This is a genomic window from Vibrio sp. 1731, assembly GCF_033339955.1.
Classification (GTDB): domain Bacteria; phylum Pseudomonadota; class Gammaproteobacteria; order Enterobacterales; family Vibrionaceae; genus Vibrio; species Vibrio alginolyticus.
The window spans coordinates 1-189,722 of sequence record NZ_JAWOVO010000007.1; the positions used below are offsets into that span (position 1 = coordinate 1).

153 protein-coding genes, 2 tRNA genes and 1 riboswitch are annotated in these 189,722 nt (G+C 45.0%); of the genes, 66 read left to right on the forward strand and 89 right to left on the reverse strand.

Annotated elements, in window-relative coordinates; translation table 11 throughout:
- Nucleotides 1-35 precede the first annotated feature (35 nt).
- The 5 genes from R7035_RS09770 to R7035_RS09790 all read right to left on the reverse strand — a co-directional run bounded on the left by R7035_RS09770 (nucleotide 36) and on the right by R7035_RS09790 (nucleotide 3,691).
- Nucleotides 36-191 carry a hypothetical protein gene (locus R7035_RS09770; protein WP_318146112.1) on the reverse strand — a complete coding sequence of 52 codons (156 nt, stop codon included), beginning with the start codon at nucleotides 189-191 and terminating at the stop codon, nucleotides 36-38.
- A 310-nt stretch (nucleotides 192-501) separates the two neighbouring features.
- Nucleotides 502-930 (reverse strand): cysteine desulfurase sulfur acceptor subunit CsdE, encoded by a 429-nt coding sequence (gene csdE / locus R7035_RS09775; protein ID WP_318146113.1) that lies wholly within the window; start codon nucleotides 928-930, stop codon nucleotides 502-504.
- A 19-nt stretch (nucleotides 931-949) separates the two neighbouring features.
- Entirely contained in the window at nucleotides 950-1,759 is an 810-nt protein-coding gene (gene tcdA / locus R7035_RS09780; protein ID WP_005391724.1) for a tRNA cyclic N6-threonylcarbamoyladenosine(37) synthase TcdA, read from the reverse strand.
- Nucleotides 1,760-1,858: 99 nt separating this feature from the next.
- On the reverse strand, nucleotides 1,859-2,962 hold the full coding sequence (mltA, locus tag R7035_RS09785) for a murein transglycosylase A (protein ID WP_005391723.1): 1,104 nt from the start codon (nucleotides 2,960-2,962) through the stop codon (nucleotides 1,859-1,861).
- Nucleotides 2,963-3,235: 273 nt separating this feature from the next.
- The gene (locus tag R7035_RS09790; protein WP_005380234.1) at nucleotides 3,236-3,691 is read right to left on the reverse strand and encodes a DUF2850 domain-containing protein; all 456 of its coding nucleotides are present in this window, start codon (nucleotides 3,689-3,691) and stop codon (nucleotides 3,236-3,238) included.
- Nucleotides 3,692-3,853: 162 nt separating this feature from the next.
- Between R7035_RS09790 and argA the strand changes: the two genes are divergently transcribed.
- On the forward strand, nucleotides 3,854-5,191 hold the full coding sequence (gene argA / locus R7035_RS09795; RefSeq protein ID WP_012841478.1) for an amino-acid N-acetyltransferase: 1,338 nt from the start codon (nucleotides 3,854-3,856) through the stop codon (nucleotides 5,189-5,191).
- 416 nt (nucleotides 5,192-5,607) lie between these two features.
- Nucleotides 5,608-5,796, forward strand: coding sequence for a hypothetical protein (locus tag R7035_RS09800; RefSeq protein ID WP_005380230.1), 189 nt, complete (start codon nucleotides 5,608-5,610; stop codon nucleotides 5,794-5,796).
- 34 nt (nucleotides 5,797-5,830) lie between these two features.
- Here the strand turns inward: R7035_RS09800 and recD are convergent, their stop codons facing one another.
- The 3 genes from recD to recC form a co-directional block, all read right to left on the reverse strand.
- Nucleotides 5,831-7,978 (reverse strand): exodeoxyribonuclease V subunit alpha, encoded by a 2,148-nt coding sequence (recD, locus tag R7035_RS09805; RefSeq protein ID WP_262651767.1) that lies wholly within the window; start codon nucleotides 7,976-7,978, stop codon nucleotides 5,831-5,833.
- Nucleotides 7,978-11,652, reverse strand: coding sequence for an exodeoxyribonuclease V subunit beta (gene recB / locus R7035_RS09810; RefSeq protein WP_262651788.1), 3,675 nt, complete (start codon nucleotides 11,650-11,652; stop codon nucleotides 7,978-7,980). The genes recD and recB overlap by 1 nt, the downstream gene beginning before the upstream one ends.
- Before the next feature lie 327 nt (nucleotides 11,653-11,979).
- Nucleotides 11,980-15,471, reverse strand: a complete 3,492-nt coding sequence (gene recC / locus R7035_RS09815) for an exodeoxyribonuclease V subunit gamma (RefSeq protein ID WP_262651765.1) — start codon at nucleotides 15,469-15,471, stop codon at nucleotides 11,980-11,982.
- A 252-nt stretch (nucleotides 15,472-15,723) separates the two neighbouring features.
- Here recC and R7035_RS09820 point away from each other — a divergent pair, with 252 nt between their 5' ends.
- Nucleotides 15,724-17,547 carry a DUF3413 domain-containing protein gene (locus tag R7035_RS09820; RefSeq protein WP_025768222.1) on the forward strand — a complete coding sequence of 608 codons (1,824 nt, stop codon included), beginning with the start codon at nucleotides 15,724-15,726 and terminating at the stop codon, nucleotides 17,545-17,547.
- Nucleotides 17,548-17,622: 75 nt separating this feature from the next.
- On the opposite strand, the gene R7035_RS09825 is transcribed toward R7035_RS09820, so the two are convergent.
- Entirely contained in the window at nucleotides 17,623-18,597 is a 975-nt protein-coding gene (locus tag R7035_RS09825; protein ID WP_258660299.1) for a TDT family transporter, read from the reverse strand.
- 109 nt (nucleotides 18,598-18,706) lie between these two features.
- Here R7035_RS09825 and R7035_RS09830 point away from each other — a divergent pair, with 109 nt between their 5' ends.
- The 5 genes from R7035_RS09830 (at nucleotide 18,707) to dapD (ending at nucleotide 23,416) form a co-directional block, all read left to right on the forward strand.
- Complete coding sequence (locus R7035_RS09830) at nucleotides 18,707-19,633, forward strand: LysR substrate-binding domain-containing protein (RefSeq protein WP_262651762.1); 927 nt, start codon at nucleotides 18,707-18,709, stop codon at nucleotides 19,631-19,633.
- Between the two features lie 128 nt (nucleotides 19,634-19,761).
- Nucleotides 19,762-20,061 (forward strand): YebG family protein, encoded by a 300-nt coding sequence (locus R7035_RS09835; protein ID WP_005380208.1) that lies wholly within the window; start codon nucleotides 19,762-19,764, stop codon nucleotides 20,059-20,061.
- A gap of 155 nt (nucleotides 20,062-20,216) precedes the next feature.
- A riboswitch (Fluoride riboswitch) is annotated at nucleotides 20,217-20,292 on the forward strand.
- 132 nt (nucleotides 20,293-20,424) lie between these two features.
- Nucleotides 20,425-21,117 (forward strand): iron-sulfur cluster assembly scaffold protein, encoded by a 693-nt coding sequence (locus tag R7035_RS09840; protein WP_262651760.1) that lies wholly within the window; start codon nucleotides 20,425-20,427, stop codon nucleotides 21,115-21,117.
- A gap of 23 nt (nucleotides 21,118-21,140) precedes the next feature.
- Nucleotides 21,141-22,061, forward strand: a complete 921-nt coding sequence (locus tag R7035_RS09845) for a GGGtGRT protein (RefSeq protein WP_318146114.1) — start codon at nucleotides 21,141-21,143, stop codon at nucleotides 22,059-22,061.
- A 323-nt stretch (nucleotides 22,062-22,384) separates the two neighbouring features.
- Nucleotides 22,385-23,416: a 2,3,4,5-tetrahydropyridine-2,6-dicarboxylate N-succinyltransferase gene (dapD, locus tag R7035_RS09850; protein WP_025768219.1), complete on the forward strand. Its 1,032-nt coding sequence runs from the start codon at nucleotides 22,385-22,387 to the stop codon at nucleotides 23,414-23,416.
- A gap of 70 nt (nucleotides 23,417-23,486) precedes the next feature.
- Here the strand turns inward: dapD and glpQ are convergent, their stop codons facing one another.
- Both glpQ and glpT read right to left on the reverse strand, forming a co-directional pair.
- Entirely contained in the window at nucleotides 23,487-24,542 is a 1,056-nt protein-coding gene (glpQ, locus tag R7035_RS09855) for a glycerophosphodiester phosphodiesterase (protein WP_025768218.1), read from the reverse strand.
- A gap of 56 nt (nucleotides 24,543-24,598) precedes the next feature.
- Complete coding sequence (gene glpT / locus R7035_RS09860; RefSeq protein ID WP_005380199.1) at nucleotides 24,599-25,963, reverse strand: glycerol-3-phosphate transporter; 1,365 nt, start codon at nucleotides 25,961-25,963, stop codon at nucleotides 24,599-24,601.
- A gap of 897 nt (nucleotides 25,964-26,860) precedes the next feature.
- On the opposite strand from glpT, the gene R7035_RS09865 reads away from it, so the two are divergent.
- The 5 genes from R7035_RS09865 to R7035_RS09885 all read left to right on the forward strand — a co-directional run bounded on the left by R7035_RS09865 (nucleotide 26,861) and on the right by R7035_RS09885 (nucleotide 33,209).
- Nucleotides 26,861-27,715, forward strand: coding sequence for an MIP/aquaporin family protein (locus tag R7035_RS09865; protein WP_005380195.1), 855 nt, complete (start codon nucleotides 26,861-26,863; stop codon nucleotides 27,713-27,715).
- A 59-nt stretch (nucleotides 27,716-27,774) separates the two neighbouring features.
- Nucleotides 27,775-29,292 carry a glycerol kinase GlpK gene (gene glpK, locus R7035_RS09870; protein WP_005380193.1) on the forward strand — a complete coding sequence of 506 codons (1,518 nt, stop codon included), beginning with the start codon at nucleotides 27,775-27,777 and terminating at the stop codon, nucleotides 29,290-29,292.
- Between the two features lie 159 nt (nucleotides 29,293-29,451).
- Nucleotides 29,452-30,243, forward strand: a complete 792-nt coding sequence (locus R7035_RS09875) for a DeoR/GlpR family transcriptional regulator (RefSeq protein WP_005380192.1) — start codon at nucleotides 29,452-29,454, stop codon at nucleotides 30,241-30,243.
- A 176-nt stretch (nucleotides 30,244-30,419) separates the two neighbouring features.
- Nucleotides 30,420-31,979, forward strand: a complete 1,560-nt coding sequence (gene glpD, locus R7035_RS09880) for a glycerol-3-phosphate dehydrogenase (RefSeq protein ID WP_033905559.1) — start codon at nucleotides 30,420-30,422, stop codon at nucleotides 31,977-31,979.
- A gap of 276 nt (nucleotides 31,980-32,255) precedes the next feature.
- Nucleotides 32,256-33,209, forward strand: coding sequence for a CorA family divalent cation transporter (locus tag R7035_RS09885; protein ID WP_005380188.1), 954 nt, complete (start codon nucleotides 32,256-32,258; stop codon nucleotides 33,207-33,209).
- A gap of 73 nt (nucleotides 33,210-33,282) precedes the next feature.
- Here R7035_RS09885 and R7035_RS09890 read toward each other — a convergent pair whose 3' ends face one another.
- Nucleotides 33,283-34,467: an NnrS family protein gene (locus tag R7035_RS09890; RefSeq protein ID WP_005380186.1), complete on the reverse strand. Its 1,185-nt coding sequence runs from the start codon at nucleotides 34,465-34,467 to the stop codon at nucleotides 33,283-33,285.
- Nucleotides 34,468-34,649: 182 nt separating this feature from the next.
- Here R7035_RS09890 and R7035_RS09895 point away from each other — a divergent pair, with 182 nt between their 5' ends.
- The gene (locus tag R7035_RS09895; RefSeq protein WP_213869636.1) at nucleotides 34,650-35,201 is read left to right on the forward strand and encodes a gamma-glutamylcyclotransferase family protein; all 552 of its coding nucleotides are present in this window, start codon (nucleotides 34,650-34,652) and stop codon (nucleotides 35,199-35,201) included.
- Between the two features lie 38 nt (nucleotides 35,202-35,239).
- Here the strand turns inward: R7035_RS09895 and R7035_RS09900 are convergent, their stop codons facing one another.
- Nucleotides 35,240-35,827 (reverse strand): outer membrane beta-barrel protein, encoded by a 588-nt coding sequence (locus R7035_RS09900; RefSeq protein ID WP_017636001.1) that lies wholly within the window; start codon nucleotides 35,825-35,827, stop codon nucleotides 35,240-35,242.
- Between the two features lie 420 nt (nucleotides 35,828-36,247).
- On the opposite strand from R7035_RS09900, the gene ebgR reads away from it, so the two are divergent.
- On the forward strand, nucleotides 36,248-37,234 hold the full coding sequence (gene ebgR / locus R7035_RS09905; RefSeq protein ID WP_258660305.1) for a transcriptional regulator EbgR: 987 nt from the start codon (nucleotides 36,248-36,250) through the stop codon (nucleotides 37,232-37,234).
- 170 nt (nucleotides 37,235-37,404) lie between these two features.
- Here the strand turns inward: ebgR and R7035_RS09910 are convergent, their stop codons facing one another.
- Nucleotides 37,405-38,322 carry a LysR family transcriptional regulator gene (locus R7035_RS09910; RefSeq protein WP_115386440.1) on the reverse strand — a complete coding sequence of 306 codons (918 nt, stop codon included), beginning with the start codon at nucleotides 38,320-38,322 and terminating at the stop codon, nucleotides 37,405-37,407.
- 112 nt (nucleotides 38,323-38,434) lie between these two features.
- On the opposite strand from R7035_RS09910, the gene chrA reads away from it, so the two are divergent.
- On the forward strand, nucleotides 38,435-39,574 hold the full coding sequence (chrA, locus tag R7035_RS09915) for a chromate efflux transporter (RefSeq protein WP_213872698.1): 1,140 nt from the start codon (nucleotides 38,435-38,437) through the stop codon (nucleotides 39,572-39,574).
- 123 nt (nucleotides 39,575-39,697) lie between these two features.
- Here the strand turns inward: chrA and R7035_RS09920 are convergent, their stop codons facing one another.
- A complete protein-coding gene (locus R7035_RS09920) occupies nucleotides 39,698-40,342 on the reverse strand; it encodes a helix-turn-helix transcriptional regulator (RefSeq protein WP_005380169.1) in 645 nt (214 codons plus the stop codon).
- A 568-nt stretch (nucleotides 40,343-40,910) separates the two neighbouring features.
- Here R7035_RS09920 and R7035_RS09925 point away from each other — a divergent pair.
- The 4 genes from R7035_RS09925 to R7035_RS09940 are packed head-to-tail and all read left to right on the forward strand — an operon-like array spanning nucleotide 40,911 to nucleotide 43,488.
- A complete protein-coding gene (locus R7035_RS09925; protein WP_005391691.1) occupies nucleotides 40,911-41,840 on the forward strand; it encodes a hypothetical protein in 930 nt (309 codons plus the stop codon).
- 20 nt (nucleotides 41,841-41,860) lie between these two features.
- Complete coding sequence (locus R7035_RS09930) at nucleotides 41,861-42,184, forward strand: hypothetical protein (RefSeq protein WP_005380167.1); 324 nt, start codon at nucleotides 41,861-41,863, stop codon at nucleotides 42,182-42,184.
- A gap of 5 nt (nucleotides 42,185-42,189) precedes the next feature.
- Entirely contained in the window at nucleotides 42,190-42,867 is a 678-nt protein-coding gene (locus R7035_RS09935; protein ID WP_033905563.1) for a C39 family peptidase, read from the forward strand.
- Between the two features lie 54 nt (nucleotides 42,868-42,921).
- Nucleotides 42,922-43,488, forward strand: coding sequence for a hypothetical protein (locus R7035_RS09940; protein ID WP_005380163.1), 567 nt, complete (start codon nucleotides 42,922-42,924; stop codon nucleotides 43,486-43,488).
- Nucleotides 43,489-43,712: 224 nt separating this feature from the next.
- On the opposite strand, the gene R7035_RS09945 is transcribed toward R7035_RS09940, so the two are convergent.
- Nucleotides 43,713-44,708 (reverse strand): transporter, encoded by a 996-nt coding sequence (locus R7035_RS09945; protein ID WP_258660310.1) that lies wholly within the window; start codon nucleotides 44,706-44,708, stop codon nucleotides 43,713-43,715.
- A gap of 476 nt (nucleotides 44,709-45,184) precedes the next feature.
- Here R7035_RS09945 and R7035_RS09950 point away from each other — a divergent pair, with 476 nt between their 5' ends.
- On the forward strand, nucleotides 45,185-46,876 hold the full coding sequence (locus tag R7035_RS09950; protein ID WP_025768211.1) for an AMP-binding protein: 1,692 nt from the start codon (nucleotides 45,185-45,187) through the stop codon (nucleotides 46,874-46,876).
- Between the two features lie 68 nt (nucleotides 46,877-46,944).
- Here the strand turns inward: R7035_RS09950 and R7035_RS09955 are convergent, their stop codons facing one another.
- Entirely contained in the window at nucleotides 46,945-47,154 is a 210-nt protein-coding gene (locus tag R7035_RS09955) for a DUF1127 domain-containing protein (protein WP_005380156.1), read from the reverse strand.
- Between the two features lie 97 nt (nucleotides 47,155-47,251).
- Between R7035_RS09955 and R7035_RS09960 the strand changes: the two genes are divergently transcribed.
- A complete protein-coding gene (locus R7035_RS09960) occupies nucleotides 47,252-48,199 on the forward strand; it encodes a LysR substrate-binding domain-containing protein (protein ID WP_054579100.1) in 948 nt (315 codons plus the stop codon).
- Between the two features lie 118 nt (nucleotides 48,200-48,317).
- Here R7035_RS09960 and fusA read toward each other — a convergent pair whose 3' ends face one another.
- Together fusA and radA are read right to left on the reverse strand one after the other, a co-directional pair.
- The gene (fusA, locus tag R7035_RS09965) at nucleotides 48,318-50,408 is read right to left on the reverse strand and encodes an elongation factor G (RefSeq protein ID WP_005386444.1); all 2,091 of its coding nucleotides are present in this window, start codon (nucleotides 50,406-50,408) and stop codon (nucleotides 48,318-48,320) included.
- Nucleotides 50,409-50,623: 215 nt separating this feature from the next.
- Complete coding sequence (gene radA / locus R7035_RS09970; RefSeq protein WP_005386443.1) at nucleotides 50,624-52,003, reverse strand: DNA repair protein RadA; 1,380 nt, start codon at nucleotides 52,001-52,003, stop codon at nucleotides 50,624-50,626.
- A gap of 135 nt (nucleotides 52,004-52,138) precedes the next feature.
- Here radA and R7035_RS09975 point away from each other — a divergent pair, with 135 nt between their 5' ends.
- Nucleotides 52,139-54,487, forward strand: coding sequence for a PilZ domain-containing protein (locus R7035_RS09975; protein WP_318146115.1), 2,349 nt, complete (start codon nucleotides 52,139-52,141; stop codon nucleotides 54,485-54,487).
- Between the two features lie 63 nt (nucleotides 54,488-54,550).
- Here R7035_RS09975 and serB read toward each other — a convergent pair whose 3' ends face one another.
- Nucleotides 54,551-55,531: a phosphoserine phosphatase gene (gene serB, locus R7035_RS09980; protein ID WP_005380142.1), complete on the reverse strand. Its 981-nt coding sequence runs from the start codon at nucleotides 55,529-55,531 to the stop codon at nucleotides 54,551-54,553.
- A 91-nt stretch (nucleotides 55,532-55,622) separates the two neighbouring features.
- Here serB and R7035_RS09985 point away from each other — a divergent pair, with 91 nt between their 5' ends.
- Nucleotides 55,623-56,228: a YtjB family periplasmic protein gene (locus R7035_RS09985; RefSeq protein ID WP_005391677.1), complete on the forward strand. Its 606-nt coding sequence runs from the start codon at nucleotides 55,623-55,625 to the stop codon at nucleotides 56,226-56,228.
- 95 nt (nucleotides 56,229-56,323) lie between these two features.
- On the opposite strand, the gene deoD is transcribed toward R7035_RS09985, so the two are convergent.
- From deoD to deoC, 4 genes are all read right to left on the reverse strand, one after another.
- Nucleotides 56,324-57,043: a purine-nucleoside phosphorylase gene (deoD, locus tag R7035_RS09990; RefSeq protein ID WP_005380140.1), complete on the reverse strand. Its 720-nt coding sequence runs from the start codon at nucleotides 57,041-57,043 to the stop codon at nucleotides 56,324-56,326.
- 143 nt (nucleotides 57,044-57,186) lie between these two features.
- The gene (locus R7035_RS09995; RefSeq protein ID WP_054700480.1) at nucleotides 57,187-58,407 is read right to left on the reverse strand and encodes a phosphopentomutase; all 1,221 of its coding nucleotides are present in this window, start codon (nucleotides 58,405-58,407) and stop codon (nucleotides 57,187-57,189) included.
- 68 nt (nucleotides 58,408-58,475) lie between these two features.
- On the reverse strand, nucleotides 58,476-59,804 hold the full coding sequence (gene deoA, locus R7035_RS10000; RefSeq protein ID WP_104975558.1) for a thymidine phosphorylase: 1,329 nt from the start codon (nucleotides 59,802-59,804) through the stop codon (nucleotides 58,476-58,478).
- Nucleotides 59,805-59,901: 97 nt separating this feature from the next.
- Nucleotides 59,902-60,678 (reverse strand): deoxyribose-phosphate aldolase, encoded by a 777-nt coding sequence (gene deoC / locus R7035_RS10005; protein WP_005380133.1) that lies wholly within the window; start codon nucleotides 60,676-60,678, stop codon nucleotides 59,902-59,904.
- A 90-nt stretch (nucleotides 60,679-60,768) separates the two neighbouring features.
- Between deoC and R7035_RS10010 the strand changes: the two genes are divergently transcribed.
- Nucleotides 60,769-60,903 carry a hypothetical protein gene (locus R7035_RS10010; protein WP_318146116.1) on the forward strand — a complete coding sequence of 45 codons (135 nt, stop codon included), beginning with the start codon at nucleotides 60,769-60,771 and terminating at the stop codon, nucleotides 60,901-60,903.
- A gap of 358 nt (nucleotides 60,904-61,261) precedes the next feature.
- Here the strand turns inward: R7035_RS10010 and R7035_RS10015 are convergent, their stop codons facing one another.
- The 6 genes from R7035_RS10015 to R7035_RS10040 form a co-directional block, all read right to left on the reverse strand.
- Entirely contained in the window at nucleotides 61,262-62,545 is a 1,284-nt protein-coding gene (locus R7035_RS10015) for a NupC/NupG family nucleoside CNT transporter (protein WP_005380131.1), read from the reverse strand.
- A 204-nt stretch (nucleotides 62,546-62,749) separates the two neighbouring features.
- Nucleotides 62,750-63,523, reverse strand: coding sequence for a TatD family hydrolase (locus R7035_RS10020; RefSeq protein ID WP_262651750.1), 774 nt, complete (start codon nucleotides 63,521-63,523; stop codon nucleotides 62,750-62,752).
- Nucleotides 63,510-63,707 carry a DUF5363 family protein gene (locus R7035_RS10025; protein ID WP_005380125.1) on the reverse strand — a complete coding sequence of 66 codons (198 nt, stop codon included), beginning with the start codon at nucleotides 63,705-63,707 and terminating at the stop codon, nucleotides 63,510-63,512. The genes R7035_RS10020 and R7035_RS10025 overlap by 14 nt, the downstream gene beginning before the upstream one ends.
- Before the next feature lie 95 nt (nucleotides 63,708-63,802).
- The gene (prfC, locus tag R7035_RS10030; protein WP_005380123.1) at nucleotides 63,803-65,392 is read right to left on the reverse strand and encodes a peptide chain release factor 3; all 1,590 of its coding nucleotides are present in this window, start codon (nucleotides 65,390-65,392) and stop codon (nucleotides 63,803-63,805) included.
- Between the two features lie 285 nt (nucleotides 65,393-65,677).
- Entirely contained in the window at nucleotides 65,678-66,133 is a 456-nt protein-coding gene (gene rimI / locus R7035_RS10035; protein ID WP_276463672.1) for a ribosomal protein S18-alanine N-acetyltransferase, read from the reverse strand.
- A gap of 12 nt (nucleotides 66,134-66,145) precedes the next feature.
- Nucleotides 66,146-66,544: a DNA polymerase III subunit psi gene (locus R7035_RS10040; RefSeq protein ID WP_064376540.1), complete on the reverse strand. Its 399-nt coding sequence runs from the start codon at nucleotides 66,542-66,544 to the stop codon at nucleotides 66,146-66,148.
- Between the two features lie 159 nt (nucleotides 66,545-66,703).
- Between R7035_RS10040 and R7035_RS10045 the strand changes: the two genes are divergently transcribed.
- The gene (locus R7035_RS10045; protein ID WP_064376539.1) at nucleotides 66,704-67,150 is read left to right on the forward strand and encodes a hypothetical protein; all 447 of its coding nucleotides are present in this window, start codon (nucleotides 66,704-66,706) and stop codon (nucleotides 67,148-67,150) included.
- A gap of 62 nt (nucleotides 67,151-67,212) precedes the next feature.
- Here R7035_RS10045 and R7035_RS10050 read toward each other — a convergent pair whose 3' ends face one another.
- Entirely contained in the window at nucleotides 67,213-67,716 is a 504-nt protein-coding gene (locus R7035_RS10050) for a GNAT family N-acetyltransferase (protein ID WP_005380119.1), read from the reverse strand.
- Nucleotides 67,700-68,227 carry an SCP2 domain-containing protein gene (locus R7035_RS10055; RefSeq protein ID WP_005394645.1) on the reverse strand — a complete coding sequence of 176 codons (528 nt, stop codon included), beginning with the start codon at nucleotides 68,225-68,227 and terminating at the stop codon, nucleotides 67,700-67,702. The genes R7035_RS10050 and R7035_RS10055 overlap by 17 nt, the downstream gene beginning before the upstream one ends.
- Nucleotides 68,228-68,590: 363 nt before the next feature.
- Here R7035_RS10055 and R7035_RS10060 point away from each other — a divergent pair, with 363 nt between their 5' ends.
- The 3 genes from R7035_RS10060 to R7035_RS10070 all read left to right on the forward strand — a co-directional run bounded on the left by R7035_RS10060 (nucleotide 68,591) and on the right by R7035_RS10070 (nucleotide 72,676).
- On the forward strand, nucleotides 68,591-70,630 hold the full coding sequence (locus R7035_RS10060) for a bifunctional diguanylate cyclase/phosphodiesterase (RefSeq protein ID WP_005380112.1): 2,040 nt from the start codon (nucleotides 68,591-68,593) through the stop codon (nucleotides 70,628-70,630).
- A gap of 133 nt (nucleotides 70,631-70,763) precedes the next feature.
- A complete protein-coding gene (locus tag R7035_RS10065) occupies nucleotides 70,764-71,777 on the forward strand; it encodes a peptidase U32 family protein (RefSeq protein WP_064376538.1) in 1,014 nt (337 codons plus the stop codon).
- A gap of 20 nt (nucleotides 71,778-71,797) precedes the next feature.
- On the forward strand, nucleotides 71,798-72,676 hold the full coding sequence (locus R7035_RS10070) for a U32 family peptidase (RefSeq protein WP_064376546.1): 879 nt from the start codon (nucleotides 71,798-71,800) through the stop codon (nucleotides 72,674-72,676).
- Between the two features lie 53 nt (nucleotides 72,677-72,729).
- Here the strand turns inward: R7035_RS10070 and R7035_RS10075 are convergent, their stop codons facing one another.
- The 17 genes from R7035_RS10075 to rlmE all read right to left on the reverse strand — a co-directional run bounded on the left by R7035_RS10075 (nucleotide 72,730) and on the right by rlmE (nucleotide 90,809).
- Nucleotides 72,730-74,076 carry an MATE family efflux transporter gene (locus R7035_RS10075; RefSeq protein ID WP_064376537.1) on the reverse strand — a complete coding sequence of 449 codons (1,347 nt, stop codon included), beginning with the start codon at nucleotides 74,074-74,076 and terminating at the stop codon, nucleotides 72,730-72,732.
- 124 nt (nucleotides 74,077-74,200) lie between these two features.
- A complete protein-coding gene (locus R7035_RS10080; protein WP_005380103.1) occupies nucleotides 74,201-74,623 on the reverse strand; it encodes a MarR family winged helix-turn-helix transcriptional regulator in 423 nt (140 codons plus the stop codon).
- 99 nt (nucleotides 74,624-74,722) lie between these two features.
- Nucleotides 74,723-75,643 carry a lipoprotein NlpI gene (gene nlpI, locus R7035_RS10085; RefSeq protein WP_005380101.1) on the reverse strand — a complete coding sequence of 307 codons (921 nt, stop codon included), beginning with the start codon at nucleotides 75,641-75,643 and terminating at the stop codon, nucleotides 74,723-74,725.
- Nucleotides 75,644-75,821: 178 nt separating this feature from the next.
- Nucleotides 75,822-77,957, reverse strand: a complete 2,136-nt coding sequence (gene pnp / locus R7035_RS10090; RefSeq protein WP_005380098.1) for a polyribonucleotide nucleotidyltransferase — start codon at nucleotides 77,955-77,957, stop codon at nucleotides 75,822-75,824.
- Between the two features lie 292 nt (nucleotides 77,958-78,249).
- Nucleotides 78,250-78,519 (reverse strand): 30S ribosomal protein S15, encoded by a 270-nt coding sequence (gene rpsO / locus R7035_RS10095; RefSeq protein ID WP_005380094.1) that lies wholly within the window; start codon nucleotides 78,517-78,519, stop codon nucleotides 78,250-78,252.
- A 141-nt stretch (nucleotides 78,520-78,660) separates the two neighbouring features.
- Nucleotides 78,661-79,614: a tRNA pseudouridine(55) synthase TruB gene (truB, locus tag R7035_RS10100; protein ID WP_017820421.1), complete on the reverse strand. Its 954-nt coding sequence runs from the start codon at nucleotides 79,612-79,614 to the stop codon at nucleotides 78,661-78,663.
- On the reverse strand, nucleotides 79,614-80,009 hold the full coding sequence (gene rbfA / locus R7035_RS10105) for a 30S ribosome-binding factor RbfA (RefSeq protein WP_005380087.1): 396 nt from the start codon (nucleotides 80,007-80,009) through the stop codon (nucleotides 79,614-79,616). The genes truB and rbfA overlap by 1 nt, the downstream gene beginning before the upstream one ends.
- A 114-nt stretch (nucleotides 80,010-80,123) precedes the next feature.
- Nucleotides 80,124-82,835 carry a translation initiation factor IF-2 gene (gene infB, locus R7035_RS10110; RefSeq protein ID WP_005380086.1) on the reverse strand — a complete coding sequence of 904 codons (2,712 nt, stop codon included), beginning with the start codon at nucleotides 82,833-82,835 and terminating at the stop codon, nucleotides 80,124-80,126.
- A 22-nt stretch (nucleotides 82,836-82,857) separates the two neighbouring features.
- Nucleotides 82,858-84,345: a transcription termination factor NusA gene (nusA, locus tag R7035_RS10115; RefSeq protein ID WP_005380084.1), complete on the reverse strand. Its 1,488-nt coding sequence runs from the start codon at nucleotides 84,343-84,345 to the stop codon at nucleotides 82,858-82,860.
- Between the two features lie 36 nt (nucleotides 84,346-84,381).
- Entirely contained in the window at nucleotides 84,382-84,837 is a 456-nt protein-coding gene (rimP, locus tag R7035_RS10120) for a ribosome maturation factor RimP (protein ID WP_005386424.1), read from the reverse strand.
- 225 nt (nucleotides 84,838-85,062) lie between these two features.
- A tRNA-Met gene (locus R7035_RS10125) sits at nucleotides 85,063-85,139 on the reverse strand.
- A gap of 56 nt (nucleotides 85,140-85,195) precedes the next feature.
- A tRNA-Leu gene (locus R7035_RS10130) sits at nucleotides 85,196-85,279 on the reverse strand.
- A gap of 16 nt (nucleotides 85,280-85,295) precedes the next feature.
- Nucleotides 85,296-85,634: a preprotein translocase subunit SecG gene (gene secG / locus R7035_RS10135; RefSeq protein ID WP_005380080.1), complete on the reverse strand. Its 339-nt coding sequence runs from the start codon at nucleotides 85,632-85,634 to the stop codon at nucleotides 85,296-85,298.
- Between the two features lie 220 nt (nucleotides 85,635-85,854).
- Complete coding sequence (gene glmM / locus R7035_RS10140) at nucleotides 85,855-87,195, reverse strand: phosphoglucosamine mutase (protein WP_005388992.1); 1,341 nt, start codon at nucleotides 87,193-87,195, stop codon at nucleotides 85,855-85,857.
- Nucleotides 87,196-87,214: 19 nt separating this feature from the next.
- A complete protein-coding gene (gene folP, locus R7035_RS10145) occupies nucleotides 87,215-88,045 on the reverse strand; it encodes a dihydropteroate synthase (RefSeq protein ID WP_017820419.1) in 831 nt (276 codons plus the stop codon).
- 52 nt (nucleotides 88,046-88,097) lie between these two features.
- A complete protein-coding gene (gene ftsH, locus R7035_RS10150) occupies nucleotides 88,098-90,071 on the reverse strand; it encodes an ATP-dependent zinc metalloprotease FtsH (protein ID WP_017635895.1) in 1,974 nt (657 codons plus the stop codon).
- 108 nt (nucleotides 90,072-90,179) lie between these two features.
- Nucleotides 90,180-90,809, reverse strand: coding sequence for a 23S rRNA (uridine(2552)-2'-O)-methyltransferase RlmE (gene rlmE, locus R7035_RS10155; RefSeq protein WP_005388985.1), 630 nt, complete (start codon nucleotides 90,807-90,809; stop codon nucleotides 90,180-90,182).
- A gap of 138 nt (nucleotides 90,810-90,947) precedes the next feature.
- Between rlmE and yhbY the strand changes: the two genes are divergently transcribed.
- Nucleotides 90,948-91,244, forward strand: a complete 297-nt coding sequence (gene yhbY, locus R7035_RS10160; RefSeq protein WP_005380066.1) for a ribosome assembly RNA-binding protein YhbY — start codon at nucleotides 90,948-90,950, stop codon at nucleotides 91,242-91,244.
- Nucleotides 91,245-91,328: 84 nt separating this feature from the next.
- Here the strand turns inward: yhbY and greA are convergent, their stop codons facing one another.
- Nucleotides 91,329-91,802: a transcription elongation factor GreA gene (gene greA, locus R7035_RS10165; protein ID WP_005380065.1), complete on the reverse strand. Its 474-nt coding sequence runs from the start codon at nucleotides 91,800-91,802 to the stop codon at nucleotides 91,329-91,331.
- A gap of 545 nt (nucleotides 91,803-92,347) precedes the next feature.
- Here greA and R7035_RS10170 point away from each other — a divergent pair.
- Nucleotides 92,348-93,370, forward strand: coding sequence for a porin (locus R7035_RS10170; protein WP_005380064.1), 1,023 nt, complete (start codon nucleotides 92,348-92,350; stop codon nucleotides 93,368-93,370).
- A gap of 186 nt (nucleotides 93,371-93,556) precedes the next feature.
- Nucleotides 93,557-94,978 (forward strand): serine-type D-Ala-D-Ala carboxypeptidase, encoded by a 1,422-nt coding sequence (dacB, locus tag R7035_RS10175; protein WP_017820417.1) that lies wholly within the window; start codon nucleotides 93,557-93,559, stop codon nucleotides 94,976-94,978.
- Here dacB and R7035_RS10180 read toward each other — a convergent pair.
- Together R7035_RS10180 and tyrS are read right to left on the reverse strand one after the other, a co-directional pair.
- Nucleotides 94,957-95,802 carry a magnesium transporter gene (locus R7035_RS10180; protein WP_005380062.1) on the reverse strand — a complete coding sequence of 282 codons (846 nt, stop codon included), beginning with the start codon at nucleotides 95,800-95,802 and terminating at the stop codon, nucleotides 94,957-94,959. The genes dacB and R7035_RS10180 overlap by 22 nt on opposite strands.
- A 418-nt stretch (nucleotides 95,803-96,220) precedes the next feature.
- On the reverse strand, nucleotides 96,221-97,408 hold the full coding sequence (tyrS, locus tag R7035_RS10185) for a tyrosine--tRNA ligase (RefSeq protein ID WP_017820416.1): 1,188 nt from the start codon (nucleotides 97,406-97,408) through the stop codon (nucleotides 96,221-96,223).
- 130 nt (nucleotides 97,409-97,538) lie between these two features.
- Between tyrS and R7035_RS10190 the strand changes: the two genes are divergently transcribed.
- Nucleotides 97,539-98,831, forward strand: a complete 1,293-nt coding sequence (locus tag R7035_RS10190) for a peptidoglycan DD-metalloendopeptidase family protein (protein ID WP_054579093.1) — start codon at nucleotides 97,539-97,541, stop codon at nucleotides 98,829-98,831.
- A gap of 64 nt (nucleotides 98,832-98,895) precedes the next feature.
- Here R7035_RS10190 and vmeK read toward each other — a convergent pair whose 3' ends face one another.
- The 3 genes from vmeK to erpA form a co-directional block, all read right to left on the reverse strand.
- Nucleotides 98,896-102,000, reverse strand: coding sequence for a multidrug efflux RND transporter permease subunit VmeK (gene vmeK / locus R7035_RS10195; protein ID WP_318146117.1), 3,105 nt, complete (start codon nucleotides 101,998-102,000; stop codon nucleotides 98,896-98,898).
- Nucleotides 102,001-102,009: 9 nt separating this feature from the next.
- Nucleotides 102,010-103,125, reverse strand: a complete 1,116-nt coding sequence (locus R7035_RS10200; protein WP_104979666.1) for an efflux RND transporter periplasmic adaptor subunit — start codon at nucleotides 103,123-103,125, stop codon at nucleotides 102,010-102,012.
- Nucleotides 103,126-103,230: 105 nt separating this feature from the next.
- A complete protein-coding gene (gene erpA, locus R7035_RS10205; protein WP_005380031.1) occupies nucleotides 103,231-103,572 on the reverse strand; it encodes an iron-sulfur cluster insertion protein ErpA in 342 nt (113 codons plus the stop codon).
- A 246-nt stretch (nucleotides 103,573-103,818) separates the two neighbouring features.
- Here erpA and hemL point away from each other — a divergent pair, with 246 nt between their 5' ends.
- The 14 genes from hemL to R7035_RS10275 all read left to right on the forward strand — a co-directional run bounded on the left by hemL (nucleotide 103,819) and on the right by R7035_RS10275 (nucleotide 126,593).
- A complete protein-coding gene (gene hemL / locus R7035_RS10210) occupies nucleotides 103,819-105,114 on the forward strand; it encodes a glutamate-1-semialdehyde 2,1-aminomutase (protein ID WP_053304106.1) in 1,296 nt (431 codons plus the stop codon).
- A 345-nt stretch (nucleotides 105,115-105,459) separates the two neighbouring features.
- Complete coding sequence (locus R7035_RS10215) at nucleotides 105,460-106,545, forward strand: AI-2E family transporter (protein ID WP_318146118.1); 1,086 nt, start codon at nucleotides 105,460-105,462, stop codon at nucleotides 106,543-106,545.
- Nucleotides 106,546-106,621: 76 nt separating this feature from the next.
- Nucleotides 106,622-107,647 carry a 16S rRNA (guanine(1207)-N(2))-methyltransferase RsmC gene (gene rsmC, locus R7035_RS10220; protein WP_258457617.1) on the forward strand — a complete coding sequence of 342 codons (1,026 nt, stop codon included), beginning with the start codon at nucleotides 106,622-106,624 and terminating at the stop codon, nucleotides 107,645-107,647.
- Between the two features lie 226 nt (nucleotides 107,648-107,873).
- On the forward strand, nucleotides 107,874-111,260 hold the full coding sequence (locus R7035_RS10225; protein WP_005380036.1) for a response regulator: 3,387 nt from the start codon (nucleotides 107,874-107,876) through the stop codon (nucleotides 111,258-111,260).
- Nucleotides 111,261-112,041: 781 nt separating this feature from the next.
- On the forward strand, nucleotides 112,042-113,724 hold the full coding sequence (locus R7035_RS10230; RefSeq protein ID WP_005380037.1) for an ABC transporter substrate-binding protein: 1,683 nt from the start codon (nucleotides 112,042-112,044) through the stop codon (nucleotides 113,722-113,724).
- Between the two features lie 170 nt (nucleotides 113,725-113,894).
- Nucleotides 113,895-114,881, forward strand: a complete 987-nt coding sequence (locus R7035_RS10235; protein ID WP_005380038.1) for an ABC transporter permease — start codon at nucleotides 113,895-113,897, stop codon at nucleotides 114,879-114,881.
- 2 nt (nucleotides 114,882-114,883) lie between these two features.
- Nucleotides 114,884-115,909 carry an ABC transporter permease gene (locus R7035_RS10240; RefSeq protein ID WP_047102642.1) on the forward strand — a complete coding sequence of 342 codons (1,026 nt, stop codon included), beginning with the start codon at nucleotides 114,884-114,886 and terminating at the stop codon, nucleotides 115,907-115,909.
- A gap of 2 nt (nucleotides 115,910-115,911) precedes the next feature.
- Nucleotides 115,912-116,895: an ABC transporter ATP-binding protein gene (locus tag R7035_RS10245; protein ID WP_005380040.1), complete on the forward strand. Its 984-nt coding sequence runs from the start codon at nucleotides 115,912-115,914 to the stop codon at nucleotides 116,893-116,895.
- 47 nt (nucleotides 116,896-116,942) lie between these two features.
- Nucleotides 116,943-117,938 carry an ABC transporter ATP-binding protein gene (locus R7035_RS10250; protein WP_005380041.1) on the forward strand — a complete coding sequence of 332 codons (996 nt, stop codon included), beginning with the start codon at nucleotides 116,943-116,945 and terminating at the stop codon, nucleotides 117,936-117,938.
- Nucleotides 117,939-118,001: 63 nt separating this feature from the next.
- Nucleotides 118,002-119,741 (forward strand): glycoside hydrolase family 9 protein, encoded by a 1,740-nt coding sequence (locus tag R7035_RS10255; RefSeq protein WP_054576319.1) that lies wholly within the window; start codon nucleotides 118,002-118,004, stop codon nucleotides 119,739-119,741.
- Nucleotides 119,742-119,743: 2 nt separating this feature from the next.
- The gene (locus R7035_RS10260) at nucleotides 119,744-120,634 is read left to right on the forward strand and encodes an N-acetylglucosamine kinase (RefSeq protein ID WP_054576320.1); all 891 of its coding nucleotides are present in this window, start codon (nucleotides 119,744-119,746) and stop codon (nucleotides 120,632-120,634) included.
- A gap of 8 nt (nucleotides 120,635-120,642) precedes the next feature.
- Nucleotides 120,643-122,562: a beta-N-acetylhexosaminidase gene (locus tag R7035_RS10265; protein ID WP_005380048.1), complete on the forward strand. Its 1,920-nt coding sequence runs from the start codon at nucleotides 120,643-120,645 to the stop codon at nucleotides 122,560-122,562.
- An 84-nt stretch (nucleotides 122,563-122,646) separates the two neighbouring features.
- Complete coding sequence (locus R7035_RS10270; RefSeq protein WP_039984526.1) at nucleotides 122,647-125,055, forward strand: GH36-type glycosyl hydrolase domain-containing protein; 2,409 nt, start codon at nucleotides 122,647-122,649, stop codon at nucleotides 125,053-125,055.
- 125 nt (nucleotides 125,056-125,180) lie between these two features.
- Nucleotides 125,181-126,593 (forward strand): phosphoglucomutase/phosphomannomutase family protein, encoded by a 1,413-nt coding sequence (locus R7035_RS10275; RefSeq protein WP_005380053.1) that lies wholly within the window; start codon nucleotides 125,181-125,183, stop codon nucleotides 126,591-126,593.
- A 157-nt stretch (nucleotides 126,594-126,750) separates the two neighbouring features.
- Here R7035_RS10275 and R7035_RS10280 read toward each other — a convergent pair whose 3' ends face one another.
- The 10 genes from R7035_RS10280 to hrpB all read right to left on the reverse strand — a co-directional run bounded on the left by R7035_RS10280 (nucleotide 126,751) and on the right by hrpB (nucleotide 143,077).
- Complete coding sequence (locus tag R7035_RS10280) at nucleotides 126,751-127,782, reverse strand: ABC transporter ATP-binding protein (protein ID WP_005380055.1); 1,032 nt, start codon at nucleotides 127,780-127,782, stop codon at nucleotides 126,751-126,753.
- Nucleotides 127,782-129,407 carry an ABC transporter permease gene (locus R7035_RS10285; protein WP_025768193.1) on the reverse strand — a complete coding sequence of 542 codons (1,626 nt, stop codon included), beginning with the start codon at nucleotides 129,405-129,407 and terminating at the stop codon, nucleotides 127,782-127,784. The genes R7035_RS10280 and R7035_RS10285 overlap by 1 nt, the downstream gene beginning before the upstream one ends.
- A 99-nt stretch (nucleotides 129,408-129,506) precedes the next feature.
- On the reverse strand, nucleotides 129,507-130,520 hold the full coding sequence (locus tag R7035_RS10290) for a Fe(3+) ABC transporter substrate-binding protein (protein WP_005386566.1): 1,014 nt from the start codon (nucleotides 130,518-130,520) through the stop codon (nucleotides 129,507-129,509).
- A gap of 152 nt (nucleotides 130,521-130,672) precedes the next feature.
- Nucleotides 130,673-131,902: an ammonium transporter gene (locus R7035_RS10295; RefSeq protein ID WP_005386568.1), complete on the reverse strand. Its 1,230-nt coding sequence runs from the start codon at nucleotides 131,900-131,902 to the stop codon at nucleotides 130,673-130,675.
- A 27-nt stretch (nucleotides 131,903-131,929) separates the two neighbouring features.
- Complete coding sequence (locus R7035_RS10300; protein ID WP_005386570.1) at nucleotides 131,930-132,268, reverse strand: P-II family nitrogen regulator; 339 nt, start codon at nucleotides 132,266-132,268, stop codon at nucleotides 131,930-131,932.
- A 188-nt stretch (nucleotides 132,269-132,456) separates the two neighbouring features.
- Nucleotides 132,457-132,825: a YacL family protein gene (locus R7035_RS10305; protein ID WP_065274830.1), complete on the reverse strand. Its 369-nt coding sequence runs from the start codon at nucleotides 132,823-132,825 to the stop codon at nucleotides 132,457-132,459.
- Nucleotides 132,826-132,924: 99 nt separating this feature from the next.
- Nucleotides 132,925-135,522: a bifunctional aconitate hydratase 2/2-methylisocitrate dehydratase gene (gene acnB / locus R7035_RS10310; RefSeq protein WP_065274831.1), complete on the reverse strand. Its 2,598-nt coding sequence runs from the start codon at nucleotides 135,520-135,522 to the stop codon at nucleotides 132,925-132,927.
- Nucleotides 135,523-135,790: 268 nt separating this feature from the next.
- Nucleotides 135,791-138,121, reverse strand: a complete 2,331-nt coding sequence (locus R7035_RS10315) for a patatin-like phospholipase family protein (protein ID WP_005380018.1) — start codon at nucleotides 138,119-138,121, stop codon at nucleotides 135,791-135,793.
- A 122-nt stretch (nucleotides 138,122-138,243) separates the two neighbouring features.
- A complete protein-coding gene (gene mrcB, locus R7035_RS10320; RefSeq protein ID WP_017820402.1) occupies nucleotides 138,244-140,616 on the reverse strand; it encodes a penicillin-binding protein 1B in 2,373 nt (790 codons plus the stop codon).
- The gene (gene hrpB, locus R7035_RS10325; RefSeq protein ID WP_318146119.1) at nucleotides 140,609-143,077 is read right to left on the reverse strand and encodes an ATP-dependent helicase HrpB; all 2,469 of its coding nucleotides are present in this window, start codon (nucleotides 143,075-143,077) and stop codon (nucleotides 140,609-140,611) included. Before hrpB ends, mrcB begins: the two co-directional genes overlap by 8 nt.
- Nucleotides 143,078-143,143: 66 nt before the next feature.
- Between hrpB and sfsA the strand changes: the two genes are divergently transcribed.
- The 7 genes from sfsA (at nucleotide 143,144) to panC (ending at nucleotide 149,090) form a co-directional block, all read left to right on the forward strand.
- Nucleotides 143,144-143,860, forward strand: a complete 717-nt coding sequence (gene sfsA / locus R7035_RS10330) for a DNA/RNA nuclease SfsA (RefSeq protein WP_017635909.1) — start codon at nucleotides 143,144-143,146, stop codon at nucleotides 143,858-143,860.
- Nucleotides 143,861-143,996: 136 nt separating this feature from the next.
- A complete protein-coding gene (gene dksA, locus R7035_RS10335) occupies nucleotides 143,997-144,443 on the forward strand; it encodes an RNA polymerase-binding protein DksA (RefSeq protein ID WP_005386584.1) in 447 nt (148 codons plus the stop codon).
- A 95-nt stretch (nucleotides 144,444-144,538) separates the two neighbouring features.
- On the forward strand, nucleotides 144,539-145,402 hold the full coding sequence (gluQRS, locus tag R7035_RS10340) for a tRNA glutamyl-Q(34) synthetase GluQRS (RefSeq protein ID WP_005386586.1): 864 nt from the start codon (nucleotides 144,539-144,541) through the stop codon (nucleotides 145,400-145,402).
- Nucleotides 145,403-145,504: 102 nt separating this feature from the next.
- Entirely contained in the window at nucleotides 145,505-146,872 is a 1,368-nt protein-coding gene (pcnB, locus tag R7035_RS10345) for a polynucleotide adenylyltransferase PcnB (RefSeq protein ID WP_005386589.1), read from the forward strand.
- Complete coding sequence (folK, locus tag R7035_RS10350; protein WP_005380007.1) at nucleotides 146,869-147,354, forward strand: 2-amino-4-hydroxy-6-hydroxymethyldihydropteridine diphosphokinase; 486 nt, start codon at nucleotides 146,869-146,871, stop codon at nucleotides 147,352-147,354. The genes pcnB and folK overlap by 4 nt, the downstream gene beginning before the upstream one ends.
- Nucleotides 147,355-147,378: 24 nt before the next feature.
- Nucleotides 147,379-148,173, forward strand: a complete 795-nt coding sequence (panB, locus tag R7035_RS10355; protein ID WP_005386592.1) for a 3-methyl-2-oxobutanoate hydroxymethyltransferase — start codon at nucleotides 147,379-147,381, stop codon at nucleotides 148,171-148,173.
- Between the two features lie 11 nt (nucleotides 148,174-148,184).
- Nucleotides 148,185-149,090, forward strand: coding sequence for a pantoate--beta-alanine ligase (panC, locus tag R7035_RS10360; RefSeq protein ID WP_005380005.1), 906 nt, complete (start codon nucleotides 148,185-148,187; stop codon nucleotides 149,088-149,090).
- Between the two features lie 52 nt (nucleotides 149,091-149,142).
- Here the strand turns inward: panC and R7035_RS10365 are convergent, their stop codons facing one another.
- The 4 genes from R7035_RS10365 to R7035_RS10380 form a co-directional block, all read right to left on the reverse strand.
- Nucleotides 149,143-150,072 (reverse strand): Kdo(2)-lipid IV(A) acyltransferase, encoded by a 930-nt coding sequence (locus R7035_RS10365; RefSeq protein ID WP_064368757.1) that lies wholly within the window; start codon nucleotides 150,070-150,072, stop codon nucleotides 149,143-149,145.
- Between the two features lie 127 nt (nucleotides 150,073-150,199).
- A complete protein-coding gene (locus R7035_RS10370; protein WP_064368758.1) occupies nucleotides 150,200-150,970 on the reverse strand; it encodes an ABC transporter permease in 771 nt (256 codons plus the stop codon).
- On the reverse strand, nucleotides 150,971-151,888 hold the full coding sequence (locus R7035_RS10375) for an ABC transporter ATP-binding protein (RefSeq protein ID WP_005380000.1): 918 nt from the start codon (nucleotides 151,886-151,888) through the stop codon (nucleotides 150,971-150,973).
- A gap of 250 nt (nucleotides 151,889-152,138) precedes the next feature.
- Nucleotides 152,139-153,809, reverse strand: coding sequence for a SulP family inorganic anion transporter (locus R7035_RS10380; RefSeq protein WP_005379997.1), 1,671 nt, complete (start codon nucleotides 153,807-153,809; stop codon nucleotides 152,139-152,141).
- 281 nt (nucleotides 153,810-154,090) lie between these two features.
- Here R7035_RS10380 and can point away from each other — a divergent pair, with 281 nt between their 5' ends.
- Complete coding sequence (gene can, locus R7035_RS10385; protein WP_005379996.1) at nucleotides 154,091-154,759, forward strand: carbonate dehydratase; 669 nt, start codon at nucleotides 154,091-154,093, stop codon at nucleotides 154,757-154,759.
- Between the two features lie 78 nt (nucleotides 154,760-154,837).
- On the opposite strand, the gene hpt is transcribed toward can, so the two are convergent.
- Nucleotides 154,838-155,368 carry a hypoxanthine phosphoribosyltransferase gene (gene hpt / locus R7035_RS10390; protein WP_005379995.1) on the reverse strand — a complete coding sequence of 177 codons (531 nt, stop codon included), beginning with the start codon at nucleotides 155,366-155,368 and terminating at the stop codon, nucleotides 154,838-154,840.
- Between the two features lie 319 nt (nucleotides 155,369-155,687).
- On the opposite strand from hpt, the gene opaR reads away from it, so the two are divergent.
- Complete coding sequence (gene opaR / locus R7035_RS10395; protein ID WP_005379994.1) at nucleotides 155,688-156,302, forward strand: transcriptional regulator OpaR; 615 nt, start codon at nucleotides 155,688-155,690, stop codon at nucleotides 156,300-156,302.
- A 138-nt stretch (nucleotides 156,303-156,440) separates the two neighbouring features.
- Here opaR and lpdA read toward each other — a convergent pair whose 3' ends face one another.
- From lpdA to ampD, 5 genes are all read right to left on the reverse strand, one after another.
- A complete protein-coding gene (gene lpdA, locus R7035_RS10400) occupies nucleotides 156,441-157,868 on the reverse strand; it encodes a dihydrolipoyl dehydrogenase (protein WP_005379993.1) in 1,428 nt (475 codons plus the stop codon).
- A gap of 267 nt (nucleotides 157,869-158,135) precedes the next feature.
- A complete protein-coding gene (gene aceF, locus R7035_RS10405) occupies nucleotides 158,136-160,028 on the reverse strand; it encodes a pyruvate dehydrogenase complex dihydrolipoyllysine-residue acetyltransferase (protein ID WP_132936923.1) in 1,893 nt (630 codons plus the stop codon).
- Nucleotides 160,029-160,047: 19 nt separating this feature from the next.
- Nucleotides 160,048-162,711 carry a pyruvate dehydrogenase (acetyl-transferring), homodimeric type gene (gene aceE / locus R7035_RS10410; protein WP_005386612.1) on the reverse strand — a complete coding sequence of 888 codons (2,664 nt, stop codon included), beginning with the start codon at nucleotides 162,709-162,711 and terminating at the stop codon, nucleotides 160,048-160,050.
- A gap of 48 nt (nucleotides 162,712-162,759) precedes the next feature.
- The gene (gene pdhR, locus R7035_RS10415; protein ID WP_005379989.1) at nucleotides 162,760-163,527 is read right to left on the reverse strand and encodes a pyruvate dehydrogenase complex transcriptional repressor PdhR; all 768 of its coding nucleotides are present in this window, start codon (nucleotides 163,525-163,527) and stop codon (nucleotides 162,760-162,762) included.
- A 405-nt stretch (nucleotides 163,528-163,932) separates the two neighbouring features.
- The gene (ampD, locus tag R7035_RS10420; protein WP_042521337.1) at nucleotides 163,933-164,484 is read right to left on the reverse strand and encodes a 1,6-anhydro-N-acetylmuramyl-L-alanine amidase AmpD; all 552 of its coding nucleotides are present in this window, start codon (nucleotides 164,482-164,484) and stop codon (nucleotides 163,933-163,935) included.
- Between the two features lie 92 nt (nucleotides 164,485-164,576).
- Between ampD and nadC the strand changes: the two genes are divergently transcribed.
- The 8 genes from nadC (at nucleotide 164,577) to yacG (ending at nucleotide 171,792) form a co-directional block, all read left to right on the forward strand.
- On the forward strand, nucleotides 164,577-165,464 hold the full coding sequence (gene nadC, locus R7035_RS10425; protein WP_262651735.1) for a carboxylating nicotinate-nucleotide diphosphorylase: 888 nt from the start codon (nucleotides 164,577-164,579) through the stop codon (nucleotides 165,462-165,464).
- A gap of 261 nt (nucleotides 165,465-165,725) precedes the next feature.
- The gene (locus tag R7035_RS10430) at nucleotides 165,726-166,184 is read left to right on the forward strand and encodes a pilin (protein ID WP_047008977.1); all 459 of its coding nucleotides are present in this window, start codon (nucleotides 165,726-165,728) and stop codon (nucleotides 166,182-166,184) included.
- Between the two features lie 5 nt (nucleotides 166,185-166,189).
- The gene (gene pilB / locus R7035_RS10435; protein ID WP_054576330.1) at nucleotides 166,190-167,875 is read left to right on the forward strand and encodes a type IV-A pilus assembly ATPase PilB; all 1,686 of its coding nucleotides are present in this window, start codon (nucleotides 166,190-166,192) and stop codon (nucleotides 167,873-167,875) included.
- A gap of 23 nt (nucleotides 167,876-167,898) precedes the next feature.
- Nucleotides 167,899-169,122, forward strand: a complete 1,224-nt coding sequence (locus R7035_RS10440; protein ID WP_017635918.1) for a type II secretion system F family protein — start codon at nucleotides 167,899-167,901, stop codon at nucleotides 169,120-169,122.
- Between the two features lie 64 nt (nucleotides 169,123-169,186).
- Nucleotides 169,187-170,056: a prepilin peptidase gene (locus R7035_RS10445; RefSeq protein ID WP_193838126.1), complete on the forward strand. Its 870-nt coding sequence runs from the start codon at nucleotides 169,187-169,189 to the stop codon at nucleotides 170,054-170,056.
- Nucleotides 170,057-170,671: a dephospho-CoA kinase gene (coaE, locus tag R7035_RS10450; protein WP_017635920.1), complete on the forward strand. Its 615-nt coding sequence runs from the start codon at nucleotides 170,057-170,059 to the stop codon at nucleotides 170,669-170,671. It abuts the gene before it with no gap.
- Between the two features lie 27 nt (nucleotides 170,672-170,698).
- Nucleotides 170,699-171,439, forward strand: a complete 741-nt coding sequence (gene zapD, locus R7035_RS10455; RefSeq protein ID WP_005373086.1) for a cell division protein ZapD — start codon at nucleotides 170,699-170,701, stop codon at nucleotides 171,437-171,439.
- 158 nt (nucleotides 171,440-171,597) lie between these two features.
- On the forward strand, nucleotides 171,598-171,792 hold the full coding sequence (gene yacG, locus R7035_RS10460) for a DNA gyrase inhibitor YacG (protein WP_017635922.1): 195 nt from the start codon (nucleotides 171,598-171,600) through the stop codon (nucleotides 171,790-171,792).
- Between the two features lie 654 nt (nucleotides 171,793-172,446).
- On the opposite strand, the gene rplS is transcribed toward yacG, so the two are convergent.
- The 5 genes from rplS to ffh all read right to left on the reverse strand — a co-directional run bounded on the left by rplS (nucleotide 172,447) and on the right by ffh (nucleotide 176,049).
- Nucleotides 172,447-172,800 (reverse strand): 50S ribosomal protein L19, encoded by a 354-nt coding sequence (gene rplS / locus R7035_RS10465; protein ID WP_005379971.1) that lies wholly within the window; start codon nucleotides 172,798-172,800, stop codon nucleotides 172,447-172,449.
- Between the two features lie 41 nt (nucleotides 172,801-172,841).
- Nucleotides 172,842-173,603, reverse strand: coding sequence for a tRNA (guanosine(37)-N1)-methyltransferase TrmD (gene trmD / locus R7035_RS10470; RefSeq protein WP_005385420.1), 762 nt, complete (start codon nucleotides 173,601-173,603; stop codon nucleotides 172,842-172,844).
- A 27-nt stretch (nucleotides 173,604-173,630) separates the two neighbouring features.
- A complete protein-coding gene (gene rimM / locus R7035_RS10475; protein WP_005379964.1) occupies nucleotides 173,631-174,179 on the reverse strand; it encodes a ribosome maturation factor RimM in 549 nt (182 codons plus the stop codon).
- Between the two features lie 29 nt (nucleotides 174,180-174,208).
- Nucleotides 174,209-174,457, reverse strand: a complete 249-nt coding sequence (gene rpsP, locus R7035_RS10480) for a 30S ribosomal protein S16 (protein WP_005379962.1) — start codon at nucleotides 174,455-174,457, stop codon at nucleotides 174,209-174,211.
- 209 nt (nucleotides 174,458-174,666) lie between these two features.
- Nucleotides 174,667-176,049 carry a signal recognition particle protein gene (gene ffh, locus R7035_RS10485; protein ID WP_005385423.1) on the reverse strand — a complete coding sequence of 461 codons (1,383 nt, stop codon included), beginning with the start codon at nucleotides 176,047-176,049 and terminating at the stop codon, nucleotides 174,667-174,669.
- 224 nt (nucleotides 176,050-176,273) lie between these two features.
- Here ffh and R7035_RS10490 point away from each other — a divergent pair, with 224 nt between their 5' ends.
- Both R7035_RS10490 and R7035_RS10495 read left to right on the forward strand, forming a co-directional pair.
- Complete coding sequence (locus R7035_RS10490) at nucleotides 176,274-177,068, forward strand: inner membrane protein YpjD (RefSeq protein WP_005379950.1); 795 nt, start codon at nucleotides 176,274-176,276, stop codon at nucleotides 177,066-177,068.
- Nucleotides 177,069-177,192: 124 nt separating this feature from the next.
- Nucleotides 177,193-178,473: an HlyC/CorC family transporter gene (locus tag R7035_RS10495; protein ID WP_005379948.1), complete on the forward strand. Its 1,281-nt coding sequence runs from the start codon at nucleotides 177,193-177,195 to the stop codon at nucleotides 178,471-178,473.
- 68 nt (nucleotides 178,474-178,541) lie between these two features.
- Here the strand turns inward: R7035_RS10495 and luxS are convergent, their stop codons facing one another.
- From luxS to R7035_RS10540, 9 genes are all read right to left on the reverse strand, one after another.
- Complete coding sequence (gene luxS, locus R7035_RS10500) at nucleotides 178,542-179,060, reverse strand: S-ribosylhomocysteine lyase (protein ID WP_017820391.1); 519 nt, start codon at nucleotides 179,058-179,060, stop codon at nucleotides 178,542-178,544.
- A gap of 84 nt (nucleotides 179,061-179,144) precedes the next feature.
- A complete protein-coding gene (locus tag R7035_RS10505) occupies nucleotides 179,145-179,750 on the reverse strand; it encodes a hypothetical protein (RefSeq protein ID WP_318146120.1) in 606 nt (201 codons plus the stop codon).
- 23 nt (nucleotides 179,751-179,773) lie between these two features.
- Nucleotides 179,774-181,342 (reverse strand): glutamate--cysteine ligase, encoded by a 1,569-nt coding sequence (gshA, locus tag R7035_RS10510; RefSeq protein ID WP_213965568.1) that lies wholly within the window; start codon nucleotides 181,340-181,342, stop codon nucleotides 179,774-179,776.
- Between the two features lie 156 nt (nucleotides 181,343-181,498).
- Nucleotides 181,499-184,342, reverse strand: coding sequence for a pitrilysin family protein (locus R7035_RS10515; protein WP_318146121.1), 2,844 nt, complete (start codon nucleotides 184,340-184,342; stop codon nucleotides 181,499-181,501).
- A 9-nt stretch (nucleotides 184,343-184,351) separates the two neighbouring features.
- Complete coding sequence (locus tag R7035_RS10520) at nucleotides 184,352-184,813, reverse strand: YqaA family protein (protein WP_054865636.1); 462 nt, start codon at nucleotides 184,811-184,813, stop codon at nucleotides 184,352-184,354.
- Nucleotides 184,807-185,757, reverse strand: coding sequence for an NADP-dependent oxidoreductase (locus R7035_RS10525; protein WP_005385434.1), 951 nt, complete (start codon nucleotides 185,755-185,757; stop codon nucleotides 184,807-184,809). Before R7035_RS10525 ends, R7035_RS10520 begins: the two co-directional genes overlap by 7 nt.
- 123 nt (nucleotides 185,758-185,880) lie before the next feature.
- Nucleotides 185,881-187,011, reverse strand: coding sequence for a sodium ion-translocating decarboxylase subunit beta (locus R7035_RS10530; protein WP_005379935.1), 1,131 nt, complete (start codon nucleotides 187,009-187,011; stop codon nucleotides 185,881-185,883).
- A gap of 9 nt (nucleotides 187,012-187,020) precedes the next feature.
- On the reverse strand, nucleotides 187,021-188,805 hold the full coding sequence (oadA, locus tag R7035_RS10535; protein WP_053349862.1) for a sodium-extruding oxaloacetate decarboxylase subunit alpha: 1,785 nt from the start codon (nucleotides 188,803-188,805) through the stop codon (nucleotides 187,021-187,023).
- A 31-nt stretch (nucleotides 188,806-188,836) separates the two neighbouring features.
- Entirely contained in the window at nucleotides 188,837-189,094 is a 258-nt protein-coding gene (locus R7035_RS10540; RefSeq protein ID WP_005379932.1) for an oxaloacetate decarboxylase subunit gamma, read from the reverse strand.
- Nucleotides 189,095-189,722 lie beyond the last annotated feature (628 nt).

Consider the following 189,722-nt stretch of genomic DNA (forward strand, 5'->3'; position numbering starts at 1 on the left):
TGGGGTATGGATATCGAGATACTGATTACTTCTTCTTAAAGATAAAAGCGGCTTTCCCCGGAAAGCCGCGATGAACCTTTTTTATCTGTTCCTCCAAAAACATCAATATAGATACCATCTTCACTCAGAATAAAAGTGGGGTCTGGCATTCCGGATAACACGTCTTGCGCATGTTCCAAGGTGAATTGCATATAGGGAGGTTCCTAGCGTTTGTACCTAAATATCCCAATCGCCTCCAAATGCGTGTCAGCATTGGGGAACAGGAGCGAATGAGGCATATGTCTACTATCTAATATAGACAAATTTTAAATACAATTGAGTTTATAAAAACCAAGTGGGCAATATAATGAACCAGGATCAATAGAATGGTTAATTAACGCTAAAATAGTCGACCATTTGCATATTTTTTATCCATATGCAAAAAATATCTCAACTCAGATACAAAAAACGCCAAACAGCTAGGCTATTCAGCGTTTTTTTAAGAATTGGGAAAATGACTCGTTACACGGCGGTTTGCTTAATCTGCTCTACAATAGCTTTCAAGCCATTACCACGTGACGGGCTTAAATGGGAGACAAGCCCCAGCTGATCAAAATAAGCATCAATATCAAATGCTTGAATTTGATCGGCCGTTTTTCCGTCATAAGCCGCCATCACCAAGGCAATCAATCCACGGACGATACGCGCATCGGAGTCCGCACAAAAATGCCAAACGCCATCTTGCTCTTTGCTCACTAACCACACCAAGCTTTCACAACCCGAAACGGTAACTTGTTCTGATTTCAGCTCTTCTGGCATTTGTGGCAGCTTTTTACCCCACTGAATAACCTGACGGTAACGATCTTCCCAGCCTTTAAATTGCTGCATAGTCGCTACAATGTCTTCGCTGGTGATATCTGTACAAAATGGAGAAACGGGAAAATCTGTCATGATGCGCTCTTCTTCTAGTTTACTGCTTATATTTTGAAATCAACTTCTCAACGATTCGCGATACCGCGACAAAGCCAAACGTTGCAGTTACGACAGTCGCCGCACCAAAACCGCTAGCGCAATCCATACGTTTTGGGCCTTCCGCTGTCGACTTCACACCACACACTGAACCGTCTGCTTGAGGATACTTCAGCTGCTCGGTTGAAAACACGCAATCAATACCAAACTTACGAGCCGGATTCTTAGGGAAGTTATGATGACGACGCAAGGTGTCTTTGATTTTCTTCGCAAGAGGATCTTGGATCGTTTTCGTTAAATCAGCGACCATGATCTGCGTTGGGTCAACCTGACCACCAGCGCCCCCCGTGGTGATCACTTTGATCTTGTTGCTGCGGCAATACGCCAACAAAGACGCCTTCGCTTTTACGCTGTCAATCGCATCTAGCACGTAATCAAACTCTTTGCTTAAGTACTCATGTTGATTGTCTGGCGTGATGAAATCATCAATCAGATTGACTTTACACTCTGGGTTGATCAATTTGACACGCTCGGCCATCACTTCAATTTTGCTTTGGCCAACGGTGCCCGTCATCGCATGAATTTGGCGGTTAATATTCGTGACACAAACATCATCCATATCAATCAGAGTCAACTCACCGATCCCAGTACGGGCCAGCGCTTCGACCGCCCATGAACCCACGCCACCAATACCAATAACACAAACGTGTGCAGCGCGAAGAATGTCCACTTCACTGTTGCCATAAAGACGACGAGTGCCGCCAAAGCGTTGATTGTAGCTGTCAGATGCTGGGGTATCGAGTTCACGCATATTGAAGTCCAGATGATCGATAGAAAAACAAAGAGTGCGATTTATACGCACTCTTTGATGAAATGTCTAGATAAGAGGCGGTTCCTCTTTCTTGGGTCGCTATTGTAGCTTTTCTGGCGGCAAAGCCCAAGGCGCTTGAGTTGGTGAGTTTTCCAGCCCAAGTTTCCAAACTCGACCAAAATGCTTGTAGTGCCCTGCTTCCGTTCCTGCTCTCGCACCAATGCCATGATACAGATCCAAATGGTTCTGTTTTACCGCACCACCAGTGTCTAAAACGATCAGCATTCGCAGTTGATGAGCACCGCTCCACGTACCATCCGCATTCAGCAATGGTACTTCCGCCAAGATTGGTGTGCCCATTGGTAAGATAGAACGGTCACCCGCGACCGCGGCCATTGGTAACAAAGGAATACCAGCCGATCCCGTTACTGGCGCTTCCGCTTTTGGCGCAAAGAAGACGTAAGAAGGGTTTTGCTCCAACAACTCGCGTACTGTTGCGTCGTCGTTGTCCATTACCCACTCTTTAATCGCTTTGAGAGACATTTTTTCACGCGGCACTTCACCACGTTCAATCAAAATGCGGCCAATGCTGACGTAAGCTTTGTTGTTTTTACCCGCGTACGCAAAGTACTCCAACGTATCATCATCTTCAAAATGCACATAGCCACTGCCCTGCACTTCCATCATAAATGGGTCGATACGATTAGGCGCGTAACCTAGCACCAAACCTTGGCCATCTAATGCCCCGTTGTAGATCTCCGCGCGAGTCGGACAATCTGATGAGCAGTTTGGCTTGCCATAAACTGGGTACTTAAAAATGTCGTTTGGTGTATGACGCAGCTCCATCACGGGAGAAAAGTATCCGGTAAACAGCACATTACCTTTTTTATCACCACCACCCAATTGCGCGGCTTGAATGCCAAACGCACTCAACGCACTGGTGTCTCCGCTCTGTTGCGCCCACTCACTTAATCGTTGATATAGCGGTTGGTATATCTTCGCCATGGATGGTGACTTTATCACCACTTGCTCAGCTTGCTTGTTAAATTCAGTAAAATCGCGTGGTTTGTTAGACTCAACCACATCCACTTGATTGAGGATCTGAGGAAACTCACCATCAAGATATTGCTGAGCACGATCATTTTGTTGAGCACAGCCAAAGAGTAGGCTCAAAGAGATAATAGGAAGGAGTTTTTTTAACACGTGTCTTTTCCGTAAAAGAGAATAGCAAAAGGATGGCAAACAAATGCATACGGTGCAATTGAAAAGCAACGACAAAATGTTTCAACGCTAAGCCAATCCGTTTACTCGTTGTGAATTCATTCAGTTAATACAACATGATAGCAGCGGAAGAATTACGGAATTGTCCGGATTATGTTTGAAAGTAAGATTTACTGATTGAGAGATGAAATTGTGATCATCCATGTGACTCACAGACGAAAAAGCTGTCAGCTTAAGAGACAATAATAAAAACGACTATCTTACCGCAATCCTTGCACGCCCCTCTAAACGGAATACAGGTAGATAATGTGCATTGGCATCCAGCTTCATTTCTGCATGCTGCTTACCCACAAAATTGAAGTGCCGCTCATTTGAACCCACTCGATACGAAAACGAATCCCCATCGAATTCAAAACTGGTCGCCACTGTAGAACCATTTACGGTAACACCGCGCTCACTCAACACAAATTCTTCACGAGCATAAGGCGCAACATCTTGCTCAACCCAGCGACCATAAATTGTCGATTTGGGAATGGGCGGATTAATGGTTCGAGTAATCAAATCACTATACAGCATGCACACGACAACGGTTCCAACTATCGCTATAAGCATGAGAGAACGCTCTAGCCACTTACGAAGCATTGATTTAGATGACGTTTTTGACAAATTTGAAGCAGTGATCGCAGCATTCTTATTAACAGCAGAAGACATGAGGTTCACGTATTGAGGAAAGACGCACCCATTGTAACCTTCCCTTTTAACGGGACCAAGAACCTACCTCAATATGTTTGTGCTTTATTCCAAAATTTCACCTTGCCAACAAGTGAATAAAAAGGCATTATTTTAACATAATTAAACAAAGGAATGGCTGTAGTGAAAATTCGTAGTACTGCTCTCGTAAAAGGATTCCGTCAATCAACACCTTATGTCAATGCTCACCGCGGAAAAACCATGGTGATCATGCTGGGCGGAGAAGCCGTCGCACACAAAAATTTTGGCAATATTATTAATGATATCGCACTCATGCACAGCCTCGGAATCAAAGTCGTGGTGGTGTATGGTGCACGTCCTCAAATTAATCAGCTGCTAGAAAAACAAGACCTCACTACGCCTTACCACAAAAATATCCGCATTACGGATGAATCGGCTTTATCTGTTGTTATGCAAGCTGCCGGACAACTTCAACTTGCGATTACTGCGCGCCTATCAATGAGCCTCAACAACACTCCGATGGCAGGCACCCAGCTCAATGTCGTTAGCGGAAACTACATCATTGCCCAACCACTCGGCGTTGATGATGGTGTGGACTATTGCCATAGTGGACGTATTCGCCGCATTGACACCGACGCGATTAATCGCACGCTCGACCAAGGCTCTATTGTGCTACTTGGCCCCATTGCGAGCTCTGTGACTGGCGAGTGTTTTAACTTACTTTCTGAAGAAGTCGCGACACAACTGGCGATAAAGCTGGGTGCGGATAAGCTGATTGGTTTTTGCTCCGAACAAGGTGTCATTGATGACAACGGCAATGCTGTCGCCGAGTTACTGCCAATTGAAGCGGAGCATGTCATCAAAACACTCTCTGAAAATACGTCTCCTGACCTAGATTACAACACTGGGACACTGCGCTTTCTTAAAGGCTCTATTGCCGCTTGCCGTGCCGGAGTACCTCGTAGCCACTTGATCAGTTATAAAGTAGATGGCGCCTTAATTCAGGAGTTGTTCTCTTTCGACGGTATCGGTACCCAAGTTGTTATGGCGAGTGCTGAACAAGTGAGGCAAGCTAATATTGACGATATTGGCGGTATCTTAGACCTCATTCGCCCTTTAGAAGAACAAGGTGTACTCGTTAGGCGCTCTCGAGAGCAGCTAGAGCAAGAGATTGGAAAATTTACCATCATCGAAAAAGACGGCTTGATTATTGGCTGTGCTGCCCTTTATCCATACCCAGAAGAGCGCAAAGCTGAGATGGCTTGCGTAGCGATTCACCCTGACTATCGTGATGGAAACCGAGGTTTGTTACTGCTCAACTACATGAAACATCGTTCTAAATCCGAAACCATTGATCAGATTTTTGTCCTCACGACACACAGTTTGCATTGGTTCAGAGAGCAAGGTTTTTACGAAGTCAGTGTCGACTATTTGCCTGGAGCCAAACAAGGGTTATATAACTTCCAGCGTAAGTCCAAAATCTTAGCGTTAGATTTATAGCTTAACCTTAAATCAGGGAGCGAAACTTAACGTTCCACTATACCAACTAACCTCAAAGGGCAGGATTTAGTTCATTAACGCTCAACCCTGCACATCGAGCTTGTTTAGGAACGAGTTTGTTGAGGAGTAAGGCCACACATAAACCCTACTCCGGACTAGCGGGTCATCATGTAAACTCAACTTAGAAATGCGCAAACCATTGCTTGATTTTTGTTCCAATTTTATCTTTTAAATATACATTTGGTTGGCTATACTCTGCTCGCTAGTGATTGGTTTTTAACCAATACGAATGGATCTAGGTGATGTAATTAGCCTTCACCCTAAAATACTGGGCAATTGAAAAACTAGTTAGCTCCGTATTGCACACCAAGGACAGTTGTTAATCTGACTTTAAATAAGCCGAGACGAGCACTGTTATGAGAACAATCATTTGTAATTCGCTTCAAAGCTTCTGGGATATGGCTGACAATCAGTTTTTAGAAGGCCTAGACGTCCACTGTGTTTTCCCCGTAAATGACGCTATCCGAGATTTTATTCTTGCTTATCAACAGCAATACAAAATACGCAGCGTGTCTTTTACCAATGCGTTTGCAAAACATGCATAAAAGAAGACCGAGCCATAAGCTCGGTCTTCTTGTTTTAGTTGGTAAGCCGCTTTACTAACCCACTCGCGCGAGTGGTTTTCACCTTAATGCCTCGCTTCAGAACATTGAGTTCGGCGTAAAGAGCTAAACGCTTTTTCGCGCGGGTAATGCCTGTGTAAATCAACTCACGGGTTAATATCGGGCTAAAGTCTGGTGGCAAAATCATCAGGGTGTAATCAAATTCACTGCCTTGCGATTTATGGATGGTCATAGCGTAAGCCGTTTCATGTTCAGGTACTCGGCTCGGTAAGACCGATTTCACACTGCCGTCAGGTAACTCGAAAAAGACTTTCAAACGCGGTTCTTCTTCACTGTCATCTCGCATACAAATACCAATATCACCGTTATACAAACCTAAACCGTGATCATTACGCGTAACCATGACAGGTCTGCCGTGATACCAAATTTCATCCTGAACTTGAATGAACTTGCGCGCCGCGAGCGCTTTCTCGATGCGCTGGTTTAGCCCAGCCACACCGAAGTCACCTTCACGGATCGCGCACAGCAATCGGCATTGGTTGAAGGTATCTAACACCGCTTTGGCTTTGTGCGTTAGCGACTCTGGCTCTCCGGTTTTAGGATCAGTTTCCTGTTGTCCAATGCGTTTGAGGTAACGACCGTATTCCTGCACCAACGTCTGCATCATTTGGTTGTAATGTTGACTACTTAGCGCGAAATGTTCGATATCGGAAAAGTCACGCGCCCAGACGTTATCTACGCTCGCAGCAGAACCGGAATTAACCGCTTTTGCCAACTGACCAATGCCTGAGCGAGCGTCAAATCGGTAGCTCTTTTGCAGCATACATAAACTATCAGCAATGCTAGATGCACTGTTACCCGTATGCGCTAAAGTATCGAAACCCGTCAGTTTTGCGATGGCTGACGCCTGCTCTTTGCCATAACCCAATGCATGGAACGAACAGATATCACCCAACACTGCCCCAGCTTCAACTGAGGCAAGTTGGTCTTTATCACCTAACAAAATCAGCCGCGCATGTTTCGGTAAGGCATCGACCACTTTGTACATCATTGGTAAATCGACCATCGACGCTTCGTCGATAACTAAAATATCCAAATGCAGTGGATTTTGCTTGTTGTGACGAAATTCTGCACTATTAGGAATCGCGCCCAGCAACCGATGTAAAGTGCTCGATTCAGTCGGAATTTTGGCTTTTAGCTCCGGAGAAACTGGCAGTTCTTGCACCGCTTTACCAATGGACTCGGTTAATCGCGCCGCCGCTTTCCCCGTCGGGGCCACCAGCTTAATGGTTAGATTTTTCTCTTGCGTCGCCTGTTCAATCAAAGCAGCAAGCAATTTGGTTACTGTCGTCGTTTTACCCGTACCAGGGCCACCAGAAATCACAGCAAATCGACGAGTTAACGCAACCGCCGCCGCGACTTTTTGCCAGTTCACACAAGCTGAGAGTGGCACGAGTTCATCCAGTGTTTGCAAATCTTGAACCTTGCGCGCATTGCTAAGCACGGAATCAATCGCGTGCCAATCCAACGATTCGCTTGCGACCACATCAAGGTGGTCACACACCAATTGTTGACGCAACACTTGGTTGCTGCTTCCCGCTTCTACTGCTTTGCCTAACGCGTTAAACAGAAAATGGTATTGGCGTGCAAACAAATAGTTGAGCAACTCGGATAATCGCGCAAACTCTTGTGGTTGCAAGTTAACTGCGGCGCCCAACTGGTTGAGCTTTTCCGCCAGTGTCACTTCATAATGCCAATAGCGATGCAGATACAGACGCTCACCATCGAACATTAAAGGCAAGGCTTCTCCTTGCGCGCCGACCACGCTGGAATTTTGTAATACTTGAATCCAGTCTATGCCTTGCAACTGTGTGTTGAGCGCCAATGCCGACTCACCAAACAGCCCTAACTTACTGGCTAAATCCGCAGATTGCCCTTGTGCATCGAACAGAGACAGACAGATATGTCCTTTGCCGAGCTCACTACTGACAACACCAGCGATAAACGCCAATGCTTGGCTGTCCGACGATTCATCATGCGCTTGAGAATCAATAAAGCAGGCGAATTGGTAGTCGAGCTGACGAATAGCACCTTTGTGCGCCAAGCGTTCCAGCACTACCAATAGACTATCTTGGCCAGAATGAAGATTGCGATTTGTCGTCATTAAAGTAGCTCCATCTGCCCGGCTTGAGTTGAGCGCGTTTCAAGTGCTTGACCATCAATCAAACGATCCATCTCTTGTAAGAAGTCTAAGGTTGGTTTCGCGGCAAAAATGCCGTGGTCACTCTGCCCATCCATACCGCGCAAGAACAAGTAATACACACCACCGAAGTGCTGCTCATATTGATAATTCGCCAATCGGCTGCGTAGGAAACGATGCAGTGCTAACGTATAAATCTGGTACTGCAAATCGTAGCGGTGATCTGCCATGGCCGATTTCAGAGCCTCACCATGGTAGTGCGTCACATCGTCGCCAAGATGATTCGATTTCCAGTCAAGCACGTAGTATTTACCTTGATGTTCAAACACCAAGTCGATAAAACCTTTGAGCATGCCTTGCACGGTTTGGAAACCTAAATCACCCGCTTTCGCCGACAACGGATCGTGACGTTGAATGACTCGGTTTAACGCCGGTGCAGACAACACTTCAATCGGCAGCAAAAATTCCATCTCCACCAAACGTTGTGACGGTGCTTTTTGATTCAGCAGCAAAGACTTACCATCCAACGGCGTTGCGAGTACGGTATCAATCAATTGCTGTAAAATGGGCAACCACTCTTCATCGAGCTGTTCGCTTTCCATCAAGCCAAGGATGATTTGTGTATTCTCTTCCGTCGTGGCTGGCTGAGTAAATTCAATTTCCTCAAACAGGCTGTGCAGGAACGTACCCGGACGCGCACCACGAGGGAAGGTAAAAATCGAACGCTCTGGCTCCACCAAATCCGCTTCGTCTTGTTCTTCAGATGAGTCGATATCGAAACCTGTAATCTCAATCGTGGCATCATGCTCGGCGTGATGAGAGCCTTGCTTGACCAAGCCAGAGTAACTGGTGATGCGCCAGTTTCTGTCGATAGGGTTTTGCAGTTCTTTCGCGCTAAGATCGTGTATTTCTTCTTGTGGCGCTACGTACTTCTCTTCGAGTTGCTGCGGCGGATCGGCCACAACGACACAATCAAGCTCGTCTTGTTGCTTTGTTAAACCTTGGTGCAAATCGTAAATGCCACCTTCTTGACCATTCTGAATCAAATAGCCAATCGCACTGCGGTGTACGCCAGTTGGCTCTTTGGTCGAACGGCCATTGCGCAAAGGTGAGGCTCCAATAAAACACGCATACACAGCTCGCGTTAGTGCTACGTATATCAAGCGTAAGTCTTCCGCCAAACGCTCTTTATCCGCTTGCTTCATGGACGCATCGTTGCCAGTGATATCCAGTACCGTGCGGTCATTGGCTGCATCGTAATATTTGGCTTCACTGGCTTCTCGATAGCTGAACACAAACGGCAGAAATACGAGGTCATACTCCAAGCCTTTTGATTTGTGAATAGTTACGATCTGCACTAAGTTACGTTCCGATTCTAAACGTTGGATTTGGTCATCACTGCCACCCAAACCGTTTTCCGCATCACTGATAGACTGAGCGAGCCAACGCAGCAGACCGTGGTCGCTATCCAGTTCATTACTGGCTTGTTGAAGCAGTTCACCGATGTGCATTAAATCGGTAAGTACTCGCTCACCATTCTCACCCTGTGAACTCGCGCCTTCTTCTAGTAATCGCTCGGCAATATGGCGTTTGCTGATCACCGCGCGCAACATCGGCAGCACACCACGTTGAACCCAAAGTTTGCGATATTCTTTGAATTCGTTTACGGCGTTTTCCCACACAATTTCATCGTTATTAAGTGCATCCAAACTTGCTGCGTCGAGGGCAAACAGCTCAGAAGCAAGACTTGCACGCAGCGCACGGTCATTTTCTGGCGTCAGCACCGCTTGCAGCAAACGCTGTAAATCCTGCGCCACTGAACTGGTAAACACACTGTCTCGGTTAGACAGGTACACGCTGGCAATGCCTTGTTCAGCCAGCGCTTGTTTGATCATTCGACCTTCGCTACCTGTTCGAACCAATACCGCGATATCGCCCGCTTGAACCGCTTTCTGTTTTTCGCCATTCACCAGACACGCTTGCCCCTGTTGAGCCTGCGTCAAAATGGTTTGGATTTGGCTTGCGGTCGCCTCTGCCATTCGAGTCAAATACTCGCCTTTTGGTAGCGGTTTATCGTCCGCTTCTTGCAACCAATAAGTCAGCGCTGGTTGCTTTTGGCCACCCATAGTCCAAATGCGTTTTTCGGCATTGGGACTGTACTTAACGGGTAAGAACGGAATATCCGAATCATAGATAAATGGACTGTCTGGCAAAGCAAATACTTGGTTTACCGCCTGCACCATATCTGCGCTAGAACGCCAGTTGGTTCCTAACGTGTAGTGGGCACTTACTTGGTTACGCGCTTTGATGTAAGTGAAAATGTCTGCGCCACGAAAGCCATAAATCGCCTGCTTGGGGTCACCGATCATAAACAAACCACATTCCGGGTTGTTCAGATAAATACGGCTGAAAATACTGTATTGAAGCGGGTCGGTATCTTGGAACTCGTCAATCATAGCGACAGGATACAAAGTACGAATACGCGCCGCTAAAAGCTCGCTTTCGTCCGTATCGATAGAAGCAGAAAGTTGTGTCAGCAAATCATCGAAAGAGAGCCACTGTTTTTGATTTTTCGCGTTGGCCAGCATCACACGACAATGCTCAATCGCATGAGCAAGCAGTGGCGCTTTTAAGCTGATTGGGTTGGCAAGAAATGTTTCAATGGCTTCAAATACCGCATGCTGCGGCGCACTGCCTTTCGGTGTTTTTTCCAACAAGACGTTTTGCGCGAATTTCTCCAGCTTGTCTGGATAATCGTAACCTGTAGTTTCCGTTGCCGCCCAAGCGTTTACCACCTCCAACCACGTCGGCAGAGACTTTTTGGTATAGCTACGTTTGTTAATATCTGAATCTGAAATCAGCGTGAAGAAGTCATCTTGGCTTTCTCGCCACTGTGCTTTTAATTCATCAATTTTTTTCAGATTTTCAGTATGAAGATCAGCCAAACTGCCTTTCATTGCAGGAACAGAAAGGCTTAACGGCGCACCGGTTAAGTAATTGCTGATGTCAGACAACAACGCAGATGGAGAGCCCCATAGCTGGCGAATTTCCCCAGCCAAGGTAAATGGCAACGGGTAGAAATTGCGGCGCCAGTAATCGGCTACAACTTGCGCTTTTAGGTGACTTTCATCGGTCACAAACTCGTTATTAAATCGGCTGCCAGATTCAAACGCATTTTGCGTTAGCATACGTTGGCAAAAACCGTGAATCGTGTAGACCGCCGCCTCGTCCATCTGACGCTCTGCCTGCAATAAAATTTCTGCGGCTTGCTTGTGATCGTCAAACTCATTAAGCAAAGGTTGGATCACCGGATCGGAACTCTGTCCACGCGCAAACGCGATTCGCGCGTCATGGATCCTTGCCCTGATACGATCGCGTAATTCCGCAGTTGCCGCTTCGGTAAAGGTTACAACCAGAATTTGGTCGACCGTAAGCGGTACGCGATGTCGAGTTTCCGCGCTGCCATGACCAAGCAAAAGACGCAGATATAAACCTGCAATAGTGAAGGTTTTACCTGTACCTGCTGATGCCTCGATTAACCTCGCACCGTGCAGAGGAAACGTCATCGGTTCTAGTGGCGTTGGTTGAGGCTGCTCTGTGCGGTCTAACGTATGTAGAGGGCACTCTGCACCTGACATTTGATCCATAACGCTGAATCTCTCCGGATTATTTACTAGGACGTATCACCTAATAAATGTGATCTATAGTTAAAAATTCTATTAATATGTTTAACAAGTTGGATAATTTAGAGCTTTGTGAGATCTTTCTCACGGTTATCCATAAGACGTACCGTTAGTATGCGCCCCACGAGATAAGCCAAACCTTTTTGGCGACACAACTCAAATGAATTAAACAAAAGTATCATGGTCCCTCTGACCTTGTGGCCGTACAGCGAACGCCCTACAAAAAATAATGATTTTCTGGCGGCCACCCTACTCTTCCTTCTCTTTATCCAACTGTCTTTATTACGCTTTTACGTCATCAGCGTCTTGAACCGCTAAGCGCGCACCTTGCAGTACTAATGCTGTCAGCAAACGAACTTCTGAGGCCAACTCATCATTCCAAGCAGGCCAAATTCGAGAGATGTACGCATTACTGCCTTCGCCCGGGCTCATGAAGCCATCATTGAATGCGTCAGCCATTTTCTTCAAAGATTTCTCTTCGTCATCGACCCACTGACCGCGGCTAAAGCCCGCTTCAACACAAGCCAACGCCGTTTTCGGGAAATAAGGCAAAGGCTTAGTCATGCCTTCGAAAAATAAGCGAACTAATTCAGTCAGTAGCTGTTTGGCATACTGCGCATCGGCAATTTCTGGGTAGATCAAATGCAGTGCGCCTTCTTTACGATCGTAACCAATGATGTGGGTTTTCTTAGCATGACCCGACGCCGACATGGCAAGGTGATCGATCCACGCTGCAAGGTAATCTTGCGCTCGAATCTTACCGCTTCGGTAGCGAATCAAACCGGATTGGTAGCATTGAGTCAGCCAACCAGTCAGGCGAACGTTTTTCTCTTCGCCTTCATTTCGCTCAAACAAAGAGTCAAACGTCAGGTCGATTTCCAAATCGTCTTGAGGCGCACCAGATAAAAACGCCAGTTTATCCACCAGCTCTTCCGCCTGAACTCGGTTGGTTTCAAACTCGATATCACCAAACGCCCCCACCGGCAGTTTGCCTTGCGCGCGCTGTTGACTCATAAAGTGTTTAAGCACCTCTGTTTTTTTCTCTGGCTGCATCAATGTCGTTTCAAGCAAGGTTTCTAACAGCTCATCACGCATTTGATAACTTTCCAAACCACCTAAAACAAAGGGTTCGTCGTCTTCCATCACCGGCAGTGGCGGCTCAAAGATTACTTTTAAGCGACGATTGAAAAAATACTGCACAGGTAAGCGCCAGAAACGTTGCAACTCGACTAAGTCGAGCTCAAGTGGGAACGTCGCTCCTAACAGATAGTCGTCTAATGCCCGATTAAAATCACGACGAACATAGCCTTGCGATTGACTACTTTGAGTTAATGCCGCTGGAATCCACTCTTTCGCGTAGCTGGCGTGCATGCCTTGGAACGCACTTGGGCTAAACGGCACCATGGCGTGGGTATTCACCAACGCATTTAATAAGTTGTCGCCAGACTCATCAACGGGCAACGCTTCATCACCACTTAAACAATAGTTTTGGTGGCAGTATTCCATCAGCTCAGAAACCAGAACCGAAGGCACTCGCTCGGTGTTGTCTTGGATTGAACGGCCAACATAACTGATGTAGAGCGTTTGCTGTGCAGACAACATCGCTTCGAGGAATAGGTAACGGTCATCATCTCGGCGCGAACGGTCGCCCGGCTTGGTTCTTCCCGTCATCAAGTCAAAGCCTTCTGGCGGCATGGAACGCGGGTACACGCCGTCATTCATCCCCAGTAGACAAACGGTTCTAAACGGAATAGAGCGCATCGGCATCAGAGTACAAAAGTTCACTTGACCAGCAAGGAAGCGCTGGCTGACTCGTGTGCCAGATAATTTGTTTTGAAGGTATTGGCTGATGATCGACGGCGATAACGCATCATCAAATGCGGCATCAGCTAATTGCTCTTTGAGTTGGCTGAGCGTATCGCGAATGGATTTGAGCGCCATTTCGCCTTCTAACTCAACAGAGAAGAAATCATCCAGCAGTGAAACCAAAGTCTCTCGCCAACCATCGATAGTTTGAACATGAGAAAGTTTGCTTCGATAAGTGCTAATTTGTTGGATAAAGTGTGCCAACTTGCCCGCCAGCTCTGCGCCCATGCCTTGCACTTCGTTGTACGGAGACAAACTGCCTTGCTCGGTTTCAAACAAACCAGCGGATTCTGGCATCGCGTAGCCAAGCAACATTCGTTGAATACCAAATTGCCATGTGTTTTGACGAGTTTCCGGCAGTTCAAATTCGCGTCCGGTATTGGCATCCAACCCCCAGCGAATTCCCGATTCCTCAACCCATTGTTTGGCTTGTAAGAAATCATCTTCGCTGAGTTCAAAACGCTTTAATATCGCTGGAGTTTCCAGAAGTTCGAGTAGTTCTGATGCCAAACAGCGCGTATTGGGTAAGTTCACCAACTGCATAAATGCAGCCAGAATTGGGCTCTCTTGATCGGCGGTTCGGTCAGAAATCGAATATGGAATAAAACGCTCACCCGGCGCGTTACCAAAGACCGCCTGAATCGCAGGGCTGTAAGCGTTGATGTCCGCGACCATCACGATAATATCGCGCGGTTTTAACGTTGGGTCAGCATCGAACATCGCCAACAGTTGATCATGCAGCACTTCAACTTCGCGCATCGGGCTGTGACAAGCGTGTAGGCTCAGTGATTTATCACCCAAGCTAACCACTTGTTTGTGATGACTGTTTTCAATCTGTTGATCATCTTGATGTTCTTCAAGATTGAGAATATCCGCTTGCAATTGATGGAGCAGACTGTCGCGCTCAACATCAACAAAGGCTTCGATTTCATGAGATTCCAGCTGAGACAACAGATACATATTGTCGCGCCCGAGTTTACCCATGGATGCCAACAGACTGTTTCCGACCACATCGGTGTGCAGCTCATCGATCACATTATCTTCCAGTGATCCTTTCAGTTGCTCAGTTTCACCTTGCACTTCCGAGTGATCGTCCTGCCACACAACGTGCTGACGATGTTTCGCCGCCAAACGAGCCAGATATTTGCGATCTCGAACTTCACCCCAGTAATAACGACACGGGTTGGTGAACATCAGATGCACGTCGATGTGTTCACCAATTGCTTTTAGCGCATCCATATAGCGAGGCGGCAACGAAGAAATGCCAAAAACAAACAAACGCTTGGGTAAATGGTCAAAATTGCCGTTAAAACTCTCTAACGTGTCGATAAAGTGCTCATAAAGGTTGGCACGGTGATATGGAGACTGTCCTAATGACGCAGTGTGATCATACAACGCTTGCCATAAGATCGGCTGCCACGGATGCTCATCTTCCAGCTCTGGCACACTCTGCCCTGCTTCCCAACTTGCGATCCACTCCGGACGATACACCAAGTAACCATCGAAAATATCGGCAATTTTCTCAGCCAGTTGATACAGCTTAGAGTGATCACTGTCATCTTTGAGGTACTGCGCTAACGGCGAAAACACGTCTTGGTTGAGAAGCCCCGGCAGCAGATGCATCAACTTCCAAGTCATCGCTTCTTTGTTAAACGCACTGCGTTTTGGCACGTCTGGCAACACCTGCGTAAACATTTCCCAAATGAAGGTAGCAGGAAGCGGAAAATCAATGTTCGCGGCAACACCAAACTCTTTGGCCAATTCCATTTTTAGCCACTGGGACATGCCCGGACTTTGAACCAGAATTTGTTCTTTTTCGAACGGGTTTTCCAGCGGACTGATTCGAATCAGTTCGACAAGGAGTGATTTAAGAACGTCAACTTGGTTGGAGTGATAAACAGTAAACAAATTGGGAATACCGAGCGCCGATTGAAACTGTTAGCTAGCTTAGCACAGCCCCATTTAAACCCGCAGTGATCTCGCGTTCGGAAAAAACAAAAGGTTATATATCACTCAAATAGAGTATGAATCTTCTGAATTTTCACATGTCAATCAAGTCTGACACTTCCATACAAAATGTGACATTCGTCGCAACTATTCCATAATAAAAAACACTGTTTTATACTCCCTCTACCCATAATTTATAAACAAACAAAAAGTATGTTTCGCAAACTGTCTTCCAACAGCGCTTGGCTGATTGCTTTTTTTGCTTGCTTTGCAGTGTACCTGTCGATCGCTTGTTATCCTTTTGTGTTGTCTAACAATCAGAATGAACCGCTAACCTTGTTGCAAGGTTACTATTTGGTTTCGACTCAATATGGCTGGCTGGGCTTGATCGCTCTTCCATTTATGTTGTTGAGTTTATTGCTCTCTTTTCTACCGACTCGAGTATTCAAAGGCATCGTGATCGCTATCGCGATCTGTCTATTGATCATGTTTAAAGTCGATATCCTCGTTTTTCAGCAATACAAACTTCACATCAACGCTCTATTAATCCGTATGTTTTTCGAAGGTGGCGGTGATGTCTTCGATATTTCGTGGATGAGTTGGCTTATCTTCGTCAGTGAAGTTACCGTTCTGGTGATCGGGCTCGCCTGTACCGTTTGGGTAAGTAATAAACTGGCACAAAGCCGAGCTAAGTTCGTTTTGATCAGCGTCTGGTTTGCTGTATTGCTCAGCACACAGATGATTCATGCGTACAAAAATGCCCTTTACGAAGATGAAGTCAGTCAGTTTTCGAATAACTGGCCACTTTACTACCCGCTGACGGCTCGTAAATTTATTTACAAACACGACCTAGTGGATGAGAGCATTGCATCGAAGAACCGCGTAGAGTTAACCAACATTGAACGTAGCTCACTCAACTACCCGCTTGCGCCGATTCAAGTGCAAAGCAAAGAGAAACAGCCCAATGTCTTGTTTATCTTGGTTGACGCGTGGCGCTACAGTGATGCGACGCCGGAAGTCATGCCAAATGTCAGCAAGTTCGCCGAAAAAACGGTGAATTTCACACAACATATGAGCGGCGGCAACTCAACTCAAGCGGGTATTTTCAGCCTGTTTTACAGCTTGCCAGCGACCTACTGGGAAAGCTTTTACGCAAGTCAACGCTCTCCTGTTTTTATGGATACGCTGCAAGCAGAAGGCTACCGCATGGGCATTTTTGGCTCAGCACCGCTCACCAGTCCGCCACTCTCTCGCACGGTATTCAAAAAAGTGTCGGACTTGACCCTGAAACAAACTGGGGAAACAGCTGTCGAGCGCGATCAGCAGATAACAGACAAGTTCATCGAGTTCCAAAAGCAGGACAGCGACAAGCCGTACTTTGGTTTTCTGTTCTACGATGCCGCCCACGGCACGGTGTTTCCTGAACCTGAATTTGCGAAATTCAAACCATACTGGGAACGCGTTGACCACATTTTGCTCAACAACGATTTTGACGCTTCGCTTTACCACAATCGATACAAGAACTCGTTGTACTACATCGACAGCTTGATTGGTGATGTGCTGAAAAACGTCGACTTAGACAACACCATTGTGGTGATTTCATCAGATCATGGTGAAGAGTTTAACGACCATAAGATGAACTATTGGGGCCACACGGGTAATTACAGTGACGTTCAAGTGCATGTGCCTCTTTACGTGTACATGCCAAATCGTCAGCCAGAGCAAGTTGATTACCGCACGACCCATTTTGACGTCGTGCCAACCATGATGAATACGCTGTTTGACGTTCAAGGCACAACGAGTTCATACAGCGTTGGTCATAACTTGTTTGATAGCTCTGCCTCTCGCGATTGGTATATTGCAGGCAGCTACTACAACTATGCATTGGTCGGCAAAGAACTGATGCTTGTGGTAAACCCTGGCGGGCACTCTCAGCAACTGAATCGCCAGTTAAAAGTCGAGAAAGAACAGAAAGTTCCTGTCGATATCATTCGTCATTCTCTGGATGAGATGTCGCGATTTTACAAAAAAGGCTAGTGTCCAACATCGACGCCGATTGAAATAAAAAAGCCTCTTGGTTGTAAGACCAAGAGGCTTTTTCCTATCTGCTATTTAAGCGTGATGAGCGTGCATCAAGCGTGGCTGAATCAATAAGTTGTTGATGTATTGTAAAGCCACATAAGAGGCAACAAATGTTGCCACAATCAACTCAAGACCAGCTAAGCCTCGCACTTGTTGAACATAGTGCGCAGCCAATCCTTGCAACTCCATCCAATTCGCCATTTTAAACAGCGCCGTCGCACCGATCACCATCGGGAAAGTGAACGCCGCATAGCCTGGGCTAAATGGCAGTCTAAGCAATTTAAAGAATGCGAGGTAAATGATGGCTGTCATCAATACCGCGATACCAAATAGCATAGCGATGATCACTGGTGATGGTGTCGCAGTGACCGTTAAGTACCCTGCCAATGATAGACTTGCTGGCGCTGCCATGATTGCCATTGTTGGTTTCGCTGCATCCGGAATTTCATGGGTGAACATGAAACGGTAAATCATCATCGGCAACATGATCGCGTACGCCACCATACCAAACATCAATGCACCTTGTGCCACTGGTGCTAACATCGGGTTGCCAGAGAAAGACACATCCGCAACGATAATACCCACAGGCGGTACAAACCAACTAGGAACCATGTGGTGCAATTCAAAATCTTTGGCGCGATGGTAAACAAAGCTCACCAAGAACACGATGTGCAAAACCACCGCAATCAGCCAAAGCGCATCGCCAGCTAATGGGTAAAAATGGCCGAGAGAATTTGAAACCACCATGGTTCCCATCGCAAATGTCGGAACCACGCTGCCCACAACCGGATGAGCAAGATCTTGTCTCAATAGATGATTATGTAGCAAAAACTTGGTTGCCAATATAGCCAATAATATGCTCGCGATACCCGCACTAATCCACTGTCCGTAGCCATGTAATTCGGCGAAGTTTTCCCAACTCCAGCCCAAGCTTGCAATACCAAGAGCCAAACCCGCCATTGGAGTTGGCGCTCCCATTACTTTTGCTTTTGTTCTTTGAATCATGATGACCTCAACCAGACTCACTCTTGATGGGGCGTATAATACGCTTGCACTTCGTTCCGATATATCTAATTATTTAAAACAAACGTTCAGAATTACTTAACGGTGGGGTATGGCAAGTCACATTTCTCTTAAACAACTGAAAGTGTTTACGACGATCACGCAGCACAAAACGCTCACAGCGGCTTCTGATAGTCTCTTTTTATCGAAAGCCGCAGTGAGCATGGCACTCTCAGAATTAGAAAAGCAGATCGGCCATCACTTATTTGATCGTGTTAATAACCGACTGATTTTGAACCAAGAAGGTCAAAAACTACTGCCACTGGCGGATGAATTACTCAACCGAGCCAAGGACATCGAGAGCATTTTCGATGGTGACCAAGCGCTATCGGGCCAACTTCGCATTGGTGCCAGCGACACCATTGGCAACCAAGTCGCGCCCTATTTGCTTAGCGAATTTCGTCAGCAAACGAACCATCGTTCTCAAAGTCTGTTCATTTCTAACTCCGCACAAATCTGCGACATGCTGACCGATTACGAGTTAGACATAGCCCTCATTGAAGGCAAAACACTTCACCCTAAATTGCAGTCTACCCAGTTTAGCGAAGATGAAATGTGCGTGATTTGCGCGCCCAATTCCCCAGCCGCGCACGAAGGGCCAGTAAACTTAACCGAGCTAGAAAACAGTGAATGGATATTGCGAGAGGCAGGCTCTGGTTCACGCGAATTTTTTATGCGCGTTGTCGCGCCGCGCTTGGAACATTGGCATGAAGCTTTTCAGCTCAATACCACCGAAGCGTTGATCAACTCAGTATCGGCAGGGTTAGGCTTGGGCTGTTTGTCACGTTTGTCTGCAGAACCTGCTATTCGTGACGGCCGCGTAAAACTGCTCGACATGCCTTTAGATATGAAACGTCGCTTCTGGTTACTGGTTCATAAAGAGAAATATCAAAGCCCATTGCTCAAAACGTTTATCGAATTTTGCCAAGATTGGGAACGACCAACAAACCTTCCTTTGGCGGACAAATCCGCAAAGTGAAACCAAGATAGTTTAAATGCTAGTCAGTTAGTTGTACGTGTCTCTCATTCTGAGGCTTGTCGCTAGACTTGATTGGTCAAAAACTGTATAAAAAGCCAGTATCAATACACCAAATTAGGGGACCAACCATGGCTGTAATCGTCAAGTACGTGGTAGAACGCAATGGAGAAGAGAAAATGACTTTTACCTCTAAAGCGGAAGCTGACGCATACGACAAAATGCTGGATATGGCAGACGAGTTATTCTCACTGCTGGGTAAAAGTGAACTTCTAGAAGACGAAGGTAAGCAAGAAGATCTTGCAATGTTCCTTGCGCAAAACAAAGAAGAAGTGCTTTACGCTCTTGGTGCAAAACGTAAACCTGCACCAAAAAAAGCAAAGAAGCTTGAAGCTGTTGAAGAAGATAGCGAGCAAGAAGACGCTGCATAAGCCTATCATTTGTTTAGAAAAAACGTCGCATTATGCGGCGTTTTTTATTCCTTCCGTTTATCTCCATATATCTCTGAGAATATAAAGAACCGATTTAATATCCCAAATTGCTCTAAATTTCATGTTGCAGATTAGTGTGACTTAGATCTAGTCTAAATGGGTTCGGTGATGGGGTACCACCGGAATCGAAAGATTCGAACCGCTGTTAAAGCTAATGACTCCTACAGAAACGAAAACAGGTCAGCCCTGTTGGAAGTGCTTTCGCTTATGTTGTGAAAGCAAGAGTTCTGTAGTGAGCAATTCAACTCTTCTCCAACCCCGCTCCTGTTTTCTCAAAAAATAAAAATACACTGGGAAAACACTATGCAATACTCACACGAAATCCAATCAATGTGCCCGATTCAACGCGGCGATCTTCATGTATCTGCACCGATCCCTGTTGAAGGCGCAATGATCAATCCAAAAGACGTTATCGCGATTTCTGGTCTTAGCCACGGCGTTGGCGCTTGTGCTCCTCAACAAGGTGCAGCAAAACTGACTCTTAACGTCAAAAACGGCATCATCGAAGAAGCTTTGATCGAAACGATCGGCTGTTCAGGCATGACTCAATCAGCCGCGATGGCCGCAGAAATCCTAACTGGCAAAACCATTCTTGAAGCACTGAATACCGACTTGGTATGTGATGCTATTAACGTCGCGATGCGCGAAATCTTCCTTCAATTTGTTTACGGTCGTACTCAATCTGCTTTCTCTGAAGGCGGCTTGGAAATTGGTGCGGCACTGGAAGACCTTGGTCAAACTCAACGTAGCCAAGTGGGTACTAGTTACTCAACTAAAGCAAAAGGCGTGCGTTACATGGAGTTGGCTGAAGGCTACGTAACAAAACTCGCGCTAGACGAAAACAAAGAAGTGATTGGTTACCAATATCTCAACCTAGGCAAGATGATGAAAGCCATCAACGAAGGCGTATCTGCAGCAGAAGCAGCAGAAAAAGCAACGGGCACTTACGGTCGTTTTGACGAAGCCGTAACGACCATTAACCCACGCCAACAATAATTGCCACCAAGAGGAAAGAGATTATGAACACTCCAATTACTGAATCTGTACGTCGCACATTAGACGAAATGCAACTTTCTTCTCTGGAAGCGGCTTACCAATGCTGTATGGATCGTGGTATCGACCCTAAAGCACTAGTGATGGACACTCAACCTATCGCGTTTGAAAGCGCGGCAGATGCCTACACACTGGGCACCGCTTTGGCGATTTTCCGCGGAGCAAAAACAGCAGAAGAAGCAGCAAACATCATCGGTGAAGGTCTTCAGGCGTGCACTAAACCCGGCAGCGTGGCAGAGCAACGCCAAGTGGGTATCGGTCACGAGTCATTCGCAGCGGCAGAAGGCGCAATCAAAATCGCACTAAACGTGAACAAATCACGCAAAAATCCGTTGAAAGTGATCCTGAATGGTTTAGGTAAAGACGCCGCTTACCTAATCTCACGCATCAATGGTTTCACTTACGTACGCACTCAATACAACTACCAAACTGGTGAGTTAGTGGAAGTAGAACGTCGCCGTTTCTCCCAAGGTCCACGTGGTGAGATCCTTTGCTACGGTGCAGACGATGTACGTGAAGGCGTGGCTATCATGCATAAAGAACAAGTGGATGTGAGCATCACTGGTAACTCAACCAACCCGACTCGCTTCCAACACCCAGTAGCAGGCATCTACAAAGCAGAACGTAACCATGAAGGCATGCCTTACTTCTCTGTGGCATCAGGAGGTGGTACTGGTCGTACTCTACACCCAGATAACGTGGCGGCAGGTCCTGCCTCTTACGGTATGACCGATACCATGGGTCGCATGCACGCTGATGCTCAGTTCGCGGGTAGCTCTTCTGTACCAGCGCACGTTGCAATGATGGGCTTCATCGGCATGGGTAACAACCCAATGGTAGGGGCAACGGTTGCACTTGCCGTAGCCGTCGGTGAACTTAGCCTTTAAGCCGATTTAATCGCTTTCTATCCAAAGCGATTAAATCCAACAAACCCAGTGTAGGGGGAGTGACTTCGGTCCTCCCCTTATTTTTTGCTGCGCCCCTTTTCCAACTTCACTTTGTCTTTACCCCAAATCGGTCTGAGAAGGCTTTTGCGACACATTTCTCATCAGACAAACATATCTCTAAAAAGACAAAAGGTATCCATCTACGGACTTTCTCCATTTCCCCTCTTTAAACTCCCCAACACTCTCTTTATGATGACTGACAACTTAATTATTTCTTGTCAGTGAACAGACGAGACACAAGACTCAACACATGGAGATCAACTATGGCTTTCTTCTCTCTAGCCTTTGGTACGGCAACTAAAAATCGCGACGGCAAAATCATCGAAGCGTTTTTCCCAAACCCAGTTCTTAACCCAAGCGAAGCGCTTGTTAACGCACTAGCAGCAGTAGCAGGTTACGAGCAAGGCAACCAAGCTATCGAGATCTCTGCAGCACAAAGCGCAGAACTGGCAGCAGCATTTGAAGCAAACGGCGATGCTGCAAACGCATCTTTCGCAGCAAAAGCAGCAGAATCAGCACAACCACTTGTACTGGTTATCCTTGCAACTGACGAGCAGCCACAAAGCGTTGCTGAAGGCTTCCTAAAACTTCAACTTATCTCTAACCGCCTAGTTCAACCGCACGGCACGGTACTGGATGGCATCTTCGGTCTACTACACAACATCGCATGGACTAACGAAGGTCCAATCGATCTACCTGAACTAGCAGAGCGTCAAATCGAAGCTCGCCTAGCGGGTCGTGCACTAAGCGTAGATTGCGTAGACAAGTTCCCTAAAATGGTGGACTACGTGGTACCAACTGGCGTTCGTATCGCTGACACTTCTCGCGTACGTCTTGGCGCACACGTTGGCGAAGGCACAACGGTAATGCACGAAGGCTTCATCAACTTCAACGCAGGTACAACTGGCGTGAGCATGGTTGAAGGTCGTATCTCTGCTGGCGTAGTGGTTGGTAACGGCTCTGACATCGGCGGCGGCGCATCTATCATGGGTACGCTATCTGGCGGCGGTAAAGTTGTAGTTTCTATCGGTGAAAACTCTCTACTAGGCGCGAACGCAGGTCTTGGCTTCCCAATGGGTGACCGTTGTACTATCGAATCAGGTCTGTACGTAACTGCTGGTTCTAAAGTACGCATGCTAGATTCTGACGGTCAAGAAGTCGAAGTGGTGAAAGCACGCGATCTTGCTGGTGTTTCTGACCTACTGTTCCGTCGTAACTCTGTAACAGGTCAAATTGAGTGTCTTGCAAACAAGAGCGCGGTTGAACTGAACAGCGAACTGCATAAAAACAACTAATAAATAGTTAAGAAAAATCCCCCAGCAGGAAACTGTTGGGGGATTTTTTAGCTTAAGTCAAAATGCGTGATTACTGATTTAAAAAGCTGACCGCTTTATCTGGGAAATCAGTAAACAAACCATCCACTTTTACTTGGTTGTAGTACACATCCATCATGCCTTCAAAGCTGTCAGTGTACGCTGGAATGCGTCCTGGATCGGCGCGGAACGTGTATGGATGCACTTGCAAGCCAGCGTCTTTTGCAGCCTTCATCAACGGCTTGATGATGATATTGTCTTTGGTTGACTTATCATCCACCAGCATCGGCTTCCAAGGTCCAATTCCTTCCGCGTAACTCGCTACTTTCTTCATTCCGTCGGCTTCGAACATCCAGTCATAACTGTATGGTGTTGCCTTGTCGCCTTTGTACACCATAGTTTCGTTCCAGTCCGTGTAAGCCATAAGCTGAACGAGCTTTAAGTCCATGTCCATTGCAGGCATGAGTTCACTGTTGATGCGTTGAAGTTCATTCGCATCAAAACACTGAAGGTAGACTTTGTCGTCTTGAGAGCCGTAACCGTACTGCTTCAAGACTTTAAGTACTGCTTTAGAAATGTCCTTACCTTCATGACGATGGAACCAAGGCGCTTTAATTTCTGGGTAAATACCGATGTCATAACCCAGCGTTTTGTTTAAGCCTTGGATCAGCTCAATCTCTTCAGCAAACGTCGGCACGGTGAAATCAGATTTCCACATAGGGAATCGGGTTGGATAGCCCGCTACTTTGTTGCCTTTGTCATCGATATTAAAGCCTTCAGTTACTCGCAAGGATTTGATTTCCGCCAGAGTGAAATCAATCGCGTAATAACGACCATCTTTACGTGCACGATCAGGAAAACGCTCCGCAACATCCGTTACGCGATCGAGATAATGGTCATGCAACACGACCAACTGGTCATCTTTCGTCATTACCACATCTTGCTCTATGTAGTCAGGTTTCATTGCGTAAGCAAGTGCTTTGGCTTCTAGCGTGTGCTCAGGCAAGTAGCCCGATGCGCCACGGTGCGCAATGACAAGCGGCTTTGCAATCGCACCAGCAGAGAGGCTAAGTGCTAAAAAAGTAAGACATACTGACTTTGTTTTCATTGTTATTTCCTTGATAAAGCGAAGAGGCAGTATTCCACTGCCTCTTTAAACAAATATTACGCTAGCGCTTCCTTCTCGCGCTCTTTTTGCTCGTGGTGCGCACGCTCACCTAAGAAGGCGTACATCAAACACACGATAGAAGTAATACAAGAACCCACTAAGATGATAAAGCCACCATCCCAGCCAAAGTGGTCTACGGTGTAGCCCAAAATCGCGTTTGCGGCAACTGCCCCACCCAGGTATCCAAACAAACCAGTAAGACCAGCGGCAGTACCTGCGGCTTTCTTCGGAGCGAGTTCAAGTGCGTACAAACCGATCAGCATAACCGGACCATAGATTAGGAAACCAATTGCAATAAGCGCCATCATATCTACTGTTGGGTTGCCCGCAGGGTTAAACCAATAAACCATCACTGCAACTGTCACTAGCACCATAAATAAGATACCAGCAGGTGCACGACGACCTTTGAACAATTTGTCAGAGATCCAGCCACACAATAGTGTTCCGGGAATGCCAGCCCATTCGTATAAGAAATAAGCCCATGACGATTTATCTACCGAGAAATCCTTCGCTTCTTTTAGGTAAACAGGTGCCCAGTCCAGTACGCCGTAACGAATTAGGTAAACAAATGCGTTTGCAATTGCAATCGACCAAAGAAGTTTGTTGTTGAAGACGTATTTGAAGAAGATTTCCTTCGCTGTCATTTCTTGTTCATGGGACTTGTCATAGTCATCTGGGTAATCGTCTTTGTATTCTTCAATAGGAGGCAGACCACAAGACTGAGGGGTATCGCGAACCGTCATCCAAACAAACACAGCAACCAACGTGGCGAAAAATGCAGGAACATAAAATGCAGTGCGCCAATCATCGTTAAATGCCCATAGGCCAAGAATAAATAGTGGACCAATCAAACCGCCACCCACGTTGTGCGCCACGTTCCAAACCGAAACGATCTCACCACGCTCTTTACGTGACCACCAGTGCACCATGGTTCGGCCACAAGCAGGCCACCCCATCCCTTGGAACCAACCGTTCAAGAAAAGCAAAATGAACATCGCAGTGACGCTACCAGTCGCCCATGGCATAAAGCCAAAGCAAAACATCACTAATGCAGACATCAATAGGCCGCCACTAAGGAAATAGCGAGGGTTGGAGCGGTCTGAAACGCTGCCCATTAGAAACTTAGAGAGACCATATGCAATGGAAACAGCTGCCAAGGCGACACCTAAGTCTCCGCGGCTAAAGCCTTGCTCGATAAGATAAGGCATCGCCAAACTGAAGTTTTTACGAACTAGATAGTAACCGGCGTAGCCAACAAAGATACCGATAAAGAGTTGCCAACGGAGGCGAGAGTAGGTGCTATCGATGCTGCCAGGGGACAGACGATCAATGTGCGCCTTAGGTTTGAATATTCCAAACATAGGAACCTCATTATTTTGTATGCGATGGTAAAAACACAAAAGGAGCGAACGAAACAAAATAAATCTTCGTTCGAAAGTTCATGAATTGTATGGAGTTAGGATTTTATTTCTGTGACAAATGTTGCACATGGATTAAATATAAGTAAATACAGTAAATTATATGAGCATTAATTAGATCATCGTTCAACTTTACTCAAGATTCGTTAATATGAAACTGATATTCAAACCTCTCACTTGAGCATTCCAATTCGAAACCTTTGAAACAAAGGCTCGAATTAGAACATAAACTAACCGTAAAAAGGGCGATTTACGCCTGCCCTACTCGCTCCGAACCAACTAATAACTAAAAAGCTGAAAAACGATCACGTTTAGCATCAAACGAAATAAAAAAAACAATTTTTATTTGAATACAAGCCGAAGCAATGATTCACAAACACAAGACATTAACAGCGTTTATTCTCTTCTCAACTCATCCTATTGGTATCAATGGGATGACGATTTTTTCTAAAAGTCCAAACATGACAGCGTATTTTTTTATATCACTGCTAGCCCTTGATACATTTGACATTCTCCTACTCCTTTAGGGTTAACTGCTACACAAGTTCTGTGTAATAAATCTCCAAGCACGTAGCAGCTTCACAAAACTCCTCTTACCAGTTGTGCATTCTTTTTCACATCGGTAATTTGAGCGCTCTCAACACTGACCTCGTGACAAATAAATTATTTTCGTTGTGTTCTTTTCCGGTTAAAAGATGCGCCATTTAACAAAAACGAAGACTTTGATTAACAAATTTATGCTCAAACGCTCATTTTTAACGCTCGTTTGTTTTCGCAAACGTTTATATATGCACAATAGTATCGTGCTAGACAGGCAAAAATGATCAAAGGACTTTTAACATGACAACGAACAAACACCCCTCTCTGCTCGGAGAATGTTTGGCCGAGTTTATCGGTACAGGACTACTTATTTTCTTCGGCGTAGGCTGTGTTGCAGCCTTAGTTCTAACAGGCGCATCATTTGGACAATGGGAAATCAGTATTGTATGGGGCTTCGGTGTCGCCATCGCTATTTACTGTACGGCTGGCGTCTCTGGTGCACACATCAACCCTGCCGTTACCATCGCACTTGCTATGTTCCATGGTTTTGATAAGGCGAAAGTGGTGCCATACATTATCGCTCAAATGCTTGGGGCATTCTGTTCTGCTGCATTGGTATACAGCTTATACAGCAACCTTTTCACCGACTACGAAATCGCTCATAACTTCGTTCGCAGCAGCCAAGATGCACTAGCAACTGCTGGTATCTTCTCGACTTATCCGCATGCCTCTCTCTCTTTCTTTGGTGCTTTTGCTGTGGAATTCGTTATCACTGCTGTACTGATGTTTGCGATTCTGGCTCTGGGCGATGAAAATAACGGCGCGGCACGTGGCGCAATGAACCCTCTATTGATCGGTATTTTGATTGCCGTCATCGGTGGTTCACTTGGCCCACTAACAGGCTTTGCTATGAACCCTGCTCGTGACTTTGGACCGAAGCTGTTCGCTTACTTCGCAGGTTGGGATTACGCTCTGACAGGTGCTAAAGACATTCCTTACTTTATCGTGCCTTTACTTGCTCCGATTGCAGGTGCGTGTTTTGGTGGTTGGTTGTATCCAAAAGCGATTGCCGCTTACCTTCCACAACAAGGCCACGGTTGTACGATTCCAAACCAATGTGAGACGGAAGAAGAAACAGAAGAAGCTAGAGCTTAAAACTGACGTAACTCGAACATTTACTAAAATATAAATAACGAAACAAAAGGATTCTTACCATGACTGAGCAAAAATACATTGTTGCCCTAGACCAAGGTACAACAAGCTCTCGCGCTGTGATTCTTGATCATGATGCGAACATCGTAAGCGTCGCGCAACGCGAATTTACTCAGATTTATCCAGAAGCTGGTTGGGTTGAACATGATCCAATGGAGATCTGGGCAACACAAAGCTCTACCTTAGTAGAAGCTCTAGCTAAGTCTGGCATCCGTAGCGACCAATTAGCGGCTATCGGTATTACTAACCAGCGTGAAACGACCATCGTCTGGAACAAAGAAACCGGTAAACCCGTTTACAATGCGATCGTATGGCAATGTCGCCGTACTGCTGATATCTGTGAAGATTTAAAAGCACGCGGTCTCGAAAACTATGTACGTGACAACACTGGTTTGGTGCTTGACCCTTACTTCTCCGGTACCAAAGTTAAATGGATTCTGGACAATGTTGAAGGCGCACGAGAAGACGCAGAAGCAGGTAAGCTGTTGTTTGGTACTGTCGATACTTGGTTAGTTTGGAAGATGACTCAAGGTCGCGTTCACGTAACCGACTACACTAACGCATCGCGTACCATGCTGTTTAACATCAACGATCTATGTTGGGATCAAAAAATGTTAGATGAGCTTGGCATCCCAGCATCTATGATGCCAGAAGTGAAGCGCTCATCGGAAATTTACGGTAAAACCAACATCGGTGGTAAAGGCGGTACTCGTATTCCTATTTCTGGAATCGCAGGTGACCAACAAGCGGCGCTTTACGGCCAAATGTGTGTGGAAGCTGGCCAAGCGAAAAACACTTACGGTACGGGTTGTTTCTTGCTAATGAATACGGGCCAAGAAAAAGTCACTTCGACACATGGTCTTCTAACAACTTTGGCTTGTGGTCCTGCAGGCGAACCAGCTTATGCACTTGAAGGTGCCGTATTCATGGGTGGAGCTTCTATCCAATGGCTACGCGATGAATTGAAAATCCTAAACGGTGCAGAAGACTCTGAATACTTCGCGACAAAAGTGGATACATCAAACGGCGTTTATGTCGTGCCTGCATTTACTGGTTTAGGCGCTCCATACTGGGATGCCTACGCACGTGGCACGATTGTCGGCCTTACTCGCGGTGTGAATTCAAACCATATCATCCGTGCAACATTGGAAGGCATCGCTTATCAAACTCGTGACGTACTGGATGCGATGCAAGCTGACTCAGGCATTAAGCTTGCGAACCTTCGAGTCGATGGTGGTGCAGTAGCGAACAACTTCCTAATGCAATTCCAATCCGATGTATTGAACACAGAAGTACACCGCCCTCAAGTAACTGAGGTTACCGCTCTTGGTGCAGCCTACCTTGCCGGCCTTGCCGTTGGTTACTGGGATAGCATTGATGAGTTGCAGAATAAAGCGGTACTTGATCGCACCTTTGAGCCACACGATGATGAAGAAAAACGCAATCGTCGTTACAAGGGTTGGAAACGTGCAGTGAAATGTGCACAAACCTGGTCTGAACTTCACGACGAAGAAGATTAATCTCATCTCCATAAGAAAAAAAGAGCGCCATTTGTGCGCTCTTTTTGCGCTTTATCCCCGATTCCTGAACTCGCTTACTTCTCACAACGAGCAAATTCGAGCACAATAGAGCTTCGAATTTGAAGCATTGGCCGTTACCAATGCACAAGGGAGTGGTAAGTGAAGCAAATACCTCGACACCAGCAGATTGTTGAGCTGGTGAAAAAACAAGGCTATGTCAGCACGGATGAGTTGGTAGAAAGATTCAATGTCAGCCCACAAACCATCCGACGCGATCTCAATGAACTCGCCGATGACAACAAAATTCGTCGTTATCACGGTGGAGCCACTATTCCTCTCAGTTCTGAAAACACATCTTACAACACGCGTAAAGCGCTCAACTTCAATGAAAAAGATGTCATTGCAGACGAGGTAGTCAAACACATTCCAGATGGTGCCACACTATTCATCGATATCGGCACCACACCAGAAGCAGTTGCGCGAGCGCTCAATAAAAACCATAAACAGTTGCGTGTTGTCACCAACAACATCAATGTTGCGACCATTCTTTTCCCTAACCCTGAAATCAAAGTCATCTTAGCGGGTGGAGAAGTCCGCAGCAGAGACGGCGGTATTGTTGGCGAGGCTACCCTCGATTTCGTTAAACAGTTCCGTCTCGACTTTGGCATTCTCGGCATTAGCGGTATCGACTTCGATGGCTCGCTATTAGACTTTGATTACCACGAAGTCCGGGTCAAACAAGCGATCATTGACAATAGCCGTAGTGTATTTCTTGCCGTAGACCACACCAAGTTCGGGCGCAATGCTATGGTAAAACTAGGCAATATTGCACAGCTCAACATGATCTTTACCAATAAGCAGCCACCAGAAGAAATCTTGTCAATTTTGAAGGAAGCTTCTATCCCACTTGAAGTGGTTGAAGCTAACGAATCAAACTCCGAAAACGAGTAACGTCAATCGTATAACTCCCCCTCAAATGACCTCTGTCTTAATTAGACAGAGGTTTTTTTGTGTCTAAATCACACAAAACGCTCACAAACGAAAATAATAGATGATCACAAACGAAAGCTGAGCTAGGATTATATTATGTTCTAAAATGCTCGTTCGCTCACCAAGGGGTCAAATTTATGAGTATACAAAATAATGCTTCCACTACTAGCTCATCCACTACCTTAGACTTGATCGTAATCGGTGGCGGCATTAACGGAGCTGGTATTGCAGCAGACGCAGCTGGCCGAGGTTTGAGTGTTGGCTTATACGAAGCAAATGACTTCGCATCTGCGACTTCTTCAGCAAGTTCTAAACTGATACACGGCGGTTTACGCTACCTTGAACACTACGAGTTTCGTTTAGTTTCGGAAGCGCTCGCAGAGCGTGAGGTTATTCTTCGTAAAGCACCACACGTCGCACTACCAATGCGTTTCCGTTTACCGCATCGCCCATTCCTACGCCCAGCTTGGATGATTCGTTGTGGCCTTTTCCTTTACGATAATTTGGGTAAACGTACGACGCTGCAAGGCAGTAAAACTGTCAACCTTGCGAAATCTGGCTTGCTAAAACCAGAGATGAAAACGGGTTTCGAATACTCTGACTGTTGGGTTGATGATGCACGTTTAGTATTACTGAACGTTCTTGCGGCTCGCGAAAACCATGCTGAAGTGCGTAACTACTGCCGCGTGGAAAAAGCACACCGTGAAGGTGGTATCTGGCATGTTACTATTCACGATGTGATGACAGACCAACGTTTCGAACGTAAAGCGAAAGCGTTAGTCAATGCTGCGGGGCCTTGGGTAAAACAGTTCTTTGATGATGGATTAGAGCAAGCCTCTCCTCGTAACATTCGCTTAATCAAAGGCTCGCACATCGTTGTTCCTCGTATCCACAACGAACCGCAAGCCTACATTCTTCAAAACAAAGACAATCGCATCGTATTTATGATTCCTTACTTAGATAAGTTCTCAATCATTGGTACAACAGATGTGGAATACAAAGGTGACCCACGTGAAGTGTCGATCTCAGATGACGAAGTCGATTACCTCATTGATATCGTAAACCAACACTTTGTCCACCAGTTGACTCGCGAAGATGTAGTTTGGACATACAGCGGTGTTCGTCCTTTATGTGACGATGAATCTGACTCTCCGCAAGCAATCACACGAGACTACACGCTAGAGCTCGATGCGGAATACGACCATGCACCTCTGCTTTCTGTTTTTGGTGGTAAGTTAACGACCTACCGTAAGTTAGGTGAAGCAGCAATGAAGAAACTTGCTCCGTTCCTACCTGAAATGGGTAAAGACTGGACGGCCAACCAAACCCTTCCTGGTGGTAACTTCAGCTGTAGTCGTGAACAATTAGCGAAACAAATTCATGCTAAATACACTTGGGCGCCAGAAGCATTGATTCTTCGTTATGTCACTCAGTTTGGTACCCAAACGTGGAACTTAATGGAAGGTACAACAAGTGAAGCTGACTTAGGACAAACGTTCTCGACACAAGCCGGTGGTGTTTACCAACGTGAGATCGATTACTTAATGAACCATGAAATGGCAATGACCGATGAAGACATTTTATGGCGCCGTACTAAGCTTGGTCTTTACATGAACGAGGAAGAAAAACAGGCCTTAACGGACTATTTAAAGAAAAAGCTACAACAGAAAGTGGTTAATCTTTCTCAAGTTGGCTAACAGCTCCCCTCCCTCCCCCCACAATAAAGCCTGCTTAGTTGCAGGCTTTTTGTTTTGTTGTTTAAGCACAACACCTTGGTGCGCTCCACTCGATTGCAAATAAGAACAACTATTCATAGACATTTGGCATTAAATACAATCATACTCATTTGAAAAATAATGCATCAATGACTTCAGAGTACCGTACTCAGAGCATTGCCTCTGTATGGCAATGCAATTCTCGCGAAAGAAGTATCTTGAGGTTATTTTGGTATCGGCTCAAACAAGGAAAAGAAAATGGGTTTTATGATTGAACATTGGGACTTCTCAACCCCAGAAGCAACTCAACAATCCACCACGGCAGAGCAAATTCAAGCTAAGCATTGGTACCATTGCGAACGGCTGCATCCTGATATTCGTGGTTGGCTGGAGCAAAACCAAGTACCTCGAGCTACGGTTGATCATCTATTAGCCGACGAAAGCCGACCATCTTTCCATCCTTTGGATGACGAGAACTTCATGTTGATTTTACGAGGCGTCAATATGAACGGCAATGCATCACCAGAAGATATGCTTAGTATTCGAATTCTCTACTTTCAAGGCGCACTCATTTCAACTCGTAAAATTCCATCACGCGCGATCATGGAGATTCGCCAAGCATTAGCGGAACACAAAGGCCCAAAAAGTCTTGCCAGTTTACTTCATCAGATCATTGAAGGATTAAACAGTAAAATAGACATTTACCTTGATACGATTGAAGAAACACTAAACCAGTTCGACGTGAATGATGAGTCGACGTACAAACATATGGCGACTCAAAAAGCACTGATTTCTATCAAGCGTTTTATTCGCCCTCAGCAGTACGCTATCCGTGATCTTGTGGAGTCAGAATCAGAATTGATTGCTTTGAGACCTCATCAATATCGCTTCGCACACAATAATATTACGCGCATAAATGAAACACTTGAGTTTTATCTTGGAGAAGTGGCGCTTTTCCAAGAAGAGATCAAACATCATCGTGATGAGAAAACCAATAAAAACAGTTACCTGTTTACTTTGGTAGCAACGATTTTTCTACCAACCAGCTTCTTAACAGGTTTACTCGGTATCAATGTTGGTGGAATGCCAGGCGTGGATTCCACCATGGCATTCACCTGGTTCTGCATCGCCTTAATTGTCATTTTTGGTCTAGAGTGGTGGCTATTTAAACGCTTGGGGCTCACGAATAAAGCGGACGACGAAGACGAATAAACACTAAACCTATAAAGAACAAAAACCAAAAGAGGAGCACGCGGCTCCTCTTTTCTCTACTCACATTAGAATCTTATCCGGGGTGACCATCCACACGAGGGGTCACAAGCATCACACCAAAGCGCCACACAAATAGCCCAAACGCAACAATCCATAATCCACCGCTGATATCAATCCACAGTATCATGTTCGCTGGATCAAAGATCACGGCGAAACTGCGAACCAAAGCTGCCGCGGTAATCGCTGCAAACGCAAGGCTCATGTTTGGCCCTTTGTAGATCATGCGACCAGTATGTCCCATCGTCACCCGTGTAATCATCGCTAAAATCAAACCGCCTAACGCACCTATCGCAAACAGGTGAATGAGGTTATGGCTGGCAAATGCATCTCCCCAGACGCCTCGCAAAATTAAGCTTAGTGGTAAACACAAATACGCAGCATGCAGCGACCACACTAAAGGCTCGTTCAGGGTTAACCAAGGTTTCCAGCGAACAAAACGCACCAACTGAGCAACACCTGCAAATAGCATCAAAGGACTACCTAGTTCTGCAAACGTCACAGGGAAAAAGCTCAGCACAAATAGCATTACCAATGGCAAGTTCGCGAACCACTCTAACCAAGCCAATGGTTGCGCTTTTTCGAAATTAAATCGACGCGCAGTAAAAAATGGAATTACACGTCCGCCCATCACTGACAACAGCAAGGTAAACCACCACAGCATTGCTTGCCACACCGCTGAAGAGCTAAAGGGCGGCATACCTTTTATCGTTGCGTAGCTTGCAAAGTTCGCAAAGATGGCTAAAAGAAACAGTGGAACGAAAAACAAATTACGCCAACCTTTGGCTCGATACACACGAATGCCCACCTCATAGGCGACAAACAGTAAAAATACCGCTTCGATACTGCTGGTTAACCATAACGGTGCTTGTGTCCAAAGCAATATGCGGGGCACTAACCACAAGCCAAATAAAGCCAGAAGCATGTAATGCTTGGTACCATTAATGCCAGTCCAGTTTTGTACCGCGGTCAGTACAAAGCCAACTACAATGGCCATCGAAAAACCGAACAACATTTCATGTACGTGCCACCATAATGCAGGCACGGCTAATGCGTTTGGCTGTCCGCCTTGGAACATCCACACCCACAACGCAATCGCAACAATGGCGTAAATCGACCCAAACAGAAAAAACGGCCGAAAGCCTAATCGCAGCCATGCGGGGATTTTTTCTTCTACTTTTTTATCGGTGATATTCAGCATTATCTTGCCCTCAAGCGTCTCTCGATGCTGGTTAACTCAACTACATATTGATGCTACCATAAACATGTATAAAAAATACATGTTTATAATTAAGATTATACTTAAGAGGTAAAGTTGTGCTTCAGATGCGGGTTAGGTATAAACATGAGAGGCACAACTATCAGTTAAGGGATGCAACGACAATGTACATATTTGGCTATGGCAGTTTGATTAATTCTGCGTCGCGTAAGTTAACCGGACAAACGGGAGAAGCCATTCCCGTCATAGCACATGGGTTGGTTCGCTACTGGGGGAAGATTGACGACAGCTACAGCCTCTCTCCATTAGTGGTGAACCAAGGCGATGGACAGGTTAATGGCGTTTTACTCGAAGTAAATGAAGAAGCGCTCGCAGAATTCGACCGCCGTGAGCGAGGTTATCATCGTATTCAACTTCAGCCAGATCAAATCGAAACAGATGCGAGTTTTAACCAAGAACATGACATTTGGGTTTACGTAAAAGACGAGCCACTACCACCATGCGAAAAGAGCCCAATCATGCAAAGTTATGTTGATACCGTACTGGCAGGTTGCTTGGAAGTTTCCCACGCGTTTGCAGAGCATTTTGTGCGTCACACCATTGGCTGGCAACACGCGAAAGAAAATGACCGCCACCAACCCAAATATGGCAACCTTGCAGGCGTACAAGAGCACCATTATGAGTTGATTGATAATCTGATCAAAAAAGGAGCCTAACGGCTCCTTTTTAGTATCTATGTTTTGCTTACGCGAGCTTAAAACTTGTAATCAACACCAACGTACAGGCTGTCAAAATCAAAATCTTCGCTGCCACCGTTTTCGGCATCAATACTTACCGAAGAAGCACGGTAGCCACCAGATACAACCAAACCTGAAGCGAACTCATAACCAGCCTCAACACCGTAGTTAAAGCCTACATCACGACCATCATCGGTAACAGTGCTAGATGATTTCACTTCATAAGAAACACTCATTACACCAAGGCCAGCAATCGCACCAACATAGAAGCCTGTACCTGCAAATTGGTATTTAGGCTTCGCATTGAAATTGAACGCAGAAGCATCAACACTAAATTTAACCGGCCACCCCATGTAAGAAAATGTTTCTTCAAAGTCGCCAAAGTATATGTACTCACCTTCAAAAGCTAGTTTGAAGTTTTCTGAATATTGAAGCTCTTTACCTACAGCAAGGCTAAGACCTGTCGCAGAAAAATCTTTTGACAAGCTTTTAACTTTAAGATCTGAATTTACCAAATCAGCACCAACATACCAGTTACCTTTTGCTTGAACTGATGCTGAAGCAACCACTGCACCTAAAGCCAATAATGGCAATACTTTTTTCATTATAATTTCCTAATTTTTCATACTGTTAGACAGCTTTTAAAAGCGCGGTGATTATAAATAGAGTTGAATAGTTTCCTATTGATTTATTTATAAAATGAGACACAAAACATAAACATGAACAATAAAACGTTTGCTTGTTTAAACTCTAAACAGCTCGACTTCTATTAAGTACTAGAGTTACCACAAGTAGCAAGTCTACAAACCAGTCGCGTTTTTCAGTATTTTTACAGCAATATAATCCTTACGTTTACGGCTTTATTTATTACTCAATAGAGTCTATTTCATGAAAACAATTTGGCTTGATATGATGATTTAAAGTGTTTAGGACTGTCTTACTAAAGGTTTGTGCATCTCTAAGTAGCTGTTTAAAATAGTCAGATTATTGAGCTCACACTTGGGCAGTGCCAACGGGAAATTTACATGGCAAAGCTAAAAGATATCGCCATTGAAGCAGGCGTCTCACTTGCAACCGTATCGCGGGTTTTGAACAACGACCCAACGTTGAGCGTTAAAGAAGAAACCAAATACCGCATTTTGGAAATTGCAGAAAAACTGGAGTACCGCACCAGTAGCTCGAAGAAAGGCATCAAAGAAGCTAAGCAAAAACATCACTTTTTAGCCTTATATAACTACAAACAAGAAACAGAGGTGAATGACCCTTACTACTTATCAATTCGTCATGGGATTGAAACGCAATGCGACAAATTAGGTATTACGCTAACCAATTGCTATAACAGTGAAATTGATGTTGAAACGAAAAAGATAACAGGTGTCCTTTTAGTCGGAAATATCGACCAAAAGGTAGTAGATAAATTACCTAAACGTCTAGCCGATAGCATTTGCTACATAAACTTTTCAGATCCAACCTGCCCTTATGATTGCGTTGATGTCGACCTTATTCGAATCAGTAGGCAAGTAGTTGATTTCTTTGTACAACGAGGCCACCGCCGCATCGGTTATATTGGCGGTCAAGACAAGCACGACGCAGCTGACACTCGTGAAAATGTGTTTTTGGACTATGGCTATCTAAAAGGCGTGGTCGCAGAACATGATATACACTATTGTGCCTGCTCTAGTTTGTCCGGTTATAACTTAGCGAAAGAGATGCTAGCCAAAGGTGACTTCCCGAAAGCAGTATTCATTGATTCAGACTCCATCGCGATTGGCATAGTACGTGCAATCCATGAATTTGGCTTAAAGATACCAGAGGATATTACGCTGATTAGTATGAATGATATTCCTACTGCTCGCTTTACCTTTCCGCCGTTGTCTACAATTCGTATTCACTCTGAGTTGATGGGAACTCAGGGAGTGAACTTACTGGTGGAAAAATACCGAGATGGACGCTTACTCCCTCTTCATGTATACGTTCAAACAGAGCTTAAACTACGTGGTACAACTCAATGATACCTTTTCCATTAATCTCTTTTATGAATTAAATCTGGAACATCCCCCCCTAACCCAAGATATTCATTTTGCACAATCAGTACTGTTTCGGCGTAACGCCGATAACTCAGCGGGTAGTAAGAAGTTCAACAACAAATCACTCTAAGCACCATGAGTGCCCCAAATGTTTATCATTTAGAGGTGATGGTCGAAGAAACCAACTCGCGTAGCCAAATGCCTTTGTCTTCATTGTTTCGGCTGGAATGCCACAGCATAGCAATATCAAAATCCGCAACGGCGATCGGCGGCTTAACAGTAATGAGATCGTCCGAAAAGCCCTCCGCCAACGCCATTTTTTCTGGCACGATGGCAATGAGATCGCGCTTTTTCAATAGATGCCGAATAGTGAGAAAGTTGCGCGACGCCACGGTGACTTTGCGGCTCAAGCCATGTTCTGCGAGCTTTTGGTCTACTTGTGTCTTTAAGCTCCCATCGGGACTTACCAGAGCTTGCTCGATGTTCGCGAACGCTTCCAGAGACAGCTGTGTTTCCCCTTTCAACACCTGTTTATCACACATGCACACGTGTTTTTCGGTGTACAAGTACAAGCTCTCAAAGTTGTCATCCAACACCGGCATGCTGCCAATAATGACATCGAGCTTTTCGTGCTCAGTTAATGCCACGTAGTTGCTACGATTGACGTTAATAAAACTGATCTGCGCCTCTGGGGCGCGCTGGCGTATTTCGTCATAAAGCCGAGGAGCAAAGATAAACTCGGCATAATCCGTTAACCCGATGCGACATACACCCGCGTAATTTTCAGGTTGGAAGGCAGACTTAGTGAGCAAGTCTTTGGCGATAGAATCCAACAAGTGATGCACAGTTGGCGCGATGTGGTGAGCGTGCTCGGTGGGCTCCATCTTGTGCCCTTTTCGCTCAAAAAGCGGGTCGTCAAACAACAACCTTAAACGAGACAAACTATGACTCATCGCCGACTGGCTAACGTAACTTTTCTCTGCCGCGACGCTAACGCTTCGATAGCGATACAAGTAGGAAAACGTCACCAATAAGTTCAAGTCAATGTTGCGCCACTGAATGTCCTCTTTCACTCCAACATCCTCATCCCATTTCATTCATAGATGAAATTAAAATCATCAATTTGAGTCATTTTAGAGCATTCGATAAATTAGCAACAATGCTTTTTAGATAAACAGGCTCGACATGTTCACCATATTCAAAACTTTTTTCTGGCTGGGTTGGTTCAGCTTCGGCGGCCCGGCGGCTCATATTGGTTATTTTCGCCAAACCTTTGTTGAGAAACTGAAATGGCTTGATGACAGCGAGTACGCGCAAATTGTCGCGCTCAGTCAGTTTTTGCCGGGACCGGGCTCAAGCCAAGTTGGCTTTGCTTTAGGCTATAAACGTGGCGGTTTAGGTGGCGCATGCGCAGCATTTGTCGGATTCACGCTTCCTTCAGTGGTCATCATGTTGGCGCTGGCGATGGTGAGCAGCCAAATCACCGACACCGCAGTGTTCCAAAACATCGTTCACGGCCTAAAACTGCTCGCAGTCGTCGTCGTGGCGGATGCGACTTGGGGCATGTACAAAAACTTCTGCCAAAGTAAACTGACCGCGGGTTTGTGCGTCGCGACTGCGATTGCGTTGCTGGTGGCACCAAGCATCATGACGCAAATGTTCGTGTTGATCGCAGCAGGTTTTGTCGGAATGCGATATCTGAAGAAAGACTCCGCGCCATCAGCCGAGCCGTTTAAACCGTCTATCGCGCCATTAGCTCTATTTGCGATGCTTTTACTCGGCTTACCGTTAGTGGCTCATACGTTACCTTTGCTTGGGCTGTTTAGTGATTTTTTCCAAGCTGGTAGCTTAGTGTTTGGTGGCGGTCATGTGGTTCTGCCGCTTCTGCAAAACATTGTTGGCGACCAGCTCAGCCAAGATGCATTTTTAACAGGCTACGCCGCTGCACAAGCTGTACCGGGGCCAATGTTCACCTTTGCTACTTTTATCGGTTATGAGCTTTCGGATACGCCAATTTTAGGCGCTCTGATCGCAACGCTTGGCGTATTCCTCCCTGGGTTTCTTTTACTACTTGGCGTTCTTAAGAACTGGCAAGCACTGGCAGGCAAACCGCTGGTCTCCGGCGCCATCAACGGTGTAAATGCCTCGGTAGTAGGGTTACTACTCGCGGCACTTTACCAGCCAGTATTTAGCAGCGCAGTTGTTGCTCCCATCGACATGGCGTTAGTGATTGCGGGTTTCTATCTACACAAAAAGCTCAACCTTTCGGTACTATGGATGATCGTGTTTTTTGTGGCAGCAGGCCTTGTCACGGGCATGATGTAGCCTGCTGATACGCCAACTATTGAATCTAGATAAACCACGGGCACTCAAATACGAGTGCCCTTGCTTAGATTAGATAGTGAAAACGGAACAGACCCCGATAAAAAGAGCATCACAAATTATGACTTAACTTCTCTCGGTTAAGCCATTGTTCATTCTTACCAACTTAACTGCATCATGACGAGAATGGACATCGAGTTTTTTGTACAACTTGTATATATGGCTTTTCACTGTACTTTCAGATAAAAAAAGTCTTGAAGCAATTTGTTGATTTGAAATGCCGTACACAAGTAGCTCTAGAATCTGTTTTTCTCTGCATGTTAACTCATCATGCTGCTGTTCTTCGGACAAATTTGCATGCCGATAATTGAGGACTAACTTCTCTAGGTACATTCTTGGTAGCCACAACCCACCTTTCAGTACGTATTCCGCGCCATCACATATATGTGTCACTGATGCACTTCGGAGCAAAATTCCTTTTAACAACTTCCAATGCAGTAAGTCCGTTTGTACTTTTTCACAAGGGACGTTGTGAAGCATAAAGGACCACCCAAATAGATCAAAATCTGGTAACTTTCCTTGTACTTCAAGCTGACGCATAAAATCGTAATCAATAAACATCAAATCGATACTGAGTGAGTGACTTCTGAACACCACTTCATCTGGTTGCATTATCTTTACATCGACATCATGAATGGAAGACAGCTGTTTTTTTATTAAGTTACTTTGTAAATTACTCTCAGCTAGCAGTATCAAGTGCTTCTTTTCCATAGTCCCACCACATTAACTTACCTGTTTCACCAACCCCCGTTAGAAAATTAATTGGAGGCAGCAAAGAGAATTTATCTTCATTTTAAGTAGAAAATATAGCACTTCAGAATGATATCGCATTGCTTTTCAGCACCGAAAAAGACTTAAAAAGTATGAACCTGTTGTGTTTTTATCCATACTTTTCAACCTGTGTTAGCATAAGGATATGATTTATAATATTAAATAATAAAGATAATAATTGGATAAAATGCCATTTATAAAAAATGGATGACTGCTCCGCTCAGTGCAATAGAACAAATTACTTCTTTATATTGGCTTCATTTCATACTTGATGAGTACTTAAAGTAAATACAAAAAATAACATTATGATTATGTTATTTTTTTCTTTAATACTTTAAATAGACGTACCTAAATACTCCCTTCCAGCCTGAATCATTCTCAATAATGAGAACAGCTTTCACTGATCCTTTCTTATAATTTCATCGCTTCCCACAACATTTGAAGGAAGCAGCAAGAAGTTAAGTGCAGTCATTTTTAATCAGGAATAACAGGAAATGGAGTAATCGTTATGACTCTAAACAAAACAGGGCTTGCTTTAGCAATGTCAGCAATTTTATTTAGTGGCTCTCTAATCGCGAATGAGATCGATGATGGAGACGACAACATGCAATGGACTGACAGCGCTAATACCGATATCGGTTTATCTGGCAGCTTCAATGATAACAGTGACAATAGCGCATCTCTCGGTGTTGGTGATAGCTTCAACGACAACAGCGATAATAGTGCGTCACTAGGTATTGGTCATAGCTTCAACGACAACAGCGACACTGACAACAGTGCAACTCTTGGTGTTGATGACAGCTTTAATAACAACAGCGACAACTCAAACTCGAGCACTAACACAGCTCAAAGCCACAACGACAATAGTACGTCTAATGCTAACGACAACAGTACCAGTGCTGATCTTGATGTGAGCCTAAATAGTGATAGTAGTGACTCAAGTACTAACACAAATAGAAGCCACAACGACAACAGCGACTCTAGTACTACTGTAAGACGTAGCAACAACGACAACAGTGACTCTAGTATCAACAGTAGCTTTAACGATAACAGCGATAATCGTAATCAAAGCGACAACCGTAACCAGAGTGATAACCGTAGCTACGCTGATTCAAGCACAACAAACTCGAACAGCTTTAACGACAATAGTAACTATCAAAGTGACTCGAGCTCAACAAATGTTGATAGCTTCAATCAAGTCCATATGGATACAGATATGGTTGTTGCGAGCTCAAGCCTAATGGGTGGTGTTACAGGTGCATCAGTTATTTATGCAACTAACGCGGATGATACTCGAGTTCGAGTTGAAAACATGAACACCCTTGGTGGTCTTGGTGGTGCGGCTGGTATTACTACCGTTGGTCAGAATGCTGGTTCAAATTCACTTGTACAACAATCTGTTACAACTAATGCAAGTGTGTTTACTGGGGGTGAGTAACCGACTAGTAGGAGAAAGCGATGCGTTTGGCAATCTGTACTTTGAGTATGATAGTTGCCTGCACTGCACTCGCTGATGACATTGCATTATCTGGCGGAGAAGTTAGCTTGGATATCATGAATGAATCAAGAGGTGGACAAAATGTTGAACTCGACTTGGTTTATGCAGAATCAGATATCAATGGTATTTCGTCAGATAATGTCGCGTCAAACACCGTGAGTGGTAACAATATACTATCAAGTGGAGCGTTCGCAGACAGTTCGGGTATATCCAACGTAATTCAGAACAGCGGAAACAACGTTTTAATCCAGAACTCTACCGTCGTTAACCTGACACTCAAGTAAACAATATGAAAGTATTAAATAACGTAATTTGGCTGATGCTCGTTTATTCAGCATCAGCCATTTCATTAGAACTGCTACCTTACCGAGCACATTACTCTGTTCCTGTTAAAAGCTACAAAGAAATAGTGTTCGGTGATGTTTTTCGCCAACAGTATGACTTCAGCTGTGGCTCTGCCGCCCTGGCTTCTCTTCTCACTTTTCATTATGCAACAGAGTCATCTGAACAAGATATCTTCAAAAGCATGTTTGAAAAAGGTGATAAAGAAAAAATCAAAGAGAAAGGTTTTTCTTTGTTGGATATGAAGTTTTACTTGGATTCCATAGGGTTACGTTCTGACGGCTTTCAAGTAGGATTGGAGAAAATTAAAGAAGTCGGCGTCCCTGGGATTACTCTCGTTAATTTCGATGGGTATATGCATTTTGTTGTCATCAGAGGTATAAACAATCACTCAGTTATTCTAGGAGACCCTTCTAGAGGAACCATGATAATGAAACTGGATGAGTTTGAAAAATATTACCAAGGAATTGTGTTACTGGTCCGTAACGAAGCGGAAATGGGAAGGTCTAGCTTTATAACCAATGATAATTTCACCGTATATCAAAGATCACCATTAAAAACAGGAGTGTCTAGAGATTCCTTAGGGGTATTTAGCATTACTCTCCCAGTTTCCGGTGAAAATTAATATAACATTGTTTTAAATAACTTTAAGAACTAAACAACCTGAAAGGCCTACATTATGAACTACAATAAATTTTTGTTAGTGCTTTGTATGCTAATACCTCATTTTAATGTGAATGCTAAAGATGTTGGCCTGCAAGAACTTACTCCTCTTTCAAATTTATCTTTAGAAGAATATCGAGGTGGCTTCCAAATTACGGATGAGTATATTATTAATATTGGATTAAGCATTACTACGACTATAAATGGCGATGATATTTTGAACACAAACATTGCCAACTTAGTAATTGAAAATGGTAATTTAAAAAACATTAGCGCAAATAGTGAAAATCAAAGTGGAGATATTTTCAACCAGGGTATTGTTAACATCATACAATTTGGTGAAGGAAATATTATTGGAGATGATTCTATAGATTCACCCAAAATGCCTTCGTCTCAAAATCCTAATATAATAAGTTCAGACTTTATAAATTCAAGTATTATCAATATTATTCAAAACACGAAAGATAACAGTATTATTGGACTTAGCACGCTCGTAGACATTGATGCTCAAGTAAATGGGGTAATACGGGAAATCAAAGCAAACCAACAATTAGAAGACGCCTTATTGAACCACCTTCAATGAGCATTTCCATTTTTATCTGAAAAATTGTCACGTTAAGCTTCTTTGATATTAGAAACGACTGATATCTATGATTACATACCAAAAGAAAGGTAGATATATCAATAGGCCACCATCATTTTAAGAATATATACCTACTTTATCCAATATAATCCAATCAATTTATAATGCGAACACTAGGCGCTAACGATAAATTAGGCCCAAGACTCAAGGGCCTAATATCCATTTTACAAATTAAAAGGTACTCGTACTGTTAATTGAAAGTCGGGAGTATCTTCTGTAAGACCAGCTTGAGCACTAACATTGATAGATGAGCGTTCACTAAAGGCATAGTTTATACCAAAAGTTAATGCATCTAATTGAAGCAACTTAGCATCATCTGCCGATCTGCCATTTACTTTGCTTTTTAAAATAGTTTTATGGCTAAGTCCTAAAGAGAATGAAAGATCAGGATTCACCGCAAACCCCATTCCCCCTGAAAGAGAAATAGTGTCTCCAAGTTCAACATCAGCTTTTGTGTCGCCAACTGTAACAGTATCCTCTAAGTTATAAATATAACTTAGACTAGCGAACAAGACCGCAGGATCAACAGGGTGAATAAGAGATAGATTAGGCTCAAAACTCCAAAAACCCGAACCTGTAGGGACATCACTAAATGAGTTGCTTCCATCTTCAATAGAAACATCATAAGGCGATCGTCCTGTATCCGACTTTACTCTAAGGCCACCTACCCAGTATGGCGCAGACTCAAAGTTAAACTGGTGCCTCAATGCGAACTCTACATCACCAAGCCCTCCGCCATCCACCGTTGTGTTTACTACTTCACTGTTTGAACCATCTTGAATGGGGCGCGTAGAAACTTGGTCATTACGATACACATACGGCACTCTAACTTCTAACTCTGTGGCGTTTGTTAAACCGTACCGAGCAGTTAATCCAACGGTTACTGTAGTCCTATCCGAATCACTCACTTCAATTCGCCCAACAATCAGAGTTGGTAAGACTGTATATCCAACAACAGATACTTTGTTTGAAGAGTTTTGTGTATAGCTCAAAGACGAATCAAATGACCATTTACCTTTAGGTGTGAGAACGCCTGGGCGCTCAATAACATCACCAACCGTTTGGGCGCGCTGAGGAATATCATCTCCTTCAGCACCATATGCATTCCCCACAATGAATAAACTACAAAGATAGGTACCCAGTAAAGTCTTCCGTAACATCACATCTTTCCTTTTGCTGATGATCGTACCCAAGTAATCTCAGGCAATAGCTTGAGGTGAAGCTCCTAACTTTCCAAAGTAAGATTAGTATAGCTACTTCAAAACCACGACATACCTTTAAGTTTGGCGCTTTGAAGAAATTAGGAGACATTTATACTTATCTTCAACACTAAGCCACTAGTTAATAAATAATTAGGATAGATTCTATGTTTTCGCAATATTATTAATAAAATAAATTGCTTACCTGTGCTCTTAGTATGAAGTCGGTATGACATAACAGCTGAAAAGCCTGTTCTCTTTTGCGTAGCATCAATCACATTGCTTTTTAGATCGAGTCGCTCCGACTTCAACCATAACTAACGCTATCTTCCCCACATATTTCATCAAAATGCATTCCCGTGTCGCGATTTAACATGCTAAAGTTAACAATGCGTTAACAATTATAAATACAATGAGAAGACATGGAGTCACTTAAAATGAATCAGCCGAATCTAAATAGCGCTGCTGGTTGCGCTCTCCCACCACCAAATGAAATGATCCTCAAATGGGCTCAAGAGCGTCCAAATGAGGTCTACCTAAAACAAATTATTAACCGACAATTTGTTGAGTACACATTCTCTGATGTTGCAGATCAAGCCTTAAAACTTGTCAGCGCACTACGCTCACTTGGTGTAAAGCCTGGCGACAAAGTCGCATTAGTATCTAAAAACTGTGCAGAATGGTTTATTTGCGATCTTGCTATGATGCTTGGTGACTATGTCAGTGTGCCAATCTTTCCTACCGCCGGTGCAGACACCATCGAATACTGTGTGACTCATAGTGAAAGTAAAGCGATCATTGGCGGAAAACTCGATGATCCCAAAGCAACTCAGCAAGTCATTGATGCTATGCCTGAACTCATTAGCATCGCTCTACCTTATGACACGGCACCAAAGTGTAAGCACGAATACCAAGCGCTCATTGCTGATGCAGTGCCAAGTAAAGAGCGTCCGCAGCATTACGATGACAAGCTAATGTCGTTGGTGTATACCTCAGGCACATCAGGGTTACCGAAAGGCGCGATGCTAACTTACGGCGCATTCAGTTGGTCTGTTCAGCAACTGATCAATCATATTGGTATCCAAGAAAACGACCGATTGTTCTCTTATTTACCGCTCGCTCATATTACAGAGCGTGTTTATATCTTCGGTTCATCGATTATGGGTGGCGTGCCAACAGCATTTCCAGAGTCACTGGACACTTTTATCGAAGATGTGAAGATGCACCGACCAACTCTGTTTATCTCCGTCCCACGATTATGGACGCTATTCCAGCAACGTATTCAAGACAAACTTCCACAGAAGAAGCTCAATATTCTGTTGAAAATCCCATTCGTCAATTCTTTGATCAAGAAAAAGCTAGCAGATGGTCTAGGTTTAGATCAGGCTCGAGTATTAGGCTGTGGCTCTGCACCTGTCTCGCCAGCGCTGTTGGAATGGTACCACTCAGTGGGCCTTGATATCACAGAGGCTTGGGGGATGACGGAATCATTTGCCTACAGCACGCTCAACTACCCATTTAGAGCTGACAAAATCGGTAGTGTCGGTAATGCAGGACCAGGCATTGAGTTAAAAATCGCAGCTGATGATGAAATCATGGTGCGTGGCAAAGGGCTATTTTCTGGCTACTACAAAAATGACATTGCCACCCAAGAGTCTTTTGATTCAGAGGGCTGGCTACACACAGGCGATATCGGCGCTATCGACTCAGATGGTTATCTAACGATTCAAGGCCGTAAAAAAGATAACTTCAAAACCGCCAAAGGTAAATTTGTCTCTCCGGTTCCTATCGAGAAAAAGCTTTTCGAGTACAGTCGCGTAGAGATGATGTGTCTCATCGGTTTAGGGCTACCCGCTCCGATTCTTTTGGTTGTGCCACATGACTTCCCTAACTTTGATCGAGAGCGATACGCACGTACCACACGTAAAGTTATTGCCAGGATGAATCAAGAACTCGCCTCTCATGAGCAAATCAAAGGTGTGTTAATGATTAAAGAACCTTGGAGTATAGAAAATGGCGTACTGACGCCAACGCTTAAAATTAAACGTCATGTGCTCGAACAAAAGTATCATGAGATAGGCCACAATTGGCCAAAAGATGAATTGGTCGTGTGGGAAGAAGACTTGTAATTTTGCTTGCACTCCTCAACACCATTGGGGAGTGCAACTTAACTTTGAGCTTGAATCAAACTCATAAACTACTCTCTCCAGAATGGCTTACTCACTTCACAACTAATCTCCCTTTCACCTAACCCAATATCGTCCCAAAGGTGCTTTGGTAACTCTCTCAAGTGACGACGTGTCTTATAGTTCCTTCTCCAAGCCGCCAGTTTAGAATAAATTAACTGTAACCCGCTCTGATGGGCAGTAGGTATAGTACGCTCACAAGTGTGTGTCATGTTTTCCATTTCAAAGATCCCTATACAATGTTGACCACTTAATAATCAGCGACTACGCTGATATCCTCAAACGATAGAATCTGCCATAGAGTTAAGGAAAACTAATGTGAAAGATCGAATGCCTCCCTTACAGGGCTTGTATTACTTTTTCGTTGCAGCAAAGGAAGGAAGCTTTAAAACGGCAGCAAAAGAACTGTTTGTTACGCCAGCGGCCATTAGTCAGCAAATTCGTCATTTAGAAGAGTTCTTAGGCACGGACCTATTTGTTCGTCAGCACAGAAAAATCGTGCTCACACCTGAGGGAGAGCTACTGTTTAGTCAGGCAGAAAGAGGGTTTGCTCATTTGCAGCAAGGGGTTAGATTAGTCAATCAAGATCCAAACCCGAACCACCTTTCGATATCAACACTCCCCTCTTTCGCTCATCATTGGTTAGTCCCGAAAATTACGGCTTTTCGTCAGCGTCACCCTGATATCGCCTTGCTATTAGAACCAACCAATGATTTGGTGTCTTTTCAAGATAGCCAGATAGATTTATGTGTTCGTTACGGTTTAGGAAAGTACCCCAATTTAGAATCACAATGGCTAATGGACGAAGCTTTTTATCCAGCTTGTCATCCGGTGTACCAGAAAGAGCACGGGATCTATAACATCGAGGATTTAAGCAAAGCTGAGCTGATTGAAGATGTTTGGCCTGATCTTGATTGGAATATGTGGTTAGCAACCTTGGGTCACTGCGCAGCAAAGCCTACCTTAAAATACAGTGGATCACATCTCGTGCTTGAGGCTGCACTATCACTTCAAGGCGTGGCATTAGTAAAACACAGTTTAGCTCATCAATATTTTCGTTCTGGCAAATTGGTCCGAATTGGAGATATCGCTATCAAGCCCAACTTTGCGTATTACTTGTGTGCGCCAAAAGGCTACTTAAAAAGACCTAAAGCTCAATTGTTTGCGCAATGGTTGAAGGAAGAAATAGAAATATTTGAAAAGTCAGTGGTACCAGACTTTAAGACCATTGACCTAAAAGGCAACAGCACTAGAACGACATCATAACAATCGTCAAAACAAACGCTAAATAGGAATAAAACAAAAACGCTCTGCGTATAAGACTGCTAGATACAAAAAGCCCCGCACTAAGCGGGGCTTTCAAGTTATAGAGTTAACTTAAGAATTACTTCTTAGCGTTACGCTCTTTAACGTCAGCAATTACTTGCTCTGCAACGTTTGTTGGACATGGTGCGTAGTGTGAGAACTCCATAGAGAACTGACCACGACCAGAAGTCATAGTACGTAGAGTACCGATGTAACCAAACATTTCTGATAGAGGTACATCACCCTTGATACGTACGCCAGTAGACGCTGCTTGTTGGTCTTTGATCATACCACGACGACGGTTAAGGTCACCGATTACGTCACCAACGTGATCTTCTGGAGTGAACACGTCAACTTTCATGATTGGCTCAAGAAGTTGCGCGCCAGCTTTAGGCATAGACTGACGGAATGCACCTTTCGCTGCGATTTCGTAAGCGATAGCTGAAGAGTCAACTGCGTGGAAACCACCGTCGAATAGTTCAACTTCAACGTCTAGAGTAGGGAAGCCAGCTAGAACACCGTGCTCCATCATTGACGCAAAGCCTTTCTCAACTGCAGGCCAGAATTCTTTAGGTACGTTACCACCAACAACTGTTGATTTGAACGTGAAGCCAGAGTTTGGCTCACCTGGTTTGATGCGGTAATCGATCTTACCGAACTGACCAGAACCACCAGACTGTTTCTTGTGCGTGTAGCTATCTTCGATTGCTTGAGTGATAGTTTCACGGTAAGCAACCTGTGGAGCACCAACTTCTAGCTCAACGCCGTAAGTACGCTTAAGGATATCTACCTTGATGTCTAGGTGAAGTTCACCCATACCTTTCAGGATAGTTTCGCCTGAATCTTCATCAGTCTCAACTTGGAATGATGGATCTTCTGCAACCATTTTACCGATCGCAATACCCATCTTCTCAGAACCGCCTTTATCTTTAGGCTTAACTGCGATAGAGATTACTGGATCTGGGAAGATCATTGGCTCAAGAGTACATTCGTGCTTAGGATCACATAGAGTGTGACCAGTTTGAACGTTCTTCATACCAACTACAGCGATGATGTCACCAGCTTGTGCTGAATCGATCTCGTTACGCTCGTCCGCGTGCATCTCAACCATACGGCCGATACGCTCTGTTTTACCAGTTGCAGAGTTAAGGATTGTGTCACCTTTCTTCATCTTACCAGAGTAGATGCGGATAAAGGTTAGAGCACCGAAGCGGTCATCCATGATCTTAAATGCAAGAGCACGTAGTGGCTCGTCTGCAGATACAGTCGCAACTTCACCAGTTGGCTCACCAGTCTCTGAATCAGTTAGAGGCTGTGGATCAACTTCTGTTGGAGATGGTAGGTAATCAATTACCGCGTCAAGAATAAGTTGGATACCTTTGTTCTTGTACGCTGAACCACAGTAAGTTGGGAAGAATGCTAGATCACGAGTACCTTTACGGATACAACGTTTGATGTCTTCTAGAGATGGCTCTTCGCCTTCTTCTAGGTAAGCCATCATTAGATCTTCGTCTTGCTCTAGAGCAGTTTCGATTAGCATTTCACGGTATTCAGCAGCTTTTTCTACCATGTCTGCTGGAATATCTTGAACTTCGTAGTTCTCTGGTTGGCCAGACTCATCCCATACGTAAGCTTGTTGGCTTAGTACGTCTACAACACCTACGAAATCTTCTTCGATACCGATAGGTAGAGTCATAACTAGAGGTGTAGCACCTAGTACGTTCTGTACTTGATCTACAACTTTGTAGAAATCTGCGCCCATACGGTCTAGTTTGTTAACGAAGATCAGACGTGATACGTGTGATTCGTCAGCGTAACGCCAGTTAGTTTCTGACTGAGGCTCAACACCACCAGAACCACAGAATACACCGATACCACCGTCAAGTACTTTTAGAGAACGGTAAACTTCGATAGTGAAGTCAACGTGTCCAGGAGTATCGATGATGTTTAGACGGTGATCGTTCCAGAAACAAGTTGTTGCTGCAGACTGGATTGTGATACCACGCTCAGCTTCCTGCTCCATGAAGTCAGTAGTAGTTGAACCGTCGTGAGTGTCACCGATCTTATGGATCTTACCAGTTAGCTTTAGGATACGCTCTGTAGAGGTAGTTTTACCCGCGTCTACGTGAGCAAAAATACCAATGTTTCTGTATTTTGATAAATCAGTCATTGTCTTACTCTGTTAATAAGGTATAAAGTGCGCGCAGAGTATATCACATTCTGTCAATACTGATACCCTTGCGTGCGGATGGAAGAAAAAAAATTTTAACGTGAAATTTCCGTCCCCAAAGCATAGTCAAACACAGCAATTTATGTACTTTATTCGCATTTTATTGAGGACGGATAGAACAGTTTGTGATTGCACAAATACCATTCTTATGAGCATTACAGCTCGTCAAAAGCCTCTATAGCTTCCGACAATTTCTTAACGCCGTGAATTTGCATGCCAGGGATGCCACCTTTCGGCATGTTGGCTGCTGGCACGATGGCTTTCTTGAAACCATGTTTGAACGCTTCATTCAAACGCTCTTGCCCACTTGGCACTGGACGGATTTCGCCCGCAAGCCCTACCTCACCAAAAATCACCACATCTTTAGGGAGTGGACGGTCACGAAAACTCGATAAAAGCGCCATAACTAAAGCAAGATCAGCGCTCGTCTCCGTCACCTTAACACCGCCAACCACATTAACAAAGACATCTTGGTCTGCCATTTGTAAGCCACCATGCTTATGCAACACCGCGAGCAAAAGTGATAGGCGGTTCTGCTCCAAGCCGACCGCAACACGACGAGGGTTGGCTAACTGCGAGTAATCCACCAGCGCTTGAATCTCTACTAGCAGAGGGCGCGTGCCTTCCCAAACCACCATGACGGAAGAGCCTGATGTTTCTTCTTCACCACGAGAAAGGAAGATCGCTGATGGGTTACTCACTTCTTTCAATCCTTGGCCTGTCATTGCAAAGACACCAAGCTCATTCACAGCGCCAAAACGGTTTTTATGACTACGCAAAGTGCGGAATCGGCTATCCGTTCCACCATCGAGTAGTACCGAACAGTCGATAATGTGTTCAAGAACTTTGGGGCCCGCAAGGGTACCATCTTTTGTTACGTGACCAACAATAAATACCGCAACATTATTCTGTTTTGCGTATCGTGTCAGAGCCGTCGCAGATTCACGTACCTGAGCAACACTGCCAGGCGACGATTGAACATCAGAAACGTGCATCACCTGAATCGAGTCTATTACCATTATACGAGGCTGCTCTTTTTCGGCGATTTGGCAAATTTTGTCGACGTTCGTTTCCGATAGCATTTTTAAATGATCTTTCGGCAAGCCCAATCGGGAAGCACGCATTGCCACCTGCTGTAACGACTCTTCACCGGTTACGTAAAGCGTTGGCATTTGCGCAGATAAACTACACATGGTTTGCAACAGAAGGGTTGATTTACCTGCACCAGGGTTACCACCAATCAAAATTGCGGCACCTGGCACAACACCACCACCCAAGACGCGGTCAAGCTCTTTAAACCCACTGGTGAAGCGAGGTACTTCTTGCAGATCAATTTCGGATAGCGTTTGAACCGTTGCTTCTGTTGCGGAACCAGCGTAGCCGCTTAAGCGTTCATTGCGAGCAACGGTTGGCGATGCAGCGATACGTACTTCTGTTATCGTATTCCATGCACCACATGCGTTACACTGCCCCTGCCAACGGGGAAAGTCCGCGCCACAATCATTACAAACATACGCTCGTTTTGCTTTCGCCATGATGCCTCAATTTTTCTACAAATGTGACTAAGCACAGCCAAGTCAGACCTGAACTGAAATGAACTATTGATATACTTAAGTATTACTTCGCTTAGCCGATACAATTTAAAGTAACGACATACTCTAACAGAAATAATGCAGCAATCTGAAATTCTCTCGCTCGCAGAACGACTCATTCCCGTTTACGGTACGAATGACTTTGACTTTGTCCTTGGCCAACTGACCGAGGAAGAGCCGCCTTCGGCCAAAATTTTGGTTAAAATTGAACTTAACCGCTTAATGGCTCCATGCAAAAAAAGCATTGATTTGCGAGGTCGCGTTCAAGGCGAATGTCGCGAGTATATTTTGGATGGCATTCCACATTGGTTGGATGATGTTGCTTTCAACGCTTACCATAAAAACATCAAAAAGTTTGGCTGCTACACGGAAGGAATGTGGGAAGCATTGGTCAACACGCGAAATAACTTTCGCGTAATGAGCAAGCGCCTTACTCAGCAAAAAACGCAATCGTTAACGGATCCTAAAAGCCCGTTCTTAGCAGAACCCGTTCACCTAGGCTACGATTTAAAGCGCCAAGAAAAACGCTTGAAAGTCCAATCTCAAGTTGAAATTTGCCGTTCTAAAGGACAGCTTCTTCATGGATTAAGCATTGATTTATCTAGCTCTGGCGCAAAGTTCAAAGTCCCTAGTGCATTTAAATATAACCTTGGGGAAATTATTCAGGTCACGTTTACTGAATTTGCCAGCAAATCTAACGTTGCAGGTATAGAGAAACCGCTTGCATACCGCATACTCGCGGTTGATGACTGTTACGAAAATGACTCAGTTCGATACCTCAGAACCATACGCTTAACTGACACCAATGCCGTCACCAGAGTGATAGATGAAGCGCTCAACAGTGCTGCTAAAAGGGCTCGTCACGACAATCAAGACAAGATTATTCGAGCTCGAACTCGCGGTTATGAGCACATCGCACTAAAGCACACCAGCAGCTTGCCTCTATTCTTTGATGGTAGTGACCTAAAATTAGCAATGTTAACGCCAAACAATCAAAAGCTTTGGCAATACTGGCACGATGAGAGAAACCAGCAAATGTTTGGTTCCTTATTCAACGAGCAACGCATCGCGTCACTCATTAAGCCTGGTGTGAAAGGAACAACCAATGTCCTTTATTCATTTACTCACGAGCACGAGAATCGAACCTATTTCTATTCGATGTTTCGCCCTGAAGCAACTCGCGAACAGCGCCAGCTATTTTGGCATTTAGGTGGCAAACGAGAGAGTTGGCGCGCCTTTAGAATTTCAATCTTTGAACTATCTGAGCAAGAACAGGAAGACCTAGCAGCTTTCTCTCCAGAGTTAGCAGAAACGTCTCAATCACTGACTCATATTGGTATTTTGCAAGAAATTGCTGACGAAAAATCAGGGCAGGATTACCTGCTAACTGAAAAGCCGCGCTTACCCGCTAATACGTTAAACGCGTTTCGTCATCCGAGAAGAGTTATCGGCAATCCAAAGGGCATTTATTTTGATGCAAAGTCTCGTCGAAAAGAGCCTCGTTATCGTTTTAAAACACCTTTAGAGTTGTACTCAGGACAAACTAAAACAGGCGGCTGTACTGTTGACCTTTCCAAACGAGGACTCGGAATTAGGCTAAGTGAGCCTACGATGTTACGTTCTGGGCAAGAGGTAAGAATCAACTTTCGAGAATTACAACTCTACGATAAAAAATTGCCGTTAATGTCGGTGCCATACCGAGTAATTCGTGTAAGCCCAGACGGTTGTAGCGTGCAGCTAGTTATTGATGAAAGCAGCCAAACCATGAAGGTAATCGCTTTTTTCAACAGCATTATCGAGCACAATCAAGACAAGCTAATCCCGCAAAAAGAGACGCTACCAAGTAATGCTCTACTTGAAAGGCTGCACTGCATGTTGCTCTCGCGTACGCTGAGCACGCCCATTTTTATCAGTAAGAGTACGTCACCTTCAATCAAAACCCCCGTTATCGGGGTGAACTTGCCGCTACCTAAACACATTGAGCTTTTTGCCCGTCTTGGGCATGACCAACTGTTGTCACTTGAACCTATCTTTAAAGGCCGGACAAGCACATTAATCGCAGAGCCAATAAAACGCGTAGAAGGTGCTCAAGCCAGACATCAGGATATCTACATAAGCGCCGCAAAAGTAGGCAATAAAATTACAAGCATTGAGTCAAAGCTTCATCAAGAGTTCAACAGCGTAAAAGAGCGGATTCAATTTATAAAGAAAGCGCGAATGATGGGTGACTTTTACGTGATTCGCCTTTCTACTGCGCCAATTTTCGATCCGATGACATCATTACTGCAACAAGATTTAAGTGACTTAACCCAATTTGGCGTACATCAAGCGAGCAAGTTAGAAAAAGAGTTAACAGCGCTCGTTGGTTACAGTGAATTTGAAGACATTACTGAAGAGGTTGTAATTAGATTGGAGTTAACCGAGTAAATTCAAAGTCATACCAAATTGAAAAAAAACACCGCCTTTCTGGCGGTGTTTTTGAATGGATGGTTAAGGTTTAGCTTTCCAGCTGACCTTTTGCTGCTTCACCAATGCGCCAGATAAAATACAGAGCACACCGCCCAACCCTGCAAAGCGAATCGCTGATTGCGCTTGAGCTTCCACTTTTGGTTTTGCGTGATACGCAATCCCTAATCCTGCCACCGACATCATCACAAGATCATTAGCGCCATCACCGACAGCAACCGTGTTGTGCTGCTCAATTTCATATTCATCCGCCAGTTCCACTAGAATGTCAGACTTCATCTGCGCCGTTACCACATCGCCAAGTACTTTACCCGTGAGTTTGCCGTCAATAATTTCTAATTGATTGGAGCGAGCAAAGTCTAAGTCGACTTTATCTTTGATGTAATCAGAGAAGTAAGTAAAACCACCGGAGGCAATCGCTGTTTTCCAGCCCAAGGCTTTCAACGTCGCAATTAGCGCTTCAAAGTCCGGCATGAATGGTAACTGGGAACGAACTTGTTCAAGAATTGATTCATCGGCACCTTTGAGCTTACCAACTCGCTGACGTAAACTTTGCTCAAAATCCAGCTCACCTTGCATGGCACGTTCAGTGACTTCAGCGACCTCATCCCCTACTCCTGCCAGTTTCGCGATTTCATCAATACACTCTATCTGGATCGCCGTTGAATCCATATCAAATACAATCAACCCTTGGGTTGATAGATCGGGCACTTCATTAAGCGAGGCGTAATCTAGGTTGAGACTTTGTAAGATCGTTTCATGTTGAGGAGTCAACTCTCCGGCCATCAGGGCTACTTCATATTGGCCAACTTTCCACGTTTCTAGTATTGGGTTGTAAAAGCCGGTGAAGAAATCAATGTCTTCGAAGTGACTTGGCGAAAGGTACTCAGCAAATACGATCCAGTTTGCTTTTGCTTTATCTAATTGGGAGGCAAATCGAGTCTCGGGTAATCGTTTTAAAAGTGTCGTATGTTTTCTGATAGGCAAGCTTTTTGACGCGTCCATGTATATAATCCCTTATGACTTTGCTAAAACGTTACCTCAACAAACTAAAAAGGCAAGTCTTTGTTTTATTTTAAATGGATGAGTAAAGAGCATGAGTGAATCTTTGTTCTCAGTAAGGAATGCCCTAAGAATTCTGGCACTAATCCTACTGTGTGTGATGTTGTTTATCACAATAAAAAACAGTGTTGTGATCAGTAAGGGTAATGAGAAAATTCAAGCACAACAGCTTGAAACGCTCACCAAAGTTTTGATTTCACAGGCGTCTCTTTCTGCCAGTGAGATGATTTTAACTAAAGATCAAGAACGATTACTTCAGCTAACAAACCAGCTAGCACAAGACCGTTTAGTGTTTGATGCAACAATCTACGATGCACAGGGTGTACGTTTAGCGTCTAGTGAAGAGGCATTATCGGTACGCGAAGTTCTTGGCCTGGATACGCCTTTGGCAACAGCTTCCATTGGTCGCCAGCAGTTGGTTGAACCAGTTTTTGCAGATGGTGCGCTTATCGGTTTTGTTCGCGTGACCTTTGAGACGGGCCGGGTGACGGCTATTTCTGACCACCACTATCGCAAGAGCGATCGTTATATGTACATGATGGTCTTAATGAGCTTTGTCTGTGGTATGTTGTTCATCTTGATTTTACGTCGACAACCGATACGTCGTAAAAAAGCGCCAAACCTGCTGCTAACCAAGTAACTAGGTAGCGCTAACAACTCATATAAAAACAGCCCGCAATGTGTGGGCTGTTTTTTTAGCTCTTGAGAGCGAAAAATAGAATGACTCTTCGTCGCTTACTCTTCGTCACCAAGCAATACTGAATCTAGTGCGATTAGCATCATGTCGTTGAATGTCGTTTGACGCTCGTCAGATGTAGTCTGTTCGCCAGTCTTGATATGATCAGAAACCGTACAGATTGTCAGAGCTTTTGCACCGTATTCTGCCGCAACACCGTAAATACCAGCCGCTTCCATTTCAACACCAACAATGCCGTACTTGTCCATTACATCGAACATTTCTGGATCTGGCGTGTAGAAAAGCTCTGCTGAGAATAGGTTACCAACTTTAACGTCAATACCGCGAGCTTTTGCAGCGTCTTCTGCCGCACGAACCATGTTGTAGTCTGCGATTGCCGCGAAGTCATGACCTTTAAAGCGGATACGGTTCACTTTAGAGTCAGTACATGCACCCATGCCGATCACAACATCACGCACTTTGATGTCTTCATTCACTGCGCCACAGCTGCCAACACGGATGATTTTCTTCACGCCGAAGTCTTTGATTAGTTCAGTCGCGTAAATCGAGCATGATGGGATACCCATACCGTGGCCCATTACCGATATCTTACGGCCTTTGTATGTACCTGTGTAACCAAACATATTACGAACGTCACACACTTGAACGACATCTTCAAGGAAAGTCTCTGCGATGTATTTTGCACGTAGTGGATCACCAGGCATCAGTACGACGTCTGCAAATGCACCCATTTCAGCATTGATATGTGGAGTTGCCATTTTCTTTTCCTTAACCTTTCTCTAGCGCTCCGCGCTTAAGGCGATATATGCCAGAGTATTCTCATTTCCGACAAGCAGCATTTACATACTGCAAACATAAAACTAGGAGCTATCAAGCTCCTAGTTTTCAAAAACCTAACTAATTATAGGAAGTTCTTACCGTAATCCATTGGAGAAGTACCGAAGTAACTTGCCAATGTTTGACCGATATCTGCGAATGTTTCGCGGCGGCCAAGAGAACCAGCTGGTACTTTTTGACCATAAACCAATACTGGGATGTGCTCACGAGTATGGTCAGTACCTGGCCATGTTGGGTCACAGCCGTGGTCTGCCGTTAGGATAAGCACATCGTCTTCTTCCATAATCTCTAGCACTTCGTTGATACGATCATCGAAGTACTCAAGTGCCGCTGCGTAACCCGCTACGTCACGACGGTGACCGTAAGCTGAGTCGAAGTCTACAAAGTTAGTGAATACGATCGTGTTGTCGCCCGCTTCTTTGATTTGCTCTAGCGTTGCTTCGAACAATGCAGGGATACCTGTCGCTTTCACTTTCTTAGTGATGCCGCAGTTTGCGTAGATATCAGCAATCTTACCAATAGAAACCACGTTGCCTTGCTTCTCATCAACGAGCTTCTGAAGAACCGTTGCTGATGGTGGCTCTACAGAAAGATCACGACGGTTACCTGTACGCTCAAATTGACCTTTACCAGCACCAACGAATGGGCGCGCGATAACACGACCAATGTTGTAATCTTCTAGCTCTTCACGTGCGATTTGGCAAAGCTCTAGTAGACGGTCTAGACCGAAAGTCTCTTCGTGACATGCGATTTGGAATACAGAGTCAGCAGACGTGTAGAAGATTGGTTTGCCAGTCTTCATGTGCTCTTCACCAAGATCGTCAAGAACTTGAGTACCAGACGCGTGACAGTTACCTAGGAAACCGTCAAGACCTGCACGCTCAAGAATGCGGTCAGTCAATTCTTTCGGGAAGCTGTTTGCTTTGTCAGTGAAGTAACCCCAGTCAAACAGAACAGGCACACCTGCGATTTCCCAGTGACCAGACGGCGTGTCTTTACCTGAAGAAAGCTCTGCTGCATGACCGTATGCACCAATGATTTCAGCGTCTGCGTCTAGTCCAGGTGCGAAGCGACCTGTCGATTCTTTATGCGCCATTGCCAAACCAAGTTTCGATAGATTTGGAAGGCGAAGTGCACCTTGGCGATTGTCGTTATCTGCTAAGCCTTTGTCACATTGGTCAGCGATGTGACCTAGTGTGTCTGAACCTACATCACCAAATTCTTTAGCATCGGCAGTTGCACCGATACCGAATGAGTCTAGTACTAAAATAAATGCTCTTTTCATTGCTCGTTCCTTAGGCCCACTCGGCTTTTTATTATGGTTGAGTAGGCCTTGTGTAATTACTTGTTCTATTAGATATCTTCTGCACGAATTTGGCGGTAAACCTCTGGAGTTGGTGTGTATTCACCACCTACTTTGATTGCACTGCGCAGTGCTTTTGCCGCTTCTTCCCATTGCTCTTCAGTGCGAGCGTGGATGACCGCAAGAGGTTTATCACTGTCTGCGACCTCACCTAGGCGGATGAACTCGTCGAAACCAACTGCGTAGTCGATTTCATCAGTAGCAACACGACGACCACCACCCATAGCAACCACAGCCATGCCGATAGCACGTGTATCCATTGCAGAGACAATGCCCGTTTCTGTTGCGTAAACTGGCTTAATGATTGCTGCTTTTTCTAAGTAGTTGTCGTAGTTTTCTACGAAGTCCGCAGGGCCGCCTAAACCGGCAACCATCTTGCCGAAGCACTCAGCCGCTTTGCCGTTATCCAGCACTTCCATCAGTTTTGCGCGTGCGTCTTCTGTGTTCTCAGCAAGCTTGCCAAGTACTAACATTTCAGCACATGAAGCCATGGTCACTTCAAGTAGACGAGGATTACGGTATTCACCCTTTAAGAAACGAACCGCTTCACGAACTTCTACTGCGTTACCCGCTGAAGACGCCAATACTTGGTTCATGTCCGTAAGAATTGCCGTAGTCTTAGTGCCAGCACCGTTTGCTACCGCAACGATTGATTTTGCTAGCTCTTCAGACGCTTCGTAAGTTGGCATAAATGCACCTGAACCCACTTTTACGTCCATCACTAGCGATTCCAGACCCGCCGCCAGTTTCTTAGAAAGGATCGACGCCGTAATCAGGGAGATATTGTCTACCGTTGCGGTAATATCACGAGTCGCGTAAACACGCTTATCCGCAGGAGCAAGGTCACCAGTTTGACCGATGATCGCCACACCAGCGTCTTTGGTTACTTGACCAAAAACATCGTTGCTCGGCGTAATGTTGTAACCAGGGATAGATTCAAGTTTATCCAGCGTACCGCCTGTATGACCAAGACCGCGGCCAGAGATCATAGGTACGAAACCGCCACACGCTGCCACCATTGGGCCAAGCATTAAAGAAGTTACGTCACCCACACCACCGGTTGAGTGTTTGTCGACAATTGGACCACCGAAGTTCATGTGGCTCCAGTCGATAACCATGCCCGAATCACGCATTGCACACGTTAAGGCGATGCGCTCATCCATGGTCATTTCATTAAAGAAAATCGTCATAGCAAACGCCGCAATCTGACCTTCAGATACCGTGTTGTTCGCTACGCCTTGAATAAAGAAGTTGATTTCGTCGGCGGTTAGGACTTCGCCGTCACGTTTTTTACGAATGATTTCTTGTGGTAAATACATTAGTGCCTCCCAAGCTCTTTTGAGCCATGGTTGTAGTAGGATAGAAGAGGTTTGGTAGCACCCGTTTAGGTGCTACCGTTCAGACGCATTATTGGAATTAGTACGCTGTTGGATCAGCGACGTCGTCCGATACTTCTAATGTATTTAGTAGGTTGGTTAGCAGGCTAGACGCACCAAAACGGTAGTGACGAGCATCAACCCAGTTGTCACCTAGGATTTCGTCAGCCATTGCTAGGTATGCTGCTGCGTCTTCAGCAGTGCGCACACCACCTGCTGGTTTGAAACCAACAGTTTCTGCAACACCCATGTCGCGAATAACTTCAAGCATCATGCGAGCGTATTCTGGTGTTGCGTTTACTGGCACTTTACCAGTTGAAGTTTTAATGAAGTCAGCACCTGCTTCAATACAGATTTGAGATGCTTTCTTGATTAGTGCTTCTTCTTTTAGTTCACCTGTTTCGATGATCACTTTAAGAAGAATGTCACCACAAGCTTCTTTACATTGCTTAACTAGTTCGAAGCCTACTTTCTCATCACCCGCCATTAGCGCGCGGTAAGGAAAAACTACGTCAACTTCGTCTGCACCGTAAGCAACCGCCGCTTTTGTTTCAGCAACTGCGATTTCAATGTCGTCGTTACCATGTGGGAAGTTCGTTACTGTTGCAATACGAACCTCTGGCGTACCTTGCTCACGAAGTGTCTTCTTAGCAATAGGAATAAAGCGAGGGTAAATACAAATTGCAGCTGTGTTGCCTACTGCTGTTTTCGCGTCATGACATAGTGAGATCACTTTTGCATCAGTGTCATCATCATTCAACGTAGTTAGGTCCATAAGTTTAAGTGCACGTAGCGCTGCTGCTTTTAAATCGCTCATTTCTATCTCCGATCAATATTCAAAAAATTCACTACTCAGCCTTACATCACGTCTTTAACTATAATCAACAAGTCGAGACAATGTGAGTAAATGGCTAAACAGTCTATTAATGAACGGACTTGGTTCCCTAAAGACTCGGCATATACAGCGAAAATTTATCATATGCCAATTGCTATCCTTGTCACCGCACAGTACCAGTTTGGCCTATGGCACAACAATCTATGATTGCGGTGTCTTTAATATCACATCACAAAGCAAAACGCCTATTAGATCTGATATTGCAGGGCAATTCATTTGCCCATCGATTATGTAATATTCATTACGTGATTAAGAATCAAGCTTAACCACTATCCTGTGATTAATACATTATAGAGTTTCACCGCAAAACTGTAGCACCAAATGGAGCGCAAACGGTTTGTATCTCAAAATTTCCTAGCCCCTATTCCATTGACTGCGTAATACCTCGACTAAGGCAAACACCCGATGAAATTTTGGAGCCCGAAAAACGAAAAATGCCCCGCAGCAATCTCTTGCTACAGGGCATGATGTAAAACGGCGTCTATATATTAAGAACCGATTCTAATTATAGTGCTGCAAGGCTTAAGCAGAAGCCTGCAATTGTCGCTGCCATAAGGTTAGACAACGTACCTGCAAGAACTGCTTTAACACCCATGCGAGCGATGTCACTACGACGGTTTGGTGCAAGGCTACCTAGACCACCAAGTAGAATCGCAATAGAAGAAAGGTTCGCGAAACCACATAGTGCGAATGAGATGATAGCTGTTGTCTTCTCAGACATTACTTCACCAGTTGCCGCGATTACTTGAGCGTTTTCACCTAGGTATGGTGTGAAGTTCAAGTAAGCAACGAATTCGTTCACTACGATTTTCTGACCAATGAATGAACCAGCTGTTACAGCTTCTGCCCATGGAACACCGATTAGGAATGCTAGTGGAGAGAACGCGTAACCTAGAATTAGCTCTAGTGTTAGTTCTGGCATGCCGAACCAACCACCGATGCCACCTAGCATACCGTTGATTAGCGCGATTAGACCAACGAATGCGATTAGCATTGCACCTACGTTAAGCGCAAGTTGTAGACCAGAAGCCGCACCGCCCGCAGCTGCGTCGATTACGTTAACTGGTTTGTCGTCACCGCCGTCCATCGCTTCTTCGATACTTTCGTGAGGCTGGTCAGTCTCAGGGTGAAGGATTTTAGCGAACAGTAGACCACCTGGTGCTGCCATGAATGATGCCGCAACTAGGTACTCTAGTGGAACACCCATAGATGCGTAACCAGCTAGTACACCACCAGCAACAGAAGCTAGACCACCACACATTACCGCGAATAGCTCTGATTGAGTCATTTTTGGAACGAATGGACGAACAACTAGAGGTGCCTCAGTTTGACCTACGAAGATGTTAGCTGCAGCTGACATTGATTCCGCACGCGAAGTGCCTAGCGCTTTTTGTAGTGCGCCACCAAGAATCTTGATAACCCATTGCATAACGCCAATGTAGTAAAGAACTGAAATCAGTGCAGAGAAGAAGATCAGTGTAGGAAGAACACGGAATGCGAAGATGAAACCGCCGCCGCCGAATACTTCGAACATCTTGTCAGAAACAAGACCACCGAACAGGAATGATGAACCATCGTTACCGTAGTTGATAACGTTAGAAACACCTGAAGAGAAACCGTTTAGTAGATCACGGCCCCAAGGTACATACAGAACAAATGCACCTAATGCGAATTGGATAGCGAATGCGCCACCCACAGTTCTAAAGTTGATAGCTTTTCGGTTGTTAGAAAATGCCACTGCAATCGCAAGAAGCACTACCATACCGATTAGGCTCATAAACAGGCTCATAGTTTATGACTTCCTTATAAGTTATTTATTGGCGTGTTACAAAATGGAGCTATAAAGCGGGGGCAATTATACTCATGCAGAATCAATTAAAGTAATGCCAGCCTCACACTTTCCTATAAGATTCATGATTGATTCAACCAGCTTTGTGAGTTAATTCACAATAAGCAGGAAAACGTTTTCGATTTCAAACCACATCTTTAGATTTTATTCACATATCGAGAAAGCAAAATTGCTATTTTTCCACAGTTGAGAGGCAATCGATTGCTTTCGGCCGTTATGCAACTCTACGAGCTCATTAAAGACGTGAATGAGTTTGGCTGGGTGATTTGACTCCCCTTGATATCCAAGTATAGGCATATCTGGTGCGTCTGTTTCGATTACTAGGTTTTCGAGTGGTAATTTTTGAATTGCGTCGCGTGTTTTCTTGGCTCTTGGGTAGGTAATCGTTCCTCCTACACCGATAAAAAAACCTAATTTGACCCACTCCATGGCTTGCTGATAACTCCCAGAAAAAGCGTGTAGCACACCACCTCTAGGGAGATTCGCCGCTTTCACCATTTGAATGAGGCGATTGTGCGCTTTTCGGCTATGTAAAATAACTGGGAGTTCGAAGCGTCTAGCCAGCTCAAATTGAACTTCAAGTATCTTTTCTTGCAACTGTGGATCAACATCAATGGCAAAATCTAAACCACACTCTCCTATTGCCACGCACTGTAGCCCTTTTTGATTTAGATAGCCTTCTAGCTCTGTAAGGTGCTGCTCAATGTTATCTTCAAGAAAATACGGATGAAAGCCGAGCGCATAATACAAATTGGTATGTTGCTCTGCCAAAGTTTGAATACGAGCCCAGTTTTGCGGACCGACGGAAGGAATCAAAATTCTTGCGACACCTTGCGTTTGAGCAAGCTCAAGTTGATGCGCAAAGTCATCTTGAAACACATCAAAATCAAAGTGGCAGTGCGTATCAAAGAGCTTCATCTTGACGCTTTTTATCTGTATCTGCGGGCAGAAAATCAGAGGATGGTTGGGCTTCACTCTTCTCTTCAGTTTGATGGGCAGGGTCTTTTCGATATGGGACACAACTGCGTTTCTGATCGGGAGTTAGCCCCATCTCTTTACACCAGTTGTCGTAACGCTTTAGCCCACGTTTAAACCAATTCATATCTTATCCTTATATAAAAACGCCCTTGGCTAAGTTTATAGCCAAGGGCGTTTTAAAATCTAGTTTGCGTTACGGCTTACCCTAACCGCGCCAAATTAGTGCTCACGCGTCGCACGGAAATCAACGTCAGGGAAACGCTCTTTCGCTAAGTTTAAGTTAACCATTGTTGGAGCGATATACGTTAGGTTATCACCACCATCCAATGCTAAGTTCGCTTGATTCTTGCGTTGGAACTCATCCAGTTTCTTCGCATCACCACACTCAACCCAACGCGCAGTTGCAACGTTAATGCCTTCATAAATCGCTTCAACGTTATACTCAGACTTCAAACGAGCCACAACAACATCAAACTGAAGTACACCAACGGCACCAACGATCAGATCGTTGTTCTGTAGAGGACGGAATACCTGTACCGCACCTTCTTCTGATAGCTGAACCAAACCTTTGAGAAGCTGCTTCTGCTTTAGTGGATCTTTCAGGCGAATACGACGGAATAATTCCGGAGCGAAGTTCGGAATACCAGAGAACTTCAGTGATTCACCTTGCGTAAAGGTATCACCAATCTGAATAGTGCCGTGGTTGTGTAGACCAATGATGTCTCCGGCGTAAGCGTGTTCTGCACGTGCACGGTCACCAGCCATAAAGGTTACTGCATCAGAGATACTCACTTGCTTGCCAAGACGAACGTGGTTCATCTTCATACCTTGCGTGTAAGTACCCGATACAATACGCATGAATGCGATACGGTCGCGGTGTTTTGGGTCCATATTCGCTTGGATCTTAAATACGAAACCAGAGAACTTCTCTTCAGTCGCTTCAACTTCACGTTCAACCGCTTGACGAGTTTTCGGCGCTGGAGCCCATTCAGTTAGACCGTCTAGCATATGATCCACACCAAAGTTACCTAATGCAGTACCGAAGTAAACTGGCGTAAGATCACCTGTTAGGAACATTTCCAAATCAAACTCAGGGCAAGCACCCATAACAAGCTCAAGCTCTTCTCGAACACTTTCCGCAAGGCCTGCACCAACTTTTTCATCAAGCTCTGGGTTATCGAGACCTTTGATGATTCGAACTTCTTGAATCTCATGACCGTGACCTGATTCGTATAAAATCGTTTCATCACGGTGAATGTGGTACACACCTTTAAATTCTTTACCACAGCCGATTGGCCATGTAATTGGCGCACACATCATGCCCAACTCGTTTTCTACCTCGTCCAATACTTCCATTGGATCACGAACGTCACGGTCAAGTTTGTTCATGAAGGTTACGATTGGCGTGTCACGCAGACGCGTTACTTCCATCAGCTTACGTGTACGATCCTCGACACCTTTCGCCGCATCGATAACCATCAAACACGAGTCTACTGCCGTTAACGTACGGTATGTATCTTCCGAGAAGTCTTCGTGTCCAGGCGTATCAAGTAGGTTTACCAGACAGTCATTGTAAGGGAACTGCATTACAGAAGTGGTTACCGAGATACCACGTTCTTTTTCCATTTCCATCCAGTCTGATTTTGCGTGCTGTGCGTTACCACGACCTTTAACCGTACCTGCTTTTTGGATCGCGTTTCCGAATAAAAGGACTTTTTCAGTAATGGTGGTTTTACCCGCATCCGGGTGAGAAATAATAGCGAACGTTCTGCGCTTAGACACTTCGCCTAAAAAAAGGGGATTTGACATTAGTTAATCTTCTAAATTACTTTCATGCTCACAAAATAGGCAAGCATATCTACTATTCGATATTGTGCGGTATTCTCGCTTATTATCGCTGTGCTAGCAAACTGGAAAGACATGAACTGAATTTACTCGGCTCACCAGCCTTTACCTGCAACTAACAAGGGAAAGCCAGCGCCACACAAAGAGATGTAAAAATTCAAAAAATTGTTATTACATATTCAAAAGCCTCGAATCCGGATACGCATTTAAAGCATAAGTGTTGATGAGGTAATTAGTAACGGCCTAAAACTAACTCAAAAATAAGTAACTCATGATAATGGCGTCTTCCTTACCATTTCCCGATTTAGCTGGGTAATAGTTGTAACGATGGTCCACTTCATTAAAACCTGCTTGCTCATAAATATGGATAGCTGGGTGATTACTTTCACGCACTTCTAACCAAGCACTCTCTGCTTTGGCTTGTTCACAGTATTCAATAAACGCGTCCAGCAATTTTTGCCCTAGCCCTCTGCCCTGTTGAGAAGGCGCTACTGCAATATTTAATAGTGTCACTTCTCCAACAATATTCTGTCCATAGAAGTAACCAACCACTTGAGAGCCTTCCAGCATCACATGATGGCAAGCACCGCGACTGGATAAGTCACGAACCAAAGATTCGGCCCAAGGGTGAGAATGTGCTTGCTGCTCGATTTGCCAAACTTGGTCGAGGTGCTCTGCACGCATCGGCGTAATTTCAATTGTCACGCATTAGCTCCGTTAAGAGTACGAACAGATTTGTTGCCACAATGCGCGGCGCTGTTCGTTATTACCATCAATATCTTGTAATAGTGGCGAGACCAGGTGCTTTGCCTTGATGCTTTGATCAGCCTCACAGCCTGCAAACCACACCCACTCTAGCTGATGTTCACCCAGCATGGATAAGCGCTCAGGCTCTAGGTGTAGCGCATCATCAAGCGTGAGCTTAATGCTTTTTAATACGCGCTCAAACATCAATGCCGTCTCGTTTTCTGGACATATTGGCGATACCAATAGGAGTTTACATGAACTTTGCAAATCCAATAATGGCGATTGATAGCCTTCCAGTCTTTCAGGGTGTACCAGCTCCCATGTGCTGATCCCCATTTCACGTAAATACTGTTTCTCGTTAATTGACATTTTCCGTCACCTATTTGAACGAGGGCAATCCTATCAAATTATCGCGATTATACCTAAAGGACTTCAAGGAACACCTGAACACAATGAGATGGTTTGGATATTCCTGAACATAGCGTTTTGCCAACGGCCACACATTGGGTATGACATATGAGGTACATTATGAAATTCTTAAATACGCTACTACTTTGCACACTGGTAGCCGCCACCAGCGTGAGTGTTTTTGCTAATAACAGCGATGAGTGGGAGCTGATTGCAACGAAAACCGTTAACTTTCATACAGAAACAGATACCGTGACACCAAATAGCCTATTCCGAAACCGAAGCTTCAGTAAAATAAAACTAAAATGTGTGCAAGGAACGGTAGACATTAATGGTTTAAAAGTCGTCATGACAGATGGTAGTGAGAAAAAGCTTTCCTCTATGGGCGTACTAACAAGCGGATTGTCGACTCGTGCCTGGAGCCTTCCAGGTACAAAAGAAGCCAAGCTAAAACGGATTGAAATGACTTACAGTAGCTGGGGAAGCACAAAACTTAGCCTGCTAGGGGTAAGTAAAAAAGCGAAAATAGAGGTCTGGGGCAAAAAGAAAAGTAACCAGTCATCCTAACCTCCCTATCTCAGTTTTCAGTGAATAAGAAAGAAGCCCACTTAGTCGTGGGCTTCTTTCATTTACAGTTCAGAGAACTCTGGCGCATAGTCTATGCGTCCGGAGCGTCCAGCACATTGACCTTCGACCAACTCTGCGACTCGAAATGCACCTTTAGGGACATCCCAAGCACATTCAAAGCCCATCTCGTCGCATGATTGAAAACCCTGGCGCGCGTAATAATCAGGATCGCCCAACACCACACACACTGGGTAGCCAAAATCACGCAGTGAATCAAAACCTTCTTTGATCAACTCTGCAGCGATGCCTTGGCGACGGTAATCTTCATGAACAGCTAATGGCGCTAGCCCTTGCCATGACAAATCTTCACCATTTAAGGTCACAGGGCTAAATAAAGCATGGCCTATCACCTCTCCCTCATCTGTACACGCGACTAAGGAAAGCGTGAATTTGCTGTTTTCGCGCAAACGCATCACAAGCTCAGCTTCAGCTTCCGTCGGGAAGGCGTGTTTCAATAAGCGGTCAATGGTAAGAATGTCCGCTGGGGCTTCAGTTCGAATAAGCATTCGCTACTCCGGTTGGTTGTGCAGGCGCTTGAACTCCTTTCTGAACAAAATCAGCCAATTGATTCAAAGCGACTTGCATTGCTTTCGGTAACTGCTCTAAGTCGACACTGTCCATTAAGTTTTTCACTTCTAAGCCAAGCTCAGTATCACCTTCAATTGAAAGGCGACGTTGGAAGAACAGTGTGTCAGGGTCTTCTTTACGACCAGCAATCAGTACTAGGTCGTTTAGATTACCACTAAAACTCACATCTTCCTGAACTGGTTTTTCAGCTACCACCAATTTTTCGTCTTGATAGCTGATGTACCATGCTAAGTTCAAGTCTTTAATCGCAACTTTTAACCACTTGTCTTCAAGGAACTCAAAGTCACCATCTTCCAAGGCTTCTTTAAACACCATTTTTAGCCCTTCCAGCAACGCTTTTTGCTGAATTGGCTGTGGTAATAACTGGACTGGAGAACGCAAAATATTAGCTGCGTTCTTTACTAGTTGACTGCGAATCTTGTTTAACACGTTCATTATCCGTTACTTTGTCATTAGGTTGCTTATATTAAGCAATCGTGGCGATGAGATTACTGTTATGTATCAATAAAGTGCTTATTTTAGATTGGTGGCTTATTGCTCACTAACGCTTCTTTTTTTGAACTTACGTGTATTATTGATGCGAACAGGTGGATAAACACTTTTACAACCGTATTTTCAAAGTTATAGTTATCTGAGCGTATCCATGTGATTGTCGACTGCACAGCTAAAACCGCGAGCCCTTTAATGGCAGGTAACACTTTAGCTTGGTGGTAGACCGCCGCAGGCTTATCAGGGTGTCGCTTTTTATACACGGACGAATAATCTGGCTCATTGGAGATCGGTAATACCCTAATGCCTTCCCAGCAATTAAAACATTGGTTTGCCACGCTAACCTCAAATAGCCCTTTCTTCTTTGCCATTCTTGATAAAAAACACAATTATCGAATGGTAAGTGACCGTTACTGCGATATCGCAGGTTTAAGTCATGAGGAAATCGTCGGCTTAAACGATTGCCAAGTGCTGGGTGAACAGTTTTATAAGAAGCTTGCACCATACTATCAGCGCGCGTTCAAAGGGGCACATGTCGAAGCCGAAATCACGCTCGATGAAACCGACCTTGAAACCAGTCTTCACTTTAGTCTTTCGCCAGTTTTTGAAGGTAACGACATTCGCTTTGTTGTTTTTCACGCTGTCGATACTTCAGAAAAGCAGATACTCGTTCGCTCCTTAGAAGAGTCCGAAAGTAAGTTTGCGAAGTTAACACAACTGCTACCAGACGGCTTACTGCTTATCGAAGATGATATTGTCATCTCTGCGAACCCCGCATCAGCGCGCCTTCTCGGACTTAACTCTCCTCATGAATTGTTGGGCGAAGAGCTAAGTCGTTTATTCATCGATGAAAACAGTAAAAAGGTATTTAGTCATCGATTGAGTACATTAATTTCTGACAAACCTTTTGTCTGCTTAACCAGTGCAAGATGCGGCTTTGAACGGAAAGTTCAGCTACACGCGGATTCCACGGCGATATTAGGTAGCGAATCTCAAATTATCCTAATCCAAGATGCTGATGATGCGCCCAAAAACCTGTCTTCTGCATCGAATGAAGACATACACATTGACTCGCTCACCAAACTCTACAACCGCTTTGGCTTCACCAAACGTTTGGAACAGCTGATCAAAAAGCAAACACCGCTTCTGGTGTTCTATTTGGATATCGATAACTTCAAAAACATTAATGACTCACTTGGTCACCATATTGGCGATAAAGTGATTCAAGAGGTATCGGCCCGTCTTAAACGGTTACTACCAAACCAAGCGATTATTGGTCATTTGGGTGGCGATGAGTTTGGCGTCATTCTGCCGGAGCCAGAAAACACCCGCATGGCTGAAATTTTGTCCGATCGCATTATCTCGTTGATCAACCAACCTTTCGACTTGCACCACTTCAGTAAACGCCTTGCCTGTTCAATTGGTAGCGTTCGATACCCTGAAGACGGACAAGATGCGCGAATCCTACTACAAAATGCCGATACTGCGATGTATGAAGCCAAAGATCGTGGTAGAAATCGTCTGATCAAATTTAACGATCAAATGAACAAAGAAGCGCGTATGCGTTTGTGGCTTGAAATCGAACTGCAAAAAGCATTGCAGCAGAACGGTTTGGAAGTGTGGTATCAACCTAAGGTTAACGCGCGAGACTTCAGTATCAACGGCGCAGAAGCGCTCGTTCGTTGGAAGCATCCAGTCGAAGGGTACATTAGTCCTGGCTCATTCATTCCTGTCGCCGAGCGCGCTGGGTTAATAGAACACCTTGGACGTGTCGTGATGCGTGATGTTTTCAATACGGTAAAACGTTGGAAGCAACAAGGCATACTGCCAGGCCGTGTCGCCATCAACCTCTCTCCCGAGCAATTTGGCAACCCACAGCTGATCGACTTTATGGAAAAGCTGCTTCGCACTACCGAGCTTGATCCAAGCTGCATTACCTTCGAGCTAACCGAAAGTGCCGTGATGAGTGATAGCGAACATACACTGCAAATGTTGAATGCGATTAAAAAGCTTGGCTTCGCTCTCTCTATCGATGACTTTGGTACCGGCTACTCTTCTCTTTCTTACTTAGCGCGTTTCCCTATTGACGAGCTAAAAATCGACCGCGCTTTTATTAATGATATCGACACACTACCGAAACAAGTCACTGTGATTGAAAACATCATTAACCTAGGTAAGTCGCTCGACTTAACTGTCGTTGCCGAGGGGGTGGAAACCCACCAGCAAGCGACCCTGCTCTCTAACCTTCAATGTAATGCGATTCAAGGATTCCATTTTTATCGCCCGCAGCCAAAACATGAAATTGAAGAGCTGTTTGTACAGAATCGTCGTCACAAGAACTAACCTCGACCCGATACCCTTACTCGCAAGGGGTAAATATCGACTTTATTGAGCTAAACCTAACTTAGGTCAATTTCGCTATTCATAATTCTTCATAAAATGCGGACACCTTTTTATTTTCAATGATTGTGAGCATATGGAACTCTTGTGTCCCGCGGGTAACCTGCCTGCGTTAAAAACTGCGATTGATTGCGGTGCCGATGCCGTCTACATTGGTTTCAAAGATGATACCAACGCCCGTCACTTTGCTGGCCTCAACTTTAACGGCAAGAAATTAGAAAAAGCGGTGCAATACGTTCATGACCGCAATAAAAAAATTCATGTCGCGTTGAATACCTTCGCTCATCCCAATGGCTTCGAGCGCTGGACGAACGCAGTAGACAATGCAGCGGCACTGGGTGTAGACGCGCTGATTGTTGCAGACATTGCAGTGCTGGAGTACGCGGCTCGCAAATATCCCCATCTGGAACTACACCTTTCAGTGCAAGCATCAGCGACCAACGTCGCAGCCATTGATTTTTACAAACAAAACTTCAACGTAAAACGGGTAGTGCTACCCCGCGTTTTATCGATTCATCAGGTCAAACAGCTCTCACGCAACATCACTAGCGATGTCGAGTTAGAAGTCTTTGCTTTTGGTAGCCTTTGCATCATGTCTGAAGGTCGCTGCTACCTATCGTCATACATGACAGGCGAGTCTCCAAACACTGTGGGAGCATGCTCTCCAGCTAAGTACGTTCGCTGGCAAGAAACAGAAAATGGTCTGGAATCCCGCCTTAACGACATTTTGATCGATCGCTACAGCGCCGGTGAAAATGCGGGCTACCCTACCTTGTGTAAAGGTCGTTTCGAAGCAGAAATCGAAGGCGAGAAAAAACGCTACCACGCACTGGAAGAACCAACCAGTTTGAACACCCTCTCTATGCTGCCAGAACTATTTGCTGCAAATGTGGCGTCTGTAAAAATTGAAGGTCGCCAACGTAGCCCTGCTTACGTAGAACAAGTCACTCGAACATGGCGAGCCGCGATTGACCGTTACCAAGCAAACCCAGAAGCTTACCAAGTCGAAGCGGCTTGGGATGCCGCATTGGCAAACGTGTCTGAAGGTACGCAGACCACACTTGGTGCTTATCACCGCAAATGGCAGTAGAGGTTAAGATGGATAATTCAATGAAATACGCGCTTGGCCCGCTGTTGTACTTCTGGCCAAAACAAGACATCGAAGCGTTTTATGAACAAGCGAAATCAAGCTCCGCGGACATCATCTATCTTGGGGAAACCGTATGTTCAAAACGTCGAGAAATGAAGCCTTCGCATTGGCTTGAAATCGCAAAAGAGCTGTCTGCATCTGGCAAGCAAGTGGTGCTATCAACAATGGCACTACTAGAAGCTCCGAGTGAAGTAAACATAATGAGGAAGTACATCGACAACGGTGACTTCGCGATTGAAGCAAATGACGTATCTGCTGTTCAATTGGCATCAGAGCATAAAGTGCCTTTCGTCGTTGGCCCTGCAATCAATACTTATAACGCACACACGCTCAACTTATTTTTGAAGCAAGGTATGATGCGTTGGTGCATGCCTGTCGAGCTCTCTCGCGAATGGTTAAACGATACTTTGGTTCAGTGTGACGAGCTTGGTATTCGTAACAAGTTTGAAGTTGAGGTATTTAGCCACGGTTATTTGCCTTTAGCATATTCCGCTCGCTGTTTCACAGCCCGAGCTGAAAACCTAGCGAAAGACGATTGCGAAACCTGCTGTATCAAATACCCTACGGGTATCCAGGTCAGCAGCCAAGAAGGACAAGAAGTCTTTAACCTTAACGGCATTCAAACGCAATCAGGGTATTGTTATAACCTGATCAATGACTTACCAAGTATGCAAGGCCTAGTTGATGTGGTCCGATTAAGCCCTCTCGGTGTGAGTACACTTTCTGAGTTAGAGCATTTTCGCTCAAACGAGCACGGCGACAACCCTGAAAAACTTGAAAGCCGCCAATGCAATGGCTATTGGCATCAGCTAGCTGGCTTAGAAGTAAAAAACATTTAGCTCCCCAAAAAAGAAAAGCGAGGCCCAACCTCGCTTTTCTCTATCAGCCATTGTTAACAGGCTTGCACTGTTGGCTCAGCCGAAGTTTCATTAAGCAGCTTTTTCACATCTCGCCACAACATACTGATCACGACCAAACTCAATGCAATGTTAGACAATGGGAAAGCTAACCAAATGCCTGTCACGCCGAAAAGTTTCGGCATAATGAATAAGAATGGCAACTGGACCAGCATGTTGCCTAGTGTTACAAACATAGCTTTGCTGCCTTTGTTTACTGATTGATAGTACGCGGCCGCCACAACTAAAAAACCATCTAAGAACAACGCAAACATGTGTAAACGAATCCCGATCACAGTGCTATCAATCAACTGTTGGTCAGCATTATTAAACACCGCAACCAGTTCGTACGGGAAAAGGTTCATCAAAACAACGAACGCCACCCCACCAAGCACAGATGTCCCCATCGCGACCTTTAATAACTTTCTGATGTTCTCCTGATTACGTGCACCGTGGTTGAAGCTCACTAAAGGCTGCATACCATTCGCAATTCCTTCGGCTATCAGATAGTAAACCGTCACGATGTACCCCAAAATGGCGTACGCTCCGATCAACATTGCACTTCCGTATTGAGCAAATAACGCGTTGTGCAGTGCCACCATCACAGAGCCGTAGGCGTACATAAAGAAACTTGATGTACCTATCATGATAATCTTTGGTGCAGCATCAACCTGAACTTTGAAGTCGCGGATACGAAGGCGTAATGTTGCTTTTGAAGTAAAGAAGTAACCAATACCGAGCACAGTGACCACTAATTGTGCAAGTGCAGTGGCAATAGCGGCTCCGGTTAACTCCCACTCCAACCAAGCAATAAATACGTAGTCTAATACGATGTTAATAACGGCACCGATGACCATCAAAATCGTTGCTAAGTTCGGGCTGTCGTCATTGCGTAACAGAAACGGAACTGCGATAGAACCCAACGTGAATACGCACGCGACAATCAGAATATGCAAATATTGCAGCGCAAGTTCAAACACTCGCCCTTCCGCACCTTGCCAGCGAATAAATTCATCCGAAAACAAGAACAATATTGTAGCAACGACCGGCATCAATGCCGCTAACAACGTCAATCCGGTCGTTAGGATTCGCTTAGCGCCTTCATGATCGTTCTCTCCTTGCTTGATCGAAGTCAGCGCGCCAGTCCCCACCCCAATCATTATTCCTATACCGAGGATCGAACCGATAATAGGCCACGCAACATTGATCCCAGCTAATCCGTCAGCGCCAACATAACGGCCAATAAAAATGCCATCAACTATTTGATACAAACCGTTTACGAGCATTGCTGCGACGGTTGGAATCGTATATTTCCAAAACTGTCTATAAATTGAGTTTTGCATGACTGTCACCAGTAGTTAGCAAAGCTAACCATTTAATTAGCAAGACTAACTAAATGGTTAAATTAAATAAAAGAAAGATGAAACAACAAAAACTAAACCATACAGCTGAGGCCTTTGCTTTAGTTTAAAATGACTTATTACTCAATGCTTTATTCAATAAAGCTTGTAACTGTTCAGCTTCTTGCTGATTTAATTGTTGCATCATTTGGTCAGAGATATCTTTGTACACTACCTGCTCCAAAGACATTTTTTCTGCGACTTCTTCCGTAAGCAACACACGCTTAGCACGAGCATCCTCATTACATGCGATGCGTTTCACCAAACCCTTTTTTTCCAAACGCACAACCATTGTCGATGCGGAAGGCTTAGTCACTTGCAGCTCTTCTGCAAGATCGGTTATTCGCACACCCTCAGGGTAAACCTGAATCACACGTAAATAATCGAACTCATTAAAGCTTAGATGTGATAATGGATCTTCTTTGGCATAGACACGCCAAGCTTTGGCGCAAAAACGCTCTAAATCAATCAAGCTTTCTTCTAATGCCATAAAAGCCACCACCACTTAGTTAGCAAGACTAACTATTTTAAATGAGTCACTCATCAAGTTCAATCATAAAAAAAGCCGCTCTCATCGAGCGGCTCTAAATCATTCAATTTCCAGCTTCTTGGCAGCCTTTAACTTGGCCAATCTATCTTGCTGTAATTGATCGTAAATTTGCGCCAACTCCAAGAAAGAATAGCGATGCTCAACATAATCGTAAACGTTGAACGAAATCGCGAGCTTATAAAGTGAGATGGCACTTGCGATATCACCTTCAAGCTGATTACGCTTTCCAAGGTAGAAATACGTTTCCGTCAATCGTTCAGCTAGGCGATAGTTCTCTCTCGTTCCATCCATAATTGCTTTAAGCGCGTCTTCGTCCGAGACGTCTCGTAGCATGATGGCAACAAGAACCCATCCCCACTCTTCACTACGATCTCGTAAATAACGCTGTTGAAGATTGGCTTTTGCTTGCTCTGGATTTTGCTCAGCTTCGATGATGTACAGCCATAATGAACGAAAAGGATCCGTTGGCATTTCTTGATAATGCTTGGTCATATCTTCTAAAGCGAGATCGATTCTGCCACCATAATACAGTGCAATCGCACGGTTGCGCTCAGCATAGGTATTATCAGGAGCCAACTCTATGGTCGAGTCAAACGCTTCATATGCCGCATCAAACTCTCCTACTTGGGTAAAGTATACTCCCAAAAGATTGAAGATGTCCGGCTGAGCAGGATTCAACTGCAAAGACTGGTTAAAGTCCAAACGGGCAAGATCACGTAAACCAACGCTGTCGTAGTAGCTACCGCGCTCATAATGCATTTTAGCGCGCACTTCATCACTAAGGTCGGGACGTTGTAGCAACTGCGAGAGACGCGCGATTTGTACTTCTTGTTGAACACTAGGCTGAAGTGGCACCGCCATCGGTGGATATAACCACTTTTGTGCTGATTGTTGAGAAGTATTTGCACAACCGGTCAGCGCGATAGCAACACATAAAATTGCGGTTTGAAACCATTTCACTAATTGATACTCCTGTTTGGACCGCTCAAGATTTATTTCTCTTAATGCAATATAGGCGATAACCTCGTTTGAGGTTAATACATCGAAACAAACCAAAAAAGGGGAGCGAAAATGCTCCCCTTTTATAACATGCTTTCAGGCCCTTAATCTAATAAAAGGCTGAAAGTCTCATTTTGTCTTACTCGTCTTTAGCAGCTGGTGCTTCAGCAGCAGCTTCTTCAGCTGGCTTTTCTACCGCTTCTTTCATGCTTAGACGTACACGGCCTTGGCGGTCGATTTCAAGAACTTTAACTTGAACTTCTTGACCTTCAGCTAGGTAGTCAGACACTTTCTCTACGCGTTTTTCTGCGATTTGAGAAATGTGTACAAGACCATCTTTGCCTGGAAGAACCGTTACGAATGCACCGAAGTCTGCTAGACGTGCAACTTTACCTGTGTAGATACGGCCCACTTCAACTTCAGCAGTGATCTCTTCGATACGGCGGATAGCTTCTTTCGCAGCAGTGCCTTCAGTTGCCGCAATCTTGATAGTACCGTCGTCTTCGATTTCGATAGTTGTACCAGTCTCTTCAGTTAGAGCACGGATAACTGCACCACCTTTACCGATAACGTCTTTGATCTTCTCAGCGCTGATCTTCATCGTGTGAATACGCGGAGCAAATTCAGAGATGTCTTCACGAGCACCAGAGATTGCTTCATCCATTACAGATAGGATGTGCTTACGTGCGCCTTGAGCTTGGTTAAGCGCAATTTGCATGATTTCTTTAGTGATGCCTTCGATCTTGATGTCCATTTGAAGTGCAGTGATACCAGTGTTAGTACCTGCTACTTTAAAGTCCATGTCACCTAGGTGGTCTTCATCGCCAAGGATGTCAGAAAGTACAACGAAATCGTCACCTTCTTTAACAAGACCCATTGCGATACCAGCAACAGATGCTTTGATTGGCACACCTGCGTCCATAAGTGCAAGAGAAGTACCACATACTGAAGCCATTGAAGATGAACCGTTAGATTCAGTGATTTCCGATACAACACGTACTGTGTATGGGAACTCATCAACAGAAGGCATTACTGCAGCAATACCACGCTTCGCCAGTTTACCGTGGCCGATTTCACGACGCTTAGGAGAACCTACAAAACCAGTTTCACCTACACAGTATGGAGGGAAGTTGTAGTGCAGTAGGAAGTGATCTTTACGCTCACCAGTTAGCTCATCGATGATTTGAGCATCACGCTGAGTACCTAGCGTTGCAGTAACGATCGCCTGAGTTTCACCACGAGTGAATAGCGCGCTACCGTGAGTACGAGGAAGAACACCAGTACGTACATCTAGTGCACGAACCATGTCTTTTTCACGGCCATCGATACGAGGGTTACCTGCAATAATACGGCTACGTACTACTGTCTTCTCTAGATCATGGAAGATAGTGTGGATTTCTTTTGTGTCTGCTTCAGGATCTTCAGCAAGAAGAACTTCATTTACTTCCGCAGCGATCTCATGGATGCGGTCGTAACGAGCCATTTTCTCAGTAATTTGGTAAGCTTCAACAAGTTTAGCTTCTGCTAGATCAGCAATCTTATTTTTAAGCGCTGTGTTCTCTTCAGGAGCAACCCAATCCCAAGCAGGAGTTGCAACTTCTGCTTTGAATTCGTTGATAGCTTGAATAGCAACTTGTTGTTGGTCATGACCATAAACAACCGCCGCTAGCATTTCTTCTTCAGTTAGGTTGTCCGCTTCTGACTCAACCATCAGTACTGCTGACTCTGTACCTGCAACAACAAGGTCAAGCTTAGAAGTTTCTAGTTCAGTTTGGCTAGGGTTAAGTACAAGCTGACCATCGATATGACCAACACGCGCCGCACCGATAGGGCCGTTGAATGGAATGCCAGAGATAGCAAGAGCAGCAGAAGTACCGATCATTGTAACGATATCTGGCTGAACATCTGGGTTTACAGACATTACTGTCGCGATAACCTGAACTTCGTTTTTAAACGCGTCTGGGAATAGCGGACGGATTGGACGGTCGATTAGACGAGCTGTTAGCGTTTCGCCTTCAGAAGGACGACCTTCACGTTTGAAGAAGCCGCCTGGGATTTTACCCGCAGCGTAAGTACGCTCTTGGTAGTTAACCGTTAGTGGGAAGAAGTCTTGACCTGCAACGGCTTCTTTTTTACCTACAACAGATACGAATACAGACGTATCATCCATTGTGACCATAACTGCTGCTGTAGCTTGACGTGCAATAACGCCAGTTTCTAAAGTAACTGTGTGGTTACCGTACTGGAACGTTTTAACAACTGGTTTTTCGAACATTGTTATTCCTTGTTTCTAATCTTCCTTTAGTGCTTAAAGAAATCTTAGATGTGTTAATTGACACTCAAGGCATTACGAATCGCGACTAGTAAAAAGAAACTCGGAAGTTCCTTTTGAATAGTCGCGACCTTTTGGTCGACGTGGTTGACTGTAATGCTATGAGCTTTTGAGAAAACCTCTTACAAGGTTTAGCCGCCAGTATTATAACGGCATAAGTCTAATTTGGCTAAATTTAGGCAACAAAAAAGGGGCATAAAGCCCCTTTTTAGACAAACTGCTATGCAGTCGCTGATTAGCGACGTAGGCCTAGACGTTTGATTAGGTCTTGGTAGCGAGCTAGGTTTTTACCTTTTAGGTAATCTAGAAGCTTACGACGACGAGAAACCATGCGTAGAAGACCACGACGGCTGTGGTGATCGCCTTTGTGCGCTTTGAAGTGACCTTGTAGGTGGTTGATAGAAGCTGTAAGTAGAGCTACTTGAACTTCTGGTGAACCAGTGTCGCCTTCGCCTTGTGCGTATTCTGCAACGATTGCTGCTTTAGTTTCTGCATTCAGAGACATAATTCTCTCCTAATAAGAGTAGGTTTAAAGTTGTAGCAGCCAATCTCTGATTCAGCCGCTACGCGAAGCGCGGATTATAGGGAAATTTCCTATCTCGTGCAATATAAAAATACCGACACTCAGGTCGGTATTTTCAATCATTTACTTGGATGCAACGTCATCTCGGAACACGACCAATCGCTTAGGAGCGATTTTGCCATCTTCGTTCATTTCGCCAACGCCAATAAACAAGCGTTCTTCACCCATAGTAAGGCGAAGTGAGCCCTCTGTCGGAGCACCAAATACTTGAACGGGCTGCCCATGTTGGACCATATCCGCCAGTTCAGGCACCAAGTTGACTTCTGGTAAGTCTTCTACCGCTGTATCCATTGGCAAAAGCAGTGGGTCCAGTAGTTCTCGAGGCGCTCGTTCCTCGCGGTGAGCTTGCTCTAGCAACTCATTTAGTTGCTCAAGTGTTACCATATTCTCGTAAGGGTATTTAGCAACACCAGTACGACGAAGCATAGTTACGTGCGCACCACAACCTAACATTTCGCCCAGATCATCAACGATAGTACGAATATAGGTACCTTTAGAGCAGTGCACTTCCATCTCTACTTCATCGCCTTCAAAACGGTGAAGAACAATCTCATATACCGTGATCTTACGAGATTCACGCGGAACTTCGATGCCTTTACGAGCGTATTCATACAAGGGTTTACCTTGATACTTCAACGCAGAGAACATGGAAGGCACTTGATCAGATTCACCACGGAATTGATCGATGCACGCTTCTAGCTTGTCTAACGTAACATCGACTGGACGCGTCTCTACAACTTCACCATCCGAGTCAGACGTATTGGTACGTTCACCCAGCTTTGCGATCACACGGTAGCGTTTATCAGAATCAAGAAGAAACTGAGAAAATTTTGTCGCTTCACCCAAGCAAATTGGCAGCATGCCTGTCGCTAATGGGTCCAAGGCTCCAGTGTGGCCTGCTTTCTCAGCAAAGTAGATTCGCTTTACTTTTTGCAGTGCATCATTGGAAGAGATACCTGTTGGTTTGTCCAACAGTATAACGCCATTAATTGGACGACCTTTACGACGACGAGCCATTATTCTTCGTCCTCACGACCAGAATCTTTTTGCTTTTGTTTGTCTGAACTAACGACTTCAGACACTAGGTTAGACATACGCATACCTTCAACAAGCGTATTGTCATAGTGGAAGCGGATTTCTGGCGTTAAACGTAGACGAATACGCTTACCTAACATCATGCGAATGTGCACTTCGTGCTCACGTAGCGCTGCTAGACATGATTCAGGTGTTTGCTCACCCACACATAGGAAGGTCACAAATACTTTTGCGTAAGCTAGGTCACGAGAGACTTCTACGTCTGAGATCGTCACCATGCCAAGGCGAGAGTCACGAACTTCACGTTGAAGGATCATCGCTAGTTCTTTTTGCAGCTGCTGTGCAACGCGCTGCGTGCGGCTAAATTCTTTTGACATATCTTTACTCTTATATAGAAAGAATGGGGGGTTGGTCAAAGCCAGCCCCCCATGGTGTATTCAACAACCAATTACTACTTATCTTTCAAAGACAATATTAGTAATTTTAGTCAATTAGTCTAGAGTACGTTTAATTTCAACGATTTCGAAGACTTCGATTTGGTCACCAACGCGAACATCATTGTAGTTCTTAACGCCGATACCACATTCGTAGCCATTCTTAACTTCTTGAACGTCATCTTTGAAACGACGCAGTGACTCTAGTTCACCTTCGTAAATAACAACGTTATCACGTAGTACACGGATTGGGTTGTTACGCTTGATCACACCTTCTGTAACCATACAACCAGCGATAGCGCCCAGTTTCGGTGACTTAAACACGTCACGAACTTCAGCAAGACCAATGATCTCTTGCTTGAATTCTGGAGCAAGCATACCGCCCATTGCTTGTTTCACTTCGTCAATCAATTGGTAAATGATTGAGTAGTAACGTAAGTCAACAGCTGCGGCTTCAACAGCACGACGAGCAGAAGCATCTGCACGAACGTTAAAGCCAAGGATGATTGCGTTTGAAGCTTCCGCTAGTACTACGTCAGTTTCCGTAATACCACCAACACCAGAACCAACGATGTTCACTTTAACTTCGTCAGTAGATAGCTTAACTAGTGAGTCTGCGATTGCTTCTACAGAACCTTGAACGTCTGCTTTAAGTACAACGTTAAGTTCAGCAACTTCACCAGCAGTCATGTTAGAGAACATGTTCTCTAGTTTAGATTTCTGCTGACGAGCAAGTTTCACTTCACGGAACTTACCAGCACGGTAGTTAGCTACTTCACGCGCTTTACGCTCGTCACGAACTACTGTTGCTTCATCACCTGAAGATGGTACACCTGAAAGACCTAGGATCTCTACAGGGATAGATGGGCCAGCCGAAGTAATTTCTTTACCTAGCTCATCACGCATTGCACGAACACGGCCGTATTCTTGACCACAAAGAACGATGTCGCCTTTGTTTAGTGTACCTGATTGAACAAGTACTGTTGCAACTGGACCACGACCTTTATCTAGGCGAGATTCAACAACAACACCAGATGCCATGCCTTCAGCTACAGCTGTAAGTTCAAGAACTTCAGACTGAAGAAGGATTGCTTCTAGAAGACCATCGATGTTTGTACCCTGTTTAGCAGAGATGTGAACGAACATGTTCTCACCGCCCCACTCTTCAGGAATAACGTCGTATTGAGCAAGCTCGTTCTTAACGTTATCTGGGTTCGCGTCTTCTTTATCGATCTTGTTCACAGCAACAATTAGAGGAACGCCTGCCGCTTTCGCGTGCTGAATCGCTTCTACTGTTTGTGGCATTACGCCATCGTCTGCTGCAACTACAAGAACAACGATATCTGTCGCTTGAGCACCACGAGCACGCATTGCAGTAAACGCTGCGTGTCCAGGAGTATCAAGGAACGTGATCATGCCGTTGTCTGTTTCAACGTGGTACGCACCAATGTGCTGAGTAATACCACCCGCTTCGCCAGAAGCAACGTGTGTGCGACGGATGTAGTCAAGTGTTGACGTTTTACCGTGGTCAACGTGACCCATGATAGTAACAACTGGAGCACGTGGAACTGCTTCCGCGTTAGTGTCACGGTCAGATAGTACCGCTTCTTCCAGTTCGTTCTCTTTACGAAGAACTACTTTATGGCCCATTTCTTCAGCAACAAGTTGTGCTGTTTCTTGGTCGATCACTTGGTTGATAGTCGCCATAGCGCCCATCTTCATCATTACTTTGATAACTTCTGTCGCTTTAACCGACATCTTGTTAGCAAGTTCTGATAGAACGATCGTTTCGCCAATTACAACGTCTTGCTTAGCAACCGTTGCTGACTTATCAAACCCGTGCTGCATTGAAGTCGGCTTAGCAAGTTTGCCCTTACGACCTCTACCGCCACGTTGGTTGTTACGGCCACCGCGAGCTTGGTCGTCTTTACCCGAAGCTGCTTTTTTCTTCTTACGACGACCGCCTTCTACTTTGCGATCTGCTTCATCTTCGGCTTCACGTGCGTATTGTGAAGTCGTTACATGGTAATCTGTATCTTCCATATCACCCTTTTTCTCTTCTGCAGCAGACCAACGCTCTTTATTCTTTTCAGCCAATTCGCGAGCTTCTTCAAGCTTGCGCTGACTTTCCTCTTCAGCCTTACGCTTAGCTTCTTCTTCCTGACGACGTTTAAGCTCGTCGGCCTCTTTTCGCGCTGCTTCTTGCTTAATTTTCTCTTCAGCATCACGCTTTGCTTTTTCTTCAGCATTACGTTGTGCATTCGTATCTACGTCTCGCTTCGCTTTTTCTTCAGCTTCACGTTTCGCTTTTTCTTCCGCTTCACGTTTTGCAGCTTCTTCAGCTTCACGTTTTGCAGCTTCTTCAGCTTCACGTTTTGCAGCTTCTTCTGCTGCACGTTTTGCTGCTTCTTCTGCTTCACGTTGTGCTGCTTCTTCAGCTTCACGTTTCGCTTCATCTTCAATTGTGCTGCGCTTCACGTATGTACGTTTTTTGCGCACCTCAACCTGAACATTCTTACTCTTACCACCACCCGCGTTCACACTAAGTGTACTACGAGTTTTACGCTGAAGCGTAAGGCGAGTCGGCTCTGAATCACCTGATTTATCACCGTGTTCTTTCTTTAAATGAGAGAGAAGCTTCTGCTTCTCTTCATCAGTAACATTGTCAGAGCTCGCCTTTTTAATGCCAGCGTCAGCAAGTTGTTCAATCAAGCGGTCGACTGGCGTACCAATCTCATCACTCAGTGCTTTAACTGTTAATTGTGTCATGCCGCTTCCTCCTTGCCGAAAATTATGCTTCTTCGCCGAACCAACAGATGTTACGTGCGGCCATAATTAGCTCACCTGCACGTTCTTCGGTCAGGCCTTCGATACCTTCTAAATCGTCAATACCTTGGTCAGCAAGATCTTCCAGTGTCGCTACACCTTTCGCTGCCAATTTAAATGCCATCTCACGCTCAAGACCTTCAAGTGCAAGTAGGTCCTCAGCTGGTTCTAGACCTTCAAAAGACTCTTCTTGTGCTAGTGCGATCGTCGTTAGTGCATCTTTTGCACGTCCACGAAGCTCTTCGATTAGTTCTTCATTCAAACCATCGATTTCTAGTAGCTCGTTAACTGGCACGTATGCGATTTCTTCTAGCGTTGAGAAACCTTCTTCAACAAGAAGTTGAGCGAAGTCTTCTTCAATATCTAGGTACTTCATGAAGTTTTCAATAGATGCTTGTGATTCTTCAGCGTGTTTCTTCTGAAGATCAGCAACTGTCATAACATTCAGTTCCCAACCTGTTAGTTGAGATGCTAGACGCACGTTTTGACCGTTACGACCAATAGCTTGCGCTAGGTTGTCAGCTTCAACTGCGATGTCCATTGAGTGTGCATCCTCATCAACGATGATAGAAGCAACATCAGCTGGCGCCATTGCGTTGATAACGAATTGAGCTGGGTTATCATCCCAAAGAACGATATCGATACGCTCACCACCAAGTTCGCCAGAAACAGCTTGTACACGTGCACCACGCATACCAACACACGCACCTACAGGGTCGATACGTTTGTCATTTGTTTTGACAGCGATCTTAGCGCGAGAACCAGGATCACGTGCTGCGCCTTTCAACTCGATAATATCTTCTGCGATTTCAGGCACTTCAACACGGAACAGTTCTGCCAACATTTCTGGCTTAGAACGAGTGATGAACAATTGGAAACCACGTGCTTCAGGCGCGACTTTGTAAAGAAGGCCACGTACGCGGTCGCCTGGACGGAAGTTTTCACGAGGAAGTTGGTCATCACGCAGGATTACCGCTTCAGCGTTATTACCAAGATCAAGCACGATTGTGTCACGGTTTACTTTTTTCACGACACCAGTGATTAGATCACCTTCATTGTCGATGAACTGTTCAACGATTTGTGCGCGCTCAGCTTCACGAACTTTTTGTACGATAACTTGCTTAGCAGTTTGAGTCGTAATACGGTCAAACGTTACTGATTCGATTTCGTCTTCTACGTAGTCGCCAAGCTCGATTGAATCATCTTCGTATTGCGCTGCTTCTAGTGAGATCTCTTTTGTAGGGTTCTCAACGTCATCAACAACTAACCAACGGCGGTAAGTTACAAATTCACCGGTTTTACGGTCAATGGCAACACGTACGTCGATTTCGATTTCGTATTTTTTCTTTGTAGAAGTTGCTAGAGCAATCTCAAGAGCCTCAAAGATACGCTCACGAGGTACCGCTTTTTCGTTCGATACCGCTTCTGCTACCGCTAAAATTTCTTTACTCATTGTATTTAGCCTCTAAGCTTAAACTTTTTTAGGGAACTAAAATTTAGGGATCAGGTTAGCTTTGGAAATGTTACTTAGAGCAAACTCTTCTTGCTGACCGTCTACAGTAATTGTCACTGTTTCGCCATCAACACCGTGGATAATACCTTTCCACTTACGACGGTTTGCTACAGCCATTTTCAATACGATGCTGACCTCGTGACCAATAAATTGCTCGTAATGTGCTGCTTTAAAAAGTGGTCTTTCTAAACCTGGAGAAGACACTTCTAGGCTGTAAGCAACAGAAATTGGATCTTCAACGTCTAAAACTGCACTAACTTGGTGGCTAACTTCTGCACAGTCGTCTACGTTAATACCATTTTCATGGTCAATGTAGATACGTAACGTTGAGTGCGCGCCTGCACGAATGAATTCTAATCCAACTAACTCATAACCTGATGCCGCTACTGGCGCGTCAAGCATTTCAGTAAGTTGTCTTTCTAAACCAGTCATTTAACCACTCCAGAAACAAAAAAAGGGCTCAGAGCCCAATCAAAAAACCAAGCAGTATCTGAGCTATTTCAAAAAGCTCAGATAACAAAAAACCCCGATAGTCGGGGTTTTATGCTGCTGGACCCTGATACGTTAAGAATAGCCAACAATTGCTTTTCTTAACTCGTAGTGTGGTTAGCACTACGCAAACTTGCCAATCTACGATTTCCTTTTAAAGAAAGAGATTGGTTGCGGGGGCCGGATTTGAACCGACGACCTTCGGGTTATGAGCCCGACGAGCTACCAAGCTGCTCCACCCCGCGTCCGACTTGCTGAGCATTATACTCGCAAACAAGTGATTTACAAGTTTGTAAATACATGGTGCCGAGAGAGGGACTCGAACCCTCACACCTAAGGCACTAGCACCTCATGCTAGCGTGTCTACCAATTTCACCATCTCGGCATCAAAACCTTACAGCTTATTGAGGAATTTCATCACCCGCAGGGGCAGGAACTTCACTCGCTGCATCCTTAACTTGTTCGACAACTGGTTGACCTAACGTTGGGTCTACCCATTGTGATTCAGTCTGGTGCGTAGACATACGACCAAGTAACAAGCTAACGATAAAGAATACGGTTGCTAAAATAGCAGTTGTTCGGGTTAAGAAATTACCTGAGCCGCCAGCACCAAACACTGTGTTTGAAGCACCAGCACCGAACGAGGCTCCCATATCTGCGCCTTTACCTTGTTGAATCAACACAAGGCCAATCACACCAAGCGCTGCCAACAGGTAAATCACAAGTAGAACTGAAAACATTTTTTCCACCTATGTTCCAAATTGTTGAGCCAGCGCCGTTCAAAAGAACAAATCATAATGAACAAGGCTAGCGACCTCCTAACGGGAGGCGGAGCAATACTAGCGAAAGCCAGTAACGCTGACAAGGGAAAATTAGTAAAAAATCAATGCCAATGCGTTAAGCGCTCAAAAAAAGGGCAAAAGATGCCCTTTTCATTCAAGACATGCTTTAACGCAATGATTAACAACTTGCTTTAACAGCCTCAGCGATTTTCAATGCTGAGTGTTGAACTAGTTCACCATCTTCGCCTTCCACCATAACGCGGATCAAAGGCTCAGTGCCAGACTTACGCAGCAGTACACGCCCTTTATCACCAAGTGTCGCCTCTACTTCAGCGACAGCGTTTAATACAGCTGTAGCTTCAAGAGGGTTACTTTCTCCTGAGAAACGGACATTTTCTAAAACCTGAGGATATAATGTCATTCCTTGCGATAGTTCATATAAAGACATATCGCTGCCAATTACAGAAGCAAGTACTTGAAGTGCAGCAACAATCGCATCGCCGGTTGTGACTTTATCTAATAAGATCACATGGCCTGAGTTTTCAGCACCAATTTTCCAACCTTTTTCTAGCAGTTGCTCCATGACATAACGGTCACCAACAGCAGCACGTACAAACGGAATGCCTAGCTGCTTTAAACCATTTTCCATACCCAAGTTAGTCATTAGTGTACCAACAACACCACCCTTTAGCTCACCACGACGAAGTGCATCACGAGCGATGATATAAGCAATTTGGTCACCATCAACTTTGTTACCTAGGTGGTCGACCATAATGATGCGGTCACCATCACCATCAAATGCGAGACCAAGATGCGCTTGCTCTTCAACAACACGCTGTTGAAGAGCTCGTACGTCTGTTGCGCCCACTTTTTCATTAATGTTGATGCCGTTAGGCTCTACGCCCATAGCGATAACTTCTGCCCCAAGTTCTTTGAAAACATTTGGAGCGATGTGGTACGTTGCACCGTGCGCACAGTCTACTACGATCTTAAAGTTCGCAAGGCTCAACTCAGATGGGAAAGTACTCTTACAGAATTCGATGTAACGACCAGCTGCATCATTTAGGCGGGTTGCTTTACCAAGCTCAGCAGACTCCACACATTCAATTTCTTTATCTAACTCAGCTTCGATCGCCAATTCGATATCGTCAGGTAGCTTAGTACCCTCAGAAGAAAAGAATTTAATGCCGTTGTCGTAATATGGGTTATGTGATGCAGAAATCACAATACCAGCCTCGGCACGGAAAGTCTGAGTTAAATATGCCACAGCTGGAGTTGGCATGGGACCAGTAAATGTTGCTTTAAGTCCCGCAGCTGCAAGGCCAGCCTCTAGTGCAGATTCAAGCATATAACCTGAAATACGTGTATCTTTACCTATGATAACTTTCTTTGTGCCTTGTTTCGCTAGTACACGACCAGCAGCCCAGCCAAGCTTAAGTACGAAGTCTGGAGTGATTGGGTATTGTCCTACTTTACCGCGCACACCGTCAGTACCAAAGTAACGTCTTTCATTCGACATAAACTTTCCTTTATTATTTTTAAATATTGTTTTTCGTCATCTCAACAACTTTCATCGCTTCGATTGTCTCTTCAAAGTCATGCACGCGAATGATCTGCGCGCCTTTCATCGCGGCAATCGTAGCACAAACGACACTTGCGTTCGTACACTCTGCCGCTGGCTTGTCTAACAGTTTGAAGATCATGGATTTACGAGACATGCCAGCCAAAATAGGCAGGCCGAATTCATGAAACTTTTCAAGATGAGCAAGCATATGATAATTGTGTTCGATTGTTTTGCCAAAGCCAAACCCAGGATCGAGAATCAGTTGAGATTTATCAATCCCTGCTGCTTCACACGCCGCGATACGTTCTTCTAGAAAAGCCGACACGTCCCCCATTAAATCATCATAATGAGGGTCAACTTGCATGGTCCTAGGCTGACCTTTCATATGCATCAGACAAATTGGAAGGTTTGCTTCTGCTGCGACTTCCAGAGCACCTGGCTCTTGCAGCGAGCGGATGTCATTGATCAAATCAGCCCCAGCATCAATTGCTTGACGCATCACTTCTGCTTTACTGGTGTCAACGGAAATCCATACATCATATTTTTCACGAATGGCTTTGATTACTGGGACAACACGCCTAAGCTCTTCTTCCAAAGACACATCCGGTGCACCAGGTCTTGTTGATTCACCACCAACATCAACAATACTTACACCAGCCTTTATCATTTTATCAACTTGAGCAAGAGCAAGTTCAATTGAGTTGTATTTACCGCCATCCGAAAAGGAATCCGGTGTCACATTTAGAATGGCCATGACATGTGGACGCGAAAGGTCCAAAGATTTGTTATTTGCTGTAATCATCATCATAAACACAAAAACCCCGAGATAACTCGGGGTTTAATATTATCGATACTCTTTATTCAGAGTCTTTCTTTTCAGGCGCTTCGTTAGAAGTTGTTTCAGAAGAGCTAGGCTGTTCTGCATCTTTCGCAGTCTCCGTTGCTTCTTCTTTAACTTCTTGCTTTGCTTGAGGCTTGTCGCTGTCTTCTGGTTTGCTTGCTGAGTTATCACTCCAGCCCGCAGGCTCACGAATTTCAGCTTTGCGCTCCATTAAGTCATCAATCTGGCGAGCATCAATGGTTTCATACTTCATCAGCGCATCTTTCATCGCATGCATGATATCCATGTTCTCTTGAAGAATCTTCTTCGCACGATCGTAGTTGCGGTCAATGATCTGACGAACTTCGTCATCAATCAACTTCGCTGTATCGTCAGACACATGTTTAGTCTGAGTTACACTACGCCCTAAGAACACTTCGCCTTCATCTTCTGCATACAGCAGAGGGCCAAGCTTTTCAGAGAAACCCCATTGAGTAACCATCTTACGAGCAATATCTGTTGCGCGCTCGATATCATTAGAAGCACCGGTTGATACTTTGTCAGCACCGTAGATAAGTTCTTCTGCTAAACGACCACCGTACAAGCTAGAAATCATTGATTCTAGGTGTTGGCGAGACATACTCACGCGGTCCTGCTCTGGAAGGTACATTGTTACACCCAACGCACGACCACGTGGAATGATAGACACTTTGTACACTGGATCGTGTTCAGGAACCAAGCGACCAACAATCGCGTGACCCGCTTCGTGGTATGCGGTTGACTCTTTCACTTCCTCAGACATCACCATTGAACGGCGCTCAGCACCCATCATGATTTTGTCTTTCGCCAGTTCAAACTCAACCATAGAAACGTTGCGCTTGTTACCGCGCGCAGCAAACAGGGCTGCTTCGTTAACTAAGTTTGCTAGGTCAGCACCAGAGAAGCCTGGAGTACCACGTGCGATGAGAGAAGGCTCTACATCACCCGCTAGAGGGACCTTACGCATGTGAACTTTTAGGATCTGTTCACGGCCACGTACATCTGGAAGACCAACTACCACTTGACGGTCAAAACGACCAGGACGCAGTAGCGCAGGGTCTAGCACGTCCGGACGGTTAGTCGCAGCGATAACGATAATACCTTCGTTACCTTCGAAACCATCCATCTCAACGAGCATTTGGTTTAGTGTTTGTTCACGTTCATCATGACCACCACCAACACCTGCGCCACGTTGACGACCTACCGCATCGATCTCATCGATAAAGATGATACAAGGTGCAGCTTTCTTTGCTTGTTCAAACATGTCACGCACACGAGATGCACCAACACCAACGAACATTTCTACGAAATCAGAACCAGAGATAGTAAAGAATGGTACTTTCGCCTCACCGGCAATGGCTTTCGCTAGAAGCGTTTTACCCGTACCAGGAGGACCAACCATTAGAACACCCGTTGGAATCTTACCGCCCAGTTTTTGGAAGCGGCTTGGATCGCGTAGGTAGTCCACCAGCTCTTTCACGTCTTCTTTTGCTTCGTCACAACCAGCAACGTCAGCAAAAGTTGTCTTGATTTGTTCTTCGCTCATCATTCGAGCTTTGCTCTTACCAAAAGACATGGCGCCTTTACCACCGCCGCCTTGCATTTGACGCATGAAGAAAATCCATACACCAATTAGTAAGATCATTGGGAACCAAGAGATGAAGATAGTACCAAGCAAGCTTTGCTCTTCTGGAGGCGTGCCTTGTACTTTCACGTTTTGGTTAATTAGGTCATCTAGAAGCTTTTGGTCATACACTGGCATGTAAGTGACCATTTTGGCACCGCCGCCACGACGAACAAAGCTAATTTCACCGTCTTTAAAAGTTGCTTCTTGAATCTGGCCTTGGCCAACTTCCTGTACAAACGTGGTGTAATCCACGGTTCTGCCATTGCTTTCTCCAGGGCCAAAGCTCTGGAATACCGACATCAATACGACGGCGATAACAAGCCACAGAATTAAATTTTTTGCCATGTCACTCAAGGTGTAAGCCTCTCGATAACTAATTGTAATTAAAGGTAGGGTACTACAGTTCATTAACTGTAGCTATAGTGTTAACACGCTCTCAAGAGAGCAAAATGGTTAACCTTTGTAACCAGTGGCTACGACGAAGACCTCTCGAGAGCGAGCTCGCGATGAGTCTGGTTTTCTAATTTTTACGGCTTTAAACATGTCTCGGACTTCTTTCACATACTGATCGAAGCCTTCCCCTTGGAAAACCTTTACGACAAAGCTACCATTAGGCGCTAGAACTTGTCGACACATATCTAAAGCTAATTCAACTAAATACATAGCGCGAGGTTGATCAACAGAATTGTTTCCCGCGATGTTAGGCGCCATATCAGACATTACTACGTCTACCATGGAAGGTTGGATCCTTTCTAGCAAAGCTTCCAATACTGCATCATCACGAAAGTCGCCTTGTAAAAAGCTAACGCCAGCAATCGGGTCCATAGGAAGCAAGTCACACGCGATGATCTGACCACTGTCCCCTACTATCTTAGCAGCATATTGAGACCATCCGCCCGGCGCAGCCCCCAAGTCGACGACTGTCATTCCAGGCTTTAACAATTTATCTTTCGTTTGAATCTCATCGATCTTGAAATAAGCACGTGAGCGGTAGCCTTTTTTTCGGGCTTCATTCGCGTATTTATCATCAAAGTGTTCTTTCAACCAACGACCAGAACTAGCCGAATGTTTTTGTTTACTCATTTTAATCCCAACAAGGCACAAATTGGAGCTATTGTTTTAATAGGCGCTACCTATTACTCAATAAATTATAGTCTTCAGCAATAGATGGCGTTAAAATAGCTTTTTTCAACCCTTATTTTAAAGAAAATTGGCCGCGTAATGAACCTAAGCACCAAACAAAAGCAGCACCTTAAAGGCCTAGCTCACAGTTTAAAACCTGTTGTGCTAATGGGCGCAAATGGACTTACAGAAGCCGTGCTAGCAGAAATTGAAATCGCTCTTAACCATCACGAACTTATCAAAGTAAAAGTTGCTTCGGAAGATCGTGAAACAAAACAGCTAATCATCGACGCTATCGTACGTGAGACGGGCGCTGAAAAAGTTCAGACTATTGGTAAAGTGCTAGTGCTATACCGCCAGTCTGAAGAGCGTAAAATCGAAATCCCTCGTAAGTAACTCTACTTACGTTGCTGAAGAAAAAAGGTCGCCTGAGGCGACCTTTTTGCGTTTTATCAGGGCAGTAATGCTACTCCAAACGACCTAGATATATTCTACTCGGTCAATTTCGAAGTCTTTCGCGCCACCCGGAGTTTGAATAGCAACTTCATCGCCTTCCATCTTGCCAATCAGGCCACGAGCAATAGGTGAGCTCACTGAAATGCGACCTGCTTTGATATCGGCTTCGTCATCACCAACGATTTGGTACGTTTTTTCTTCTTCGGTGTCGATATCAATCAAGGTTACGGTTGAACCAAAAATAACTTTACCCGTGTTCTCCATCTTCGTTACATCAATAACTTGAGCAACTGACAGTTTGTATTCAATGTCACGGATTTGTGCTTCACAAATGCCCTGCTCTTCACGAGCGGCGTGATATTCAGCATTCTCTTTTAAATCACCTAGCTCACGAGCTTCAGCAATTGCCTCTGAGATCTGAGGACGTAGTTTAAGTAGACGATCGAGTTCTGCACGTAGCTTTTGCTCGCCACGTAGTGTCATTGGAACTTTTTCCATTTTATAACCTCAAGCCCAAATGGGTCTTTGGACAAAAAAAGCCCACCCTGTCATAGGACTGGGTAGTGCGCTTAAAGATGTATTTCGTTTAGTGTAAACAAACTCCCGGACGAAATCATCTTAATTCGAAAGACAGCAAGACTATGCCTTTTCGGCATAATGATATAACTCACTTTTAGAGCGGTTCTAGGGCGAATCACCTTCTCAATTTATTGAAAAACAACACTGTTCATTACACCAAAAACCTCAAAAAAGATAAAAACTAATCAATGTCAGGCCAATGTCATTGCCAATAATTTCAATCAAAAACAGTAACTTAAATAAAAACAACGCACAATTGAACAGTGTTCATCAGTGGGATTTATATCATTTTACTAACTCATACGGAAACTTTAGCAGTAAAACATGTCCAGCGAGTTGTTAGATCAATGGCTTACAAGTGCGAACTATATCGCTCAATTAGCCAATTTTGGACCAACAACTTGTGAGAGATCACCTCTCCCCCATACAACAATGATTATGGACAGCTAACTAGGACAAATAAGATGAAAAAGACTCTAATTGCTCTTTCTGTATCTGCAGCAGCTATGGCAACTGGCGTAAACGCAGCTGAACTTTACAACCAAGACGGTACTTCTCTAGAAATGGGCGGCCGTGCTGAAGCACGTCTATCTATGAAAGATGGCGACGCTCAAGACAAATCTCGCATCCGTCTAAACTTCCTTGGTAAACAAGAAATCAATGACAACCTATACGGTGTTGGTTTCTGGGAAGGTGAATTTGAGACTGCTCAAAACGGTACTGTAGACGGCGACGACAAGAGCGATCTAGAAACTCGTCTTGCTTACGCTGGTCTTGGCGGTGCTTACGGTGAGTTCGCATACGGTAAAACTGAAGGTGCACTAGGCGTTATCACTGACTTCACAGATATCATGGCTTACCACGGTAACTCTGCAGCAGACAAACTAGCTGTATCAGACCGTACAGACAACATGATGGCTTACAAAGGCCAGTTTGAAAACCTAAGCGTAAAAGCAAGCTACCGCTTCGCTGATCGTATGGAAAACAAAAACACTGGTGAGTACTACGACAACAAACAAGACGGTTACTCTCTATCTGCAATCTACGCTCTAGCTGACACTGGTCTTGAGCTAGGTGCTGGTTACGCAGATCAAGACAAAGCTAACGAGTACATGCTAGCTGCATCTTACACAATGTCTGATCTTTACTTCGCTGGTGTATTCACTGACGGCGAGAAAATGGAAGATTCAAACAACAGTAACACAGTTGATTACACTGGTTACGAGCTAGCGGGTGCTTACACTCTAGGCCAAACAGTATTTACAACATCATACAACAATGCAGAAACTAACAACGAAACTTCTGCAAACAACTTCGCTGTTGATGCTTCTTACTACTTCAAGCCTAACTTCCGTGGTTACATTTCTTACAACTTCAACCTGATTGATGCAGGTGACAAGTTTGGTTCAACTGACACTAGCAAAACAGTTGCAACTAAGATCGATGCTGAAGACGAGCTAGCTCTAGGTCTACGTTACGACTTCTAATTCCGGTCTTTGACTAGAATATCGAATGCCCGCTTTAAGCGGGCATTTTTTATACTTCATTTTAAGCAGCGCGCCTTTCTCTCGTGTCTCATTCATGAAGACATTTGAAGCATTTATTTAGTTACCTAGCATATTGAAAGGACTTGCGTATACTCAATCACATAACTCACCTTAGAAAGTATCATTATGCGTTTACGTTGGCCCTTACTCATATTCTCTTCATTACTTTCTGCTTTTTCACAAGCGTACCCTCATCAAGAGGTGTTGCCTGAAGGCGCCCGCATCAGTTTAGTTGCGGAAAAACTCAGTGAAAATGCTGAGCTTGACGGTGTTCATCCTACCGAACAACTGTTCCCACCAGCGAGTACATTAAAAATCGTCACCGCATTAGCCGCAAAGCTAGAACTGGGTGATAATTTCCGGTTTCGAACCAAGCTGGAAACGTCGAACTCAGATGCAGTGATTTACTTTGTCGGCGACCCAACACTCCAAACCAACGACTTAAAATCACTTCTCACTCTAGCTAAGAAAAATGGCTTAAAACGGATTAACGGTGACCTATGGCTCGATAACAGCGCATTCACTGGTTATAACCGTGCGGTGGGCTGGCCGTGGGATATCTTGGGAGTTTGCTACAGCGCTCCGGCATCGACCATCACACTCAATAACAACTGTGTACAAGCCTCTATCTATACACAAAAAGATGGTGGAACGCGGGTCTACGTACCAGAGCATCAACCTATTCGTGTCACAAGTACCGTAGAAACAGTTTCTAAAACCATTAAGAAAAGTCGTCATTGTGACTTAGGTTTAGTTGCAAATCCCGATAACAACTACAAGCTAACAGGGTGCTTGGTTGAAAGAGACAAACCATTGCCACTGAAATTTGCGGTTCAAGACCCTGAGCGTTACACCAGTCAAAGGTTGGCGACTTTGCTCAAGGAGCTCAACATTGGGGTATCAGGAAAGATTAGGGTCGGTACGGCGCCAGAAAAGCAGCGAAAGCTCATCGCAATGCATCAATCAAAGGCCTTACCAGACATTCTTGAAGATATGCTCAAAAACTCTGACAACTTGATTGCCGACACATTAACCAAAACACTTGGTGCTAAATTTTTCGTTCAGCCAGGCAGTTTTACTAACGGTACAGAAGCGATCAAGCAGATCATTTTCGCCAACACTGGTATTGATATTCGTAATGCGCGCCTAGAAGACGGCTCAGGACTTTCGCGAAATAACCGGATCTCCGCGACCAAGATGGCTGAAATGCTGCGCTATATTTGGAAGCATGAAAACGAACTCAAATTGATTGCCATCATGCCGAAATCAGGTGAATCCGGCACATTAAAGTACCGACAAAGTATGCGAAAACTTCCAATTAAAGGACAGCTGATCGCGAAAAGTGGCTCTATCTACGGGACTTACAATATGGCTGGATATGGCTTGGATAAAAATGGTCAACCTAACACCATTTTTGTTCAGTTTGTTTCAGACTACTTCCCAGAAAAACGGGACGACAACACACCTGTCATCGCCCCGATTACACATTTTGAGCAGCTTTTTTACAATGACATTGTGAACTTTAGTCAGGCAATACCTAAGAAATAGTTCACCACGTTAAAGTAAATCCACATTCCTGAAATATCGACGATAGACGCAAGAACTGGACTCACCAATACGGCTGGGTCCAACTTGCAAGCTCGTGCAATAATTGGCAACAGCCCGCCCAATGTTGTAGAAATGGTGACTTGAATGAACAGCGCAACTGCTATTGCCAGTGCGATATCGGTCAGTTCAAAGCCTCCTGTTGATTGTCCTGCACTAAATAACATAATGCGTCCAATCATCACGATAGCAATCGCTAGCGCAATAAATAGAGCGACTCGGCTCTCTTTCCACAAAACTTCTAACCATTGGCGTTTTTTTAACTCTCCAGTAGCAAGAGCACGAATCACCAAAGTTGCTGCTTGTGTTCCTGTGTTACCACCAGCAGCTGCAATCACTGGCATGTACACTGCAAGTAAAACAAGCTGACTAAGGGTGTCCTCATACTGAGCGATGATCAAGCCTGACACTATCCCTAAAAGAGCCAGCGCAATGATCCATCCAATACGCTGTTTTACATGCCCTAAAACACTAGTTGATAAATAACCATCGGGTGTATCAACTTCAGACATATGCAGACCCAGTTGGTGAGCATAATGACGTGCGCGTTTGTCATGACCTGCTTGCTCAAGTTGAGCAATAAGACTATTCACATAGCCGACAGAGCAATGCTGTAAAATACCTACAGCCTCATCAATCGGCATAACCGTAAGCAAATGGACTTGTTGCTCTTGCTCGTACTGCAAGAATGCATTGCGAGCAGCACCAATTTCTACTTCAGAAAAGTTTGGTGTTGTTTCAATAAAAGTGTTGTTCATTACCGTCATGGCGAATCTCCCGATTGGCATTGGTAACGACCATCGACAAAGCATGAAAAGCCACTCTTGCACGCTAAAAGTCAGACAACAATTAAGATGCACAGAGAAAACCAATGCGAATGCACTGTCTATTCAGAATGTATGAAGGAAATAACGAGAAGAAAATTAGAAAAGATGCCTCACCACTTAGGTAAGGCGGAGATCGCCAATACCGAAGCGGGCTATTTCGCTCCCTTAATCTTACTCACCCAACGACTGGGAGGATGGTCGGTATTGTTCATGTAAATCTCCAATAGCGCTGCCATTATTGGCAGCGCTAGTATAGTAGCAAAGTTCATCAGGTATGGAAGTTTTACTTTGCCGTTTTTGCTAAATTTTCATACAAAAAAAGCGCCCTTCGGACGCTTTCATTTGCAGTCATTATGAATTACTGAATAGTAATACGAGCAAATTTACGTTTGCCTACTTGGAACACGTAAGTACCCGCTTCTGGAGCAAATTTGCTGTCCGCAATTTTTTCACCATCAATCTTCACAGCGCCCTGCTTAACCATGCGCATCGCATCTGACGATGATGGACATAAGCCTGCTTCTTTCAACAGATTACTCACTGGGCGACCTGCGTCAAAGTCAAACTCTGGCATTTCATCAGGAATTTGGTTCTTCGCAAAACGGTTTACGAATTCTTGCTCTGCTGCATCGGCATCGGCTTCACTGTGGAAACGAGCAATAATTTCTTTTGCTAGCAATACTTTGATGTCACGAGGGTTTTTGCCCGCTTCTACATCAGCTTTGAATTGAGCAATCTCTTCCAGAGGACGGAAAGAGAGCAGCTCGTAGTAGCTCCACATTAGGTCATCAGAAATAGACATGATTTTACCAAACATTTCGCTTGGCGCTTCGCTGATACCGATGTAGTTGTTTGCTGACTTAGACATCTTCTTCTCGCCATCAAGGCCCACTAGAAGCGGCATCATCAGTACAACCTGAGGTTTTTGACCGTGAGACTTTTGCAGTTCACGACCCATTAGAAGGTTGAACTTCTGGTCTGTACCACCTAATTCAACATCCGTTTCCATTGCTACTGAGTCCCAGCCTTGTAGAAGTGGGTACATGAACTCATGAATAGCAATTGGCTGACCACCCGCGTAACGCTTTTTAAAGTCGTCACGCTCTAGCATACGAGCAACGGTTTGGTTTGCCGCAAGGCGAATCATACCTTCTGCGCCCAGTTCAGACAGCCACTCAGAGTTAAACTGAATTTTAGTCTTTGCAGGATCGAGAATTTTGAACACTTGCTCTTTGTACGTTTCAGCGTTACGCAATACGTCTTCGCGACTTAGCGGTGGACGAGTTGTGTTTTTACCTGTTGGGTCACCAACCATTGCAGTGAAGTCACCGATTAGGAACGTCACTTCATGACCTAGTTCTTGGAACAAGCGAAGCTTATTGAAAATAACCGTATGGCCTAGGTGAATGTCAGGTGCTGTTGGATCAGCGCCCAATTTAATACGTAGAGGACGGTCTTCTTTTAGTTTTGCGATTAGCTCTTCTTCTGGAATCAGCTCTTCAACACCGCGCTTAATCTCGGCTAGTGCAGCTTCAATGCTCGCCATTCTTGTTCACTCCCACAGATTTGGCAAAAATATAATAGCTGAACATATTACTTGAATAGCGATGCATTTTGAAACACGTTAGACTAGGTAGTTGTCACTTTTTCCGTTTAATTTAGCAATCAAGTACCTCATGCATTCGATTTTTGTCCGACTTCCACTCTTGCACAAAGTATTGATCGGTTTTTTTAGTGCGCTGATTATCTTCGCGCTCTTCTTTTTACCTGATCCGCAAGACCTAGACCCGCAGCAGAGCCGATTAAAAGTTGGTCAACATTATCCTGTGCCAGTTTCCCTCGAACTCAGTGCACTAAATAGTTCATCGCCTGCGGTTCCCGCCGTGCTGCGCTGGGAGACATACAAGGTAAAAAATGGCGAGAGTGCTGCCATCTTATTTAGTCGCGTAGGGCTTTCTGCTCGTCTATTACATGAACTGGTGTCATCAGACAAAGAAGTGGAAAAACAGTTAACTCGGCTTCGACCTGGTGACCGATTGCAATTTGGTTTTGACGAAAATAACAACTTGGTGCAGCTAAGAAGAACACTAAGCGCGTTCGAGACTTTTCGTATCACATTAAAAGACGGCAAGTACGTTTCTGAAGTTGATAAAAAAGAAGTCGACTTCCAGTACAACTACGCTGAAGCCACCATCAAATCAAACTTTTGGAATGCAGGAATATCTTCTGGATTAAATGGTAACCAAATCATGGAACTGGCTGGCATATTTGGTTGGGACATCGACTTTGCTTTAGATATTCGTAAAAACGACAGCTTCCGAGTACTTTACCAAGAGGAAGTGGTAGAAGGTGAAGTAATCGGCCGTGGAAAAATCATTGCTGCGATCTTTAAAAACCAAGGCGATACCTTTACCGCAATATTGGATCAGAAAAGTGGCAAGTATTACGACGAAAATGGGCGTGCAATGAAAAAAGCATTCTTACGCGCGCCGTTGGACTTCCGTCGAGTTTCGTCTAATTTCAACCCACGCCGCTTACATCCAGTGACGGGACGCGTTCGTCCTCATAGAGGCACGGACTATGCGGCACCAGTGGGCACCCCGATTTGGGCGGCTGGTGATGGCGTTGTTCAAAAATCGTCTTACAACAAATTTAATGGTAACTACGTTTTCATTAAACATAGCAATACTTACATTACCAAGTACCTGCACTTAACCAAACGTACTGTACGAGCTGGTCAACGCGTTAAGCAAGGCCAAACCATTGGTACGCTTGGCGGAACTGGCCGTGTAACTGGCCCTCACCTGCACTATGAGTTCCTTGTGAATGGTGTCCATAAAAACCCGCGCACGGTGAATTTGCCACAATCTAAATCCCTGACAGGCAAAGCGAGACAAACTTTCATGGCAAACGCGAAAATTAGCATGGACAAGCTTGAACGCTACAGCAAACTGCTAGCAATGAAGTAAGCCAGGTATTGAAAAGGGCAGCGAAGCTGCCCTTTTTGTTTTGTCGATATCATCACGATAAAGCTTACTGTTCGGAGTGATGCTCTCTCCCGAGCATAAGCAAACACGGTGTCAGAACTAACGTTAGCAAAGTCGCAAACGCCAAACCACCCGCGACAGCGGTCGCAAGCTGAGACCACCATTGAGTGCTTGGTGCGCCAAACTCCACTTTCTGATTAACTAAGTCGATGTTCATTTCTAACACCATTGGCAATAAGCCTAATATGGTGGTCACCGTCGTAAGTAAAACGGGTCTTAAACGCTGCACACCCGTACGCAAAATAGCCTCAGATTTTTCTAAGCCACGTTTACGCATCTGATTATAAGTATCGATTAAAACAATATTGTTGTTTACCACGATACCAGCCAACGCAATCACTCCAATTCCCGACATAATGATGCCAAATGGCTTTTGGAAAATAAGTAATCCAGCGAAGACACCAACGGTAGAAAACAGCACTGCACTAAGGATTAAGAAAGCTTGATAAAAGCTATTAAACTGCGTAATTAAAATCAAAGCCATCACACCAAGCGCGACAATAAAAGCATTTTGCAAGAATGCTGATGAGTTTTCCTGCTCTTCATTTTGACCCCGAATCTTATATTCAATGCCTTCCGGTAAGTCGAGCTGTTCCATTCCAGCGGCAATCTTAGGTAACTCAAGCGCCAAATTGTAACCTTCCACCATATCCGCTTTAATATTGATAACTCGATGACCGTCGACCCGACGAATAGTGTCTTGCTTATGATCTGGTTTGATTTGAGCAAAATTCGTAATCGGTACCAGACCAGCTGCCGTTTTCACTCTCAGTTGATCAAATCGACCTATGTCGCGCTTATCTTGCGGATAGCGCACCAAAATATCGACTTCTTCATCCGCATCATCAGGCAAATAATCGCCTATTTTCAAGCCGTTCGTAACAAACTGGACGGTATTCCCGACTAAGGTAGCATCCGCTGCAAAGCGAGAAGCGTCATCTCGCTGGATATCAATTTGCCAATCAATCCCTTCCTTATTAGTGGTATCACTCAAGTTGGTCAGTGCAGGATTACCATCAGCCCAATGTCGTACTTTTTTGGCCGCTTCATCTAACGCACTAACACTCAAGTTTCGTGATGATACTTCAATCACGAGATCATGCTCGACAGGCGGTCCTGCGTCCGGGAATTTATACTCAAGTTCAACACCATAAAAGCGGTCTGTCGTCTCTTTTAGTTCCTCAATAATGGTTTTCACTTTGCGTCGATATTGCCAATCCACAGGCGTTATTTGAATCTGGCCAATCTCGTCCCCATTATCGCTCGATCCTGTGCGCGTGTAGACACTTTCAAACTCGTCATGACCGAGCATCACCTTCTCGATTTCGCGCATAACAACATCTTTTTCGTGAATAGACAGGTCACCATAAGAACGAACTTTAACGGTAAAAAAGGCAGGGTCCACTTCAGGGAAAAACTCTGCACCCAAGCCAGCTTTGTTGTAAGTGAAGCCGACACCTGCCGCTAGCAGTATCGCGCTGAGTAAGACCTTCCATGGATGACGAATCGCTACCGACAGAGTCTGGTAATAAAGCTTGGTAATGCCTGTCGCTTTTTCAAAGTTGCCGTTATGCAGCTCAACCATTTCTCGCTGAGCTTTCTGATTGACGACTTGAGGCTTGCCAATGATCCCACCGATGACAGGAACGAACAATAAAGCCATCATCAGCGAAGCGGCCAAAGTAGCAATTAAAGTAAGTGGTAAGTACTTCATGAACTCACCAGTGATGTCTGGCCAGAAAAGTAACGGAGCAAACGCAGCCAATGTGGTTGCTGTGGATGCAGTAATAGGCCAGGCCATTCGCTTTGCTGCATCTCGATAGGCTTCTTTACGTGGCGTTCCTTCTTGCATGCGCCGATCTGCAAACTCTGTCACCACAATGGCACCATCCACCAACATGCCTACTGCCATAATTAAAGCAAACAGTACGACGATATTGACCGTCAGCCCAAATACCGATAACACCAACAACCCAGTCAAGAACGATCCTGGAATAGAAATCCCCACGAGAAGCGCGGTCCTAACCCCCAATATGGCAATAATGACGATAACTACGAGGATAATTGCGGATAAGATATTGTTTTGTAGATCACTGAGCATCAATTTGACATCGTCGGATTGATCCCAAGTGTATTTAACTTGCAAATTGTCGGGCCACTCGGCGCGCTTCTGTCCCTGATCCAGTACTTCTTTTACCAGCTCAACCGTTTCAATGATGTTTTCCCCTGCCCGTTTTTTAACGTCCAAAACGATGGCAGATTCGCCATCTAAACGAGCAAAACTTTCAGGATCGCGAAATGCACGCCGTACTGTCGCCACATCGCCAAAAGTGATCACCTCTTTGCCGTTCACCTTGATCGGTAGTTCAAGCACATCTTTCAGTGAATCAAAAACCGATGGGACTTTTACCGAAAAGCGTCCATACCCAGTATCGACAAACCCCGCAGCCACAACTCGGTTATTCAAGGCAATTAAATTATAGATATCCGCTTGATCGAGACCGTAGCTTTCCATCAATAGCGGATCGACAACTATCTCCACGATGTCTTCGCGATCTCCTGCGATTTCAACCTCAAGAACCTGACGGAAACTTTCCAAACGATCACGTAACGTTCTGGCAATCTGAACAATGGTTCGCTCTGGTACGGTGCCATAGAGTACAACGGTCAAAACAGGCTCTTCAGATGCAAACGTGACTTCGTTTACCGTCGGCTCATCACTGTCCTCTGGTAATTTTGGCTTTGCAAGATCAACCGCATCACGCACATCTGCCATCGCTTTATCAAGATCCACTCCGACACTAAACTCCAGCGTCACCGAAGCATGACCTTCTGATGCCACAGAGGTCATCTCTTTTACGCCTTCAATAGAGCGCAGCTCTTGCTCTATTGGACGAACCAATAAACGCTCGGCATCGACAGGAGAAATGCCTTGATGTCCAACAGAAACATAAATGATCGGAATGGTAATATCAGGGCTCGATTCCTTGGAGATTGTGACGTAAGTAATGACACCTGCAATTAATATCATCACCAACAATGTCAGCATAGTGCGAGCGCGAGATAACGCAGCATCAATCAGAGTGTACATAGGTGCTCCTTACTGCTCATTAGCCGCTTCAATAACTACGTCATCAACTTTATTGGCCAGTACTTGATCACCATCTCGCACAAAACCTTGTCCCAGCACGATAATGTCTACACGCTCTCCTAACCCAGAGAGCCACACACCATCATCCTCGGCCTTAACGAGTTGAATTGGAACAAACTCAACATGCTCATTACGCAGTGTCTTGACACCTAAGTTACCTTCTTCATCGAGTGCTAACATGGCAGCCGTAATCTTTACTGCCAACACTTCACTCAAAGGCAGCTGTACTTCTGCGCTCATACCAGCAGGAATTCTTGCGTCTTGATTATCAATTTCGATTTCAATTGGAAACGTATTAGTAGAAGCAGAAGAAACACGTCCAATGTAGCGTACACGACCTTGATGATGCTGTTGGTTAATGGTTCTTACGTCGGCTTCTAGGCCTTCCTTAAGGTATTGTATATGCCGTTCACTGACATCGGCTTCAATCACTAAAGTATCCAAATCAATGACCGTCGCAATAGGATCGCCAATCCCGACAAAATCACCTAACTCAACAAAGTGGTGATCTACGATGCCATCAAATGGCGCTTTAACCTCAGTATTTCTTAAAGCCGTTTGCACGTTACTCAAATTCGCACGTGCATCTACCAACGCTGCTTGCGCTGTCGCAAACGCAACCTCACCTTGCAGTCCTCGACTTTTTAGCGATTTAGCTGCATTAAACTCTTTTTCTTTAACCAACAGCATCGCCTGGGCCCGTTTAAGTTGAATGCCAAGGTCGCGCTTATCGATGTTTGCGATCACTTGTCCCTGTTTGACCGCTTGGCCTTTCTTTATGTTAAGACTGACTATTTTACCGGCAACTTCGGCGCCAAGACGCGCTTGACGATTGGGCGCTGTTCGTCCATACAATTCAATGGTTTTACTGGTAGGTTCGGCAAGAAAAGTATCAAACATCACCTTTGCAAGTGGTGTCGTGTTCGTGGATGTTGAAGAGTTAGGATGATCATCTTGTGCTTTGAGTTGGCCGATGGTTAGCCATGCAATAAGAAGTAAGACGAGGATAAGAGATACTAGCCAAGGGCGCTCGACAATTCGGCGTCCAAAAGAAAGTCCAGACATATAAAGTCCTTTTTATTATTTCTCTGCATATCTGCGAGCGTGCGCTTTACGTGACATCCTTCTACATAAAGCACAGGCAGCCATTAGCTGCCTGTTAGGTGTTAATTACACACTGAACGATGCACCACAACCACATGTTGTCGTTGCATTGGGGTTATTTACGAAGAAGCGCGCTCCTTCCAACCCTTCTGTGTAGTCAACAATACCGCCTACGAGATATTGCAGACTCATAGGGTCTACAACCAGTGTTACACCACTGTTTACGATTGTCGTATCGCCTTCGTTTACATTTTCATCAAAAGTAAAGCCGTATTGGAAGCCGCTGCAGCCGCCGCCAGTAATGTATACGCGCAGTTTCAATGCTGGGTTTTCTTCTTCAGCAATCAATGCTTTAACGCGAGATGCTGCTGCGTCAGAAAAAGATAATGGTACGTTTACTTCGCTCACGAAGACCTCTCTCACTCGTGTAATGCGTCAAGCCTGAAGCAAGACGTCAAATTTGTGCTAATTAAGACGATTATCCAATACCTGACAAACTCGTTCAAGTATTCGCCGCCGATTCTTTATAACAGATGCGGATATATAAGATTACACTGCGAAACAACACATAAATTAAGCAAAACGTTTCTAACTTGATTATAGCTAGGTACAATGCGCTCCACTTGGTCCGAGCAATCAAAAGAGGATAACCCCATGACCAAATCATCAGAGCTGTATCAAAAAGCTCAGCAAACCATCCCTGGCGGTGTCAATTCACCAGTTCGTGCATTCAACGGCGTTGGCGGTTCTCCGCTATTTATCGAACGAGCAGACGGTCCACTGATTTTTGATGCCGATGGTAAAGCGTATATTGATTACGTTGGCTCTTGGGGTCCAATGATTCTTGGCCACAACCACGCAGTTATCCGCGAAGCAGTAATTGATGCAGCGCAACGCGGTCTTAGCTTCGGTGCGCCAACAGAACTTGAAATCGCGATGGCAGAATTAGTTTCTGAGCTTGTTCCATCAATGGAGCAAATCCGCATGGTAAGTTCTGGTACTGAAGCTACGATGAGCGCGATTCGCCTTGCACGTGGCTTCACCGGTCGCGACAAGATCATGAAATTTGAAGGTTGTTACCACGGCCATGCTGACAGCTTGCTAGTAAAAGCAGGTTCTGGTGCACTAACTCTAGGCCAACCAAGCTCTCCTGGCGTTCCTGCAGATTTTGCTAAGCACACGCTAACAGCAACATTCAACGACCTAGATTCTGTACGCGAGCTATTTGCTGCTAACAAAGGCGAAATTGCTTGTATCATCGTTGAGCCAGTAGCAGGCAACATGAACTGTATTCCACCAGTGGAAGGCTTCCACGAAGGGCTACGTGACATCTGTGATCAAGAAGGCGCGCTACTAATTTTTGATGAAGTAATGACAGGCTTCCGTGTTGCTCTAGGCGGCGCGCAAGCACACTACAACATCAAACCCGACCTAACGACACTGGGTAAAGTGATTGGTGGCGGTATGCCAGTAGGTGCTTTCGGTGGCCGTAAAGAAGTGATGCAATACGTTGCACCTACAGGCCCAGTTTACCAAGCTGGTACCCTTTCCGGTAACCCTGTCGCAATGGCAGCAGGCTACGCATGTTTGAACCTTCTAAAAGAAGAAGGCAACGAAAAACGCCTAGCTTCTAAAACGAAACAACTTGCTGAAGGTTTTAAGTCTCTAGCAGAAAAACACGGTATTCCGCTAGTTGTTAACCAAGTGGGCGGTATGTTCGGCTTCTTCTTCACTGACCAAGAAAAAGTAACTTGCTACGAAGACGTAACGAAGTGCGATATAGAACGCTTCAAGCGTTTCTTCCACTTAATGCTAAAACACGGTGTCTACCTTGCGCCATCTGCGTTTGAAGCGAGCTTTACTTCACTCGCTCATGGTTCAAAAGAGATTGATGCCACACTAGAAGCGGCTGACCGCTGTTTTGCTGTTCTTGCAGAAGAAGCGAAGTAATCGCTAAAAACGGCGATAACGCATTTAGAAAAGGACCGTAACGGTCCTTTTTTATTGCCAATTCAAAATAACCAATATCGCTAATACCCCAACGACAATGCCAAACCACGGTATTCGCTTAGCTTTTTTCTCAGTTTGACACTTTTTATCACCGTTGCAACAACCCATAGCTCATCTCTTGATTGATAACCGACTGATTTGTAGTCATTATAGCAAGGTACATCGCCCTGCTCTAATTCGGCATTGTCATAAGCTTGAAAGAGTTAAGAGTGCAAAGTAATAAAGGTTACACGCCATCATTGAAGGCATAAACCGTAAACGTCACCTGTAAGTTGGACTAATACCATGCCAAATAATGTAAAAATAACGTCGAGTCACCGAGTACTAATGGTTGCTTTACTCGCCGCTGCTTTTGCTTGCTACTTATTGGTTGAGCCATATATCAATTCAATTGTGATGGCTTTTATCATTTCTTTGCTCATGTTTCCGATACACGAATGGTTTGAGCAGAAAATTCCCAAGCACCTCAATATGGCGGCACTGCTGTCATGTGTCGTCTTGACGTTTATTATTGTTATCCCGCTTTTATTTGTGTTTGCCGCCATTGTTCAGCAAGGCTCTGTTTTCTCACAAAATACATATAATTGGGTTACCAATGGTGGTATCCAAGATATATTCCAACACCCTTTCGTTATCAAAGGCTTAGCGATTGTTAATGAGTACTTACCTTTTGATAAAATCGAGCCCAAAGCCATTGCTGAGAAAATTGGTCAATTTGCCACATCGTTTGGCTCTAACTTAGTCGCTATCAGCGCAAAGATTTTAGGAGACGCAACCAACTTCCTAATGAACTTCTTCCTAATGCTGTTTGTGCTGTTTTTTCTGCTTCGTGATCACGACAAAATTATCTCTGCGATTCGTCATATCCTGCCACTCTCACGTAGCCAAGAAGACCGCATATTGACAGAGATAGAGCAAGTTTCTAAATCAGCCGTAATGGGCTCATTCATGACAGCGATTGCTCAAGGTCTGGCTGGCGGTATCGGTATGTGGCTCGCCGGCTTCCCTGGGTTATTTTGGGGAACAATGATGGGCTTTGCATCATTCATTCCAGTGGTAGGAACCGCACTAATCTGGATTCCTGCAGCAGCGTACTTGTTCTTAACAGGCGATATGACTTGGGCTATCTTCTTGACGGTGTGGAGTGTAGTTGTCGTTGGCTCTATTGATAACCTATTACGTCCGTTGCTAATGCAAGGCAGCGCCGGCATGAATACCCTTATGATTTTCTTCTCATTACTGGGTGGTCTGCATCTGTTTGGTTTGATTGGTCTTATCTACGGCCCACTTATTTTTGCCGTGACCATGGTACTGTTTAATATCTACGAGGAAGAATTCAAAGACTTCCTTAACCAACAAGACAACAGCTAGTCACCGCTTAATCACTTCAAGCTTGGGGCAGATTGTGCGAAAATCTGCCCCAAATTATTTCTGATGAACCAAATTTATGTCTGCTTATATCGCTCCTAGCCAAATAGCTCAGCGCCAACTTGAATACTTCAACGGAAAACACGTTTTAGTCGCTGGTGAAGTTGAAGACCTATTTCCTCTTGAGTTAATGGCTCATTGTGAGTCTGTTGAAGTGTTTACTTCCAACTATAGCTACTACCGCCAAATTCAAACCTCTGACAAAGTGAAAAGTCATTTTGGCTCTGTGTTTGATGTTGAAACAAAAGCAGACATGGTCCTTTTATACTGGCCAAAAGCAAAAGCCGAAGCAGAATACTTGCTGGCGATGTTGATGGCGAAACTGGGCATTAACACCGAAATCGTCATCGTTGGTGAAAACCGCTCCGGCATCAAGAGCATCGAGAAGATGTTCCAAGAATACGGCCCTGTGAACAAGTACGACTCTGCTCGTCGCTGCTCATTTTACTGGGGTAATTGCCTCAATGAACCAAAACCTTTCAACCAAGCAGATTGGTTTAAGTCTTACACTGTTACACTCGGTGAGCAGTCGCTAGCGGTTAAGAGCCTACCTGGCGTATTCAGCCATGGCGAGTTCGACTTAGGTAGCCGATTGCTGCTTGAAACCTTACCTAAGCTGTCGGGCAAAGTGCTCGACTTTGGTTGTGGTGCAGGTGTACTCGGTGCGTTTATGGCGAAAGCGAATCCAGAGATCGCGATTGAGATGTGTGACATTAATGCTTATGCGATCACTTCTAGCCAAGCCACATTAGAAGCGAATGGTTTATCCGGACGCGTATTTGCATCAGATATATACTCGGATACCGCAAAAGACTACCGCTTTATCGTCAGCAACCCGCCATTCCACAGTGGTCTAGACACAAATTACAACGCAGCGGAAACCTTGTTGGGTCAGGCGCCACAATACCTAACCAAAGACGGCGAAATGGTGATTGTCGCGAATAGCTTCTTAAAATACCCACCAATTATCGAGCGGGCGTTTAATAATTGCGAGACGCTAAATAAGACCAATAAATTTTCTATCTACTACGCGAAAAAATCATAACTTCCCCCCGCGCAGGCACAAACCTGCGCGATTTTTTCTCATAAATTCAACACTCATAAGAAAAACTGCGTCACCCTGCACGCTTTACAACTAACTTTCTTGTCAAAGAAAAAAAACTCGTTAATTTTGTTAATTCTATCTAGTTGAACATCTTATCCGTTTTTAACGAGAACCTCGGCAGCGAAGTATGTTTTAGAACTGCCCATTATGAGTTGTAATCTTATCCATGTTTAAATTCTACAAAAAACAGAAATTTAAGCGCCTTCAGAGTACACTGATGACCGCATTTCTGGTGCTCAGTATCACACCTCTTACCATTACTGCGATCTTTTTCTTGCAGTCCCACAGTAAAGATCTGCAAGAACAAAGCACCTCGCACTTACTGTCTGTTCGAGATACAAAACAGCAGCAAATCATCGACTACTTTGAGGCACGAGAAACCGAAGTCATGGGCTTTGTGCGCTCAGAGTTGGCTTACGCCAGTGGTGGCCGATTCTACGGTCTCGTCAATGCTTTTAGTCGTTTAGGCAATGATATTGAAGAGTCTCGTAAAAACGCCCAACAGCGCTACATCGAGGGCAGCGGAGACCAAATCAAAACCTCAACGTTACCCGAGTCATCCAACTATGTAGGAAGTGAACGTTACCGACTTTTACATAAACGCTATCATTGGGCCTACTTGGAGCTCCTCAAGCGCTCTGATTTTAATGACATTTTGCTGGTCGACATCAATGGTAACGTCACCTACTCGATCAACAAAGACGATAACTACGGAACGAACTTGTTATCAGGCCCCTACAAAGACTCGGCACTTGGCAAAACTTTCAAGCGTCTCGCCGATGATGTGACTGAACGTCGAAAAGTAAACGAAGACTACACTCCTGTGATTGTGTCTGACTTCGAGCTGGAAGGGGGTAAATCAGTCGCTTGGCTAGGTGCACCAATTGTTCAGCAAGGTTATCTACACAGCTATGCCATGTTCCGCTTGCCAAATAATGGCATCACTAAGTTAGCCGCAGACGCTAATCGAGAGTCATCCATTAACACCCTGCTGGTTGGAAATGATCACCAACCTCGCACAATTAACACGAAACAAGACGACATTAAGAACAGTTTAGAAGTGATCGATAAAGCACTCTCTGGTGCGTTTGGTGTCGGCACTTACACGAACGGCTTAGGTGAAGAAATCATCGCGGCTTATGCACCGATTGAAACTCGTGGTGTGATTTGGGCGCTCGTAGTACAGTTACCAGAAAACGAAGCTTTCGCTCGTATCCATCAACTCGAAAAACTATTCGTTATCGCTATGTTGATCGCCATTATCCTTGTGGTGATCGCTTCTCACTATTTATCAAACTTTATCACTTCTCCGTTGCTGAAATTGACTTGGGTTGCCGAAAAGGTCTCTGCAGGGGATCTTGATGACACGTCTTTTAATACGGTTCGTAAAGATGAAATTGGTCGGCTTGCGTTAAGCTTTGAACGAATGCAACGCTCTATTCGAGAGAAGATTCAAACCATTAAGAAGCAAAATGAAGAACTAGAAAGCAACATACAGATCATTCAGAAACAGAATGAAGAACTGCAATTGGCCGATAAATTAAAAGATGAGTTCTTAGCCACGACTTCTCATGAACTTCGTACACCGTTACACGGCATGGTCGGGATTGCTGAAACCTTAGCGTCCGGCGCCAATGGCGCGATCCCCGCTAGCCAGAAATATCAGCTTGATATCATCATTAAAAGTGGTCAGCGTCTCGCTAATCTAGTCGATGACTTGTTGGATTATCATAAAATGCGTTATGGAAGCATGGATATCCAGAAATCAGCAGTGAGTTTGGGCAGTGCAACACGATTGGTTTTAGAGCTTTCTAGCCATTTACTTGGAAGTAAAACCATCCGCATCATCAACCAAGTCCCTGCGGATTTAAAAGCAGTGTCAGCTGACCCGCAACGCCTTGAACAAGTGCTATATAACCTGATTGGCAATGCGATTAAATACACCTCAGAAGGTAAAATTGTTATCTCCGCTAATGTGGTAGATGATCATGTACGCGTACAAGTCGTGGATACTGGACAAGGAATTCCCGCAGAACAACTTGAACATATTTTTGAACCACTTATCCAAGCAGGGCAAGACGCGAGCCGTTATCGTCAAGGTGCAGGGCTTGGGCTCTCCATTAGCCGTCAATTGATCGAATTAATGGGAGGCTCGTTATACGTCAGTAGCCAGCCAATGGTCGGAACTACCTTCAGTTTCACTTTACCGCTCGCCAGTGAAGAAGAAATCCAAGCAACCCAGACTCTAGCTGCGCACGGACACTTCCAAATCCCTGAAGTTAATGTAGAGAACAGTGAAGACTTATCACTTCCAGAGAACCCAGACGGCCCGTTACTGTATGTTGCTGACGATGAACCAGTAAACTTACGCGTGCTTGAAAGCTTTTTACGTTTAGAGGGCTATCGTGTGCGTACCGTCTCCGATGGGCCAGAAACGTTAGCGCTCGTCGAGCAAGAGAAGCCGGAACTTCTGTTATTGGATATCATGATGCCAGGCATGAGCGGCTACCAAGTTTGTAGTGAACTACGTGAAACCTATGATCATGCCGAGTTGCCAATCATTATGCTCACCGCACTCAGTCAAACAGAAGATCGTGTAAGAGGTTTTGAGGCAGGAGCCAACGACTATTTATCGAAACCATTTAATAAACAAGAGTTGGCGGCACGTATCCAAGCGCATTTAACGGCAAGTAAAGCAGAAATGCGCCATATGGAAAACAAAGTGCTAGAGTCTGAACTTAGACAGCGTGCAGTCGTTGAAGCAAGCTTACTTGAGACTCAAGGTCGTTTGTTGGAACAGCTAGAATCGGCTCCTGAAGCTATCATCTGTCTACGTGAAGACAAGCGTATTCGCTTTGCTAACGAAGCTGCTTGTAAGCTATTCAAGCGCAGCTTAGAACAGCTAAAGCGTTCATCTGCTGATGAGCTGATTGCCCCTAAATATCTGACCGTCAAACAACCTCATTACTGTGGCAAGATTGATATCTATATTGAAGATATTCGTCAGAACATCGAAGCAGACATTCTTAAGCTCCCTGAAGGTTCAGGGTTAGATATCATGTACATCTTTAATGTCGGCGGTGGAGCCAGTGCCGCTCGCATACATAATCTAGAAACCGCCGTAGAAGTGCTTTCAAGTTATGCATTTGATGGTGACAAAGACCAATTGCAAAAGCTAAAAGAGCTTGGCGGAGAATTTACGCGCCTTGCAGACAAAGCGCTCGGTAATAAAAAAGACAAGCAAGAACTTATGCGAGAAGTTCTAGTAGACGCAATGACACATGCTTTAGAGTATTGGGAATCTGTAACGGGTGAAAGTAAGTTCGCATTTGCAGAGCAAAGTGGCTTGTGGCGCGTTTATCTAGACCGTAGTACTTTGCAAACACGCACTTTAGATAAATACATGCGTATAGAAACATTACCCAAAACACCACGTTGGAGAACGGTGCTAAGCTCGATAGAGTTCATTCTCGAACACTGCAAAGAACAGAGCCCCGAGAGAGCATACATAGAAGCACAACGAGATAAACTACAGCGACTATTGACCAGCTAATATTTATCAAAAAAACTAGCCCAGCGTGCATGCTGGGCTTTTTTGTTATTCGAGTATTCCCTTCCTAGAGATAAAAGAGACCGCCTCTTCCTACCCCATTAACATATTTCCAATAACGAACATTCGGTTAGACATCGCTATCTATTGTTGGTCTTCAAAACGTACGATCTTATCCATTTAACTGGCCTTAATTAGGTAAGTTCGAGCAACCAAAAAACTTCATTCATACAATAAAAAAAGGACGACAAACGGAAGAAAACTGTCGATAAAAAAGGCCATTTTTCAGATAACAAGCGGATTTTGACGAACTATTGATAGAGATTGCGAACTTAATCACAACAGAACGGCAGATTAATTTTTAGCTGATTAATTAACACCATTTCTGCATGTGAGCGAGATCTCCGAACCTAGAAACCAAGCAAGAAACGTATATTTTAAATGGATCACCAGGTTAGTAATCACCAACACTCATTATTAACAAGGATATAAACTGCGACGCATATCAACGTTTATTTTTTGTCCCTCTACTGGTTAAAATTAGCCAAAATAACGTTTATAACGGAGAGCTCAGAGATTTTAACGTTTTTAACGGGAATCAAGTTTGATTATTTTATGGATAAGGTGTTTTCTTACTCCTGCCTAAGGCCTACAGGCCACTCTTGGCGAAACTCAATGTTGTAATGAGTAAGGCATGTACAAGAGGTAGGTCTTAGAGAGTGTTTATCAATTGATGACATTCAATTCCATTTAGTGAAATGAAAGCAAATAGTAAGGAACAGCTATGCTTGCCAATATTAAAAAAACAGCACTAGCAACAGCAATTATTGCAACGGCTACTACAGGTTTTGCATCGGTAGCTACTGCGGCTGAACGCAGTGAACTGACTATCCACCCTAAAGAGTTTACAACTTTCGTTCGTAACTTTAACCCTTTCTTGGGTGCAACTAACCTGCACACAACAACCGACTTTATTTACGAGCCGCTCGTTGTTTTTAACGAAATGCACGGTAACACGCCTGTATTTCGTCTAGCAGAAAACTTTACCATGGCTGATGACCTGATGAGCGTAACCTTCGATATCCGTAAGGGCGTAAAATGGTCTGATGGCAAAGCGTTTACCGCTGATGATGTTGTTTACTCTTTCAACCTAGTTAAAGAGAAGCCAGAGCTAGACCAATCTGGTATCAACTCTTGGGTGACTGGCGTAGAAAAAGTTAACGACTACCAAGTTAAATTCCGTCTAAGCGAAGCAAACTCAAACGTTCCTTACGAAATTGCGAAAGTACCCGTCGTACCTAAGCACGTATGGAGCAAAGTAAAAGATCCAGCAACATTCACAAACGAAAATCCAGTAGGCAGTGGTCCATTTACTGAAATCGACACTTTCACACCGCAGCTATATATCCAGTGTGAGAACCCGAATTATTGGGATGCTGACAACCTAGATGTAGATTGTCTGCGTGTGCCACAAATCGCGAACAACGACCAATTCTTGGGCAAAATCGTTAACGGCGAAATGGACTGGACGTCTTCATTCGTACCAGACATCGACCGTACGTACGCTGCAGCAAGTCCGAATCACCACTACTGGTACCCACCAGCGGGTACTCAAGCATTTGTAGTGAACTTCAAAAACCCAGACGCTGCGAAAAACGAAGCACTAACTAACGTTGACTTCCGTCGTGCGTTCTCTATGGCGCTAGACCGTCAAACTATCATTGATATCGCTTTCTACGGCGGCGGTACAGTGAACGACTTCGCATCTGGCCTTGGCTACGCATTTGAAGCTTGGTCTGATGAAGAGACGCACAACAAGTACAAAGGCTACAACACATACAACGCGGAAGGTGCGAAAAAGCTTCTAGCTAAAGCTGGCTTCAAAGATGTAAACAAAGATGGCTTTGTGGATACACCATCTGGCAAGTCTTTCGAGCTTCTAATTCAATCACCAAACGGTTGGACTGACTTCAACAACACGGTACAACTAGCCGTTGAGCAACTAGCAGAAGTGGGCATTAAAGCTCGTGCTCGTACACCGGACTTCTCGGTATACAACCAAGCTATGCTAGAAGGTACTTACGACGTTGCTTACACCAACTACTTCCACGGTGCAGATCCACACTTGTACTGGGATAGTGGCTACAACTCGAAGCTACAAGCTGGTGACGGCATGCCTCGCTTTGCAATGCACTTCTACAAGAACGATAAGCTAGACGGTCTTCTTAACAGCTTCTACAAGACAGCAGATAAGCAAGAACAGCTAGAGATCGCTCATGGCATTCAGAAGATCATTGCTCAGGACCAAGTAACTATTCCTGTGCTATCTGGCGCGTACATGTACCAATACAACACAACTCGCTTCACTGGTTGGTGGAACGAAGAAAACCCTAAGGGCCGTCCAAACATTTGGGCAGGTATCCCAGAGCGTCTACTTCACGTACTGGACCTAAAACCAGTTAAATAAGTAGAAGTTCATTTCAAGCGGCATACATCCCGTGTGCCGCCTATAAAAATCCCTTGTTAACGAAACCAATATGTGGCGCTCGTCGTCAGGGGATTTTTCGCTCTAAATTTCGCTAGGAGCGACCTGAAACCAGAAACAGGGAAAAAATCTGGGTGAGTAAGGTGTGAGTTATGGGTTATTTTTTAAGACGTTTGTCGTTCTATCTTGTCGCGCTCTTAGTTGCAGCGACGTTAAACTTTATTATTCCGCGAGCAATGCCTGGTGACCCAGTTACCATGATGTTTGCTAATGCTTCAGTACAGGTGACTCCAGAACGAATCGCAGCAATGAAAGAACTGCTCGGTTTCGTTGATGGGCCAATTTACATTCAGTACTTCTCGTACATTAAAAACATTCTAAGTTGGGAATTGGGCACCTCAATCCAGTTCTACCCACTTTCAGTTAATTCTTTACTAGGTAGTGCATTTGGCTGGTCACTATTTCTAGCTGGTACTGCGGTTGTACTTTCTTTCTCCATCGCTTCTGTCCTTGGTATTTTTGCCGCCTGGAAGCGCGGTAGTAAGTACGATGCATTCGTAACGCCTGGTACATTGATCATTCAAGCTATTCCACAAATGGTTATCGCAATGTTAGCGCTGTTTACCTTTGCGATTGGCCTGAAATGGTTCCCATCTGGCTATGCTTACACGCCAGGTACTATTCCTGATTGGACAAGCTGGGAGTTCATCAAGAACGTGGGTTACCACGCTGTATTACCTCTATTCTGTGCAACCATCGTTCAAATTGGTGGCTTCCTAGTTAACATGCGTAACAACATGATCAACCTTCTCGCCGAAGACTATATCACGATGGCTAAAGGTAAAGGGCTGAGTGAAAACCGCGTCGTCTTTAATTACGCCGCACGTAACGCACTACTTCCAAGTGTTACCGCACTGTCTATGTCTTTAGGTATGGCCATTGGAGGTCAATTAATCATCGAGATGATTTTCAACTACCCAGGCCTAGGTACTGTTCTATTGAACGCAATTCACGCTCGTGACTACCAAGTACTTCAAGGTCAGTTAATTATCATGACGATGTTCATGCTGTGCTTCAACTTAATGGCTGACATGCTGTACATGATTCTAGACCCTCGCCTACGTACGGGAGGCAAATAATCATGAAAGAACTATTCAAACTTATTTTAGGTAACGCATTTGCTCGCATTGGTCTTGGCATTGTTACGCTGTTCGTGTTCGTTGCGATTGCCGCTCCTTTACTTACAAAGCATGCGCCAGACAAGCGAACCGGTAACCCACACGAATACCCAAGCTTTGTTGTAAAACAGGCACAAAACAACCCTGATGGTTGGGTCGCTAAAAACCTAGCAGACGATCGTCGTACACTGCTTATGTCTAAAAAGGCCGACCACGTATTAGGTACTAGCCGAATGGGTCGCGATATCTGGTCGCAGGTGGCTTACGGTGCACGAGTATCACTGGGTGTAGGCTTTGGTGCTGGCATCATCGTGTGTTTCTTAGCAACAGTCATTGGTATATCGGCAGGTTACTTCGGCGGTAAAGTGGATGACGTATTGAGTGCCGCGATGAACATCATGTTAGTAATCCCGCAGTATCCATTGCTATTCGTGTTGGCGGCCTTTATCGGTGAAGCAGGCCCACTCACCATTGCCTTGATTATCGCTGGTACTTCTTGGGCATGGGGTGCACGTGTTGTCCGCTCTCAAACTATGGCACTACGCGAGAAAGAGTTCGTTAAAGCTGCCGAAGTATTGGGAGAGTCTTCATTCCGCATCATCTTCGTTGAGATTTTACCAAACCTTATCCCAATTGTCGGTGCGAGCTTCATTGGCTCAGTAATGTTGGCGATCAACACTGAAGCGGTCATTTCGTTCCTAGGTTTGGGTGATGCCAACACGATCAGTTGGGGCATCATGCTTTACAACGTGCAAACCTCATCAGCCATGCTGATTGGCGCATGGTGGGAAGTACTAGCACCTTGTATTGCCCTAACACTACTGGTTACTGGTCTTGCTCTGTTGAACTTTGCCGTTGACGAAATTGCGAATCCTCAACTTCGTTCTCACAAAGGCATGAAACGCTGGAAAAAACTAGCAGCAAAAGACAAGAAAGAGCGTGAGCCTGAACTGGCACCACAAAATGCACTATGGAGCGGAGATAAATAATCATGACTGCACCACTAATTTCCATCCGTAACCTATGCGTAGACTACATCACAGACGCGGGCGATGTCCGCGCCTGTAACAACGTGAGCTTCGACATTGCACCAGGTGAAGTATTCGGTCTGGCTGGTGAATCTGGCTGTGGCAAATCCACTGTTGCCTTCTCACTAATGCGCCTTCATAAGCCACCAGCGTTTATCACAGGTGGTGAGGTTATCTTCAACGGTGAAGATATCCTTCAGTACAGCGATGATCGCATGCAAGCGTTCCGCTGGAGTGAAATGTCGATGGTATTCCAGAGTGCGATGAACGCTTTGAACCCTGTTCTAACCATGGAAGAGCAGTTCTGTGACGTCATCATGCGTCATACCAATATGACTCGCGCTCAAGCAAAAACACGCGCTGAAGGTCTGCTGGAAATCGTTGATATCCACCCTAGCCGATTGAGTGATTACCCGCACCAGTTCTCTGGTGGTATGCGTCAACGTCTAGTAATCGCAATCGCTTTGGCTCTGAACCCAAAAATGATCATCATGGACGAACCGACTACCGCATTGGATGTAGTGGTTCAACGTGAAATTCTACAAAAAATTTACGCGCTTAAAGAAGAGTTTGGTTTCTCAATTCTGTTCATCACACATGACTTGTCATTGATGGTCGAGTTCTCGGATCGTATCGGCATCATGTACTCAGGTGAGTTGATTGAAGTCGCGCCTTCTAAGCAAATTCTGGAAAGTCCTTACCACCCTTACACCAAAGGTTTGGGTAGCTCTTTCCCTCCACTAACTGGACCAAAGACCAAATTGACTGGTATTCCAGGTAACCCGTTGAACTTGCTAGAAGTACCACGGGGCTGCCGCTTCCAAGCTCGTTGCGATCGCGTACATGAAGCATGTACACGTGTACCAACCCAATTACGTCAAATTGAACCAGGTCGCCTCTCAAATTGCCATTTGTACGGCGACACCATTGCTCAAGCTAAGGTTTAACAACAAAAAAACGCTAGCTAAGAACAAAAATTACACTGGAGAGAATTATGAGCAAACAATTCGGCGAACTGCTGATTGAGGGTAAAAATGTCGTTAAGGACTTCCCTTTAAACAGTAACTCAATCAAACAATCTAAGATGCGCGCAATCAACGACGTCTCTTTCAAAATGTACAAGAGCCGCGGCTTGTCAGTGGTAGGTGAATCTGGTTCAGGTAAGTCTACTACTGCAAAAATGATTGCAAAAATGTACGCACCAACCGATGGCATCATTGAATACAAAGGTCGTGATATCCAAGACATCACCTCTCGTCACGATTTAATGACCTACCGTGAAGGTGTACAAATGGTGTGGCAAGACCCGTTTGGCTCGCTAAACCCAACGCACAATATCTTCCACCATATTGCGCGCCCGCTGCTGATTCATAAGAAAGTAGCACCGGGCAACAAGAAAGAACTGGAAGAGCGTGTGTACGACCTACTTGAACAAGTTGGTCTTATTCCACCAAAAGAAACGGCGCAAAAGTTCCCGCACCAGCTATCTGGCGGTCAGCGTCAGCGTGTCAACCTGGCTCGTAACATCGCGGTTGGAGCTGAAGTAGTCTTGGCGGATGAGCCAACATCCATGCTCGATGTATCGATCCGCGCTGGCGTTTTGAACTTGATGGAAGAGATGAAGTTCGAGAAACAAATGTCTCTGCTCTACATCACTCACGACATCGCAACAGCGCGTTACATTGCTGAAGATCTCGCGGTCATGTACGTAGGTCACATGGTTGAATGGGGCGATACTGAAGAAATCATTCACGACCCTCAACACCCATATACGCAACTGTTGGTATCTGCGGTTCCAGATCCATCGAAGTCTATTCACGAGAAACTGAAAGGCAACAAAGGGGAAATCCCACTTTGGACACCAGAATCTGTCGGCTGTCCATTTGCTGGACGTTGTGTACACGCTACCGACAAATGTCGCGAACGACTACCGGGCGTCACTCAACTGTCCGACAACCACTTTGTCCGCTGTTACTTATTTGAAGATTAATCATAACGAGGGTCAGGTTCAGCCTGGCCCATTCCTGTTTTTATCGTTTCCTGGAGACATTGAATGCTGCTACTGACTAACCACATTGGTTATGAACGTCTGGGCCCAAAGAAAGCCATTATCCAGACCGAACAACCACACTTGTCTTCTTACACTGCTCAATTGATTTGTGCCACTAGCGAGCAAACCGTGGCAACTTTTGCGGTTGAAGAACAAGGTAAAGTGGCGAACTGGCATCAGGGCTATTTCTACCTCATCGACTTTTCCTCTTTCACAACATCAGGTGACTATTTCTTGCAAGTAGAAGATACGCGCTCTTCCTCTTTCATCGTTGGCGAACACATTCTGTTGGATCAAACTTTGTCAGATGTGATCCACTACTTCAAATCGCAACGTTGCGGCGGGATCTTCGATCAACAAGATCGACAACTTCCAGTACTAAACTCCAATAAAAAGGTTGATGTACACGGCGGCTGGTACGACGCATCAGGAGACGTTAGCAAGTATTTAAGTCACCTTTCATACGCGAATTATTTGAATCCTCAACAAACCCCAATGGTGGTTTGGAACATCCTAAAAGGGGTTTCGTTGCTTGAAGGAAGCAAAGACATTGCAGCTTTCACACGTACACGTCTGATTGAAGAAGCCCTGTTCGGTGCAGACTTTCTTGTGCGTATGCAAAACGAAAAAGGCTTTTTCTACATGACGGTCTTTGACAAGTGGAGCAAAGATACTGCGCAACGCGAGATTTGCGCGTACGAAACTCAACTTGGTCACAAATTTGACGACTATCAAGCAGGCTTTCGACAAGGTGGCGGTGTCGCCATTGCAGCGCTAGCGGCAGCGTCGCGTTTAAGTGTTCACGGTGAATACGATCAACAAAAATACCGCAACGCTGCCGAAAATGGTTACTGGCACTTAAAAGAGCACAATACGCAGTACCTCAATGATGGGGAAGAAAACATTATCGACGAATACTGTGCGCTACTGGCTTGTGTAGAACTGTTTAAAGCAACCAAAGAAACTCGCTACTTGGAAGAGAGCCGTTTGTGGGCGCAACGTTTAGTTGCACGCCAAATGAGCGACGAACAGATTCAACACTTTTGGTCAGCAAACCAAGACGGCAGCCGTCCATATTTTCACGCAGCCGAAGCTGGTCTACCAGTTATTGCCCTATGCGAATATCTATCAATTGAAGACGACTCAGCACGAGCGGAATCGGTAAAACGTATCGTCAACCTAGCGTGTGAGTTTGAGATCACAATATCGAATAAAGTGATCAACCCATTCGGTTACCCTCGCCAATATGTCAAAGGCGTAAATGAGTCAAAACGCGAGGCATTTTTTGTCGCACACAACAATGAATCTGGCTATTGGTGGCAAGGCGAGAATGCTCGACTGGGCTCACTCGCGACCATGGCGTACCTTGCTCAACCGCATATAGCGTCGCAAGAAGTACAGCAACAACTTTCTGTGTTTGCTCAAGATGCATTGAACTGGATTGTAGGCTTAAACCCATACGACATGTGCATGCTAGATGGCCATGGTCGTAACAACCCTGATTACCTCCCTCAATATGGTTTCTTCAACGCAAAAGGTGGCGTGTGTAACGGAATCACTGGCGGCTTTGAAGACGAGGAAGACATTGCATTTAACCCACCAGCACAAAAAGAAGACGTGTTACAAAACTGGCGCTGGGGCGAACAATGGATCCCGCATGGCGCTTGGTACTTACTCGCGATAATGAGTCAAGCTCAGCATGTTTCTCAGTTGGCGACCTCTAAAAATATGAAGGAAGAATAATCATGGGAATGTATTTTGTCGGTATCGATGGTGGCGGCACGTCATGTCGAGCCAGGATTAAAGATTCACAAGGTAATTTTCTTGGCGAGGCCAAAAGCGGCAGTGCCAACATCATGCTAGGTGCTGAAATAGCAATGGCTTCGATTCTTGAATCCATCACTTCGGCTACCGAGCAAGGCGGTCTGACACAACAAGATTTCGCGTCGATGCACGTCGGCTTAGCCCTTGCTGGCGCAGAGCACAAAGCATCTTGGCAAGCCTTCATGTCTCTTCCTCATCCATTTGCCAGTATAACTCTGAATACCGATGCTTACGGTGCGTGCGTTGGTGCGCACAATGGCGAAGATGGCGCAATCATGATTGCGGGAACCGGTTCTTGTGGCATCTACCTTAAAGGATTGGAGCAACACGTTGTCGGTGGTCGTGAGTTCCCTATTTCGGATCAAGGTGGCGGCGCAGTGATGGGGCTACGCCTAGTTCAGCAAGTTTTGTTAGCTGAAGATGGCATCAGAGAAAAAACGCCCCTAGCACAACATGTTATGACGCATTTCAAAAATGAGGTCGACAACGTGGTGGCGTGGTCAAAACAGGCGCTTCCTCGTGATTATGGGCAGTTTTCTCCGGCTATTTTCCAACATGCGGAACAAGGCGATGCACTGGCCATTGAAATGCTGAAGCAAACCGCAGCGGATATAGAAATGTTTCTCGTGGCATTAAACAAGCGCGGCGCAACACGTATTTGTCTAATGGGCAGCATAGCTGAACGCATTGTACGTTGGCTTTCACCACCAGTTCAGCAATGGATTGTTGAGCCACAGTTTGACGCGATTGAAGGCGCAATTATGTTTGCTGGCAAACCAGAACATAACCTTTACTCGCTCAGTGCGGCGTAGGAGTAGATATGGAATATCGTGTTGATCTCGTAGTCCTTTCTGAGCAGAAACAAAACTGCCGCTTTGGCCTCACCTTTCATAACTTGAGCGACCAAGACCTAAACAGCTGGAGCTTAACTTTCGCTTTCGATCGTTACATTCTTCCAGACAGCGTTTCAAATGGTCAACTGACTCAAATTGGTAGTTTTTGCACACTTAAGCCAGAAGGGGTGGTACTGGCTGCCAACCATCACTATTACTGTGAATTCAGTATTGGTTCGAACCCATTCCGTTATTACTCGGATGGCTTTAACGAAGCGATGATCAACTTTGTCGTTGATGGAAACCCACAGCGCGCACAAGTGGATGTCACGCCTATCGTATTAGCTTCACCATACCGTGAACGCAGTGAGATTCCGGCAAGTTTAACCCATGCACAGCCCTTGCTGCCAAAACCAAACCATATTGAGGTCAGCGATCACTATTTTAGCTTTGATCATCATGCTGGCGTCGCGGTTTATTCAAGCCTGGCCAATTCAGCTAAAGAATGGCTACTTGATGAGCTTAAGCGCATTCACCAATTTGAGTTCGCATCAGACAATGGCAGTCAGATCATCTTCAAAGGCAACCCAACCTTGGATGAAGGCGCTTACAAACTGAAAGTAGCCGAAGAGTCAATCAAAATTGAAGCAGGATCTTCGTCTGGTTTTACCCATGCTTGTGCAACGTTATTACAACTAATCAAAGTTGGCGATCAACCTAACTCAATGGAAGTAGTTTGCTGTTCAATCAAGGACAGGCCACGTTTTCGTTACCGCGGTATGATGCTCGATTGTGCTCGTCATTTTCACTCCGTTAAGCAAGTCAAACGCTTGATCAACCAACTGGCTCATTACAAGTTCAATACGTTCCATTGGCATCTTACCGACGATGAGGGTTGGCGAATTGAAATCAAATCACTGCCTCAACTGACCGATATTGGTGCTTGGCGCGGATTGGATGAGATCAATGAACCACAGTACACGCACTTTGATGAACGTTACGGCGGCTTCTACACACAAGAAGACATCAAAGACGTTATCGAATTTGCATCGCAACGCGGCATCACCATCATTCCTGAAATTGATGTACCTGGTCATTGCCGAGCCGCCATCAAGTCGTTACCACACCTATTGGTAGAAGCGGAAGATACCACCGAATACCGCAGTATTCAGCATTACAACGACAACGTCATTAACCCTGCTCTGCCGGGGAGTTATGAATTTATCGACAAAGTGCTAGAAGAAGTCTCTGCGCTTTTTCCTGCGCCTTACGTTCATATTGGTGCCGACGAAGTACCTAACGGCGTATGGTCAAAAAGCCCAGCATGCCAAGCACTAATGGAACAACTGGGTTACAGCGACTACAAAGATTTGCAAGGACACTTCTTGCGTTATGCCGAAGACAAACTTCGTAAATTGGGCAAACGCATGCTGGGCTGGGAAGAGGCTCAACACGGCGACAAAGTCAGTAAAGATACGGTGATCTACTCATGGCTAAGCGAAGAAGCGGCATTGAACTGTGCTCGCCAAGGCTTTGATGTGGTGCTGCAACCAGCACAAACCACTTACCTAGATATGACCCAAGACTACGCACCTGAAGAACCGGGCGTGGACTGGGCAAACCCACTACCACTAGAAAAAGCTTACAACTACGAGCCGCTCGCTGAAGTGCCTGCTGACGACCCAATACGTAAGCGCATTTGGGGCATTCAAACAGCATTATGGTGCGAAATTATCAATAACCAACCTCGCATGGACTACATGATCTTCCCTCGCTTAACTGCAATGGCAGAAGCATGTTGGACAGACAAACAACACCGAGATTGGACCGACTATTTATCACGCTTGAAAGGCCATCTACCTCTGCTTGATTTGCAGGGAGTGAATTACCGTAAACCGTGGAAGTAATACAAAACTGATGTCGAAACATCACGCTTGAAGAGTTTTTAAATTTTGGCTGCTGATGCAGCTTCGTAAAAAGGAAAGACACAAATGAAATACGGCTATTTCGATAACGAGAATCGCGAATACGTCATCACTCGCCCTGACGTACCAGCACCATGGACCAACTACCTAGGTACTGAGAAGTTCTGTACTGTTATCTCGCACAACGCGGGTGGCTACTCGTTCTACAACTCTCCAGAATACAACCGTGTTACTAAATTCCGTCCAAATGCGACATTCGATCGCCCAGGACACTACGTTTACTTGCGTGATGATGAGACAGGTGATTACTGGTCAATCTCTTGGCAACCAGTTGCGAAGAGCCTAGACGAAGCAAACTACGAAGTTCGTCACGGCTTGTCTTACTCTAAGTTCAAATGTGAATACAGCGGTATTACCGCAACAAAAACTCTGTTCGTGCCAAAAGGCGAAGACGCTGAAATCTGGGATGTAGTGATTAAAAACACCTCTGACAAACCACGTACGATCAGTGCATTCTCATTTGTTGAGTTCTCATTCAGCCACATTCAATCTGATAACCAAAACCATCAGATGTCTCTGTACTCGGCAGGTACGGCTTACAACGAAGGCGTGATAGAGTACGACCTGTACTACAACACCAACGATTTCGAAGGCTTCTACTACCTAGCTTCAACATTTGACCCAGATTCATACGACGGCCAACGTGACAGCTTCCTTGGCCTATACCGTGACGAAGCAAACCCGTTAGCGGTAGAACAAGGTAAGTGTTTCAATACAGCGCAAACTTGTTACAACCACTGTGGCTCTTTGCATAAGCAATTTACTATTCAGCCGGGTGAAGAAGTTCGCTTTGCTTACATTCTCGGTATCGGTAAAGGCAACGGAGAGCGTCTGCGTGCTAAGTACCAAGACCTTGCAGAAGTCGACAACGCATTTGCGGGTATCAAAGCACACTGGGATGAGCGTTGTGGCAAGTTCCAAGTGAAATCACCAAACGAAGGTCTAGATACCATGATCAACGCTTGGACGTTATACCAAGCGGAAACGTGTGTGGTGTGGTCTCGCTTTGCTTCATTCATCGAGGTGGGAGGCCGTACTGGTCTTGGTTACCGCGATACAGCGCAAGATGCAATCTCAGTTCCTCACGCTAACCCAGCAATGACGCGCAAACGTATCGTTGACCTACTGCGCGGCCAAGTAAAAGCGGGCTACGGTCTACACCTATTCGATCCAGATTGGTTTGATCCAGAAAAAGCGGATGTTAAACCATCTAAATCTCCAACCGTAGTTCCAACACCTTCTGATGAAGACAAAATTCACGGCATCGAAGACACCTGTTCTGATGACCACCTATGGCTAGTTCCAACCATCTGTAAGTACGTGATGGAAACCGGTGAGCACAGCTTCTTTGACGAAGTGATCCCTTACGCCGACGGTGGCGATGCAACGGTTTATGACCACATGAAAGCCGCACTAGACTTCTCGGCTGAATACGTAGGTCAAACCGGTATCTGTAAAGGTCTGCGTGCAGACTGGAACGACTGTCTGAACCTAGGTGGTGGCGAATCTTCAATGGTGTCGTTCCTACATTTCTGGGCACTGCAGGAGTTCATCGACCTAGCGAAATACCTAGGTAAGGAAGCCGACGTTGAAAAATACACGGTGATGGCAGCAAACGTTCGTGAAGCGTGTGAAACCCACCTTTGGGATGACGAAGGCGGTTGGTACATCCGTGGTCTGACGAAGAATGGCGACAAGATCGGTACTGCGCAACAAGCGGAAGGCCGAGTACACCTAGAGTCAAACACACTTGCGGTACTTTCTGGTGCGGTATCTCAAGAGCGCGGCGAAAAAGCGATGGACGCTGTCGATGAGAACCTATTCTCTGAATACGGCCTTCACCTAAACTCACCATCTTTTGCAACACCGAATGATGATATCGGCTTCGTAACTCGTGTTTACCAAGGCGTAAAAGAGAACGGGGCGATCTTCTCGCATCCAAACCCATGGGCTTGGGTAGCTGAAGCGAAACTGGGTCGTGGTGATCGTGCAATGAAGTTCTACGATGCACTAAACCCATACAACCAGAACGACATCATCGAAAAACGTATCGCAGAACCGTACTCCTATGTGCAGTTCATCATGGGTCGTGACCACCAAGACCACGGTCGTGCAAACCACCCATGGTTAACAGGTACATCTGGCTGGGCTTACTTCGCTGTTACCAACTTTATCCTTGGTGTGCGTACAGGCTTCGATGGCCTAACTATCGATCCATGTATCCCAACGAACTGGCCTGGTTTCGAAGTGACTCGTCAATGGCTAGGTGCAACGTACAACATCAAAGTCGTTAACCCAGACTCAGTAAGCAAAGGCGTTAAGTCGATTACTGTGAACGGTGAAGCGGTGAATGGTGCCTCTGTACCAGTTCAAGCGGAAGGTTCAGTAAACGAAGTTATCGTTACTCTAGGTTAATCATCTTTTGGGGGAGAGCTTTTCCCCTTTTGATTTATCCGATGCACTTGAGTTTGAGAAGTGCATCGGTTCGCTAGCAAAGATTTAAGACGCGGTGGGATGCCGCTCTTATCGAGGATCGAATCATGATCAAATTTGGTACAGGCGGTTGGCGTGCATTTATTGGTGAGGAGTTCACCAAAGATAACGTACGCTTGGTTGCCCAAGCAGTTGCAAACATCACGAATAACGAATCGGTTGCTGATCGCGGTTTTGTGATTGGCTATGACCGTCGTTTTCTTTCCGATAAAGCAGGTCGTTGGTTCGCTGAAGTTCTAGCAGCAAACGGCATTATGGTTAGCTTTATCGACAAATTTGTCCCAACACCTATCGTAATGTTTAAAGCGAAAGAAATGGGCTGCGCATACTCGGCATGTATAACCGCATCACACAACCCTGCCGATTACAACGGCATTAAAGTCTTCATTGAAGGTGGTCGTGACGCAGATGAAATCATCACCCAAAAAATCGAATCACAAATAGACGCGCTCACTGCGCAAGATGTAAAAAGCGTCGACTTTGAACAAGCGGTTGAAGATAAGCTGATTGAAATCATCAATCCGATGAACGAATTCGTTGACTCAATCATCGACTTTATCGACATCGGAGCGATCAAGAAGGCGAATTTACGTGTTTTGATCGACCCAATGTTTGGTGTCGCGAAAAACGCACTGCAAACCGTATTAATCAACGGCCGCTGTGACGTTGATGTGATTAACGATGGCAAAAACCCAGACTTCGGTGGGTTAATGCCTTCGCCAAGCGCTGCAACACTCTACCGTTTGATGCACCTAGTGAAAGAGCAAGGTTACGATATTGGCATCGGTACTGATGGCGATGCGGACCGTCTTGGTATTATCGACGAAAAAGGTAACTTCATTCATCCAAATGAAGTGCTACTGCTGCTTTACTACTACCTACTTGAATACAAAGGCTGGAAAGGCTCCGTGGTACGTAACATCGCAACCACCCACCTTCTCGATAAAGTCGCCGAAGATCATGGCGAGAAATGCTTTGAGGTTCCTGTAGGCTTTAAGCACATCAGCTCCCAAATGGAAGCGGATGACTCACTGATTGGCGGGGAAAGCTCTGGTGGCCTAACCATTCGCGGCCACATCAAAGGTAAAGACGGCGTATTCGCATCAAGCCTATTGGTAGAAATGATTTCAGTAACCGGCAAGAAGCTGTCTGAGTTGCTAGATGAAATCTACGGCAAGTACGGCTATGCCTACATGGCAGAAGGCGATTGCAAGTTCAAACCAGCGCAAAAAGACGTACTGTTCAACAAGATTTATGTTGAAAAGCAGTTGCCTGAGTTTGAGTTTGAAATCGAAAAAGTCAGCTATGAAGATGGTGCGAAAGTCTACTTCAAGAACGGCGGTTGGATCATCGCTCGCTTCTCTGGCACTGAGCCACTGCTACGAATTTTTGCAGAGATGCAAGATAAGGACACTGCGGAACGTGTTCTTCAACAGTTTAAAGACTTCTTGTCTTTATAACTGAACCTTGTGCCCGCTTCGAGCACTATGATGAGAGTCAACGCTCTCTGAAAAGGCGCTCATCAACAGGAGAAGAGCACTTGCCCGGCTCCACAGCCGGGCTTTTTTATTGTATGTTGGGAAGTCGTAAACGAGATAGAAAAGATACTCAGGAGCGTTAAGCAAATGCCAGGACGCCTTGCGTTTCAATTTTCACCGCGACGGACTCACCTATATTTAATGCTTGCGAAGCTGTAGCTAACAAACGGTCACCATTCGCGTTAATCACATAACGGCAGTGATCACCCATAAAATGCTGTTCCAATACGGTTACCGAACTATCTTCATCGGATTGAATTTGCACATGCTGCGGTCTTAGCAGTAAAGAGCACTCCGCCTGTACTGGAATATCTTGTTGAGCCGTGGCTTCAACCACGCCCAAGTGGGTTTCATATTCTGAATTCGAAACCCGTTTAGCAGCAAGGTAACTGCCACCACCTAAGAAATCAGCGACAAATTTACTTGAAGGCTGGTAGTAAAGCTCAGATGCTGTGCCATATTGCTCGATGACTCCATTGTTCATCACTGCCATTTTATCGGCGAAAGCAAAAGCCTCTTCACGGCTATGCGTAACAAAAATGGCAGTCACACCTTGGGCCTTAAAAATCTTACGGATCTCACTTATCAACTCATGGCGAACTTGCGTATCAATATTAGAAAACGGTTCATCAAGTAACAATAAGTCTGGGCTGTAAGCTAATGAGCGAGCAATCGCAACACGCTGCTGCTGTCCACCAGACAATTGATGAGGATAACGATCGCCATAACCTTGAAGATGCACGAGTTCTAACATCTCTTGAACTTTGGCATTTTTCTCTTTTGTCGAGCACTGCTTTAAGCCAAAGGCAATGTTTTGCTCCACCGTCAAGTGAGGAAAAAGTGCGTAATCTTGGAAAATCATCCCGATATTACGCTGTTCTGGCGGCAACCAGTTTTCCCCATCATCAATTGTGACGCAATTTAGACTCATTTCGCCTGACGTTAACGGCAATAATCCCGCAACGGCCTTTAATAGTGTTGTTTTCCCACAGCCACTGGCTCCTAGCAAACAGACAATCTGCCCTTGTTCTACCTCAAGAGACAATGATTCGAGTACAGTTTGATCGTCATATTGGCACGTTAGGTTTTTAATTGATAATGCACAGCTCATCAGTGATTTTGCTCCAGTGAACGGTTAACAACAACAAGCGGGATCAACCCAACAAGAACCAACAGAACCGCTGGCAAAGCGGCCAATTCTAAATGCTCATCCGAGGCGAAGTTATAAACGTATGTGGCTAGTGTTTCAAAGTTAAACGGACGAAGTAACAAAGCCGCATTAAGCTCTTTCATCGACTCGATAAACACTAATAAAGCCGCAATCAGTGCACCGCGCTTAACCAGCGGAAAGTGCACGCGCCACAGCATGGCATTGGGCTTACAACCCATAGTGCGCGATGCCATATCTAACGACGGAGAAATTTTATTTAAATTACTTTCGATACTACCAATCGCTACCGCGGAAAAGCGCACAACCATGGCAAATACTAGTGCGAACATGGAACCAGAAAAGATAAGTCCCGGCCTTCCCCACTCCATGGCTTTAGCAACATCGTTGACACGATGATCCATAAACAGCACAGCGACCATCACACCGATGGCTAGTACCGTTCCTGGTACTGCATAGCCCATAGAAGAAAGACGCATAAATGCCAAGCTTTCTCGTTTACCACTGACTCGATGGGTAAAGTTAACGATCAGTGCGACAGCAACACCAATAATCGCAGCAATAACAGACACAACTAAGCTATTCCATGCGTATTCACGAAACTCTGAGGTCCAACTCTGCGCAAAATAAGTGATCGCATAATCAATCAGCTGTAGTAGCGGCAAAATAAAAGCGACTGAAACCAAGCCCCAACACCAAACCAGTGCGGTCCACTTTTTCCAGCCCGTCAACTCGTAACGAAAATCTTCGTGACTGTTAAATTGGCTTTGAAAAAGCTTTTGTTTACGGCGGCTGTATCGTTCGGCACTAAGAAGCAGTACTACAATGACGAGCATCATGGCAGAAATCTTGGCTGCCGCATTAAGATTAGAGTACCCCAACCAAGTATCGTAGACCGCTGTGGTTAACGTATTCACCGCGAAGTAACTTACCGTACCAAAGTCACCGATGGTTTCCATTGCGACCAATGATAAACCTACTGCGATAGAGGGTCTTACTAACGGCATCGAGATGCGCCAAAAGCTTTCCCATGGAGAGCACTTGAGCAAACGCGCGCTTTGCAATAAAGATACATTTTGCTCCATAAACGCAGCCCGGCACAATAAATACACGTAAGGATACAACACCAAAGCCAACACAAAGGTCGCACCAGGCAACGTACGAATGTCAGGGAACCAATACTCGCCAGGTCCCCATCCGGTTACATCACGCAAAAAGATCTGAATCGGGCCTGCAAAATCAAACCAATCAGTAAAAATATAACCAATGATATAACCTGGCATTGCAAGAGGTAGCACCAATGCCCACTGCAACCATTTTTCGGTCGGCAGTTTACACATGGCCATTATCCAAGCGCTTGGAATACCAAGAATTAAGGACAGCACCATTACGCCAACAGTTAGCGCAACCGTGTTAAAAATATAAGTCGGCATGACCGTTGCCATTAAATGAGCAAACAAATCATCCGTTTCACCAATTGCGGTGTAGAAGATCGCTAAGATCGGCAAAACCAGTAGCAGAGTTATTACCCCACTACTGGTTTTCCATAAAGAGTGTTTATCTTTCATCGCCTAATTACTGCAAGGCTGTATGAAATACAAATGCTGTTGCAAATACATCTCATATCCTTTAATCAAATGGGGGTACTGTTATACCCCCACAAGGAATTAAAGGTCAAATTTCACTTCATCTAATAGCTTAATTGCCGCTTCGTGGTTGGCTGCAATATCGTCTAGAGAAAGCTTGTCTGCTTTAAAGTCACCCCAAGATTCCACAAGCTCAGAACGCTTCACGCCTTCTTTAACTGGGTACTCGTAGTTAACTTCTGCGTACATTTGCTGCGCTTTGTCACCCGTTAGGAATTCCATTAGCTTCACAGCATTGTCTTTGTTTGGAGAGTACTTAGCCATCGCCATACCAGAGATATTCACGTGAGTGCCTGTAGTCTCTTGGTTAGGGAAGTTGATGTAAACTGCATCAGCCCAAGCTTTTTGCTCTTTGTCGTTAACCATTTTACCTAGGTAGTAGCTGTTACCTAGAGAAACATCACATAGGCCTTCTTTGATCGCTTTAACTTGTGCACGATCGTTGCCTTGTGGTTTGCGAGCAAGGTTTGCTTTCACGCCTTCTAACCACTCTTTGGTTTCTGCTTCGCCATTGTGAGCAATCATTGCTGAAACTAGAGAAACGTTGTACGGGTGCTTACCGCTACGAGTACAAATTTTACCTTTGAACTCTGGCTTAGCTAAGTCTGCGTAGTTGAAATCTGCGCCTAGTTTACCTACGCGATCACGTGATGAATAAACGCTACGAGAACGTAGAGTTAGAGCAAACCACTCATTCTCTTTATCTTGGTATTGAGCAGGTACGTTTTCTTCAATGATTTTGCTATCGACTTTCTGAACTAAACCTTTGTTTGTCAGTTCAGCTAGACGGCTGATGTCTGTCGTAAGAATAACGTCAGCAGGGCTGTACTCACCTTCTTGAGCTAGCTTTTCTGCTAAGCCTTTTTTAGCAAATTTTACGTTTACTTTGATACCAGTTTCTTTAGTGAACTCATTGAACATAGGTTCAACTAGGAAAGGTTGACGGTAAGAGTAGACGTTCACTTCTTCAGCAGCCATTGCTGTTGGAGCTAGAGTAGCGCAAGTTAGTGCTGAAAGAGTTAGCAGTTTTTTCATTGTTTAATCCTTTACCATGCTAATGATAACGTTTATCAGTTGCGTTATTATATGTATGTTCAATAAGAAGACAATGACGAATATTAAAAAACCTGCTCATCGGAGCAGGTTTTATTGTGTTAAGTGTGTAACCATTTATTACAAGCTAATGATTATTTCACCGTAACAAACTCTGGGTAAGCACCAACACCACAATCATGCATGTCCATACCTTCCATTTCTTCATCTTCTGTAACGCGAATCCCAACGGTCGCTTTCAAGATTGCCCACACAACTAGGCTAGCACCAAATACCCAAGCAAAGATAACTACGGCACCTAAAAGCTGTGCACCAAACGTTGCATCACCGTTGCTCAGTGGCACTACCATTAGGCCGAAGAAACCACACACACCGTGAACTGAGATAGCACCTACTGGATCGTCAATTTTAAGTTTATCTAGAGCAATGATACTGAATACTACTAGTGCACCCGACACCGCACCAATCGCAACCGCGTACAGTGGTGATGGCGATAGAGGGTCTGCAGTGATGGCAACCAAGCCAGCTAGCGCGCCATTGAGGATCATCGTTAAATCGGCTTTACCCCAAGTAGTTTTACAAACGAATAGCGCCGCAATTGCACCAGCAGCCGCTGCTGCGTTAGTGTTTAGAAAGATCTGACCTACCGCTGTAGCATTCTCAAAATCTGAAACCATCAACTGAGAACCACCGTTAAATCCAAACCAGCCAAACCAAAGGATAAAAGTACCCAACGTTGCCAAAGGCATGTTAGAACCTGGAATCGGATAGATTTCACCATTTTTACCGTACTTACCCTTACGCGCGCCAAGCAGTAACACACCAGCAAGAGCAGCAGAAGCACCTGCCATATGTACGATACCAGACCCCGCAAAGTCACTAAATCCAGCTTCTGCTAGGAAGCCTCCACCCCATGTCCAGTAACCTTCCATTGGATAGATAAACGCAGTTAAAATCGCAGAGAAAATCAAGAAAGACCAAAGCTTCATGCGCTCAGCTACCGCACCAGAAACGACGGACATAGCAGTTGCAACGAAGACAACTTGGAAGAAGAAGTCAGACTCTAAAGAGTGGTCGGCCCCTTCACCTTGAGTACCAATTAGCGTACCAAATGAAGGTAACCAGCCTCCTTCTCCATTATCGACATACATGATGTTATAACCGACAATCAGAAACATCGTGCATGCGATGGCGTACAAACAGATGTTCTTCGTAAGAATTTCTGTTGTGTTTTTAGAGCGCACAAGGCCAGCCTCTAGCATCGCAAAGCCTGCTGCCATCCACATTACCAACGCACCGGAAATGAGGAAGAAAAAGGTGTCAAGTGCGTAACGTAACTCGGTTACTGTTGTTGTTAATTCCATAATAAGTATCTCCAATCCTTTGAATTCTTAAAGTGCTTCTGCGTCCATTTCGCCAGTTCGGATACGCACCGCTTGGTTCAGATCGTAAACAAAAATTTTACCGTCGCCGATTTTTCCGGTTTGCGCAGCTTTTGTAATTGCTTCAACAACGCGATCTACATTGTCTGCGTGAGTCGCGATTTCAATTTTCACCTTTGGTAGAAAATCGACTTGATACTCTGCACCGCGATACAATTCCGTGTGACCTTTTTGACGACCGAACCCTTTAACTTCTGATACTGTCATCCCTTCGATACCGACATCAGCCAATGCTTCTCGTACATCGTCTAATTTAAACGGCTTAATAATGGCATTGATTATTTTCATTGAGTTATCTCCGAAGCTTTCATCCTGAAACACTTCTTATAATCCAATCTACGTGCCAAGTTTTTAAGTTATTGAATAATAAAAACTAACCTCAATTTACATATCTATAAACAAAAAGGGCGCACCATATCGGTGCGCCCTTTTCACAAATTTAAAGCAACGGCAGAGAAGTTACCCAAAACTGTGCATTAAATGTTCAAAAAGTCTTTCCACTGTTCGATAAGTGCCATGAAATCCTCTATCCCACAACTTGCTGTACTTTCTGCATTGTAGAAGTCGAACTCACTTTCCATCTCGACATCATATTCATGGGCTAATGCGTTTTCTTGTACAAGAACTTCGTCGCCCTGAATCATCAAGCTAATTTCCGTGCCTGTAAGGTTATGCTCCTGAGAAGGCGCTGAAAATGACCGCTCAATTAGCTTTTCAACCTGTGCAATCTTCATCGGCTCTTTGCCAATTTCTTCTTGCAACCAGCGCCCTACAATCTCATGTCCCATGCTACATTTTACGTAGTACTCGCCCATCAACGTGTTACGAATGAATTCAAATTCCACCGAGATTGCCTATTTCGTATCAATTTGGTGCGAGTATAGCGAATTGCTCCCATAAAAAAAGCACCTCATATGAGGTGCTTTTGAATTGTGCATTTCTGATTATGCCGGTTCTTGGAAGATCACTTCTTCCGCTTTCTTGGTGTATTGATCCATTTTATGGAAGTTCAAGTAGCGGTATGTATCCGTTGCCGTAGCGTCGATTTGCTTCGCGTATTCTAGGTATTCTTCTTTGGTTGGAATCTTACCTAGAATTGCACCTACTGCAGCTAGCTCAGCTGACGATAGGTAAACATTCGCCCCAGTACCCAGACGGTTCGGGAAGTTACGCGTTGAAGTCGACATTACTGTTGATTTATCTGCAACACGTGCTTGGTTACCCATACAAAGTGAACACCCTGGCGTTTCAATACGAACCCCTGCACGTCCGAAGATACCGTAGTAGCCTTCTTCAATCAGTTGGTCTTTATCCATCTTTGTTGGTGGCGCTACCCAAAGGCGCGTCGCTAACTGGCCATTGAACTTATCAAGCAATTTACCTGCTGCGCGGAAGTGACCGATGTTCGTCATACAAGAACCGATGAACACTTCATCAATCGCTGTGCCTTGTACTTCAGACAACAAACGAGCGTCATCTGGGTCATTCGGTGCACATAGTACTGGCTCATTGATTTCAGCCATATCGATTTCAATCACATGTGCGTATTCAGCGTCTTTATCTGCTTGCATCAGCTCAGGGTTTGCTAGCCACTCTTGCATTGCAGTAATACGGCGCTCGATAGTACGGCGATCACCGTAGCCTTCAGAGATCATCCACTTCAGCATCACGATGTTAGAGTTTAAGTACTCTTCGATCGACTCTTGAGACAATTTCACAGTACAACCTGCCGCCGAACGCTCTGCAGATGCATCAGAAAGCTCAAATGCTTGCTCAACCGTTAGCGTTTCTAAGCCTTCAATCTCAAGGATACGGCCAGAAAACTCGTTGATCTTGCCCGCTTTTTCTACCGTTAGTAGACCTTGCTGAATCGCGTAGTAAGGGATGGCATGAACAAGATCACGCAGTGTAATACCCGGTTGCATCTCACCTTTAAAACGAACCAAGATTGACTCTGGCATGTCTAGCGGCATAACGCCTGTCGCAGCTGCAAAGGCAACCAAGCCCGAGCCGGCTGGGAATGAAATACCCAGAGGGAAACGAGTATGTGAGTCACCACCCGTACCGACAGTATCCGGTAGTAGCATACGGTTTAGCCATGAGTGGATAATACCGTCACCAGGACGAAGAGATACACCACCGCGGTTCATAATAAAGTCCGGAAGTGTATGGTGAGTGTTAACGTCTACTGGTTTTGGATAAGCCGATGTGTGACAGAAAGACTGCATGACAAGATCAGCAGAGAAGCCGAGACACGCCAAGTCTTTAAGTTCATCACGAGTCATAGGGCCAGTAGTATCTTGCGAACCTACTGTCGTCATTTTCGGCTCACAGTAGGTTCCAGGACGGATGCCTTCTACGCCACATGCTTTACCAACCATTTTCTGTGCAAGCGTGTAACCCTTGCCAGAATCTGCGATTTCACCTGGTTTGCGGAATACGTCCGAAGGCTCAAGACCTAGCGATTGACGCGCTTTGTCTGTCAAACCACGACCAATGATCAATGGGATACGACCACCAGCACGAACTTCATCAATCAGTACTTCTGTTTTTAGCGAGAACTCAGCTAGAACCTCACCAGTTTCGTGGTTGCAAACTTTACCTTCATATGGGTAAACATCGATAACATCGCCCATGTTGAGCTTAGTTACGTCAACTTCGATTGGTAGTGCGCCAGCATCTTCCATTGTGTTAAAGAAGATAGGGGCAATTTTGCCACCAAGCACATACCCACCAGCTCGTTTGTTTGGAACGTAAGGGATATCATCACCCATAAACCAAAGCACTGAGTTGGTTGCAGATTTACGTGAAGAGCCAGTACCAACAACATCACCAACGTAAACCAATTGATGGCCTTTGTCTTTTAACTCTTCAATTTGCTTGATCGGGCCAATAGTACCCGGTTGATCAGGGTTTATTCCTTCACGCTCGTTTTTAAGCATCGCCAGTGCGTGTACTGGGATATCAGGGCGAGACCAAGCGTCAGGTGCAGGTGAAAGGTCATCCGTGTTCGTTTCACCTGTTACTTTAAATACGGTTAGAGTGACTTTTTCTTCAAGCTTAGGCTTAGAAAGGAACCACTCAGCATCAGCCCATGATTGAAGTACTTTCTGTGCATGCGCATTGCCTGCTTTCGCTTTCTCTTCTACGTCATAGAAAGCATCAAACATCAGCAGCGTATGAGACAGCGCTTTTACTGCGATCTCTGCCAGTGCTTCATCATCCAATAGCTCAACTAGCGGTTCGATGTTGTAACCACCTTGCATAGTGCCTAGCAGTTCAGCCGCTTTTTCACGACTCACTAATGGTGATTTAACTTCACCTTTTGCTACTGCTGTTAGGAAACCCGCTTTTACATAAGCAGCTTCATCAACACCTGGAGGGATACGGTTTTCAAGTAGGTCAAGAATGACTTCTTCTTCACCTTGCGGGGGATTTTTCAGAAGTTCTACAAGTCCAGCAACTTGTTCTGCGTCTAGCGGTTTAGGAACAACTCCTTCAGCAGCACGCTCTTCGACGTGTTTACGGTAGGCTTCAAGCACGACTTTTTCCTCTCATTGCGGTTCCTCCTCTATTATTACTATTGTTAAAGTAAAGGAGTGAACATCCTTGGAAACTTGGCTCTCCATTGCCCTTGTTTTCATTCAATTATGATTGAGAAACAGCGCCGTAGAGGCCAAACTGTGGGCAAAATAATAGCAAATTTAACCTTAAATTAAAATCTTATCATTTTGACCAACATAGCAACTTACGACTAAAGTTCTGCTAATTTTGACCAAATATGCCAAGTTTTTGCTTTCTCATACCCGATTAATTAAACGATGTTCCTACGATCAAATACACAGCATCCAAATCTTGCTCGGTACGACCGTATGCCAACATTATTGGTCCTATTGGTGAGTCAACACCAAAGAAGATGGAGCCAGCATTGTAAAGCGGCGCTTCGTTTAGTTTCAGATCATTATCAGACCAAACACCGCCATATTCGACCGATGCGCCCAGGTAGACTGGAGCTTCAAACAATCCGAAATCATTATCAAACCACTTATATCGGTACACCAAACTGCTGAAAAATAAGTTCTGTCCGATCAGGCTATTTCTTGGGATTCCCGATAGGCTTAAGAAGCCGCCCAACTCTCTGGGATCAAGCGGTAAAGATGAGTTTTTACTCTCTACAAAACTATATTCAGCATGTCCGACTAAAGTATGACGCTGATGACTCACTGCACCTTTAAATCGTGCAGAGATTTCATAAACGGTATCTTCAATAATTTTGTCAGTTTCTAAAAGGCTAACGCCTTGAGGACTTTGATCATGAGACACTAAATATTCGAGATCGACTAAAAGCCCACGAGTCGGAAATGCGAAATCATCAAGTGTATCTAGGCGATAATTGGCAAACAGGCCACGACGTTCAAAATCCAATTTACCAGCAGAAGCCAAAGTAGAAAGCTCAATATCTCCGGTTGAGTAGCGAGCGCCAAATCGAAGTTCTTGCCACAATGTGGGTTGGATACCTATCGCTAACTCTGTTGTAAAATCATCGTAAGTGACCGGAAAAAAGTCATTTACTGACTCTAAATCTGGTGCTTGAGGCTCTGTTAAAGGTAAGTTTCGGCTCTCACTACCATAGGAAATTCGCCCCGATACAAAAAGTTCTTGGCTAGATAAAACAGGGGAATACAACTCAGCTTCAATCAGCTTATCCGTGCCCATTTCTACGTTGAACGCCAACTCCGCGCCATGAGAGTTTAAATTGGTAAAGTTGGTCGATATTCCTATGCCGTACTGGCTATCTGTATCGAAGTCATCTTCAAGAAAAAATCGGAAGTTGAGATAATTAGGCCCCCACGACTTCTCGTTAACATCAAAAACCAACAATGTCTCACCATCAACCTCTTCAAAGTGATAAGTGATGAGCTCGAACCGATCTAACGCGTAGAGGTTTTCAACGGCTTTCTCAATTTCGGCCGTTGAAATACGACGTCCGGTTTCTAGTTCAATACGATTCGTCAACAACACATCGCTGTAGTGCGTATTATTAACAATCACTATGTCATCAACCACACGCTGATCGCCATAAATCAAAGTTTTACGAACTTCTTGTTTGCGATCGATGTATTTTTGATAGTCCGCATTGGACAAGCGCAACCCTTTCAGCTTGTCTTTTAACTGCTTGGTAATATCGTACCCAGCTTGAAAAGCCCAAGGCATTTTGTCGAACTCGACAGTTTCCATGGTGCCCACATTGGGACGAATATAGATATCTTGAGGTTCAAGCTCGTCCACTTGCTGTTGTGTACTACGACGAACGAGATAGTTAGAGAGTTGGTCCGCGACAGTAAACAGCCCCGTAAATTCATCTTCGGTTTTGTAATCGGTGCTAATATCGACGGCAATAACGACATCAGCCCCCATGGCGCGAGCCACATCGACAGGCATGTTATTGACGACACCGCCATCAACAAGCATATGGCCATTGAGCTTATAAGGAGGAAGCGCTCCTGGTACAGACATGCTAGCCATCATGGCGTCCACAAGGTAACCATTGCCCAGTACGACTTCTTCTAGGGCAAGAATATCTGTCGCAACAGAACGATAGGGAATGGCAAGATCATCAAAAGAATCGAATCGCCCTAAGTTCCCTGTAGTCTCACGCAATACTCGCAACATGTTCTGGCCTTGCACCACACCCGTTGGTGCTCGTACCTCACCGAACCTTAAGCCGAGATCGGTATTAATTTGATAGCGGTCTTCATACTCTTTGTCACGAACTCGACGTTGGCTACGGTCAACACGATCTCGATAACCGCTGCCCCAATCGACGGTGTAGATAAAACTCTCGATTTCATCAGCACTCATCCCCGTGGCATAGAGCCCACCCACATAGGCGCCCATACTGGTACCGGTCACAATATCGACAGGGATCTGCATTTCTTCCAATGCTTTTAAAACTCCAATGTGTGCCGCCCCTTTCGCTCCGCCACCAGCGAGCACAACCGCCACCTTTGGTCGAGGTTCCAAGTCATCCGTTTTTGTTAGAGAGTTTGCGAGGGAAACAGAAGGAGTGATCATCAAAAAGGTACTAACCCAAAGCGCAAAGTTGCGAACCGATGGGCTTGATAACAGCTTTTTGAACATTCACTTCTTCCTTTATTGAATATCTGATCAAGTAGGGCGTGCTAGCAGTACTGTACTAACACGCCCTAATATGTACTAAGAATTAATCAGATAAACAAGCTAATGTTGTTGATTTGGCGATGCTACCAATCAAATATGCTATTTAACCAGTTTGATTTCTTCTCACACTGTTGCTTTATCTGACCGGTTTTATCCCAAACCGGCAGTTTGTAATCACTACGGCAGTTCATTTCTAAACCTCCATCAGATGTAGGCTTGAACCCTAATGTGGTGATTTCTCTTGGCCATGGGAGCTCTAAGCGCTCAGGAATACGCTGCTTCAAGTACTCTGCGTACACTCGTAATGCACCACTCGACCCCGTTAGATTCACGGGTTTATTATCGTCGCGGCCTAGCCAAATTGTCGTCACCTCACGACCATCAACACCGACAAACCAACTATCGCGGTTGTCATTACTGGTACCCGTTTTTCCTGCCAATGCAGCCCAACCAAACTGGCTTTGTAAGAAGCGGCCAGTGCCTTGAGCAACCCCTTGTTTCATCGCGTAGGTCGTTAGCCATGCGGCTTGTTCATCCACGGCTCTTGATGAACGAGGCAAGGATTGATACAGCACATTACCTTCCATATCCATGACTGAGCGCAGAGCGGTCAGTTTTGCACGCTTACCTGAATTCGTCAGAGTCTGATACATCTGTGCAACTTCGAATGGCGTCAAAGAAAACGAACCCAAAAACATCGAAGGCACTGGGCGAATTTCGTCTTTGTTCACGCCCAAACGCTCTAAAGTATTGGACACTTCAGGAATGCCAAGTGCCATACCTAAGCGCACGGTTGGTACGTTAAGTGATTTCGCTAAAGCAATGTAAAGTGGCACATCACCACGATATTTTCTATCGTAGTTGCGCGGCGTCCACACGTTACCTTTACTGCTCTTCAGACTTAACGGCGTGTCGTGTAGCGTCGTGCCTAGGTTGTATTTATCCGGTTGTTCTAGAGCCGTTAAGTAAATCGCTGGTTTCACTAAAGAACCAATCGGACGACTGGCATTGAGCGCGCGGTTAAAGCCTTCATAACCGACACGTTTACCACCAACCATCGCACGGATTTCACCACTATGGCGATCAACGGCCACAGCAGCGGCTTCTAACTCTTTACCACCCCGTTTAGCTAGTTCTGGGATCTTTTTCGCGATAGCTTGTTCCATTTTGCTTTGCGATACTGGGTCCAGAGACGTAAACACGCGCAGTCCGGTCTCTGCTTTAAATCGCTCCCCAACTTTTTCTTTTAATTCAATGCTCAATTGTTGGAAATAAGCTGGCTGACGGCTCGCAATACGTGGCTTGCTTTGCGTATCGAGTGGACGACTTACAGCTTGTTCATACTGCTCTGAAGTCAACATGTTTTGCTGCATTAACAGGCGCAGAACGAGATCACGACGCTCTTTCGTTCTCTCAGGGTAACGAATTGGGTTGTAGTAAGACGGCCCTTTTACCATCCCAACTAACATCGCCAGTTGATCGATTCGCAACTCCTGGATTGGCTGCCCAAAATAGTAACGCGACGCCAAGCCAAACCCGTGGATCGCTTCACCTCCACTTTGACCTAGGTACACTTCGTTTAGGTAGGCTTCTAAGATACGATCTTTGCTGTAACGGTAATCCAAAATTAGCGCGATATACGCTTCTCGAACTTTACGCCACAGTGTTTTATCACGAGTCAAAAATAGGTTTTTTGCCAATTGCTGAGTCAGCGTACTACCACCTTGAACAGTACGACCCGCCTTAATGTTCGCAACCAATGCACGTGCAATCGCGAGCGGTGACACCCCGTCATGTTGATAAAAATCCCGGTCTTCGGTCGCAAGCAGTGCATCCACCAAAATTTCAGGGAACTGATCACGACGTAAGAAAAGGCGCTGTTCATCACGGTCTTTCTCCAGCATGCCCAACATCTTCGGTTCTAGGCGCAAGTAACCAAGGTCTCCTCGAGATTCTAAAGACTGAATACGTTGCAAGCCGGAATCAGAGAAATGCAGCATAATGTGACGATCCGGCTCGGGACCATCGGCAAACTCGAATGGACGACGAATCAATTCAATCCGAGTGGAAGAAGAGGAATATTCGCCTGGGTAACGAGGTTGACTCACTTTACGGTAATTCAACACATCTAGCTCGTTGCGCAGTTCTTGGATGGTGATATTCTCACCAGGGCTTAGATTCAAGATACGGGCATAAACCACCGTTGGCAGCTCAAACAGCTGGCCTTCAAAGCGTTCTTTCACCACACTATCTAAGTAAATCCCAACAAACAGCAAAACAGCGGCAAGTGCAACGCCAGCTTTCCAGCTAAACGACCACAGAACTTTCAACCACGAACGTTTCTCGTTAGTCGGCTTTTTACTCGGCGTACGTCGAGTCTGTTTTGCGGCTCCTTTATTGGTTGTACTTTTCTTCGCTGGCGCTTTTTTCGCGCTAGGCTTCTTGCTGTCAGTCATTATTCAATTGTCTTTTTGTTTTCGTTGTTGCTACATGATTGGCAGGATCATCTGGCCAAACGTGTTTTGGGTAGCGCCCTTTCATCTCTTTTTGAACGTCTTTGTAGCTTCCGTTCCAGAAAGCCGCCAAGTCCGACGTTACTTGCAATGGACGTTGTGCCGGTGAAAGCAGTTCAAGCACCAAACGCTTGCGGCCAAGAGCCAACGTTGGGGAACCACTCTCCCCAAATACTTCTTGCATACGCACCGATAATATCGGCTCATGGCCATATTGGTAACGGATACGCTTCTTTGAACCTGTGGGCAGTTGGTAATGCTCAGGTAACCATTCATCCAGTTGTTGATTGAGTGGCCAACCTAATCGAGCATTAAACGCTTCGACCAAGTTTATCTTGCTCAGGTCTTTAACCGAACTGACAGACGTCATGTATGGTTCTAACCACTCCTCTAATGAATCCAGCAAACTGACTTCATCAAACATTGGCCATGACTGCTCAGGTAACCATTCCACCGCACAACGAATCCGAGCTAACAAGCTCTCCGCTGCCGGTGTCCAGTTTAGACTCTGTAAGCCCTGGCGGCGGACATACGTGAGTAAAGCTTGTGTCATTTTTTCTTTGCCCGGGCTTGGCAACGGCTCGCGTTCAACGACCAGCAGACCGAGTTTTGTTTGTCGCTCAGCTATTAGACGGCCTCTTTTTTCATCCCAGTCCACTACTTCTTCAGACGAAAATAGCGTATCAAAGGTCGTTCGCAATATATTGACATCCAATTCACATGCCGAATGAATTTGACTTGAATTAGAATGAGAACGCATTAAGTCAACGGCAACCAAATACTCACAGCCACCTAGCATGTCTTCCTGACGACATTCTGCACCATGACCATTAGCCAAAGTAAATCGCCCAAATTGATTTGTGCGCTGCTGCGCAATGCGATCTGGAAATGCCAAACTTAACACCAGCGGTAATGCATCTTCATCCACGCCTTTCAGGTCAAACACCGTATCCAATTTGTACGCTAGAGATTGAGCACGCTTGAACAACATCGACTTTTTTGGATGAGTACCAACAAGCCAACGATGCAAGCTATGAGCGATATTGGTAACATTTCTCTCTGGCTCTTCAATCAGTGCGACCGCCGCCAAAGCAGCATTTAACATCTTATCACTGTAAGATTGCGCTTTAATTAGCATCGCAGCCGCACGAGGCTCAACGCCTAGTTCATGCGCCTGTTTTCCTTCGGACGTTAATTGCCCTTTTTCCGTCAGTAGTCCCAATGACACCAATAGCTGCTTCGCTTGTTCCAATGACGCATTAGCGGGAACATCAAGCCACTTTAGATCGTGGATATCACTCGCTCCCCAAAAGGCAAGCTCCATAACTAAACTAGCTAAATCGGAATGCAAAATTTCGGGTTGGGGAACCAGCGGTTGCTGCTTGAACTGGTTTTCAGAATAAAGACGAACACAAATGCCCTCTTCTATTCGTCCCGCTCGTCCTGCACGCTGAATCGCTGAAGACTGTGCAATGCGTGTTTGCTCTAAGCGTGTTAAACCGTTTTTCAAATCAAAGCGGGCAATACGCTCTAACCCAGAATCAACGACGAGGCGAATGCCTTCAATCGTTAGTGAAGTTTCTGCAATGTTGGTCGCTAGAACGACTTTACGCTTACCTTGTTCTGCTGGCGTAATCGCTTTTTGTTGATCTGCAAAGCTCAGTTGACCATAAAGTGGGCATACGTCGATATCATCCGCTAAATGAGACAACCGCTCTTCAACTTGTTTTATGGCACCAACACCCGGTAGGAAAGCTAACAAAGATCCAGACTCTTTGTTCATAAGACTTTCTATTGTTTTTGCCATACTCGTAGGTAAATGCTCGTTCACACCTAACGGCTGGTAGCGCATTGCCACATCAAAGCTGCGCCCTTCAGATTCAATGTAACTGGCTTCTGGCAACAGCGATTGTAATGCTTGTTGATCAAGCGTTGCTGACATTACCACCAGCTTGAGATCGTCTCGCAATGCCTCTTGAACTTCTAAACTGAATGCCAAAGCGGTATCGGCATGAATGCTGCGTTCATGAAACTCATCAAAGATCAGTAGATCAACCCCATCCAACTCCGGGTCTGTTTGGATCATCCGAGTCATAATCCCTTCGGTTACGATCTCCAGCTGCGTTGCTGAGCTTACCTTTGCCTCACCACGGACTCGATAACCCACGCGTTGACCTACTTGCTCTCCCAATTGCTCAGCAAGATAACGGGCAATGTTACGCACCGCGAGTCGTCTTGGCTCAAGCATGATAATTTTTCCATCAACCGAATGATTTAAGAGTAACTGCAAAGGGAAGTAAGTCGACTTACCGGCACCAGGCGCCGCTTTTAAGATCACTTGATGTTGATTTTTGACCGCCGTCAGCAACTCAGGCATCACGGCTTCAATCGGCAATTGTGACAAAGGAAATACCTTATGGTGTAATGGTGGCAACATTGTACATAAAAAATTTTTTGTCTAAATAAGCAAATGCATTTCACACCCGCTTTAGAGTCCGCCACTCTACTCAAACGCTATAAACGCTTTCTTGCCGATATCGAGCTCGATACTGGTGAAATCCGTACAATCCACTGCGCAAATACAGGTGCAATGACGGGTTGTGCAACGCCCGGAAACAAAGTTTGGTTTTCTACTTCCGACAACCCGAAACGAAAATACCCCAATAGTTGGGAGTTGAGTGAAACCGAACAAGGCCACCGTATTTGTATCAATACCGCGCGCGCCAATCAATTAGCCGTAGAGGCTATTGAAAATAATGTCATTTCAGAGCTTTGTGGTTATGACACACTTCAAACTGAGGTGAAATACGGCAATGAAAATAGCCGAATTGATATCTTGCTCAGCGCAGACGACAAGCCAAAGTGCTATATAGAAGTGAAAAGCGTCACTCTTCTTGATGAGACCGACTCTACTGGACAAGGATACTTCCCAGATGCGGTCACGACTCGGGGACAAAAACACCTGAGAGAGCTCACAGAAATGGCACAAAATGGAAGTAGAGCCATACTTTTATTCACTGTTTTACATTCAGGTATTGAAAAAGTATCCGCGGCGCACCATATAGACGCGAAATATTCACTATTACTCAAACAAGCACAAGACGCTGGAGTGGAAGTTCTCTGCTACAAAGCTGAACTGAGCGATACTGGAATGAAGCTGATTTCCGCTATTGATTTTATCAATTAAGAGAAAAAATGATGTCGTCTTCACATTGACGATAACTTTGCGATTCAGTATTTGCTTGCACCGCCTCTTTTTGCTATAGATACCCGCCTTAAATTGACTGCGTAGCAGTTGACTAGGTGTAAGTAGGAGATGCTGTATGCCAGAATCAAAGAAGAAAACGATAGGCATCCTAGCCATTGCCGGCGTGGAGCCATATCAGGAAAAACCTGGTGAAGAGTACATGTCACCAGAGCAGGTTGAACACTTTACGAAAATCTTAACAGCTTGGCGCGACCAGCTAAGAGCTGAAGTGGATCGTACTGTTCACCACATGCAGGACGAAGCAGCAAACTTCCCAGATCCAGTTGACCGCGCCTCTCAAGAGGAAGAGTTCAGCCTAGAACTGCGTAACCGTGACCGCGAACGCCGTTTGATCAAGAAGATTGAAAAGACTTTGGATAAAATCAAAGAAGACGATTTTGGCTTCTGTGAGTCTTGTGGCGTAGAGATTGGCGTTCGCCGTCTTGAAGCACGTCCAACCGCTGACCTTTGTATTGACTGTAAAACACTTGCAGAAATCAAAGAGAAGCAAATGCAAGGTTAATCACCCAGCATTATGATTGTTGAAGGGAGCTCAGGCTCCCTTTTTGTTTTGGCTACCTTCGCACCCTATTTGTTTACTAAATTCGAGATACACGCATGACACGCTATGTAGGTCGATTCGCCCCATCTCCTTCTGGTCCACTGCATTTTGGTTCACTGATTGCCGCTCTTGGCAGTTATTTTCAAGCGAAAGCACAAAACGGAGCTTGGTTAGTACGTATTGAGGACTTAGACCCACCAAGAGAAATGCCAGGTGCAGCGCAACTTATCCTAGAGGCACTCAAGGCCTATCAGCTGCATTGGGATGGAGAAGTGGTATACCAGAGCGAACGTCACGACCTTTACCAAGCTCAAATAAACAAATGGCTCGAAAATGGAGAAGCTTATTATTGCCAATGTACTCGTAAGCAAATTAAAGAGCATGGCGGTTTTTATCCTGGCACTTGCCGCGATAAAAACTTGAAAGACGGCGCGATTCGCCTAAAAATGACCAAGCCTGTCGCTCATTTCCTCGACCAAAAGCGGGGAACCATTACTATTCCAGAGCAACTCGTTAATGAAGATTTCATTATTAAACGTCGAGATGGATTATTTGCTTATAATCTTGCGGTAGTATTGGACGACATCGACCAAGGCGTCACAGAAGTCGTGCGAGGTGCAGACTTAATCGAGCCGACAGGGCGTCAAATTAGCCTGTACCAAATACTTGGTCAGCCTGAAGTTAGCTACTTGCATTTACCATTGGCGATGGACAACAACGGCAATAAATTGTCGAAACAAAATCACGCGACGGCTATTGATATAGATACACCAAAACCTACTCTATTGCGCGCCATGACATTTTTAGGTTTCGAGATACCTGAAACCGTAAGGGCGGCCAACATAGAAGATATTCTTCGTTGGGGCTGCGAAAACTGGCGGTTGGAACAGCTTCCAGCAGAGATCGAGATCACACCGTGATTCTCAAATGGCATTGTGTAGGCTATCATTAGCCGCAAATTAGGCCCTAGAGGCGTATAAAACTAACCAAAGCAAGATTGGATTAAACCCAGTTATTGCCAGATGCACATGAATACAAACGACTATACACCAAGCGAACCTGCCACAATTCCAGAGCTCGCTCTCAATGTAATAACTCGTGAAGAGCACAACATTTCGCGTAAGCAGATCAGTGATAATGCGCTGAAGGTACTGTACCGCCTAAATGGTGCTGGTTTCGATGCTTTTCTTGTGGGTGGCGGGGTTCGAGACTTACTGCTTGGACAAAAACCAAAAGATTTTGACATTGCGACCAACGCAACGCCGGAACAGATCAAACAGCTATTTCGTAACTGCCGTTTGATTGGTCGCCGCTTCCGCTTGGCTCATATTATGTTTGGCCGAGACATCATTGAGGTTGCGACGTTCCGTGGTCACCACCAAGAGCAAAAGAATAAGAGCATTTCTCAGCAATCAAAAGAGGGTATGCTGCTGCGTGACAACGTCTACGGCACCATCGATGAAGATGCTGAGCGCCGTGATTTCACGATTAACTCGATGTACTACAACATCGCAGATTACTCGATTCACGACTACGCACGTGGTATTGAAGATTTAGAAGATCGCCTAATTCGACTGATTGGTGATCCAGAAACACGCTACCGTGAAGACCCTGTGCGCATGCTGCGTGCGGTTCGTTTCGCGGTAAAACTAGACTTTGATATTGAAGAAGACACCGCAGCGCCAATCGAACACATGGCACCGTTGCTCGGTGACATTCCGTCAGCGCGTCTTTTTGAAGAGTCACTCAAATTATTGCAATCCGGTCATGGCTTAGAAACCTACCACCTACTGCGTGAGTACAACCTATTCCAGCAACTATTCCCGACGATTGCAGCGCACTTTACAGAAGATTACTCCTCTCACACTGAGCAGATGTTGGATCTTGTCCTAGATTCTACCGACATGCGCATCGAAGATGGGAAACGCATCAATCCAGCATTTATGTTTGCTGCAATGCTGTGGTACCCACTGTGTGCGAAAGCCGATGAACTGATGGAAGAGCGCAACTTAGGCCATTACGACGCCATTATGGAAGCGAGCAACATCATTCTTGACGAGCAAGTTCGCACAATTGCCATTCCAAGACGCCACACCGCAACCATTCGCGAGATTTGGCAGTTACAGCTTCGTCTTCCACGACGTAACGGTAAACGTGCATTCCGTCTTATGGAGCTCAATAAATTTAGAGCTGGCTTTGATTTTCTTGAAATGCGCGGTGAAATTGAAGGTGGTGACACTCAGAAGCTTGCCAAGTGGTGGGAAACTTTTCAAAATGCAGGCCGAGAAATGCGTCAAGCAATGGCTGCCGACTTAGACGGTCAATCACCGAAAACAGGCCAGCGCCGCCGTAAAACTTATCGCAAGAAAAAGAGTAAGCCCAAATCATGATTACAGCGTACATTGCGGTAGGCAGTAACTTGGCTGATCCTGTCAGCCAAGCGAAGCAAGCGATTGAAGCATTAAAAACGCTGCCTAAATCAGAGTTTGTTCAAGCTTCTTCGCTATACAGCAGCACGCCAATGGGGCCACAAAACCAACCGGATTACATCAATGCGGTTGTGTCTATTAACACCAGTTTGACGCCTATTGAATTGCTCAATTGCACACAAGCCATAGAGCAAGAACAAGGGCGTGTCCGTAAAGACGAACGCTGGGGACCAAGAACCTTGGACCTCGACATTGTGCTTTATGGCAATGAGGTGATTAATTCCGAGAGGCTGATCGTTCCTCATTATGGAATGAAAGAGCGTGAATTCGTACTCTACCCTCTTGCGGAAATTGCACCAAGTTTACAACTCCCTGATGGGACCGAGGTCTCTAAACTACTGGAACAAGTAGATAGAAACGGCCTCAGTATCTGGCAGTCATAGCCAACTCCTAGTAAGGATAAAACCATGAAAAAAATGACCATCAACGACCTAATCAAGTGGAAGCAAGAAGGTCGTAAATTTGCTACTTCAACCGCTTATGATGCGAGCTTTGCCCAACTGTTTGAAAGCCAAGAAATGCCAGTACTTCTTGTTGGTGATTCTCTAGGTATGGTTTTGCAAGGTCACAACGATACTCTGCCAGTAACGGTCGATGATATCGCTTACCATACTCGTTGCGTACGCGCTGGTAGCCCAAATTGTTTGTTGATGGCAGACATGCCATTCATGAGCTACACCACGCCAGAGCAAGCTTGCGAAAATGCGGCTAAACTGATGCGTGCTGGTGCCAATATGGTAAAAATTGAAGGTGGTGACTGGCTTGTCGACACGGTGAAAATGCTCACTGAACGATCAGTTCCAGTTTGTGCTCATCTTGGTTTAACTCCTCAAGCTGTTAATATTTTTGGTGGTTACAAAATCCAAGGTCGCGATCAAGAAAAAGCAGACCGCATGGTAAAAGACGCATTAGCGCTGCAAGAAGCAGGCGCTCAAATCGTCTTACTAGAATGCGTACCAGCTGAGCTTGCTGAACGTATTACGCAAGTGCTTGACGTTCCTGTTATCGGTATTGGTGCAGGTAACGTAACAGATGGTCAAATTCTCGTAATGCATGATATGTTTGGTATTTCTGCCAACTACATGCCGAAATTCTCCAAAAACTTTCTTGCTGAAACAGGTGATATGCGCAAAGCCGTTACTAAATACATTGAAGATGTAGCCAACGGTGTATTCCCAGACGACGCTCATACCATTGCCTAGAGGATAAATGCATGCAAACTTTTGCGGAAATCTCAGCAGTTCGTGAACACCTTAAAACCTTTAAACGTGAAGGTCGTAAAGTGGCGTTTGTCCCTACCATGGGCAACCTTCACGAAGGCCACTTAACCTTAGTGCGTAAAGCACGCGAATACGCTGATATCGTTGTCGTAAGCATCTTTGTTAACCCGATGCAGTTTGATCGTGCAGACGATTTAAATAATTACCCACGCACGCTAGAGGAAGACTTAAGCAAGTTAACCTCTGAAGGGGTCGATGTGGTATTTACGCCAACACCAGAAGTTATCTACCCAGAAGGTCTGGACAAGCAAACCTTCGTCGATGTCCCTGGCCTATCAACAATTCTCGAAGGCGCGTCTCGACCAGGTCATTTCCGTGGCGTGACGACGATTGTGAATAAGCTGTTTAACATCGTACAACCGGATGTCGCGTGCTTCGGCGAGAAGGACTTCCAACAACTTGCTGTTATCCGCAAGATGGTTGATGACCTAGCAATGGACATTGAAATCATCGGTGTACCAACCGTACGTGAAATGGACGGTTTAGCAATGAGTTCACGCAATGGCTTGCTTACGCTGGACGAGCGTCAACGTGCGCCTGTACTTGCTCGTACAATGCGTTGGATCAGCAGTGCCATTCGCGGTGGCCGCGATGACTACGCATCGATCATCGAAGATGCAAGCGACCAACTTCGAGCTGCAGGTCTGCACCCTGATGAGATCTTCATTCGTGATGCTCGTACATTACAAGTGATCACACCAGAAACGACACAAGCTGTCATTCTGATGTCTGCGTTCCTAGGCAAGGCTCGTCTTATCGATAACCAAACGGTAGATATGGTTGTCGAAGCGAAGGAAGAAGCTGAATCTAACAATACAAACTCAGAGAGCGCAGAGTAAGCTCTGAGTCATAAAAGTAAAAAGGTCGACTCTTAGTCGACCTTTTTATACTCTACGTATAGACGCAATCCAACCCTTCAGGGCGAGTTTTAAACCGCTTGTGCAGCCACATCCACGCTGGAATATCACGTTTTATCATTTTCTCAAGCTCTTGGTTCAAGATGCTTGCCGCTTTAATCGCATTACGTCTCTCGAAACGCTCGCTAATGTCTTTTCCAATGTACAGCGTGTAATGGTGATTTTTACTCACTGTAACGCCAGATATAACCGCGCACTTTGTTGCATCAATGAGAACACTAGACCCGACGGTACTCGCCGCTTGTTCAACAGCAAAAAACGGCGCAAAAACAGAATGGCTAACGCCATAATCATGGTCGGGCAAATACCAAAGTCGATGACCATTCTTCAGAACTTTGAGCATTGATTTCACGTCTTTTCGATCAATCATTTGATGTCCAAAACGAGTTCGACCTCGATGTTGAATAAACTCATAAGCAGGATTCGAATTTGGGCGATAAACGCCATAACCTTGGGCAAACTGGCTAAAAATACGAGCGGTTATCTCCAAGTTTAAATGGTGACTGCACACCACCAACACACCACGTCCATTATTTTCCTCAGCGAGTAAACGATCTTTTCCAACAATAGAGGTTATCCGACGTATCCGCCAATCTGGCCAAAACCAAGCGATACCGGTTTCGATGATCGCCATTCCAGTATATTGAAAGTTTTTTCGTACTACGTCCTTACATTGCCAATCCGTAAAATCAGGGAAACACAGCTGGAGATTACGCAGAGCGATCTTGTGTCGGCGCTTCATTACATGCATCGCAATACAGCCGATGCTTCTACCTAAGATTCGCAATACTACGTATGGCAGTACATTAACAAGAATCGCTAAAGATCCAAATGCCAGCCATACAGACCAATATTTGGGCTTAAGTAACTGATAGGAGAAAGGCGGCGGCGGGACAATATTCATAGGATCACTCATTTATTACAAATGATTGAAACCTACCATGATAAAAACCGAAAAATTGTATGGGTATGTATTGTTATGCACGCGAAAGAGCAGCGTGAATCGCCGCTCTTTGCTTTATGAGAATGGCTTAGCTTCTTAGCCCAATCCCTTTGGTTACTAGATAATGCGCAATGGCATACAGTGCAACAACAAACACTACAAGTACACTAAATGAAGTGACAATGCCCACATCCGAGACACCTAAAAAGCCGTAGCGGAACGCATTCACCATGTAGACGATTGGGTTGATCTTAGAAACGCCTTGCCAAAATTCAGGCAGCAGACTAATCGAATAAAAGACTCCTCCCAAGTAAGTTAAAGGAGTCAATACAAACGTAGGGATGATCGAAATATCATCAAATGTTTTTGCGTAAACCGCATTGATCAAGCCACCGAGAGCAAATACCACCGACGTCATGAAGACAGTCGCGACAATAATGCCCCAGTGCTCCACTTGCAAATCAACGAACAAAAGTGACACACAAGTAACAATTGCACCGACCAACAAACCTCGAGTCACGCCGCCCATCACATAGCCAGCAATAATCACATAGTTTGGTACCGGTGCCACCAGCAGTTCTTCAATATTCTTCTGTAGCTTTGCACTAAAGAATGAAGACGCAACATTCGAGTATGAGTTGGTGATCACCGACATCATGATCAAACCTGGAACAATGTACTCCATGTAACTAAAGCCGCTCATCTCACCAATTCGAGAGCCAATAAGATTGCCGAAAATGATGAAGTACAACGTCATCGTAATGGCTGGCGGCACTAAGGTTTGCACCCAAATACGTGTAAAACGAGTGACTTCTTTGCTCAGCAAGCTGCGAAATGCCGTCCAATATAAACCGTACATTTAATTACTCCCCTCTCTTACAATGCTGACAAACAACTCTTCAAGTCGGTTGGCTTTGTTACGCATTGAGAGAACTTTAATGCCATGCTCTGTTAACTGACTGAATACCGAATTCAATCCTTGGCTTTTATCTAGTTCTATCTCTAAAGAGCCATCAACAATACTTTGTCGATTAACACCTTCAAGCTCAGGCACCTCGACTTCTGACTCAATATCCAAGATAAATGTCTCGACGCTTAGCTTACCTAGTAACGCCTTCATGGTGGTATTTTCAATCAGCTCACCACGATTAATAATGCCGATATTTCGACACAGCATCTCCGCTTCTTCTAGGTAGTGTGTCGTTAAAATAATCGTAATTCCTTGCTCTTGGTTGATCTCTTTCAGAAACCCCCACATTGAGCGGCGTAGTTCAATATCCACTCCAGCCGTTGGTTCATCTAAAATGAGTAATTGCGGCTCGTGCATCAAAGCTCTTGCGATCATTAAACGACGCTTCATCCCACCGGATAGGTTACGAGCACGCTCTTGGCGTTTTTCCCATAAATCCAATTTTTTCAGGTATTTTTCTGCTCTTTCTTTGGCTAACACTTTAGACACACCGTAATAGCCAGCTTGCTGCATCACAATTTGCTCAACGGTTTCAAACTGGTTGAAGTTGAACTCTTGTGGCACCAAGCCTAAATTCTGCTTGGCCAATTCGAGGTCGGTATCAATGTCATAACCGAAAACTTTCGTCGTTCCGGAGGTTTTATTCACTAAGGAGGAAATGATGCCAATCGTGGTCGATTTTCCTGCACCATTGGGACCCAGAAGCGCGTAGAAGTCACCCTTTTTCACTTGGAGACTTATACCTTTTAACGCCTCAAAGCCACCTGCATACGTCTTGCGCAGTTGTTCAATTTCTAATGCGTACATAAGGTCTTGATTGCCGTTTGTTTGTGATTACTAATACCGACTCATATTTAGCAGCGGTTTACTACAAAATCGCCTTGGGTATCGTATTGGAGGTCCATCAGTTTATCGTTGAATAACGATGATTACAAATAAACCTTTCGATAATATTGGAAATATAACCCTTACCTCGTAAAGGTTATCTCTGAGTAAGACAAAATAGAGCATAAAAAAACGCAACAGGACACTGTTGCGTTTTTAACTGTCAGAATGATTACGCCGTTATGCGCTGATACTGGTCTGCCTCAACATGTGCCACCGCCGCATTCAATGCTTCGTAACGGAATTGGTACATATTTTCATCAGGCACAAGGTCAATCACATGGAATTTCTCTAGCTGTTCTCGTGTTCGCTCATTCGGGCATAATAAATACACGGCACAATTGGCATCGAGAGCATCCTTAATCGCATTCTCTAACGCCAAACCGACGGTCACATCAATCATTGGTACATCCGTAAGATCGAGAATCATCACGTCATAGTCCGAAATACTAGAGTGCTGACGTGAAATGGCTTTAGAAACACTAAAGATCATCGGACCGGAAAGATAAAAGAACAGCACTTTACCATTAGCACGATCCAACAAACCACGCTCGCTGTCAGTCAGCGGCACATCATCTTCATCCGCGTCGCTGATCGCTTTTACTTGTCGCGCCTGCTCTCGGCTCAAACGCTCGATGATGATAATGTTCGAGATAAAGACGCCTAAACCCACCGCAACGATAAGATCAACGAATACTGTAAGCAACATAACGCCATACATCACCGCCATTCCGGAAAAGCTTACCTTATGTGCCCTCTGAATAAAGCTCCAGTCTAGGATGTTAAAGCCAACATACACCGCAATGCCTGCTAACACAGCCATCGGGATTGGCTCTGTTAATCCGCCAGCAACCAGTACAACCAACGCCAACATTAGTGCACGAATCACACCAGATAATGGCGAACGAGCCCCAACTTGGATATTCGTTACCGTCCCCATGGTAGCCCCCGCCCCCGGCAGCGCACCAAACAAGCCTGAGATCATGTTAGCTAACCCTTGACCTCGCAGCTCTTTATCTGAGTCGTGTTCTTTACGAGTTAATGAGTCACCGATAACCGCCGTTAACAAAGTATCAATACAACCTAATGTGCCGAGCACTAATGCATCAATGACCATCTCGACAAACATATCTGTGTCAATATAAGGGGCGACGAGAGAAGGTAACCCAGCAGGAATTTCACCGATACGACGAATATCTTCTGTATCAAAGAGAATCACAGACAATAAAGTCACCGCGACCAATGCCACGAGCTGTGCAGGAACGTATTTACGATATTGCTTAGGGAAGAAAAAAAGAATCCCCAAAGTCAGTAGTCCCAAAAACAACTCACTGAACTTAAGGTTAGAAATGGTCTCCGGCAAAGCAGATAACGTTCCGAGTACTCCCCCTGAAGGCGCAGCATGCCCCATCAAAGGCGATAACTGCAGAATGATAAGAATCACACCAATGCCAGACATAAACCCGGAAATAACGCTATAAGGCATTAAGGTAACGTATTTACCCAGTTTTAACGTCCCCAATAGGATTTGGAACGCGCCAGCCATCATGACAACCGTGAAAGTCATAGCCATGCCCGTTTCTGGGTATTTCGCCATCATACTGGTTAATACTGCGGTCATGATTACCGTCATTGGCCCTGTCGGTTCTGATATTAACGTATTAGAACCACCAAATAACGAGGCAAACAAACCGACCATTATTGCTCCCCAAAGGCCGGCCTCAGCACCGGCTCCGGATGCAACACCAAACGCTAACGCCAGAGGGAGAGAGATAATCGCCGTGGTTACCCCGCCAAATACATCCCCTTTGAAATTGATATCTTCAAAACGACTACCGAACACTGCTGATTTTCCCTGCATTCAATTTTAAAAAGTAAAATATCACTACTTTAACGAGCTAGGCGAAAATTTAAACCATAAATAGATTAAGGCTAAATTCACACCACAAATAGTTTCACCAGATTTTACTTTTTTCTTAATGAAAACTAGTCAGATGAGTCCTATCTGACGAATATTTAACGAGATCGAAATTGTAACATTGTGTATAGTTACAACACTGATCGCTTGCATGTGCACACAAACAGCGGCAGCGATTTTGTCTTTTAAGGGAAGTAGTTTGCAAAATGCCGGAAATAAAACAGTTATTTGAAAACAATTCGAAATGGTCTCAAGAGATCAAATCTGATCGACCTGAATACTTCGCAAAACTCGCTGAGGGGCAAAAGCCTGATTTTCTTTGGATTGGCTGCTCTGATAGCCGCGTCCCTGCCGAGCGACTAACCGGACTATACTCAGGTGAACTCTTTGTTCATCGGAATGTTGCAAACCAAGTTATCCATACTGATCTCAACTGTCTATCCGTCGTCCAGTACGCCGTAGACGTTCTTAAGGTTAAACACATCATTGTCTGTGGACACTATGGATGTGGTGGCGTAAATGCAGCCATTGATAACCCTAAGCTAGGTCTTATTAATAATTGGCTGTTACATATCAGAGATATCTATTTCAAACACCGCACTTACCTAGATCAAATGCCGCAACAAGATCGAGCGGATAAACTAGGCGAGCTTAATGTTGCAGAGCAAGTGTACAACTTGGGTAACTCAACCATCCTGCAAAACGCTTGGGAGCGTGGACAAGATGTTGAAATTCATGGTGTGGTATACGGAATTGAAGATGGTCGCTTAGAGTACTTAGGCATTCGTTCTAACTCTAAGGAAACCGTAGAAGCGTCTTACCAGAAAGCTCTTTCGACGATTCTAAATACAGATAACAAGCTGCTTTGTCGCTAAGTCATATCTAAAAGTTGAACAAAAAACGCCCATCTTAGATGGGCGTTTTTTTTATATTTTTAATGCTGATCTCAATGATTATTCTTGAGGTACAACTTTACCGATGTATGGTAAGTGGCGGTATTTCTGCGCGTAATCAATACCCACCCCAACGACAAATTCATCTGGAATTTCGAAACCAATCCAATCCACAGGAACATTCACTTCACGACGAGATGGCTTATCTAGGAGCGTACAAATAGCGATAGACTTCGGCTCACGTAGCGAAAGAATCTCACGGATTTTATTTAGTGTGTTACCAGTGTCAATGATGTCTTCAACAAGCAGAATGTCTTTACCTTTGATGTCATCATCCAAATCTTTCAAGATACGAACGTCACGTGAGCTTTCCATCGTATTGCCGTAGCTTGACGCTGTCATAAAATCAACTTGGTGAGTCAGTTCGATAGCACGTGCCAAGTCTGCCATAAATACAAATGAGCCACGCAATAAGCCTACCAACACAAGATCTTCACTACCTTGATAACGCTCTGTAATTTGTTTGCCTAATTCACGAACTCGCTCCTGAACTTCTTGCTCAGAAATCATGACTTCTATTGTATGTTTCATACTGTGCTCAATCTAAATTTGTGGGTTGAGGTAAGTCGCACGCAAACGATCACCTAATCTTACGGCGTGTAGTGTATCACCACGTTCATTGGGTTGAAAGTCACATCCTGTTGCCAAAAAATCTTGGAAGAAGGTCTTAGTTTTATAAAGTTCATAGCTAAATTTATCAATAATAATGACATTACTGTATATAAATTGTTCTACAGATGTTGACCTTGTGCATATGCACCATTACACTCATCACTGCTTTAAGCAACTATTAAAATAATCAATTAGGGGGTTACCCCCAATATCAACTCAAATGGCAAGGAAAATGGATATGGACTCAATTGCAAAGAGACCTAGAACTAGGCTTTCTCCAATTAAGCGTAAGCAACAGCTAATGGAAATCGCATTGGAAGTATTTGCGCGCCGCGGCATCGGTCGTGGTGGTCACGCAGATATCGCAGAAATTGCTCAAGTTTCTGTGGCGACTGTTTTTAACTACTTCCCTACACGCGAAGACTTGGTGGATGAAGTTCTCAATCACGTCGTACGTCAGTTCTCAAACTTCCTATCGGATAACATAGACCTAGACTTACATGCACGTGAAAACATCGCCAATATTACTAATGCGATGATCGAGCTTGTCAGCCAAGACTGTCACTGGCTAAAAGTATGGTTCGAGTGGAGTGCTTCAACACGTGATGAAGTATGGCCATTGTTTGTTTCAACTAACCGTACTAACCAGTTGCTGGTACAAAACATGTTCATTAAAGCAATTGAACGCGGTGAGGTGTGTGACCAGCACGATTCAGAACACTTGGCAAACCTGTTCCACGGTATTTGTTACTCACTGTTTGTCCAAGCGAACCGCGCTAAAGGTGAAGCGGAGCTGAAACATCTAGTGAATTCATACTTAGATATGCTTTGCATTTACAACCGTGAACACTAAAGCTTAGCTCGTAATATATGTCAGCCCACCGTTTGGTGGGCTTTTTATTGTCTGCTAAGCACACATTTATATTCCTATATAACAAGCATAAAAAAACCGCTGCAATGCAGCGGCTTCTATCATTCAGTCAGAAAAAGCTTACTTCTTCTTAACTGCTTTTTTGTTTGGCAGATCAGTGATTGAACCTTCAAATACTTCAGCAGCTAGACCTACAGACTCGTGTAGAGTTGGGTGAGCGTGGATAGTCAGAGCGATATCTTCTGCATCACAGCCCATCTCAATTGCAAGGCCGATTTCACCAAGTAGTTCACCACCGTTAGTACCAACGATAGCACCACCGATTACGCGGTGAGTTTCTTTGTCGAAGATTAGCTTAGTCATACCGTCTGCACAGTCAGATGCGATTGCACGACCTGATGCTGCCCATGGGAATGTTGCTACTTCGTACTTGATGCCTTCTTCTTTCGCTTCTTTTTCAGTCTTACCAACCCAAGCCACTTCTGGCTCAGTGTACGCAATTGAAGGGATAACTTTAGGGTCGAAGTAGTGCTTCTTACCAGAGATAACTTCAGCAGCTACGTGACCTTCATGCACACCTTTGTGAGCAAGCATTGGTTGACCAACGATATCACCGATCGCGAAGATGTGAGGAACGTTAGTACGCATTTGCTTATCAACGTTGATGAAGCCGCGCTCGTCAATTTCTAGACCCGCTTTTTCACCGTCGATTAGCTTACCATTTGGTACACGACCGATAGCAACTAGAACCGCATCGTAACGCTCAGCTTCAGCTGGCGCTTTCTTGCCTTCCATTGAAACGTAGATACCGTCTTCTTTTGCTTCAACTGCTGTTACTTTCGTTTCTAGCATTAGCTTGAACTTGTCTTTGATACGCTTAGTAAATACTTTCACGATATCTTTGTCTGCTGCAGGAATTACCTGGTCAAACATTTCAACAACTTCAACTTTAGAACCTAGAGAGTGGTAAACCGTACCCATTTCTAGACCGATGATACCACCGCCCATGATAAGCAGTTTTTCTGGCACTTCTTTTAGTTCTAGAGCGTCAGTAGAGTCCCAAATACGTGGGTCTTCATGCGGGATAAATGGCAGTTTGATTGGACGAGAACCAGCCGCAACGATTGCGTTGTCAAAGTTAACAACTGTTGGCTCACCTTCGCCTTCTACAAGGATAGAGTTAGGGCCAGTGAACTTACCGTAACCGTTAACTACTGTTACGTTACGCATCTTAGCCATACCGCTTAGGCCGCCAGTTAGTTGGTTAACAACTTTTTCTTTCCAGATGCGGATTTTGCTGATGTCTGTTTGAGGCTCACCGAACACAACGCCGTGGTCAGCCATCGCTTTCGCTTCTTCAATTACTTTAGAAACGTGAAGCAGTGCTTTAGATGGGATACAACCCACGTTCAGACATACACCGCCAAGCGTGCTGTAACGTTCAACTAGTACAGTTTCAAGACCTAAGTCCGCACAACGGAATGCAGCGGAGTAACCAGCAGGACCAGAACCAAGTACAACAACTTGGGCTTTAATTTCTTTGCTCATTTTGACCTCTTGTAGTCATTATCCCTAACAGGCTGAGTGGGTATCGATTTTTTATGTTTAAGAGAGATTTGTTTTAAACAGTTATTTTCAGACCGCTAACAGTTTACAGAGATGTTAATGGTGTGAAAAGTAAATCAATTTAGCCTGTGAGCTAGACAACAATTCGATTGTGAAAACCCTGAACGAAGCAAGGCTGATAACCAAATTGTCGGTAATTATGATTAGCAGAGGCGGCTAAGTTGCCGCCTCTCATTCATCTAATTTCTATTACAGAACTAGACGACGAATGTCAGATAGACATGAGTTTAGGTAAGTGATGAAGCGCGCACCTTCAGCACCATCGATCACACGGTGGTCGTATGATAGAGACAGTGGAAGTTGTAGACGCGGTTCGAACTCTTTACCGTTCCATACCGGTTTCATTTCTGACTTAGACACACCTAGGATACCAACTTCTGGTGCGTTTACGATTGGAGTAAACGCTGTACCGCCGATACCGCCTAGGCTAGAGATAGTGAAACAGCCACCTTGCATGTCAGCCGCAGTTAGCTTACCAGCACGTGCTTTCTTAGAAACCACCATTAGCTCTTCAGATAGCTCGTAGATGCCTTTCTTGTTCACGTCTTTAAATACAGGAACAACTAGACCGTTTGGTGTATCTACCGCGATACCAACATTCACGTATTTCTTCAGAATTAGGCTCTCACCGTCTTCTGATAGAGAAGAGTTGAACGCTGGGAACGCTTCAAGCGCTTTAGCTACCGCTTTCATGATGAACACAAGTGGTGTGATCTTCATGCCAGTGTCTTTCTTCGCTTCAATCGCGTTTTGCTCTTTACGGAATGCTTCAAGAGCAGTGATGTCTGCGTTATCCCACTGTGTAACGTGCGGGATCATTACCCAGTTACGGTGTAGGTTTGCGCCAGAGATCTTCTTAATGCGAGATAGCGGTTGAACTTCTGTCTCACCAAACTTGCTGAAGTCCACTTTTGGCCATGGTAGTAGACCAAGAGCCGCGCCGTCGCCTTTGCCAGATGCTGCTGCACCTGCGCCAGACTCAAGACGCTTAAGTGCATCTTTCACGTAAGCTTGAACGTCTTCTTTTAGGATACGGCTCTTACGACCAGAACCTTTAACCTTAGAAAGATTAACGCCAAATTCACGCGCTAGACGACGAACAACTGGAGACGCGTGAGCGTACTCATCGTTTTCTTTGAAATCGCCAGTCGCTGCTGGAGCTGCTGCCGCTGGAGCTTCTGCTTTAGGAGCCGGAGCTGCAGGTGCTGCCGCTTGAGCTGGAGCTGCTGCAGGAGCAGGTGCTGCACCCGCCACTTCGAATACCATGATTAGTGAGCCAGTAGACACTTTGTCGCCAGCTGCAATCTTGATTTCTTTAACTGTGCCAGCGAATGGTGCAGGAACTTCCATAGAAGCTTTGTCACCTTCAACAGTGATTAGAGATTGCTCTTCTTCCACTGTGTCGCCAACAGCAACCATGATCTCAGTAACTTCAACTTCGTCGCCGCCGATATCTGGAACGTTCACTTCTTTTGCCGCAGACGCTGCTGGAGCTGCTGCCGCAGGAGCTTCAGCAGCCGCTGGTGCTGCTGGAGCGCCTGAACCTGCTGTTTCGAACACCATGATAAGTGAGCCAGTCGATACTTTATCGCCTGCTGCAACTTTGATCTCTTTTAGAGTACCTGCGAATGGCGCTGGAACTTCCATAGAAGCTTTGTCGCCTTCAACAGTTAGAAGAGATTGCTCTTCTTCGATGCTGTCGCCAACGGCAACCATGATTTCAGTAACTTCTACTTCATCACCACCGATGTCTGGTACGTGAACTTCTTTTAGTTCTGCCGCTGCTGCTGGAGCTGGAGCTGCTGCTGGAGCTGCTTCTGCCGCAGGAGCAGGTGCAGCGTCAGCTGCACCCTCGGCTTCGAAAATCATGATTAGAGAACCAGTAGAAACCTTGTCGCCTTCTGCAACTTTGATTTCTTTAACGATACCCGCTTGAGAAGCAGGAACTTCCATAGAAGCTTTATCGCCTTCAACTGTGATCAGAGACTGCTCTTCTTCAACCTTGTCGCCAACGCTTACAAGAATCTCAGTAACTTCAACCTCATCCGCACCGATGTCTGGTACATTAATTTCGATTGCCATTTCTTATCTACCTTCTTAATTAAGCGTATAGCGGGTTTGTTTTCTCTGTGTCGATGTCGAATTTCTTAATTGCTTCTGCAACTACAGATTTCTCAACTTCGCCACGTTTCGCTAGTTCAGTTAGCGCTGCTACTACTACGTAACCTGCGTTCACTTCGAAGTGACGACGTAGGTTTTCACGGCTGTCTGAACGACCGAAGCCATCAGTACCAAGAACTTTGAAAGACTCAGCAGGAATGTATGCACGAACCTGCTCTGCGTAGTTCTTCATGTAGTCAGTTGCTGCGATAGCAGGTTCAGTACCCATTACTGTTTGGATGTAAGGTACTTTCGCTTCCGCTTCTGGGTGAAGCATGTTGAAACGCTCTGCATCTTGGCCATCGCGAGTTAGTTCGTTGAATGACGTTACAGAGTAAACATCAGAAGCAACACCGTAATCTTCGCTTAGGATTTGAGCTGCTTTACGTACTTCATTCATGATAGTACCAGAGCTCATTAGCTGAACTTTCGCTTTGTCGCCCGTGTAAGTTTCTAGCTTGTAGATACCTTTACGGATGCCTTCTTCAGCGCCTTCTGGCATTGCTGGCATTGCGTAGTTTTCGTTCATTAGCGTTAGGTAGTAGAACACGTTTTCTTGTTCTGGACCGTACATGCGACGGATACCGTCTTGCATGATTACTGCTACTTCGTACGCGAATGTTGGGTCGTAAGAAATACAGTTAGGAACCGTACCCGCCAAAATGTGCGAGTGGCCGTCTTCGTGCTGTAGACCTTCACCGTTCAACGTTGTACGACCCGCAGTTGCACCTAGTAGGAAACCACGTGCTTGTTGGTCACCAGCCATCCACGCCATGTCGCCAACACGTTGGAAGCCGAACATTGAGTAGTAGATGTAGAACGGGATCATTGGTAGGTCGTTTGTCGAGTATGAAGTCGCAGCAGCAACCCATGAAGACATAGCACCTAGCTCGTTGATACCTTCTTGTAGAACCTGACCTGAAGTCGCTTCTTTGTAGTAAGAAACAACGCCACGGTCTTCTGGTGTGTAAGTTTGGCCGTGCGGGTTGTAGATACCGATTTGACGGAACAGACCTTCCATACCGAATGTACGTGCTTCGTCAGCAATGATAGGAACGATGTTCTTACCAATGTTCTTGTTCTTAAGTAGAACGTTTAGCGCACGTACGAATGCCATAGTAGAAGAGATATCACGCTTCTGTTCTTCTAGTAGTGGCTTGAATTCTTCTAGCTCAGGAACGATGAATTCTTGAGTGAATTTTGGTAGACGCTGTGGCGTGTAGCCGTGTAGCGCTTTACGACGAGCGTGTAGGTATTCGTACTCTTTTGAACCTTCTTCAAGTTTCAGGTACGGAAGTTCTTTCACTGCTTCGTCAGTTAGGATGTCTTGAAGACCTAGACGGTCACGTAGGTGTAGTACGTGAGTCATGTCCATCTTCTTAACTTGGTGCGCGATGTTCTTACCTTCAGCCGCTTCACCCATGCCGTAACCTTTAACAGTCTTAGCTAGGATTACTGTTGGACGACCTTTAGTTTCTGCCGCGTTTTTGTATGCCGCGTATAGCTTAGAAGACTCGTGACCACCACGCTTAAGTGCGAAGATTTCGTCATCAGTCATGTCAGCAACAAGTGCAGCTGTCTCTGGGTACTTACCAAAGAAGTGCTCACGTACGTACGCACCATCTTTTGATTTGAATGTTTGGTAGTCGCCGTCGATCGTTTCATTCATAAGCTGTAGAAGCTTACCAGTCGTATCTTTAGCTAGTAGTGAATCCCAGTTGTTACCCCAGATTACCTTCACTACGTTCCAACCAGCACCTTTGAACAGACCTTCAAGTTCTTGAATGATCTTACCGTTACCCATTACAGGGCCATCTAGACGCTGTAGGTTACAGTTGATTAGGAAGCATAGGTTGTCTAGTTTCTCACGCGCAGCGAAAGAGATAGCACCACGTGATTCTGGCTCATCCATCTCACCGTCACCTAGGAACGCGTAAACGCGCTGCTCTGAAGTATCTTTAAGACCACGGCCTTCTAGGTACTTAAGGAAACGAGCTTGGTAGATAGAAGCGATTGGACCTAGGCCCATCGATACTGTCGGGAACTGCCAGAATTCAGGCATCAATTTAGGGTGCGGGTATGAAGGAATACCTTTGCCGTCTACTTCTTGACGGAAGTTGTCTAGCTGCTCTTCAGTTAGACGACCTTCAACGAATGCACGTGAGTAGATACCTGGTGAAATGTGACCTTGGTAGTAAACTAGGTCGCCACCATCCTTCTCGTTTGGTGCACGGAAGAAGTGGTTGAAACATGTCTCGTAGAACGCAGCAGAAGACTGGAAAGACGCCATGTGGCCGCCTAGCTCTAGGTCTTTCTTAGATGCACGTAGAACGATCATGATAGCGTTCCAACGAATAATTGAGCGAATACGACGCTCAAGTGTTGTGTCACCTGGGTATGCTGGTTCTTGGTCTGCAGGAATCGTGTTGATGTAGTTAGTTGTGATACCTGTTGGCATATCAACACCGTCTAGACGTGCTTTATCTAGAACTTGCTCTAATAGGAATTGAGCACGCTCTAGACCTTCTTCACGTACAACTGACTCAAGCGCTTGTAGCCATTCTTGAGTTTCCAGTGCATCTACGTCATGCTTCATATCAGACATGGCGATCTATCCTTCTGTTGGTTGGATCTACTTATTTAAGTAACGCTCTTACGAGTCATTACCCTGCTGAATTCGACGTAGAGAACGCTCTCGTCGAGACTCTTCTCGAGTCAAATCCAACAATGTTTCTTCGATGTAAGCCAAGTGCGAGTGGGACATTTCTCGCGCCTTTTCAGGCTGACCAGAAACAATCGCATCCACGATATTGGCTCGGTGTTTACTGACTTTCTCGACCGCTTCTGGGCGGCGACGTAGTAATTTAAAATTTTGTAGAATATTTTGCTCAAGCAAAGGTGCTAAGCTTCGAACAATGTGCAACAAAACCACGTTGTGCGCGGCTTCTGTCAAAGCGATCAAAAATTGCATTACTTCCGCAGATTCAGCTTCGATATCGTTGTTTGCTTGCTCTTGGCTAATGCGCTCAAGGCAACCTTGAATACGCGCAAAATCTTCTTCGGTACCACGTAAAGCTGCAAAGTAGGCTGAAATTCCTTCCATCGCATGACGAGACTCAAGCACATCAAGCTGGGTTTCAGAATGACTAGACAACAAATTCAACAAGGGATCTGAAAAGCTCTTCCAGATATTCTCACTTACGAATGTTCCGCCACCTTGGCGACGAGTCAACAAACGCTTCGCTTCCAAGCGTTGAATGGCTTCTCGGACTGAAGGACGAGACACATCGAACTGTTTTGCCAGTTCACGCTCTGGAGGCAGTTGTTGCCCCGGAGACAATGTTCCTTCCACTATCAACCTTTCTAACTCTTGTTCTATAACATCAGAGAGTTTTGGCTGACGAATCCTTTGATAAGCCATAATTTATTGTTCTTCTACTCTTGCAGGTAATTGGTAATACCAATTTTAAGTTGGTGCAGAAATTAACATAATTAAAACGCCACTGTCCAGCCGAAAATTGACCTAAATCATAGAACGAGCTTACTTCCAACACTCTGATAACAATCGACTGTTAAAACAGCAATAGAATTGGTATGACCAATTACATAAAGCATACAAATGGGAAGTCGACGTGCTAGCAGTTTTGGAAAAGAAATACAGAAAATGACAAAATTATCAGTCTATTTATTCACCAAAACGGCATATGCGAGCGTAAAAATGTAGTTAACTTTTAACAATCATTAATATTTCTGGTATCAAAAAAAGGCATACCTGATCGTATGCCTTATTTATTTCGCTTTTTTGAATTTACACTTTCGCTACAAATCAACGCTGTATAAGCAGTCTATATTTCACCCAATCAAAGCTTAGACCAGGATCGCTTTTTCTCAAGGGCGCAATATATTGATGACCGGTAATTCGTGGCGGGGTGATTTGAGGATAAGACTGCATAATCACCTCAGTGATCTCTGCAAGTGATTGATATTGCGCTTCTGTGTAGGCAGTAAATTCTGTCCCTTCAAGCTCGATACCAATGGAATAGTCATTACAACGCTCCCTGCCTGCGAAACTGGATTGACCGGCATGCCATGCTCTATCAAGAAAAGAAACAAATTGAACAACCTCGCCGTTTCTTTTAATCAAGCAATGTGCAGAAACGCCCATTTTGTGAATGACTTCAAAAAATGGATGTTCATTTGGGTCTAGCTTGCCAGTGAAGAAGTCCTCTATATATGGTCCACCAAACTGCCCAGGAGGCAAACTGATATTGTGTACCACCAGCAGAGAGATGTCGTTTATATCAGAGCGGGCATCAAAAAATGGTGACGGAACATGCTTTGCTTGTGTCAGCCAGCCATTCTCGATAATTGGGCGCATATCAACCTCTCTACTTTGCAAATTAACTGCTGAAATTATTGACACCGGAGAGTATCATTCGTTGCCATCTCCCTTTCAAGACAAGATTTGCGATGAAGAACACACACAACATTCAAGAACGCCTAGAATACCTTAAACAACAACTCCCTTTAGAGATCACTCGCTCTGTCGCTGATACCTTAAAAGAAGATCTAGGTGGCAGTGTCGACGCAGATAATGACATTACTGCATCTTTGATCCCTGCCAATGCGGTCAATACCGCAACGATTATTACTCGTGAGTATGGTGTGTTCTGTGGTCAAGCATGGGCAGATGAAGTTTTTAAGCAGCTCGGTGGCAAGGTCAGTATTGAATGGCACGTAAAGGACGGCGATAAAGTCGAACCTAACCAAACCCTTTGCACGCTGACAGGCCCTGCTCGTGACTTGTTGACTGGTGAGCGTAACGCAATGAACTTCATCCAAACGTTGTCTGGCTGCGCAACAGTTACCGCAGAGTACGCTGAAAAAATCGCGCATACTGAGTGTCGTCTACTAGACACACGCAAAACCATTCCTGGTCTGCGTAGCGCACTAAAATACGCCGTGACGTGTGGTGGTGGCTTTAACCATCGCATCGGCGTGTTCGACGCTTACCTCATTAAAGAAAACCACATTATTGCTTGTGGTGGCATCACTCAAGCCATCCAAAAAGCGAAAGAGCTTAACCCAGGCAAACCGGTAGAAGTAGAAACGGAAAGCTTAGAAGAGTTGAAACAAGCGATAGAGGCTGGTGCCGACATCATCATGCTCGATAACTTCACAAAAGAAATGATGCGTGAAGCCGTAGCGATTAACGCAGGTCGTGCCGCTTTAGAGAACTCCGGCAACATTACGCTAGAGACCATCGCAGAATACGCAGAAACCGGTGTCGATTACATTTCGGTAGGCGCGTTGACTAAGCATTTAAAAGCGATGGATCTTTCGATGCGCTTCAAATAATAAAAGCAACAAATCTGAAATTACTTCAACTAACTCAGTGATTTGTGAGTAATTCATCATTTAAAAGGGCCAATTGGCCCTTTCTTTTTATCCACTAAAAAAATAGTACTACTCGCAAAACTCTGCATGCGATATGCAACTTTTCACCAAAGAGTTTTATCTCACTCGAGAGCCCATCCCTTCCCCATTTTCAACCCACCTTAACTCTCCATAATCTTTCGCCAATGCAAGAGCATTATTAATTTTTAGGAAAGGGTTAAAATGAAAAACAGTAAACAAAAAAAACAACAGGGTTTTACTCTGATCGAATTGATGATCGTGGTAGCAGTTATCGGTGTTTTAGCAGCGATTGCAATTCCTCAATATCAAAAATATGTAGCGAAATCAGAAGTCGCATCCGCATTAGCTACATTAACTGGTGTAAAAACTAACGTTGAAGCTTACGCTGTAGAAAATGGTGCTTTTCCGGATGGTTCAACAGCTAACCAAACAGAAGCAGATCTAGGTGTACCGAGCACAATCCCTTCAGGTGTTATCGCATTTTCAACTGCTAGTTCAGCTGGTGGCACTATCAAGTTCACGTTCAATGCCTCAGGCGTAAGTAACCTTATCACTAGCAAAAACTTTGAGTTGGTTCGTGCTTCTGATGGTACTTGGACATGTCAAGGCTCCTCAGCTAGCCCTGTTACAGACGATTTGTTACCAAAAAACTGTCGATAGTATAGATGCTAACCAACCTCTCAACCATTCTTCGCCAAAAAGGGTTACTGACGTTTTCCCAAGAAGAATCGTTAATAGAGCAAGTCAAAGCTTCTGGCATTTCGATGCCAGAGGCTTTACTCAGTTCTGGATTATTTACATCAAGCGAACTCGCTGAGCACTTAAGTTCTCTCTTTGGTTTAAATCAGCCCGAGTTATCTCAGTACGAGTATGCTTCGCTTTGTCAGCAACTTGGCCTTAGGGAATTAATCACGCGGCATAACGCACTCCCACTCCAGCGTACGTCTTCAACGTTATTACTCGCCGTTGCCGACCCCACCAACCAACAAGCAGAAGATGATTTTCGCTTTGCCACTGGTTTACAGGTTGAATTGGTCTTGGGGGAATTTAGTCAACTCAGCGCGGCAATTCGACGCTTGTATGGTCGTTCATTGAGTCATGAGAAGTCCGGGTTAAAAGAGATCAACCAAGAAGAGTTAGCCAATCTGGTTGACGTGGGCGCAGATGAAATCGACAACATTGAAGACTTGAGCCAAGATGAGTCTCCTGTTAGCCGTTACATCAACCAAATTCTATTGGACGCTGTGCGCAAAGGCGCATCCGATATCCACTTTGAGCCTTATGAAAAGATGTACCGCGTGCGCCTGCGCTGTGATGGCATCTTAATTGAAACACAGCAGCCACCAAGCCACTTGAGTCGCCGCTTATCCGCTCGTATCAAAATCCTCTCTAAGCTTGATATTGCAGAGCGACGTTTACCACAAGATGGGCGTATTAAGCTCAAGTTGAATCAAGACACCGCAATTGATATGCGTGTATCCACGCTGCCTACTCTATTTGGAGAGAAAATTGTACTACGACTGCTCGACAGCAGCTCTGCGTCATTGGATATCGACAAGCTTGGTTATAGCGAACAACAAAAACAATTGTACTTGGATGCGCTGCGTCGCCCACAAGGCATGATTCTGATGACAGGTCCAACCGGGAGCGGAAAAACCGTTTCTTTGTACACCGGGCTGAGTATCCTCAATAAACCAGAAATCAACATTTCTACGGCAGAAGACCCAGTAGAAATTAACTTATCGGGCATTAACCAAGTTCAAGTCCAGCCTAAGATTGGTTTTGGTTTTGCCGAAGCACTGCGCTCTTTCTTACGTCAAGACCCCGATGTGGTAATGGTCGGTGAGATTCGTGACTTAGACACTGCAGAAATCGCGATCAAAGCCTCGCAAACTGGTCACTTAGTACTTTCAACCTTACATACCAATTCTGCGGCTGAAACGGTTATTCGTTTATCAAACATGGGCGTAGAAAGCTTTAACTTGGCCTCATCTCTTAGTTTGATTATTGCCCAGCGCTTAGCCCGTAAACTGTGCTCGCACTGTAAACAATCACAAGAGCTTACCGTTCAGCTACAACATCTTGGAATTCAAGCAAGCGACAACATTTTTAAAGCCAATCCCGATGGATGCAATGAGTGTACCCATGGTTATTCCGGCCGAACGGGGATTTATGAAGTGATGCGCTTTGATGAATTTCTTTCCGAAGCGCTTATTAAAGGTGCCTCGGTACATGAACTAGAAAAACTCGCCATCGCAAATGGTATGAGCACGTTACAAATGTCGGGCATAGAAAAACTCAAACAAGGGATCACAAGTTTTAGTGAACTACAGCGCGTACTTTATTTTTAATCCTTTAATCAGCAGTCACCTCTATGAAAAGCACTACACCACAACTTAAAAACTTCCGCTGGAAAGGCATCAACAGTTCAGGCAAAAAGACGTCTGGACAAACCCTCGCGATGACAGAAATTGAAGTACGCGAGCGTCTAGACGCACAGCACATCAAGATCAAGAAGTTAAAGAAAAGCAGTATCTCGTTTCTCACTAAACTCAGCCATCGCGTGAAAGGCAGAGACATCACGGTGTTTACCCGTCAGATTTCGACGATGTTGATAACCGGTGTACCCTTAGTTCAGGCTTTAAAATTGGTCTCAGAAAATCATAAAAAAGCAGAGATGAAATCCATTTTGATGAGCGTGACACGCGCCGTTGAAGCGGGGACGCCCATGTCAAAAGCAATGCGCACTGCAAGTGAACACTTTGACCCACTCTATACCGACCTTATCGCAACAGGTGAGCAATCCGGTAACTTAGCGGAAGTGTTCGAGCGCTTAGCCACCTACCGAGAAAAAAATGAGCAGCTTCGTGCGAAAGTGATCAAAGCACTGATTTACCCAGCCATGGTAGTGCTAGTAGCGTTAGGAGTGTCGTTTATCATGCTCACCAAAGTCATTCCCGAGTTTGAAAAAATGTTTGTTGGTTTTGGTGCTGACTTACCGTGGTTTACCAGGCAAGTGTTAGATCTTTCCGCCTGGACACAAAACTGGAGCCCATTTATAGCACTAGGCTCTATCAGTCTATTCATCTCAGCGAGAATCCTCTCTAAGCGTTCAGATTCTTTTCGCTTAATGCTCAATCGCTCTGTGCTTAAATTTCCTGTCCTCGGGCCCGTATTATCAAAAGCCGCTATCGCCAAATTTAGTCGAACACTCGCCACAAGCTTTACAGCGGGTATTCCAATTCTAACCAGTTTAAAAACCACATCAAAAACCTCAGGAAACTTACACTATCAACTCGCCATAGAAGAAGTTTACCGTGATACCGCCGCAGGTATGCCAATGTATGTTGCCATGCGTAACTGTAATGTGTTCCCTGAATTAGTGTTACAAATGGTCATGATCGGTGAAGAGTCTGGTCGACTTGACGACATGCTCAATAAAGTTGCAACGATCTACGAGTTTGAAGTCGATAACACCGTCGACAACCTTAGTAAAATTCTAGAGCCACTAATTATCGTTTTTTTAGGTATCGTTGTTGGCGGATTAGTGACAGCAATGTACTTGCCAATCTTTAACTTAATGAGTGTATTGGGCTAGAATGAGCTGTTAACTCCTTTAAAACAGCATCTTGCTGATTTCACTCATCGCTCAAGAGACAAATATGGAAGTATTCCAGTACTACCCTTGGCTATTCGTTGTGTTTGCCACCATCTTCGGTCTGATCGTGGGTAGCTTCCTCAATGTGGTTATTTATCGACTACCTAAAATCATGGAACTAGAATGGCGACGCGAATGTGCCGAGTCATTTCCTGAATACAAAATAGAACCTCCTAAAGAAGTGCTGACCTTGAGCGTTCCACGCTCCTCCTGCCAGAAATGCGCAACATCGATACGTATTCGAGACAACATTCCTGTGATTAGCTGGCTGCTCTTAAAAGGTAAATGTCACAGCTGTCAGGCAACCATTAGTGCACGCTATCTACTGATTGAACTGCTCACTGCATTCTGCTCAGGCTTTATCGCTTATTACTTTGGTTTTAGTTACTTTACCGTTGCACTACTCTTTTTCACTTTTATCTTAATCGCCGCAACATTTATCGATCTCGATACTATGTTGTTACCTGACCAATTAACATTACCATTAACTTGGGCTGGCATTGCCTTAGCATTAGTCGAAATAAGTCCTGTTACTCTACAAGATTCTGTCATTGGTGCTATTGCTGGTTACCTATGTCTCTGGTCCGTTTACTGGGGCTTTAAGTTACTTACTGGTAAAGAAGGAATGGGGTATGGTGATTTCAAACTACTAGCGGCACTAGGAGCTTGGCTAGGTTGGCAGTCACTGCCGATGATCATTCTACTTTCTTCTGTGGTTGGCATCGTATTTGGCATCATTCAACTACGCTTGCAAAAGCAGGGAATTGAAAAAGCTTTCCCTTTCGGTCCTTACTTAGCAATTGCTGGTTGGATAAGCTTAATTTGGGGCGACCAGATTTTAAACTGGTACTTTACTTCAGTTCTAGGAGTGTAAATGGCTTTGGTTATTGGTTTAACAGGTGGTATCGCTAGTGGAAAAACAACCGTCGCGAATCTGTTCAAACAACAATTTAAAATCGATATCGTCGATGCCGACATTGTAGCAAGAGAAGTTGTCGAGCCAGGTACTCCCGGCCTAAACGCGATTATTGAACATTTTGGTCACGATATAGTTCGTGAAGACCAAACTTTAGATCGCGCAAAGCTGAGAGAAAAAATCTTTTCGAATTCAGATGAAAAAGCATGGCTCAACGCACTGTTGCACCCGATAATTCGTGAAAAGATGATCGAAGATTTGCAGCAAGTCACTTCAGAGTATGCGTTACTTGTGGTGCCGTTGCTCGTAGAAAACAAGCTAGATAGTTTGTGTGATCGCGTTCTTGTCGTCGATGTAGAACCGAATACACAGATATCTCGCACGATGAAACGAGACAATGTGAGTGAAGATCAAGTTCGCGCCATCCTTGCCTCTCAAGCATCAAGAGAGCAAAGGCTCGCGCTTGCAGACGATGTGGTTAAGAATAATCCAAGTGACCCTGATCTTTTGCTTCAAATCACAGATTTGCACGAAAAGTACCTAGCCATGTGTAAGAAAAATCTGCGAAAATAGGAACGAAACTCACAAAGGCTTATGTCGATGACCACGCACAAATTTGAACATCCGTTAAATGAGAAAACTCGTATTTATCTAAGAGTAGAGTCTCTGCTGCGTCAGGCTCACTTGGCCTCTGGGTTTAGCGAAAATCATCAGTATCAACTGTTTTTCCGTGCGTTATTCGATATGGTTGAGATCTTCGAACAAATCCAACTGAAAAGTGAACTGGCTAAAGATCTTGAGAAGCAGCGGCTGTCGTACCGCCATTGGCTCAATGTTGATGGTGTCGATCAAGACGCATTAAATACCCTACTACAAGAGATAGATGTCGTTCATAGCCAACTAATGGGTGCTGAACGTTTTGGCCAAGCATTAAAAGAAGATCGCTTCCTAAGCTCTATCCGTCAACGCTTTAATCTACCGGGTGGTTCATGCTGTTTTGATCTGCCAGCATTACACTACTGGCTTCATCTACCTATTGAACGTAAAAAGCGTGATGCACAACAGTGGCAAGCAAGCTTAAAGCCCTTATCTGATGCGCTTTCGTTATGGTTAAAGCTCACTAGAGAGACCGGACATTTCAAAGCTCAAATCGGTCGTGCAGGTTTCTTCCAAAGTGACGCTGATGAAGCCAACATTCTAAGACTTCACATCCCAATGGAATATGGCGTGTATCCTATGATTTCAGGCCATAAAAACCGCTTTGCGATCAAGTTTATGTCGTTTGAAAACGGTCAAGCGTGCACACAAGATATTGAATTTGAACTTGCTGTGTGCAGCTAAGACGACACTACGCCTCGCCTCCATAATCTAAAATTCAACGCTTTATTGCGCTTATATTTGATAAAATTTCGTAGCAGCAATAGCGCGTTGAATAAGCCATCTTTAATTCGTTTAGGTATACTACCCTTTAACACCAATTAGTAATGGGACGCTCAACTATGTCTAAAGTTACCATCGTTCAATGTCCACAATGTGGCGCCGACGTAGAATGGGGAGAACAAAGTCCTCATCGCCCTTTCTGCAGTAAACAATGCCAAATGATTGATTTTGGTGAATGGGCAGATGAAGAAAACACCATCCCAGGCGCACCCGATATGTCCGATAGTGATGGTTGGTCTGAAGACCAGTATTAAATTGAGACCTAGGGTAAAGGAATACCCTAGGTTCCTTCTTGGGGAATCTGAATCACGCTCCTTCGTCGCTGTCCAGAATGACGAATTTTAACCTCGGTACTCTATAATCTTTGACCATCATTTTCCGTCATTCCGAGGAGCCATAGCGACATCAGGAATCTACTCACAGTAAGGATGAAGCTAACAACTTAAACACTTGCATGCTCGACTAGTAGATTCTGAATCACGCTCCTTCGTCGCTGTCCAGAATGACGAATTTTAACCACGGTACTCTATAATCTTTGACCATCATTTCCTGTCATTCCGAGGAGCCATAGCGGCATCAGGAATCTACTCATAGCAAGGATGAAGCTAACAACTTAAACAATTGCATGCTCGACTAGTAGATTCTGAATCACGCTCCTTCGTCGCTGTCCAGAATGACGAATTTTAACCACGGTACTCTATAATCTTTGACCATCATTTCCTGTCATTCCGAGGAGCCATAGCGACATCAGGAATCTATTCACAGCAAGGCAGAGGCGTGGAGTGTACGTCAGTGCATGAGCATCGACAGCGCAGGTCGGGTGAAAAGAAACGAGCAAGCTAATTACACAAATAAAAAAACGGAGCCCTAAAAGGACTCCGTTTAAGATGAGAACGCTAGTTATAGCATTACTTCTTAGCAAGTTTCTCTTTGATACGAGCAGACTTACCAGAACGCTCACGTAGGTAGTACAACTTGGCACGACGTACTGCACCACGGCGTTTAACTTCGATGCTATCAACGATTGGAGAGTGTGTTTGGAACGTACGCTCAACACCTTCACCGTTAGAGATCTTACGTACAGTGAAAGCAGAGTGTAGACCACGGTTACGGATTGCGATTACAACGCCTTCGAAAGCCTGTAGACGCTCACGGTCACCTTCTTTTACCTTAACTTGAACTACAACAGTGTCACCTGGTGCAAATTTAGGTAGGTCTGATTTCATTTGCTCTTCTTCAAGAGCTTTGATGATGTTACTCATTTTTTAAATTCCTAGAATAAACTGATACTAAATAAATTAGGTTACTTTGCGTTATGTTCTTTAATGGCTTTATGCTCATTAACAAACTCAGCAAGTAATTGTTCCTGTTCGTCAGTCAGAGCTAGGTTTTCCAGGAGCTCTGGTCTTCTTAGCCAAGTACGGCCCAACGACTGCTTGAGTCGCCATTGACGAATGTCCTTGTGATTGCCTGACATCAGTACCGCTGGTACCTCTTTGTCATCCAATACTTCTGGACGCGTATAGTGAGGGCAATCTAACAAGCCATTTGCAAAAGAGTCTTCTTCTGCTGACGCGAAATCCCCTAGTACACCCGGAACAAACCGAGAGACAGAGTCGATTAACGTCATGGCTGGTATCTCACCACCCGTCATCACAAAATCACCAATCGACCATTCTTCGTCGACTTCAGATTGAATGATGCGCTCATCTACCCCTTCATAACGACCACAAATCAGAAGCAAGTTCTCATTCGTTGCCAGTTCTTCCACTCCTTTCTGGTCGAGCTTGCGACCTTGAGGAGAAAGGTAGATGACTTTCGTCTTGCCCGGTGAGGCTGCTTTCGCAGTATGAATGGCATCGCGCAAAGGCTGAACCATCATTAACATACCAGGGCCACCACCGTAAGGTCGGTCATCGACTGTGCGATGTTTGTCGTGAGTGAAATCTCTAGGATTCCAAGTCTCAATCGACAAAAGACCTTTTTTAACCGCTTGACCTGTTACTCCAAAATCAGTAACAGAACGGAACATTTCTGGAAAAAGGCTAATAACGCCAACCCACATGTTTATCTCGCTCTGTAATTTTGGAGATTAGAATCCAGGATCCCAGTCAACTTCGATCCGTTGAGCTTCGCGATCAACATTAATGATCACTTGCTCTTCAAGGAACGGGATTAATCGTTCCTTCTGCCCGAAAGCATCTTTAAGATTTGCTTTAACAACCAGAACATCGTTTGAGCCAGTTTCTAGCATGTCAGTAACGACACCTAGATCGTAACCTTTAGTAGTTACAACTTGCATCCCAAACAATTCGCGCCAGTAGAATTCATCTTCTGACAATTCAGGAAGTACCGCAGGGTCAATAGCAATTTCAAAGTTCGTCATTAGATGCGCGTCTTCACGAACATCCATGCCTTCCAGCTTAGCCACCATACCTTTGTTATGGCGCTTCCAGCTTTCTACTTTGTACTCAACCCACTTGCCCTTTTGGTTAATGTACCAAGGGCTGTAATCGAAAATGCTTTCAGCATTGTCTGTGTAGGAAAAAACCTTAAGCCAACCACGAATGCCGTAAGTAGCACCAAACTTGCCTACAACAATCTTTTCGTTGCTCATTGTTTCTTTACCTTTCATCGACATAAACTAGTTTCTACTTTTCAAGTAAAAAATTAAGCCGCTTTTTGAGCGTCTTTAACTAGCTTAGCAACACGGTCAGATACTGACGCGCCTTGACCAACCCAGTGGTTAACGCGGTCTAGGTCTAGACGTAGACCTTCTTCTTGACCTTTAGCAGTTGGGTTGAAGAAACCAACTTTCTCGATGAAACGGCCAGTTGCAGCGTTGCGGCTGTCCGCTACTACGATTTGATAAAATGGACGCTTTTTAGCGCCGTGACGTGCCAAACGAATGGTTACCATGTCGTCCTCTTTGCTTTCTCAAAAATAAAATTAACCCCAAAAACCATTCAAGAAATTAAACAGTTTGGGGTCTCGTGCCAAAATAAAGCTCCGGAATTTTACTCTTCTCCCGGAGCAATGCAAGGAGTTTAGTTACTTTTTCACCAACATAAATTGAATTTAAAGTTTGTGACGTACCTAACACCCTGAATCTATGCGTGATCGATTAATTAACGACCAAATGGGTTGAAGCCACCGCCACCACCCATGCCGCCCATCATGCCTTGCATGTTGCGCATCATGCCTTTCATGCCACCTTTTTGCATCTTTTTCATCATTTTCTGCATTTGGGTGAACTGTTTTAGTAAGCGGTTTACATCTTGAACCTGCACACCAGAACCAGCCGCGATACGCTTCTTGCGCGAGCCCTTGATAATTTCTGGGCGTTGACGTTCTTTCATTGTCATGGAGCTGATGATCGCTTCCATCTGTTTGAACATCTTGTCATCGACTTTGTCTTTCACATTGTCTGGTAGCTGGGACATTCCTGGAAGCTTATCCATCATCCCCATCATGCCGCCCATGTTTTGCATCTGGCCTAGCTGTTCACGGAAATCTTCAAGGTCGAAACCTTTCTTCTCTTTGAACTTCTTCGCTAACTTTTCTGCCTTTTCTTGGTCAACGTTGCGTTGTAGGTCTTCAATTAAAGACAGAACGTCACCCATGCCAAGAATACGTGAAGCAACACGATCTGGGTGGAACGGTTCTAGCGCGTCAGTTTTTTCACCGACACCCAAGAATTTGATTGGCTTGCCCGTGACATGGCGTACTGAAAGTGCCGCACCACCACGAGCATCACCATCAACCTTAGTTAGAACTACACCGGTAAGAGGTAGCGCATCGCCAAAGGCTTTTGCTGTATTTGCTGCGTCTTGACCCGTCATTGCGTCAACAACAAATAGCGTTTCTACTGGGTTGATAGCTGCGTGAAGATCTTTGATCTCCCCCATCATCTCTTCATCAATAGCCAAACGACCTGCGGTATCGACAATAAGTACGTCGTAGAATTTTTTCTTCGCATGGTCAATCGCTGCATTGGCGATATCAATAGGCTTTTGGTCTGGTGATGATGGGAAGAAGTCAACACCGATGTCTGATGCCAGCGTTTCAAGCTGCTTGATTGCCGCAGGACGGTAAACGTCGGCAGACACAACCAAAACTTTCTTCTTGTCACGTTCTTTTAGAAGCTTAGATAACTTACCTACCGATGTGGTTTTACCCGCACCTTGTAGACCTGCCATAAGAAGCACAGCAGGTGGTTGAGCGGCAAGGTTTAGCGCCTCATTCGACTCACCCATTACGGCTTCAAGTTCTGTTTGAACGATCTTGATAAATTCCTGACCTGGAGTCAGAGATTTAGAAACTTCTACGCCCACCGCTTTTTCTTTAACGCGGTTCACAAATTCACGAACGACCGGAAGCGCAACGTCAGCTTCAAGTAGAGCCATTCGGACTTCACGTAGGGTTTCTTTAATGTTGTCTTCGGTCAGACGACCTTTACCACTGATATTTTTCAGCGTTTTGGATAATCGATCCGTTAAATTCTCAAACATCTTTGTCTCTTCGCTAAAATGGCGATTAATTAGTGTGAGTATACATTAGCCAAGGTCTGAGTCATACCCGTACCGCTGTCCTATTCTTGTCTCTATTTATATATGGTGCGGTAACTTATTAATTTCAATATCTCATCTCTCACGATTGATGTCGGATATAACGTAGCCCCAAAGTGTAATGCAAGGTATAATTTCTCCATCGTGCACAATAATATTTAGGATTCATGGATAGCTTAATAGCCATCGCGGCCGCCATACTTTATGTTTTGGCGATTGCGACCATCATACCCGGACTCTCACAACAGTCAGGAATCAAAGCAAAAACAGTGTTTGCTAGTGCTGCCTGTGCGCTTGTTTTTCATGCGTGGATTTTGAGTGATCTGATTTTTGATGGTTCAGGTCAAAACCTGAGTATTCTCAACGTGGCTTCTTTGATCAGTTTTATTATTTCTCTGGTCATGAGCCTTGCTATGTTGAAAAACCGACTGTGGTTTTTATTGCCTGTCGTTTATAGCTTTGCTGCCATCAATTTATCTGCTGCCACATTTTTGCCAAGCACGTTTATAAAGCACCTAGAGAATGACCCTAAGCTACTCATTCATATTTCATTTGCGCTCTTCTCATACGCGACTTTAACTATCGGGGCACTCTATGCGCTTCAGTTGGCTTGGCTGGATCACAAACTGAAAGCAAAAAAATCTTTGGCGATTAACCCAAACCTGCCGCCTCTATTAATGGTGGAGCGTCAACTCTTCAAAATTATTTTGATCGGTAACTTATTGTTAACTGCCACGCTCATTACTGGCTTTGTCTTTGTGCAGGATATGTTTGCCCAAGGTAAGGCACATAAGGGCATTCTTTCTTTCATCGCTTGGGTGGTGTACTCAATACTGCTTTGGGGTCACTATCAAAAAGGCTGGCGTGGTAGAAAAGTCACATGGTTCGCTGTTGCAGGAGCAACACTGTTAACTCTGGCATATTTTGGCAGTCGCTTTGTAAAAGAAATCATCTTGAATTAAGGAGCTCTAGGGCTCCTATCCTTTATATTTTAGGCTAGATAAAATACAGTACGCCTTAACTCTTTGACTTAACGGACTTACTCAACCGTTATATAACCCAATACTTACAAGGAACAGCAACGTTTTGGACGACATCTCTACGGGTATCTTGTTTGCGCTACTCGCGTGTCTTATCGTCATATCAGGTTACTTTTCCGGTTCAGAAACAGGGATGATGTCTCTGAATCGTTATCGCTTAAAACACTTAGCCAAAAACGGGCATAAAGGTGCTAAGCGAGTCGAAAGACTATTAGACCGTCCAGATCGTTTGATTGGTCTTATTCTTATCGGCAACAACCTCGTTAATATTCTCGCGTCTGCTATCGCGACCATTATTGGTATGCGTTTGTATGGTGATTTAGGTGTCGCTATCGCAACCGGTGCACTAACTATGGTTGTATTGGTTTTTGCCGAGGTTACCCCTAAAACAATTGCAGCGCTTTACCCTGAACGTGTGTCCTACGCGAGCAGTATATTATTGACCATACTGATGAAGTTACTGTCGCCTTTAGTGATGCTTGTTAACTTTATTACGAATGGCTTTATCCGCTTACTTGGCGTGAGAGCGGATCACTCAGCAGAAGATCATCTTAGCTCCGATGAGCTGCGTACGGTGGTAAATGAAGCTGGCGGTTTGATCCCTCGCCGACACCAAGACATGCTAGTGTCTATTTTGGATCTTGAGCACGTCACCGTGAACGACATTATGGTCCCACGCAATGAAATTACCGGTATTGATATTAACGACGACTGGAAATCCATTGTTCGCCAGCTAACACACTCACCACATGGACGCATAGTTTTCTATCGTGACCAAATTGATGAAGTGGTTGGCATGCTGCGCTTGCGTGAAGCTTATCGTCTGATGTTGGAAAAGAACGAATTCAACAAAGAAACGCTATTACGTGCTGCTGATGAGGTCTATTACATCCCAGAAGGCACACCACTGAACGTGCAAATGTTGAAATTCCAACGCAACAAGCAACGTATCGGTCTGATCGTGGATGAGTACGGTGATATCATCGGTCTAATCACTCTTGAAGATATTCTGGAAGAGATCATTGGTGAGTTCACGACGTCAATTTCTCCAAGCCTCTCTGATGAAATCAGTCCTCAAGGTGACGGAAGCTTTCTTATTGAAGGCAGCACCAATATTCGAGATATTAACAAAGGCCTGAAATGGGATTTACCAACGGATGGCCCAAGAACGTTAAACGGTCTTATTTTGGAGCACCTGGAAGATATTCCAGAGAGCCATTTAAGCGTGAGAGTAGCGGGTCACCCAATGGAACTTGTTGAGATTGAAGAGAACCGAATCAAGCTCGTTCGTGTTTATCCGAAGAAGAAAAAATCGACATCCAAATAACCAAAAGAAAAGCCTGACTCATGTCAGGCTTTTTTACTTATTGGGGCAATATGCTTCTTAATGAGCACCTAGTCGATGCGCAACTCTTTTAACATCGACTCAGGCAAAGCAAGTTCATCATTTTTGTTCACCGAAACACCAGCATCCAAAATGTTCTTTGCGATCTGTTGTGCTTCTTTTAAAGAGTGCATTGCTGCCGTGCCGCATTGGTATTCGTTAAGTTCAGGGATCTTATTCTGACTTTCTACCTTCAGCACGTCTTCCATTGCTGCAATCCAAGCATCTGCGACTTGCTGCTCTGATGGTGTGCCAATCAGACTCATGTAAAAACCTGTGCGGCAACCCATAGGCGAAATATCGATGATCTCAACAGAATCACCGTTTAGGTGATTACGCATAAAGCCTGCATAAAGGTGCTCTAGGGTGTGAATACCTTTTTCAGAAAGAATGTCTTTGTTTGGCGCAGTAAAGCGTAAGTCGAAAACAGTAATCGTATCCCCTTTTGGGGTCTGCATGGTTTTCGCCACTCGCACTGCCGGTGCATTCATACGAGTGTGGTCCACGGTAAAACTATCGAGTAAAGGCATTACATCTCTCCTGATTGTAACTCCAGTACCTTTCGGTAATGGATAAATGTCATTCATCCCTACAGCACATGAACAGACTGTGGGCTAAAAGAACCAGCTGCTGTTGTCTTCTAATTTCTGACGACATTGCTTCAGCTGCCAGCCATAAGTTTTCGCTGTTTGTTCAACACGTCGAGCGACTTTGATTAAACTAGGTTTTCGATTATAAGTGCCTCGCTTATATCCACCTCGCCCTTCATGATAAGCCAGATACTGGTTATAGGGATCCCATAATGAAATCCCTAGCTGACGCCGTGTTTCATGAGTGTACCAACCGACAAACATCATAGAATCATTGAAGTTGGTACGAGAGCCACCCTGACCTGTCGCATCTTGGAAGTCTTCCCAAGCAGGGTCTTGAGCTTGAGCATAACCATACGCACTGCTGACTCGTCCCCAAGGAATAAACCCTAGCAAATAATCTTTAGGTGGTTTTGCATCGTGCCGAAAGCTGCTTTCTTGTTTAATGATGGCCATAGCGACATGAATAGGGGTACCCCATTCATCTTCCATATCTTTGGCATCATCGTACCAACCGGATTTCTCTCGGAATATCTCGCATAAGTTATTCTGCTGCTTTGGCGGTGCCGTAGCACAACCTGCAAGTAACACGCTTCCAAGTACCGCTACTACTAACGACTTAATGTTCAACCCCACCAATCCTTAGTTAGTCATTACTGCTTCAGGTAAGCAAAGTAATCTTCCAAAAAATCATCAAAAGAAAGCATGTCACTCTGCTCTGCTTGCTTTTGTTTTTCCACGGACGACGCAACTTCCGTTTCCATCGTATCTTGTGAATAGTACTGATAACCGTGAGCTAGGTTTTCATCACGGTACTTCATACCAAGAGTACAACCGACTTTACCTAGCCCACCCAGCTCTTTCGTTAGCTCTAATAGTTGACCAGAGATCGTTAGTTCTGGGTTATCAATCCATGTCTCGAGTTGATTACACACATCTTGGTATGCACTGCCACCAGCGGTCATATCCATTTGCTGTGCTATTTGACGTAACTCGACGAAAACTCGGTGTGCCCAATCTTGTAGAGATAGACGCTCACCTTGGCAACCAATTTGCAGCATTAGACCTTTTTCACGGCCTGAAACAATGACTTTATTCCAGTTATCGCGCCAACACTCTAATTCACAGTTATCCATAGGGTCTGAGTCTGACAAGGCCGCCCAGGTAAGGAAGAGATCCAAGAATCGTACTTGCTCTTCATTTAAGCCCACTGCGCTGAATGGGTTAACATCTAGAGAACGAACTTCAATGTATTCGACACCACCGCGTCGTAACGCATCTGAAGGCTTCTCACCACTTTTCGATACACGTTTTGGACGAATCGGAGCGTACAGTTCATTCTCAATTTGTAAGATATTGGAATTAAGCTGGCGGTATTCACCATCCACTTTTACCCCAATTTTCGCAAACTCTTCTGATGGGTGGCGAATCGCATCACTCAAACCATCGAGGTATTGGTCAATGCTGTTAAAACCAATTTTCAGCACACTTTGCGCACTATTGGTATAGCCAAGATCGCTCAAACGCAAAGACGTCGACTTCGGCAAATATAATGTCCCGCCAATCTTCTCGAATGGCAGATCGGTTTCACGACCTTGAATAAAAGAGCCACATAACGCTGGTGATGCACCAAAGAAGTAGGGAATCATCCAGCCAAAGCGGTAGTAATTACGGATCAACGCAAAGTACGCATCAGACTTAGCATCTTGGCGGGCTTGTTCATCTTGCTCGCCATAGAGCGCATCCCAAAATGTTTCAGGAAACGAGAAGTTAAAATGGACACCTGAAATAATTTGCATCAGGCTGCCATAGCGACGCTTTAGGCCTTCTCGGTACAGCGTTTTCATTTTCGCTGCATTCGAAGAGCCATACTGGGCTAACTGAATATCATCCTCTGAGCCCACGTAGCAAGGCATTGATAGTGGCCACATTTTCTCTTCACCCATTTGGGTTTGAGTGAAATGATGGATATCTTTCAGCTGTGCCATCAGTTCTGGAATTTCATGTGACACAGGCGTAATGAACTCTAACAATGATTCCGAAAAATCCGTTGTGATCCATTGATTTGTGAACGCAGAGCCTAACCCTTCAGGATGAGGAGTTGTAGCTAGATGTCCATCCTGACGATAGCGCAAAGTTTCTCGCTCAACACCGCGTCCAAACTGCTTAAATACTTCGGGGTTTGATGCAACTTTTTTTAGTCGCGCAGCAAAATCAGTCAAAATGAGGTTCGCTTATATTGGGAGCAGGACACTTGTTACATAACACAAGTGTAAGCTAAGTTATTGATAGTTAATGCATCTAGATAAATAACCCACGAAAAGTTGCTTATCTAGATGAATAGCGGAGAAACGTTTCTCCGCTATTAAATGTGTACTCTATCGAATGATTTCAAGCTCTTCTACGTCTTTCCCCAACTTTTCTAATTGAGGACGCAACGATTTAGCATCACCAACGACGATAATTTGATAGTCATTTGGATCAAACCATTTCTGAGCCAGCGCATTCAACGTCTGCTTATCGACTTTTTCTACGATAGCGTTTCTTTGCTGCAAGTAATCATGATCGAGGTTGTACTTAAGAATATCACTGATGAGCTCCGCTTTTTGTGTTGGCGTTTCATATTTCAGTGCATCTTTTTGACCGACCGCTTGACGCATAAATTTCATCTCTTCATCAGTAATACCTGACTGCGAGTATTCATTTAGCTCATTTTCCATCTCAATGATCGAAGCAACCGTTGCATCCGCTCGTACTTGCGCGGTGAAAACCACCGAGCCTGTTTCTGGATTACCAGAGAAGTAGCCGTAAGCACCGTATGTGTAACCCTTGTCTTCACGTAGATTTTGGTTAATGCGGCTATTGAAGTTCCCAGCTAAGTTGAAGTTTGCCAGTTGGCTTAGGTAAAAATCGCCCGTTGCGTCGTAAGGCATACCTTGACGAACCATCATGACCACACTTTGCGGCGCTCCTGGTTTATCAACAAGATGGATCTTTTGCTCACCTAATACAGCAATGCTTTGCGGTGCATACAATGGCGCAGCTTCATCTTGCCAGTTTTTCCAGAACGTCAGTTGCTGCTCAATTTCCTGTTTATTGATGTCACCAACAACGACGATTTGCGCACTTTGTGGCGTGTAATGCTTCGAGTAGAATTCACGGACATCATCCAACGTTAATGCACTGACACCTGCTTGCGTGCCGTCTTTTGGTCGAGCAAAAACCGAATCCCCATAGAGCACCTGGCGACTCGCTTGTGACGCCATCCAACTTGGATTTTGGTGCTCATATACCAGGCCTTCTAGCGCTTGCATTTTTACACGCTCGAAATCATCTTGATTAAATGCAGGAGACAGCAACATCTCTTCGACAATTTTTAACGTCGGCTCTAAGTTCTTTTCTAGAGCAGAAACACTGATGTTTGTTGTATAACCTGTGGCATTAACAGAGATAACACTACCCAGTTTATCAAGCTCAGCTTGAATCTCTTCGACACTGCGTTTCGTTGTACCTTCTTGCAACATCGCAGCGGTCAATTGGGCAAGACCTTCTTTACCCTTTTCAACAAAACGTGTCCCGGCAGGTAGACTAAATTGCATCATCACCGTCGGCGTTTCATCGCTAACTGCACCAAGCAGCTCTGAGCCATTCTTGAAATGTAACTCGTACAGCTCTGGCATCGTCGCTTTCACTGGTTCTCCTACTGGCGGTTGCACTGAGCGATCGAAGTTATCGGTCGCACGACGATACGCCAATTGGTCATCGGAAATCTTCTCATATTCTGGCAGCGTACGCTTTGGCGTCACAAAGGTCGCAGGTTTTACGACAAGGTCTGTTTTTCCTTTTGGGACCACGCTTAGGGTCACTTTGTTCTTACCTTGGATAAAGTCCGTATACGCTTTTTCTACCGAAGTCGGCGTAACTGCACGGATTTGTTCAAGCTGTTGCTCAAGACGATCAGGATCGCCGAAAAATGTCTCGTTGGAAGCCAACTGAGTCACTTTACCTTTAACGCTTTCTAGCGCAAAAATAGCATCCGCTTCCGCTTTACCCTTCAACTGCTCAAGGCGATCTTCTGTCACGCCTTTTTCCGCAAACTGATTCAGTGATTGTAAAAGCTCGTCGTACAGTTTTGATAGGTCGCCTTTGTCTCCAGAATCGCCCATTGCGTAAACGTAAAAGTTACACGCCAGTTCAGCACAGTCATGGAATGAACCAGCATCGACCGCTTTTTGAGTCTTCACTAGGTCTTGATAGAGCACGCTGTTGGTACCGCCACCCAATACTTCTGATAACGTGTCGAGAGACGCTTGGCTTTCTTCGCCGTTGTAGGTTGTTGGCCACGCGATCATCACCATAGGTTGTTGAATACGATCTTCTAGCGTGATGTATTTGTCTTCTTGCAGTTTTGCAGGTTGTTTCGGCGCATTTTCAACCTCAGGACCACGGGGAATCGAACCGAAGTACTTATTTACCCACTCTAGAGTTTGTTCAACGTCTAAGTCACCACCGATCGTGATAGTCGCATTGTTTGGGCCATACCAACGCAAGAAAAACGCTTTGAGGTCGTTCACATCAACACGATCAAGATCTTCAACATAACCAATGGTTTGCCACGAATACGGATGACCTTCAGGATATAGCGCTTCAGACATGCGCTCCCAAATTAAGCCATAAGGACGATTATCGTAACGCTGAGCTCGCTCATTTTTTACAGTAGAACGCTGAATTTCAAATTTGCGTTGAGAAACCGCATCCAACAAAAAGCCCATACGGTCAGACTCTAACCACAGCATTTTCTCGAGCTGGTTAGCAGGGACAGTTTCAAAGTAGTTAGTACGATCGCGGTTTGTAGTACCATTTAATGTGCCGCCAGCCTCCGTGATGATTTTGAAGTGCTCTTGGTCACCAACGTTCTCTGAACCTTGGAACATCATGTGCTCAAAGAAATGCGCAAAACCAGACTTACCCACTTCTTCACGAGCTGAACCAACATGGTAAGTCACATCCACATGGACCAATGGGTCAGAATCTTCAGGAGCTAAGATCACCGTTAAACCATTATCGAGTTTATACTTTTGGTATGGAATCTTAACTTTGCCTTCTTCAGCTTTCGATGACTCAACGAAAGTTACCCCTTTCGGCAGTGATGAAACTGGCGTATTTGATGCACAGCCCGTGATCACTAACAGTGAGCACGCGCCAACCCAAAACATCTTCATGTACTTTCCTTAAAATAATCCGAGATAGATGGCCGCAAGCAAGCTATACCTAGCAGCCTTTCCTAAAAATATTAAAATCACGCAAGGCAGAAGCTTCATTCTCAGCCACCCTGCGGCTAAACACAGCGGGTCTCCTATTACAGGTAACCAGCTAAAAAATAATCCCCAATAGCCATACTTAGAGAGCCACTTTAATGCGGTATGACCGTGCTTTTCCTCTTGTGCTTTGTTGGGAATCCACAAGCCAAGCCAATAATTTGTTAAGCCACCAAGCGTATTACCGATAGTAGCGACCATAACAATTGAAGAAACGGAGTATTGATTTAATGAGAGAGTGGCAACTAAGCCCGCCTCAGAACCACCAGGCAACAACGTGGCACTGAGAAAACCGGTCATGAAAAGCACCCATAATGCTGAATCTGAAAACCAAAGCGCTAAACTTTCAAAACTCGTGTTAAATGCTTCTAGCATGTCATATCAAGCAACACCTTGCCTCTGGTTCTTCCTGATTCGACCTGCTGGTGAGCACCAATGACATCACTCATAGGATAAACCTGTTGAATTTCAGTCTTCAGTAAGCCAACGCCGACCATGTACAACAAGGTATCTAACTGCGCAGGGTCTGGTTCAACCAACATGCCACTAGCCTCAAAGCCTAGGAGTTTGGCTTTTTCACAAATCAGCTCAGCTGTGATGGTTGGAACGGTGATGACTCTCGCATTGTCTTTCAGGCATTTAAGCGCATCTAACGCAGCATCTCCGCCTACTAAATCAATCAAAACATCAACATCTTCAACACGTTCTGACACTGGTGCAAATTGATAGTTCACTGCATGAGCACCGAGCGTCGCAAGGTAGTCTAGATTTCGTTCACTGCAGGTGGTAAATACTTCCGCTTTCGTCGCGATCGCAATTTGTACCGCGAGGTGTCCAACACCACCGGCTCCAGCAAGGATAAGTACGCGATCGTTTTCAGTCACATTAGCCTTACTGAGAGCTTGTGCCGCAGTTTGTCCCGCCAACGGTAATGCAGCAGCTGCCTCCAAAGTGACAGAGCTAGGAACATGACTTAACTCTGTTTCTGGAACACATATGTATTGGCTGTAACCACCGCCTCGAACTGGGAAACCAATAAATCCAGCCACCTCATCACCTTCATTAAAACGTGATGCCCCCTCTCCACAAGACATCACTTTTCCTGAGATGTCGTAACCTGGCACCCAAGGTAAATTATCCTTATTCTGCGCTGCCGCCCAACCGAGCCCAGCTCGAGTTTTGACATCAATAGGATTTACGCCTGAAAAAGCGACTTTTACTAAGACTTCACCAGGCTGTGGTGATGGTGTAGAAGCATGTTGAATCGCGAGTACGTTGGCATCACCAAACTCAGTGATAACGATCTGTTTGTGTTCCATAAACCATTCCCTGCAAGAAAACAAAAAGGGATGCGAAAGCATCCCTTTGACTATAAACCATTTTGTTAACCTAAGTTAATCGTGATTTTGTAAATTGGTTGATCATTCCATTTTCAATAATGTCTAACCAACAAGTGCTAACAATATACCAGCCGCAACGGCTGAACCCAGCACACCAGCAACGTTTGGTCCCATCGCATGCATTAACAAAAAGTTTTGCGGGTTAGCTTGTAAACCAACTTTGTTTACGACTCGCGCGGCCATTGGTACCGCAGAAACGCCAGCCGCACCAATAAGTGGGTTGATGTCTTCTTTCGAGAACTTGTTAAGCAGTTTCGCCATCAGGACGCCCGCACCAGTACCGATACTAAATGCAACTGCGCCTAACCCCAAGATACCTAACGTTTCTAGGTTCAAGAACTGCTCAGCTTGCAGCTTAGAACCAACACCAAGACCTAAAAAGATAGTCACTATGTTGATCAATTCATTTTGAGCAGTTTTCGATAAACGATCGACCACACCAGCTTCACGCATCAAGTTACCCAAACAGAACATACCAACCAATGGCGTAGCTGAAGGTAAGAACAGAATCGTCATCAGTAATACAGCAAGCGGGAAGATGACTTTCTCCCATTTACCAACATGACGAAGCTGAGCCATCTTGATTTGACGCTCTTCCTTGGTTGTCAGTGCTTTCATGATTGGTGGCTGGATGATCGGCACCAATGCCATATAGCTGTATGCCGCGACTGCAATCGCACCTAGCAGATCTGGAGAGAGCTTACTCGCTAAGAAAATCGCTGTTGGCCCATCAGCACCACCGATGATCGCGATAGACGAAGCATCTGCCATGGAGAACTCCATGCCAGGTACATAGTTGAGCAAAATAGCGCCAAACAGTGTTGCAAAAATACCAAACTGCGCAGCCGCACCTAACCACAACGTTTTTGGGTTTGCGATCAAAGCACCAAAGTCAGTCATCGCGCCCACACCCATGAAGATCAATAGCGGGAACACACCCGATTCAATCCCAATGTAGTAAACGTAGTAGAGCAAGCCACCAGGCTCAGTAAAGCCAGCATTTGGAATATTCGCCAAAATAGCACCGAAACCAATCGGCAATAACAGTAAAGGTTCAAATCCTTTTTTAATTGCCAAAAACAGCAAAGTACAACCAACCAGCATCATACAGATTTGGCCGAACTCGAAGTTAGCGATCCCTGTTTCTGCCCAAAGGGTTAACAATCCGTCCATGATACTCCCTTACGCCAGGCTCAACAGAGGCGCACCTACTGTGACAGCATCGCCTTCTTTAACGTTCAGCTCTTGAACCACACCACCACGCGCCGCTCGTACTTCAGTTTCCATTTTCATCGCTTCAAGGATGAGCAATACATCGCCTTCAGCTACCTCAGCACCAGGCTGAACATTCACTTTGAAGATGTTACCTGCAAGAGGAGCAGGTACCGCTTCTGCTGAAGCATTAGAAGGTGCGCTAGGTGTAGCCGATTTTGCCGGTGCATTAGAAGGAGCAACAGATGTCAGTTCACCTTGAGGGCCAACTTCCACCTCATACACCTGCCCGTCAACACGTACACTATAAGTTTCTACACCACCAGTTGCCGGTTGAGCTACAGGTACAGCAGGCTTCGCAGCTTCTAGCGTTGGTGCAGGCTCAAATGCTTCTGGGTTTTCACGATTCTTAAGGAACTTAAGCCCAACTTGAGGAAAAAGTGCATAAGTGAGTACGTCATCAACACGCTCACTTGCTAGCTTAATGCCTTCTGATTTCGCTTTCTCCATCAGATCAACCGTAAGCGTCTCCATTTCAGGCTCAAGTAAATCGGCAGGACGACAGGTAATTGGCTCTTTACCATCAAGCACTTTCGCTTGCAGTTCTGCATTTAACTCGGCTGGCGCTTGACCGTACTCACCTTTCAATAGACCTGCGGTTTCCTTGGTAATACTCTTATAGCGCTCGCCAGTAAGAACGTTAATCACCGCTTGCGTACCGACGATCTGTGAAGTTGGAGTCACCAATGGAATGAAACCAAGATCTTCACGTACACGAGGGATCTCTTCTAATACTTCATCAATGCGATCCGCAGCGCCCTGCTCTTTCAACTGGCCTTCCATATTGGTCAACATACCACCAGGCACTTGAGCAATCAGGATGCGTGAATCGACTCCTTTTAACTGGCCTTCCCACTTCGCATACTTCTTACGTACCTCACGGAAATATGCGGCGATAGGTTCCAGTTGCTCGAGTTTCAAATTGGTATCTCGCTCGGTGCCTTCTAGCATAGCGACTACCGTTTCAGTCGGTGTATGACCGTAAGTACAACTCATTGAAGAAATCGCAGTATCGAGAATATCAATACCGGCTTCTACTGCTTTTACCGCTGTTGCTGTAGACAGCCCCGTTGTTGCATGACAATGAAGTGCCAATGGCACATCACAAGACGCTTTGATACGCGTGATAAGCTCTTCCGCTTCATAAGGCTTAAGTAAGCCAGACATATCTTTAATACACAGCGAATGACAACCTAAATCCTCTAGGCGTTTTGCCAAGTCAACCCAAGTGTCTGCGTTATGCACTGGGCTCGTTGTGTAAGACAACGTACCTTGAGCATGCGCACCAACATCAACCGTTGCTTTAACGGCTTTCTGGAAGTTTCGCACGTCATTCATTGCATCAAAAATACGGAATACATCCATGCCGTTAGCATGCGCGCGTTCAACAAACTTCTCTACTACGTCGTCGGCATAATGGCGGTATCCTAAAAGGTTTTGACCACGCAGTAGCATTTGCATTGGTGTATTAGGCATCGCTTTTTTTAGTTCACGTAAACGCTCCCAAGGGTCTTCCCCTAAGAATCGAATACAAGAATCAAATGTTGCACCACCCCAAGTCTCTAGAGACCAGTAACCAACCTTATCCAACTCAGCTGCGATAGGCAGCATATCCTCAATACGCATACGCGTAGCAAATAGTGATTGATGGGCATCACGAAGGACCACATCAGTAATAGCTAGTGGTTTAGACATGCTCTTAAACTCCTTTTTAATCCTAGTTCGGCTACTTCGCGAATGAGGCGCGATGTTTATGAATCGCAGCCGAGATCGCCGCCACTACTTGTGGACTAACAGCTGAAGAGGTTGATTGAATATTAGTGTTTGTTTTTGGTGCTGCGATCGGCTCTGGTACTTCTTCTGGTACCAATTTCGACATTAACCGAACGAGATAAACAAGAATAGTGAGGAAAATAAATACGACCGCCATCCCCGTTAGCATCAGGGTGGCCGCATCTACTAGCAGGCTTCCTATATTAGTCATGTTGCTTCCTTTCTTTGTCATCCTGACAACGTGCAGGACTTTAATAGTGTCAAATCCCGACCCATGGATTATCTCGATTGGTTAAATTTTGTCAATTTTGTTTAAGGAAGGTTTGTAGTAATCCTGATAAATGATTATTTATTCACTACCCAGATCACAGTTCATGACAAAATAATCACTTCAAATCGCTATCACCTTACGAACAGAGTAAAGGAGGACATAAATAAAAACTGCGATTTAGATTTCAAAATCAAATCGGGACTCACGCAGTAAAAACCAACAAAAACAAAAAGATGAACAGAATTAACAATAAATAAACAAACAACAAACAAAGTGACTACATGAGAGTGATTGAAATGAAAAATGGAAGTCAGTGTATAGGAGGGATAATCAGGATGATTTCACACGATGCGACAGAAGCTTGATAGCAAATTGCTTAGATACGCACATATTCGCTTTTAAAAAAGAGGAACATAGGCTCTAGTGATCCTACGCCATATTTCAGATGTCTAGATACAAAAAAGCCTCGCAATTGCGAGGCTGTTTCAATGAGTGGCGCGTCCTGGAGGATTCGAACCTCCGACCGCCTGGTTCGTAGCCAGGTACTCTATCCAGCTGAGCTAAGGAC

What these genes read in the sequence shown, in the direction of transcription:
- folK (WP_005380007.1), top strand. Translation starts at nt 146,869, where the DNA reads ATGATTACAGCGTACATTGCGGTAGGCAGTAACTTGGCTGATCCTGTC.
- csdE (WP_318146113.1), bottom strand. Translation starts at nt 930, where the DNA reads ATGACAGATTTTCCCGTTTCTCCATTTTGTACAGATATCACCAGCGAA.
- R7035_RS10255 (WP_054576319.1), top strand. Translation starts at nt 118,002, where the DNA reads ATGCTGCTACTGACTAACCACATTGGTTATGAACGTCTGGGCCCAAAG.
- R7035_RS09985 (WP_005391677.1), top strand. Translation starts at nt 55,623, where the DNA reads ATGAGTGAATCTTTGTTCTCAGTAAGGAATGCCCTAAGAATTCTGGCA.
- R7035_RS09840 (WP_262651760.1), top strand. Translation starts at nt 20,425, where the DNA reads ATGCAATACTCACACGAAATCCAATCAATGTGCCCGATTCAACGCGGC.
- R7035_RS09845 (WP_318146114.1), top strand. Translation starts at nt 21,141, where the DNA reads ATGAACACTCCAATTACTGAATCTGTACGTCGCACATTAGACGAAATG.
- secG (WP_005380080.1), bottom strand. Translation starts at nt 85,634, where the DNA reads ATGTTTTCAGTTCTACTTGTGATTTACCTGTTGGCAGCGCTTGGTGTG.
- R7035_RS10075 (WP_064376537.1), bottom strand. Translation starts at nt 74,076, where the DNA reads ATGCAAAACTCAATTTATAGACAGTTTTGGAAATATACGATTCCAACC.
- R7035_RS09885 (WP_005380188.1), top strand. Translation starts at nt 32,256, where the DNA reads ATGGGTTTTATGATTGAACATTGGGACTTCTCAACCCCAGAAGCAACT.
- recB (WP_262651788.1), bottom strand. Translation starts at nt 11,652, where the DNA reads ATGTCAGGTGCAGAGTGCCCTCTACATACGTTAGACCGCACAGAGCAG.
- lpdA (WP_005379993.1), bottom strand. Translation starts at nt 157,868, where the DNA reads ATGAGCAAAGAAATTAAAGCCCAAGTTGTTGTACTTGGTTCTGGTCCT.
- R7035_RS09935 (WP_033905563.1), top strand. Translation starts at nt 42,190, where the DNA reads ATGAAAGTATTAAATAACGTAATTTGGCTGATGCTCGTTTATTCAGCA.
- oadA (WP_053349862.1), bottom strand. Translation starts at nt 188,805, where the DNA reads ATGTCTAAACCACTAGCTATTACTGATGTGGTCCTTCGTGATGCCCAT.
- greA (WP_005380065.1), bottom strand. Translation starts at nt 91,802, where the DNA reads ATGGAAAAAGTTCCAATGACACTACGTGGCGAGCAAAAGCTACGTGCA.
- tyrS (WP_017820416.1), bottom strand. Translation starts at nt 97,408, where the DNA reads ATGGCGAGCATTGAAGCTGCACTAGCCGAGATTAAGCGCGGTGTTGAA.
- R7035_RS09825 (WP_258660299.1), bottom strand. Translation starts at nt 18,597, where the DNA reads ATGATTCAAAGAACAAAAGCAAAAGTAATGGGAGCGCCAACTCCAATG.
- R7035_RS10285 (WP_025768193.1), bottom strand. Translation starts at nt 129,407, where the DNA reads ATGAAAGATAAACACTCTTTATGGAAAACCAGTAGTGGGGTAATAACT.
- R7035_RS10520 (WP_054865636.1), bottom strand. Translation starts at nt 184,813, where the DNA reads ATGCTAGAAGCATTTAACACGAGTTTTGAAAGTTTAGCGCTTTGGTTT.
- R7035_RS10065 (WP_064376538.1), top strand. Translation starts at nt 70,764, where the DNA reads ATGGAACTCTTGTGTCCCGCGGGTAACCTGCCTGCGTTAAAAACTGCG.
- glpK (WP_005380193.1), top strand. Translation starts at nt 27,775, where the DNA reads ATGACTGAGCAAAAATACATTGTTGCCCTAGACCAAGGTACAACAAGC.
- R7035_RS10170 (WP_005380064.1), top strand. Translation starts at nt 92,348, where the DNA reads ATGAAAAAGACTCTAATTGCTCTTTCTGTATCTGCAGCAGCTATGGCA.
- ftsH (WP_017635895.1), bottom strand. Translation starts at nt 90,071, where the DNA reads ATGGCAAAAAATTTAATTCTGTGGCTTGTTATCGCCGTCGTATTGATG.
- yhbY (WP_005380066.1), top strand. Translation starts at nt 90,948, where the DNA reads ATGAACCTAAGCACCAAACAAAAGCAGCACCTTAAAGGCCTAGCTCAC.
- opaR (WP_005379994.1), top strand. Translation starts at nt 155,688, where the DNA reads ATGGACTCAATTGCAAAGAGACCTAGAACTAGGCTTTCTCCAATTAAG.
- folP (WP_017820419.1), bottom strand. Translation starts at nt 88,045, where the DNA reads ATGATGATTACAGCAAATAACAAATCTTTGGACCTTTCGCGTCCACAT.
- R7035_RS09800 (WP_005380230.1), top strand. Translation starts at nt 5,608, where the DNA reads ATGAGAACAATCATTTGTAATTCGCTTCAAAGCTTCTGGGATATGGCT.
- R7035_RS09820 (WP_025768222.1), top strand. Translation starts at nt 15,724, where the DNA reads ATGTTTCGCAAACTGTCTTCCAACAGCGCTTGGCTGATTGCTTTTTTT.
- mrcB (WP_017820402.1), bottom strand. Translation starts at nt 140,616, where the DNA reads ATGACTGACAGCAAGAAGCCTAGCGCGAAAAAAGCGCCAGCGAAGAAA.
- R7035_RS10200 (WP_104979666.1), bottom strand. Translation starts at nt 103,125, where the DNA reads ATGTCTGGACTTTCTTTTGGACGCCGAATTGTCGAGCGCCCTTGGCTA.
- R7035_RS09925 (WP_005391691.1), top strand. Translation starts at nt 40,911, where the DNA reads ATGACTCTAAACAAAACAGGGCTTGCTTTAGCAATGTCAGCAATTTTA.
- R7035_RS09995 (WP_054700480.1), bottom strand. Translation starts at nt 58,407, where the DNA reads ATGAAAAGAGCATTTATTTTAGTACTAGACTCATTCGGTATCGGTGCA.
- R7035_RS10440 (WP_017635918.1), top strand. Translation starts at nt 167,899, where the DNA reads ATGAAAAGCACTACACCACAACTTAAAAACTTCCGCTGGAAAGGCATC.
- ebgR (WP_258660305.1), top strand. Translation starts at nt 36,248, where the DNA reads ATGGCAAAGCTAAAAGATATCGCCATTGAAGCAGGCGTCTCACTTGCA.
- R7035_RS10525 (WP_005385434.1), bottom strand. Translation starts at nt 185,757, where the DNA reads ATGGAACACAAACAGATCGTTATCACTGAGTTTGGTGATGCCAACGTA.
- nusA (WP_005380084.1), bottom strand. Translation starts at nt 84,345, where the DNA reads ATGAGTAAAGAAATTTTAGCGGTAGCAGAAGCGGTATCGAACGAAAAA.
- R7035_RS09900 (WP_017636001.1), bottom strand. Translation starts at nt 35,827, where the DNA reads ATGAAAAAAGTATTGCCATTATTGGCTTTAGGTGCAGTGGTTGCTTCA.
- tcdA (WP_005391724.1), bottom strand. Translation starts at nt 1,759, where the DNA reads ATGCGTGAACTCGATACCCCAGCATCTGACAGCTACAATCAACGCTTT.
- coaE (WP_017635920.1), top strand. Translation starts at nt 170,057, where the DNA reads ATGGCTTTGGTTATTGGTTTAACAGGTGGTATCGCTAGTGGAAAAACA.
- gluQRS (WP_005386586.1), top strand. Translation starts at nt 144,539, where the DNA reads ATGACACGCTATGTAGGTCGATTCGCCCCATCTCCTTCTGGTCCACTG.
- R7035_RS10180 (WP_005380062.1), bottom strand. Translation starts at nt 95,802, where the DNA reads ATGACGGTAATGAACAACACTTTTATTGAAACAACACCAAACTTTTCT.
- glmM (WP_005388992.1), bottom strand. Translation starts at nt 87,195, where the DNA reads ATGTCGAATGAAAGACGTTACTTTGGTACTGACGGTGTGCGCGGTAAA.
- glpT (WP_005380199.1), bottom strand. Translation starts at nt 25,963, where the DNA reads ATGTTTGGAATATTCAAACCTAAGGCGCACATTGATCGTCTGTCCCCT.
- R7035_RS09835 (WP_005380208.1), top strand. Translation starts at nt 19,762, where the DNA reads ATGGCTGTAATCGTCAAGTACGTGGTAGAACGCAATGGAGAAGAGAAA.
- R7035_RS10015 (WP_005380131.1), bottom strand. Translation starts at nt 62,545, where the DNA reads ATGAGCCTGTTTATGAGCCTAATCGGTATGGTAGTGCTTCTTGCGATT.
- hemL (WP_053304106.1), top strand. Translation starts at nt 103,819, where the DNA reads ATGACCAAATCATCAGAGCTGTATCAAAAAGCTCAGCAAACCATCCCT.
- R7035_RS10080 (WP_005380103.1), bottom strand. Translation starts at nt 74,623, where the DNA reads ATGGCATTAGAAGAAAGCTTGATTGATTTAGAGCGTTTTTGCGCCAAA.
- R7035_RS09975 (WP_318146115.1), top strand. Translation starts at nt 52,139, where the DNA reads ATGCAGCAATCTGAAATTCTCTCGCTCGCAGAACGACTCATTCCCGTT.
- ampD (WP_042521337.1), bottom strand. Translation starts at nt 164,484, where the DNA reads ATGCGCCCAATTATCGAGAATGGCTGGCTGACACAAGCAAAGCATGTT.
- dapD (WP_025768219.1), top strand. Translation starts at nt 22,385, where the DNA reads ATGGCTTTCTTCTCTCTAGCCTTTGGTACGGCAACTAAAAATCGCGAC.
- R7035_RS10445 (WP_193838126.1), top strand. Translation starts at nt 169,187, where the DNA reads ATGGAAGTATTCCAGTACTACCCTTGGCTATTCGTTGTGTTTGCCACC.
- trmD (WP_005385420.1), bottom strand. Translation starts at nt 173,603, where the DNA reads ATGTGGGTTGGCGTTATTAGCCTTTTTCCAGAAATGTTCCGTTCTGTT.
- aceF (WP_132936923.1), bottom strand. Translation starts at nt 160,028, where the DNA reads ATGGCAATCGAAATTAATGTACCAGACATCGGTGCGGATGAGGTTGAA.
- can (WP_005379996.1), top strand. Translation starts at nt 154,091, where the DNA reads ATGCCGGAAATAAAACAGTTATTTGAAAACAATTCGAAATGGTCTCAA.
- R7035_RS10250 (WP_005380041.1), top strand. Translation starts at nt 116,943, where the DNA reads ATGAGCAAACAATTCGGCGAACTGCTGATTGAGGGTAAAAATGTCGTT.
- chrA (WP_213872698.1), top strand. Translation starts at nt 38,435, where the DNA reads ATGTTCACCATATTCAAAACTTTTTTCTGGCTGGGTTGGTTCAGCTTC.
- R7035_RS09790 (WP_005380234.1), bottom strand. Translation starts at nt 3,691, where the DNA reads ATGTCTTCTGCTGTTAATAAGAATGCTGCGATCACTGCTTCAAATTTG.
- R7035_RS10530 (WP_005379935.1), bottom strand. Translation starts at nt 187,011, where the DNA reads ATGGACGGATTGTTAACCCTTTGGGCAGAAACAGGGATCGCTAACTTC.
- R7035_RS10300 (WP_005386570.1), bottom strand. Translation starts at nt 132,268, where the DNA reads ATGAAAATAATCAATGCCATTATTAAGCCGTTTAAATTAGACGATGTA.
- R7035_RS10370 (WP_064368758.1), bottom strand. Translation starts at nt 150,970, where the DNA reads ATGTACGGTTTATATTGGACGGCATTTCGCAGCTTGCTGAGCAAAGAA.
- R7035_RS10225 (WP_005380036.1), top strand. Translation starts at nt 107,874, where the DNA reads ATGTTTAAATTCTACAAAAAACAGAAATTTAAGCGCCTTCAGAGTACA.
- rplS (WP_005379971.1), bottom strand. Translation starts at nt 172,800, where the DNA reads ATGAGTAACATCATCAAAGCTCTTGAAGAAGAGCAAATGAAATCAGAC.
- dacB (WP_017820417.1), top strand. Translation starts at nt 93,557, where the DNA reads ATGCGTTTACGTTGGCCCTTACTCATATTCTCTTCATTACTTTCTGCT.
- panC (WP_005380005.1), top strand. Translation starts at nt 148,185, where the DNA reads ATGCAAACTTTTGCGGAAATCTCAGCAGTTCGTGAACACCTTAAAACC.
- R7035_RS10365 (WP_064368757.1), bottom strand. Translation starts at nt 150,072, where the DNA reads ATGAATATTGTCCCGCCGCCGCCTTTCTCCTATCAGTTACTTAAGCCC.
- dksA (WP_005386584.1), top strand. Translation starts at nt 143,997, where the DNA reads ATGCCAGAATCAAAGAAGAAAACGATAGGCATCCTAGCCATTGCCGGC.
- deoA (WP_104975558.1), bottom strand. Translation starts at nt 59,804, where the DNA reads ATGTATTTACCACAAGAAATCATTCGTAAAAAACGTGACGGCGAAGTC.
- R7035_RS10280 (WP_005380055.1), bottom strand. Translation starts at nt 127,782, where the DNA reads ATGAGCTGTGCATTATCAATTAAAAACCTAACGTGCCAATATGACGAT.
- rbfA (WP_005380087.1), bottom strand. Translation starts at nt 80,009, where the DNA reads ATGTCAAAAGAATTTAGCCGCACGCAGCGCGTTGCACAGCAGCTGCAA.
- R7035_RS10235 (WP_005380038.1), top strand. Translation starts at nt 113,895, where the DNA reads ATGGGTTATTTTTTAAGACGTTTGTCGTTCTATCTTGTCGCGCTCTTA.
- zapD (WP_005373086.1), top strand. Translation starts at nt 170,699, where the DNA reads ATGACCACGCACAAATTTGAACATCCGTTAAATGAGAAAACTCGTATT.
- R7035_RS10315 (WP_005380018.1), bottom strand. Translation starts at nt 138,121, where the DNA reads ATGTTCAAAAAGCTGTTATCAAGCCCATCGGTTCGCAACTTTGCGCTT.
- serB (WP_005380142.1), bottom strand. Translation starts at nt 55,531, where the DNA reads ATGGACGCGTCAAAAAGCTTGCCTATCAGAAAACATACGACACTTTTA.
- R7035_RS09950 (WP_025768211.1), top strand. Translation starts at nt 45,185, where the DNA reads ATGAATCAGCCGAATCTAAATAGCGCTGCTGGTTGCGCTCTCCCACCA.
- R7035_RS09955 (WP_005380156.1), bottom strand. Translation starts at nt 47,154, where the DNA reads ATGGAAAACATGACACACACTTGTGAGCGTACTATACCTACTGCCCAT.
- R7035_RS09830 (WP_262651762.1), top strand. Translation starts at nt 18,707, where the DNA reads ATGGCAAGTCACATTTCTCTTAAACAACTGAAAGTGTTTACGACGATC.
- rpsO (WP_005380094.1), bottom strand. Translation starts at nt 78,519, where the DNA reads ATGTCTCTGAATGCAGAAACTAAAGCAGCAATCGTTGCAGAATACGCA.
- radA (WP_005386443.1), bottom strand. Translation starts at nt 52,003, where the DNA reads ATGGCGAAAGCAAAACGAGCGTATGTTTGTAATGATTGTGGCGCGGAC.
- rimM (WP_005379964.1), bottom strand. Translation starts at nt 174,179, where the DNA reads ATGTCGATGAAAGGTAAAGAAACAATGAGCAACGAAAAGATTGTTGTA.
- R7035_RS09890 (WP_005380186.1), bottom strand. Translation starts at nt 34,467, where the DNA reads ATGCTGAATATCACCGATAAAAAAGTAGAAGAAAAAATCCCCGCATGG.
- rsmC (WP_258457617.1), top strand. Translation starts at nt 106,622, where the DNA reads ATGTCTGCTTATATCGCTCCTAGCCAAATAGCTCAGCGCCAACTTGAA.
- R7035_RS09940 (WP_005380163.1), top strand. Translation starts at nt 42,922, where the DNA reads ATGAACTACAATAAATTTTTGTTAGTGCTTTGTATGCTAATACCTCAT.
- R7035_RS09865 (WP_005380195.1), top strand. Translation starts at nt 26,861, where the DNA reads ATGACAACGAACAAACACCCCTCTCTGCTCGGAGAATGTTTGGCCGAG.
- R7035_RS10190 (WP_054579093.1), top strand. Translation starts at nt 97,539, where the DNA reads ATGCATTCGATTTTTGTCCGACTTCCACTCTTGCACAAAGTATTGATC.
- R7035_RS10050 (WP_005380119.1), bottom strand. Translation starts at nt 67,716, where the DNA reads ATGCTTATTCGAACTGAAGCCCCAGCGGACATTCTTACCATTGACCGC.
- aceE (WP_005386612.1), bottom strand. Translation starts at nt 162,711, where the DNA reads ATGTCTGATATGAAGCATGACGTAGATGCACTGGAAACTCAAGAATGG.
- prfC (WP_005380123.1), bottom strand. Translation starts at nt 65,392, where the DNA reads ATGTCAAATCCCCTTTTTTTAGGCGAAGTGTCTAAGCGCAGAACGTTC.
- R7035_RS10215 (WP_318146118.1), top strand. Translation starts at nt 105,460, where the DNA reads ATGCCAAATAATGTAAAAATAACGTCGAGTCACCGAGTACTAATGGTT.
- R7035_RS10540 (WP_005379932.1), bottom strand. Translation starts at nt 189,094, where the DNA reads ATGACTAATATAGGAAGCCTGCTAGTAGATGCGGCCACCCTGATGCTA.
- nadC (WP_262651735.1), top strand. Translation starts at nt 164,577, where the DNA reads ATGAAGAACACACACAACATTCAAGAACGCCTAGAATACCTTAAACAA.
- truB (WP_017820421.1), bottom strand. Translation starts at nt 79,614, where the DNA reads ATGGCTCGTCGTCGTAAAGGTCGTCCAATTAATGGCGTTATACTGTTG.
- vmeK (WP_318146117.1), bottom strand. Translation starts at nt 102,000, where the DNA reads ATGTACACTCTGATTGATGCTGCGTTATCTCGCGCTCGCACTATGCTG.
- sfsA (WP_017635909.1), top strand. Translation starts at nt 143,144, where the DNA reads ATGCATTTCACACCCGCTTTAGAGTCCGCCACTCTACTCAAACGCTAT.
- R7035_RS10025 (WP_005380125.1), bottom strand. Translation starts at nt 63,707, where the DNA reads ATGAATTGGTTTAAACGTGGGCTAAAGCGTTACGACAACTGGTGTAAA.
- ffh (WP_005385423.1), bottom strand. Translation starts at nt 176,049, where the DNA reads ATGTTTGAGAATTTAACGGATCGATTATCCAAAACGCTGAAAAATATC.
- R7035_RS10040 (WP_064376540.1), bottom strand. Translation starts at nt 66,544, where the DNA reads ATGTCAATTAACGAGAAACAGTATTTACGTGAAATGGGGATCAGCACA.
- R7035_RS10070 (WP_064376546.1), top strand. Translation starts at nt 71,798, where the DNA reads ATGAAATACGCGCTTGGCCCGCTGTTGTACTTCTGGCCAAAACAAGAC.
- R7035_RS09945 (WP_258660310.1), bottom strand. Translation starts at nt 44,708, where the DNA reads ATGTTACGGAAGACTTTACTGGGTACCTATCTTTGTAGTTTATTCATT.
- luxS (WP_017820391.1), bottom strand. Translation starts at nt 179,060, where the DNA reads ATGCCTTTACTCGATAGTTTTACCGTGGACCACACTCGTATGAATGCA.
- R7035_RS10295 (WP_005386568.1), bottom strand. Translation starts at nt 131,902, where the DNA reads ATGGAATTAACAACAACAGTAACCGAGTTACGTTACGCACTTGACACC.
- R7035_RS10290 (WP_005386566.1), bottom strand. Translation starts at nt 130,520, where the DNA reads ATGAAAAAACTGCTAACTCTTTCAGCACTAACTTGCGCTACTCTAGCT.
- pilB (WP_054576330.1), top strand. Translation starts at nt 166,190, where the DNA reads ATGCTAACCAACCTCTCAACCATTCTTCGCCAAAAAGGGTTACTGACG.
- hpt (WP_005379995.1), bottom strand. Translation starts at nt 155,368, where the DNA reads ATGAAACATACAATAGAAGTCATGATTTCTGAGCAAGAAGTTCAGGAG.
- R7035_RS09895 (WP_213869636.1), top strand. Translation starts at nt 34,650, where the DNA reads ATGTACATATTTGGCTATGGCAGTTTGATTAATTCTGCGTCGCGTAAG.
- rpsP (WP_005379962.1), bottom strand. Translation starts at nt 174,457, where the DNA reads ATGGTAACCATTCGTTTGGCACGTCACGGCGCTAAAAAGCGTCCATTT.
- R7035_RS09770 (WP_318146112.1), bottom strand. Translation starts at nt 191, where the DNA reads ATGCAATTCACCTTGGAACATGCGCAAGACGTGTTATCCGGAATGCCA.
- infB (WP_005380086.1), bottom strand. Translation starts at nt 82,835, where the DNA reads ATGACACAATTAACAGTTAAAGCACTGAGTGATGAGATTGGTACGCCA.
- R7035_RS10515 (WP_318146121.1), bottom strand. Translation starts at nt 184,342, where the DNA reads ATGAAGATGTTTTGGGTTGGCGCGTGCTCACTGTTAGTGATCACGGGC.
- R7035_RS09930 (WP_005380167.1), top strand. Translation starts at nt 41,861, where the DNA reads ATGCGTTTGGCAATCTGTACTTTGAGTATGATAGTTGCCTGCACTGCA.
- R7035_RS10375 (WP_005380000.1), bottom strand. Translation starts at nt 151,888, where the DNA reads ATGTACGCATTAGAAATTGAACAACTGCGCAAGACGTATGCAGGTGGC.
- panB (WP_005386592.1), top strand. Translation starts at nt 147,379, where the DNA reads ATGAAAAAAATGACCATCAACGACCTAATCAAGTGGAAGCAAGAAGGT.
- R7035_RS09920 (WP_005380169.1), bottom strand. Translation starts at nt 40,342, where the DNA reads ATGGAAAAGAAGCACTTGATACTGCTAGCTGAGAGTAATTTACAAAGT.
- rimP (WP_005386424.1), bottom strand. Translation starts at nt 84,837, where the DNA reads ATGACTGGTTTAGAAAGACAACTTACTGAAATGCTTGACGCGCCAGTA.
- deoD (WP_005380140.1), bottom strand. Translation starts at nt 57,043, where the DNA reads ATGGCAACTCCACATATCAATGCTGAAATGGGTGCATTTGCAGACGTC.
- R7035_RS10260 (WP_054576320.1), top strand. Translation starts at nt 119,744, where the DNA reads ATGGGAATGTATTTTGTCGGTATCGATGGTGGCGGCACGTCATGTCGA.
- yacG (WP_017635922.1), top strand. Translation starts at nt 171,598, where the DNA reads ATGTCTAAAGTTACCATCGTTCAATGTCCACAATGTGGCGCCGACGTA.
- R7035_RS10265 (WP_005380048.1), top strand. Translation starts at nt 120,643, where the DNA reads ATGGAATATCGTGTTGATCTCGTAGTCCTTTCTGAGCAGAAACAAAAC.
- R7035_RS10045 (WP_064376539.1), top strand. Translation starts at nt 66,704, where the DNA reads ATGAAATTCTTAAATACGCTACTACTTTGCACACTGGTAGCCGCCACC.
- R7035_RS10430 (WP_047008977.1), top strand. Translation starts at nt 165,726, where the DNA reads ATGAAAAACAGTAAACAAAAAAAACAACAGGGTTTTACTCTGATCGAA.
- deoC (WP_005380133.1), bottom strand. Translation starts at nt 60,678, where the DNA reads ATGAGCGATTTAAAAGCAGCAGCGCTACGTGCACTTAAACTTATGGAC.
- R7035_RS10020 (WP_262651750.1), bottom strand. Translation starts at nt 63,523, where the DNA reads ATGAAGCTCTTTGATACGCACTGCCACTTTGATTTTGATGTGTTTCAA.
- R7035_RS10230 (WP_005380037.1), top strand. Translation starts at nt 112,042, where the DNA reads ATGCTTGCCAATATTAAAAAAACAGCACTAGCAACAGCAATTATTGCA.
- pdhR (WP_005379989.1), bottom strand. Translation starts at nt 163,527, where the DNA reads ATGGCTTATCAAAGGATTCGTCAGCCAAAACTCTCTGATGTTATAGAA.
- R7035_RS10060 (WP_005380112.1), top strand. Translation starts at nt 68,591, where the DNA reads ATGCCTTCCCAGCAATTAAAACATTGGTTTGCCACGCTAACCTCAAAT.
- R7035_RS10240 (WP_047102642.1), top strand. Translation starts at nt 114,884, where the DNA reads ATGAAAGAACTATTCAAACTTATTTTAGGTAACGCATTTGCTCGCATT.
- pnp (WP_005380098.1), bottom strand. Translation starts at nt 77,957, where the DNA reads ATGTTCGAAAAACCAGTTGTTAAAACGTTCCAGTACGGTAACCACACA.
- recD (WP_262651767.1), bottom strand. Translation starts at nt 7,978, where the DNA reads ATGACGACAAATCGCAATCTTCATTCTGGCCAAGATAGTCTATTGGTA.
- R7035_RS10010 (WP_318146116.1), top strand. Translation starts at nt 60,769, where the DNA reads ATGGCTAAACAGTCTATTAATGAACGGACTTGGTTCCCTAAAGACTCG.
- fusA (WP_005386444.1), bottom strand. Translation starts at nt 50,408, where the DNA reads ATGACTGATTTATCAAAATACAGAAACATTGGTATTTTTGCTCACGTA.
- glpQ (WP_025768218.1), bottom strand. Translation starts at nt 24,542, where the DNA reads ATGAAAACAAAGTCAGTATGTCTTACTTTTTTAGCACTTAGCCTCTCT.
- R7035_RS10490 (WP_005379950.1), top strand. Translation starts at nt 176,274, where the DNA reads ATGGATAGCTTAATAGCCATCGCGGCCGCCATACTTTATGTTTTGGCG.
- R7035_RS10270 (WP_039984526.1), top strand. Translation starts at nt 122,647, where the DNA reads ATGAAATACGGCTATTTCGATAACGAGAATCGCGAATACGTCATCACT.
- pcnB (WP_005386589.1), top strand. Translation starts at nt 145,505, where the DNA reads ATGCACATGAATACAAACGACTATACACCAAGCGAACCTGCCACAATT.
- rlmE (WP_005388985.1), bottom strand. Translation starts at nt 90,809, where the DNA reads ATGAGTAAACAAAAACATTCGGCTAGTTCTGGTCGTTGGTTGAAAGAA.
- R7035_RS10275 (WP_005380053.1), top strand. Translation starts at nt 125,181, where the DNA reads ATGATCAAATTTGGTACAGGCGGTTGGCGTGCATTTATTGGTGAGGAG.
- R7035_RS10245 (WP_005380040.1), top strand. Translation starts at nt 115,912, where the DNA reads ATGACTGCACCACTAATTTCCATCCGTAACCTATGCGTAGACTACATC.
- glpD (WP_033905559.1), top strand. Translation starts at nt 30,420, where the DNA reads ATGAGTATACAAAATAATGCTTCCACTACTAGCTCATCCACTACCTTA.